We start from the raw sequence: 225,078 nt of genomic DNA, 5'->3' as shown, positions 1-225,078 counted from the left end.
CCAGGCCGTCGCCACGCTGCTGCGTGACTGAAGGATCCCGATGATGCGCAAGTTTACCCTGACCTTGACGATGCTCGCGGCCTTAAGCCCCGGCATGGCAGCTGCTCAGCAAACACCGCCCTGCCTCACTGCGCAGGAATTCACGGCCGTATCGACCTTTGCTCTGCCCGGCCTGATCCGGGGCGTGGCGCAGCGCTGCCAGCCGGTCTTGCCGCAGGATGCCTTTCTGCGGAGCCAGTCCGAAAACCTGGCCCAGCGCTATACCGCCGGTCGCGATCGCGCCTGGCCCGAGGCCAAGGCGGCCTTCCTGAAAGTAGGCGGCGGGCTTGATCCCCAGGCAGCGAGCCTGTTCAAGGCCATGCCGGATGAAAGCCTGAAGCCCTTCGTCGAAAGCGCGGTCAGCACCATGGTAGCCCAGCAGATGCCGACCGACCGGTGCAGCGCGGTTGACCGCCTGGTCATGCTGCTGTCCCCCCTGCCCCCGTCGAGCACCGCCGAAGTGATCGGCCTTGCCGCCGGACTTGGTGCCCGCAGCGGCCAGGCGCGCGTGGGCAAGCTGGCACTCTGCAAGGCCTGAGGAGCAAGATTCGTGGATAGCCTGTTGCCCGATGACATCGTCGCCCTCGCCGCCCGGGTCGTGGCGGAAAACATGGCGGCCGGGCGCACGGTAGCGCTTGCTGAAAGCTGCACGGGCGGGCTCGTCGCTGCCGCGATCACCGAGATTCCGGGTTCATCCGCTGTCCTCGACCGGGGTTTCGTGACCTACTCGAACGAGGCCAAGCAGGAAATGCTGGGCGTCAATCCCGACATCATCGATACCTTCGGTGCGGTCTCCATCGCCTGTGCCTGGGCCATGGCCCAGGGTGCGCTCAAGCGCAGCGGCACGGACGTGGCCGTGGCAATCAGCGGCATCGCCGGGCCTGGCGGTGGATCGCCGCAGAAGCCGGTGGGCACGGTGGTCTTTGCCCGCGCCATCCGTGGTCAAGGGGAGGAAGAGGCCCTAGCCGAGGAGCGTCTGCTGGACGGCTCAAGCCGCGCCACGGTGCGCCATCAGGCGACGCTGGTCGCGCTGGAACTGCTGCTGCCGTAAAGCACTTCGGCGCGGGCCTCGAAGGCGCCGACCATCTTGCGGAACGCCCGGTCGAAGTATTGCCCGGCCAGCTTTTCGAACATGGCGTTGCGGAACGTGAAGCTGACCGCGAAGTCGATCTCGCAACCGCCTTCGGCGATGCTGCGGAACTCCCACACATTGTCGAGATCGCGCATCGGCCCGTCGAGGTAGACCACCTCAATCCGGCCCGGACGCTGCTTGAGCACGCGCGAAGTGAACTTTTCGCGCAGCGCATTGAAGCCGACCAGCATGTCGACCACCATCTCGTCCTCGCTGTCGGAACGGACGCGGGTGGCCACCACCCAGGGCAGGAATTCTCCATAGCGGCCGACATCGGCCACCAGGTCGTACATCTGCTCGGCGCTCCAGGGCAGCCGGCGGATTTCGCGGATGCCCGGCATCAGCCGCGTGCAGCCGCCTTGGCCAGTTGAGCTTCGCGGGCCGCTCGCATGGCCTTGAAATCGTCACCCGCATGATAGCTGGACCGGGTCAGCGGGCTGGAGGCCACCTGCAGGAAGCCCTTGGCCCGGGCGATCGCGCCATAGGCATCGAAGGCCTGCGGGGTCACGAAATCGATTACCTTGGCGTGCTTGGGCGTCGGTTGCAGATACTGGCCCATGGTCAGGAAATCGATCCCTGCCGTGCGCATGTCGTCCATCACCTGGTGGACTTCCAGCCGTTCCTCGCCCAGCCCCAGCATGATACCGGACTTGGTGAAGATCATGGGATTGTGGCGCTTCACTTCTTCCAGCAGCCGCAACGAAGCGTAATAGCGCGCGCCGGGGCGGATGGTCGGATAGAGACGGGGAACCGTTTCCAGGTTGTGATTGTAGACATCGGGCCCGGCAGCCACGATGACTTCCACCGCCTGGTGCATCTTGCCACGGAAATCGGGGGTCAAAATCTCGATTGTGGTCTGCGGAGTGGTCCGGCGCAGCGCCTCGATCACCTTGACGAACTGCCCCGCTCCGCCATCGGGCAGATCGTCGCGATCAACCGAGGTGATCACGATATGCTCCAGCCCCATCTTGGCCGCGGCCGTCGCAACGTGCTCCGGCTCGAGCGGATCGACCGCGCGCGGCATGCCGGTCTTGACGTTGCAGAACGCGCAGGCCCGGGTGCAGACATCGCCCAGGATCATCACCGTGGCGTGCTTCTTGGTCCAGCATTCGCCGATGTTCGGGCAGGCCGCTTCCTCGCACACAGTGTTGAGGTTCAGGTCGCGCATCAGCTTGCGCGTTTCGCCATAGCCCTTGCTGGTGGGGGCCTTGACGCGGATCCAGTCCGGCTTGCGTTGCCGTTCCGGCTTGGCGTGATCGGGGTGCGGAGCGCTGGCGAGGTCGTTCATGGCCGCCCATCTAGTGCGCTTGTCACCGCTTGCCAATGGCGCTAGCGCCATGGCTATGGACGCAAGCCTGTTTGCCCCCTTCGCCTCGCCGGTGATCCTCTTCTTCCTGCTGGGGCTGCTGGCTTCCGCGCTGAGGTCAGATCTGGCGATCCCGGAAGCCATGGCCAAGGGCATGTCGCTTTACCTGATGGCCGCGATTGGCCTGAAGGGCGGCGTCGCCGTGGCGAAGTCCGGGGTAAATGCGGAAGTCGCGGCTGCATTGGCGGCTGGCGTGGCGCTCAGCTTTGCCATTCCTCTCGTGGCCTATGCCCTGTTGCGCAGCTTTGGTCGGCTCGATCAGACCAATGCCGGGGCTGTCGCCGCGCATTACGGCTCGGTCAGTGTGGTCACCTATGTCACCGCCAACGAGATTCTCGGCGCGGGCGGGCTGGTGGTGGCCGGCTTCATGGTGGCGGTGCTGGCGGTGATGGAAACCCCGGCGATCCTCTCTGGCCTGATGCTTGCGCGGCGCGGCCAGGGCGGCGATGGCCATTCACGGGGCGAATTGCTTCGCGAGGTGTTCCTCAACGCCTCTGTCGTGCTGCTGCTGGGCAGCTTCGCGATCGGTCTGGTTGCGGGGCCCAAAGGCTATGCCGAAGTGCAACCCTTGTTTGAGAGCGGGTTCAAGGGCGTGCTCTGCCTGTTCCTGCTCGACATGGGCCTGATCGCGGCGCGGCGCCTGATCGACGCTCGCGCCCTCAACCTGCGTCTGGTGGTGCTGGCCATCGCTTTCCCGCTGTTCAACGGCACGCTCGGTGTGCTGGTAGGCCATGCGATCGGACTGGACGTCGCGACGGCCGCCGCGCTGGGCGTACTCTGCGCCAGCGCCAGCTACATCGCCGTTCCGGCCGCGATGCGGCTGGCCATGCCCCAGGCCGATCCGGGTATCTACCTGACGATGTCGCTGTCAATCACCTTCCCTTTCAACATCCTGGTCGGGATCAGCCTGTTTGCCGCGCTGTCCCGCCTGCTAGCCGGTTGACCCTGCCATGATCGAAACCGTGATCCGCAAGCGCATCGAAATCCTGGTCGATAGCGCCCTTGTGCGCCGCGTGACCGACGCGATCGACAAGGCCCAGATCACCGGCTGGACCGTCCTGCCGGTCACTTCGGGCAGTGGCCGTGACGGGCGCTGGCGCGAAGAGCGGGTGATGGGCACCGACAAGTCGCTCGTCCTGACGATTTCCTCGATCGAGAAGGCGGAAGTGCTGGTCGAAGTCCTGGCCCCGATGCTCAACAGCCATGGCCTGCTGCTGACGATGTGGGACGTGGAGGTGATCCGTGGCGAGCGCTTCTGATGCCTGAATTTGCGCAACTGCTCGAGGGCTATCGTCGCTTCCGCACCGGAGTCTACCCGAGCCGAAAAGAGCGCTATGATCTGCTGGCGCATGAAGGACAGTCACCCAAGCTGATGGTGATTGCCTGTTCTGACAGCCGGGTTGATCCATCGCTGGTCTTCGATGTCGATCCGGGCGAGATCTTCGTGGTGCGCAATGTTGCAGCACTGGTCCCGCCGTTCGAGATTACCCCCGGCCTGCATGGCGTTTCGGCGGCCGTCGAGTTCGCCGTCCAGAAACTGGAAGTGCGGCAGATCGTGGTGATGGGTCACGGGATGTGCGGCGGGTGCAAGGCGGCACTGACGCGTGAACTGCAGGGAAAGCCGCCCGGCGAAGGCGGTTTCGTGGCCGACTGGATCGGCTTGCTCGATGGCGCGCGCCACACCGTTGCACTGCGCCATGGCACCGAAGGGCCAGCAGCTGAGCGGGCGATGGAAATGGCCGGCGTAAAGGTCAGCCTCGCCAACCTGCGGACCTTTCCGCATGTGCTGGAAAAGGAACGGGAGGGCAGCCTGAAGCTACGCGGTGCCTTTTTCGCAATCAGTGATGGCTTGCTGCACGTCCTGGATGAACACACCGGCGAGTTTGCCGTCGTCGATTGAGCAGAGCTGAAAAAAAAGGGCGACAGTTGCCCGCCGCCCTTTCGAACATGACTAAGCCATTGCTGCCTTAGCTGGTCGGGACGACCTTGCCCTTGGCAACCAGCGTCCAGAGCTGGGCAATTGGCTTGCGCGGGCCTTCTACCTTGGCCAGAGCAGCTTCGGCTTCCGGCATCTTGCCTTGCTTCACCAGAGCAATGCCAAGCCGCAGATGGATCGCCGCAGCGTCAGCGCCGGGCTTGGCCAAAGCGATATTGTAGAGTTCGGCAGCCTTGTCCGCCTGGTCATAGCTAAGGAAGGTATCGGCAGCGATCAGAACGGTCCGCAAGGCAGCCGTGGGGGCCTTGGCATCCCGTTCAAGCCCCGGCAGCGAAGCGCGGTCGGCTGCAACGCGACGGCTGGCTTCAGCCAGGGCATCGCGGACGAAGGGATCGGAGGCCTGCAACGCGGTGACCTTGACGCCCTGGTTGGCGATCTTGACCACTTCACCCGGATAAAGCACGCCGACCTTGCCTACGGCCGACTGCAGATACTCGATGTATTCACGCTGCACCGAAGGGGTGCTGATGGTTAGGGCACCGGCCCGGTCAAGCGCGCGGGAGATGTCGAGCGAGTCCATCGCGCCGTAATCGCCCTTTTCACGCATGATCTGGCCCGCTGCGACCCATCCGGCCTGAGACGGGTGATGTTCGATCCGGCGCAGGCCCCATTCGACCGATTCCGGCCCCATCTTGTTGTTGTAGGAGATGACGACACCGCGCTCGAGCCAGTCGGCATCGGGCACCTTGCCGGCGGCCACGGCACCTTCCACCATCTGGCGGAACGTCGCCAGGCCTTCAGCCGGGCGACCAGCCGAATTCTGGGCCTCGGCCAGCAGGCCCTTCACATCGTCACCACTGTTGCCCGCCGCAATGGCTGACTTCAGCGAGGCTTCAGCGGCGGCATAGTCCTTCATGTCGAAGGCAAAGCCGGCGGCATAGTAGTGGTACTTGCCCACTTCGGCGGGCGGCACATTGCCGCTCTCGATCATGGCCATCAGGCCACGGCGCTGGGTTGCCTTGTCAACCGCAAGGCCGCCATAGGTGAAGGCGAGCTGGCCAGCATAGAACTTGTCGGCATCGTTCCCGACCTTGGCAAAGGCGTTTTCGACCTTGCCCTTTTCCGGGGTCAGCAGGGTACCAAGAGCAGCCACAGAGGCGTCATACTGACCGCGCGCCGCATCTTGGGCGGCACGACCGCGGGCCGAGCGATAGGCTTTCTCGGTTTCGGCGATCTTGGCCTTGGCTGCAATCACGTCCTCGCGCTTGGCAGCGGCATCCAGCGCGGCCTTGAGATCGGTGTAGGCCGGAATGAAGGCCTTGGTCGGCTGCGGCGGCTTGGCTACGGCAGCGCCCTTCTTGTCATCCTTCTTCCTGTCTTCGCGCTGGGCCTGCGCCGGGGTGGCCAGCAGGCCAGCAGCGGCAAGCGAAGCCAGCGAAATGGCAACCGCATAGAGCGGACGGGCCAGAATGGGTGTGCGACGCATGGTTTCCTTCACTCCTCGATCGCCCGGCCATTGGGCTGGACGGAACTTCCTTCGCGCTTGCTACTGGCCCTAAATCGCCAGTTTGGCAACACTGGCTGCGCAATGGACCCGTACCACTGAACCTGCGTTGAATGCGTTTCGTCCTGTTCGTTCAGAGAGGGCCGATTGGGTGTGGAAAAGCGGCTCCAGGCGGGATGCCGAGGTGGCCTTTCGCGCCATCATGGCCTAGTCGTGACTGACCGACTTTCCTGCCAACAACCGGCTGATAATCCGCGTGAGCGATAACCAAGACATTCCCGATTCCGAAGGTCCAGAACCGACTGGCGGCCCCACCGGGCCGCAGGGCGGTTTCCAGCGCGTCGACATCGTCGACGAGATGAAGACCAGCTACCTCGATTACGCGATGAGCGTGATCGTCAGCCGCGCGCTGCCCGATGTGCGCGATGGCCTGAAGCCGGTCCACCGCCGTATCCTGTTCGCCAGCCAGGAAGGCGGGTTTGTTGCCGGTCGTCCCTATCGCAAGAGCGCCAAGATCGTTGGTGACGTGATGGGTAACTATCACCCGCACGGTGACAGTGCGATCTATGATGCCCTCGCGCGCATGACCCAGGACTGGTCGATGCGGCTGCCGCTGATCGATGGCCAGGGCAATTTCGGCTCGATGGACCCCGATCCGCCGGCCTCGATGCGCTATACCGAGGCGCGGCTGGCCAAGGTGGCCCATTCGCTGCTCGACGATCTCGACAAGGACACGGTCGACTTTACCGAGAACTACGATGGTTCGCGGCAGGAGCCGACCGTGCTTCCAGCCCGCTTCCCCAACCTGCTGGTCAATGGCGCGGGTGGGATCGCGGTGGGCATGGCCACCAACATTCCGCCGCACAACCTGGGGGAAGTGATCGACGGTTGCCTGGCCTACATGGACAATCCGGCGATCACCTCGGAAGAACTGTTCGAGATCATTCCGGGGCCCGATTTCCCCACGGCGCCGCTGATCCTGGGCCAGTCCGGCGCGCGCAAGGCCTATACCGAAGGTCGCGGCTCGATCATCATGCGTTGTCGTCACGAGATCGAGGAAGGCCGAGGGGACCGGCGCTCGATCGTGCTGACCAGCATTCCCTATCAGGTCGGCAAGTCGGGCTTGGTGGAAAAGATTGCCGAAGCGGCCAAGGACAAGCGGATCGAGGGCATTTCCGACATTCGCGACGAATCGAGCCGCCTCGGTGTGCGCGTGGTGATTGACCTGAAGCGCGATGCCACGCCCGAAGTGGTGCTCAACCAGTTGTGGCGTAACACTCCGGCGCAAAGCTCGTTCCCGGCCAACATGCTGGCAATCCGAGGTGGCCGTCCGGAAGTGCTGATGCTGCGCGACATCATCAGCAGCTTCATCACTTTCCGCGAGGAAGTGATCACGCGCCGCACCAAGTTCGAATTGAACAAGGCGCGCGACCGGGCCCATATCCTGCTTGGGCTGGTAGTGGCGGTGACCAACCTCGACGAAGTGGTGCGGATCATTCGTGGTTCGCCCAACCCGGCCGCCGCGCGCGAAACGCTGGTGACCCGTGAGTGGCCGATTGGCGAGATCGCGCCCTATATCAAGCTGGTCGAGGCGATCGAGCCCAGCGCCGAGGAAACCGGCGGAACCTATCGCCTGTCCGAAGTCCAGGTGAAGGCAATCCTCGATCTGCGCCTGCATCGCCTGACCGCGCTGGGCCGCGACGAAATTGGCGACGAGCTCAAGGAACTGGCGCTCGCCATCGCGGAATACCTCTCGATCCTGGCTGACCGGGCGAAGCTCTATGGCGTGATGCGCGATGAACTGGTTCAGATTCGCGAAGCCTATGCCACGCCGCGCGTTTCCGAAATCACCGCCGCCGCGGACGGGATCGAGGACGAGGACCTGATCGAGCGCGATGACATGGTCGTGACCGTGACCATGGACGGCTACATCAAGCGCACCCCACTCTCGACCTTCCGTGCCCAGAACCGCGGCGGCAAGGGCCGCGCCGGCATGGCGACCAAGGACGAGGACGTGGTGACGAGCATGTTCGTTACCAGCACCCACAATCCGGTGCTGTTCTTCTCGACCGCGGGCAAGGTCTATCGCCTCAAGGTCTGGAAGCTGCCCGAAGGCGGCCCGGCCACGCGTGGTCGCCCGATCGTCAACCTGCTGCCCGCGCTGGACAAGGACGAGACCATCCAGACCGTGCTGCCCCTGCCCGAGAACGAGGAAGAATGGGGCAAGCTCTCGGTGGTCTTCGCTACGGCCAAGGGTAATGTCCGCCGCAACAGCATGGATGCCTTCGCCAATATCCCCAGCAACGGCAAGTTCGCCATGCGGTTCGAGGATGACAGCAATGATCGCCTGATCGGCGTCGCCCTGCTTGAAGCGAGCGATGACGTGCTGCTGGCCACGCGCCAGGGCAAGGCAATCCGCTTTGCCGGCGATGAAGTCCGCGAGTTCCAGAGCCGCACTTCCACCGGCGTGCGCGGCATGACGCTCAAGGGCGATGACGAGGTGATCAGCCTTTCGATCCTGCACCGCGTCGGCACGACTAGCGAAGAGCGCGAGGAATATGTCCGCTTCGCCCCGTGGAAGGGCGAGAAGGAAGGGACGCCGGCGATTCCGGAAGCCCGCATGGCCGAAATGGCCGAGCGCGAGCAGTTCATTCTGACTGTCTGCGCCAATGGTTATGGCAAGCTCAGTTCGGCCTACGAATATCGCCGGACCGGGCGCGGTGGCCAGGGCATCACCAACATCGACAACATTGCCCGCAATGGCCCGGTGGTGGCCAGCTTCCCGGCGGCCCAGGCCGACCAGCTGATGCTGGTGACCGACCAGGCCAAGCTGATCCGCCTGCCGCTGGAAAGCCTGCGCGTGATCGGGCGCGGCAGCGCTGGGGTACGCTTGTTCAACGTGGCTGACGAAGAACACGTCGTCAGCGCGGTGCGTCTGGCCGATGAGGGTGAGGACGGCGGCGATGAGGCGCCGGTCAACGGGGATACGGTGCACTGATGGCGCTGCGGGTCGAACCTTCCGGACAAGCGTGCGGCGCACGCGTTACCGGGGTTGACCTGAAGGCACCGCTCGACAGCCAAACGGTCGCGGCAATTCGCGCCGCCTGGCTGGAGCATCACGTGCTGGCCTTTCCAGACCAGCATCTCAATGATGACGAGCTTGAGCGGTTCACGCTCTGCTTTGGCGAATTTGGCGATGATCCCTTCTTCGCGCCGATTGCCGGACGCCAGCACATCGCTGCCATCCGGCGCGAGGCGGACGAGCAGACCCCGCTGTTTGCAGAGAACTGGCACGCTGACTGGTCGTTCCAGGCTCGTCCGCCCTCAGGCACCTGCCTCAATGCGGTAGAGATTCCGCCCGTCGGAGGCGATACCCTGTTCGCCAACCAGCACGCCGCCTGGGAGGCACTTTCGCCGGATCAGCAGGCGCGATATGCCGATCTGATCGCGATCCATTCGGCCCGGATGCCCTATGCGCCCGATGGCACCTATGGGGCCAGGGACAAGGGCCGCAGCATGGATATCCGGCCCAGCGAGGCGGCCCTCGCGACCCAGACCCATCCGCTAGTCCCGGCCCATCCCGAAACCGGGCGGCGCGGGTTCTATTCGACGCTCGGGTATATCATCGGCATTGAGGACATGGCTCAGGACGAGGCCATTGCGATGCTGATGGAGCTCCAGATCTGGCAGGGCGACGACCGGTTCGTCTATCGCCACCGCTGGGAACCGGGCATGCTGGTAATGTGGGACAACCGCTCAGTCCTGCACAAGGCGACGGGCGGATACGAAGGCTATCGCCGCGAATTGCATCGCACCACGATTGCCGCCTGGAACGGTTAGCCTCCGGCCACTGGACGAAGCCAAACAGATCGTGCCAAAGGGCTTCACTGACCTGGGGAGTGAGCCATTATGAAGACCCGTGCCGCCGTTGCCTTTGCACCGAAACAGCCGCTTGAGATCGTCGAGGTTGACCTTGAGGGCCCCAAGGCTGGCGAAGTGCTGGTCGAGATCATGGCGACGGGTATCTGCCACACCGATTCCTATACGCTGGATGGGTTTGACAGCGAGGGCATCTTCCCCTCGATCCTGGGCCATGAAGGGGCCGGGATCGTGCGCGAGGTTGGCCCCGGCGTAATCAGCGTAAAGCCTGGCGATCACGTGATCCCGCTCTACACGCCGGAGTGCCGCCAGTGTAAGTCGTGCCTCTCGGGCAAGACCAACCTGTGCACCGCGATCCGCGCGACCCAGGGCCAGGGGCTGATGCCCGATGGCACCAGCCGGTTCTCTTACAAGGGCCAGACCATCTTCCACTACATGGGCTGCAGCACCTTTTCGAACTTCACCGTCTTGCCCGAAATCGCCGTCGCCAAGATCCGCGAGGACGCCCCCTTCCAAACCTCGTGCTACATCGGCTGCGGGGTGACAACCGGGGTCGGCGCGGTAATCAACACGGCCAAGGTCCAGGTGGGTGACAATGTCGTGGTCTTTGGCCTCGGCGGCATTGGCCTCAACGTGATCCAGGGCGCGCGGCTGGCCGGAGCGAACAAGATCATCGGTGTTGATATCAACCCAGACCGCGAGGAATGGGGCCGCAAGTTCGGGATGACCGACTTCCTCAATTCCAAGGGCATGAGCCGCGAGGACGTGGTCGCCAAGATCGTGCTGATGACCGATGGCGGCGCGGACTATACCTTCGATGCCACCGGCAATACCGAAGTGATGCGTACCGCGCTGGAGGCCTGCCATCGTGGCTGGGGTACCTCAATCATCATCGGCGTGGCCGAAGCCGGCAAGGAAATCGCCACCCGGCCGTTCCAACTCGTGACCGGACGAAACTGGCGCGGCACGGCCTTTGGTGGGGCCAAGGGCCGCACCGATGTGCCCAAGATCGTCGATATGTACATGGCGGGCAAGATCCAGATCGATCCGATGATCACCCACGTAATGGGGCTGGAAGAGATCAACACCGCCTTCGACCTGATGCACGCGGGCAAGTCGATCCGCTCGGTCGTGGTGTTCTGATGGAACAGGTCTCGGCCTGGCGGAGCCATGGCGGCACGCAGGGCGTCTATACCCACCAGTCGGCCGAGACCGGCACGCCGATGACCTTCTCGGTCTTCGTGCCGGATCACGTGCCGGGGCAGAAGCTGCCGGTGCTGTGGTATCTGTCGGGCCTGACCTGCACCCATGCCAATGTGACCGAAAAGGGCGAGTTCCGCGCCGCCTGCGCGGAGCATGGGGTTATCTTCGTGGCCCCGGATACCAGCCCGCGCGGCGATCTGGTGCCGGATGATGAAGGCTATGACTTCGGCAAGGGCGCTGGGTTCTACGTCGATGCAGCACAAACGCCGTGGTCGGCCAATTACCGGATGCGCAGTTACATCGAGCAGGAATTGCCAGCATTGATCGCCGGGCATTTCCCGGTCGATATGGCGCGTCAGGGGATTACCGGCCATTCGATGGGTGGCCACGGCGCGCTGACCATCGGCTTGCGCAATTCCGATCGCTTTCGCTCGGTCAGCGCCTTTTCCCCGATCGTCAGCCCGCTGAACTGTCCTTGGGGCGAGAAAGCGCTGGGGGGCTACCTCGGCCCGGACAAGGCCGCTTGGCGCGAGTACGATGCCTGTGCCTTGATCGAGGGTGGCGGCCGCCTGCCCGATCTTCTGGTCGACCAGGGTGATGCCGACAATTTCCTGCACGAGCAGCTCAAGACCGGGCTACTGGTCATGGCCTGCCGCAAGGCCGGTATTCCGGCGACGATCCGGATGCAGCCGGGTTACGATCATTCGTACTACTTCATCTCCACCTTCATGGCCGATCACATCGGCTGGCATGCGGCGCGATTGAAGGCGTGACGCGGGCCGAGCGCATCGCCGAAATCTGCGCCAGCCACCGGGGCCGCGAAGGCCCGCTCCTGCCGATCCTGCACGATATCCAGCGCGAATTCGGCTGCGTCGATGCCGAGGCGGAACGGGTCATCGCCCACGAACTTAATCTCAGCCGGGCCGAAGTGCACGGCGTGGTCAGTTTCTATCACGACTTTTCGGCCGAACCCGATCCAAGGCCTTGCATCGAATTGTGCCGCGCCGAAGCCTGCCAGGCGCGCGGGGTGGAGGAACTGGTTGCTTCGGCAGAGGCTGCCGCTGGCGAGCGGGTGCGGCTGAAACCCGTCTATTGCCTGGGCCTGTGCAGCGTTGGTCCGGCGGCCCGGATCGGCGATCGTCTGCATGCGCGGCTCAATGCGGCGGCGCTCGTCAAACTGGTGCAATCGGCATGACGCTGGTGCGGATCAGCGACGACGCCCTGGCCTTGGCCTGCGGGGCGGATGCCGTGGCGGCAGCCTTCGTCGCAGCGGGCTGCACGGTTGAGCGGGTTTCGAGCTGGGGCATGCACTGGCTGGAGCCGCTGGCGGAGATCGACGGGATTGGCTTTGGACCGCTGTTTCCCGAGGATGTTGCAGCAGTGCTCGCCGGAACCTCCGACAAGTGGATTGGCGCGATTGCGGACCATCCCTTTATCAAGCGGCAGCAGCGGCTGACCTTTGCCCGCGCCGGGAAGACGCGGCCGTTGAGCCTGGCCGACTATGCCGCAACCGATGGTTGGTCGGCATTGAACCGCGTAAAATCATTGACTTCGCCAGAGATTGTCGCGGAGGTTACCCACTCGGGTCTGCGCGGTCGTGGCGGTGCCGGGTTCCCGGCGGGGATCAAGTGGCGGACCGTGCTGGAAGCTCCGGGGCCTCGGAAATACGTGGTTTGCAACGCCGACGAGGGCGATAGCGGCACCTTTGCCGACCGGATGCTGATGGAAGGCGATCCGTTCCAGTTGCTGGAAGGCATGGCGATTGCCGCCCAGGCCATAGGGGCGCAACAGGGCTACATCTATGTCCGCAGCGAATATCCGCATGCAATCAACAAGTTGAACGCAGCAATTGAACTGGCCAGTGAACACATTGCCCCCTTCCGGGTCGAGGTGCGGGTCGGTGCCGGGGCCTATGTCTGCGGCGAGGAAACCGCCCTGCTCAACTCGATCGAAGGCAAGCGCGGCGAGGTGCGGGCCAAGCCCCCGCTACCGGCACACGAAGGGCTGTTCGGATGCCCTACAGTGGTACACAACGTGCTCACGCTGGCCGCCATACCGCACATCATGGTGCCCGGCGGCGCGGGCCTGTATGACAGCCTTGGCATTGACCGTTCCAAAGGCACCATGCCGATCCAGCTGGCCGGGAATATCCGGCACGGAGGACTGTTCGAGACGGCCTTTGGCATCACCCTCAACGAACTGATCCATGACATCGGTGGCGGCACCGCTTCGGGTCGACCGGTCAAGGCAGTTCAGGTCGGCGGGCCGCTGGGCGCCTATATCCACCCCAGCCAGTTCGACCTGCCCTTCGATTACGAAGCCTATGCCGGGGCCGACGCGCTGATCGGCCATGGCGGCGTGGTAGTGTTCGACGATACGGCCGACATGGGCGCCCTCGCCCGCTTCGCCTTCCAGTTCTGCGCGGCCGAAAGCTGCGGCAAGTGCACTCCCTGCCGGATCGGTTCGACCCGCGGCGTCGAACTGATCGACCGGATCAGGACGGGCGGTCGCGATGCCGATGCGGTCGAGGCGCTGGCCCAGATGCACAATGCCCGCAAGGACCGCCGCAGCCGCGCCGAAGACCTGCAACTGCTGGAAGACCTGTGCGAGACGATGCAATTCGGCTCGCTCTGCGCGCTGGGCGGTTTCACGCCCTACCCTGTCCGCTCGGCATTGAAGCACTGGCCGGAGGATTTCGCGTGATCCTGGGCTGTGTCCTGGCGGGCGGAACGGCCAGCCGGTTCGGCAGCGACAAGGCGCTGGCGCAGCTCAAGGGACAGAGCCTGCTGGCCCGCGCGGTCGACACCCTTTCGGGCTGGTGCGACGCCGTGGTGGTTGTCGGGCGGGACCAGGCCCCTGCCCCCACCCTGCCCGACTGGCCGAGACCCGGCATGGGGCCGCTGGGCGGGATCGCGGCGGCGCTGCGCCATGGCCAGGATGCCGGTTATGAAACGGTGCTGACCTGCGGGGTCGACGCCCCCTTTCTGCCCGAAAACCTCCCCGAACTGCTCAACCCGGCCCCCGCCTATCTCACCGATCAGCCGATTATCGGCCTGTGGCCCGCCAATGCCGCCAGCGCGGTCGAGGCGATCCTGACGAGCCCCGGCAAGCATTCGATGCGCGCGCTGGCCGAAGCGATCAATGCGCGGCCCGTGCATCTTCCCGCCGCGCCTGCTAATATCAACACGCCCGCCGATCTGCGGGCGGCGGAGACACAGCATGGGCTATGAACCGCAAGCTGATTTCGGCACCCCTGCGGTCCAGTCGGATCAGGCGGTAACGCTGGCGATTGATGGCCGTTCGGTAACCGTGCCCGCCGGCACCAGCGTGATGCGCGCGGCGGCGGAATGCGGCGGTTCGATCCCCAGCCTTTGCGCGACCGACAGCGTCAAGGCCTTTGGCTCGTGCCGGATGTGCCTGGTCGAGATCGACGGGCGCAAGGGCACCCCGGCGAGCTGCACCACCCCGGTCGAACCCGGCATGGTGGTCCACACCCAGACCGCGCGGCTCCAGCGGCTGCGGCGCGGGGTGATGGAGCTCTATATCTCCGATCACCCGCTCGATTGCCTGACCTGCAGCGCCAACAACGATTGCGAATTGCAGGATACCGCTGCCGAAGTGGGCCTGCGCGATGTGCGCTATGGCTATGCCGGGGCAAACCACCTCGGCCTGCCGACCGACGATTCCAACCCCTATTTCGATTTCGATCCCAGCAAATGCATCGCCTGTTCGCGCTGCGTGCGCGCCTGTGACGAGGTGCAGGGAACCTTTGCCCTGACCATCGCCGGGCGCGGTTTCGCATCGAAGGTCAGCGCGGGCCAGGCGAGCGACGATTTCCTGTCGAGCGAATGCGTCTCCTGCGGGGCCTGCGTCCAGGCCTGCCCTACCGCTACGCTGCAGGAAAAGGCGGTGAAGGAAATCGGCAAGCCCGAACGCGCCGTGGTGACGACCTGCGCCTATTGCGGGGTTGGCTGCACTTTCCGCGCGGAAATGCGCGGCGAGCAGCTAGTGCGGATGGTGCCGTGGAAGGATGGCAAGGCCAACCGCGGCCATTCCTGCGTCAAGGGCCGCTTCGCCTGGGGCTATGCCAATCACCGCGACCGCGTGCTGGAGCCGATGATCCGCGAGAGCATCGAGGATCCCTGGCGCGTGGTCAGCTGGGACGAGGCCTTTGCCTATACCGCCCAGCGGCTCAACGCGATCAAGGCGCAGCATGGCGCACGGGCGCTGGGCGGGATCACCTCCAGCCGCTGCACCAACGAGGAAACCTTCCTGGTCCAGAAGCTGGTCCGCGCCGGGTTCGGATCGAACAACGTCGATACCTGCGCACGGGTCTGTCATTCGCCGACCGGTTATGGCCTGAAGACCACCTTCGGCACTTCGGCAGGCACGCAGGATTTCGACAGCGTGATGCAGGCCGACGTGATCCTGGTGATCGGGGCCAATCCCACCGACGCCCACCCGGTCTTTGCCAGCCGGATGAAGCGGCGGCTGCGGCAAGGTGCCAAGCTGATCGTGATCGACCCGCGCCGGATCGACCTGGTGCGGATGCCCCATGTCGAGGCCGCGCATCACTTGCCCCTGCAACCCGGCACCAATGTCGCGGTGCTGACCGCCATGGCTCACGTGATCGTGACCGAGGAGCTGGCCGACGAGGCGTTCATCCGCGAACGCTGCGACTGGGACGAATATCAGGACTGGGCGCGCTTCGTCGCGGACGAAAGGCACAGTCCGGAAGTTCTGGAAGCCGTCACCCGCGTCCCCGCCGCTGACTTGCGCGCCGCCGCCCGGCTCTATGCCACGGGCGGCAACGGGGCGATCTATTACGGCCTCGGCGTGACCGAGCACAGCCAGGGCTCCTCGACCGTCATGGCGATTGCCAACCTCGCCATGGCGACGGGCAATATCGGCCGCCCCGGCGTGGGCGTGAACCCGCTGCGCGGCCAGAACAATGTCCAGGGTTCCTGTGACATGGGCTCCTTCCCGCACGAGCTGGCCGGTTATCGCCATATCTCGGACTCGGCGACGCGCGGGCTGTTCGAGCAGGACTGGGGCGTCGCGCTCGATCCCGAACCGGGCCTGCGCATTCCCAACATGCTCGATGCCGCGCTCGATGGCTCGTTCCGCGCGCTTTACATCCAGGGCGAGGATATCCTGCAGTCCGATCCCAATACCCACCACGTGGCCGCCGGGCTGAAGGCGATGGAGCTGGTCATCGTCCATGACCTGTTCCTCAACGAGACCGCCGGTTACGCGCATGTGTTCCTGCCGGGCAGCACCTTCCTGGAGAAGGACGGCACCTTCACCAATGCCGAGCGCCGCATCCAGCGGGTGCGCAAGGTGATGGAACCTGCCAATGGCCTGGCTGACTGGGAAGTGACCCAGCGCTTGGCTCAAGCCATGGGGCAGGACTGGGATTACCGGCATCCGGCCGAAATCATGGCCGAGATCGCGCGGCTGACCCCCAGCTTTGCTGAGGTATCCTATGACCATCTCGAAGAAGCCGGATCGCTGCAATGGCCGGTCAATGCGGCGGCCCCCGAGGGCTCACCGGTGATGCACATCGATGGCTTCGTGCGCGGCAACGGGCGGTTCGTGGTGACCGACTATGTGCCCACCGACGAGAAAACCGGGCCGCGCTATCCGCTGTTGCTGACGACCGGGCGGATCCTGTCGCAATACAATGTTGGCGCGCAGACCCGGCGCACAGCCAATACTGTCTGGCATGAGGAAGACCTGCTGGAAATCCATCCGGCCGATGCCGAGAACCGCGGGATCAAGACCGGCGACTGGGTACGCCTCGCCAGTCGCACCGGCGAGACGACCCTGCGCGCCGATGTGACCGACCGGGTGGCGCCGGGCGTGGTCTATACCACCTTCCACCACCCGGCGACCCAGGCCAACGTCGTTACTACCGACTATTCCGACTGGGCCACCAATTGCCCGGAATACAAGGTGACCGCCGTCCAGGTAATGCCCAGCAACGGGCCAACCGACTGGCAGGAAAGCTATGCCAGCTGGGCCGAGCGCAGCCGCCGCGTGGCCCGCGAACCGGCGGAGTAGCGGGGTGGACCTCGCCCGGCTGCACCATATGGCCAACCAGATCGCCCGCAATCTGGCCGCGCAGGGCGAGGATGCGGCGATTGCCGCCACGGCCCAACACATCCGCGATTTCTGGGACCCGCGCATGAAGGCAGCGATCCTGGGTGGCGATCGTTCGCCGCTCGATCCGATTGCCCGCGCCGCGCTGGATCGGCTTGATCCGGCCTGAGCAATAGCCGCAGCCGTTTCCGGCGACGATCGGGCGTGCTCTTCTGCTTGGGGACCGGTTACGACGAAGAGCATGCCTTTGCCTTGTCGAGCCGAGGCCAAGCTGGCCCGAGTCGAGTTGCTCTTCAGATCGCAGATGGACAGCCTGCCAAGTCACAGCAAGGCACCCTCAACCGGAATTTCCAAGGCTGAGGATGGTAGCGGAGGAGGGACTCGAACCCCCGACACGCGGATTATGATTCCGCTGCTCTAACCGACTGAGCTACTCCGCCCCGAACAGGCTTTGGCGCCTAAGCGCCCTCGGCAGGCGGCGCACATAGGGTGCGGCGCGCTTGCGGTCAACCACTCACTTGCCGCGAAATGGCCAGACCCTGACCGCCTCCCAATGCGGGTTGCAATAGCGGTGCAGGCCCAGCCCGGTGAACCGGAACTCGCGCGGCTGGATGACCGGTTCAAGCTGGGCCTGGAGCGCGCGGGCGGCCTCCGGCGCGACCTTGTTCTGGATCGTGATGTGCAGGCGCGGTTTCGCCTGGTCCTGGGCGGTCAGCATGCCGTGAAAGTGTTCGGCAATCTCGGCCCTGATCGCCAGCATGGCCGGACTGGAAAGCGCCAGGGCAGTCCCCCGCCCCAGGTTCATCAATCCGGTCAGCGCCACTTCGGGTGGCGGCGTTTGCGCGGTAATGCGGCCAAGGACCGCCGGCAATTCTTCGCGCAGTGAAGGCGCCAGTGCGTGGAACAGGGTGACGTGCGCGGCCAGGTTATTGCGTTCCGGAGGGAAATGCGTGCGGCGCAGGCCATCTGCCCAATTCAGCACGTCTGGCGGCAACTCGGCGGTCACGATGAAGGGTTCAAATGCCATGAGGCCTTATACCCTTGGGGGCGGCGGACCGGGAGGGGTGTGGATGATCCGCCGCCCCTTACCGGATCGCGCCTGGCGAAGCCCGGTTTGGGAGGGATGGGCACCGGATACCGGCAGACTCCGCACGGCACCAATGCACAGATTCGTTTTTGGTGATCGACCCCGCCGATGAAGCGAACGCGCTTGCTCGAATCGGCTTTGCCCAGCACCGTGGCCCAAGGGAGGATTCAAACCATGACCGCACTGCGCCATCGCCGCCTGGCCAGCACTGCTCTGCTTGCCTTTGCTCCGTTGCTGCTGGCCCAGGCGCCCGCACCAGATGCACCGAAGCCGGCCACGGCCGCGACACTCGCCGCCCAGCGCGCCGCTGCGGCGGCGCTGCCACGGGACGATGGCCGCGATGCGGATTTCGCGGCGCGGGGGTTTGTCGGGACGCGGGCCGATCCGTTGATCAAGGCTGCCGATGGCCGGACGGTCTGGAACCTGGCCGCCTATGACTTTGTTGCCGGAGCCGCGCCTGATACGGTGCACCCTTCGCTCTGGCGGCATATCGGCATCTTGCGGCGGCACGGCCTGTTCCAGGTGGCCGATGGCGTCTGGCAGGTGCGCGGGTTCGACATTTCGAACATGACCGTGGTGAGCGGAGCGACCGGCTGGATCCTGATCGATCCCCTCACCACCCGCGAAACCGCCAAGGCGGCGCTGGCACTGGTCAACGAGAAGCTGGGACCACGCCCGGTCACGGCGGTGATCTATAGCCACAGCCATGGCGATCACTTTGGCGGGGTGCGCGGGGTGATCGACGAGGCCGATGTGAAGGCTGGCAAGGTGGACGTGATTGCCCCGGCGCACTTCATGGAAGAAACCGTGTCGGAAAACGTCATGGCCGGGGCTGCGATGGGTCGACGCGCCAACTACCAGTTCGGTGCCGGTCTGGTACCGGGGCCCGCCGGGCAGATCGGCAGCGGCATCGGGACTGCCGTGGCCGCTGGCGAGATCACGCTGATCGCGCCTAGCGACACCATCTACAAGACCGGCGAGACCCGGACGGTCGATGGGGTAGAACTCGAATTCCAGATCGTTTCGGGCAGCGAGGCACCATCGGAACTGAACGTCTATCTCAAGCCGACAAGGACCTTCCTCTCATCGGAAATGACCACCTGTTCGCTGCACAACATCCTGACGCCGCGCGGAGCCAAGGTGCGCGACGCGCGGATCTGGGCCGGTTTCATCGACGAGGCGCTGCAAACCTGGGGGCCGCGCAGCGATGCGCTGATCTCGAGCCATTGCTGGCCGCGCTTCGGCCAGGGCGAGGTGCAATCGGCGCTGGCCGCCAATCGCGACAATTACCGCTACCTGCATGACCAGACAGTGCGCCTGATGAACCGGGGCGAAACCATGCACGAGATTGCCGAGGCGTTGAAGCATCCGCCGGAACTGGCCAAGGACTGGTTCAACCACGGCTACTACGGCACCTACAGCCATAACTCGAAGGCGGTCTACCAGTTCTACCTGGGCTGGTACGATGCCAATCCGGCCAATCTCAACGCCCACCCGCCGGTCGAGCGGGCCAAGCGCATGATGGCGGCGATGGGCGGATCGGCCAAGGCCCTGGCGGCGGCGCGCAAGGCCTTTGCGGCAGGCGATTATCGCTGGTCTTCGGACCTGCTCAGCCAGATCGTCTTCGCCGAGCCGACCAACCGCCCCGCCCGGCTACTGCTGGCCGACAGTTTCGAGCAACAGGGCTATCAGGCCGAAAGCGGCATCTGGCGCAACCAGTTCCTGATGGCGGCCAAGGAGCTGCGCGAAGGGGTCAAGACCCGCGCCACGTCATCGCAGAGCAACGACATGATCGCCGCCGTTCCCACCCAGGAACTGCTCGATTCGGCCGCCACGCGGTTTGATCCGGGCAAGCTGGGCGGGCGCACCCTGGCGATCAACCTGGTGATGCCGGACCGGCAGGAGGCCGCCGGGATCGAGGTGAGCCGCACTACGATGATTGGCCGGTTGAGGCCGGTGGCCAAGCCCGCCGCCACCATCACCGGCCCCCGCCGGATGATGCTGGGCCTGCTGTTCATGAAACTGCCGCTGGCCCAGCTCGAAATGGCCGGGCTCAAAGTCGAGGGTGATCGGGCGGCGGTCGAAGCCTGGCTGGCCGCGATCGATCCGCTGCCGGGCGCCTTCAATATCGTCGAGCCCTAGCGCCCGGTCAGAAGTCGCCCCGGGCCCGCCGGATCGCATACCAGCGCTCAACGTTGGCATTGTGCTCCGGCAGGGTCCGGGCGAACATGTGCCCACCGGTGCCATCGGCCACCATGTAGAGCACGTCGGTCTGCCGCGGGTTGAGCACTGCCGCGATCGATTCGCGACCCGGATTGGTGATCGGCCCCTTGGGCAGCCCGGTCATGGTATAGGTGTTGTAATCGTTGACCGCCTGGATCTCGCTCTGGCGGATGCGGCGCCCGAGCGGCTTGCCCTTGGTGATCGGGTAGATGATCGTGGGATCGGCCTGGAGCATGATGCCCTGGCGGATGCGGTTCGAATAGAGGCCGGCGACCAGACGGCGTTCGCTGGGCTTGCCAGTTTCCTTCTCGACGATCCCAGCGAGGATGATCGCCTCCTGCGGGGTCTTCACCACCGTAGTGGGGCTGCGCTGGGCCCACAGTTCGGCCAGGGTGCGCTGCATCGCGGCCTGCATCCGCAGCACCACGGCCTGGCGGCTTTCGCCGCTCTGGATCTCATAGGTATCGGGCAGGATCGACCCTTCGACCGGAACCTCGATCGTGCCGGTCAACTGCGGATTGGCCATGAGCCGTTCGTAGACCATGATCGAGGGCATGCCCTCGGGCACGGTGAGGAAGCGCCGGAGTACCTCGTCGCCCTGGATGATCGAAAGGATGCGCGAGGGGCTGGCGCCCTTGGGCAGCATGAATTCACCGGCCTTGATCGACGAACCCGCGCCAAAGATCCGCGCCCGCAAGCGGAAGGCCTCGGCGCTTTCGATCGCGCCCTCACGCTCGAGCTTGGTAGCGACGCTGCCCAGGCTGGCCCCGTCGGGCACCACAAAGGCCGTATCCTGCTTGAGCGGGCCACCGGAAAACCAACCGCCGACGAACCAGCCCAGCGCGGCGAGCGCGAGCAGTCCCGCCGCGACAAGCGGCCAGCACCCGCGCCGGAGCAGCATCAGTCTACCAGCGCCTTGACGATCAGCGAGGCATTGGTGCCGCCAAAGCCGAAACTGTTGTTCAGCGCGGCCCGGACGGTGCGCTTGCGGGCCACCTTGGGCACCAGGTCAACACCTTCGGTGCCTTCATCCGGATTGTCGAGGTTCAGCGTCGGCGGCACGATCTGGTCGCGGATCGCCAGGATGCAGAAGATCGTCTCGACCGCGCCGGCCCCGCCCAGCAGGTGGCCGATGGCCGACTTGGTGCTGCTCATCGAAGCGCCCGTCAGGTCATCGCCCAGCACGCGCTTGACCGCGGCCAGTTCGATCGTGTCGGCCATGGTCGAGGTGCCGTGGGCGTTGACATAGTCGATGTCGCCCGGGCCCATTCCGGCCTTACGCAGCGCCATCCGCATGGCCAGCTCGGCGCCCTTGCCTTCCGGGTGCGGCGCGGTGACGTGATAGGCATCGCCCGACAGGCCATAGCCGACCACCTCGGCATAGATCTTCGCGCCGCGCGCCTTGGCGTGCTCGTACTCTTCCAGCACGACCACCCCGGCGCCCTCGCCCATCACGAAGCCATCGCGGTCCTTGTCATAAGGACGGCTGGCCTGTTCGGGGCGGTCGTTGAAGGTGCAGTTGAGCGCGCGGGCCTGGGCAAAACCGGCAATCCCTAGCGGATTGACGGTCCCTTCGGCCCCGCCCGCCAGCATCACGTCGGCATCGCCATCCTTGATCATCCGGGCGGCATCGCCAATCGAGTGCGCGCCGGTCGAGCAGGCAGTTACGACCGCGTGATTCGGCCCCATCAGGCCATACTTGATCGAGACCTGGCCCGAGATCAGGTTGATGATCCGGCCATGGACGAAGTGCGGGCTGACCCGCGAGGGACCCTTTTCATGCAGGACGATCGATTCTTCCTCGATCCCCGGCAGGCCGCCAATCCCGGCGCCGATCGAGCAGCCGGTGCGCAGCTTCAGGTCCTCGTCCATATCGACCAGACCGGCATCTTCCAGCGCCTGCCCGGCAGCATCGAGGCCATAGATGATGAACGGATCGACCTGGCGCTGGATCTTGTGATCGACGCGCAGGCCGGGATCGAATCCCCAAGAGTGATCGGCCGGCTTCACCTCGCACGCGATGGTGCACTTCTGGTTGCTGGCATCGAAGCGAGTAATCGGGCCCGCGCCGGACTTGCTGGCGATCAGGTTGGCCCAGGTCGTTTCCACGTCCCCGCCCAGCGGGGTCACGAGGCCCAGTCCGGTAACCACAACACGGCGCATGCACTTCTCCGGATATGCGACAGGCCCAGTCCCTTGCCGGGGCTGAGCCTGTCAGATTTCGTAGCTCGATTTCCGCCTTTCAACCCCCAGACAGGCTTGGGGCCGGAGCGGATAAGGGCTTGTCAGCCCTTGTTCTCGTCGATGTACTTGATCGCGTCCGAAACGGTGCTGATCTTCTCAGCCGCATCGTCAGGGATCTCGACGCCGAATTCTTCTTCGAACGCCATGACCAGCTCGACAATGTCGAGGCTGTCAGCGCCCAGGTCATCGATGAAGCTCGCGTCTTCAGTAACCTTTTCGGCTTCGACGCCGAGGTGCTCGACGACAATCTTCTTAACCCGGTCGGCGGTGTCGCTCATGGATTTACCCCTTCGTGAACGGCAGATGAAATAGCGTTGGACCCCGCCCTAGAGAACGGCGCGGCGGCTGGCAAGGGGGTGCAAGGAAAGCACACAAGCTCATACATATTCAGACATGGCTGCCGCGACTGGCGCTCAGCTCGCATCGCGCATTTCCAGCTGCTTCAACGCCAGTTCGCGGCGGTTGAGCCGGCCGATTCCGGTCGAAGCGGCGGAATGGGCCGGATTGAGCTTCAGAACCTCTAGGTAGCGGGCACGGGCGTCGGCCGTCTTGCCAATGAATTCGGCGCAGAGACCCAGGTTGAAGCGGGTCGGCTGATGTGCCGGATAACGCTCGCCCAGCTGGGTCCACAAGGCGCAGGCCTCGTTCGGTTGGCCATCGCGGACATGGCGAACCGCGCGCTTGAACTGCTCCGCATCGTCCTTGGCGAGCGCACGCCGATTCTCGTCCACGCGAACGTCCGTGACAGCCCGGCGCGGCACCATGTCGGCCTCGATCCGCGCTACCACTCGCCCAATCAGCAGCCGTTCGACGTCGCGCGGGCCGCGCGAATAGCCCGACTGGTCGCTGCACCGATTCTCCGTATGGGGCTCGCTGCTGTCATCCGACCACAGCAGTTCGCCATTATGACCGATCAGGCGCAGGCGGGTCTCCAGCGAAAACTCGCGCCGGATGCAGCTGGCCTGGTACTTTTCCTTCTGGTCGGTGCACTTGTTCTGCGCGTCCTTGATGCAGCGCTCACGCGTTTCGGAACTCTCGAACCGCTGCATGTCGATGTCGGCAGTACCACGGAACACTGCATCGCCGCCCCTGGCCAGCGAAGCCGGAATCACGCGGAACCAGGGCCCCTGCCCGTAATCGATCGTCCGCAGCTTGTCCTCGATCTGCAGGGCCATGGCCTGACCGACATTGCCGCCCAGCGTATCGACCTGGATGTCCCGCAGCACGACCAGCGCGTCTGACCGGACCGGGGTATAATTGTCCACCCGCAGCGTTTCAGCCTGCACGGCTGATCCGCAGGCCAGCAGCGCCAGCCCCAAGCCCTTGATTCGCATCGGCTCCACCCTTCTCGTTGCGACAGTGATTGCCGCAACGGGGGTAGCCGACGCAAGCTGAATGCGGCGTTTATGCCTTGGGCTGCTCGACGATCCGCAGGCCCAGTTCGCGCAGCTGCTTCGGTTCGGCCAGCGAAGGCGCCCCCATCAGCAGGTCTTCCGCGCGCTGGTTCATCGGGAACAGCGTGATCTCGCGCAGGTTCTGCACGCCGCAGAGCAGCATGACCATGCGATCGACCCCGGCCGCCATCCCGCCATGCGGCGGTGCGCCATACTGGAACGCGCGGTACATGCCGCCGAACCGCGCCTCGACATTGGCCTGGGTCAGGCCGGTCAATTCGAAGGCCTTGACCATCAGGTCCGGGTGCTGGTTGCGGATCGAGCCCGACGCCAGTTCATAGCCGTTGCAGACCATGTCGTACTGGTACGCTTTAATTGTGAGCGGATCCTGCGTCTGCAGCGCTTCCAGCCCACCCTGCGGCATCGAGAACGGGTTGTGCGCGAAGTCGAGCTTCTTCTCGTCCTCGTCCCATTCGTAGAACGGGAAGTCGATGATCCAGCAAAAGCGGAAGGCGTCCTTCTCGACCAGGTCAAGCTGCTCGCCCACGCGGTTGCGCGCGGCACCGGCCAGCTTGGCAGCCTGGTCTTCCTTGCCGGCGGCGAAGAACGCGCCGTCGTTGGGGCCAAGGCCGAGCGAATCCCACAGCGCGGCCATCTTGTCCTCGCCGTGGTTCTTGGCGATCGGACCGCCGAACACGCCATCCTTGCGGGTGGCATAGCCAAGCCCGGCATAGCCCTCGCCGCGCGCCCACTCGTTCATGTCGTCAAAGAACTTGCGGCTGAGCCCGGCGGTGTCAGGGGCCGGGATCAGGCGGACCACGCCGCCGGTGCCGACGATCTTCTCGAACAGGCCAAAGCCCGAAGCGGTGAACTCGCTGGTCACGTCGCGGATAATCAGCGGGTTGCGCAGATCCGGCTTGTCCGTGCCATAGTCGAGCATCGCTTTGGCATAGGGGATGCGCGGGAACTGGCCGGCCGGGGTCACCGCCTTGCCGTTCGCGAACTTCTCGAAGATCCCGGCGATGACCGGTTCCATCGTTTCCCAGACTTCTTCCTGGGTGACGAAGCTCATTTCCAGGTCGAGCTGGTAGAACTCGCCCGGCAGGCGATCGGCGCGCGGGTCCTCGTCACGGAAGCAGGGGGCGATCTGGAAATAGCGATCGAACCCGGCAACCATCAGCAGCTGCTTGTATTGCTGCGGCGCCTGCGGCAGCGCGAAGAACTTGCCGGTGTGGATACGGCTCGGCACCAGAAAATCGCGCGCGCCTTCGGGGCTGGAGGCGGTCAGGATCGGGGTGGAAAACTCGGTAAAGCCGATGTCTTCCATCCGGCGGCGCGTTTCGCGGATGATCGCGGTGCGCGTCATGATATTGGCGTGCAGCGTCTCGCGCCGCAGGTCGAGGAAGCGGTAGCGCAGGCGGATATCCTCGGGGTATTCCTGTTCGCCCGCCACCGGCAGCGGCAGTTCCTCGGCGCGGCTCAGCACCGTGGCACCGCGGGCAAAGACCTCGATCTCGCCGGTCGGCAGATTGGGGTTCACCGTTCCGGCGCTGCGGGCCTTGACCTCGCCATCGATGGTCACGACCGATTCCACCCGCAGGCCTTCCAGGATCGGCAGTGCCGGACTGTCGGCATCGGCCACGATCTGGGTCATCCCGTAATGATCGCGCAGATCGACGAACAGCACGCCGCCATGGTCGCGCTTGCGGTGGACCCAACCCGACAAGCGGATGGTCTGGCCTACATCGCTGGCGCGCAGCGCGCCGCAGGTGTGCGAACGATAAAGATGCATCGAAACTCTTTCCAATCGGCCTGCAATGATGCAGGGGCGAAAGCGCGGGCTAACAGGCGAAGCCCGTGCATTTGTCAAGCCGCGGGCTCGCACGGGTCCAACTATAGAAAAGCGCGATGAAGATACACCCCCTGATCACCGATAGTGCCACGCTGGCCGCACTCTGTGCCCGACTCGCCAAGGCGGATTTCATTTGCGTGGACACCGAGTTCATGCGCGAGAACACCTATTGGCCGGAATTGTGCCTGATCCAGATCGCCGACACGACCGAGGCCGCGGCGATCGATCCGCTGGCCAAGGACCTCGATCTGGCCCCGCTGCTCGACTTGCTGGTGGACAACGAGGACGTGCTGAAGGTGTTCCACGCCGGCGGGCAGGACGTGGAAATCATCTACAACCTGACCGGCAAGACCCCGCATCCGATCTTCGATACCCAGATCGCGATGATGGCAATCAGCCAGTCGGAACAGATCGGCTATTCCAACCTGGTTGAAAGCTGGCTCGGCCTGCAGATCGACAAGGGCGCCCGCTTTACCGACTGGTCGCGGCGGCCGCTGACCGAGCGCCAGATCGAATATGCCATCGGTGACGTGACCCACCTGGCCGAAATCTTCCCGAAGATGCTCAAGCGCCTGATCAAGACCGGGCGCGGGGCCTGGCTCGATATCGAGATGGAAAAGCTGGCCGACCCGGCCAATTACCGCAACGACCCCTCGGTTGCCTGGCAGCGGATCAAGGCGTCCGGCCGCAATCCGGCGATGCTGGGGCGGCTCAAGGCCCTGGCCGCCTGGCGCGAGTATGAGGCGCAGGACAAGAACATTCCGCGCGGCCGGATCGCCCGGGACGAAACGCTGGCCGACATCGCCAGCCATCCTCCGAAAACCCAGGCGGACCTGGCCAAGGTGCGCGGACTTTCGGCCGGCTGGAAGGACAACGAAATCGGCAAGCGGATGATGGCAACGCTGGAAGCGGCCAAGCCACTGAACGAGGATGAACTTCCCCCGCGCACGCCGCGTGGCGCCCCGCTGGGCAAGGAAGGCGCGCTGGTGGCCGATCTGCTGAAACTGCTGCTCAAGATCCGCAGCCGCGAGATCGACGTTGCGGCCCGCCTGCTGGCGCGGAGCGAAGACCTTGAACTGCTGGCCGCCGGAGTGCGCGAGCTGCCCTTGCTCGAAGGCTGGCGCTATGACCAATTCGGCCGCGACGCCCTTGAACTGGTCGAAGGCAAGCTGGCCTTCGCGGTCGTGAAGGGCCGGCTCAAGATGGCCCACATCGACGAGATCGGAAACGCACCGCCCAAGTGCCAGGCGGCCGAATGACCACATACCTGCCCACTCTCAAGCAGTTGCAATACCTGGTTGCCCTGCATGAACATGGGCATTTCGGTCGGGCTGCGGATGCCTGTTTCGTCTCCCAATCGACGCTTTCAGCGGGCTTGCGCGATCTCGAAACGCTGCTTGGTGTTGTGCTGGTCGAACGGACCAAGCGCGCGGTTCGCTTCACCCCGCTGGGCAATGCCGTGGTCGCCAAGGCGCACCGGTTGTTGCGCGAGGCGGAAGAGCTGTCCGAAATGGTCCAAAGCGCCGGACTGCCGCTGTCGGGCGAAGTGCGGATGAGCGTGATCCCCACGATCGCGCCATTCCTGCTGCCCCGCATGCTGCCCCGGCTGCGCCGCGAGCGGCCCCAGCTCAAGCTCTACCTGCGCGAGGAAACAAGCCAGGCGGCCATGGAAAGCCTGCATCACGGCCGCTGCGACTGCGTGCTGCTGGCCCTGCCCTATCCTACTGGCGAAGTGGAAAAGGAAATCATCGAGCTGGATGCGCTCTATGTTGCCTTTCCCAAGAACGACCCGCGCGATCCGCCAGCGGAGATTACCGCCGACCTGATCGACGAGCACCGGCTGCTGCTGCTCGAAGACGGGCATTGCCTCAAGGAGCACGCGCTCGCCGCCTGCAACCGGCCGGAACTGCGCGCCTCGGCTACGATGATCGGCACCTCGCTGCATACCCTGGTGCAGATGGTCGACAATGGCCTGGGGCTGACCATGCTGCCGGAAATGGCGCTCGATGCCGGGATCCTGAACGGCACCGATGTGATCGCCCGCCCGTTGCGCAGCGATTCCGCCAACCGCGAGATCGCCCTGGTCTGGCGCAAGAACAGCCCGCGCGGGGATGAGTTCCGCCTGCTGGCCGAGGAACTGCGCGCCGGCTAGCTCAATCCATGTGCTTGAGGCCGACCCGCAGGTAATCCCACCCGGTAATCACCGTCAGAACCGCTGCGGCCCACAGCGTGGTCAGGCCAACCGTGTGCGGCACGTTCACCGTCTGCCCCAGCACGTTCATCGTCCACTCCGGCAAGGCCACGCCCAGGATCAGGGCGCCCAGGCACACCAGCTGGAAGGTAGTCTTCCATTTGGCCAGGCGGCTGACGGGCACCGAGACCTGCAGCCCGCCCAGGAATTCGCGCAGGCCTGAAACGGCAATTTCGCGGATCAGGATCACCAGCCCGGCGATCACGTGCATGTCCCCCACATAGGGGCCACGCAGGATGCCCTGGGCGGTCAGGGTCAGGATCACGGTGGCGACCATGATCTTGTCGGCGATCGGATCGAGGAATTGCCCAAGCCTGGACGCCGCCCCCGTGGTGCGGGCCAGATAACCATCAAAGTAATCGGTAAAGCCCATCAGGCAGTAAAGCGCGAAGGCCAGGCCATAGCCATACTGCCAGTTCGGCCACCACATCAGGAACGCCAGCAGCGGCAGCGCCACGATCCGCGACAGCGTCAGGATGTTCGGCAAGGTCCACATGGCCACGGGGCATAGCCCCAAGCACGCTCGTGCAAAAGGCCATGATTGGGCTTGTCCGCAGCCCAACTGACGATAAAGCGGAGCCCCGGGGGCAATCTGCAAGGGCCGCATGACCACTTCGACCCATCTGATTCGCAGCCGCCGGTTTCTGCCGCTGTTCGTCACCCAGCTGCTCAACGCGTTCAATGACAACCTCTATCGCAATGCGATGGTGTTTTTCGTGGTCTACAGCGTCTACAGCTCGGAAGCGGCCGAGGGGCTGTTCAGCGCCGTGGCCTCGGCTCTGTTCATCCTGCCGTTCTTCCTGCTCTCAGCGCTTGCCGGCCAACTTGCGGACATGCGCGACAAGGCTCGGATCATCCGCATCGTCAAGGCATCGGAAATCGGCATCATGCTGGTTGGCGGAGCCGGATTGCTGCTCGCCTGGCAGGGGGTGATCGGCCAGGAATTCACCGTTCCACTGATGCTGCTCGCCCTGCTTGCGATGGGGGTCCATTCCACTTTCTTCGGCCCGATCAAGTACGCGATCCTGCCGCAGCACCTGCGTGAGGACGAAGTGCTGGCCGGTACCGGGCTGGTCGAGGCGGGCACCTATATCGCGATCCTGTCCGGCACGATCCTGGCCGGCTGGATCCCGGTCGAATGGGCAGCGGTCGGCGTCGTGATCACGGCGCTGATTGGCTATGTGACCTCGCGCTATGTCCCTGACGCCCCGCCCCAGGGCGAGCCGCAACCGCTGGACCTGCATGTCTGGCGCTCGTCAATCAACCTGATCCGCCACACCATGCGCGATCGGCGCGTGTTCCTCGCGATCATGGCGATCAGCTTCTTCTGGACGATCGGCGCGGTGCTGTTCATCCAGTTCCCGCCGCTGGCGAAAAACGTCCTGTCCGCCTCTAAGGAGGTCGCTAGCCTGTTCCTTGTGATCTTCTCGATCGGGGTGGCGATCGGTTCGGTCTCGGTCAACAAGCTGCTGCGCGGAACGGTTTCGGCCCGCTATTCGCCCGCCTCGGTGCTGATCATGGGGCTGTTCGTGATCGGTTTCTGGTGGGTCTGCAGTTCCTGGTACTCGCATCCCGAGGACGGCCTGCTCGATGTGCCGACCTTCCTGGCCGAACCGCTCGCCATACCCCTGCTGCTCAGCCTGCTGGGAATTTCCGTGGCCGGCGGGATGTTCGTGGTGCCGCTCTATGCTTTCCTCACCACCTTTGTGGACCGGACCGAGACTGCGCGGACCATCGCGGCGAACAACATTGTCAATTCCGGGGCGATGGTGCTGGGCTCGGTCATGGCGCTGGGAATGAGCGCGGTCGGCTTACCGATGAATGACCAGTTGCTGCTGGGTGCGGCGATGTGCCTGGTTTCGGCCTGGCTTGGGCGACTGCTGGTCGCGGCCGAGGAAGCCGCGCGGATCAGGTAGGTCTTTGCGTCACCCGGTCAGAGCAGAAACGTGCTGACCGCCAGAAAGCAGGCGCAGTAAGCCAGCAGGAAATCCCGCAGATCCTGCATCGTGAACAGCGAACGGACCCGAGCCGGCCTCGGCTCGATCCCCTTGCGGACATGGGGCGGCAGCGAGGCCCGGAACGGATGCCGGGCGGTTTCGTCAGTCAGGACCAGGGCTCTTCTCATGGCGATCGGGTTAAGACTTCCTTCACCATCGAACCAGCCGGAAAATTGCGGTTAACGGCCAGTTTCCCAAAGCGGGACAGTAACCAAACCGGGCATGAACGGGCGCCCGCGCGTTGCCGCCGTAGCGGCTTGGCGCTAAAGCCCCGATATGAGCGATAATTCCACGATCACTGGCGGGCGGCTGCTCGTCGATTGCCTGATCGCACAGGGCTGCGATCGAATCTTCACCGTGCCGGGCGAGAGCTTTCTGGCCGTGCTGGACGCCCTCCACGACTCGCCTGAGATCGAAACCGTCATCTGCCGCCAGGAAGGCGGGGCGGCATTCATGGCCTGCGCGGACGGCACGCTTACCGGTCGGCCCGGAGTATGCTTCGTCACCCGCGGACCGGGCGCGGCCAATGCCAGCATCGGCGCACACGTGGCCTTCCAGGACTCGCAGCCGATGCTTCTGTTCATCGGCGATGTCGACCGCGGGATGCGCGACCGCGAGGGATTCCAGGAGGTGGACTTCGCGACCATGTTCGCGCCGCTCGCCAAGCTGGTGCTGCGGATCGACGATCCGCGCCGGATTCCCGAATACATCGCCCGCGCCTGGGCCACGGCCATGGCCGGGCGCCCCGGCCCGGTTGTGATCGCCCTGCCCGAAGACATGCTGCTGGAGCAGGTGGCTGACCGGGCGCCCCGCCCGGCAGTGGCCCGGCCGGCCCAGGCCGTCTGTCCGGATGCGATGGGTACACTGATGCGCATGATCGAGGATGCCTGCGCCCCCGTCGCCATCGTCGGCGGGGCCGGCTGGCACGCCAAGGCACGCGAGCACTTCACCGGGTTTGCCGAGCGGATCGGCCTGCCGGTTGCGGGTGCCTTCCGGCGGCAGGATGCCGTGCCGAATTCAAGCCCCGCCTGGGCCGGGAACCTGGGCTATGGCCCCAATCCCAAGCTGGTCGAGCGGATCAGGAACGCCGACCTCGTGCTGGTGGTTGGTGCCCGGCTGGGTGAGGCGACTACGGACAGCTATACCCTGATCACCCCTGACCATCCCGGCCAGACGCTGGTCCATGTCCACCCCGATCCGGAGGAGCTTGGCCGGGTCTATCGTCCGGATATGGCGATCTGCGCTGACATGACCGAATTCGCCGAGGCCGCCGACCTGTGGGACGACGATATCGTGCCCTTCGATGCCGGGGCCGAAGCCCATGCCGAATGGCTCGACTGGTCGAACCCCAAAACCAATGGCCATGCCCTCGATATGGGGCAAGTGGTTGCCGCGATGCGCGCGGCGCTGCCGGACGATGCCATCATCTGCAACGGTGCGGGGAACTTTTCGGGCTGGTGGCACCGTTACTGGCACTACAACGGTTTTCCGACCCAGCTGGCGCCGACCGCCGGGGCAATGGGCTTTGGCGTGCCGGCCGCAGTCGCCGCCGCGCGGCGCTATCCCGATCGCACGGTGATCGCGCTGGCCGGTGATGGCGATTTCCTGATGAACGGCCAGGAACTGGCCACCGCTGTCCAATATGGCTGCGACATGCTGGTCGTGCTGGTGGATAACGGTGCCTATGGCACCATCCGGATGCACCAGGAGCGCGAATTTCCAGCCCGGGTTTCGGGCACGACGCTCCACAATCCCGACTTTGCCGCCCTCGCCCGCGCCTTTGGTGGCTGGGCCGAGCGGGTCGAGACGACCGAGCAGTTCACCGCCGCCCTGGCCGAAGCCAAGGCGCGCAAGGGCGTGCGGCTGCTGCACCTTGTGATCGACGTTGAGCAGCTCAGCGCAGGCGGTGCTTCGGTCTCGGGACTGCGGGCCCGCGCGGGGAAGTGATCAGCCCTCGGCCAGCCCGAGGATATGATCCCATTCGGACGGCTTCACTGCCGAGACCGAAAGGCGGAACTTGGTCAGCAGGTCCATGTCGGCCAGGGCCGGATCGGCCTTGATCTCTTTCAGGGTGACCGACCTGGCCAGCTTGCGCACCGGCTTCAGTCTGACGGCGGACCAGCGTCCGGTTTCGTCCGTGGGATCGGGGATATTGGATTCGGTTATCTCTGCTATTCCAACGATTTCAACCCCGATATTCGAGTGATATAAGAATACCTGGTCGCCCGGCTGCATCGCCCGCATGTTGTTGCGGGCGGTGTAATTGCGGACCCCATCCCAGGTGCCCACACCTTCGGCCACCAGATCGTCCCAGCTGTACACATTGGGCTCCGATTTCATCAACCAGTAGGATTTGATTTTGGTCATGCGAGCTCCGCAAAAAGCGTCTATGGCCGCGCCCATAACCACATCATTGCAGGATCGTCTACCGATGGAACTCACCTCGCTGCCCGTGCTCTCGCTTGCTGATGAGCCTGCAGCCTTCTCGCAGGTAATCGGCGAGAGCTTTCGCACCTTCGGATTTGCCCTGGTCAAGGATTTCGACATCGATCGCGGCCTGATCGACCGGGCCTGGAAGCTCTCCGAAGCGTTCTTCGCCCTGCCCGAGGCGGAAAAGCGGGCCTATCACGATCCGGTGATCGGCGGCGCGCGCGGTTATACCCCGTTCGGGGTCGAAATCGCCAAGGACGCCAAGCACCACGATCTCAAGGAATTCTGGCACATTGGTCGCGACCTGCCCGAAGGCAGCCCGCTCGCCGATGCCTCGATGCCGCCCAATGTCTGGCCCACCCGGCCCGAGGGTTTCCAGGAGACCTTTAGCGATCTTTACCGCCAGTTCGACAAGACCGGCGCGACCATCCTGTCGCGCATTGCGGTCTATCTCGGGCTGGACGAGCACTGGTTCGATCCGGCGATTGAGGATGGCAATTCGGTGATGCGGCTGCTGCATTACCCGCCGATCGAAAACCTTGAGGGCGAGGCGATCCGCGCCGGCGCTCATGGCGATATCAACCTGATCACCCTGCTGCTGGGGGCCGAAGAAGCGGGCCTTGAATTGCTGTTCCAGGGCAAGGAATGGATCCCCGCCAATCCGCCCGAAGGCGCGATGGTGATCAACGTGGGCGACATGCTCGAACGGCTGACCAACCACTTCCTGCCCTCGACAATCCACCGGGTCCGCAACCCGGATCCGCGCCGGGCCGCCTTCAGCCGCTATTCGATGCCGTTCTTCCTGCACTTGCGCAGCGACTGGCCGATCAAGACGCTGCCGCAATGCATCACTGCCGAAAATCCTGATCGTTATCCGGTCCCGATCACGGCTGACGAGTTCCTGCAGCAGCGCCTGCGCGAGATCGGCCTGAAGAAGTAACAACCGGAAATTAACAGCTTGTTCAGTCCCTTGTGCGATCCAGAAGCCCGCTGGATTGCGACAGGGGACAGCATGGCTGACCGTAAGGGCGAATTGCAACAAGCCCGGCGTGACGTGGTCGCGCTCGGCATTGCTGCAGCCGCGATCCTGATGTTCGTGGGCACTGGCGGAACGGTATTCCCGCAAGTGCTGGCTGCCCTGAGCGGGCAAGGGGCCGGACCGGACCGCACGCTGACCAGCGCACTTTTGCTGAACGTCGCGCTCGTGATCTTCGGCTGGCGCCGCTATCGCGAATTGACCCGCGAGGTCGAGGAACGCCGCCGCGCGGAAGAACAATCGCGCCTGCTGGCGGCAACCGACCCGCTCACAGGCTGCCTGAACCGCCGCAGCATCGCCGATGCCATGGCTGACCTGCTCGCGCTGGTCGGCCCGCGCGGCAAGGCAATCGTCGTCGCCATGCTCGATCTCGACAACTTCAAGCGGATCAATGACGTCCACAGCCATCTCGGCGGGGACACGTTGCTGCGGACAACGGCCGAACGGTTGCGGGCAAGCCTTCCTGCGGACGCATTGTTTGCCCGCATGGGCGGCGATGAGTTCGCCTGCGTCATTCCCTTCGATCCGGCCCATGTCGACGAGCTGGAACAGCTGGTCCACCAGACCGTGGCCGCTCTGCGCGAGCCGGTCGAGTTTCAGGGCAGTGAGTTCGAAACCACGGTCTCGACCGGCCTCGCCCGCAGCGACAACGACGGTGTGGACACCACGAAGCTGCTGCACATGGCCGATATCGCGATGTTCTCGGCCAAACGTGCGGGCCGAAACGCCGTGGCCTGGTTCGAACCGGCCATGGAGAACGAACTGCGGTTCCGCAGCGAACTGGAATCGGGCATTCGCCGCGGGATCGCCGCAGGCGAATTCGTGCCGTTCTACGAAAAGCAGGTCGACCTGGAGACTGGTGAACTGGTCGGCTTCGAAATGCTGGCCCGCTGGAACTCGCCGAAGCTGGGCATGGTCGGTCCGGATCTGTTCATTCCCGTGGCCGAGGAAATCGGCGCAATCGTCGATCTGTCTGAATGCGTGATCCGCCAGGCCTTGCGCGATGCCAAGGCCTGGGCTCCGCACCTGACGCTCGCAATCAATATCTCGCCCTACCAGTTGCGCGACCCGTGGTTCGCCCAGCGACTGTTGAAGCTGCTGGTCGAAGCAAACTTCCCGCCCTCGCGGCTCGAGGTCGAGATTACGGAAAGCAGCCTGCACGAGAACATCGGCCTGGTTCGCTCGATGATCACCAGCCTGAAAAACCAGGGCGTGCGGATCAGCCTCGACGATTTCGGCACGGGTTACAGCTCGCTGTCGCAGCTGCGCAGCCTGCCGTTCGACCGGATCAAGATCGACCGCAGCTTCGTGACCTCGCTCCCCGAAAACGAGGAAAGCGCCACAATCGTTCAGTCGATCGTCTCGCTGGGCCAGGGCCTCGGCCTGCCGGTTACCGCCGAAGGGGTGGAGAACGAGGAAGTGCTGCAGGCCTTGCAACGCTTCAATGGCCTGAAGGCCCAGGGCTATCACTATGGTCGTCCGGCCGATGCCGCTGCCGTCACGGCCGAACTCGGACAGCTGCACCTGCTGCTCGAGACACCGCCCCGGGCAGAGCGGCTCGAGGTTACGGAATCGCACGGTCTGCGTGCCAGTAACGGCTGAAGGCTGGACGGGCCGCGCCGCAACGCATAGACGCGCGGGTAATGCGCGTTCCGTTCATCAAGATGCATGGCCTGGGCAACGATTTCGTGGTGCTGGATGGCCGCGAAGGCGCTCTGCCTGAAATGACCGCGCGTCTTGCCGCTGCCATCGCCGATCGCAAGACCGGCATCGGGTGCGATCAGTTGATCGTGCTTGAGCCCTCCCCTCGCGCAACGGTGCGGATGCGCATCTTCAATGCCGACGGGAGCGAGGTGGAGGCTTGCGGGAATGCCTCTCGCGCGGTCGGCCTGCTGCTTGGCGCGCCCGCCACCATCGACACCCTGGGCGGCCTGATCGCCACCGATCCACAGTCCGATGGCGTTGCAGTCGACATGGGCGAACCGCGGTTTGACTGGGATTCCATCCCCCTCGCCTATCCGCTCGACACGCTGGCCATGCCGGTCGGGTGGAACGAGCTGGAAAATCCGGCTGCGGTGAATGTCGGCAACCCCCACGCGGTGTTCTTCGTGCCCGATACCAACGCAATCGCGCTGGATCAGCTGGGGCCGCTGATCGAGCATGATCCGCTGTTCCCGCAGCGGGTCAATGTCAATGTCGCCACCATCGTCTCGCCGGATGAAATCCGTCTGCGGGTCTGGGAACGCGGCGTGGGAGAAACCCGCGCCTGCGGCACTGGCGCCTGTGCCACCGCCGTGGCGGCCATGCGGCGCGGCCTGGTCACGCGCGGCACGGTTCGGGTCAACCTGCCCGGCGGCGCCTTGCTGATCGGCTGGGGCGCGGACAACCGCATCACCATGACCGGCCCCGCAACCGAGAGTTTCCGGGGCAGTTTCGATCCGGCCGATTTCGGGGCCTGACATGGCGGCCGAAGTGATATCCCTGGGATGCCGGCTCAACCTGTCGGAAAGCGAGGACCTGCGCGCCTTGCTCGCCAGTGCCGACGATCTGGTGGTGATCAACAGCTGCGCGGTTACGGCCGAGGCGGTCAGGCAGACCCGCCAGGCAATCCGGCGCGCCCGCCGCACTCGGCCAACGGCGCGGCTGCTGGTGACAGGCTGCGCGGCCGAAGTGGAGCGCGCGGCGCTGGGCGCCATGCCCGAGGTGGACGGCCTGGTCGCCAATGCCGCCAAGCTTGATCCGCGCGCATGGAACGTTGCTCCGGCACCGCGCGCGCCGCACGCGGCCCACACCCGAGCCTTCATCGCCGTGCAGAACGGTTGCGATCATGCCTGCACCTTTTGCGTGATCCCCCAGGGGCGCGGGCCGAGCCGCTCCCTGCCGGTGGCGGAGGTGCTGGGCCTGGTTGCCCACCATCTGGATCATGGCGCGCGCGAAGTGGTTCTGACCGGGGTCGACCTGACCTCGTGGGGGCATGACCTGCCCGGTAAACCGTCGCTGGGCAGCCTGGTCGAGGCGATCCTCAGCGCCTTTCCAGAGCTGCGCCGTTTGCGGTTGTCTTCACTCGACGGGGTAGAGATCGATCCCTTTTTGCGCGAACTGCTGGGGGGCGAGGCACGGGTCATGCCGCACCTCCACCTCTCGCTTCAGCACGGCAACGACCTGATCCTCAAGCGGATGAAGCGGCGGCACCTGCGCCGCGATGCGATCGAACTGGTCGGTTGGCTGAAGGCCCGGCGGCCCGAGCTTGCTATCGGCGCTGACCTGATCGCCGGCTTTCCGACCGAGGATGCCGCCGCGCACGGCGACAACCTGTCGATCATTGCCGAACTTGGCATCGTCCACGGCCATGTCTTTCCCTATTCCCCCCGCCCCGGCACCCCGGCTGCGCGGATGCCGCAGATTACTGCGCAGGATATCCGCCTCCGGGCGGCGGAGCTGCGCGCGGCAGTGGCCGCAGTCCGGCAGGACTGGCTGGCGGGACAGATCGGCCAACCGATCGAGGTACTTGCCGAACGCGACGGGACAGGCCATGCGCCCAACTTCGCCCGGGTGCAGCTGCCCCCCGGCAACCAGGCAGGAACAATCGTGACCGTAACCCCCACGCGCATCATCGAAGGCATGCTGGCATGAGCGAAGGAACGAGCTGGACCGACCGGGTCTTTGGCGGCCTGCGCAAGACCTCCGAGCGGCTGGGCGAAAACCTGGCCGGGATCGTCAGCAAGACCCGGCTTGATGATGACCAGCTGGATGAGATCGAGGATGCGCTGATCCTCTCCGATCTTGGGCCGCGCGTCGCCGCGAAAATCCGCGCGCGTCTGGCCGAGGAACGCTTCGAGCGCGGTGCCGACGAGGCCGCGATCAAGGCCGCCGTGGCCGAGGAAATCGCGAAGATTCTCCGTCCAGTCGCCAAGCCGATCGATATCGTCGCCTTCCCGCGCCCGCAGGTGATCCTGGTGATCGGCGTGAACGGATCGGGCAAGACGACGACCATCGCCAAGCTGGCGCACTATTTCCAGGAACTGGACTATGGCGTGATGCTGGCCGCAGGCGACACGTTCCGGGCGGCGGCGATTGGCCAGCTGAAGGTCTGGGCCGACCGGGTTGGCGTGCCGATCATCACCGGTCCGGAAGGCGGCGATCCTGCCAGCATCGTGTTCGACGCGGTCAAGGCCGCTACCGACCAGGGCATCGACGCGCTGATCGTCGACACTGCGGGGCGCCTGCAGAACAAGCGCGAACTGATGGACGAGCTGGCCAAGATCCGCCGCGTGCTCGGCCGCCTCAACCCCGAGGCGCCGCACGATGTGGTGCTGGTGCTTGACGCCACTAATGGCCAGAACGCCCTGCAGCAGATCGAGATCTTCAAGGAAGTGGCCGGCGTGACCGGCCTGATCATGACCAAGCTGGACGGCACAGCGCGCGGTGGCGTTCTGGTTGCCGCGGCCGAACAGTATGGCCTGCCGATCCACGCCATCGGCGTAGGTGAACGGCTGGATGACCTGCGACCGTTCGATCCAGACCTTGTTGCGCGCGTGATTGCAGGAGTTGCCTGATGACCGAAGCACCCAAGACCCAGAAGCCCAAGTCGGGCTGGCTCAACATCCTGGTCGATTACGGGCCGATCATCGTCTTCTTTGCGGTCTACAAGTATTATTCCCCGGCCGATCGCGAGAACAGCGTGGCCGAAGTGCTTGCCGTGATTACCGGCACGGTCAGCTTCATGGTCGCGGCGGTCATCGCGCTGGCCGTGTCGAAGTGTAAGCTGGGCCACGTTTCCCCGATGCTCTGGCTTTCGACGCTGCTGATCGTCGGGTTTGGAGGGCTGACGGTCTTGCTGCGAGATCCGATCTGGATTCAGGTCAAGCCCACCGCGATCTACCTGATGTTCGGCGTGGTCCTGCTGGTCGGGGTGTGGCGCGGCAAGGCGCTGCTAAAGGTCCTGCTAGAGGCCGCCTTCGAAGGGTTGAGCGACGAGGGCTGGATGAAGCTGTCGCGCAACTGGGGCGTGTTCTTCCTGGTCCTCGCCGCGGTGAACGAGGGGCTGCGCTACTGGCTCTCGTTCGGGGACTGGATCGCGGCCAAGCTATGGGTGTTCCTGCCGGCCACCTTCCTGTTCACCTTCTCGCAGATCCCGATGCTGATGCGCCACGGCATGGCGCTGGACGAGAAGAAGGACGTGCTGGAGCATACTCCGCACGAATGAGCCGGCACAGCCGGGGATGACAGCGCATCTGGTGGCAAAAAGGGTGTGACTTTGCCATCATGACGGGCGATAAAGCGCGCCTGCTCGCCATTCGCGGGCCCAAGCAAAATCAACGAGAATAGGGGACGAAAATGGCCAAGTTCTTCGGAAACCTGCACCTGGTGCTGGCGGTCGGCCTGGTTGCGGCGATCGCCGTGATCATGGCTTTCACTGGCTGGACGGGTGAAGGCGGCAAGGCAATCAGCGATGACGTGTTCCGCTGGCTCCACACCTTCTTCGGCATCCTGTGGATCGGGCTGCTCTATTACCTGAACTTCGTCCAGGTGCCGACCATGCCCGCCATCCCGGCTGAGCAGAAGGGCGCGATCACCGGGCACATCGCCCCCAAGGTGTTCTTCTTCTTCCGTTACGCCGCACTGTTGACCGTGCTGACCGGCCTGACCATCGCCTTCCACAACGGCTATGGCGCCCAGGCGCTGACCTTTGGCGGAACCGGCGCCGATGGCATCAACATGATCGGCCTGGGCATGTGGCTGGCCATTATCATGGCCTTCAACGTGTGGTTCATCATCTGGCCCGCCCAGAAGAAGATCCTCAACCTTGGCGCGACAGAGGCTTCGGCCGAGGAAAAGGCCGCTGCCGCACCGCGCGCCCTGGCTGCCAGCCGCACCAACCTGCTGCTGTCGCTGCCGATGCTCTACTGCATGGTGGGCGCCAACCTCGGCTGATCCATCAGCCTGATGGAGCGCAATTGAAGGGGCGCGGTTCCGCTGGGAGCCGCGCCCTTTTCAGTACTTCTGTTCCAGCACCGGGGCGTTATCGATGGCGCGGGTCAGGTCCAGTTGCTGCGGGCCGATCCAGCCATTGACGTAATTGGCATAGTAGAGCCCGAACAGCACCGCCGCGAGGATGGTGGCCCGCCAGGCCACCTTGCGGGGCTGGAAGTTGATCGGTGCGCTTTCCGCCTGTCCCTTTACCGCTATTTCGCCGGTATCGTGATGGGTGCGGATGCCGAAGGGCATCACCAGGAAGGCGCTCAGCACCCAGAACATGGCGTAGATGGCGATTATCGAGGTCAGTTGCATGGTCTCAGGGCTCCGGTAGAATTACGCGCACCTGGGGCTTCTTGCCCGACCAGCGGCTAGCCGCTCGCCGCGCAGCCAGGCGCGCTGCTTCCGATATCGCTTCGCGGTCATGCCGCGCCCCACCCTTTAACTTGGCCAGGGCGGCGGCGACATCCTCGCGCGCCTCGGCCGTGAAATCATCGTAATCCTCTTCCAGCGGCAGGCCGACGCCTTCGACATGAACCCGGCCCTTGCCATCCAGCACCACGATCAGCAGGCCATTGGCCGCGAGGCGGCGGCGCATGACGATCGCCTCGCCATCGGCTGGGATCAGGATATCGCCATCCAGCACCAGTCGGCCCGCGCGCACCTCGCCGACCTTGCCGGGCTTGCCTGGCGCCAGCCGGACAAGATCGCCATTCTGCTGAACCACGGCCTGGGCGATCCCGCAGCTGCGGCCAAGCCGCGCCTGCTCGCGCATGTGGCGCAGTTCGCCATGCACAGGCACAAGGATTTCGGGCCGCAACCAGCCATAGAGCGCTTCCAGCTCAGGCCGGCCCGGATGCCCGGAAACGTGAATGTCAGCCTGGCGGTCCGTGACGATTGTGATGTCCCGGGCGGCAAGACGGTTCTGGATCCGCCCGATAGCGATCTCGTTGCCCGGGATCTGCCGGCTGGAGAACAGCACGACATCGCCAGCCTCCAGCGCGATCGGATGGCTATCCTCGGCAATGCGCGACAGCGCCGCGCGCGGCTCGCCCTGCCCGCCGGTGGCAAGGATCAGCACCTCACCGCGCGGCAGGTTCATCGCCGTGTCGAAATCGACCAGATCGGGTAGCTGCTTGAGATAGCCGCTGGCCTGGGCGGTGCGGATGATGCGTTCCAGTGAGCGCCCGGCCACACACAGCCGCCGGTTGGTGGCCTGCGCTACTTCGCCCAGCGTCTGCAAGCGGGCCACGTTCGAGGCAAAGGTGGTGACGAGCACGCGCTTGCCGTGGTGCCGTGCCACTTCATCGAGCAGCGCTCGGCGCACGGCCCCTTCCGAGCCGGATGGGTTGGGATTGAACACATTGGTGGAATCGCAGACCAGAGCCAGCACGCCGGTATCGCCCAGTGCGGTCAGTTCTTCCGCCGTGGCAGGGGTCCCGACCAGCGGCTCATCATCCAGCTTCCAGTCACCGGTGTGGAAGATCCGCCCGTGCCCCGTTTCGATCACCAGCGCATTGCCTTCGGCGATCGAGTGGGCCAGCGGCACGTAACGGATCCCGAACGGTCCCAGCTGGAAGGGTTCGAGATGGTCGATGACCTTCAGTTCGACCGAACTGGTCAGCCCCGCCTCGGCCAGCTTTTCCGCCACCAGGCGCGCGGTAAACGGCGTGGCATAGAGCGGCACGCCGAGGTCTTCGGCGAAGTAGGGGACCGCGCCGATATGGTCCTCATGGGCGTGGGTCAGCACCACCCCGACCAGATCCTTGCGGCGCTCCTCGATGAATTCGAGATCGGCAAAGACCAGCTCGGTGCCGGGATACTCATTGGCGCCGAAGGTCATCCCCAGATCGACCATCAGCCACTTGCCGCCATACCCATAGAGGTTGACGTTCATGCCGATCTCGCCGGACCCACCGAGCGCGCAGAACAGCAGTTCGTCTGCAGACTTGCCTGATGCGGCGGTCATCCTGCCTTCTCGGCCAGGATCGCCATGCCCTCAAGCGTGAGGTCAGGATCGACTGCGTCGAAGATCTCGGTGTGCTGGTCAAACAGGATGGCAAGCCCCCCGGTGGCAATCACCTTGGCCGGGCGGCCGATCTGGGCGCGCATCCGGGCGATCAGTCCTTCCATCATCGCGACATACCCCCAGAACACGCCGATCAGCATCTGGTCCTCGGTATTGCGGCCGATCACGCTGGTGCTGTCCGGGCTGCGGATCGCGATGCGCGGCAGCTTGGCCGTGTTGCCGACCAGGGCATCCAGCGAAAGGTTGATCCCGGGCGCAATGATCCCGCCCTTGTAGGCCCCGTTGAAATCGATCGCATCGAAAGTGGTGGCCGTGCCGAAATCGACGACGATCAGGTCGCCAGGGTACTTGGCGTGGGCGCCGATTGCGTTGACCGCGCGATCTGCGCCAAGCGAGCGCGGCTCGTCGACATCGATTTCCATGCCATAATCGACCGGCGCGATGCCGGCGACCAGCGCCTTCACCCCGAAATACTTGTCGGCCAGCACTTCCAGGTTGTGGAGCGCGCGCGGGACAACGGTGGAGATGATGATCCGCTTGATCGCGGTGCGCTCAATCCCCTCGATGTGCAGCAGCTGCATCAGCCAGACGGCATATTCGTCGCCGGTGCGGCGCGGATCGGTGGCGATGCGCCAGCGGTGCCGGATCGCCCGACCTTCGAACAGGGCAAAGACCACGTTGGTGTTACCGACATCGATCGCGAGTAGCATTGCCCTAGTTCCTCTCAACGAGATTGACCTCGCCCGCGTGGATGGCACGCAAAGCACCATCCGCCAAGCGCAGTTGCAACGACCCATCCGGGTTCAGACCGGCAAAGGTGCCTTCCAGCTGCGCCTCACCCGGCTCACCCACCAGCAACGGCGTGCCGACCGGATGGGCGGCGGCCTGCCAGCGGCCCAGGATCGGTTCAAGACCATAGGTCCGCCAGCGCTCGACCTCGCGGTCAAAGGTATCGGCCAGCAGCTGGGCGAAGCGGTTGCGGCTGATCGTGCTGCCCAGCTTGCGGAGCGCGGTGGTCGCCCGGCCGAGCACCTTGGGCGCCACTTCCAGGTTCACGCCGATGCCCACGACCACGCCGCCCGGCGCACCTTCAAGCAGGATTCCCGCAATCTTGGCGCCATCCACCAGCACGTCGTTCGGCCACTTCAACAGGGCGTGCCGACCAACACCGAGCTGCTCGTCAATCGTCGACTGCACGGCCAGCCCGGCGACCAGAGCCAGCGTGCTGAGCGGCGGATCGCCGGCGCGCTGGCCAACAAAGGTCGAACCCATGAAGTTGCCGGCGCCATCGAACCACGAACGGCCGTGGCGACCGCGCCCCGCAGTCTGGCGGTCGGCAACGATCCAGTATCCCTCCTGCACTGCCTCACCCCTGGCAAGGCGACGCAACAGCTTGGTGCTCGTCGAAGCGAGTTCCTCGAAAACGTCGATCTGGGGCATTTCAGGGGATGAACAGCACGCCCGCCGCCGTTGCCGCCATTTCGCCAAGGGGCTTGGTCAGCAAGTAGCCAAGCGGCGAGATCGCCACTGCGCACAGCCCGAGCAGGGCCTGGTGCATCCAGTCGCTCTGCCCCACCGCCTTCATCGCCGGTTCGTCGAAGTACATCACCTTGACGACCTTGAGGTAATAGAAGGCCCCGATCACGCTGGCGGCGATCCCGATGGCGGCCAGCCAGATATTCCCGGCTTCCACCGCAGCCTGGAACACCACGAACTTGCCCCAGAACCCGAACAGCGGCGGGATGCCGGCCAGGCTGAACATGATCATGGCGAGGCATGCGGCCAGCACCTTGCGGTGGCGCGAGAGGCCGGCGATGTCGGCCAGGCTCTCAACCGGATTGCCATCGGCATCCTTGAGCATGAGCACGGCCACAAAGCCGCCAATGGTCATCGCGGTATAGATCGCGAGGTATACCAGCATCCCGGCAACGCCCTGGGGCGTGGCGGCGGCCAGACCGATCAGCAGGAAGCCGACGTTGTTGATCGACGAATAGGCCAGCAGGCGCTTGAGATTGGTCTGCCCGATGGCACCCAGGGCACCGATCACGATCGACGCGAGCGCGGCGAAGATCACGATCGGCTGCCAGGCGGCAATCTGGTTGCCGAAGGCCTCGATCGCGACGATCACCGTCAGCGCGAGGGCCGCCACCTTTGGTGCCGAGGCAAAGAAGGTGGTGACCGGCGTGGGCGAACCTTCGTAAACGTCGGGCGTCCACATGTGGAACGGCACGGCGCTGATCTTAAAGGCCAGACCGGCAAAGACGAAGACCAGCCCGAACACCGCCCCGGTCGAGATCTTGCCAGTGAGCGCAGCAGCGATCCCGTCGTAACCGATCGTTCCGGCGAAGCCGTAAGTCAGGCTGATCCCGAACAGCAGGATGCCCGAGGCCAGCGAGCCCAGCACGAAGTACTTGAGCCCGGCTTCCGCCGAACGGTCATCATTGCGCAGGAACGCGGCGAGCACATAGGCTGCGAGCGAATTGAGTTCGAGCCCGATGTAGAGCGTCAGTAGGTTGGTCGACGAGACCATCAGGCACATGCCCAGCACCGCGAACAACACCAGCACGGCATACTCGTTGCGATAGGCCCCAAGCCGCTGGAAGTATGCGGGCGCGACCACCAGCGAAGCCGCTGCCGCAGCGATGATCAGCAGTTTGGCAAAGGCCGCGAAGGCCGAGGCGGTGAACAGCGCCGAAAAGGCCAGCGTATCGGGGCCCGAAGCGCCGTTGGCCAGAGCGGGTGCGATCATTGCGCCGCCGATGACCAGCACGACAACGGTCAGCCAGGTGATGACACGAGCCCCACGATCGGAGCGGGTCCAGGCCGAAGCCAGGAGCAGGATCAGCCCGGAAAGGCTGAACAGGATCTCGGGAGCGGCGAGGCGGAAAGACTGGACGAAATCCATCAGTGCGCCTCCCCGTGCGCGGTATGTTCGGTGGCGTTGGCGGGCTTGGGCTTGCCGGCAGTCAGCTGGGCATCGCTTTCGGGCTTGGCCCGCGCGATCCGGGCATCGAGTACCGCGATATCGGCGCGCATCGGCGCCAGGAAGCTTTCCGGATAGACCCCCATCCACAGCACGACCGCGGCGATTGGCGCCATCAGCCACCACTCACGGCGGTTGAGATCGGGCATGGCGGCGGCATCGGCATTCTTCTGCTCGCCGAAGCAGACGCGGCGATAGAGATAGAGCATGTAGGCTGCACCCAGGATGATACCGGTCGTGCAGACCAGCGCCACCCAGCTCGATACCTGATAGATACCGGCAAGGCTCAGGAATTCACCCACGAAGCCGCTGGTCCCCGGCAGGCCAATGGAGGCCATGGTGAAGAGCATGAAGAACAGCGCATAATAAGGCATGTTGATCGACAGGCCGCCGTACCGGTCGATCTCACGGGTGTGGAGCCGGTCGTAAATCACACCCACGCACAGGAACAGCGCGCCCGAAACCAGGCCGTGGCTGAGCATCACTACCATCGCGCCTTCGAGACCCTGCGGGTTGAAGGCGAACAGGCCGATCGTGACGATCGCCATGTGCGCGACCGAGGAATAGGCGATCAGCTTCTTCATGTCGTTCTGCACCAGCGCGACCAGCGAGGTGTAGATCACCGCGACCATCGACAGGGCAAAGACCAGCCAGGCGAACTGGGCCGAAGCTTCCGGGAACATCGGCAGCGAGAAGCGGATGAAGCCATAGCCGCCCATCTTCAGCAGGACGCCCGCCAGGATCACCGACCCGGCGGTGGGCGCCTGCACGTGGGCATCTGGCAGCCAGGTGTGAACCGGCCACATCGGCATCTTCACGGCAAAGCTCGCGAAGAAGGCCAGCCACAGCCAGGTCTGCACTTCCGGCGCGAAGTTGTACTCCATCAGCGTCGGGATGTCGGTCGTCCCGGCCTCGTTCACCATCCAAAGCATGGCGATCAGCATCAGCACCGAGCCGATCAGCGTGTAGAGGAAGAACTTGTAGCTGGCGTAGATCCGGTCAGCCCCGCCCCAGATCCCGATGATCAGGTACATCGGGATCAGGCCGGCCTCGAACATGATGTAGAACAGGAAGATGTCCTGCGCCGCAAACACGCCGATCATCAGCGTTTCCATCAACAGGAAGGCCGCCATGTACTCGCCCACGCGCTTTTCGATCGACGCGCTGGCTAGGATGCAGATCGGCATCAGGAACACCGACAGCATGATCAGCATCAGGGCGATGCCATCGATGCCCAGCGCCCACGAGAACCCGGCGAACAGCGGCACGTTCTCATGGAACTGCCACTGCGCCCCGCCGATGTCGTAGTTCACCCAGAGCAGCACGCCCAGCGCGAGATCGATCAGCGTTGCCACCAAGGCGATCTGCCGCGCGGCCTTGGCCTCGACCAGCAGACAGGCCACCGCTGCCAGCAGCGGCACCAGCATCATGACCGAGAGAATGGGGAAATCGGCCATCTTAGCGCACCATCATCCAGGTGATCGCCGCGGTCAGGCCCAGCAGCATCACGAGAGCATAGGAATAGAGGTAACCCGACTGCACCTTCTGCGCGAGGCGGGTGCCCTGAAGCACGGTCCAGGCGGCACCGTTCGGGCCGAAGCGGTCGATGATCCCGATATCGCCGAGCTTCCAGAACTTGTCGCCGATCCAGAAGGCCGGGCGGACGAACAGGAAGTTGTAGAGCTCGTCGAAGTACCACTTGTTGTAGACGAAGCGGTAGAGGACATCGATCTGCGCGACGACCTTGGCCGGGAAGCCTGGGTTGCGAATGTATGCATACCAGGCACCAAACAGGCCGACCAGCATCACTGCAGTGGCACTCAGCTTCACCCACAGCGGCACTTCGTGCATCGCATGCATCAGGTGCTCGTTGTAGAAGATCGAGCCGCCCCAGAAATCGGCGCTGGACAGGAACGAGCCGGTGAAGACCCATCCGGCGAAGACCGCCCCAAGGGTCAGCACGCCAAGCGGCACCAGCATCGCCAGCGGACTTTCGTGCGGATGGTAGCCGGCGGTGCCATCATCGCCATGCGCATGGCCGTGACCATGGTCGTCATGCCCGTGATGGTCATCGTGCACGGCGTGCTGGATGTGCTCGGACCCGGCCCAGCGGGCCTTGCCGAAGAAGGTCAGGAAGATCAGGCGCCACGAATAGAAGCTGGTCATCAGCGCGGCGGTCACGCCCACCCAGAAGGCGAACATGCCGGATTCCTTGCCGCTGGCGAAGGCCACTTCGAGGATTGCGTCCTTCGAATGGAAGCCCGCGAACCCGGCGTGGAGCCAGTAGAACCCCACCCCGGTGATCGCCAGGGTTCCGGCCATCATCGCCCAGAAGGTCAGCGGGATGTGCTTACGCAGGCCGCCGTAATAGCGCATGTCCTGCTCGTGGTGCATCGCGTGGATCACCGAGCCCGCGCCCAGGAACAGCAGGGCCTTGAAGAAGGCGTGAGTGAACAGGTGGAACATCGCCGCGCCATAGGCCCCGACGCCGGCGGCGAAGAACATGTAGCCCAGCTGCGAGCAGGTCGAATAGGCGATCACCCGCTTGATGTCCCACTGCGTCAGGCCGACCGTGGCGGCGAAGAAGCAGGTGGCGGCACCGACATAGGTGACGATGTCGAGCGCGATCGGGCTGGCTTCGAACATCGGCGAAAGGCGGCAGACCATGAAGACGCCGGCGGTGACCATGGTCGCCGCGTGGATCAGCGCCGAAACCGGGGTCGGGCCTTCCATCGCGTCAGGCAGCCAGGTGTGCAGGCCCAGCTGGGCCGACTTGCCCATCGCGCCGATGAACAGCAGGATGCACAGGATCGTCATCGTATCCCAGCGATAGCCGAGGAAGCCGATGGTCGAACCTTCCATGCCGGGTGCGGCGGCGAGGATTTCGGGGATAGAGACCGTGTTGAACACCAGGAAGGTGCCGAAGATCCCCAGCATGAAACCAAGGTCGCCCACGCGGTTGACCACGAAGGCCTTGATCGCGGCGGCGCTGGCCGAGGGCTTCTTGAACCAGAAGCCGATCAGCAGGTACGAGGCGAGACCCACCCCTTCCCAACCAAAGAACATCTGGACCAGGTTATCGGCCGTCACCAGCATCAGCATGGCGAAGGTGAAGAGGCTGAGATAGGCGAAGAACCGCGGCTGATCCGGGTCCTCGTCCATATAGCCCCAGGAATAGAGGTGCACGAGCGCCGAGACGGTGGTGATCACCACCAGCATGACCGCGGTCAGGGTATCGACCCGCAGCGCCCAGTCGAAGGTCAGCGAGCCCGACTGGACCCACTGCAGCACCGGCACGACATGCGCTTCGGCCGTGCCGTCCATGAAGGCCAGGAAGATCGGCCAGGACAGCAGGCACGAGGCGAACAGCGCGCCCGTCGTCACCAGCTTGGCGGCGAAATTGCCCAGCATCCGGTTGCCGAGGCCCGCGACGATCGCGGCCAGCAAGGGCAGGAAGACGATGAAGAGGATCGGATCCACGGACGCTTACCCCTTCATCCGGTTGACATCGTCGACGGCAATGGTGCCGCGACGGCGGAAGTAGATCACCAGGATCGCGAGGCCGATCGCCGCTTCACCGGCGGCCACAGTCAGGACGAACATGGCAAAGACCTGGCCGGTCAGATCGCCAAGAAAGCTGCTGAAGGCCACCAGGTTGAGGTTCACCGACAGCAGGATCAGTTCGATCGCCATCAGGATCACGATCACGTTCTTGCGGTTGAGGAAGATCCCCAGCACGCCCAGCACGAACAGGATCGAGCTGACGACTACATAGTGTTCAACGCCGATCACAGCGAAACCCCCTTGCCCACTTCCGGCTGCGCATTGACCACGGCCTCTTCAGGGCGGCGGGCAATCTGCTGTGCGATGTTCTGGCCGCGCACGCCGCCGCGCTGGCGGTGAGTCAGGACGATCGCGCCGACCATGGCGACCAGCAGGATGATCCCGGCCGCTTCGAACAGGAACAGGTACTTGCTGTAGAGCAGGGCGCCGATCGCCTCGATGTTCGATGCGCCAGCCGGTGTCGCGCCCGAACCATCGGGTGTACCGAGTTGCAGCGCGCCGGCCTGGTAGGCCCCCATGCCGAGAACGATCTCGGCCAGCAGGACGATGGCAACCGCCAGGCCCAGCGGGAAGTTCTTGATGAAACCGGCGCGCAGTTCGGCAAAATCGATGTCGAGCATCATCACGACGAACAGGAACAGCACCGCGACTGCGCCGACGTAAACGATCACCAGCAACATGGCGATGAATTCGGCCCCGGCGAGGACCATCAGGCCCGCCGCGTTGAAGAAGGCGACGATCAGCCACAGCACCGAATGCACGGGGTTGCGGGCGAGGATCGTGAAGGCCCCCGCCGCGATCATGATACCTGCGAACAGGTAGAAGGTTAGCACCTGGATCATTGCGGCGGGCCCCTACCGATACGGCGCATCGGCTTCAAGGTTCGCGGCAATCGCCCGCTCCCACTTGTCCCCGTTGGCCAGCAGCTTTGCCTTGTCGTAAAGCAGTTCCTCGCGCGTTTCGGTCGCGTATTCGAAGTTCGGCCCTTCGACGATCGCATCGACCGGGCAGGCTTCCTGACAGAAGCCGCAGTAGATGCACTTGGTCATGTCGATGTCGTAGCGCGTGGTGCGGCGGCTCCCATCGTCACGCGGCTCGGCCTCGATCGTGATCGCCTGCGCCGGGCAGACCGCTTCGCACAGCTTGCAGGCGATGCAGCGTTCTTCCCCGTTGGGATAGCGGCGCAGCGCATGTTCGCCGCGGAACCGCGGGCTCAGCGGGTTCTTCTCGAAGGGATAGTTGATGGTCGCCTTGGGCCTGAAGAAGTACTTCAGGGTAAGCCAGTGCGCCTTCACGAATTCCCAGAGGGTGAAGCTCTTGATAAGCTGAGCGACACTCATTTACAAAGTCCCTTGCCTAGCCCCTTGGCACTTCCAGTAAGTGGAAGTGTCTTTGAGAGGCCATCAAAATTCACAGTGACCTGACGACCGCTGCGGAGCTCTTCGAAAAGAAAGTAGAGATTGTTCATCGAAACTCTGCTTTGCATCTCAATGTCGCCATCGGACTTTACGAAAAAGACAATACTTTGACCGTTTACTTCGAAAATGACCTGAGACTTCGGCTTTGGATCGACACCCCGGATTGAAACCCGAAGCCCCAGTTCATCATCACCTTCGCAAGTCATATAGATCGTAGTTCGATCCGATCCGGACCAACCATACTCGCTCACGCCCATACCGCCGCCCGACCACCAACGATTAGTTGGCTCGGCAGCAACGGCTGTTGATGTGGCGAGGAATGCAGCAAGGGTAAGTAAACGTATCATACCCCGTACCTCGTCAGCATCAGATAGCCGCTCACCAGGACCACGAAGCCCAGCGAAACCGGCAGGAACACCTTCCATCCCAGACGCATCAGCTGGTCATAGCGATAGCGCGGGACCGTGGCCTTGACCCACGAGAAGATGAAGAAGAAGAAGAAGATTTTGGCGAAGAGCCAGATCCAGCCCGGCACCAGGTAGAGCACCGGAATGTCGAGCGGCGGCAGGTAACCGCCGAAGAACAGCACGGCATTGAGCGCGCACATCAAGAGGACGTTGGCGTACTCACCCAGCCAGTAGAGCGCGAAGCTCATCGACGAATATTCGGTCTGATAACCGGCGACCAGCTCGCTTTCGGCCTCGGTGAGGTCGAACGGCGCGCGGGCGGTTTCGGCCATGCCGGAGATCAGGAACATCACCCACATCGGGAATAGCAGCGGGTTGGCGACGAAGCCGTTGATGATGCCGACGTGCGACTTCTGCGCCTCGACAATCTCGCCAAGGTTGAAGCTGCCCGCCCACAGCACCACGCAGATCAGGATGAAGCCGATCGAGACTTCATAGGAAATCATCTGCGCCGAGGCGCGCATGGCCGAGAAGAACGGGTACTTCGAGTTCGAGGCCCAGCCCGCGATGACCACGCCGTAGACCCCCAGCGAGGAGATCGCGAGGACATAGAGCAGACCAACGTTGAGATCGGCCAGCACTGCGCCCGAATTGAACGGGATCACCGCCCAGGCCAGCAGCGCGACGGTGAAGGTGATGATCGGCGCGATCAGGAACAGGCCCTTGTTGGCCGCCGAAGGCACGATGGTTTCCTGCAAGAAGACCTTGAGGCCGTCCGCAAAGGACTGGAGCAGGCCCCAGGGGCCGACCACGTTCGGGCCGCGGCGCAGCGCCATGGCCGCCCAGACCTTGCGATCGACATAGATGATCATCGCCACGGCCAGCATCAGCGGCAGGGCAATCAGCAGGATCCCGGCAATGGTCGCGGTGAACCACGCCCATTCGTAGGTCATGCCGAGCGATTGGAAGAAAGCGGTCATTCCGCGGCCTCCGCGAAGCTCTCACCGTGGAGTAGTTCGGCCGAGCAGCGCTGCATGGTCTCGCTGGCGCGGGCGATCGCGTTGGTGAGGTAGAAGTCCTTGATCGGGTAAGCCTCGATCGTGCCGCTGGCCTTGGCCTTCTCGGCCTTGGGCAGCGCACCGTAATCGGCCAGTCCCTCGCTGCCGAGCGCCGGAGCGGCCTTGATCATCGCGGCGCGCAGCTCGTCGAAGCTGTCGAAGCCGACAGTGACGCTCAGGGCATCGGCCAGCGCGCGCAGGATCGTCCAGTCCTCGCGCGCGTCACCCGGCGCGAAGACAGCCTTTTCGGCAAACTGCACCCGGCCTTCGGTGTTGACGTAAGTGCCCGGCTTTTCGCTGAAGGCAGCGGCCGGCAGGATGATGTCGGCCGCGTGAGCGCCCTTGTCGCCATGGTGGCCAATGTAAACGACGATGCTGTCAGCAAACTTGGTGTAGTCCACTTCGTCCGCGCCGAGCGAAAGCAGCAGCTTGGGCTTGGCCTTGACCAGGTCGGCAATGCCGCCCTTCTGGGCATAGCCCAGCATCAAGCCGCCCATCCGCGCCGCCGCCATGTGCAGCACGTTGAAGCCGTTCCAGCCATCACGGACCAGCTTGTACTTATCGGCTAGCGCCAGGCAGGCACCCAGCGCGCCCTTGCCCAGGCCTGCGCCGCCCAGGATCAGCGCCGGACGCGCCGCCTTCTTGAGCACGTCGGCAACGTCCTTGGGCAGCTTGTCCAGCACGGCCAGGTCAGTGCCGAGGTTGGTGACCGGATAGGTCGCATCCCATTCCGCCCCGACCACAAAGACCTTGGCACCGCGCTTCACCGCCTTGCGGATGCGGGTGTTCACCAGCGGCGCTTCCCAGCGGACATGGCTGCCCACGATCAGCACGGCATCGGCCTCTTCGATCCCGGCGATGGTCGAATTGAAGTTCACCGCCGCGAGGTTCGAGCAGTCATAGTCGAGGCCGGTCTGGCGGCCTTCAAGCAGCTTGCTGCCCAGCGCGCCTGCGAGCGCCTTGGCCGCGAACATGGTTTCGCAATCGACCATGTCACCGGCAACCACGGCCACCGACTTGCCCGGGTTGACCTTGGCCACGGCGGCGAAGGCTTCTTCCCAGGTGGCGGCGGCAAGCTTGCCATCCGCCCCACGGATCCACGGCCGGTCGAGGCGGCGGCGGGTCAGGCCATCGACCTGATAGCGCGCCTTGTCGGACAGCCATTCCTCGTTCACGTCATCGTTGATGCGCGGCAGGATGCGCAGCACTTCGCGGCCACGGCTGTCGAGCCGGATGTTCGAGCCGACCGCGTCCGACACGTCGATCGACAGGGTCTTCTTCAGTTCCCACGGCCGCGCCTCGAAGGCATAGGGCCGCGAGGTGAGCGCGCCGACCGGGCAAAGGTCGATCACATTGGCCGAAAGCTCGTGCTTGGCGGCCTGTTCCAGATAGGTCGTGATCTGCATCTGCTCGCCGCGATAAAGCGCGCCGATTTCGTCCACCCCGGCGATCTCTTCCGAGAAGCGCACGCAGCGGGTGCAGTGGATGCAGCGGGTCATCACCGTCTTGATCAGCGGACCCATGTACTTTTCGGTGACGGCGCGCTTGTTCTCGTCATAGCGCGAGGCGCCGCGGCCATAGGCAACCGACTGGTCCTGGAGGTCGCATTCCCCGCCCTGGTCGCAGATCGGGCAATCGAGCGGGTGGTTGATCAGGAGGAACTCCATCACCCCTTCGCGCGCCTTCTTGACCATCGGGCTGTCAGTGCGGATTTCCTGGCCCTCGGCGGCAGGCAGCGCGCACGAAGCCTGCGGCTTGGGCGGCCCGGGCTTCACCTCGACCAGGCACATCCGGCAATTGCCGGCGATGGACAGGCGCTCATGATAGCAGAAACGCGGGATTTCCTTGCCGGCCATTTCGCAGGCCTGCAGGACCGTGGCCCCTGCCGGGACCTCAAGTTCCACGCCGTCGACGGTTACCTTGGGCATTACTGGATCGCTCCGGAAGGCTTGGCCTGGGAAAGGCGGTAATAGGCGGTGGCCAGCGCGCCGCGCACGCTGATCCGGTCAAGCGAGACGGTCTCGCCCGCCTTGATGCACTGGCCGAGGGTCTGACCAAGCGCATTCAAGGCTTGAAGTTCGGCCGGGGTGTCGATCTGTGTAGCCAGGACGGTGCGGGCCGGGACCGGGGCCGTGCGCACCGTGCATTCACCCAGACGGCCGAGCGCAATCGCCTCGGTCCGGCGGGCGATGGCAGCACGCTGCCGCTCAAGCCGGTCTTCCGGAATGGGCTTGCCGTCCCGGTCGGTGGTGCGCAGCGGGCGCGGTTCATTGTAATCGAGAGCCGCAATCGCGGGCAGCCTGGCCGGATCGAGGGCAACGCCGCCCTTGGCGATCAACGCCTCGGCGATCACCCCGCGATAGGTATCGTCGTCAAGCCGCATCCGCAGGCGGCCGGTAAAGCCATCGCTCGAATTGCGCAGCAGCGCCGCGTCCATGCATTCGCGCTGGCGCAGGCGCTTGCCCTCGGGGCTGTCGTAATGGAAGCTCGCCTCGCCCAGCACCGCGCGATGGGCCAGTTCCGGCTCGCGCTTGGCGATGCAGGTGCCATATTCGGCCAGGAACGTGCGGATCTGCTGTGGACTGGGCGCCTCGGCCACAGCCGGAGCAGCCACCAGCACCGCCAGCGGAGCCAGGCGGGTCAGGGCTTTCACTCGGCCGCCTCCCGCACGTTTTCGGCGATGCGGCGCTCCAGTTCGGGGCGGAAGTGGCGGATCAGGCCCTGGATCGGCCAGGCGGCGGCGTCACCCAGTGCGCAGATGGTGTGGCCTTCGACCTGCTTGGTCACGTCCCACAGCATGTCGATTTCGCCCACGTCGGCATCGCCGGTGCGCAGGCGTTCCATGACGCGCCACATCCAGCCCGTGCCTTCGCGGCAAGGGGTGCACTGGCCGCAGGACTCGTGCTTGTAGAAGTAGGACAGGCGGCTGATCGCGCGGACTATGTCGGTCGACTTGTCCATGACGATGACGGCGGCGGTGCCAAGGCCCGAACCGACTTCGCGCAGACCGTCGAAGTCCATAGGCGCGTCCCAGATCTGTTCGGCTGGAACCAGCGGCACCGAGGAGCCGCCCGGGATCACCGCCAGCAGGTTGTCCTTGCCCCCGGTGATGCCGCCGCAATGCTTCTCGATCAGCTCGCTGAACGGGATGCTCATCGCTTCCTCGACCACGCAGGGCTTGTTCACGTGCCCGCTGATCTGGAACAGCTTGGTGCCCTTGTTGTTGTCCCGCCCGAACGAGCTGAACCAGCCCGCCCCGCGCCGCAGGATCGTGGGGGCAACCGCGATTGATTCGACATTGTTGACCGTGGTCGGGCAGCCATAAAGGCCCGCGCCGGCCGGGAACGGCGGCTTCAGGCGCGGCTGGCCCTTCTTGCCTTCCAGGCTTTCGATCATCGCGGTTTCTTCACCGCAGATATAGGCGCCGGCGCCGCGATGGACGTAGACGTCGAAATCGTAGCCGCTCTTGCAGGCGTTCTTGCCGATCAGCCCGGCGTCATAGGCTTCCTTGACCGCCGCCTCGAGCACCTGGGCCTCGCGGATATATTCGCCGCGGATGTAGATATAGGCCGCCCGCGCGCGCATCGCGAAGCCGGCCACCAGCGCGCCCTCGATCAGCTTGTGCGGATCGTGACGGATGATCTCGCGGTCCTTGCACGAACCGGGTTCGGATTCGTCGGCGTTGATCACCAGGAAGCTGGGACGGCCGTCCTTCGATTCCTTGGGCATGAACGACCACTTGAGGCCGGTCGGGAAGCCCGCTCCCCCGCGCCCGCGCAGGCCTGAAGCCTTGATTTCCTCGATGATCTTGTCGGGGCCAAGCTCAAGCAGCTTCCTGGTCTTGTCCCAGTCACCGCGCTTCTTGGCGGCATCGAGGTTCCACGGCTGATAGCCGTAGAGATTGGTGAAGATGCGGTCCTTGTCCTGCAAAGACATGGCTTACCACTCCTTCCGGTAATCGTGGTTGGCCTCGACCATCTCTTTCAGAGTGGTCGGCCCGCCAACGGGCTCAACGGTGTGGCGGCCCGGTTCCTGCGTCCCGGTCTTGGGCGCCTTGCCCGCGGCGAGCGCATCAAGCACCGCGTCGAGCCGTTCGGGCGTCAGGTCTTCGTAATTGTCGTCGTTGATCTGGACCATCGGGGCAGAGGCGCAGTTGCCCATGCATTCGACCTCGGTCAGGGTCCACAGACCGTCCTCGGTGGTGTGGCCCTTCGCCATGCCGCGCTTCTTGCAGGCAGCCATGATCGCGTCCGAGCCGCGCAGCATGCACGGCGTGGTGCCGCAGACCTGGACGTGGAACTTGCCCACCGGCACCAGGTTATACATGAAGTAGAAGGTCGCCACCTCGACCACGCGGATCACCGGCATATCGAGGTATTTGGCGACATATTCCATCACCGGCAGCGGCAGCCAGCCTTGCGTGCTGGTTTCGGCGCCAACCTGGCGCTGGGCCAGGTCGAGCAGCGGCATCACCGCCGAGCGCTGGCGCCCTTCAGGGTAACGCGCGACATACTCCGCAGCCTTGGCCGCGTTTTCCTTGGTCCAGGCAAAGCCCGACCAGCGCGCGCGCAGTTCGGGGGTATCGGGTTCAAGATGCCGGTCGGCCATTAGCGGACAAACTCCATGCGAGAGCACTTGTCGCCCTCGAACGAGTAAATGGACATGACTTCAAAGGGTTCGGCCGCAGCCGAACGCCAGACCTTTTCATAGAGCACAGCGGTATCGCCCAGCTGCCAGCCCTGGATGATTTCGGCGCGGTTCTCGGGGAATTCGGCGAACATCGCCTTCAGCCCGGCGCGCACGCCTTCCTTGCCTTCGCGCAGGACCGCCCCGCGATAGCCCGCTTCGCAGGCATCGTCGGTCATCAGCGCGACATAGGCATCGGCATCCTGCGCGTTGTAATGCGCGATCATCTGCTGAGCGATGGTCAGGCGATCAGCCACGGGCCATCCTCCGTTCCAGCCAGCGCCCGACAAAGACACCGACCATGCCGGTAAAGGCCGTGCTCAGCACTTCCTTCAGCGTGGCGGTAGCCGGGTGGAACACGAACAGATAGGCCGCCACCGCCGAAGCGAAGGCGGAGAACGCCAGGACCGCGATGAACAGCTCGCGAAGGATCAACGGTCACACTCCCCGAACACCACGTCGATCGCGCCGATGATGGCGGTGACGTCCGGCAGCATGTGGCCCTTGCACATGAAGTCCATCGCCTGGAGGTGCGAGAAGGCGGTCGGGCGGATCTTGCAGCGGTAGGGCTTGTTGCTGCCATCGCTGACCAGATAGACACCGAATTCACCCTTGGGGCTTTCGGTGGCGACATAGACCTCACCGGCCGGCACGTGGAAGCCTTCGGTGTAAAGCTTGAAGTGATGGATCAGCGCTTCCATCGACTGCTTCATCTCGGCGCGCTTGGGCGGCGAAACCTTGCGGTCATCCGAGGCGATTGGGCCGGAAGGCATATCGCGCAGGCACTGCTTCATGATCCGGGCCGACTGGCGCACTTCCTCGACGCGAACCATGAACCGGTCATAGCAATCGCCGCGCGTGCCAACCGGCACGTCGAATTCCATCCGGTCGTAGACGTCGTAAGGCTGGGCCTTGCGGATGTCCCATGGAATGCCGGAACCGCGGATCATCGGGCCGGAGAAGCCCCACTTGATCGCATCATCCTTGCTGACCGTGGCAATATCGACATTGCGCTGCTTGAAGATGCGGTTGTCGACCACCAGGCTCATCGCATCTTCGAACAGTTCGGGCAGGCGCGTGTCGAGCCAGGTGCCGATATCGACCAGCAGCTTTTCCGGCACGTCCTGGTGGACACCGCCGGGACGGAACCAGGCCGAGTGCATCCGCGCACCCGAAGCGCGCTCGAAGAAGTTGAGGCAGTCCTCGCGCACTTCGAACATCCACAGGTTCGGCGTCATCGCGCCCACGTCCATCACGTGCGAACCGAGGTTCAGCATGTGGTTGCAGATGCGGGTCAGTTCGGCGAACAGCACGCGCAGATACTTCGCGCGCTCCGGCACCTCGACGTTCAGCAGCTTCTCGACCGCCAGCACATAGGAATGCTCCATGCCCAGCGGCGAGCAATAGTCGAGCCGGTCAAAGTAAGGCAGCGCCTGGAGATAGGTCTTGTGCTCGATCAGCTTTTCGGTGCCGCGATGCAGCAGGCCGACGTGCGGATCGACACGTTCGATCACTTCGCCGTCCAGTTCCAGCACCATGCGCAGCACGCCGTGCGCGGCCGGGTGCTGGGGGCCGAAGTTGATCGTGTAATTGGTGATGACATCGTCGCCGGTGGTCGGCGAGTGTTCAAGTTGCAGGCTCACTGGGCTGCTCCTGCCTTTTCATCGCCGGGCAGCGCATAGTCAGCGCCTTCCCACGGGCTCTGGAAATCGAACTGGCGCAGGTCCTGGGCCAGCTTGACCGGTTCATAGACCACGCGCTTGTCCTCTTCGGAATAGCGCAGCTCGACATAGCCGGTCAGCGGGAAGTCCTTGCGGAACGGATGGCCTTCAAAGCCATAGTCCGTCAGGATCCGGCGCAGGTCGGCATTGCCTTCGAAGATCACGCCATACAGGTCGAAGACTTCGCGCTCGAGCCAGCCAGCCACCGGCCAGAGGTGCGTGACGGTCGGCACCGGGGTGTTCTCGGCAGCATTGACCTTCACCAGCACGCGGTGATTGCGGGTCAGCGAGAGCAGCATGTAGACCACTTCGAACCGTTCGGTCCGGTTGGGGTAATCGACCCCGGCGATCTCCATCAGCTGCTGGTATTCGTGCTCGTCACGCAGCAGTTGCAGCGCATCGGCAATGGCATCGCGCCGAACGGTCAGCACCACTTCGCCATGAGCTTCGTGCGCGGCGGCCAGGCGATCGCCCAGCGTGGCCGAAACGGCTTCGATCACGCCATCGTTGCTGGCGAAGCGGGGGGCGGAATGGACCACGCTCATCGCTCGATCGTCCCGACGCGGCGGATCTTCCGCTGCAGCTGCATCACGCCGTAGAGCAGGGCTTCGGCAGTCGGCGGGCAGCCGGGGATATAGATATCCACCGGCACGATCCGGTCACAGCCGCGCACGACGCTGTAGCTGTAGTGATAGTAGCCGCCGCCATTGGCGCAGGAGCCCATCGAGATGACGTACTTGGGGTCCGACATCTGGTCATAGACCTTGCGCAGCGCCGGGGCCATCTTGTTGCACAGGGTGCCGGCCACGATCATCACGTCCGACTGGCGCGGCGAGGCACGCGGGGCGACGCCGAACCGCTCCATGTCATAGCGCGGCATGTTGACGTGGATCATCTCGACCGCGCAGCAGGCCAGGCCGAAGGTCATCCACCACAGCGAGCCGGTGCGGGCCCACTGGAACAGGTCCTCGGTGCTGGTGACGAGGAAGCCCTTGTCATTCACCTCGGCGTTGAGGTCATTGAAGAAAGCCTGGTCGGGCGGCGTGATCGCGCCCGCACCGGCTGATTGGGCCGTGCCGAGCGGCAGGCCCTGGGCGTTCACCAGAGTGCTCATTCCCAATCCAAAGCCCCCATTTTCCAGGCATAGGCGAGGCCCACCGCCAGTTCACCCAGGAACACCATCATCGTGATCCAGCCCGGCCAACCGGTCAGATCGAGGCTGACCGCCCAGGGGAACAGGAACGCGGCTTCCAGGTCGAAGATGATGAACAGGATCGCCACGAGATAGAAGCGCACGTCAAACTGGCTGCGCGGGTCCTCGAACGCGGGGAAGCCGCATTCGTACTCGCTCAGCTTTTCCGCGTTGGGGTTATGCGCGCCGGTCAGGCGGGCCACCCCCATCGGCAGGAACACAAACAGGCTGGACAAGGCCAGCGCTATCCCGAGGAAAATCAGGATCGGCAGATATTGCGACAGGTCGACCAAGGCTCTGACTCGGCATTGCGGACGAATGCCCGCGCCCTAGTCCCCCCCGCCGCCCCGCGCAAGTGGGCGCTGGGCTGTAATTGGCGGAAAAAGCCCCTCCCGCTGCCGGGAGGGGCCAAAGCCCTATTTCTTCAGTTCGCGGGCCAGGGTGGCGTGCGCCGCCTTGCCATAGGGCGGCTTGAAGCCCGACAGGCTGGCCACGTCCATCCCGCTCTGGCGATAGACTGCGCGCGGGTGGCTGAAGGTCTTGAATCCGTCCAGCCCATGGTAATTGCCCATGCCGGACGGGCCGACGCCGCCGAACGGCAGGTCTTCCATGGCATTGTGGAACAATACGTCGTTGACCGTGACCCCGCCGGAAATGGTACGGGTCAGCACCTTTTCCTCCTCGGCCTTGTCCTCGCCGAAGTAATAGAGGCCCAGCGGGCGATCGTGGGCGTTCACATAGTCGATCGCCTCGTCGATGGTGGAATAGGTCATCACCGGCAGGATCGGCCCGAAGATCTCGTCCTGCATGACCTTCATGTCATCGGTGACATTGCGCAGGATGGTGAGCGGCATCTTGTTGCCGTTGGAAGCGCTGAAATCCTCGTTGCCGGGGTTCACCTCGATCAGTTCCGCCCCCTTCTCGCGCGCATCGGCCAGGTAGCCTTCCAGTCGCTCGCGGTTGCGGTCGTTGACGACCGAAGTGTAATCGTCGTTGGCCAGCAGGGTCGGGTACATAGCGCTGACCGAACTGACGACGCTGCCGATCACTTCCTCTTCCTGCTCCTTGGCGACCAGCAGGTAATCCGGGGCGAGGCAGATTTGCCCGGCGTTCATCATCTTGCCCATGGCAATGCGCTGGCCGGCCTTGCCCTTGTTGGCGCTGCGCCCGATGAAGGTGGGGCTCTTGCCGCCCAGTTCCAGCGTTACCGGTACCAGGTTCTCCGCCGCCGCGCGCATGATGTGCTTGCCCACGCTGGTCGCCCCGGTGAAGATCAGGTGATCGAAGGGCTGCTTGGAAAAGGCGCTGCCAACCTCGACCGCGCCGGTGAACACGGCCATTTCCTCTTCGGCGAAATACTGCGGGACCAGTTCGGCGAACAGTTCGGACACGCGCTCGGTAAACTCGCTGGGCTTGATCATCGCCCGGTTCCCGGCGGCCAGGATCCCGGCCATCGGCACCATCACCATTCCGACCGGGAAGTTCCACGGCGCGATCACGCCAACCACGCCCTTCGGCTGCCAGCGCACTTCGGCCTTGGCCCCCAGCAGGCCGAGCGGGAACATCGCCTTGCGCTTTTCATTGCGCGACCAGGCTTCGAAATGCTTGCGGGCATGCTTCAACGCACCGACCGAAGGCATGATGTCGGTCATCAGCGTCTGTTCGATGCTGCGGTGGCCGAAATCGGCCGAGACGGCCTTGGCGAAGGCATCCTTGTGATCGATCAGCAGGGCAATCGCCCGGTCGATCCGGTCGCGCCGGACCGAAAGCGGTTCGGGCTGGGCGGCGGTGAAGGCCGCCCTCTGCCTGGCGAGGACACCATCCATCCGGGCAATTTCGCTTGCGCTCATGATCGCTCTCCAATTTGGCGCCGCTGGCGTCCAGTTGCTGTTTGCCACGCTTTTCAGGCAAGAATCGGCTGCTGGCAAGCCCCGTGGTTTGCCGCCAATTGCCGCGCGATTGCTATTGCCGCAGTGCAACATTAGAAAGACCGCTTTCCCAGTTCAGCGAAAGGCCAGATCATGCCGCAGCTCTCTCCCGCCGATCCGATCGTCATCCTGTCCTATGCCCGCACCCCGATGGGCGGGATGCAGGGTGCGCTGGCCGATGTTTCGGCCACCGACCTTGGCGCCACGGCGATCAAGGCCGCGGTCGAGCGCGCCGGGGTGAAGGGCGAGGAGATCGAGCGAGTCTACATGGGTTGCGTCCTGCCCGCTGGCCTGGGCCAGGCCCCGGCTCGTCAAGCCACGATCAAGGCCGGCCTGCCCAAGTCGGTCCAGGCCACCACGGTCAACAAGGTCTGCGGCTCGGGCATGCAGACCCTGATCATGGGCGCCGAAGCCCTCGCCGCCGGAACCATCGACCTGGTCGTCGCGGGCGGGATGGAGTCGATGACCAACGCGCCCTACATCCTCAAGAAGCACCGCTCGGGCGCGCGGATCGGCCATGACACGGCCTATGACCACATGTTCCTCGATGGCCTCGAAGATGCCTATGAACCGGGCCGAGCGATGGGCACCTTCGCGCAAGACACTGCCAATGCCTATCAACTGACGCGCGAGGCGCAGGATGCCTATTCGATCGAATCACTGCGCCGCGCGCAGGCCGCGATTGCCGATGGGGCCTTTGCCGATGAAGTGGTGCCGGTCACTGTGGTCAGCCGCTCGGGCGAAACCGTGGTCGATACCGACGAGCAGCCCGGCAAGGGCCGCCCGGACAAGATCCCCAACCTGAAACCCGCCTTTGCCAAGGACGGCACGATCACCGCCGCAACCTCAAGCTCGATCTCGGACGGTGCCGCCGCGCTGGTGCTGACCCGCGCCAGCGTTGCCGCGGCCAAGGGCGCGACGCCGGTGGCCAAGGTGGTGGCCGTGGCTGCCCACGCGCAGGAGCCGAAGGATTTCACCACCGCGCCAGTCGGTGCAATCAACAAGGTGCTGGAATGCGCTGGCTGGAAGCTCGACGATGTCGACCTGTTCGAAGTGAACGAGGCCTTCGCCTGCGTTGCCATGTTCGCCATGCATGACCTCGGCATCCCGCACGAGAAGATCAACGTTCACGGCGGGGCTACCGCACTGGGTCACCCGATTGGCGCCTCGGGCGCGCGGATCATCACCACGCTGATCGCCGCACTGAAGCGCCACGGCAAGACCAAGGGCGTCGCCAGCCTGTGCATCGGCGGCGGCGAGGCCACCGCCGTCGCTATCGAACTCGCCTGATCGAACTGCGGGGGAGCCTCAGGGCTCCCCTGCCCCCCACAGCCTGTCCTGCCGGACAAAACCCTTGCGCTGGCCCAGCGTGAATTCGCACCAGCCTTCCTCGCAATCGCCCAGCAGGCCGACGATACCTGGCGAAAGCCGCCAGTTGACCTTGGCCCCGCTATCGGCGGCGGCGCGCATTTCGGCGGGTTCCTTGCCGATCACATAGGCGGTGCGCTCGCGCGTCAGAAAGCGCGACAGGATCCAGCCCTTGGCCCCGTCGGGATCCTGCACCAGGCGCCACCCATCCTTCACCCGCAGCACCTTGAGCGGCAGTTGCTGGCGGCGATAGACCCAGGCAATCCGGTAATCCTCCGCCGGGCCCACCCGCATGTTGACTTCGCTCGCCCGGATCGAGGCCCAGTAGGGCACTTCGATTTCCTGCGCGCTGGCCGGCGCGGTCCAGGCCAGCACGGCAAGCGACAGGGCGAGGATTCGGTTACGCGGCATGATTCGCTGATAGCGGCGGCGCGGCAGCAGGTTCAAGCGGCTTGACCGCCTGCCCCACCCGGGCCTAGCGGATAACCATGCCGATCGTATCCGACACGCCCCTGGCCCGCCGTGTTTCCGGCAAGCCGCGCGTCCACATCACTCGCCGCCTGCTCCCCTCGGTCGAGGCGCGCATGGCCGAACTGTTCGACGTGGTGACGAACACCGCCGACGCCCCGCTTGGCCGCGACGGACTGATCGCGGCGATGCGCGATGCCGATGTGCTGGTTCCGACCGTAACCGACCGGATCGACGCGGCTATGATCGAGGAAGCGGGTGATCGGCTGGGCCTGATCGCGAACTTCGGCGCCGGGATCGAGCACATCGACCTGGCCGCTGCGCGGGCGAAGAAGATCATCGTCACCAATACCCCGGGCGTCTTCACCGACGATACCGCCGACCTGACGATGATGCTGATCCTCTCGGTGCCGCGCCGCCTTGGCGAAGGCAGCCGACTGGTGCGCGACGGGGCCTGGACCGGCTGGGCCCCTACCGCCATGCTTGGCCGCTCGATCGGCGGCAAGCGCCTAGCGATCGTCGGCATGGGCCGGATCGGACAGGCGGTGGCGCACCGCGCGCGGGCCTTCGGGATGGAGGTGGTCTATCACAACCGCCGCCCCCTGCCCGGATCGATCGAGACCATGCTGGGCCTGCGCTATGAGGCCGATCTCGACCGGCTGCTGGCCGATGCCGACATCATCTCGCTGCACTGCCCGTCCAGCGCGGAAACGCACCACCTGCTCGACGCAAGGCGCCTGGCCCTGCTCAAGCCCGAAGCCTTCGTGATCAACACCGCGCGCGGGGACCTGATCGACGAGGAAGCGCTGATCGCCGCGCTGCAAAGCGGACACCTGGGTGGTGCAGGTCTTGATGTCTATGCCCGTGAACCGGCGGTCGATCCGCGGCTGATCGCGCTGCCCAACGTGATTACCCTGCCGCATCTTGGCAGCGCGACCATCGAGGGCCGCGCCCATGCCGGGGAAAAGGTGATCGCCAATATCCGCTTCTGGGTCGATGGCCACCGCCCGCCCGACCAGGTGCTGCAAGGCTGGGCCTGATCCCAGTCCCCAAGCAGGCTCGCTTGCCCCGGCCCCGAAACTTGCTCTAAGCCCGTGATGGCACGGAGTCGCACAGCGCCAGCAAGGCGCGCGCCGTAACAGGGGGAGAAGCGGAAATGGGCACTGTTACTCGGATGGCCGTCACGGCAACCGCCTTGCTGGCCGCCAGCCCCGCGCTGGCCCAGGAACTGGTGCCCGGCACCCTCGACACCGGCGATACGGCCTGGATCCTGACCTCCGCCGCACTGGTGCTGTTCATGACCATGCCGGGCCTGGCGCTATTCTATGGCGGGCTGGTCCGCGCCAGGAACTTCCTCTCGGTTCTGGTTCAGGTCGGCGCGATCGCGGCGATGGCGTCTGTCCTCTGGATCGTGGCCGGGTACACCCTGGCCTTTGGCGATGTGACCAGTGGCTGGCTTGGCGCCGGCAATGCCTGGATGCTGATCGGCACAGAGGGCCTGCTGCGCGGCGAACTGGCGATTTCGGAGCGCACTTTCGCGCTGTTCCAGCTGACTTTCGCGGCGATCACGCCCGCGCTGATGGCCGGGGCCTGGGTCGATCGCGCCCGGTTCGGCTGGGTCGTGGGGTTCTGCGCGCTGTGGGGCCTGATCGTCTATGCCCCGGTGGCGCACTGGGTTTGGGGCAACGGCTGGCTGGCGACGACCATCGGCACGCTCGATTTCGCGGGCGGGATCGTGGTTCACACCACGGCCGGCATTTCGGCGCTGGTGGTCGCGCTGCTGCTCGGCAAGCGCCAGGGTTTTCCCAGAACGCTGATGCTGCCGCACAGCCCGGCGCTGACCATGGCCGGGGCCGCCATGCTGTGGGTCGGCTGGTTCGGGTTCAACGGTGGCTCCGCCCTCGCCGCCAGCGATGACGCGGCCAGCGCGATCATCAACACCCACCTGGCCGCCAGCGTGGCCGCACTGGTCTGGCTGCTGATCGAGCGGATCTCGGTGGGCAAGCCCACCTCGGTCGGCTTCGCAACCGGCGCGATCGCGGGGCTGGCCACCGTTACTCCGGCTGCCGGGCTGATCTCGCCCGGCGCGGCGATCATCTTCGGCACGCTCGCGGCGCTGGTCTGCTACCCTATGATCCAGTTGGTGAAACAGAAGTTGCAGATCGACGATTCGCTCGATGTCTTCGCCGTTCACGGGGTTGGCGGGATCACCGGATCCTTGCTGCTCGGGGTGTTCCTTTCGGCGGACCTTGGCGGATCAGGTTATGCCGAGGGCATCGGCATGATCAACCAGGTCGCCGCCCAGGCCGTTGGCGTCGGGGTGGTGGCTCTATGGTCGGCGATTGCCAGCGCGGTCATCGCGGTGCTGGTCAGCCTCGCCTTCCCGATGCGCATCAGCGAGGATGACGAGCGCGAAGGGCTGGACATCACCAGCCATGGCGAGCGCGCCTGGGAACTGGACTGAGAGACTCCGCTTTGCTCGCTGGCGAGGCTCCGCAACCTGTCCCGGTAAGGCGCACCGTCGCGCTGGCTTTCACTGCGGCTGGCCGGGCGACCCGTTCGGAACTGGTCAGTTACGCTCTCGCCGCTGCCTTCGTGATGTTGGCGGTATCTTTTGTGACTGCGCTGGTGGCCGACTATCCGGTTCGCGCGCTGGTCAGCAATGGACTGACCGTGATCCTCGCAATCCCGGTCCCGGCGCTGCTGGTGCGGCGCCTGCACGATCAGGGCCGCAATGGCTGGGCGGTCTGGCTGGGCTTGCCCGGTTTCATTGTCTGGCTGGTGCGGACCGGCATCGCGCTGTCACAGGGCATGCAGGCCAAGATCGAGCTCGACCGGATGACGTGGATCCTCGATTGGGTGGTGATCCTCGCCAACCTGGCGCTGGTCCTGCTGCTCGCGCTGCCGGGCACGGCTGGGCCAAACCGGTTCGGCCCCGATCCGCGCCGCAGCGCCGCCTGATTCTTCAGCTCAGTCCCCGGTCAGGATGCGATCGACCAGTTCCTTCACCGAGGGGGTGAAGTTGTTCGAATAGAACGGGTCCTGCTTGAAGCGATAGGCCGCATGACCCGCGAACATCAGGTTCTGGTCCACGTCCCCGCCATGAGCGATATCCTGCAGGGTCTTCTGGATGCAGAAGCTGCGGGGATCGGCCAGGCGCCCGGTGGTGTAATCGTCATGATCCTTCCATGACGAGAACCCGCAGTGGCTTAGGCAGCCCATGCAGTCCTTCTGGTCCTGCTGGATCGTCCCGCGCTCCTCGGGCGATACGAACACGATCGTATCGTCCGGCGTGCGCAGCCCTTCGGTGAAGCCCTGGGCCGCCCAATTGCGGGCGCGTTCCAGATCACGGGGCGCAACCCAGAAGTTCTTGCCGCGCACCCCGACATCGAGCTGCACGGTGTGTTCCCCGGCCTGGACCTTGGAATAGGGCACCTGGCGTTCGCTGCGCGCCTCAAGCATGCGCAGGAAGGGATTGCGGACGGCCGAGGAATAGAAACCGGTCGGCGAGAAGCGGTGGAGCAACACGTCGCCCGGCTCCAGCGTGCGCAGGTGGTCCTTCCAGGTCTGCGGGATCGGGCTTTCCTGGGTCAGCAGCGGACGGGTGCCATACTGGAAGGCAATCTTGCCGAGTTCGGGATTGTCGATCCAGTTTTCCCATTCGCGCAGGAACCAGACGCCCCCGGCCATGACGATCGGCACCTCTTCCGAAACACCCTCGGCCCGCATGGTTTCGCGCAGGGCCTTGACGCGGGGATAGGGATCTTCCGGCTTGAGAGGGTCTTCCGCGTTCGACAGGCCGTTATGCCCGCCCGCCAGCCAGGGGTCCTCGTAAACCACCGCGCCCAGCCATTCGGGCACCTTCGAATAGGCGCGCTTCCAGAGCGCGCGGAAGGCACGGGCCGAACTGACGATCGGCAGGTAGTAGACGCCAAAACGGGCGGCGATTTCGGACAGCTTGTACGGCATGCCCGCGCCGCAGGTTACGCCAGCCACCAGGCCCCTGGTCTTTTCCAGGACGCCTTCGAGGATCTGCTGCGCGCCGCCCATTTCCCACAGGACGTTGATATTGATTGCACCCTTGCCGCTGGCGATATCGTAGGCACGCTTCACCTGCTCCACGGCACCGTCGATGCCATAGCGGATCAGTTCCTCGTGCCGTTCGCGGCGGGTCATCGCATTATAGACTTGGGGAATGATCTTGCCTTCGGCGTCATAGCTGTCGGCATTGACTGCGCTGACCGTGCCGATCCCGCCCGCCGCCGCCCAGGCGCCCGAGCTGGCGTGGTTCGTGGCCGAGACACCCTTGCCGCCTTCCACCAGCGGCCAAACCTCGCAGCCACCATAAACAATCGGCGTCAACCCCTTGAACGTCATTATGTTTCTGTCTTTCCCTTGGCCGTATTACATGGCTTTATCGCGGCTGGCTCAGGCCGGGGCCCAACCGCCTCGAACTGCGCATAATAACCGTTGAGTTCCGGTCTACGCACAAATTCCACGAGGCGGAAGCCCACCGCCTGAAATTCGCAGAACAGCAATTGCGGCGGGATGCCGTGCTGGTCGGTCGGCCGATCGACGTCGACCACGATCACCTGCCCACCTGCCCGCAGCGCCGGGCGCATCCGCCACAGGAAGGCATAAGGTTCGGTCACTTCGTGGTACATGTGCACCAGGAAGATCCGGTCAAAGCTGTTGGCCGGAAGGCGCGGGTCGTCGGGCGCGCCGGTCTTGATCGAGACATTGTCGAGCCGCTCGCGCTCGACCCGCTGGCCAAGCCGCTGGATCGCGCCGGGGTCGATATCCTGCGCCAGCACGCGACCCTTGGCCCCGACCCGCTCGGCCAGGCGCACGGTGTAATAGCCCTCGCCCGCCCCGATATCGGCCACGGTGGTTCCGGCGCCAATGGCGGCCAGATCCATCACCACCTCGGCCTCGCCCAGGTTGTCGCGCTGATCCTCGTTGCGGAACTCGTTACCCGATAGCGTGGAAACCGGTCGCCACGCCTGCGGGAAGGCGCGCGAGCTATCAGGCCGACCGGGATCCCCGGCCTCGCCACAGGCCGAAAGCAGGACTAACGACGCCAGGAGCGCAAAAGCTCTCAATCATCATCCTCCACGTCGACCTTCTCGCCGGTCACGCGCTGGGCCAGCGCAGCGGCCATGAACGGGTCGAGCGCACCATCGAGCACGTCCGACGGGGTCGGGCTGGTCACGCCGGTGCGCAGGTCCTTTACCATCTGGTACGGCTGGAGGACATAGGAACGGATCTGGTGGCCCCAGCCGATATCGGTCTTGGCGGCGTGTTCGGCGCTGGCGGCTTCCTCGCGCTTGCGCATTTCCTCTTCGTAAAGCCGCGACTTGAGCATGCCCATCGCGATTTCGCGGTTCTTGTGCTGGCTGCGGTCCTGCTGGCTGGCCACCACGATGCCGCTGGGCACGTGAGTGATGCGAACCGCGGAATCGGTGGTGTTGACGTGCTGCCCGCCAGCGCCGCTGGCGCGATAGGTGTCGATCCTGAGGTCGGCCGGATTGATGTCGATCGAGAAGCTGTCATCGATCACCGGATAGACCCAGACCGAGCTGAAGCTGGTGTGGCGCCGGGCCGAACTGTCATAGGGGCTGATCCGGACGAGCCGGTGCACGCCGCTTTCGGTCTTGGCATAGCCATAGGCATTCTCGCCCTTGACCAGGATCGTGGCTGACTTGATCCCCGCCTGTTCGCCCGCCTGGTACTCGATGGTATCGACCTTGAAACCGCGCTTTTCGGCCCAGCGGGTATACATGCGGAACAGCATTTCCGCCCAGTCCTGGCTTTCGGTGCCGCCCGCCCCGGCGTGGATTTCGATATAGGTATCGTTGCCATCGGCCTCACCGGCCAGCAGGGCCTGGACCTTGTCGGCATCGGCGCGGACAGCCAGGCGGGCCAGGGCATCGAGCCCTTCCTCGATCGTGGCCTCGTCGCCTTCCATTTCGCCCAGTTCGACGAACTCGATCGCATCGGCCATCTGGGTCGAGATGTCATTGACCGTGCCAACGGCCGCCTCGAGCCGGCGGCGTTCCTTCATGACCGCTTCGGCTTCCTTGGGATTATCCCAAAGCTTGGGATCCTCGACCCGGGCATTCAGCTCGTCGAGCCGCCGCAGCGCGCGGTCCCAGTCGAGGAACTTGCGCACCAGCGCGAGCGCTGCTTCGATCCGGTCGATATGGGCCTGCCCTTCGGCACGCATGATTCTGAAACTCCATCAATCCGGGCCAATGGCCCGCGCGGCGCCCGCTTAGCGCAAGGACGGCGATTGTAAAGGCGGCGGCGCGGATCAGCGCTTCTTGCGCAGCCCTTGAACCGCGGCGAGGGTCAACCGCACGTGATCGCGATAATCCATGTTCGAATGGACGAACCGGACCCGACCATCCTGGCCGATAACGTAGCTGGTGCGAGTGGTAAGCCCGGTCGAGACACCTTCGCGCTTCAGGTCGACATCATAGGCCTTAATGATCGCGGGGGTGGCCATGGCAACGGCAAACTTGTCGCGGCAGGCTTCGGTGGAGAATTTCTGCAGCGTTAGCAGGTCATCGGCCGACATCCCGATCACGGTCGCACCGGCAGCGGCAAATTGCGGCGTCGCCTCGGCAAAGGCATTGGCTTCCAGCGTGCAGCCCTGGGTAAAGGCCTTGGGATAGAAGTAGAGCACGACCGGCCCCTTGCGCAGCGCAGTCGCCAGGTTGAAGCCAAACGGCTTGCCGGCCTTGGCACCCTTGGTGGCAAAGGTCGGAGCCTTGGCTCCTTCCGGCAGGTTGGCCAATGCGGGCTGGCCGAGCGGCAGCAGCAAGGCAAGGGCGGCGAGACGGCGGATGATCGGGCGCATGGGACTATCCTTGGCTGGAACCTACTGCATGATGACGCTGCTGTCCGCCGCGATCGAAGGCACGGCCTCGGCCCCTTCACCGGCTTCGCTGGCCTTGGCACCGCGCTTGATCGCGGCGATCAGGGCGTCGCGCTGCTTGGCCAGTTCATCCCGCCGGGTGGTGCGCTGGGCCTCGCTATCCGCCTTGAAAGCCTCCCAGATGATGCCGGACTTGGGATCATCGGTCGGATCGCCAGCGAAGACGCGCTTGCCGGTTACCCGGTCGATCTTGACCCAGTGGATGTTGGCGGGGGCCACGAAGGGCCGGTCGCTCCAGCGATTGCGGCTTTCCTGGACGAACTGCCGGAACATCGGCGCCGCGATCGAGCCACCCTGGGCATAGCCGCCCAGCGAGCGGGGCTGATCGAACCCAAGATAGACGGCCCCGACGATATCCTGCGAACCACCGGCGAACCACACGTTGGTCGGTCCGGTCGTCGTCCCGGTCTTGCCGAACAGCGGCAGGTTGAGATCGCGCAGCACCGTTGCCGTGCCACGGGTGACCACGCCCTGCAGCATGTGGACCACCTGGAAGGCCGTGCGCGGGTCCATGACCTGCTTGCCGCGGGAAGCCAGGCGCGGCATCGGCTTGCCATCCCAGCGCGCCATGTTGCACTGCTCGCAGCGGCGACTGTCGGCGCGCCAGATCACCTTGCCGTTGCGATCCTGGATGAAGTCGATCAGCGTTGGCGGGAACTGCACCCCGTTGTTGGCAAGGGCGGCATAGGCGTTGGCCATCTTGAGCACGGTGGTTTCCCCCGCCCCCAGCGCGAACGACAGGTAAGGCGCGTAGCGGCCGATACCGACCCGGTCGATCTCGCGCACCACGTTGTCCATCCCGGCGTCGTTGGCGATCCGGACGGTCATCAGGTTGCGCGACTGTTCAAGGCCCCAGCGCATCGTATGCGTGCCCCCGGCCCCGCGCATGTCGAAGTTACGGAAGCACTTCTGGCCCAGTTGCGCGCCCTGATAGACGCAGAAGGTGCCGTCCAGCACTTCGGAAGCCGGCGTAATGCCCTGATCAAGCCCGGCGGCATAGACGAACGGCTTGATCGTCGAGCCCGGCTGGCGCTGGGCCTGGGTGGCACGGTTGAAGCTGCCAAGGCCGCTGTCGAAGCCGCCCTGGATTGCCAGGGCCCGGCCCGAATTGGGATCGACCACCGCCATCCCGCCCGAAACCTCGGGCACGGTCTTGACGGTCCAGGTCGAACCGCTGATCGGCGCGGCGGCAATCACGTGGCCAGCGCGCAGTCCATCGGGCAGGCCCGTCAGCGCGGCCGTGCTGCCATCGCCAAAGCCGATCCGCGCCTGGTTGCCCTGCCGCGAGATCACGATGCCGACACGCCAGTTCTGGTAGGATATCGACAGGCCCTGGACGATCAGCTGGCTCTGCCAGTTGTCCGGATCGAGATCGACCTTGGCCAGCGGTCCATACCAGGCTCGCCCGCCATGATAGCGGACCAATCCAGTGCGCAGTGCGTTCTGCGATGCCTTCTGCAATTGCGGATCGAGTGAAGTACGCACCCACAGACCGCCCGCATAGACGCTGTTCGGCCCGGCTTCGGCGGTTTCGCCATACTTCTCGATCAACTGGCGGCGCACTTCCTCGACGAAGTAGCCAACCGAGGAATCCCAGGATTCGGCCTGGCGCGGGATCAGGCCCAGCGGTTGTGCCTTGGCTTCCGCCGCCTGCGCTGGCGTGGCCCAACCATTGTCGAGCATCTGATCCAGCACGTAGTTGCGCCGTTCGATGGCCTGCTGCTGGTACTTTTCGCGACCATAGCGCTCCGGAGCCTTCGGCAGGATCGCGAGGAAGGCCGCTTCGTGCAGCTTGAGATCACCCACATCCTTGCCAAAATAGGCACGCGCGGCAGCCTGGACGCCGAAGCTCTGCCGACCGAGCGGAATCTCGTTAAGGTAGAGCTCGAGAATCTGCTGCTTGTTGAGCACACCCTCGATCCGGCGGGCCAGGATCATTTCCTTGAACTTGCGGGTGATCGAATACTCGTCGCCGATCAGGATGTTCTTGGCGACCTGCTGGGTGATGGTCGAACCGCCAACCGCCCGTTCACCGGAACCGAGCTTGGAGACATAGTCGATCACCGCTCCGGCGAACCCGGTGAAGTCGATCCCGCCGTGTGACCAGAAGGTCTTGTCCTCAGCCGAGAGATAGGCGTCGATCAGCGGCTTGGGGAAATCGACAAAGCGCAACTGCACGCGCCTTTCGCGGGCATAGCTGTAGACGATCTCGCCATTCACCCCGCGCACCATGGTCGGCAGCGGCGGCTGATAGCTCAGCAGGCGGTCGGCCGAAGGCAGGTTGCGCAGCACCGAGGCCCAGACCACGAAGTACAGCAGCAGCATGCCGCCAATGGCATAGCCGGCCATGCGAAACGGCTTGCTGGTCTGCCAGTTGCGTCGGAACCATTCCCCCACAGGATGTTCGCGCAGCCGCGTCAGCAGCCCACCGGCTTCGCGGCGGATGCGCAGGCGGATGGATTCGGCACCTTCGGTCATCGTGCGGCGGGCTCTAGCATAGCGGCAAAGGGCATTGCTAGGGCAAGGCGGGCGCCGGAGCGCTCTGCCGCGCGAAATGAACCCGGATTGCGCTGGCCAGCACCGTGGCAAAGGCGCGCTGCCCCTCGCTGGAGGCCAGTCGCGAACGGTCGGCGGCATTGTTGATATAGCCGCTTTCGACCAGCACCGAAGGAATGTCGGGCGCCTTCAGCACCGCGAAGGCAGCCGACTGGACCGAGGTCTCGCGAAACGGCAGCTGCCCCTGCCCCTCGCGCACGACCAGACCGCCGAAGGCTTCGGACAAGGCGCGCATCTCGCGCTGCGACAGGTCGACGAGGATCGCCCCGACCCCGTCGCTCTGTTCGGCAATGCGGATCCCGTTGACCTCGTCGGCCGCGTTCTCGCGTTTCGCGATCCGCTCGGCGGCCTCGTTGCTGCCCTTGTCGGACAGGACATAGACCGTCGCCCCGCTGGCGCCGTTGCCAACTTCGGTGCTGTCGGCATGGATCGAGATGAACAGGTCGGCCTTGAGCCGCCGGGCAATGTCGGGCCGAACCGGCAGTGGCAGATAGCGATCGTCCTCGCGGGTCATGGCAACCCGAACCCCGCCCTGACGGAGCAATTCGTCACGCAGCGCCGTAGCGAGGCGAAGCACCAGATCCTTTTCCCTGAGATTGTCGGCCCCGGCCCCGGGATCCTTGCCGCCGTGGCCAGGATCGATCACCACCAGGGGGCGACTGGCATCCATCGGCCCGCGCACCACCGGCAAACCGGCCAGATCGTCATCGCCGGGCAGATCGACCCGCACGACATAGCCATAGCCCCGGCCCGGCCCGCCAAAGGTGCGGTCGACCGCCACCATCGCGGCAAAAACCGCCACTGGCGCAAGGAACAGCAACAGGATCCGCAAGGTGCGTAGCATTACCACCCGTGCTAACGCGCGGAATCGAAGGCGGCAATTGTTCGCCCGCTGCTTTCCCCTTTTGTCCCCGCACCCTTGCCGCCTGCCCCGGCCAGTGCTAGTCATGCCGCTGCGGGGTGACCGATCGTGGTCTGTTGCGGTGTTGTCCGTTCAAGTTGAACGTGGTGGCCGGGCGATGGATCGGACCGATCTTCAAGGTTGCCTGAGCCAAGGAATTCCGGGCCGTTCGCCCGGTGACACAGGTTGATGCCGGAATGAGAATTGGTTCGTTGCCTGCCAAGTCCTTGCCCATCGGGGCAATGGCTGCGTGGGCATATGGACCGGCGCGTCAGATGATGCAGCGCCATATCGTTCCCGCAGATGCAAACAACGCCGCCGGCGCGCTTTTCGGCGCTGGCACTTCCCACACTGCCGCCTGGCACAGCGGGGCCTTTGCCCTGGCCGGCGGTCGTTCCGCACAGAATCGCGTCACTTGCACAGGTCAGGCCCGTTTGCGGCCAGGCTTGCCGTGGCGCGCACGGAGATTTGTAAATGACCATGCGCATGCTGATCGATGCGCGCCACCAGGAAGAAACCCGGGTGGCGGTGCTCAAGGGCAACCGGATTGAGGAATTCGACTTTGAATCTGCCGAACACAAGCAGATCAAGGGCAACATCTATCTAGCCAAGGTTACACGGGTCGAACCGTCGCTGCAGGCGGCTTTCGTCGACTTCGGCGGCAATCGCCACGGCTTCCTGGCCTTCAGTGAAATCCATCCGGATTACTACCAGATCCCGAAGGAAGATCGCGAGGCGCTGCTGGCCGAAGAGGCCGCCCACGCCGAGGAAGAGGCCGCGCTGCGCGCCATTGCCGAGGGTGAGGAAGACTTCGTTGGCGATGACGAGCTGGGCGAAAGCCTGGCTGACGATCTCGCCGGGACCACGCACGAGGCCTATCACGACGACGAGATGGGCGGCGTGACCGAGGTCGACACCGCCGAAAAGGACGAGGTTGCCACCATCGAGGATGGCGCCATCGAAAACGCCTTCGACCACGAGGGCGAGGAAGCCGCCGAGGCTTCGGGCGAGGAACGCCCGCGTCGCGGCAAGCGTCGCCAAGGTCGCGGCAAGGCCAAGGAAGCCGACGAGGTGCGCGCCAAGCGCATGGCGCTGCGCCGCCGCTACAAGATCCAGGACGTGATCCAGCGCCGCCAGGTGCTGCTGGTCCAGGTCGTCAAGGAAGAGCGCGGCAACAAGGGCGCCGCCCTGACCACCTATCTCAGCCTCGCTGGCCGCTATTGCGTGCTGATGCCCAATTCCAGCCACGGCGGCGGGATCAGCCGCAAGATCAGCTCGGCCGCCGACCGCAAGCGCCTGAAGTCGATCATTGCCGAGATGGACCTACCCAAGTCGATGGGCTGCATCGTCCGCACTGCCGGGCTCCAGCGCACCAAGACCGAGATCAAGCGTGACTTCGACTATCTCGCGCGGCTGTGGGACGATATTCGCGAAACCACGCTGAAGAGCACCGCGCCGGCGCTGATCCATTCGGACAGCGACCTGATCAAGCGCGCAATCCGCGACATCTACAACCGCGAGATCGAAGAAGTGGTGGTCGAGGGCGACGATGGTTATCGCCTCGCCCGCGATTTCATGAAGATGCTGATGCCCAGCCACGCCAAGCGGGTGAAGCACTATGCCGATCCGGTACCGCTGTTCCAGCGCTATGGCGCCGAAGACCAGCTCACCGCGATGTACGATCCGGTCGTCCAGCTGAAGAGCGGCGGCTATATCGTCATCAACCCGACCGAAGCGCTGGTTTCGATCGACATCAACTCGGGCCGTTCCACCAAGGAACACGGGATTGAGGCGACGGCGCTCAACACCAACCTTGAAGCCGCGCGCGAGATTGCCCGCCAGCTGCGTCTGCGCGACATGGCCGGGCTGGTCGTGATCGACTTTATCGACATGGAATATGGCTCGAACGTCCGCAAGGTCGAGAAGGCCATGAAGGACGCGCTCAAGAACGACCGCGCCCGCATCCAGGTTGGCCGGATTTCGAGCTTCGGCCTGATGGAAATGAGCCGCCAGCGCCTGCGCACCGGCGTGCTTGAAGCGACCACTCGCCAGTGCCCGCACTGCGATGGCACCGGCCTTGTTCGCACTGCTTCGAGCGCGGGCCTTTCCGCCCTGCGCCTGATCGAGGACGAAGCTGCCAAGGGCAAGGGTTCGATCATTTCGCTGTTCGCCAGCACCGAAGCGGCGGTCTACCTGCTCAACGCCAAACGCGCCGATCTTGCCGAGATCGAGGCCCGTTACGGCGTGCGGGTTGAGGTCCTGCCCGAGGGTGAGAACGAAGGCGCGAAGATGCGCGTCGGTTCGTCCGGCCCGCGCCCGGAATTCGTGCCGAAGTTCGAAACGATCACCTTCGAAGACGAAGACGATATCGTCGACATCGAGGACGATGAGGACGAAACCGAGGAAGAGCGCGAGGAACGCCGCGAATCCCGTGGCGAAGACGGCGAAGGACGCGGCAAGCGCCGCCGTCGCCGTCGCCGCCGTGGCGGTCGCGATCGTGACCGCGAGGAAGGCGATCCCGAAGGCGAAGCCGGTGAGGCGGCTGATGGCGAAGCTGCCGGTGAAGAAGGCGACGAACGCGAAGAAGGTGAGCGCGGCGGTCGTGACGAGGAAGGCCCGCGCAAGCGCCGCCGTCGCCGTCGCGGCGGGCGCGGTCGCAACGGCAATCGCGATGACCAGGGCGAAGCCGAGGGCAGCGATGAGCAGTCGTCCGGCGACGAGGCAGCGGGTGAAACCACTGCCGAGGCCGAACTGGTTGCCGAAGAGGCACCAGCCAAGCCGAAGCGCACCCGCAAGACGAAGGCGGATGTCGAAGCCGAAGCCGTCGCTGAGGCTCCGGTAGAGGCACCTGCCGAACCCGAAACCACTGCCGAGGAAGCTCCGGCCAAGCCGAAGCGCACCCGCAAGAAGAAGGCAGAGGTCGAGGCTGAAGTCATTGCGGAGGCTCCGGCCGAACCGGTTGTCGAAGCACCGGCGGAAGAAGCCCCTGCCAAGCCCAAGCGGAGCCGCAAGAAGGCCGTCGAGCCTGTTGCCGAAGCTGAAGCTGAAACGCCTGCTGCGGAAGCTACTGAAGCTGATGATGCTGATGCCACGCCCCGCCGCGGCTGGTGGCAGCGGACCTTCGGCGACTAAGCCCTGTCGCCTAGCTTTCTGGCAGTCTGACGAAGGCCGGGTAGTACTGCTACCCGGCCTTTGTTGCTTCGCCCCACTCCATCCAGCCAGCAAAACGCGGAGTCTTGGGCGCATAACGTGCGCCCAAGGGTTCGACCGCGAAGCCGCCCTGCTTGATCGAGCCTGATACCGGGCGCGTCAGGTGGCAGCCCCCGGCCAGGCGTTTCCAAACCGGCTCGATCCGTTCCTGCCAGCGCCGCACACCCGGATCGGGCGCAGCGCCATGCTCGGCAAACAACAGCCGACCACCGGGCTTCAACACCCGCCGCATCTCGTGCAGCGTCTGCGCCGGATCGTGGACCGAACAGAGCGTGAAGGTGCAGACCACCGAATCGAAACTGTTGTCCGCAAAGGGAATCGCCTCACCCACCCCCTCGCGGATGTCGTGCGCCCAGCCCTTGCGTTCTGCCTCGGAGCGGGCGAATTCAAGCCCCTTGCCCGAAGGGTCGACCCCGGCATAGCTGGTGATCCGCGAGGCATCATAGAAGCGCTGGTTCAACCCCCCGCCGCAGCCAAGCTCGAACACAGCCCCGCTGGCCAGTGGCACCACCTTTTCACGCAATGCCATGATCGCCGGGCCGGAACAGGCGCAGCGGATCAGCCGCGGCACTACGTGATCGTCATACCATTGCGCAAAGCCCATCGCCGCCCCTTCCCTTTGTCCCTGGCCCGTTACATGATGCCACAAACTACACGGGGAGAAAGCGTCAATGCAGGTCTATCGGACGCCCAACGATCGATTTGCCGATTTGCCGGGCTTCGGCTTCACGCCGCACTATCTTGAACTGCACAGCGGCTTGCGCGTCCATTACCTAGACGAAGGTCCGCGCGATGGCCCGGCGGTACTGCTGCTGCATGGCGAGCCGACCTGGAGCTATCTCTGGCGGCACATGATCCCGCTGCTGACCGAACAGGGCTTTCGCGTCCTGGTGCCGGACCTGATCGGGTTCGGTCGCTCGGACAAGCTGCTGGGTCAGGCCAGCTATTCCTATGCCGGGCAGGTCGCGTGGATCCGCGAATGGGTCGAGGCGCTGGACCTCAAGGGCGTGACGCTGGGTTGCCAGGACTGGGGCTCGCTGATCGGGCTGCGCGTCGTGGCCGAGGTGCCTGATCGGTTCGCGGCCGTGGCCCTTTCGAATGGCGGCCTCCCCGATGGTCAGGATGCTCCCCGCGCGTTCGCGATCTGGCGGGCCTTTGCCAAGTACAGCCCGCTGTTCCCGATCGGCGGGATCGTCAAGCGGGGTACCAAGCGCGCCCTGACGACCGAAGAAGTCGCCGCCTATGACGCGCCCTTCCCCACCCGTGCCAGCAAGGCGGCGGCGCGGGCCTATCCGCCGCTGGTGCCGTTCAAAGGCAATCCCGCGGTGCCCGATCAATTGCGCGCCTGGGAAGTGTTCAAGCGCTGGGAAAAGCCGTTCGTCTGCTGCTTCTCGGATGGTGATCCGATCACGCGCGGCGGGGATGCCGTGTGGCTGGAACGGGTGCCGGGAACGCGCGGCATGCCGCATCGCACCTTGCACGGCGGACATTTCATCCAGGAAGATGATCCAGCCGGCTTTACCGCAGCCATTGCCGATGCCGCACGGCTTGGAGGCTGACAGCCTTTCGTACCGCTTGCCCCGCGCGCCTGAATCGCTAGAGGGAATGGCGGAATCGGGTTGAACCCGCATAGTGACAGGGACAGACATGGCGACTTTCACGCTTCCTGCGAACAGCAAGATCAAGGGCCAGGGCCGGCATCACAGGGCCGAGGGCGCGGCCCGCGCGAAGAAGTTCACCGTCTATCGCTACGATCCCGACAGCGGGGAAAACCCGCGTTACGACACCTTCGAAATCGATCTCGACCAGTGCGGCCCGATGGTGCTCGACGCGCTGATCAAGGTGAAGTCGGAAATGGACCCGACGCTGACTTTCCGCCGCTCATGCCGCGAAGGGATTTGCGGTTCCTGCGCGATGAATATAAATGGCCGCAACGGCCTTGCCTGCACCACGGCGATCGAGGACCTGTCGGGCGAAATCCGCATCACCCCGCTGCCGCACATGGAAGTGATCAAGGACCTGGTGCCCGATTTCACTCACTTCTATGCCCAGTACGCCTCGATCCGTCCCTGGCTGCAGACCGTCAGCACCACGCCGTCGGGCAAGGAACGGCTGCAGAGCCCCGAACAGCGCGAAAAGCTGGATGGCCTGTACGAGTGCATCCTGTGCGCCTGCTGCTCCACCTCGTGCCCCAGCTACTGGTGGAACAGCGACAAGTTCCTGGGCCCGGCGATCCTGCTCCAGGCCTATCGCTGGCTGGCCGACAGCCGCGACGAGATGACCGGTGAGCGACTGGACGAGCTGGAAGATCCGTTCCGCCTCTATCGCTGCCACACGATCATGAACTGCGCCAACGTCTGCCCCAAGGGGCTTTCGCCGGCCCGCGCGATCGCCGAAATCAAGAAGATGCGGGCTGAACGGCACATCTAAGTGAACGACCAGCGCGGTTTCATTTACGAGCCCGATCCGGACAACCCCGGCTGGCATCGGTGGGAGCTGGCCGACGACACCCGGTTCAACGCCCAGACCATGGGGCGGATGCTGGTTCGGCCAGAGGGTCACCGCGCCTGCCGGGTTCGAATGTTCCCGGAACGGAAGCATTCGAACCTGCTCGACATGGTCCATGGCGCGGTGACGCTGGCCCTGATCGACATCTCGCTGTTCGCGGCGATGCGCACCCTGCTCAATGGCAATGCTGGGGGATCGGTCACGCTGGAGTTGTCCAGCCAGTTCATCGGTGCCGGATCGCTCGACCGGCCGCTGGATGCCGTGATCGAGGTGATGCGTGAAACCAAGCGACTGGTATTCATGCGCGGCACCGTGGTCCAGGGAGAGGATGACAGCCACCTAGTCGCAACCTTCTCGGGCATCGTCCGCAAGCCGACGCGCTGATGACCAGGGTTCTGGCGCGCTATGAGGAGCTGGTCGCGGCAGGCGAACTGCGCCCGGATCCAGAACAGCGGGCTGCGGCCGAACGGCTCGACCACCTCCAAGCCGAACTGGAAAACCTTGGCCAGCCAGGTCTGATCGGCCGCTTGCTGGGGCGCAAGCCCGTTGCCCCACGCGGCCTTTATCTCTGGGGCGGCGTGGGTCGCGGCAAGTCCATGCTGATGGACCTGTTCCACGAATGCCTGGCGATCCCCGCCAAACGGCGCGCCCATTTCCACGCCTTCATGCTCGAGGTTCATGCCCGCCTGCGCGAGGCGCGCAAAAGCGAAACCGGCGATCCGATCCCGCCGGTCGCGGCCGCTCTGGCGAGCGAGCTCAAGGTACTCGCCTTCGACGAGATGGTGGTGAACAATTCCGCCGACGCCATGATCATGAGCCGGCTGTTCACCGCACTGATCCGCGATCACGGCCTTGTCATCGTCACCACCAGCAACCGCGCTCCGTCAGAGCTTTACAAGGACGGTCTCAACCGTGAGCACTTCCTGCCCTTCATCGCCCTGATCGAGCGCGAGCTTGACGTCATGGCGCTGAACGGCCCGGTCGATTACCGGCTTGAGCGACTGGGCGGCATGGCCACCTGGCACACGCCGCTAGGCGATGCGGCGACAGCCCAGGTGCGCGAGGCCTTCTTTCGGCTGACCGACTATCCGCCCGAAGACGCCGCCCATGTCCCGGCGGCCGAGCTGGATCTGGGTGGCGGGCGCAAGCTGCACGTACCGAAGAGCCTGAAGGGCGTCGCAGTGTTCAGCTTCAAGCGGCTCTGCGCCGAAGCGCGCGGCGCGGCGGACTATCTGGCGATCGCCCAGACCTATCACACGGTGATCCTGGTCGGCATTCCGCGGATGGGGCCGGAAAACCGCAACGAGGCGGCCCGGTTCGTCACTCTGATCGACGCCCTCTACGAGCACAAGGTCAAGCTGCTGGCCACCGCTGACGCCGAACCCGACGAGCTTTACGCCAAGGGTGACGGGCGGTTCGAATTCGAACGCACCGTCAGCCGGCTACAGGAAATGCAGAGCGCCGATTACCTGGCGCTGGGTCACGGCGAGGAAGGCTGATCAGGCGGCGCTGCGCACCAGGCGCGACTGCGCCCCGGCCAGCCGCTGCATCAGCTTGAGGTCGCTGTCGCGCAGCTGCAGGGCCGCATCGGCCCAGTCATCAACGATGTCGCGCAATTCCGCGAGGGTCACCTCATTGGCCCGACGGCTGGCACAGCGCGCGCCGACCAGACCGGCATGTCGCCGGGCGGACTTGGCCATGAACTCCCGCACTGCAGCCTCGCCTTCACCCAGTTCGGCCAGCTGATGGACAATCCCCAGCTCGTACATGGCCTCGGCCGAATAGGTCTCGTTCCCCATGATGATCCGGTCAGCCATGGCCTGTCCCAGCTTGCGTGACAGGATTGCGTGCGCACCCATGCCGGGGAACAGGCCGAACATCACTTCGGGCAGACCGAAGGACGAGCCGCGCTCGGCAATTATGTAGTCGAACGACAGCAGGGCTTCGAAACCACCGCCCAGCGCCTGACCCTGAACCATCCCGATGGTCAGGATCGGCAGGTCCAGCGCATTGATGTTGCGGTGCAGGATTTCGACGCAGCGATAGCCATAGGCGGCGAGCGCATCACGGTTGCCCTGGCGAATGAAGCTGGCGAACAGTTCCAGATCGCCGCCGAAGCAGAATACGCCCGGCGCGCGGCTGCCCAGCACCAGATAGCGCAGCGGCACCCGCTCCGGTCCGAAATGGGCCGCGATCAGGCGCTGCCAGTTGACGAAATCGCCCAGCATGGTCGGCGTGAAGCTGGGGCGCGCGGCGGGGCTCATATATGTCCACAGCGCCTGCTCACCCTCGCTGTAGAACACGTCGAGCTCGTTCAGGGTGAAGAGTTCATCGGGGATTGAGAGGCGCAGGCGCGCCTGGGCCAGCAAGGCGGCCGCATCGGGCTCACCGCCGAAATCAACCATCTCGTTATCGCCACGCGACGAGTCGCCACCTGGAAGATCGCTGGAAATTCGATCCATGATTCCCTCGTGTGCAGCCATTCCCGGCGGGTGCCGGAAAACGCGATAGCGTCCCTTTGAAAGAATCTAACTCAAGGCGGAGTCCCTTGGCAAAGAAAATTTTCAAGGTGCAGCAAGGACATCGGTCTCGTTCCTGATCAGTCCGTACGTCTGCGCAAGGAAACGGTGCCCAGAATGAAGGCCGTCGCAGCCACTGCCAGCATCGGCCAGATCTCGCTCATGACGGCAGAAATCGGCAGTTCCTTGAGGAACAGACCGTGGCAGATGACCAGCATGTGACTGAGCGGATCGACCGCCGCAATCGGCTTCAACCAGTCAGGCATCCCATCGATCGGACTGGCATATCCGGACAGCAACATCATCGGCACGATCACCAGGAAACCGCCGAGAAAAGCCTGCTGCTGGTTTTGCGCGAGGGTGGAAATCGCCAGCCCGATCCCGGTCACGGCAAGACTGAAGCAGGCGATCGAGAGGATCATCAGCGGGTATGAGCCAAGGAATGGCACGCTGGAGACCAGCGGTATGACCACGATGTAGAGCGTGCCGTTCACCACGCCCACCATGAAAGCCGGCACGCATTTGCCTGCCAGGATCTCCCACGGACGATAGGGCAGCGCCCGCACCTCGTCCCAGGTGCCGAATTCGCGCTCGCGGGCAATGGCCTGCACCGAAACCGACAGGACGATCACCGTGGTTATCAGCGTGATCATGCCCGGCAGGGTGAACCAGCTGTAATCGAGGTTGGCGTTGAACCAGTGCCGCTCGCTGACCCCGGGGGCGGCCCGGACGCTCGCGGGCTGTAGGGTCGCCCCGGTCAGGATCGCAATCTCGTTGAGGTACCCGGCGACGATCTGGGCCGCATTGATCCGCCGCCCATCGAGCAGCAGGCCGATCTCCGCCGTCTCGCCGCGCTGGTGCCGCGCGGAGAGGTCGGCGGGCAGGATCAACCCGCCCAGCACCTCGCGCCGCTCGATCGCCTCGGCCAGGGCAGCCTCGCTGGGATAGTAGACCAGCTCGCGGACATTCCGGGTTGCGGCGGCGCCTGCAAGGAACTGTTCGGATACGACGCCCTGATCGCGATTGACGATCCCGAGGTCGAAGTTGCGCACTTCAAGCGTTGTCGCAAACCCGAACAGGATCAGCTGCACGATCGGGCTGATCACCAGCGTGGTCAGCACCCGGCGATCGAGCAGCACGACCTTGAGTTCCTTCAGCGCCATGGCGACGACCCGGGCCAGCGCGCCGCTCATGCAATCCGCCGGGTAATAGCGCGGGTTACGCGCAGGAAGAAGAACCCGCCGATCGCCAGAAGCGCCAGGATGTTAGGCAAAAACATCGACCAGACGTCGCCGACCAGGAACACGCTCTGCAGCGGCGGGATCAGGTACCGGGCCGGGACGATATAGGTCAGCCACTGGATCGCGGTGGGCATCGAATCTATTTCGAACAGGAACCCCGACAGCAGCAGCGACGGCAGAAAGCCCGAGAGCAGCGCAAACTGGGTGGAGACGAACTGGTTCTTGGTCGCAGCTGAGATCAGCAGTCCCTGCCCCAGCACGGCGGCCAGGAAGGCCGAGGCGATCACGAACAGCGCCAGCAGCGAACCGCGGAAGGGCAGGCCATACCCGAAGACCGCCACGGCCACGCAGATCGCGGTCGAAGCCAGTCCCAGCACGTAATAGGGCAACAGCTTGCTGAGCACGAGCGCCGGGATCGGGATCGGGGTGGAGAGCAGCCCTTCCATCGTACCGCGCTCATACTCGCGGGCCATGATCAGCGCGGTCAGCAGGCTGCCGATCATCGCCATGACGATACCGATCGCGCCGGGCACCAGCATATAGCGGCTCTCCAGCTCGGGATTGTAGGTATAGCGCGGCAGGAGGCGTGCGACCGGCTGGACATCGACGCCCTGCTCGCGGGCGCGGGCCTGGGTCCAGTCGCGCATCGCCCCGCGCAGGTGGGCGGTAAGGAAGGTCGCGATGTTGACCTGGGTACCGTCGGTCAGCAGTTGCACGTCAAGCGGTTGCCCGGACACCAGGCCGCGCTCGAACCCGTCGGGGATCACCACGATCCCGCGCAGCTGCCCGGCCCGCAATGCCGGTTCGAGCGCGGCGACCGAGGGGCCGCTCTCGATCGCGAAATAGGCGTTTGACGCCAGCGAAGCGGCCAGGTCCACGCTGGCCTCGGAATGGTCGAGGTCGACCAGCCCGGTCCTGGTCTCGCGCACGTCCAGCGTCACCGCGCTACCGAACAGGAACATCAGGATCAGGGGCATCAGCACGACCAGCCCGAAGGTCGACGGGTCGAGCCAGACCTGGGCCCATTCCTTCGCCCGGATCGCGGCCGCGCGCCGCCAGACCAGCGGATCACGGCCGCTCATGCCGCCACCTCGGCCGGAGCCTGGCGCTGGGCCTCGATCAGCGCGAAGAAGGCTTGCTCAAGCGTCTCCGCTGCCAGCCCCGGCAGGGCGTTGCGGCGCAGGTCCTGCGGGGTGCCGGTGGCGATCGCCTCGGACTGGTTGATCAGCAGCAACCGGTCACAATTCTCGGCTTCGTCCATGAAATGGGTTGTCACCAGGACGGCGGTACCGCGCGCGGCAATCGCATTGATGTGGTGCCAGAACTCGCGCCGGACCAGCGGATCGACCCCCGAGGTCGGCTCATCGAGGAACAGCACCGGCGGGGTGTGCATCACGGCCGCACCCAAAGCGAGGCGCTGCTTGACGCCCAGCGGCAGGAGCCCGGACATCGCCTGCCAGTGCGGCTCAAGGTCAAGCGCGGCTACCACCCGTTCGATCGCCGCCTGCGCGGCCGGCCCTTTCAAGCCATAGCTGCCCGCCACGAACCGCAGGTTGGCCGCCACCGACAGGTCGCCATAGAGCGAGAAACGCTGCGGCATGTAGCCCATCGCCTCGCGCGCGGCGGCGCGGCCGCCGGACAGGTCGCGCCCGGCCACGGTACCGCGCCCGGCGCTGGGCCTGGCGAGGCCGCACAGCATCCGGAATGTCGTGGACTTGCCCGCGCCATTCGGGCCGAGCAGACCGAATATCTCGCCCGGATGCGCGGTAAAGGAAATGTCCTGCGCCGCCGTGAAATCGCCATAGCGCTTGGTCAGGCCAATAGCCGCGATGGCTGGCTGGTCCGCCTGGTCGAGCCGCAGCGGGAAGGCCTCAGCCAACTGGCTGGGCTGAAGGTCTTGACCGCGGTCGAGCATGACCGAAAAGCCATCGTCGGCCGACGGGGCGACCGGCTGCCAGCCAGCACCGGCTGGTGGTGAGCTTGTCCGTGTCAGGGCATGCAGCCGTGGACCGGCAATCCGCCCGCCGATGACCCCGGACTGGAGCTGCAGGGCCTGCAAGGCCTGGCGGGGGCCTTCTTCGGCCAGGGGCCGGCTGAAGCATTGCCCCGCGGCGTGGCCGGCCAACCCATCCGGTGGTCCGGCATACAGCACAACGCCTTCGTGAAGCAGCAGCAACTCATCGCACCGGGCCGCATCCTCGATGATGTTGGTGGTCCAGACGATGCTGCTGGTTTCGCCCGCCAGGTCCAGCGCGAGTTGCCAGATCTCGCGCCGCGAGACCGGATCGACCCCGACCGAGGGCTCGTCCAGCAGCATCAGCCGGGGGGCGGCCACCACGGCACAGGCCATGGCCAGTTTCTGCCGCATCCCGCCTGACAGCTTCCCGGCCGGTCGCTCGGTAAAGGCGGCAAGGCCGGTCAGCCGGTAAAGCTGCTCCATCCGATCCGGCTGCTCCTGGGGTTCCACTCCCCGCAGCCGGGCATAGAGTTCCAGATTCTGCCGCACGGTCAGTTCCGCATAAAGCGCCCCGCTTTGCGGCATGTATCCGACGAGATTGCGGTCCAGTTCGCTGACCGGCTGGCCGAACAGTTCAACCGCGCCGTCATCGGCCTCCACCAGCCCCGCCATGATCCGCATCAGCGTGGTCTTCCCGCCCGCATCCGGGCCGACCAGCCCCAGCTTGCGACCGGGGGCCAGCGACAGCGACACACCGCGGAGCGCATCGACCGGCGGAGCCCCGCGCCGCGCACCCTTGAAGCGTTTGCTGACGCCTTCGAGCCGGAGGAGCGGTGCCTCCGCCATGCCCGGCCTTCAGCGCTTTCCGCTGGCGGGAACGTGCACGGTGACCGGCTGGCCCTGGCGCAACGCGCCGGTGGGGTCCTCGACCGTCAGTCGCACCCGATAGACCAGATCGGTCCGCAGCTGCTCGGTCTGTACGGTCTTCGGCGTGAACTCGGCCACGCCCGAAATGAAGCCGATCTTTGCGGGCCAGGTCTGGGTCGTGCCATCGGTCGAAACGGTCACACTCATGCCCGGGCGAATCTTCGGCAGGTCCGCGCCCGAGACGTAGGCCCGCACCCGCACGGGCTGGGTCAACGCCAGGGTCAGCACTGTCTGCCCAGGCTGGACAATCGCCCCGGCCTCCCGCGCGCGGGTCAGGACCTGACCGCCTTCGACGGCGATGAGATAGGCATCGGAGAGGTCGGTCTGGACCGCGCGGCGCTCGGCCTCGGCGACATTACGCGTGGCGGCGCTGGCAGCTCGATCCTCGGCGCGGACGCCTTCCTCGGCCAGCGAGAGCTGGTTGCGCGCGGTGGCCAGCGCCGCAGTCGCGGCCTGAACTTCAGCCTCGGCGGTCTGGACATCGGCGCGGCTGATGAACCCTTTGTCGACCAGGGCCCGGCGTCGATCAAACTGTCGCCGCGCTTCGGCAAGGCGGGCCTCGGCCGCCGTCACCGCGGCCCGGGCGCTACCGATCTCCTGCGGTCGCAGGCCGTTCACATCGCGGCTCGCGGAGGCGCTGGCCGCTTCGTAGCGAGCGTCAGCTCCGGCCAGGCGATCGTCGATCGGGCGGGTATCGAGCCGGGCCAGAACCTCGCCCGGCTTCACCATATCGCCCTCGTCAACCAGGATCCGGTCGATCCGGCCGCCGACGCGAAAGCCCAGCTGGACTTCGCGGATCTCGACATTGCCATAGAGCTTGAGGCGGCCATCGTCCGCGCCCCACAGACCCAGCGCCCGCCCGCCGAAATAGGCCGCAACAGCCACCACCGCGACAATAATCACCGTCCGCAAACGGCGTTTCCCTGCGACCCCTGCGGGCTGTTCGCCCATCCCTGCTCTCCCGTTTGAATCCAATGGATTCAGGGGGAAGCTAGCCTAAGCGCGCAGGCGGTCAAGGCATGGTCAGGAAATGATCCCCAGCCGGGCCAGCGAACGGTCCAGCATCAGGAGCTGCCACAGCAGGCGGCCATGATCAGTACTGCCACTTATGTGCTCTTCGGCAATGCGCGCGAGGGACGGAGCATCGAACCAGCCGGTCCGGGCCAGGGCCGCGCTGCTGCCAATGGCCCGTGCCGATCCGGCCAGCGGACCACGCAGCCACTGGCTGATCGGGGTGACAAAGCCCTGCTTGGGCCGGAACAGCACCTCGTCGGGCAAATAGCGCCGCATCGCCTGCTTCATCAGCCACTTGCCCTGCCCGCCGCGCAGCCGCAGCCGCTCTGGCAGGGCTGCGGCGAATTCGATCAGGCGGTGATCGAGCAGCGGCTCGCGCGCTTCGAGGCTGACCGCCATCGAGGTACGATCGACCTTGGTCAGGATATCGCCCGGCAGCCAGAACTTGAGATCGGCATATTGCGCCCGGTCCAGACCCGACCGCGCGGGTGCGCTGCGCATCAGCTCGGTAAAGGGCTGCTCAGCCCGGTAATCACCGCGCAGCCGCAGGAATTCCGGCGAGTAGAGCCGGTCGCGCAGTTCCGGCGGGGTAAAGCCGACGGCGCGGGCATAACCATCGGCCCCGTCAAGCGCGAGCGCCTGGAACGTGGCCTTGGCCCGCATTGGTCGCGGCGCCCAGTCGGCCTTGGGATAGATCGCGCCCAGCCCCCCGAATACCGGCCCGCGCAGCGCCGCCGGAACAAGCGCGCGCACCTGCTCCTCGGCATGATGGAAGCGGTGGCGGCGATAGCCGACCAGGGCCTCGTCAGCGCCATCGCCCGACAACGCGACGGTGACGGTTTCACGCGCCAGTTGGCTGACCCGCCAGGTCGGCAAGGCCGAGGCATCGGCAAAGGGCTCGTCAAACATGCCGACAAGGTTGTCGACCTGCTCGAAATCGTCGCTGCCAACGAGGCGAACATGGTGATCGGTACCGAACCGTTCGGCCACGAGTTTTGCATAGGCGGTTTCGTCCAGCGCCGCCTCGTCGAACCCGATCGAACAGGTCTTGACGGGTACCTGGCTGGCTTCCGCCATCAGCGCGACCACGCTCGAACTGTCGACGCCGCCAGACAGGAAGGCCCCCAGCGGCACATCGGCCACCATCCGCGAAGTGACGGCCTGACGCAGCAGATGCAGCAGTTCCGCTTCCAGATCGGCGGCGCGGCCCTGGCGGCGGTGGGCGAAGCTGACATCCCACCACTGGGCTGGCTTGGGCAACGGGGCGCCATGGCGCAGCAGCAGGCTGTGCCCGGCCGGCAGCTTGTGGACCCCGGCCAGGATCGAGCGGTGATCGGGGACATAGCCCCATGCGAGGTAATCCTCCACCGCCAGCGGATCGACCTCGCGCCGCAGTAGCGGGTGGGCCAGCAGGCCCTTGAGTTCGGAAGCAAAAGCCAGGCTGCCATCGCTCAATGGGGCATAGAACAGCGGCTTCACGCCCAGGCGGTCACGCGCCAGGAACAGCGTGCGGGCCGTCAGGTCATAAATCGCGAAGGCGAACATCCCATGCAGGCGCGGCAGGCAATCCGGGCCCCAGCGCTGCCAGGCGGCCAGGATCACCTCGCTATCGCCGTCGGTCCGGAACTCGGCCCCGGCAGCGCGCAGTTCCTCGCGCAGTTCGCGGAAATTGTAGATCTCGCCATTGAAGACCAGCATCGCCCGGCCATCGCTGGCCGCCATTGGCTGGGGCGATCCGGCCAGATCGATGATCGACAGGCGGACGTGGCCCAGCCCAACGCCGGGTGCGGTCCACACCCCCTGCCCATCCGGCCCGCGATGGGCCATGGCCCCGCACATCCGCTCGATCCGCGCCGGGTCGACCGGCTTGGGCGTGGCCAGGTGAAAGATGCCCGCGATTCCGCACATGGGATGAAGCGCTTAACGAAGCGCGACGATGCGGTCTATCCACGGGCCAACCGGGCCGGTGGACTGACGGAAGCGATCGAGCGTGGCACCGCCATCCTCGCCCGAACCCTGCTCGGTCGAGAGGATCAGCATGACCGTCGGCTGGCGTTGCAGCAGCAGGCGATCCTGCATCGTCGCAAGCTTGAGCCGCAGCGCGCTCCCGCTCAGCAAGTCGGCGTGGCGGAAATAGGTCTGGGTCAGCCGTTCGGTCCTGCCATTGGCCATCAGGCGGTCGCTCCTCGCTCCGGCACTGGCAGGACCAGCCCCGATCCAGGCCCAGGGGCTGTCCGGCATCAGCGCCCCTTCGCCAAAGCCGCTGGCTTCGCGCCCCTCGCCCTGGCGGTCGTAAAGCGCCAGGAACACGTCGACCTGCCGCCCGTCACGATCGGCATAGCGGCCCAGCAGGCGATGCTGCGCCCCGCTGGCGCGCGGTTCCCACCAGGTAGCGGGCGCATAGTCCACCCGCTGCCAGCCCGGCACTTCCGGCAGGAAGATCTGCCCCGGCAGCGGCGCAGCAAGGCGTTCGGCCGCCCGCGCCCACCCTTGCGCACCCAGGACCAGCGCTCCGCACAGCAGCACAGCCAGCCAATCGGCCAGCGGACGGCGCGAGATGCGGTCCAGCCAGTCAAGCTGGTTGATCTGCGCCGCGTCGATCATCGGTTCGTCCACTCCGCGATCGAAGTAGCGCCACGACAGGCCAAGGATCGCGCCGATCACCACGGCAAAGAAGACCCAGCCATAGATGATGTGGTCATAGCCCCCGGCAACTTCGGCGCCGACATACTGGGCGATGTAGATCGTGCCCCAGGCGCGCACCCCGTTGGCGAGGATCGGCACGACCACGCAGAGCAGCATGAACAGGATCCGGCGGCGCCAGGACCGGAAGCAGACATTCGCCACCAGCGCGCCCAGCGCCACCATGGCGATCAGGAACTTCACCCCCGAACAGGCTTCGGCCACTTCGAACAGGCCGGCCGGCGTATCGATCAGCACGCCGTTGACCACGGCCGGAATCCCGCTGAGGTGAACCAGCGCAATAGTCAGCACGGCGGTCAGCGTTTGCAGCGCCGGAACCAGTTCGTCACCGAACGGGACGAGAAAGGCCATGTAGCACAGCGGAAACAGCAGCCCGACCGCCACGCGCGGCCCCAGCAGCAGGATCACGCTGGCGGGCAAGAGCGCCACGGCCCCGGCGTGACGGAACAGGTTGAAGCCGGAGAACGCGCCCAGCACCCACAGCGCCAGGGCAACCGCGACAAAGGCCGCGCCGGGACCCCAGGCCTGCGGGACAAGCTGGCGCAACTGGTCAAACCGTAGCCAGACCAGCCAGCCCAGGATCGCCGGGACCAGCAGGATATGGTTGTAGGTGGAGCTGTCCCACCACTGCACCGCCATGTCCCGCCAATCCGGCAGGAAGGCCAGGATCAGGGCCAGCCAGACGCCGCCAAGCCGCACCAGCGCCTGGCGCCAGCGCAGATCATCCGCCGTGGCGGAGAGGCTCAGGGTGGCTTCAGGCGGCATTGCGCCGCTGCGTGCCGGCTGCCCCGATCATTTCCGCGAGGGGCGCCAGGCTGGCTTGCCAGCTGAGGTGGTCAACCACGAAGCGGCGGGCTTCCAACCCCATGCTCCAGCCCTGGCGGGGGTGGGAGAGCAGCGCGGTCACCCGGTCGATCAATTCGGCATCGCTATCAGCCACCACGAAATGCTGTCCATCGACCGCCCCGATCCCGGTAGCGGCCGAAGGGGTCAGCACGACCGGCAGGTTCATTGCCATGGCTTCCAGCACCTTGTTCTGGATGCCGCGCGCGATTTCGAGCGGTACCAGCGCGAGCTCGGCCGCCGCCAGCCAGGTCCGCATGTCATCCACCCCGCCCCAGACATGAACACCGGCCCGTTCGTGATGCCGGGTCAGCTCATCGGGGGGATTGCGCCCGACCACGTGGAAGGTGGCATTGGGCAGCAGTTCGCGGATACCGGGCAGCAACCGTTCGATCACGCGCAGTGCGGCCTCGATGTTCGGGGCATAGTCCATCTGCCCGGTGAAGATGATGCGCGGGCCGGAGCAATCGAGCAGGCGCGGTTCGGGCCGTACGGCCGCAGGATCGAAGTAACGGCTTTCGATCCCGTTGCGCATCGATCGCACATCGGTGACCGCCGCCTGTTCCGGGGCCAGGCGCGCGCGGAAAAGGGCGGCCTCCTCGGGCGAGATCAGCAGGCTGAGATCGGCGCGCGCGGCCTGGCGGGCTTCCTCGGCCTGAAGCAGCCGGGCCTCGCGCGCGTGGATCCAACGCCGCAACCCGGTATCGCGCTCGGCATAGGCTTCGAACTTGGCCGAATCGACATCGACGAAATCGAACACGACCCGCCCCTTGAACCAGTCCGGGATGTACTGGCCCATCTGCCCGGAAAAGACATAGATGGTCGAGATCGGCCGTTCCCGCAGGACCGTTTCGATGTAACCGGCCAGCTCGCTGTTCGAAAAGGCAGTCAGGCTGACCGGCTTGTTCTGGACGATGGCCTGAACGCCCGACAGGACCAGCGGCTTGACCCGTCGGACCAGGCGATAGGACCGGGCAATGGCGGCCAGCTCCACTTCCTCGGCAATATCGCGTTCGTCATCGGCGAAGGTCGCGACATGGACCGGCGCCAGCGCCGCCAGTCGTTTCAGCACATGGTGCGAGCGGATCTTGTCGCCCCGATCGGGCGGGAACGGCATCCGGTGCGAAATGAACAGGATTTCGTTGGTCATGCCAGCCCCCGGGAAATAAACGGCCCGAACAGGTTGGCGAATGGCAGCGGCAGGCGCTTCCACAGCGCGATCCGCCGGGCATGGCGCGCGCTGGTCGGATCGGCATCGCGGGGCTCGGCACCCGGCGCAGTCCAGGTGGCATAGCTAAGCGGGCTGGCCGCAAAGCCCCAGTTCTTCTTGAAGTCCCCGGCCCCGGAATTGACCTTGGAGCGGCCAAAGTCGAACGAGCCGCAACCGCGCCGGCAGGCGTGCAGCATCAGTTCGAAATACATCCGGTCGTTGGCGCGCAGGGCCCGCGCGGCGCGGGTACCCCCGCCCCAATAGGGCATGACCGCGCCGCCATGATACAGCGAGAGGACGCTCGCCACCGGCGCGCCCCGGTGGAACACGGTCAGGATATCGGCATCGGGGCCAAAGGTATCGAGCACCTGCGCAAACAACCGCTTCGGGAAGACCGGCGTGCCGAGGTTGCGGACGCTTTCGGCATAGACCGCGTAATGCGCGGCCCGGTCATCTGGGCCAGTGCCGATCCGGACCGCCAGGTCCGCAGCCAGCCCCTTGCGAACCTCGGCGCGCTGCTTTCGGGGGATCGCGGCCAGCTGCGCTTCGTCATCGGGGGCGAGCTCGGCGACATAGCCGCAGTGGCTATCGCTGCGCACCCGCCAGCCATCGCGTCCCACAGGCAGAGGCCCGCCGCGCAATTCGATGGTCGGACAGCCGCGCTCCAGCGCCGCGCGCTCGGCCGCTTCGAGCAAAAGGTCGGCATCGCCCGCGCGCTCGGCAAGGATCCCGCCACCGACGCCAAAGCCGCTGGAGACTAGCACCTTGCCGAACAGCGGCGAACGCACGTCGAGCAGCGGCAAGATCGCCGCGATCATGCCGCCGCGCTCGATCGCCAGCAGCAGCGGGCGATTGTCGCTGCCTGCCGCAACCGCCGTCAGCCAGGCCGGGCGGTGAAACGGGGTCGCCGCAGGCTGCGCAGCGACAAAGGCCTCGACCCGCGCGGCCTCGCCCGGATCGGCCAGGTTGATTTCGACCACCCGGTCATCAAGGCGGAACGGTGCGTTCACGCGGCCAGGTCCAGGGCCTGCCGGGCCTCGCGCCGGGCCAGCTCGTCCATCCGGCCCCACGAGAAGTCGCGGATCAGCTGCTCCAGCTTGCCGGCCATCGCCGAGAGATTGGTGTAATGCCGCAGCCGCGAGCGCAGCGGCGCGCCGGGAACGCGCGGCTGGGCCGGGTCGATCTCCCACGGGTGGAAATAGAACACGGCCGGGCGCCGGTCGGTCCCGTTGACCTGGCGGATCGCCCAACGCGAAAAGGCATAGGGCAGGACCCGGAAGAACCCGCCCCCGCCCGCCGCCAGCCGCCGCCCGGCGAACTCGGCCGTGGTGACCGGGATCTCGACCAGATCGCTCCCATCAAGCGGGCGAAAGGCAAAGCGCGGTGCCTCGCGCCAGCCATAGTGATCGTGGACGATCGGCGCGACGCTGGAGCTGTAGGCATAGCCTTGCTCTGCCAGCACGTCATAGGCCCAGGGCGTGCGCTGGTCGATCGAGAAGCTAGGCGCGCGATAGCCGGTGATCGCTACCCCCGAAGCATCCTCCAGCACCTTGCGGGCGCGCTCGACATCGGCCGCGAAGGCCTCCCTGCCCAGCGTGAAGACCCGCGCATGGTCCCAACCATGGCTGGCAAGTTCATGTCCGGCCTCGACGATCCGGCGCATCAGCGGGCCATGCCGCTGTGCCACCCAGCCGAGGGTGAAGAAAGTCGCCTTCACCTCGCAGGCCGCGAACAGCGCGAGGATCTCGTCGACATTGCGCACAACCCGGTCGGGCAACGCATCCCAGGCAGCCCGGTCGATCACGCCCTCGAAGGCACCGACCTGGAACCAGTCCTCGACATCGACGGACAGGCCGTTGACGATCCGGTCGGGAATGGCTGCCACCGTCCGTTTCCTTCGTTCAGGCCGCGGCGCGATCGGCGTCTTCGGCCTCGATCCACTCGATCAGCATGGTCAGGGTGTGGCGGATGGTCCGCTCCTGCTCGATCATCTTGGCTTCGAGCGCCTCGAAACGGTTCTCCAGCGCGGCAACGACATCGGCCGAAACACCCTGCTGGGGAGCGGCCGCTTCCTGCTCGTTAGCCAGTTCGATGACGGCCTGCTGCAGTTCGGCAATCTGGGCATCGCGCTCGGCCAGCATGGCCTGCAAATGCGCCAGCGCCACTCCCGCCACTTCGGTTGGCGCGACGGGGGCTGCAAACGGCGCGGCGTTTGCAGCAACCCGGGCGGCAGACGGCGCCTCGACCGCAGCCGGCTGCGGTGCAACCTGCGGGGCCGGACGCTTCAACTGCAGCGTGCCGTCGATTTCCAGTTCGTCCAGCACCTGGCTCAGCATGGCCCCGTCGATCCGGGTGCGCTGTTCCACCGCACCCAGCATCATCAGGCGGTTGCAGATCTGGTTGATCCGGCGCGGCACCCCGCCCGAAGCCTCGTAAAGTTCGGTGAAGACGCGCTGGTCAAACTGCGGATTGCCGGTCCAGCCCACGCATTTCAGGCGATGCTCGATATAGGGCTGCACCTCGCCCAGCTCCATCGCCTCAAGGTGATGGGCGGCGATCACGCGCTGGCGCAGTTGCTCCAGCTGGGGATGGCCCTGGATCGTGTCGCGGAATTCCGGCTGGCCGAGCAGCAGGGTCTGCAGCAGGGGATGCGCGCCCAGCTGGAAGTTGGACAGCATCCGCAGTTCCTCCAGCGCCTCGAACTGAAGGTTCTGGCTTTCATCGACCACCAGCAGGCAGCGCCGCCCGGCGCGGGCCTCGTCATGCAGGAAGGCCTCGATCGCGCCCAGCGCCGATGCCTTGTCATGCCCGTCGACAATCAGGCCAAAGGCCTGGGCCACGACATGGACCAGTTCCTCGCCATCAAGCTTGCTGGTCACGATCTGAGCAGCCGTCAGCCGGGCCGGGTCGATCGTGGCCATCAGATGCGCGACCAGGGTGGACTTGCCTGCCCCAACCTCGCCCGTGATCACCACGAAGCCTTCGCCCTGAGCCAGGCCATAGGACAGGTAGGACAGCGCCTTACGGTGCGTCAGGCTCTCGAAATAGAACGCCGGATCAGGCGTCAGCTGGAATGGCCGTCCGGTCAGCCCGTAGAAATCGTTGAACATCCTCAAATCCTCCGTCGGGCTCAGAACGAATAGCGCAGGCCGACCATGGCCTGGGCCGACCAGATGTCTTCCAGTGCCTCGCGCTTGACCCCGTCGACACCGACTGCCGCCGTGGCGGTCAATTTGCTGGTCAGGTTGCGATAATAGGCCGCGGATGCGCCGATCCCGCTGACATCGCCAGCCAAGGCTTCTCCGCTTTGGTACCAATTGGCGTAGATGTTGGTCGAGAAACCGGAATTGCGGTCGATCCGGCCGCTCAGATAGGCCGCGACCCAGACGTTTTCGTCGATCACGCCATTCGCCGCCGCCAGCACCGTGCCGGGCGCGGCAATGAACTTGCGCCGGTCATAGCCGCCGCCAAAGCCATATTGCAGCCGGGTGCCCGAAACGCTGTAGCTGGCCATCACCCCGCGCGAGCGGAAGACCGAACTGCGGACCGAGGCCAGCGCGCTCGACAGGCAGGGGCTCTGCCCCGAAGCCACCGTGCCGCCGGCCTGGACGCAGCCATTCAGGCTGCCGGTCAGCGGGTTACGCACGGCTTCGAATTCGGTCGGCAAGGCCGCCAGCGCATTGTTCAGCTGGCCGCCGATGCCGTTGATCGAGTCATAGACCGAAACGTTGATGCTGCTGCGCGCATCGGGGGCATAGGCAAAGCTGCCGTAATAGCTGGTCGAGCCATAACGCCGCCCGACATGGGCCTCGAGCGCGGTCCGGCGGCTGGGCCGCCAGATTACCCCGGCGTCCCAGATCAGCCCATCGGCGTCATAGGCAATGGTGCGCGGTGCGGTCTTGTCAGTGACATAGCGTCCGTCGCTGCCGATTACCGGGTTGCCCGTGACCGGATCGCGCACCGCATCGCGGCTGGACACGCGGACCTTTTCATAACCGACCCCGCCAACCACGTGCAGCTGGTCGGTTACAGGCACGGTCACATCACCCCGCACCCAGCGATCCTCGACCCGTTGATCGAGATTGGAGATGTCTTCGCGGTTATAGCCCGCGCCCACCCCCAGCCCGACCGGCAGGATGTCGCCCGGCTTCACCCCGGCGCGAACGGCGGCATTGTGCGTGACCGAATCGTCGAACACGTCAATCGCTGGCTGACCCGGCGCAACCGGCACTGCATTGGGCGATTCGACCCGGGTGTAGCCCAGGCGATAGGATCCGGTGATCGCGACCGGCCCGGCATTGGTGGCCAGGCTCGGCCCGGCATAGACCGAGTAGATCTGGGTGACCGAATCCCCGAACTCCAGCCCGCTGGTCATCGCCGCGCCGTTGTTTTCGACACTGGTCCGCGCCGCGAGGGCACCGGCCTCGATCGTCAGCGTGCGCGGCACCACCGCCATCGAGGCGCGGGCCAGGCCACTGATCGCATCGCTGTCCGTAGCGTTGTTGCCCCAGCCAAAGCGCCGCTCATACCGCAGCGAGACCGAGGCCGAATTGTTCCGCCCGGCAATCGCCGCATCGACCCCGGCCGACAGCACCGAATAGGTCAGCACCTCGTTGCCAGGGCTGATCTCGGCAAAGGCGACCTGCTGGGCCTCGATATAGGGCGTGACCTTGACGCGCTTTTCCCGGCGCGGGCGGCTGGCAACGGTATCGCCGCCATTGTCCTCGCTGGCTTCGTCGCTGTCCCCGGCGGAAGCGCTGCTGCGCGATCCGCCACCCGAGACATCGCCATAGGCCAGGGTCTGGGCTTGGGCCGCCAGCGGCAGGGCCAGGGCAGCCCCGCTACCCAGCAGCGCGATCAGCAATTTGTGGTGTGAGGCCATGATTACCCCCCGTAACCATAGTAGGAGCCAAAGCGACGACCGCTGGGGCTGAAGTGAACTGCATTGAGCAGCAACTGGATGTTCGGGCAGCCTGAAAGGAGCCCGATGGCATCTTCCAGCGAACCCTGCCCGGTCCGGTCGGCGCGGGCGACAACCACGGCCTGACCAACGTACTTGGCCAGTTCGGCGGCCGGCGAGGCAGCGAGGGCCGGCGGCGAATCGAAGATCACGAAGCGGTTGGGCGCACCCTCGGTCAGCCGGTCGAGCACATCGCGGGTGCGCGAGCTGGACAGGTACTCGCTGTCCGAAGTCGTCGCGTTGCCGGCGGGCAGCACCCACAGACCAGCGATATCGGTGCCGATCACGCAATCGGCCACGTCAAGCGTCGGATCGGCCAGGGCGTCCATCAGCCCCTTGCCGCCAGGCAGGCCCAAGGCGGACAGCACCGACGGCTTGGCGAAGTCGGCGTCGACCAGCAGCACTTCGGTTTCCTTTTCCGCCGCGATCGACAGCGCCAGGTTGACCGCGGTGAAAGTCTTGCCCTCGCCGGGATGGGGCGAGCAGATCAGCACACGCTGGGCGGCCATGCCCATGCCCTGCTGTTGCAGCTGCGAGGCATTGAGCAGCAGCTGGCGCTTGATGATGCGGAATTCTTCCAGCAGCGCGGTGACCGAACCTTCGGGCACGATCAGCCCCTGATCGCGCAGGTGCTCGCGCTTGACCGGATGGGCCGGGCCGGTGAAGCGCACCGGCGCGACGGGTGCGGCGGGAGCCGGTACGGCGAATGTTGCCGTGGCTGCCTCGATCACTTCCGGCACGACCACTTCCGGCCGCGCGGTGCTGGTCGCCGGTTCGGGCGCAGCGGTTGCCTCCGCCGGTTCGTCGGCACGGCGATAGCGGCGGCGCTGCGACGGGGGCGGAACCAGGTGATCGGGGATCGGCGCCGGGGCCAGTCGCACCAGATCGTAGTTGCGGACCACGCGCTCGATCAGGCTGGGCTTGGCGCCTTCCGGTTCGTCCTGCGGCGGCACGGGGATCTTGGTCTGTTCAGTCATTGCCTGTCCCCTCAGCCCACCGTCCGGACCTGGATGATTTCAGCCACCTGCAGCAGCATGAAGATCCCGCCCAAGGCGGCGCTCGCCATGTAGAACTGCTTCATCCGCCGCTTGCGCAGCAGTCGGGCCTGGTCATTCAGGGTATGGGTGATCGCGCCCAGCACCGGCAGGCCAAGGGCCCGCTCGAGCCGGGCAGTGGTCGCGAAAGTGGAGCGCAACTGGCCGATGGCAAAAGCCGCGCCGATCCCAGCACCCAGCCCGACCACCAGCACGGCCAGCAACAACAACGGCCGGTTGGGCGCAACCGGCGCGCGCGGCGTGGTCGGCGGATCGATCACCTCGAACTTCACCGCATTGTGTTCGGTTTCCACCTGGCCGCGCAGGCGCAGTTCCTCGCGGTCCTGCAGCAGCTTGTCATATTGCTGCTTGAGCACGTCGTAATCGCGGTTGATCCGCTGGTGTTCGGCGGCCAGTTCCGGATTGGAAATCTGGGCCGTGGTGATCCGGCTGATATCCGATTGCAGCGCCGCGCGGCGCGCCATGAGCGCCTGGACGCTGGCCTGCCGCTCGGCGCGGATCGACTGGAGCGAGGAATAGGCCGGGTTGGGAATGCCCGTGGGGCCGGTTTCGCTGGCGGCCGCGCCGCGCAGCAGGTTGATCTGGTTCTTGGCGGCGATCACGTCAGGGTGGTTCTCAGTCAGCCCCCGTGCGCGCAGACCGGCAAGCATGGCCTGAGCCTCGGCCAGGGCGCCGCGCGCCCCGCCTTGCGGCCCCATCCCCGGCAAGGTCTGCGGCGTGCCCGCGAGTTGGCCGTTGATCGCAGCGAGGGCCGACTGGGCCGCCGCCAGATCGGCATCGATCCCGCGCATTTCCGAGCGCGCCGCTTCAAGCCGCTGCAGCGCCCCGGCCCCGCCCTGGATCAGGTCGGGATTGGCAGCCTCGAAAGCCAGCCGCTTCTGTTCGGCCGCTTCCAGTTCCTTCTGCCGCTGGCCCAACTGCTGGTCCATGAAGGCCAACGACTGGGTCATCTCGCCGCGATTGCCGGCCAGGTTCTCCTCGCGGAAGATGTCGATCATCTTCTGGACGATGTCCTGCGCGATCTTGGCGTTCTCGGCATCGGAGCGCGCGCCATCGCCGAATTCGGCGGTGATCGCGAACAGGTTGTCCTTCTCGCTCTCGACCTTCACGTTCTTGGCCAGGCCCAGGACGGCAGCTTCCATCTGCTTGGGCGAGGTGATCTCGTCGCCGATCGCGGTGGAGCGGATGACCTTTTCCAGGTTGATCGCGCTGGTCAGCGTCTGCTGCACCCGGTCGATGTCGCGCTTGCGGTTGCCGACGCCGACGCCGGTCACTTCCGACAGGGCATCGTCCAGCTGGACGAAGATCCGCGCCTTCGATTCGTAGGTATTGGGAACCAGCGCCACGACCAGCCAGCCCAGCAGGCAGACCGACCAGGCCACGCCCAGCGCCAGCCAGCGCCGGTGCCAGACCGAGAAGATCGCGGATCGCAGTTCGTCGTAGATGTTGTTCATGCCAGCCCCGCGCGCCCCTGCTCAGAACGTGCTTTCGGGGATGATGATCACATCGCCCGGCATCAGCATCACATTGGCCTTGCTGTCGCCCTTGCGCAGCAGATCCGCCAAGCGGATCGCGTATTCCGTCTGCCCGCCGGTCTGCTTGTCGAAGCGGATCAGGCGCGCGCGGTTGCCAGCGGCAAACTCGCTGAGCCCGCCCACCGCGATCATTGCGTCGAGCAGCGTCATGTTGGCGCGATAGGGGATCGAGGCCGGCTTGGTCGTCGCCCCCACGATCCGCACCTGCTGGCTGAAGGTGCCGGCAAACTTGTTGACGATCACCGAGACCAGCGGTTCCTGGATGTACTGCGACAGTTGCAGGGTGATGTCGTCAGCCAGCATCTTGGGGGTCTTGCCCACGGCCGGCATGTCGGTGATCAGCGGCGTGGTGATGCGCCCGTCGGGCCGCACCTGGACCTGCGCGCCCAGCTCGGGATTGCGCCAGACGAAGATGGTCAGCTCGTCCAGCGGGCCGATCACGTATTCCTCGCCCGGGCCTTCCTGCATCGCCACGAAGGCGGCCGGCGGCAGCTGCGGCCCACCCCCGCCCCCGGCACAGCCGGCCAGCGCGAGGCAGGCCACGGCGCTACTGGCCAGCAGGCGGGATGAACGAATGGACGGCATCGGGCATATCCTTCACGTGATCGCCGCGCCGCCGCTTGGGCATGCCCTTCCCGCACGAAGGCCCGGCTATTCAGCCTCGGCTATCGGCAAAAAGGGTGAATATTACGTTAGCTAAACCGGGAATTTCCCGATTTCAGCGGGTTTTCCGCTGGCCGGTTTCCGCTCCGGAACTTGCCTCGGTGGAGCGGTCAGACTAGCAGTTCGGCCGCCGGTCCCTGACCCAGGAACATCGCCGGGCTGGCGCTGGCGCCATAGGCTCCGGCACAGAACACGGCGACCAGATCGCCCACCTCGGCGCGGGGGAACCCGGCCTTGTCGGCGAGCCGGTCAAGCGGGGTGCACAGGCACCCGACCACGCTGGCCTCCTCCTCCACCGGCGCATCGAACCGGCTGGCGATCGCGACCGGATAGTTGCGCCGCACCACCGTGCCGAAATTGCCCGAAGCGGCCAGCTGGTGATGTAGGCCGCCATCGGTGACGAGATAGGTCTCACCGTGGCTGACCTTCCGGTCTACGATCCGGGTCAGGTAAACCCCAGCCTCGCCAACGAGATAGCGGCCCAGCTCGATGCAGAACCGGGTTTCGGCCAGTTCGGCGGGCAGCTGCGCCAGCCGTTCGCCCAGTGCCGCGCCAACCGAGGCCAGATCGAGCGGAATGTCGCCCGGAAAATAGGGAATCCCGAAGCCGCCGCCCAGGTTGCACTTGGGCAAGGGCTGGCCCACTTCGCGGCTGAGGCGCGCGGCCAGCGCGATCGTCTGGGCCTGGGTATCGGCAATAGCGGCGGCATCGAGCGCCTGGCTTCCGGCAAAAATGTGGAAACCCTGCCAGTCTGCCCCGGCAGCCAGGATCGTGCCGACCAGGGCCGGAACCCGCTCGGCATCGACGCCGAACGGCTTGGCCCCGCCGCCCATCTTCATGCCCGAACCCTTGAGGTCGAAATCGGGATTGACCCGTACCGCCAGCTTCGGAACCACGCCAAGCCGGTCTGCAATCGCCAGCGCCCGCGCGGCTTCACCTTCGGATTCGAGGTTCAGCGTAACCCCGGCGGCAATCGCTGCTTCCAGTTCCGCATCGCGCTTGCCCGGCCCGGCAAAGCTGATCCGCGCCGGATTGATCCCGGCCGCGCGGATCATCTCAAGCTCTCCGCCCGAAGCGATGTCGAACCCGTCGACCAGGCCGGTCATCGCCGCCAGCAGCGGAGCATGGGGATTGGCCTTGACTGCATAGTGCAGCGCCACCCGCGCCGGCAGGGCTGCGCGCAGCTCAGCCACCCGCTGTTCGACCAGCTCGCGCGAATAGACGAACAGCGGCGTCCGCCCGGCCAGTTCGACCAGTTCGCTCGCCTTGCGCCCGGCAATCGCCAGTTCGCCATCGATAGCGCCATAGCCAGCGGGGATCGGGCCCAACGGCTTCACGACGTCAGCTCCCGGGTCAGCTCCTGATAGAGCCCGGTGCGATCCAGCTTGCCATTGGGGGAAATCGGCATGACGTCACGCCAGTGAATGACCTTCGGCTGCATAAAATTTGGCAAATCCTGCATAAGTTTACGCGGCAATTCTTCCATCGTGCCCGAACTTTCCGGCGCGGCCCGCACGACAAGGTGAACCGCCTGCCCAAGCCGCTCGTCCGGGATGCCCAGCGCCACGGCCTCGGCCACCAGCCCGGTCGCCAGCGCAGCCTCCTCGATCTCCTGCGGGCTGATCCGGTTGCCCGCGCTCTTGATCATGGCGTCACGGCGTCCGACGAAATAGAGCAGGCCGTCGCCATCGCGCCGCACCCGGTCACCCGACCAGACCGCCATCCCGCCATAGCGCGAGGCTGCCGGGGCCGGTTTGAACCGTTCGGCGGTGCGTTCCGGGTCCTGCCAATAGCCCTGCGCAACCAGCGGCCCGCAGTGGACCAGTTCCCCCTCCTCGCCATCCGCCGTCACGGCCCCATCGTCGCCGATCACCAGGATTTCGGCATGGGGGATCGCCTGGCCCATCGAGGTCGGATGCGTGTCTACCAACGCCGGATCGAGATAGGTCGAGCGGAACGCCTCGGTCAGGCCATACATCGGGAACAGCCGCGCGGCGGGGAACAGCGCCCGCAGCCGCGCCACCAGATCGACCGTCAGCGCCCCGCCCGAATTGGTCAGCCGCCGCAGCTTTCCGGCGGTTTCGACCGGCCAGTCCAGCTCGGTCAATTGCACCCACAGCGGCGGTACGGCCGCCAGCGTGGTGACGCCGTGGCGTTCCACCGCCTTCACGACGTCACGCGGGGTCAGGTAATCGAGCGGGGCAACGCTACCCCCGGCATACCAGGTGCTGAGCAGCTGGTTCTGGCCATAGTCGAACGACAGCGGCAGCACTGCCAGCGTGACGTCATCCGCCGCAAGACCGAGATAGGAGGCAACGCTTTCCGCGCCGAGCCACAGGTTGGCATGGCTCAGCATCACCCCCTTGGGGCGTCCGGTGGAGCCGCTGGTGTAAAGAATCGCCACCAGATCGTCCGGGGTGGCCGTCGATGGGGCCAGCTGCGCCGCCACATGATATTCGGCCAGCACGGCCTTTTCTCCCAGCGCCGCGCAGTTCGCCGGGGCATCGCCTGGCTCCAGCGTCGCCAGCCGCGCTTCGGTGCCGATCAGCAGCCGCGCACCGCTATCGGCCAGGATATGCGCCACCTGCGCGCGCTTCAGCAAAGGGTTGACCGGCACATGGACCAGCCCGGCCCGCGCCGCCGCCAGCGGCAACAGGCAGGTCATTTCGCCTTTTGCGGCCCATGATGCCACCCGCGCGCCCGGCTCTGCCACCTGGCCCTGCAGCCAGCCCGCTAGTCGGGCGACACTTTCCCTTAAGTCCTTGTAGCTAAGGATGCGCTCGCGCAGCACCAGCGCAGGCGCATTGTCTTCACCGCGCAGGGCGAGATGGTCCAGCGGACTGATCGCGACGGGATCGGAAAGAGACAAGGCCTGGCGGTGCTCCGCTGATGGGGGTTCGGCAAACTTGGTTCGCGTTGTCTATCACGATGATCTTAAGGAAGTGCAAGCCGATGCGCAGCTGGCCGCGCTGCTGGCCGCGCCGCAGGCTCGCGCGCCCTTTGACCGGATCGAGTGGTGGCAAGGACTTGTCGAGATCGGTGGCCTGTTCCCGCTGATCGCAGTGGCCAAGGCGGGCCGGGAGCGTGCCGTCATACCGCTGCTGCGCCGTGGCCGCCAGGTCCATTGCCTGACCAACTGGTATTCGTTCCGGGTTGCGCCGCTATTCACGCCGGATGCCGATCGCGCTGGGCTGCTCGATGCCCTCGCTGCCGATCTCGCTGGTCAGACCCCACACCTGGTCCTGTCACCCTTGCCTGACGAGGATGGCACAACCACAGCCCTGGCCGAGGCACTGCGCCGGGCGGGCTGGGCCACCTTCGTCGACCAATGCGACGTCAATCACGTGCTGCCGGTGAACGGGCGCAGCTATGCCGAATACCTGGCCACCCGGCCCGGGCCGGTTCGCACCACGCTGAAGCGCAAGGCGGCCAAGGTCGCGGTCACGATCGAAACCGCGTTCAACCCCGAAAGCTGGGCCGCCTACGAGGCGATCTATGCCCAGAGCTGGAAGGGCGAGGAAGGATCGCCCACCTTCCTGCGCCATTTCGCCGAAGCCGAAGGCCGTGCCGGACGCTTGCGGCTCGGCATTGCCCGCACCAATGGCGAAGCGGTGGCCGCCCAGTTCTGGACCGTCGAAGGCGGGACCGCCTTCATTCACAAGCTGGCCCATGTCGAGGCCGCCAAGCCGCTTTCACCCGGCACCACGCTGACCGCCGCCCTGCTGGCGCGAGTGATCGACGCGGACAAGGTAGACCTGGTCGATTTCGGCACGGGTGACGATCCCTACAAGCGCGACTGGATGGAGCAAGTTCGTCCGCGCTATCGGATCGAGGCCTTCCGCCCGAAATGGCCGGGAACCTGGCCGGCAATTGCCCGCAAGGCACTGCGCCGCCTTGTGCCGGACCGCAGGGCTGGCTAGAGGCCGCGCGACAGGGGGGCCTGCGGGCCGCGATGCAGGAATAGACGATGCCTTCGACCACCGATCAGCAACTCCGCAAGATCCTGACCGACGTGCTCGGCCTCAAGCCCGGCCAGGCCGATGGCTTTGCCGCCGATACCGGCCTGTTCGGCCACCTGCCCGAACTGGATTCAATGGCCGTCGCCGGCCTGCTGACCGAAATGGAAGATCGCCTGGACATCGTGATCGAGGATGACGAGGTCGATGGCGAGCTGCTCGAAACCTATGGCGCGCTGCTCGCCTTTGCCGAGGCCAAGCGCGAGGCGGCGTGACCCCAGCCAGCTACCCCTGCCCCCGGCCAACCGATCCCGGCGCGTCTGAATATGCGCTGGCGTTCGACCGGGGCCAGGCGGTGCGGCTGCTGGTTATCCCGGCACTGTTCGATGAAGGGCACAAGCTGCGGCACCTCTGCGTCGAGGTGATGCGGCGGCTGGATGGCAGCGGGATCGACAGCTTTCTGCCCGATCTGCCTGGCACCAACGAAAGCACGGCCGACCTCAACCACCTGACCCTGGCCGATTGGGCCGCGGCCACAATCGCTGCCGCTCATCATTTCCGCCCCAGCCACGTGCTGGCCGTGCGCGGCGGCGGATTGATCGTGCCACCGGGGCTGCCGGGCTGGTGCTATGGCCCGGTCAAGGGTTCCAGCCTGCTGCGCACCATGCTGCGCGCACGGGTGCTGTCGGCCCGTGAGGCCGGGCGCGAGGAAAGCGGCGAAGGCCTGCTGGTCGAAGCTCAGGAGCACGGGATCGAACTGGCCGGCTATCGGCTGGGCGCGGGCATGGTCCAGCAGATGCAGGCGGCTTCGCCCGCCGCTCTCGCAGAGATCGAGCAGGATGTGGTTGGCGGCAGTCCGCTGTGGCTGCGGGCGGAACCTGACTATGCCCCGGCCCAGGCCGATGCCCTGGCCGCTTATCTGACCATGGCGGTACGAGCATGAGCCGCCGTCATGTGACCTTCAACTGCGAAGGGGCCATGCTGGTCGGTACGCTCGATCCGGCGCCGGGGCGCACCGGGTTGCTGATCGTGTCGGGCGGCAACGAGTTGCGCTCCGGTCCGTGGGGCAGCCAGGCGCAGATCGCGGAGAAGGTGGCGCTGGCGGGCTTTCCCGCCTTCAGGTTCGACCGACGCGGAGTGGGTGACAGCGCGGGCGAGAATGCGGGTTTTGCCGCTTCCGGTCCCGACATTGCTGCCGCGATTGCCGCCTTTCGCGCCCACGTGCCGACGCTGAAGCGGATCGTCGCCTTCGGTAATTGTGATGCCGCCAGCGCACTTATGCTGGCGGGCGGTGCGGGGCTGGACGGGCTGGTCCTGGCCAATCCCTGGACCTTCGAACCTGCCGCCGCCGTAGCCGAGGTTGCCGAGGAAACTCCCGCCCCCACGCCGATGCCGCCATCGGTCCTGCGCCGCCATTACCTAAGGCGGCTGACCGATCCGCGCGCGCTCTGGCGCCTGCTGACCGGCAAGGTGAAGGTGGGGCAGATGGCCGCCTCGCTGGCCGAAGCCACCAAGACCGATGCACCGCCCTCGTCCCTCGCCCGGCAGATGGCCGCAGGGCTCGGCGATTTCGGCGGGCCGGTAACGATCCTGCTGGCGCAGAATGACCGCACCGCCCAGGCGTTCCTCGCCAACTGGGACAAGGGTGACGCGCGCCTGCGCCAGTGCCCTGACGCCAGCCACAGCTTTGTCGAGCCGCAGGCGCGGATCTGGCTCCAGGGCCAGATCCTCGCGGCGCTGCGCAGCCTCGCTTAACCGCGCGCGGCGAATTCCCGTTCGGCCAGGAACCGCTCGGCATCGAGCGCGGCCATGCAGCCGGTACCCGCCGCAGTCACGGCCTGGCGATAGGTGTGATCCATCACGTCACCGCAGGCAAAGACACCGGGGATCGCGGTCTTGGGCGTGCCGGCCTCGACCACGATGTAGCCGCCGCCATCCAGTTCCAGCTTGCCCTTGAACAGTTCGGTCGCCGGGGCATGGCCGATCGCCACAAAGGCCCCGTCGGCCGGTTCGACCGTGGTTTCACCGGTCACCGTGTCCTTCAGTTTGACGCCGGTTAGGCCGCCATCTCCCACGAACCGCTCGACCCCCTTGTTCCACAGCACCTTGATGTTGGGGTGGGCGAACAGGCGATCCTGCAGGATCTTTTCCGCGCGCAGCGAATCGCGGCGGTGGATCAGCGTCACGTCCTGCGAATGGTTGGTGAGGTAGAGCGCCTCTTCGACCGCGGTATTGCCGCCGCCGATCACCACCACCTTCTTGCCGCGATAGAAGAACCCGTCGCAGGTGGCGCAGGCCGAAACGCCCTTGCCGGAAAATTCCTGTTCGCCGGGCGCGCCCAGCCACTTGGCCTGGGCCCCGGTGGCGATCACCAGCGTTTCGCCTTCATAGATATCGCCGCTGTCCCCGACCGCGCGGAACGGCGGGCCTGACAGGTCAACCTCGGTGATCGTGTCCCACAGCATCCGGGTGCCGACATGTTCGGCCTGGGCCTGCATTTCCTGCATCAGCCAGGGGCCCTGGATCACGTCGCGGAAGCCGGGGTAATTCTCGACATCGGTGGTGATGGTCAGCTGACCGCCCGGCTGGAGGCCCTGCACCACGATTGGCTGCATCCCGGCGCGCGCGCCATAGATCGCGGCGGAAAGCCCGGCCGGGCCGGAGCCGATAATCAGCATCTTGGTGGTATGGGTCGCCATCGTCATGTCCTGAATTGGGTTTGGTCCCATCTAGGGAGCGCCCCGCCCCCATGCAAACCCGCCCGCGGCCCTTTCCCCACAGATTGACGCCCCGTTCGGTTCGGAGCAAAGGCATGGGCCATGACGATCCACGGCCCGACCTCCAACAGCTTCATCTCGCAGCGCCTGCGGCTTCACTATGTTGACTGGGGCAACCCCGGCGCCCCGCCGCTGATCCTCCAGCATGGCGGGCGCGATCACTGCCGCTCGTGGGACTGGGTGGCCGAAGAGCTGGCCAAGGACTGGCATGTCATCGCGCCCGACCTGCGCGGCCATGGCGACAGCGCCTGGGCGCCTGACGGCAATTACGAGATGAACGCCTTTGTGTACGACTTTGCGCAGCTGGTACACACGCTTGGGTACGATGAAGTGACCATCGTGGCACACTCGTTGGGCGGCAATGTCGCCTCGCGGTACACCGGGCTTTACCCCGAAAAGGTTCGCCGCTTCGTCAACATCGAAGGCCTTGGTCCCTCGCCCAAGACCCGCGCCGAGCGCGAGGCGGCGGGCTATGCCAACCGCTTCCGCGAATGGATCGACAAGCGCCGCGCCGCCGCCGGCCGCATCCCCCGCCGCTATCCCAGCATCGAGGCGGCCTATGCCCGGATGAAGGAGGAAAACTCGTTCCTCACCGACGAGCAGGCCCGCCACCTGACCATCCACGGCGCCAGCCGCAACGAAGACGGCACCTGGAGCTGGAAGTTCGATCCCTACCTCAATGTCTGGCCGTTCGAGGACGTGCCGGAATCGCGCACCGAGGAGCTTTGGGCGGCGATCACCTGTCCGATGCTGCTGCTCTACGGCGCCAATTCCTGGGCCTCGAACCCGGAAAAGGACGGCCGGCTCGAGGTGTTCAACAACGATCCCAAGGTAATCGAGTTCGAGAACGCCGGCCACTGGCTGCACCATGACCAGTTCGACCGGTTCATGGCGGAAATCCGGGCCTTCCTCTAATCGACGAGGTAGTGCGACCGCAGCTGTTCGCGGGCTGCCGCATCCACGCCCAGCACAGTTTCGAGGTAGGCATCGAGCGAATCGTGCGCCGCCTCGGCCCGGTCGAGCGCGGTGACGATATAGTCTTCCTCAACGCCCATCAGGGTGCGGATCGTGGCTTCGTCGATCTGGCCATACTTGGCCCGGATCGTTTCCGCTCCCTGCTCGATCCGCCGCTCAATGTTCCCGGCCACATTGGTAAGCAGGTAATCAGCCACAATTGCATCGCGCGCCACGCCCAACACATGCTGGGCCAGCGCCACGGCAAAGCCGGTCCGATCCTTGCCTGCGACGCAATGGACGAGGCTGGGCTGCGGTCCGCGCTGCAGGGCTGAAAAGTAGGTCCGCAACATCGGTACCAGGTTCTCGCGGTGAGCAATCCCCTCATAAAGCCGCATCATGGCCGCACGGGCCTGCTCCCGCGTCAGCGCCCCCTCGGCGGCCTCGACATGGAGTGCGAGGCCCGCAGTCTCACCTGGGCTGTGCAAGACTTCGGCGGCAAAGCCAGGCGACCGACGGCAGGGATTGGCCGCGCGCTCGCTGGTCCCGCGCAGGTCGATCACTGTGGCAAGGCCCAGGCGCTGGACTTCCGCCAGATCGGCATCGGTCGCTTCGCCGTGCTGGGCCGACCGCCAGAGCAGGCCGGTGCGAACCTTGCGGCCATCCAGCCCTTCATAACCGCCATAATCGCGGAAGTTGTGAATGCCTTCGAGTGGGAGAATGCGGGCTTCGGTCATGCCCGATCGCTTGGCACCCCACGGCGCCCCATGCAAGCCGCTTGCGCAAAGGACGCTCCTGCCGCAAGCTGCGAAAAAACCACTATGAGAGGGGCTGCGTGGGGAAGAAAGGTCTGACGCGCGAGTTGAAAGTTGGCCTGCTGGGCGGCGGTTCCTGGGGAACGACCGTGGCTTCGCTGGTGGCGCGCAATGCGCCGACTACCCTGTGGGCCCGCAGCGCCGATACGGTTGCGGAGATAAACCAGCACTCCACCAACCGCCGCTACCTGCCCGACGCCCGCCTGACCCCAAGCCTGCGCGCCACGACCGAACTGGCCGAAGCGGTCAGCGGTGCCGACGTGATCGTGTTCGGCGTGCCATCGCAGGTAACCCGCGAAACCGCCGCCGCAATCCGCCCCTTCATCCGCCCCTGGGTGCCGATCATCAGCCTCGCCAAAGGTTTCGAACTCTCCAGTGGCAAGCGGATGACCGAGGTGATTGGCGAGGAACTGCCCGGCCATCCGCTGGGCGTGCTGACCGGGCCTAACCTCGCCAAGGAAATCATGTCGGGCCTTGCCGCTGCCGCCGTCATCGCGATGGATGACGATGTGATCGTGCGAGAATTGCAGGGGCTGTTCCGCACCGGGCTGTTCCGGGTCTACACCAATGATGATGTGGTTGGCGCCGAACTGGGCGGCGCGCTGAAGAACATTTTCGCAATCGCCACTGGCATGGGCGATGCGCTGGGTGCCGGGGTCAATACCCGCTCGGCCCTGCTCACGCGCAGCCAGGCCGAGATGATGCGACTGGGCGTTGCCTTGGGCGGTCGTGCGGAAACGCTGATGGGCCTAGCGGGGATGGGCGATCTGCTGGCCACCTGCACCAGCCCGCAAAGCCGCAACCGCACGGTCGGGCTTGAGCTTGGCTCGGGCAAGACGATCGAACAGGTATTGGCCGGGATGAGCCAGGTTGCCGAAGGGGTGAAAAGCGTCGGCCCGGTCTGGCAGATGGCCTGCGAACGCGGGATCGAACTGCCAATCGTGCGCGAAGTCTATTCGGTCGTGCACGAAGGAGCACCTGCCACCAGCGCGTTCCGCGGCCTGCTGAGCACGGCAGCGGGATCCGAAGCGGAGCCGGGCTGACCATGGCGACCGCAGCTTCCGTCCCCGACAAGGAACCCAAGGTCCAGCGGATCTTCCTTGCGCTCTTTCGCGGCCAGACCGAGCGCGAACTGCTGGAACGGCACACTGCAGGGCTGGCTGGCCGACTGGTAGCGATCGAGCGCAGCGACGCACCCTTTTCGATCGAGGTTGCGCGCCTCGTCGCGTCGCTAGATGACGATGCGGTTGAACTGGCACCGCTGCGGATCGCCTGGCTGCCACGCAAGGGCGAACTGCCAAGTGGCTGGCGCGCCCTGCTCGGTCTGGGTGATCCACGCGAACCGGCGGAGAGCATCAAGCGGCGCGAGCGAGACGCGGCCGATCCGCGCTGGCGCGTGGTGGTGGCCCAGCCCGCCGCGCTGGGTCTGCTGCGGGCAAGGTGGAAGCAGCGCACCGGCGGGCGTGGGACCGACTTTGCCGACTTCGTCGCCCGTCAGGCCGAACTCTCCCTCGAGCGGGCCGAATATCCGCTATACGGCAAGCGCTTCAAGATGCCGCGGGTCGAACCGGCCGACGTGATCGCCGCGCCCGGCTTTGCCGCCGGTCTGGCGCGACTGGTCGAGGAAACCGGGCGTGGCGAAGCAGAGCTGCTGGCCGAGGCACGTGGCTATCTGGAAGAACTGCGCACCGGTCATAATCCCTTTGCAATCGAAGGGATGCTCCGATTCTTTCGTGCGGCTTATGAAAAAGCCTATGGCAATGTTGATGTCGAGCCGGATCAGCTTGAGCGCCTACACCATGTCTTCGCCCGCTTTCCGGCGCTGATCCTGCCGGCGCACAAGGCCAATGTCGATGCACCGATCGTCAACACCGTACTCGCCGATCACGGCCTGCCGCTGCCCAGCCTGTTCGCGGGCATCAACATGTCGTTCTGGCCGATGGGCCCGATCATGCGCCGCGCTGGCTATATCTTCCTGCGCCGCGACATTCGCGAGAACGCGACCTATCGCTTCGTGCTGCGCGAATACCTCGCCTATCTGATCGAGCGGCGCTTCAACCTCTCGTGGTTCCCGGAAGGCACCCGTTCGCGCACTGGCAAGCTGTTGCCGCCCAAGCTGGGCCTGCTGACCTATGTCGTCGATGCCTATCGCCAGGGCCGGATCGACGACATCATGCTGGTGCCGGTCGCCCTGGTCTATGACCAGGTCTACGAGACCAAGGACTTTGCCAACGAGGCCAAGGGCGGCAAGAAGAAGCCGGAGAACCTGGGCTGGATGCTGCGCTATCTGCGCAGCCTGCGCACCTCCTATGGCAAGGCCTATCTGCGGGTGGCGGAGCCGCTGTCGATGCGTGAGGCGCTTGGCCCGCCCGATCCGCATTCGGATGGCAAGACGCCCGAGGCGCAGCTGGCGCTAAACAAGCTGTCGCTCGCCGTGTCATGGCGGATCAACCAGGCCACTCCGATTACCGGGATCGCCCTGGTTACCTTTGCCCTGCTCGCCACGGGCGGCCGCTCGATCCCCCGCGAACGGCTCGCGCGCTTTGCCGCCATGCTGGTCAGCCATGCCCAGCTGCGGGGACAGCCGCTGGCTGACAGTGCTGCCCTGGAGGATCCCGCCGCGCTGGACGCCGTGCTGGATACGCTGATGGAATCCGGCGTAATCACCCGCTTCGATGGCGGCCCGGTGCCGGTCTATGGCATTGCCGAAGGCCAGCACATCGGCGCGGCCTTCTATCGCAATTCGATGCTCCATTTCGTGCTGGAACGGGCGATTGCCGAGGTCTCGGCGATGAGCGCAGTCTCCGCCCCACCCGCCAAGCGCGAAGCGCAGTTTTTTGAAACCGCCCTCGCCCTGCGCGAATCGCTGAAGTTCGAATTCTTCTTCCGCGAACGCCCGGCCTTCGAGGATGGGCTGGCAGCAGAGATGGACCTGATCGACCAGGACTGGCGGCGCAAGCTGACCGAAGCCGGATCGGGGCGCGAGGTGCTCGACAGCCTGTTCGGCGTGGGGCTGGCCCATGCCGCGCTGCGCCCGTTCCTTGAGGCCTATCGCATCGTGCTGGACGTGTTGCTGACCCTGCCAGTCGATGTTGCCGCCCAGGAAAAAGACGTGCTCACTGCCGCCGATGGCCTGGGGCGGCAGTACCTGCTGGAAAAGACCATCCGCAATCCCGAGGCGGTTTCGCGCCAGCTGTTCGCCACCGCCTGGCAGCTGGCAAGCAACGTCAAGCTGGTAGAACCCGGCCCAGACCTCGCCGCACGGCGCGAGGGACGGTCGAAGGTCCTGCGGGCGACCCTTGCCGCGCTAGACCAGATCGAGGTGCAGTGCCGCGAGGCGCTAGGGGGCTAAAGGGGGGCGGTTAGGCGGGCGGATGGGCATCCAGCCAGTCGCGCACGATCTTCAGCACTTCCATCCGTTCAGGCTCGTTGAAGATCTCATGGTATAACCCGTCGAAGATCCGCACGGTCTTGTCCGGACTGCCGATCGCATCGAACACCGGCTGGGCATCGGCTGCGCGCACCAGCGTATCGGCGCTGCCATGCATCAGCAGGCATGGCACCTGCATCGCGCCGACGCGGGGTGGATAGGTGGTGACCGCATGCATCATCTCGCGCGCGGTGCGGGCCGGAACCTTGCCATGGAACACCAGCGGATCGGCCTTGTATGCCGCCACCACTTGCGGTTCGCGGCTGACCGCATCGGCATCGAGCCTGATCATGCCAAGGCGCGGTGCGATCCGCGAGATAATGGCGAGGAGCCTGGTCTGGAACGGTGGCAACCCACCCCCGATGGCAGGCCCTGAGAGGATCAGGCCCGACAGCTTCTCCGGATGGTTCAGCGCGTAATTGAGCGCCAGCGAGCCGCCCATCGAATGGCCGATCAGCTTGACCCGTGACAGTCCGCCTTCGCTGCACACGCGGTCGACCAATTGGTCCAGGTCGGCATCGGCATTGGCGAAACTGTCAATCACGGCGCGAGGGCCACCGGACTTGCCGTGCCCGCGATGATCCAGTGCATGGACCGCATAGCCTGCGGCATTCAGCACATCGGCCACAGCCTGATAGCGGCCGAGATGTTCGCCATAACCATGAGCCAGAACGATGTGATCGACTGGCACGCCACCAGGCATCCAGCTCGCTGCAAAGATCGGAATCCCTTTCGCGCCCGTAAAAGTGAATTCAATCATCGACATCAGGCCAGTCCTTCAGCCTATCTACAAACATCTGCCGCACTTCCTCGACCTTTGCCGAGACTGACTTCTCGGTCCAGTCCGCAGTTGGCACTGGCGGCAGCACGGCGATATCGACCGTGCCCGATCGCAGCATCACCGCATCGCGTCCGGCCACGTCCAGTGCGTTACGGATCACGATCGGCACCAGCGGGATACCGAGACTCCGCGCCATGTGGAACGCGCCCTTCTTGAAGGGGCCGACATCGACCGTCATGTCCCGCACCCGCGTGCCTTCGGGCGCGATCATGATCGAACAGCCTTCGCGCACCATCTTGGCGACCGGCTCCAGCGCCTTGGCGGCCTCCTCAGGCGAACCGCCGCTCCGCTCGACGAACGCAACCGGCACCAGTCGGCTCAGCATGGCGCTGATCGGGTTCTTCTTCAGTTCGGCCTTGCCCACCCAGGCGAGGTCCGTGCGGACCAAAGCGCCGACGAAGAAGGCATCGAAATTGTTGCGGTGGTTGAACAGGAACACGGCCGGTCGGTGCGAGGTGAGATTCTCGCGCCCCGAAACCCGCAGTTTCACGCCCGAGGCCAGCATCACGCTGTCCGCCCACATCGGCAGGGTCAGGTTGGCGGCATTGCGCTTGTTGCGGGTCAGCAGCCCTACTCCGATCCCGGTGTAAAGCAGCGGGAACAGGCTCATCAGGCCCGTAGCGGTGCGGGTGAGCAGTTCGGGCGTGGTCGAACCCCGGCTCGAATGGCGCAGGATATCCCAGCCTTCCTCGCGCGCGGTGGCGGCCAGTTCCTTGCCCGGATTGGTCGGCACCGGATGACCGACCGCCCGCATCAGGCCGATTTCCTCGTCCCCATCGGCATAGAACCAGGTGTCGGCCAGCTTGGCCTTGCGCGCGCGAACGAAAGCCTTGACCGCATCGGCCTTGCCCTTGCCCCACATTTGGGGCTCCAGCATTCGCCCCGTCAGCACGCCGCGCTTGTTGACCTCCACGGTCGAGGTCATCACGTGCTCGATCCCCAAAAAGCGGGCAGTTGGTTCAACCTGGAAGCGGGTGGCGGAACTGGCAATGGCAATGGTGTGCCCGGCCTTGCGGTGGGCCATCAGCAGGGTGACCATCTCGGGATAGACCTTGTCCGACAACTTCTTGTCGAAGATCTTCTCGCCCAGTTCGAGCAGTTCGGACTCTTTCTTGCCCTTCCACTTGCCGACCGCCTTGTTGAGCAGGTCCTGCATCTCGATCGCCTTGGCCACCGATTGCCAGATCGCCACCCCGGCCTCGGCCAGATCGAAGGCGTTGTAATCGCCCTTGCGCAGGTGTGCCTGGAAGAAGGCGCTGGCGGAATAGCCCGCGATCAGCGTGCCATCGAAGTCGAAGACGACAACGGTCTTCGGTCCTTGCGACCCGGCTTCGATCCTGCTGACCAGGTCGGCGACCGAGACGGTCCCACCCCTGCCGCCATTCGCCCCGCTGCGCGCCATGCACTCTCCCCATGCCGGCACGTCTGGCGACCGGCTCGGAATGCAGTAAATCCGAGCCGGGCCAACAATTCAAGCCGTTAGGGGGATCAGATCTTTTGCGTGGACCCGCGATAGATCTGGTCGATCGCCTCGCCCAGCGCCGCATCGAACTCAGCCTGGGTCATCTGGTGCCGCAGGTCTTCCAGCAGCGCGCGGCTGAAGCTGGCAATAATGCCGCGGTTCTTCGACAGTTCAACGCAGGCTTCCGGCCGCTTGTAACCGCCGGAAAGGGCCACGACGCGCAGCACCTTGGGATGATCGACTAGGGCATCGAACTTGCCCGGCTCAACCGGCAGCGAAAGCTTCAACATGACCTGCTGGCCTTCGGGCAGCTCAGCCAGATTCTTCAGGATTTCATCGAGCAGGATCGCGTCGCACTCGGCGCGGGTCTCGCTCTTGATGTTCACTTCGGGTTCGATGATCGGCATCATCCCGTGGGCCAGCACCTGCTGGCCGACCTCGAACTGCTGCTTGACCACGGCGGCAATGCCTTCGCGGTTAGCCGAATTGATCACCGAGCGTTCCTTGGTGCCGAACACGCCCAGCGCCTTGGAACGGGCCAGCAGGGCATCGAGCTCCGGCATCGGCTTCATCAGCTGGACGCCGTTTTCCTCGGCCTCAAGCCCCTTGTCGATCTTGATGAAGGGCACCACGCCCTTGTCGATCAGCGCCTGCGGCACCGGCTTGCCACCAGCGGTGCCGTCCATGGTCCGCTCGAACAGGATCGCGCCAATCACCTTGCTGCCATCGAAAGCGGGCGAGGTGATGATCCGTTCACGCATGGAGTGGATCAGGTCGAACATCTCGGCTTCGGTGGTCCAGGCATCTTCGCCGATCCCGTAACCGGCCAGCGCCTTGGGGGTGGAGCCACCCGACTGGTCAAGCGCGGCGATAAAACCGTTACCGGCGGCCATCTTGGCGGTCATTTCGGCGAAGTTCATGCTGTCCGTCCCTGTCCTTTGCATACGTATGCTGTCGCGGGCCATAGCGGGCCTGCGGCAGGGCCGCAAGCGCGCGAGCGGTCAAAATGTCAGGCTGTTTCCAGCGCCTTCACGCCGGGCAGTTCCTTGCCCTCCATCCATTCGAGGAAGGCCCCACCGGCGGTCGAGATGTAGGTGAAATCGGCCGCCACCCCGGCATGGTTGAGCGCGGCGACGGTATCGCCGCCACCGGCGACCGAGGTCAGTACGCCTTCCTTGCTGAGTGCGGCCGCGCTGCGCGCCAGCGCAACGGTCGCGGCATCGAACGGCTCGATCTCGAACGCGCCGAGCGGCCCATTCCACACCAAGGTGCGGCAGGTCTTAAGCACATCCGCCAGGGCCTCGACCGCCTGCGGGCCGATATCGAGGATCATCTCGTCCGCCGCGACTTCGTGGACATTGCAGGTCCGCAAGCTGGCCGGATTGGCCGCGAATTCCTTTGCCACCACCACGTCGTAAGGCAGGTGAACCGTGCAACCCGCCTTGTCTGCCGCTTCAAGGATGGCCTCCGCCGTCGCCGCCAGGTCATGTTCGCACAGCGACTTGCCGACATTGACCCCACGCGCCGCGAGGAAAGTATTGGCCATGCCGCCGCCAATGATCAGGTGATCGACCTGGGTTACAAGGTGGGTCAGCACATCAAGCTTTGACGAAACCTTGGCGCCGCCAACCACTGCAGCAACCGGGCGCACCGGGGTTCCCAGTGCGGCGTCCAGCGCCTTGAGTTCGGCTTCCATCGAGCGACCGGCATAGGCTGGCAGGATGTGGGCCAGCCCTTCGGTGCTGGCATGAGCGCGGTGCGCGGCCGAAAAGGCATCGTTGACGTAGATGTCGCCATTGGCCGCGATGGCCTTGGCGAGGTCCGGATCGTTCTTTTCCTCGCCCTTCCAGAACCGGGTGTTCTCCAGCATGGCGATATCGCCCGGACGCAGGATGCTGACGGCCTGCTTGACCACGTCACCCGCCACTTCCGGCACGAACATCACTTCCTTGCCTAGGACGGCCTGGACGGCATCGAGGGTCATCGACACCGACATGGTCGAGACCTTTTCACCCTTCGGCCGCCCGAAGTGGGCGAGCAGCAGCACCTTGGCGCCCTTGCTGGCCAGTTCCAGGATCGTCGGAGCCGCAGCCCGCACGCGCGTATCGTCGGTGACGGACCCTTCCTGCATCGGCAGGTTCAGGTCGACGCGCACGAGCGCGACCTTTCCGGTCAGGTCACCCAGATCGTCGAGCGTGCGGAACTTGGCCATTTCGGGCAATCCTTACAGCAGCTTGCCCATCGCGCCGGCCGTATCGACCATGCGGTTGGAGAAGCCCCATTCGTTGTCGTACCAGCTCAGCACGCGCACCAGCCTGCCGTCGATCACGGCCGTTTCCAGGCTGTCGATGGTCGAGCTGTTCGGGCAGTGGTTGTAATCGATCGAGACCAGAGGCTCGTCCGAATAGCCCAGCACGCCCTTCAGCGAGCCTTCGGCTGCCGCCTTGAGCAGGGCGTTGACCTCTTCCTTGGTGGTGTCGCGCTTGGGCTGGAAGGTCAGGTCGACCACCGAGACGTTCGGGGTCGGCACGCGGATCGCTGAACCGTCGAGCTTGCCCTTCAGCTCGGGCAGAACTTCACCCACGGCGCGGGCGGCGCCGGTGGTGGTCGGGATCATCGACATCGCAGCAGCGCGGGCGCGGCGCGGATCCTCATGGATCTGGTCGAGGATCTTCTGGTCGTTGGTATAGGCGTGGACCGTGGTCATCAGCCCGCGTTCGATCCCGATCGCGTCGTTCAGTACCTTGGCGAAGGGGGCCAGGCAGTTGGTGGTGCACGAAGCGTTGGAAACGATGGTGTGGGCAGCTTCCAGCTTGTCGTGGTTGACGCCGTAAACGACGGTCAGGTCGACATTCTTGCCAGGGGCCGAGATCAGCACCTTCTTGGCACCTGCGGCGAGGTGCTTTTCGCACGAGGCGCGGTCGGTGAAGAAGCCGGTGCATTCCAGCACGATGTCGATCCCCTGCGCGCCATGCGGCAGATTGGCGGGATCGCGCTCGGCGGTCACATGGATGCGCTTGCCGTTGATCACCAGGTCATTGCCATCCACCTCGACCGTGCCGGGGAAGGCGCCATGCACGCTGTCCCGCTGGAACAGCATGGCATTGGCCTTGGGCGAGGCGAGATCGTTGATCGAGACCAATTCCAGATCGTGATCGGCCCGCTCGATGATCGCGCGCGCCACATTGCGCCCGATGCGCCCAAAACCGTTGATCGCAACCTTGATTGCCATGTGAAGAACTCCTTCTAACCCGCCAGTCTGGCTTCGATTTTCGGAACAATGGCTTCAACCGAGAAGCCGAAATGCGGAAACAGGATTTCGGCCGGAGCCGAGGCGCCGAAGCTGTCGATGCCGATGGTCAGGCCATCGCCGACATACTTCTGCCAGCCCCAGGTGACCCCCGCCTCGATCGAGACCAGCAGGGCATCGGCAGGGAGCAGATCGGCCTTGTAGGCAGCGTCCTGTGCGTCGAACAGTTCCATGCAGGGCATCGAGACGACATCGGCGCCAATGCCCTTGGCTTCCAGCGCATCGCGCACATCACAGGCCAATGCCACTTCCGAACCAGTGGCGACCAGCACGACCTTGCGGGCGGCAGTCGCGCCGCGCAGGCGATAGCCGCCCTTCGCGCTCAGCATTTCACCAGTGCTGCGCAGCTGCGGCAGGTTCTGGCGGGTCAGCGCGAGAACCGAGGGCGTCTCGCTGCTCTGCAGCGCGATATTCCAGCACTCCGCCGTTTCGATCACATCGGCAGGACGGAAGACATAGAGGTTGGGGATCAGCCGCAGGCTCATCACGTGCTCGACCGGCTGGTGGGTCGGGCCATCCTCACCCAGGCCAATGCTGTCATGCGTCAGCACATAGACCACGCGCTGATGCTGAAGCGCGGAGAGGCGGATCGCGTTGCGGCAATAGTCCGAGAAGACCAGGAAGGTGCCGCCATAGGGGATCACCCCGCCATGCAGCGCCATGCCGTTCATCGCCGCAGCCATGCCGAATTCGCGAATCCCGTAATAGAGGTAGCGCCCTGCATAATCGCTGGCCGAAAACGGGCCGGTTGCCTTGGTCTTGGTATTGTTCGATCCGGTCAGGTCCGCCGATCCGCCAACCATTTCCGGCACAGCGGCGGTCAGCACTTCGAGCGCCAGTTCCGAGGCCTTGCGCGTGGCGACCTTCTGCGACTGGCCCAGCCAGGCGGCGAAGGCGGCATTGGCTTCGTCCATTTCGGGCAGCTTGCCAGCCATCCGGCGCGCGAATTCCTTGCCCTGCGGGTCGGCGGCAATCCGCTTTTCCCATTCGCCGCGCGCAGCCGCACCCTTGGCACCCAGCGCACGCCAATCAGCCAGGATTTCCGTCGGGACTTCGAACGGGGCGGCTGCCCAGCCCAGGTGGGCACGGGCGGCGGCGACTTCGTCAGCGCCCAGCGGGCTGCCATGGACGTTGTGCGTGCCCTGCTTGTTCGGCGCGCCATTGCCGATCACGGTGCGGCAAGCGACGAGCGAGGGGCGCGGATCGGCCTCTGCCTCGGCCAGGGCGCGGGCGATGTCGGCAAAGTCATGGCCATCGCACAAGGTAACGTGCCACCCGGTGGCGGCATAGCGCGCGGCGATGTCCTCGCTGGTCGAGAGGTCGGTATCGCCGTCGATGGTGATCCGGTTATCGTCCCACAGCACGTTGAGGCGACCAAGCTTGAGGTGCCCGGCCAGACCGATCGCCTCGTGGTTGACGCCTTCCATCAGGCAGCCATCGCCGGCAATCACCCAGGTCTTGTGATCGACCAGACCATCGCCAAAAGTCGCGTTGAGGTGCCGCTCGGCAATCGCCATGCCGACCGCCATGGCCAGCCCCTGGCCGAGCGGGCCGGTGGTGCATTCCACCCCGTCCAGCTCGACGCTTTCCGGGTGACCGGCGCAGGGGCTGTGCAACTGGCGGAAATTGCGGATGTCATCCATCGTCGGCGCGGCGTAGCCGGTGAGTTGGAGCAGCGAGTAGATCAGCATCGAGCCATGCCCGGCCGAGAGCACGAACCGGTCACGATCCGGCCATTTCGGCGCGGCGGGATCGAACTTCAGGAACTGGCTGTAAAGCACCGTCGCGACATCGGCCATGCCCATCGGCATGCCGGGATGGCCGGAATTGGCTGCCTGGACCGCGTCCATGGAAAGAGCGCGGATGGCATTGGCCATGGGCGCAAGGCGGGACGCGTCGAGGGTCATGCTAGGGCTCTCCCGAAAAGGGCAGGAATGGGCCACCGATTCGATGTCCGGCTTCCTTTGCGGAGGCACCCCGCCCCGTCAAGCGCAGGGGCACCGGGATACTCTCAAATGGTGGGAAAGCTGGTGGCCAAGGCTTTGCGTGAGGGCATGAATGCGCTAGCCGATGCGCATGGACGCAGATCGCATCAGCCGCGCGCTGGCGCGGATCGAGGCCGCCCTCGCGCGGATCGAGGCGGCTGCGCGTCGCCAACCTCCCGCTGAAACAACTGGTGAGCTTGCCGACCTTCAGGTCAGGCATGACCGGTTGCGCGCGGCGGTAACCGATTCGCTGGCGCAGATCGACCAGCTGATCGAAAGCGCGCAGGGGTGATCCGGCGATGAGCAACGTGACCCTGCAGATTGGTGGCCGCAGCTATACCGTGGCCTGCGCCGCGGGCGAGGAGGCCCATGTCGCCAGCCTTGGCCGCCTGATCGACGAGAAGGTAGCACAGCTTGGCGGGGCGTCGCTCGGCGAAGTGCGCCAATTGCTGTTCGCCGCCTTGCTGCTGGCCGACGAGCTGCATGAGACGAAGGGCAAGGCGGCTCCGTCCAGTGCGCAGCCAGATAATGCCGATCAACTCGAAGCCCTGGCGGCGCGGCTGGAAGCGGCCGCCCAGGCTCTTGAGGCTTAGGCAGTTCATCCCTATCTATAGCCACGACGGGTACTGCCCGGTGCGAACCGACAGAATATCCCTGAGGCTATAAGCAATCCAATGGGGGCTGTCCCTGGTCGGACCCTGGTCCGGCACACATGGTTCCCACCTGACGTTAAGGCGTCAGAGGATTTCCCGGCAACGGCCCATGGTGGTCCCGTCACCCTTTCCGCAGGAGCGTGCGTGCGAGCAAAGAAAGACCTGCGGCGCGAAATGCGGGCCAGGCGCAGGGAATTTGTGGCGACACTGCCCGCCAGCGTCCGCGCCCTGATCCTCAATCGTCCCCCGGCCGCAGTGGCCGAACGGCTTGCCGGACTTGGCACGATCGGGCTCTATTACCCCGTTGGCGATGAGGCTCCATCGCTCGGCTGGGCGCGCTGGCTTCATGAAAACGGCTGGCAAGTCGCCCTGCCCCGCCTTGCCGCACGGGATGCGCCAATGCAGTTCCATCTCTGGACCAATCCCTGGGACGAGGACTTGCTCGAGCCGGGCCTGGCCGAAATTCCCCAACCTCGCGCCGATTCCCCAGCAATCGTGCCTGACGCGTTGGTGGTTCCGCTGGTGGCATTCACCGCCGATGGCCATCGCTTGGGCCAGGGCGCCGGGCATTACGATCGCTGGCTCGCCAGCCATGACCCGATCGCCACAATCGGCCTCGCCTGGGACGCGCAACTGGTCGACGATCTTCCGGTGGAACCGCACGACCAGCGACTAACAGCCGTAGTGACACCGACCCGGCTCTTTTGGAGTGAAAGCTGATGCGTAGCGAACCGACCTGGCGGATCCCCTTTGGCGTGCTCAGCCTGCTGATCGCGCTGCTGATCTATGGCCTGCTGGTCGCCCGCTATATCGCCCCGCTGATCACCGACTGGCACGCGCTGATCCAGACGCCGGTCTATATCCTGCTGGGCGTCGTCTGGCTGCTGCCACTGCGGCGCTTCCTCATCTGGATGGAAACGGGCCGCTGGGGCTGAGCAGTTTGGCCCTGGCCAGATCCTTTGACCGCCCGAACCGGCGTAGCAAGGTGGCCAGTTCCCGCCGTTCCGGTACGGGCAGTTCAACACCTGCAAAACTGCGCCATTCGCGAGTCTGAAGCCGCACCTCGCTCCATTGCCCCGCTTCGCACAGCTCAAACCCGGCGAAGAATTCGACGGTCAGCGGCGCCGCATCCCAGCTGACGAAACAGCGCGAGCGGAACAGCCCGTCGCTGGTTCCGGGCGCAGGACTGAGGCCGAGTGGCACCAGAACTGCCCCAAGATCGCGCTCATCTAGCAAGACATCGACATCGCGCACCGGGCCAGGATCGATCCCATGCAGGCGGCAGGCGGCGCTCGCCACGATCCACCAGTCATGCCGCGCCGGGGACATTGCCCTGACAACGAGCCGCAGTGTTTCGCGCAAGGCATCATCCGGGTTCATGCCTTACTCCTTGCCGCAAGCCGCCAACCTCGGCAATCTGCCTCCCGACAACATGGGGAGAGCGGGCGATGAGCATGAAGCGCAAGCTGGGACTTGGGATTGCCGTAGTGGTTCTGGCAGTCGGCCTTGCCCTGTTCCTGGGCCGCGACCGGCTCGCGCAACGCGCCTTCGACACCGCGATCGATCAGAACGTCGGCATCGATCGTTCTGCCGCCCTGCCCGATGGCGTCCATGTCTATGTCTGCGGTTCCGGTTCGCCCATGCCCGACGCTGACCGCGCCGGGCCATGCCTGGCCGTGCTGGCCGGTCAGCAGGGTTTCGTCTTCGATGCCGGGGCCGGTTCGATCCGCAAGCTGGGCCGGATGGGTTTTCCGATGGACAAGCTGCAGGGTGCCTATCTGACCCACCTCCATTCCGATCACATCGATGGCCTGGGCGAACTATTACTCCAGGCCTGGATCGCCGGTTCGCGCGGCACGCCGCTGCCCGTCAGCGGGCCGGAAGGCACCGACCAGGTCATCGCCGGGCTGATGCAGGTCTATGAACGCGACAAAGGCTATCGCATCGCCCACCACGGCCCGGCGGTGGCCCGGCCCGGCGGGTTCGGCGGTGCGGCCAGCATCATCACCTTGGCCGAAGGTCAGGCCAGCCAGGTGGTCTACGATCAGGGCGGCGTGAAGATCACCGCGATCCGGGTGATTCACGATCCGGTGAAGCCCGCATTCGGCTTCCGACTGGACTACAAGGGCCGCTCGGTGGCGATCAGCGGCGACACCATCTACGCCCCCGATTTCGTCGCAGCCTCCAAGGGCGCGGACGTGATGTTCCACGAGGCGCTGAACCCGAAGATGATCGGCGCGATGGGCGCGAAGCTGGCCGAGCGCGGCCGGGGCGATCAGGCGAAGATCATGGCCGACATCCCCGGCTATCACGCGAGCCCGGAAGACGCTGCGCGCGCGGCTAAGGAAGCCGGGGTCAAATCCCTGGTTCTCTATCACGTGGTCCCCGCCCCGCCGGTCAAGCTGATCGAGCGGCTGTTCCTGGGCGATGCGGGCAAGATCTGGACCGGCGATCTGCGCGTGGCGCACGACGGCATGATCGTCAGCCTGCCGAGCGGCAGCCAGGCCGTGGATTATTCCGACGCTTTTTGAGGAAACTTCCCAAGTGGCGCGAGTGACGGGGCTCGAACCCGCGACCTTCGGCGTGACAGGCCGACACTCTAACCAACTGAGCTACACCCGCGCAGCCACTTGGGAGCCGCGCCACTAGGCCAGCACGGCGGGGCTGTCAACGGGGTTTCGCGGCATATTTCGCGACCCCGTTTTCGCAACATGGCTAAGGCCGCATTAACCATTCCTTTGCCCCTTGCTGCGACAAGCAGTGTCGCAACTTCAAGGGGCTAACGGGGATGAATCGCACTGCATTTGCCGCACTGATCGGCCTGTGCCTGACCGCCACCGCAACTGCTGCAGAGGCCAGCCCGGCGGTCGCGCTGGACAGCGCAGTCTTTGTCGAACGGATCACGCCGGATGCCGGGCGCCTGCTCGAACCTGCTAGCGACCTCAGCCGCGGCGACCGGGTGGTCTATGTCGTGCGCTGGTACCGGATGGGCGGCGATGGTGGCTTTACCGTGACCAATCCCCTGCCCCGATCGGTCCAGTTCCAGGGCAGCGCCAATGGCGACGAGGAAGTCTCGATCGACGGCGGCAAGACCTGGGGCAAGCTGGCCACGATGCGGGTCGGCAACCGGATCGCCACGCCGGAAGACGTGACCCACGTGCGCTGGCGCGTCGACCCGCGCACAGCCGCGCGCGGACAAGGCCGGATCGCCTACAGCGCCATCGTGCGATAGACGCGCTGGCCTAGTCGGCCAGCAGCAATACCGGTGTTTCGATCAGGCGCTTGACCGCCTGGACAAAGCTTGCCGCATCCCAGCCATCAACGACGCGGTGGTCGCAGCTGATCGACAGGTTCATCAACTTGCGCTTTTCGATGCGTTCACCGCCGAGGCCATCGGGCACGAACATCGGCCGTTCGACGATCCGGTTGGGGCCGATGATCGCCACTTCGGGGCGGTTGATCACCGGGGTATGGGCCACACCGCCCAGCGGCCCGAGCGAGGTCAGCGTGATCGTAGAGCCGGACAGTTCCTCGCTCTTGGCCGTGCCGTTGCGGGCCGCTTCGGCCAGGCGAGTGATTTCCGCTGCCAGCTGCCACAGGTTCTTGTCCTGCGCATCGCGGATCACCGGCACCATCAGCCCGGCATCGGTCTGGGTCGCCATGCCCAGGTGGACCGAACCGAACCGCGTCACCACCCCGGCCTCGTCATCGAAGCGGGCGTTGATCATCGGGAAATCGGGCAGCGCCCGGCAAAGCGCGGTGATCAACAGCGGCAGCATGGTCAGCTTGGGCCGGTTCCCACGGGCGGCGTTCAACTGCGCGCGCATTTCCTCCAGCGCGGTCACGTCACTTTCCTCGACGTAGGAGAAATGCGGGATGTTGCGCTTGGACGCGGCCATGTTTTCCGAGATGCGGCGGCGCAGGCCGATCACGCGCACCTGCTGATCGGCGCGCTTGCCACCCGGCGCGCGGAACCCGCCGCCGGCATTGTAAGCCAGGAAAGCATCAAGATCGGCGTGACGAATGCGGCCATCCTCGGCCGGCTTCACCTGGGCCAGATCGATGCCCAGATCAGCCGCGCGGGCACGCACGGCGGGGCTGGCGAGGATCCTTGCTCCATGATCCGTTCGCCCTGAGCTTGTCGAAGGGCTGGCTTCCGATTTCGGCGCATCCGGCAAAGTGGCGGACGGGGCTTCGACAGGCTCAGCCCGAACGGGATCTGGGGCGGATTCGGGCGCAGGCGCCGCTTCCGCCTTGGGCGCGGGCGCGGCCTCCTCAGCCTCCCCTTCTCCATCGGTTTCGATCACCACCAGCGGCGAGCCAATCGCGATCATGTCGCCTTCGGCCCCGGCCACCTGAACCACGACGCCTGAAACCGGGCTTTCCATCTCGACGGTGGCCTTGTCGGTCATGACATCGGCCAGCTTGCCGTCTTCCTCGACCCGGTCGCCCACCTTGACGTGCCAGGTGACGATCTCGGCCTCGGCGATGCCTTCGCCAATGTCGGGGAGTCTGAAGGTAAAGGTACCCATGGTCGTTACGCTTTCATCAACCGGTCAACGGCCTCGCCAATGCGGACCGGTCCGGGGAAATAGGCCCATTCCAGGCTGTGCGGATAGGGAGTGTCAAAACCGGTCACGCGTTCGATCGGGGCTTCGAGGTGGTAGAAGCAGCGCTCCTGCACCAGCGCCGAAAGCTCTCCCCCGAAGCCACCCGTGCGGGTCGCTTCGTGGATGATCAGGCATTTGCCGGTTTTCTTCACAGACTTTTCCACAGTCTCGATGTCGAGCGGGACCAGCGTGCGCAGGTCGATGATTTCGGCGTCGATGCCCTTTTCGCGGCAGACGGCCTGGGCCACGTGGATCATAGTGCCATAGGCGATCACAGACATCGCCTCGCCTTCCTGCACGATCCGCGCCTTGCCCAGCGGGACGGTGTAATAGCCTTCGGGCACCTCGCTGCCCTCGTGCCGCGCCCAGGGCTCGACCGGCTTGTCGTAATAGCCAGAGAACGGCCCGTTATAGATCCGCTTCGGCTCGAAGAAGATCACCGGATCATCATCCTCGATCGCGCTGATCAGGAGCCCCTTGGCGTCATAGGGCGTGCAGGGGATCACGGTCTTGAGGCCCGCCACATGGGTGAACAGCGCCTCGGGCGACTGGCTGTGGGTCTGCCCACCGAAAATCCCGCCACCGAAGGGCGAACGCACCGTGATCGGGGCGATGAATTCCCCGGCCGAACGATAACGCAGCCGCGCGGCTTCGGAAATCAGCTGGTCCAGACCCGGATAGATGTAATCGGCGAACTGGATTTCCGGCACCGGGCGCAGGCCATAGGCCCCCATCCCCACTGCCGCACCGATGATCCCGCATTCGTTGATCGGGGTATCGAACACCCGGTGCTTGCCGAAGGCCTTCTGGAGGCCCGCCGTGGCGCGGAACACCCCGCCGAAATAGCCGACGTCCTCCCCGAAGACGACGACATCGGGATCGCGCTCCATCATCACGTGGAGCGCCTCGTTGATCGCCTCGATCATGTTGAGGCGGCGGCCAGTAGCCTCGGTCATTCCGGCTTCCATTCGGGCCACTTGATCTGTCGTTCTCGGATCGCCTGTTCAGCCTGTTCCTCGAGGTGCCAGGGCAGCTCCTTGTAAACGTCCTCGAACATGGTGTGGAACGGGTGGTGCAAGCCGTGGCCCAGGATGCCGTTCTTCTCAGCCTCCTTGGTCGCCGCCTTGACCAGGTCGACCAGTTCGGCGTCCATCGCCTGGTGCTGTTCGACCGACCATTCGCCCAGGGCGATCAGGTGCCGCTTCAGCCGCATGATCGGATCGCCGAGCGGCCATTCCTCGCGCTCGTGAGCAGAGCGATAGGCGCCCGGATCGTCGGAAGTCGAATGCCCCTCGGCGCGATAGGTGAAGTGCTCGATCAGCGTCGGCCCGCCATTGGCGCGGGCGCGGTTGGCGGCCCAGCGGGTCGCGGCATAGACCGCCAGGGCATCATTGCCGTCCACCCGGATGCCGGCAATGCCATAGCCCACCGCGCGGTTGGCAAAGGTGCTGCGCTCCGCCCCGGCAAAGCCCGAAAAGCTGGAAATCGCCCACTGGTTGTTGACGACATTGAGCACGCAAGGCGCGTTGTAGACCGCGGCAAAGGTCATCGCGGCGTGGAAATCGCCCTCGGCGCTCGACCCTTCGCCCACCCAAGCCGTGGCGATCCGGCTGTCGCCCTTGATCGCCGAGGCCATGGCCCAGCCGACCGCCTGGGGATACTGCGTCGCCAGGTTGCCGCTGATCGTGAAGAAGTTGTAATCGCGGCAGGAATACATGATCGGCAGCTGGCGGCCCTTCAGCTTGTCCGCCTTGTTCGAATAGATCTGGTTGATCATCTCGACCAGCGGATAGCCGCGCGCGATCAACACGCCCTGCTGGCGATAGCTGGGGAACACCATGTCATCGGCGGCGATGGCAAAGGTCGAGGCGATCGAGGTGGCCTCTTCCCCTGTGCACTTCATGTAGAAGCTGGTCTTGCCCTGGCGCTGGCCGCGATACATCCGGTCATCGAAGGCGCGGGTCAGCGCCATCGCGCGCAGCATCCGGCGCAGCGTTTCGGGATCGAGCTTGGGGTCCCATGGCCCGGTCGCCAGGTGATCGTCACCCAGCACCCGCACCATGCCCGAGCAGAGCGGAGCGGTCTCAACCGCCGGGCAGGTTTCGTCCGGTCGCGGCAGCGCGCCAGCGGGCGGAATGTCCAGAAACGAATAGTCGACCGGATCGCCCGGCCGGAAATTCGGCTCGGGCACGTGGAGCGACAGCGGCGGCAGGTTGCCGCGTGCGCCACTTGCCGGATCGGGTCCCTGGGCCATCCTTCGCGCTCTCCCGCCTCCGATTCAGCCGGAAGCAATATTCCATGTGAGCGATATTTTATTTCAAAGTGGTTACAAGGTCAACTATCGCCTCACACCGCGACCGGCGCGGAAATCGGGGCCTGCGGGGCGTAATCGGCGACCGCGAAATCCTCGATCGCGTAGGCGAAGATCGATTCGGGGCGACGCAGGATCGCCATGGTCGGATTACCGGACGGCACACGCGCCAGCTGGGCTTCGACCAGTTCGGCGTGGTTGAGGTAAAGATGGGTATCCCCGCCCATCCAGACCAGCTCGCCCGGTTCCAGATCGCATTGCTGGGCCAGCAACCGCGTGAACAGTGCCGCGCCGAACAGGTTGAACGGCAGGCCCAGCGCCACATCGCAGCTACGCTGGTAGAGGAGACAGTTGAGCCGCCCGCTGCCAATATGGAACTGATAGGTCTTGTGGCACGGGGGCAAAGCCATCCGGTCCAGCTCGGCGACGTTCCAGCCCTCGACGATATGGCGGCGGCTGCCGGGATTGCTGCGCAGGCTGTCGACCACCTGCGCCACCTGGTTGATCCCCGGCCCGGCGCGGAACAAGCCATCCCCCGCCGGTTCATAAGTCGGCCAATCGACCCATTGCTTGCCATAGACCGGGCCAAGATCGCCCCATTGCGCGGCAAAGGCCTTGTCCGCCGCAATCCGCTCGGCAAAGGCCTCGACCGAAATCGCCTCACCAGTGGCCTTCACGTAATTGGCGTGGGGCCACTCGTTCCAGATCTTCACCCCCTGCTGCACGAGCGGACGGATGTTGGTCTCGCCGGTCAGGAACCACAGGAATTCCCGCGCCGCGGTCTTCCAGTAGACCCGCTTGGTGGTGACCAGCGGCATGGCCCCCCCGCCCAGGTCGAAGCGAATCTGCGCGCCAAAGACCGAGCGGGTGCCCACGCCGGTGCGGTCCACCCGCTCATCCCCCTGCTCCCAGATCTGGCGCATCAGGTCGAGATACTGCCATTCCCAGTGCGGCTGGCGGGGCGTTGCGGAGGGAATCGGGGCGGTGGCCATGGGGCAGACGATAAACAGGCAATTGCCCGCTTGCCACCCCGCACTTGCCTGACTATAGGCCCGCTCCTGCCTTGCCCTCCCTGGAGGGCGATGATCGGTCGGGGAATAGCTCAGCCTGGTAGAGCACTGTCTTCGGGAGGCAGGGGCCGGAGGTTCGAATCCTCTTTCCCCGACCATTTCATCCTTGCATGGCCTCAACCCTGCACGGCCACCACGCCAATCAGCAGCGTCAGCACCCCCAGGCCCACTGACAGGCGCAGTCGCAGCGCCAGCCAGTCGCGCTCCATCCCGCCAATTGCGCGATCGACCAGCGGCGATCCCAGCAGCAGCAACCCGATCATCAGCAGCGACGGCCCCGGCCATTCCCAGCCGATGATCCACGGCGCATAGGCCGCCAGCGCCAGCAGGCTGGGCAGCACCGCCACGCCAAAGATCCAGCGCGGCGCATCCGGCCGGGCAATGCCGATCCCCCACCACACCCCGCCCAGGAAGCTGAAGATCAGCGCGGCATAGCCAAAGGCGATCGCCTGGGCGGTCCATTGCCAGATGCCGCCATCAAACACGTAAAGCGCGCAAAGCAGCTGGGGCAGCAGGCCGGCATGGCCAAGCTGGCGGGCGGCGCGGGGCAGGTTGGTCATGGGCCAGGCTCCGGTCAAATTGCGATTGTTTCAGCCATGCCCGCAGCAAGGCGGGCGTTGAAGCTGGACCATGGGCCGCCCCACCCCAATTCCGCAGGATCGGCGCAAGCAGGGAACGGTTCATCGGCATTGGCGGCCGGTCGGCTTGCGAACCAGAGCGTTGCTCCCCAGTTCGCGATCAAACGAACTTCGGGATCGCAGACCCATGAAACTCAACCGGCGCCACTTCCTCGGCGCCATGGCTATCGGCAGCGCGGGGCTGGTTCCCGCGCGCAGCTTCGCCGCCACGCTGTGCGGCGATAGCCCTGCCCTGCTGCCGCAGGCCCTGGCCGCCCTTGACCAGCATTCCGACCGCATCCTGCATCGTGACCGGATCGGGATCGTCAACTTCGCCGCCCATTCGCGCCTGCCGCGCTTCCAGCTGGTCGACCTCACCGGCGGCAAGGTGCTGCGGACCATGCTCGTCGCCCACGGCAGCGGCTCCGATCCGGCGGCCACCGGCTGGACTGAGCGGTTCTCCAACCGGATCGGCTCCAACGCCTCGTCAAAGGGGGCCTTCGTCACCGGCCAGGCCTATGTCGGCAAGCACGGCCGCTCGCGCAGGCTGATCGGGCTGGAACCGCAGAACGAGGCCGCCGAACGCCGCGCCATCGTGATCCACGGCGCCGATTACGTCGACCAGGGCATCGCGCTCAGCCAGGGCCGGATCGGCCGCAGCCAGGGCTGCTTCGCCGTCTCGCGCGGCGAGATCGGCGATCTGCTGGCCATGCTGGGCGAAGGCCGCCTGCTCTATGCCTGGAAGGAAGAGGCTTAGGTTGGTTGGTCAAGTGCCCGGCTGATTGCTGCCGAGGTTCAGATTGCTGGGCTTTGCACCGCAATGGCGGGAGGGCTTAGTGACGATCCACGATGGCCCAGCAACCCCTCATTTCGAGACAGCATTCAAGCAACATCACGACTCTGGCAGATTAAGAGAGAACTCCGATCGCCACCATTCTCGGTTTTCGGCAGTGTTTGTCGCCCTGCTTCCAGGTTGCTCCAAGGACAGGGTCGAAATTATCGAAACGGCTCTTGGAAGCTTGGATAGCCAAGCCAACTGCCGCTGCAATTCGTCCCAACAGATCCAATACTCTTCGTTGTTAATTTCCCAATGCAACGCGGCAGGCATTTGTTCTGTCGCAACCGAAATGCCGACCAGTCCGTGGCATAGGCCGTTGCGAATATCGAGTGGCCCTTGCACTTGGCCTCGGAGGGTGGTGGCGAGCACGGGGCCCAGCGAGTTAACCGGACTAGACTCGATTACCAGGCATTCCCAAGTTCGCAGTACAGCCGCAATGCCATGCGCTCTCGCTGGAAGGCTGCCATGAGCGCGAATGACTTCGACGCGCACAGATTTCTCGACCGAAGCCCAAACGAGCAACAACGACCCCAAGGACCCTTTGAGCCTTTCATAGGTGATTTCCAATATCGTTTGCCCCCGCGTTTCACCTCGTTGAAGCGCAATATCTCCAATAATTTAAGGGAATTATAGTTTTCCCCGCACCTACCCCCCACGCAGCAATTGCACGCCCCAATCGCGGTCCATCAGCAGGCGGGCGTCATCATGGGCGTGCTTCCGCTTCTGACAGTGCCGACTCATTCACAATGCGTCCGTCCTCTCGTATTGAGAAGCGACCGGAGCCATACCCCGTCGCACCGGTAGTTGTCGAAACTTCGTATGTGACACCTCGCTGCAACGCAGTTGCCTGTATTGCCGGCCAATCCGGCTGATTGCGACCTTTGAAGCCAAATCCGTAAACGATGGGAAACCTGTTGGTGCAGGCGTCATCATAGTCCACGCTTTCACGCCATGTACGTTCGCCCGAACCTGCGACAGACACCTCGACGCGACGCACACATGATGGCGCATTTGATGATGCCGGATCGACTATGAAAACGACCCGCCCGTCGCGCAAGACGGCGAGGATGTTATAGACGTATGAACAGCCACTCAGTGCCGTAGAGAGAATAGCAACGGCTATGGCTTGGACCCGCATGACGCTCAATCTATCAGTTAATCGAGTGACCGCAAGGTTGCCGTAGGATAAAAGTCGTTTTCTAACAAAGAATTGCTGAAGATACGACGCTCTCACCGCCCAGCGACTGTTCCACCCTACCCCCCGCGCAGCAACTGCACGCCCCAGTCTCGCTCAAACAGGTAGAGCAGCAGCCGTGCCGCCGCGCCGCGTTCGCCGGTGAGGCCGCCGTCGCGGTCCATCAGCAGGCGGGCGTCGTCGTGGGCCAGCGGCAGAAGCTTCTGGATCTGTTCAAGGCTGGCGACGCGGAACGGGGTGTCGCCCGATTGGCGGGTGCCCAGCAGTTCGCCGCCGCCGCGCAAGGCCAGATCTTCCTCGGCCAGGCGGAAGCCGTCCTGCGTCTCGCGCATCAGGGCCAGCCGTTGCCGAGCGGTTTCGGACAGCATGGGCCCGCGCAGCAGGAGGCAGGTGCTCTTCCCACTGCCCCGCCCCACCCGGCCGCGCAGCTGGTGCAATTGGGCCAGGCCAAAACGCTCGGCCTGTTCGATCACCATCAGCGTGGCATTGGGCACGTCCACGCCCACCTCGATCACGGTGGTCGCCACCAACAACTTGGCCTCCCCCCGGGCGAAGCGCTCCATCGCCGCGTCCTTCAGCTCTGGCCGCAGCTGGCCGTGAACCAGCACCACGGCATCGCCAAAGCGGGCCTGCAATTCGGCATGGCGGGCCTCGGCGGCGGCCAGGTCCTCGTTCTCCTGCTCGCGCACCATCGGGCAGACCCAATAGGCCTGTTGCCCGCTTTCCAGGTGCCGGCCGATGGCGGCGATCACATCGGCCTGCCGCTCCACCGCGACCACGCGGGTATCGATCGGCTGGCGGCCCGGCGGCATCTCGTCCAGCTTGCTGACGTCCATCTCGCCATATTGGGCCAGGGTCAGCGTGCGCGGGATCGGGGTGGCGGTCATCGCCAGGCAATGCGGCGCGCGGCGGCCCTTTTGCGCCAGCATCAGCCGCTGGCCCACGCCAAAACGGTGCTGCTCGTCAATCACCACCATGGCAAGGTTGCGGTAGGTCACCGTGTCCTGGAAAATCGCGTGAGTGCCCACCACCATGTCGATGCTGCCATCGAGCAGCCCCATCAGGATCGCCTCGCGCGCGCGGCCCTTGTCGCGGCCCGTCAGCAGCGCAATTTCCACGCCCGTCCCTGCCGCCAACCGGGTCAGCGTTTCGTGGTGCTGGCGGGCGAGGATTTCGGTCGGGGCGAGCAGCGCGGCCTGCGCGCCCGCCTCCACCGCGATCAGCATGGCGGAAAGCGCCACCACCGTCTTGCCCGAACCGACATCGCCCTGCAGCAGGCGCAGCATCGGCGCGGATTGCGCCAGGTCGCCCTCGATCTCGGCAATTGCGCGTTGCTGCGCGCCGGTCAGCGGGAACGGCAGGTTGAGCCGCGCCCGGCGCGAACCGTCGCCTTGCAGCGGCGTGCCGCTCTGCTTGCGGTTCGATTGCCGCACCAGCATGAGGGCAAGGCTGTTCGCCAGCAGCTCGTCATAGGCCAGCCGATCGCGCGCGGCGCCGTGCGGCCCCTTGTGCGCCAGGGCCAGGGCATCGCGCCAGGCGGGCCATTGCAGCTTGTCGAGCAGGCCCGGCTCGATCCATTCGGGCAAAGCGGGAATGCCGGCCAGCGCCTGCTCGACCAATGCTGCGAGCCGCCCCTGGGTCAACCCTTCGGACAGGGGATAGACCGGCTCCACCAGTTGCCCCAGCGCCGCCGCGCCAGCTTCGGCCACGTGATCGGGGTGCACGATCTGCAGCATCTGGCCATATTGGTCGAGCCGCCCGGCGATCCAGCGCGGCTCGCCCAGCGGCAACTGCTTCTTCGCCCAGGCGGTGTTGCGCCCAAAATAGGTGATCGAGCAGACATTGCCGATGCTATCCGTGGCCAGCACGCGGAACGGCCCGCGCCCGGCCGAGCTGCGATATTCCGCCGGGGTCAGCGCCACGACGATATTCTCGCCCACGCTGGCCTCGTCGAGGTTGGCCACGGCGCGGCGCTCAACAAAGCGGTCCGGCAGGTGATAGGCAAAGTCCTTCACCCGGGTCAGCCCCAGCTTCTCCAGCGGACGCGCCAGCCCCGGGCCGACACCCTTCAGGCTGTCAGCCGCGACGAACAGGGGATTGAGCCGCTCGGGACGCATGACACCCTATTGCCTGATCCGTCATGCCGGCGAAAGTCGGGATCGCGGTGGTGCGACGGCAGCGATCCCGGCTTTCGCCGGGATGACGTTAGTGATAACCGCCGCGCATGGACAATGCCGACCGTCTCCGCCGCCTGAAGTTCCGCGCCTGGCATCGCGGCACGCGCGAAGCCGATTACATGATCGGCGGCTTCTTCGATCGTTATCACGCCGAATGGGGCGAAGCGGAAATCGCCTGGTTCGAGGCCCTGCTGGAAGAAGAAGACGTGGACATCATGGGCTGGGCGCTCGGCACGCTGGATGTACCGACCGAATATCGCGGCGCGCTGATGGATGCTTTCCGCAAGCTGGACTACGTCGAAATCCCGCGCTGACAGGCTGGTAAACCCGCGCTAAGGCGCAGGCCCGATTCCCACCCCGCTGGCCGCAAAAATGGCCCGCGGGGCAATTGCTGTTGTGCGAACCATGCCTGACCTGAACAAGATCCTTGGCGCCAAGGCGCCGCTGACCCTCTCCGGCCTGGCGCGCGGCGCACAGCCGCTGGTGCTGGCGGACCTGGCGCGGGCGGCGAACGGCCGGGCCGTGTTCATCGCGGCGGACGAGGCGGCGATGCAGGCCGTGGCCGATACCGCCGCCTACTTTGCGCCCGAGCTGGAAGTTCTGACCTTCCCGGCCTGGGATTGCCTGCCCTATGACCGCGCCAGCCCCGCCCTGTCGGTCAGCGCGCGGCGGCTGGCGGCGCTGCACCGCTTGCAGGGCAAGGCTGGCCAGAAGCAGGATGGGGGGCCGCAGCTGCTCGTCACCACGATCAACGCCGTGCTGCAACGCGTGCTCACCCCGTTCCGCATCCGCGAATCGGTGCGGCTGCTGAAACCGGGCATGGAGATCGGGCGGGAGAGCCTGATCGCGCTCCTCCAGCGCCAGGGCTATTCGCGCACCGATACCGTGGTCGACGCCGGCGAATATGCCGTGCGCGGTTCGATCTTCGATATCTACCCTTCGGGCCTCGATGCCGGGCTGCGGCTCGACTTCTTCGGGGACGAGCTGGAAACGCTGCGGCTGTTCGATCCCAATACCCAGCGCTCGACCGGGGTGGTCGAACAGCACCTGCTGCTGCCCGCCAGCGAGGCCCTGCTCGACGAGGACAGCGTCAAGCGCTTCCGCACCCGCTACCGCGAACTGTTCGGCGCCAATGCGACCGGCGATCCGCTCTACCATGCGATCAGCGATGGGCGTCGCCTGGCCGGGATGGAGCATTGGCTGCCGCTGTTCGAGGACCGGGTCGTCACCCTGTTCGATCATCTGGCGCCGGGTGACCTGGTGGTAGTCGACAGTGCCGCCTTGGGCGCATCCGAGGAACGTTTGAGTGACATTGCAGACTACTTTGCCACCCGCTCTGATACCTTCGGAAAGGCCGCCGGTTCCTATCGCCCGCTGACGCCCGATGCGCTCTATCTTGGCCGGGCGGAACTGGCGGAAAAGCAGGCAAACTGGCCGATCCACAAGGCCGATATCTTCGCCCAGCCCGAAAGCGGCACGGTGGTCGACTTCGGCTTCGCCTCGGCCCGCGATTTCGCCCCGGAACGCGCCCGCGGCGACAATGTCTACGAAGCCGCCGCGCGCTATCTCACCGGCCAGGCCGTCCAGGGCCGCAAGGCGCTGATCGCCTGCTATTCCGCCGGCAGCCGGGCGCGGATTGCCTCGATCCTGGGCGAAGCGGTCAAGCCCGCCCCGGTCGAGGCGGACAGCTGGCAGGAGGCGCTGGGCCTCGCCGCCAAGGGCGTGCCGGTGGCCCTCATCCTGCCGCTCGACAGCGGGTTTTCGAACGCCGGACTGGAACTTGTCACCGAGCAGGACCTGCTGGGTGACCGGCTGGTGCGCCGCAAGAAGCGCAAGAAATCGGCCGATGCCTTCCTCGCCGAACTGGCCGCGCTGACCCCCGGTGACCTGGTGGTGCACATGGACCACGGGATCGGCCGCTACGAAGGGCTCCAGTCGATCCCGGTCGGCAAATCGCCGCACGACTGCGTGATGCTGACCTATGCCGGGGGGGACAAGCTCTACATCCCGGTCGAGAATATCGACGTCCTCAGCCGCTATGGCAGCGACAGCGAGCTGGTCGCGCTGGACCGGCTGGGCGGCGAAGGCTGGCAGCGGCGCAAGGCCCGCCTGAAGGAGCGCATCCGCGAGATCGCGCACGAACTGCTTAGGACCGCGGCCCAGCGTGCCCTGCGCACCGCCCCGGCGCTGGTGCCGGAACAGGCCAGCTATGACCAGTTCGCCGACCGCTTCTCCTGGGCCGAAACCGAGGACCAGGAACGCGCGATCGAGGATGTGCTGGAGGACTTGTCCGCCGGCCGCCCGATGGACCGACTGGTCTGCGGCGATGTCGGCTTCGGCAAGACCGAGGTGGCCCTGCGCGCGGCCTTTGTTGCGGCGATGGGCGGTCAGCAGGTCGCGGTCGTGGCCCCCACGACCCTGCTCGCCCGTCAGCATTACAGCAATTTCGTCGAACGCTTTGCCGGCTTCCCGCTCAACATCGGCCGCCTTTCGCGCCTGGTCCCGGCCAAGGAAGCCACCGCCACCCGCGATGGGCTGACCGATGGCACGGTGGATATCGTGGTCGGAACCCACGCGATCCTGTCCAAGTCGGTCAAGTTCAAGCGGCTCGGGCTGGTTATCGTCGACGAGGAGCAGCGGTTCGGCGTCAACCACAAGGAAGCGCTGAAGCAGTTGCGCAGCAATGTGCACGTCCTCACCCTCACCGCCACGCCGATCCCGCGCACGCTGCAGATGGCGATGAGCGGCCTGCGCGAACTGTCGACCATCCAGACCCCGCCGGTCGATCGCCTCGCCGTCCGCACCTATGTGATGGAATGGGACAGCATGGTGATGCGCGAAGCGCTGCTGCGCGAACATCATCGCGGCGGGCAGAGCTTCATCATCGTGCCGCGCATTGCCGACATGGAAGAAGTGGAGAAGTGGCTGCGCGACACCGTGCCCGAGGTCCGCTTCGTCACCGCCCAAGGCCAGATGGGCGCGACCGAAGTGGAAGAGCGGATGAGCGCCTTCTACGAGAAGAAGTACGAAGTGCTGCTTTCCACCACCATCGTCGAAAGCGGGCTCGATATCCCGAGCGCCAACACGATCATCATCCACCGCGCGGACCGGTTTGGCCTCGCCCAGCTTTACCAGCTGCGCGGGCGCGTGGGGCGCGCCAAGCTGCGGGCCTATGCCTATCTGACCACGCCGGCCGACATGGTCCTCTCGGAAGTGGCGGAAAAGCGGCTGAAAGTGCTGGGCGATCTCGATTCGCTCGGCGCGGGTTTCCAGCTGGCCAGCCATGATCTCGACATCCGCGGCGCCGGCAACCTGCTGGGTGACGAGCAATCGGGCCACATCCGCGAAGTCGGCTTCGAACTCTACCAGTCGATGCTGGAGGATGCGATCCTGGCCGCCAAGGCCGGTGACATGGGCATTGCAAAGGAACGCCACGCGCTCTCGCCGCAGATCACCGTCGATGCCCCGATCATGATCCCGGAAGACTATGTGCCGGACCTCGCCGTGCGCATGGCGCTCTATCGCCGTCTAAACGATGCGGAGGATCATGGCGAACTGGAGGCGATCTCGGCCGAGATGATCGACCGCTTCGGCCCCCTGCCCGCGCCCACAGCCAACCTGGTCAAGCTCATCCAGATCAAGCAGCAGGCCATCATTGCCAATATCGCCAAGATCGATGTCGGCGCGAAGGGAACGCTGGTCGCCTTCCACGAGGACCGCTTCCCCGATCCGCAGGGCCTGATCGCCTATGCCGAGCGGCTGGCTGGCGCAATCAAGCTGCGGCCTGACAGCAAGATCGTGGTCCAGCGCGCCTGGGGCGATCCACAGGCGCGGCTGAACGGTCTGTTCCAGCTCACCAAGGGGCTCAGCAGCATTGCGCGCAAGGCGAAAGGCTAACCCAGCGCTTCGGTCAGGAATGATTCCGCGAAAAGCGGCGCGGAGCGCAGGAAGCCCTGGTAGACGGAGCAGCCTTCGGCGCGTGCCAGCAGGCGCTGCGTGTCGTTCTCGACGCCTTCGGCAATGACCTGCAGGTCAAGCGCCCGGGCCATGGCAATGATTGCGCGCAGCACAGCAAGATCGCGGGGATCGGCGGCCACGCCCTCGATCATCGACCGATCCAGCTTGAGGTAATGCAGCGGCAAGAGCTTAAGATAGCGGAAGTTGCAGAAGCCGGCTCCAAAATCATCGAGCGCAAAGCGCACCCCTCGCGCCGACAGGGCGGTGAAGGCCTGGGCCGCTCCGCTGACATCGCTCAGCAGGACCTGCTCGGTCACTTCAAGGGTGAGCCGCCAGCCCGGGAAGCGGCTTTCCTTCAGCAAGGCTTCGAAACTGGCCGTAAAATCGCCGGCCGCCAGATCGTTGGGCGTCACGTTCAACGAAAGGCGCAGGTCCCCCGGCCAGCGCGCCGCCGCGCGGAGAGCCAAACGGGCGATATGCCGGGACAATTGCGGCACATGATCGGTCCGTTCGGCAATGGCGAACAGGCCGCCCGCGCCGATCCGGCCCAGTTCAGGATGATTCCAGCGCGCCAGCGCCTCAGCCCCGATCAGGCGATCGTCGGCGCAGGCGTACTGGGGCTGGAACAAGACCTCGATCTGATCGGCATCGATCGCCCGCAGCAGATCGGCTTCCAGCTGGGCCGCGCTGCGCCCCACCCGCGTTGCCTCGCCATCGGCCCAGGCCAACCGCCGACCGGGCTGGCTGACCAGACTTTCCAGGGCCTGGCCCAGCCGGTCGAGCATCGAATCGGCATCCTCGCCCTGCAGGCCTCGCAACAGGGCGGCCCGGGGGCTGATGCGCACGGTGCCGCCCGGCGTGCCGATCGGCCGGGCCAGCCGTTCCAGCAACTGGGCCACGGTCAGCTGCCAGCTTTCGCGACTGCACGGATCGCGGCTGATCAGCAGGAACTGGCCGCCGCCGCTGCGCGAAAGCAACCAGCCACCGGGCAGCTCATCCGCAGCGAAATGCTTCAACCGATTGGCGATTTCCGCCAGCGCGGCATCGCCCGTCTGGGCGCCATAGGCCAGATTGACGGCATCGAACCGCCGCAGACCGATCAATACCGCCTGAACCTGGGCGCCCTCGTCCAGCCATGCCGCCAGCCGCGCCCGCGCGCCATCGCGCCCGACCAGTCCGGTCAGTCCATCGCGAACAGGTTCGGTCGGCAGACTTTGCCTCATTCCCGGCTGTCTATCATGATGGCCCTACCAAACCCTTGCCCGCCTTCCGGATTCCCGCGCTTGGCGTTGCCAAAGCAGCCCGCGCGCCATATGCACCCCCTCATCATGGCTGCTGCACCCCGTCTTGCCCTGTTTGTCTCCGACAGCGAGCGCGCTCAGGAAGCCGCCGTCGCACTTCGCGGGCGCGAAGAGTTCGTGCCCGAGGATCAGGCCGATGCCGCTGTCGTGCTGGGTGGTGACGGTTTCATGCTGCAGACCCTGCACCACATGCTCGACGGCGGGCGGGTCCTCCCCGCATACGGCGTCAATCAGGGCACTGTCGGCTTTCTGATGAACAATCCTTCGGGCAAGCGCACCCTGGCTGAGCGCGTCGCGAAGGCCCGCCGCATTGCGGTTGCGCCGCTCGAAATGACCGCCACCACCGGCAAGGGGACGGAAGAGAGCTTTTACGCGATCAACGAGGTCTCGCTGCTGCGCGAAACGCGGCAGACCGCGCGGCTCGAAGTTTCGGTGAACGGCAAGGTCCGGGTGCCGGATCTGGCCTGCGACGGCATCCTGGTGGCCACACCGGCCGGATCGACCGCCTACAACCTTTCTGCCAATGGCCCGATCTTGCCGCTGGGTTCGGCCATGCTGGCCCTGACCCCGATCAGCCCGTTCCGCCCCCGCCGTTGGCGCGGTGCGATCCTGCCCGATCATTACGTGATCGATTTTCGCGTACTCGACCCGCTAAAGCGGCCCGTGGCGGCCGTGGCCGACCAGAAGGAACTGCGCGATATCCTGGCGGTAAAGGTGCGTGCTGCACCGGACCAGGCGCTGACCCTGCTGTTCGATCCGGGCAAGACGCTTGAGGAACGGATTTTTTCCGAGCAGTTCCAGTTCTAGGCTTTCACCCGCTTGCCAAACCGAAAAGCGCTGTTATAGGCGCGCTCCTGTCCCGGAAACGGGACTGCTCCCTGATAGCTCAGCGGTAGAGCTCTCGACTGTTAATCGAGCGGCCGTAGGTTCGAATCCTACTCAGGGAGCCACTTTTCCTGCACATTGTTAGGCTAAGCCGCATCGATCGCATGTCCCTCGGTGCGACGACTTTTAGCTAAGTGACTTTACCAGCTTTACTCTCTGTTGCGTGACGCTACATTCTGCGACAAATGGTTACAATTAGCCATGCCCAGCAAGCAGGGTGGGATAAACGTTGGCGTTATCGGCTTTCATCGCAGCTTTGCTCCTTCAGATTTCCGCACAGTTGCTGCTGTTGTTTCTGCTTGAACCCGGTTTCGACCTGACAATGTCAGGTTATCGCGCGGTCAAGATCGTATCGGCCGGTTACGCGTCCCTTTCGTTGATCGGAGGGTTGACCTGCGGGATCACGATCCCCTTGGCAATGGCGCTGTTCGCTGTCGGACTAACGGCAGTGCTGGCGATTGCTTTGTGGCATTCTCCCGCACCGGTCCGCAGCTTGATCGAGCGGCTGCGCTAGGGAATCAGACCAGCAGGCGCCCGCCCACCCAGATCGTCAGGCCTGCGGTCAGCCAGCGGATCAGCCAGTCCGGCAACAGCCGTTGGGCCGCGAGGCTGCCCAGTTGCCCGCCGATCACAACCGCAACCAGCAGTGGCAAGGCTCCTCCCAGCGCCTCCCCGAACCGCTCGGGACCATTCTTGGCAAGCTGCCCCGCCAGCCCGGCAATCGAATTGATCAGGATGAACAGGCTCGCGGTGGCCGCGATTTCCCTTGCACGGGCCCAGCGGGTGAGGTGCAGCAAGGGGGCCAGGAAGATGCCTCCGCCAATTCCCACCAGGCCGGCCAGATATCCCAACGGCCCCGCGGCCAGGCCCATCCAGCGCGCCGCAACGGCCGGCTCGCTTTCACGTTCTGGCGCCCGCGGCAGAAACAGCGCCAGTCCGGCCAGGACCAGGCAAAGCCCCAGAATGAACAGAAACGTTTCTTCCCTGATCGGGGTCAGCCCACCGAGGAAGGCCAGCGGCGCTGCAATCAACGACAAGGTCAGCGCCCGCCGCCACGGCACCAGCCCGGCCCGCCCAAAGCGGATCGTGCTGCCGGTCACGACCAGGATATTGCAGGCCAGGCTGACAATCGGCAGCAGGCGATAATCGAATTCCGCCAGCGCCAGCAGGGCGCTGTAAGTCGATCCACCCCCGAACCCGACCGAGGCGTAAAGCAGCGCGGTTGCGAAGAAGCCGAGCGTGAGCAGGCCCATCGCTCAGCCCTCCACCATCAGCGCCGCGCCCGTCGGCGGTCCTAGTTCGCTGCGCCGTGGCAGTGTTTGTACTTCTGGCCCGAACCACAGGGGCACTGCGCATTGCGCGACAGGCCCATCGAGGCATAGGGATCCTCTGCCGCCGCTGCACCGGTGCCCAGCGCACCCATCATTGCCATGGCCCCGGGCGTCGAGACAGAATCGTTCTCGCCGCTGAACGGATCGATGTGGCTGGTCAGGAAGTCCGGCAGTTCCGGCAGGTCGATCGGATCGGGCATCCGCAGTTCGCTGTTCATCAGGATGCGGGTCACGTCCTCGCGGATCCTCTCCAGCATCTTCTCGAACAGGCCAAAGGCTTCCTGCTTGTATTCGTTGATCGGCTGCTTCTGGGCATAGGCGCGCAGGAACACCACCTGACGCAGGGCATCCAGCGTCGCCAGGTGCTCCTTCCAGTAATGGTCGAGACGTTCCAGCAGCACCTGCTTTTCAACCTGGCGCCAGATCGCAGCATCTTCGCCAATCTTGGCCGCAGCCTTTTCATCGGCCAGCGCGACGAGGCGCTCCTCGATGGTTTCAGGCTCGAGCCCGTCTTCCTGCAGCCATTCACTGATCGGCGCGTCGAGCCCCAGTACCTCGCCCACCCGCAGCTGCAGGCCCTCGATGTCCCACTGCTCCGGATAGGAATTGGGCGGACAGGCCAGTCCGACCAGCGCGTTGACGGTATCGTGGCGCATGTCGATCACCACGTCGTCGATCGCTTCGGCATCCATGATGTCGGCGCGCTGCTCGTAGATCACCTTGCGCTGGTCGTTCATGACGTTGTCGTATTCGACGACCTGCTTGCGGATGTCGTAGTTGCGCGCCTCGACCTTCTTCTGCGCGGTCTCAATCGCCTTCGAGAGCCACCGCGACCCGATCGCCTCGCCATCGGCAAGGTTCGAATTCATCATCTTGGAGAACAGCGTGTCGGGTCCGAAGATCCGCAGCAGGTCATCCTCGAGGCAGAGATAGAACTTGCTCAGCCCCGGGTCACCCTGGCGACCCGAACGGCCCCGCAGCTGGTTGTCGATGCGGCGGCTTTCGTGCCGTTCGGTCCCGATCACGCACAGGCCGCCGGCGGCCAGCACCTGCTGCTTTTCGGCTTCGACCTCAGCTTCGATCTTCGCCACGGCGGCATCGCGCTCAGCCCCTTCGGGCATGTCCCTGAGTTCGTCATCGATCCGGAACTCGGCGTTGCCGCCCAGTTTGATGTCGGTCCCGCGCCCGGCCATGTTAGTGGCAATGGTTACCGCACCAAGCCGGCCTGCCTGGGCCACGATGTGGGCTTCCATTTCGTGGAAGCGGGCATTGAGCACGTTGTGCTTCACCCCTTCCTTGTTGAGATAGTCGGAAAGCAGCTCCGACTTCTCGATCGACACGGTGCCGACCAGCACCGGCTGGCCGATCTCGTTCTTTTCGCGGATCAGGCGGGCAATCGCCTGGAACTTGTCGGCGGTGTTCTTGTAGAATTCGTCTTCCTCGTCGATCCGCTGCACCGGCACGTTGGTGGGAATGGTCACCACGTTCATCCGGTAGATGTCGAAGAATTCGGCCGCCTCGGTCGCAGCGGTCCCGGTCATACCCGCCAGCTTGGGGTACATGCGGAAATAGTTCTGGAAGGTGATCGAGGCCATGGTCTGGTTCTCGGGCTCGATCCGCACCCCTTCCTTGGCTTCCACCGCCTGGTGCAGGCCATTGGACCAGCGGCGGCCATCCATCATGCGCCCGGTGAACTCGTCGATGATGACGACCTTCCCGTCCTTCACGATATAGTCGATGTCCCGCTTGAACATCACGTTGGCCTTGAGGCTCTGGTCAAGGTGGTGGACGACCTGGGTATTCTCGACATCGTAGAGGTTCGAGCCGACCAGCAGGCCAGCCGCCTCAAGCTGGCGCTCGGCCCATTCGACCCCGTCTTCGGTCAGGGTGATGCTCTTGGTCTTCTCGTCCTTGTCGTAATGCTCTTCGCTGATCTGCTTCACGATCGCGTCGACCGCTACGTACATCTCGCTCTTGTCATCGGTCGGACCGGAGATGATCAGCGGCGTACGGGCTTCGTCGATCAGGATCGAGTCCACCTCGTCGACGATCGCGAAGTTGAACGGGCGGTGCACCATCTGGCCCCGCTCCTGCTTCATGTTGTCGCGCAGGTAATCGAAGCCCAGCTCGTTGTTGGTCGCGTAGGTGATGTCGCAGTTATAGGCGGCTCGCCGCTCATCCTCGCTGAGGTTGGGGACAATCACCCCCACCGTCAGGCCGAGGAAACGATAGATCTGCCCCATCCACTCCGCGTCGCGCTTGGCCAGGTAGTCGTTGACGGTGACGACATGAACCCCCTTGCCCTCCAGCGCATTGAGATAGACCGCGACCGTCGCAACCAGGGTCTTGCCCTCGCCGGTGCGCATTTCCGCGATCTCGCCCCGGTGCAGCACGATCCCGCCGATCATCTGCACATCGAAGTGGCGCATCCCCATGCGGCGCTTGCCGGCCTCGCGCACGGTGGCAAAGGCTTCGGGCAGGATATCCTCGAGAGTCTTGCCCTCGTCCAGCTGGCGGCGGAACTTGTCGGTCTGGGCCGCCAGTTCTTCATCGGTCAGCGCCGCGATGGTTGGTTCGAAAGCGTTGATCTGGCGAACGATCTTGTCGAGCGACTTGACGTAACGATCGTTGGACGAGCCGAAAATGGCCTTGGCAATGGCGCCGAGCATAGGATGATTCCACTGATTGGATGAACAGGCATTGGCGCACGACCGCAATCAGGCCGCAGCGCGATCTTGGGGCAATTCAGCCGACGCTATTCCAGCGCGCGATCGACACCCAGCAATACGGACGGAATGAAGACGCGGCCCCGTGCCGGACGCACGCGCTGCGCGTCGCGCTCGCGCCGTTCCTTTTGCGCGACCGGCGCGTCGATTGGCTGGCCCTGGGTCGCGGAAGTACGGGCTGCACTGCGCGAGTTGTCAGACGCGCCGATCTCTGTCTCCGCGGCGCCATTCATCCGCGCCTGGGCCGGACCGGCCTGCGCGACAAGCCCCGTCATCAGGGCCAAAATGGCAAGGAGAATGCGTGTCATCTCCGAGCGATATAGGGCCGCCAGCACCAATCGTCCACCCTGCCCGCTTCGCCGTGCCCGAAAAGCCTAACGCCGCGCCTGCCAATGGCAAGCGCGGCGTCCTTGGCTGGGCCGACCGCGAGGCGTTGCGGTCGCCGGAAGCGCTGCTTAGTTCACAGCGTCCTTGAGACCCTTGCCCGCCTTGAACTTCGGCTGGGCCGAAGCCTTGATCTTCATCGGCTCGCCAGTGCGCGGGTTGCGGCCGGTCGAAGCCTTGCGCTTGGCGACCGAGAAGGTGCCGAAGCCAACGAGGCGCACTTCATCACCCTTCTTCAGGGCGCCGGTGATCGCGTCGAAAACGCCTTCGACGGCCTTGGTGGCATCGCTCTTGGTGAGGCCGCTGGCGTCGGCGACGGCGCTGATCAGGTCGTTCTTGTTCATGGGAAACCCCCTACGTTTCAGGAATTGGTGTTTGGTTTGATTCGCCTCGAAAAGCTGGCGGAATTGAGCCGCTTTTCCGGGGACTGTCAAAGCGAAAGCTGTGAAATCGGGCGCGATTATCCACCGTTTCCCGCCATTTTCGACCAACTGACCGCTGCAATGCGACCAACCGGGCGATGCTGCAATGCAGCGACTCGATCCCGGCTGGTTGCAGCGAATCAATGCGCGGTCGGGACCTCGCCCGTGCTGGCACCCGGAACCATGCCTGGCGGGGTCGCCAGATCGTCGGCTTCGGTCCACTCGATCGGCTCCGGCATGGTCACCAGGGCCCGTTCCAGCACCGCGTCGACATGGGCCACCGGAACGATTTCCAGACTGCTGGTGATGTTCGCCGGCAGCTCCACCAGGTCCTTCACGTTGTCCTCGGGGATCAGCACGGTCTTGATCCCGCCGCGCAGGGCCGCGAGCAGCTTTTCCTTCAGCCCACCGATCGCGAGGACCCGGCCACGCAGGGTGACTTCACCGGTCATCGCCACGTCCTTGCGCACCGGGATGCCGGTCAGGGTCGAGACGATCGAGGTCACCATGCCGATCCCGGCGCTGGGGCCGTCCTTGGGCACCGCCCCTTCGGGCAAGTGGATATGGATGTCCTTGCGCGCGATCAGGCTGGGCTTGATGCCATAGGCGGGCGAGCGGGACTTGACGAAGCTGAAGGCCGCCTGGACGCTTTCGTTCATCACCTCACCCAGCTTGCCGGTGGTCTTGATCCCACCCTTGCCCGGCACGGTGACGCTTTCGATGGTCAGCAATTCGCCGCCCACCTCGGTCCAGGCCAGGCCCGTGATGGCACCAACCTGGTGCTCTTCCTCGGCCTCGCCGAAGCGGTACTTGCGGACCCCGGCGTATTCGCCAAGGTTCTGCGGCGTGATGACGACCGAAGTCGCCTTGCCTTCAAGGATCTGCCGCAGGCTCTTGCGGGCCAGCCGGGCGATCTCGCGCTCCAGCGTACGCACCCCGGCTTCGCGGGTGTAGTAGCGGATCAGGTCACGCAGCCCTTCGGTGGTCAGGGTGAACTCACCCTGCTTGAGGCCGTGGGCCTCGACCTGCTTGGCCACCAGGTGCCGTTCGGCAATCTCGACCTTCTCGTCCTCGGTATAGCCTTCCAGCCGGATGATCTCCATCCGATCAAGCAGCGGCTGCGGCAGGTTGAGGCTGTTGGCCGTGCAGACGAACATCACGTCCGACAGGTCGATATCCAGTTCCAGATAGTGATCCTGGAACTTGGCGTTCTGTTCGGGATCGAGCACTTCCAGCAGGGCCGAAGCCGGATCGCCCCGGAAGTCCTGGCCCAGCTTGTCGATCTCGTCGAGCAGGAACAGCGGATTGCTGGTCCCGGCCTTGCGCAGGTTGGTGACGATCTTGCCCGGCAGCGAACCGATATAGGTCCGGCGGTGGCCGCGAATCTCGGCCTCGTCGCGCACGCCGCCCAGCGACTGGCGGATGAACTGGCGGCCGGTCGCCTTGGCGATCGACTTGCCCAGCGAGGTCTTGCCCACGCCCGGCGGGCCGACGAGGCACAGGATCGGCCCCTTCAGCTTGTTGGTGCGCGCCTGGACCGCGAGGTACTCGATGATCCGGTCCTTGACCTTGTCGAGGGCATAGTGGTCATCGTCCAGCACCGCCTGGGCAGCCGGAATGTCGCGCTTCAGCTTGCTCTTCTTGCCCCAGGGCAGGCCCAGCAGCACGTCGAGGTAATTGCGGATCACAGTCGCTTCCGCGCTCATCGGCTGCATGGTCTTCAGCTTCTTGAGCTCGGCATTGGCCTTGGCCCGGGCTTCCTTCGACAGCTTCAGCTTGTCGATCTTGTCCTGCAGTTCCTGGATCTCGTTGGCTTCGCCATCGTCGCCGCCGCCCAGTTCCTGCTGGATCGCCTTGAGCTGTTCGTTGAGGTAATATTCGCGCTGGGTCTTCTCCATCTGCCGCTTCACGCGGCCGCGGATACGCCGCTCAACCTGCAGCACGCCCAGTTCGCCTTCCAAGAAGGAAAAGGCCATTTCGAGCCGCTTGAGCGGATCTTCCTCGGTCAGCATGGCCTGCTTGTCGGCCACTTTGGCTTGGATATGCGCGGCGACCGCATCGGCCAGCGCCGAAGCATCGGCGATATCGCCAAGGTTCTCGCCGGCGTCCTGGGGCAGCTTCTTGTTGAGCTTGGCATATTCGCCGAAGGCCTCGACAACGCTGCGCATCATCCCTTCGACTTCGCTGCCGCTGGCCGCGACCGGTTCGATCGGCTCCACCCCGGCAACCATCAGTTCGCCGTTCGCACCGCTTTCCTGCCGCAGGTCGACCAGCCGGGCGCGCTGCCGCGCCTCGACCAGAACCCGCACGGTGCCGTCGGGCAGCTTAAGCAGTTGCAGGACCGTCGCGATCACGCCGACTTCGTAAAGGTCATCGCCATCGGGATCGTCGCAGCCCGGATCGAGCTGGGCGAGCAGGAAGATGTCCTTGTCACCAGCCATGGCCGATTCCAGCGCCGCGACCGACTTCTCGCGGCCAACAAACAGCGGAACGACCATGCCGGGAAACACGACGATGTCGCGCAGGGGAAGCAAGGGCAGCAGGTGCATTTCGAATTCCATCTTCATCCGGCGCCAGCTGGCGCCATCCGGGTGAATCCCGGTCTTGCTGCAGGATATGGGCATGCCCTTGGGCTGGCGCAATGCCTGCCGGTTTCCTGCCTGTGGAAGGCCCGCCATTGCCAAGTCGGGTTGAAGCCCGCATCAAAGGCTGACTGTGATGGGGAGTAATGATCGATGAAGCGCCTAGTCCTTGCCCTTTCGGTTGCCGCATGTTCGCTTTCGGCCCCGGCCCTTGCCAAGGACCGCGTGATCCTCGCCGATCGCTATCTCGATGTGGCGACCGGCCGATATGTCGAGCATCCCGCGATCTTCGTGGATGACAGCGGCCGGATTACCCAGATTGCCGATGCCCGCACGATCCGCCTGTCGAGCGAGGTCGAAACCGTCGACCTCAAGGGCAAGACCGTGCTGCCCGGGTTCATCGACATGCACGTTCACCTTGATAGCCCCGCCGATATAGGCGGCTATCGCGGGCTGGAATTCACCGACAGCTTCTTTGGCATGACCGCCGTGGGCAATGCCCGGGCAATGCTCGACGCCGGGTTCACCACCGTCCGCAATGTCGGTTCGGGCAATCGCAACGACGTGGGCCTTAAGCAGGCGATTGCGGCAGGCTATGTGATCGGGCCACGGATCGTGCCGGCGGGCTATGCCCTGGGCGCAACCGGCGGGCACTGCGATTCGACTTTCCTGCCGCCATCCCTGGAAAAGCCGGAAAAGGAAGAAGGGATCGGGGACAGCGTTGAAGAGCTGCGTCACCAGGTGCGGCGCCAGCGCAAGTATGGCTCCGAAGTGATCAAGGTCTGCGCTACCGGCGGGGTATTCAGCCGCAATACCGAACCCGGCCAGCAGCAACTGACCGAAGCCGAACTGAAGGCGATTGTCGACGAAGCCCAGATGTGGGGCCTGCGCGTGGCCGCCCACGCCCACGGCGCGGCCGGGATTAAGGCGGCAATCAAGGCCGGGATCGACACCATCGAACACGTCAGCCTGGTCGATGATGAGGGGATCAAGCTGGCGGCCGCCCGCGCCAAGCCGGTCTGGTTCAGCATGGATATCTACAATACCGAATACACCCAGGCCGAAGGCAAGAAGAACGGGGTGCTGGAAGACAACCTGCGCAAGGACCGCGAGGTTGCCCAGCTGCAGCGCGACAACTTCCGCAAGGCCCACAAGGCCGGGGTCCGGATGGTATTCGGTTCCGATGCCGGGGTGATGCCGCACGGCGATGCCGGCAAGCAGTTCGCCACCATGGTCCAGTTCGGCATGACCCCGCTGGATACGATCCGCGCCGCCACCATCAACGGGGCCCAGGCGCTGGGCCAGGAAGGTGACGTGGGCCAGATCGCAGCCGGTCGCTTTGCCGACCTCGTGGCCGTTGACGGCGATCCGCTGGCCAACATCCGCCTGCTCGAGCGGCCCGCTGCGGTCATCAAGGGGGGCCGCAAGATCGAGCCGACGCGGTGATGCGGCGGCTTCTGCCATCGCTGCTGGCCCTGTTTTCGGCCACGTTGTCGGCCACGACAGCGCAGGCTGAAACGCTTTACGTCCGCGCCGGGCAGATGATCGACAGCGAGGCCGGAACGGTCTTGCGGGATCGGCTGATCCGGATCGAGGATGGCCGGATCGTCGCGGTGACTGCCTGGTCGCCGCCCCCGCAAGGGGCAAAGGTGATCGACTGGTCAGCCCATTGGGTCTTGCCCGGCCTGATCGACACCCACGTCCACCTTGCCGATATCGAACAGAGCGCCAACGTGGCCGAACCGCTGCTCCATTCCGAAGCCGCGATCGCGCTGCGTGGTGCGGGGCATGCCCGCAAGACGCTGATGGCGGGGTTCACCACGGTCCATGACGTCGGTTCCTATCGCGCCTTTGCCAATGTGGCGCTGCGCGACGCGATCGAGCGGGGCGATGTGATCGGCCCACGGATCTCTGCGGTGGGCGCCTATGTGACCGTGCCGGGCGGCGGCGGCGAAGTGACTGGGCTGGCGCCCGATGTCGCCGTGCCGGCCAGCTTCCGCGCCGGGGTTGCCAGCGGCCCGGCCGAGGTCCGCACCAAGGTCAACTACCTGCTCCAGAACGGCGCGGATTCGATCAAGTTGATCGCTACCGGAGCCGTCCTGACCCAGGGCACCGAGCCGGGCGCGCTGGAAATGAGCGAGGCCGAGATCCGTGCGGCGGTGGAAGCCGCTGCGGCGCGTGGATCGTGGGTTACGGCCCATGCCCACGGCGCTGAGGGGATCAAGGTGGCATTGCGCGCCGGGGTTCGCGGGATCGAGCATGCCAGCCTGATCGACGATGAAGGTATTGCCCTAGCGAAGGCAAAGGGCGCCTTCCTGTCGATGGACATCTACAACGGCGATTTCATTGCCGAAGTCGGCAAGCGCGATGGCTGGTCCGCCGACATCCTGCGCAAGAACGACGAAACGACCGAGGCCCAGCGGATCGGCTTCCGCAAGGCGGTTAAGGCCGGCGTCCAGATTTCCTTCGGCACCGATGCCGGGGTCTATCCCCACGGGCAGAACGCCCGCCAGTTCGCCTATATGGTGCGCTGGGGCATGACCCCGATGCAGGCGATCCAGTCGGCCACGATCGTCGGCGCGCGAATGCTGGGCTGGAGCGAGCGCGTCGGCGCGATTGCGCCCGGCCGCTTTGCCGACCTCGTCGCCCTCGATGAAAACCCGCTGACCGACATCACCGCGCTCGAACGGATCGATCACGTGATGAGGGGTGGCGAGCTGGTCCGCTGACCGGTCGGGATTACATCCCCGGCAGCTTGAACCCCGGCGGCAGGGCCATGCCTTGCTGCATCTTGGCCATTTCCTGGCCGGCAACCTCGTCCGCCTTGGTCCGCGCATCGTTGAAGGCGGCGGCGATCAGGTCTTCGAGGATGCCCTTTTCCTCGGGCTTGAGCAGGCTGTCGTCGATGTTGACGCCGATGATCCGCCCCTTGGCCGAAGCGCGCACGGTTACCAGCCCGCCCCCTGCACGACCTTCCACTTCGATCGCGTCGAGCTTGCTCTGGCTCTCGGTCATCTGCTTCTGGATCGTCTCGGCGGCCTGCTGGGCGGCCTTGAGCAGCTCTTCCATCGACTTCACGCGGTCTTGCTCCATTGCTTGCCGCCGCTCAGCGCAGCGGGCTTGTCATCGATAATCTCGGCTTGCGGGAAGGCCGCAAAGGCAGCCTGGACCAGCGGATGCTGGCGCAGGGCTGCGTCTTCGGCGGCCTTGATCGCCTCGGCCGCTTCGCGCAGGCTGGGCCGACCCTCCCCTTCGCCGCGCTGGACGGTCCAGCGTTCGCCGGTCGCCCGCAGCAGGGCGTCACGCAGGTCAGCACCAAGCTCACCGGAGAAACCCGGAACCAGCGAATAGGTCAGCTCGCCAGGGCGCAGATCGATCACCCGCACCCAGTCGCGCATGGTCTGTGCGACCCGTAGCTGACCAGACTGGTCTACCCGGTCGATCAGGGCTTCCCAGTCCAGCGCCGGGGGCGGTGCCGAAGCAGCCGGTCCGCCGGATGGAGCCGTGCCACCCGCGCTTGCCACGGCGGCCGCCGGCGCCTGGGCCAGCAGATCGCGCAGGGTATCGGCCAGCTTGCCCGGATCGGGCAGGTCGCTGGCGTGCAGCACCCGCAGCAAGGCCATGCGCGCTGCCACCAGCGGATCGGGCGCGGTCCTGACCTCGTCATGTCCCTTGAGGAGGAGCTGCCAGAGCCGGTGCAGCTGCCCGGCCGACAGGCGCTGCGCCCAGTCCTCAATCGCGGCGCGTTCCTCGTTGGAGAACGAGGTTTCGTCACGCCCCAGCTGGGCCAGCGTTACCCGGTGAGTCAGTTCAAGCGCGCCGCGCAGCAGGGCGTGCGGTTCCACGCCCAAGGCGAACTGCTGGTCCACCAGGTCCAGCAGGCCGGCTGCATCGCCGCTGACAATCGCGCCAAACAGGCGGCGCTGCGCGGTCTTGTCAGCAAGGCCGAGCATGTCCTGCACCTGCGCGGCGGTCACCCGGCCATCGCCTCCCAGGTCGGCATGGGCGATTGCCTGGTCGAGGATCGACAGTCCATCGCGCACCGAGCCATCGGCAGCGGCGGCAATCATCGCCAGGGCCTCGGCCTCGGCCTCGACCCCCTCCTTGCCGCAGATCATCGCGAAATGTTCCGCGAGCAGCTCGGCCGGGATGCGCTTCAGGTCGAACCGCTGGCACCGCGACAGGACAGTCACCGGCAGCTTGTCCACCTCGGTCGTCGCGAACAGGAACTTCACATGCGGCGGCGGTTCCTCCAGCGTCTTGAGCAGCGCGTTGAACGCGTTGCGCGACAACATGTGGACTTCGTCGATGATGTAGATCTTGTAGCGCGCCGAAACGGCGGCATAGCGCACCGCCTCGATGATCTCGCGCACGTCGTCGACGCCGGTATGGCTGGCGGCGTCCATTTCGATCACGTCGATATGGCGGCCCTCGGCAATGGCCACGCAGGGCTCGCATTGCCCGCAAGGGTCAATCGTCGGCCCGCCCTGCCCATCCGGCCCGACGCAGTTCAGCGCCTTGGCGATAAGCCGCGCGGTCGAGGTTTTCCCCACCCCGCGGATCCCGGTCATCAGGAAGGCATGGGCCAGCCGGTCGCGCTTGATCGCATTGGCCAGGGTCTGGACCATGGCGTCCTGCCCGATCAGCTCGGCAAAGGTCTGCGAACGGTACTTGCGCGCGAGGACGCGATAGGGCTGCGCAGCGGCGACTGGCGCGGGCGCGGCTAGAGGCGCAGGCGCCTGCGCCGGCGCACCGAACATCGATTCCTGCCCGGCCGCCTCAAGCTCGGCGGCGCTGGGGCCATCGTCCTGCGGTTCATCGCCAAAGATGTCTGGTGAATCGTCCATTGCGCCCGACAATAGGGGGAGCACCGTCGATTGTCGAAGGGCGAAAAGGACGATACCCTCAGTTGCGGAAAGGATCGCCGATGACCATGCCCGCGCCGCTTGCCTTGAGACTGCTTCCGATGTTGCTCGGCGGCATCCTGATCGCGACCCAACCCGCGCGCGGCAGCGAAGCCGCAGTCGATCCGCTGATCGCGAAGTATCGTCTGGCCGTGCCCGATCTGGCCCTGTGCAACGATGCCGGGCAGCGCGACGCCTTCATGCGCGAAGCCGAACAGAACCCACCTGACCAGTCGCTGGCCGCCAATTACAATGCCCGGCGCGAGGAGCAGCTCAAGTCACGCATGACCGCCGTCGGCCTGAACCAGCGCGAACGCGGCCAGATCGCCATGAACGCGCTCAACCATCCCGAATTCAAGGCGGCGCTGGCCAGCAACCTCGATGCGGTCAAGGCAATGATTACGGCGGCCCAAGCCGCTGCCGAGGCGAAGGATCCAGCCGATCAGTGCCGGGCCGTGATCGAAATGCGCAGCCACCTTGCCTCGACCATCGACGGGGCCAACCGGCAGTGGGATCTGATGGACCGGATGGTGGCCGAAGAGGCCACCCGGCGCGGCAAGGCGCTGCCCTGAACCGCAAGCGCAACCCGAAAAAGGGGAAAAGGAGCCGGCCGACCCGCCGCAACCCGTTGTGGCTGCTTCCTTCCGGACCTGACCAGGTTGGCGGACGCAAGCGTCCGACCGACTCCCGGCGCGGCATATGGCCAGCTTGTCGCGTTTACGCAAGTCTGGCGATGCGAATCGTTCTATCATGCGCTTCGACTCGCTCCGGAGGGGTGTGGTTGGCCGGTTCGCCCTCCCCTGGGTTGGCCGGTACGGAAGCTGCCGACTGCCTTACAGCGCGACCCGGGCAGTCGGCAGCTCCGATCACTAATCCAGCCCAATCCCCAGACGCTTGGCCTCCGCTTCGAACGCGGCGTTGATCCTGGCCAGTCGCGCAGCCTCGCCCCCGGACTTGCCCGTCTCGGCCGCGGCCAAGGAAGCCATTGCCCGACATTCCGCCGCCGCATCGCCCTGCTTGCGCGCCTTGTCCATCGCCACGACGCTCCCGGCAAAGGCGATGAAGTCCTTTTCCATTTGCACAGCCTCGCGCGGGGCGACCTTTTCCTCGATGTCCCACAGCGCCTGGTGGTTGATCTTGCCTGATCCGGCCATTTTCCAGCGCAGCCAGATCCGCAGCCGCGATTGATAGCGCTCCTGATCGGAGGCCTCATCCATCGAATCCGTTACGCCGGTGCGATCCCCTGCGGTCAACCGCGCCATCATCTTCTCGCGGAAGGCCGGATCGTCACAGTCCTGCGCACGCAGGTTGGCTAGCGGCTGGTCATGGCCTTGCGGCGGAACGGGGCGCGGCGATCCCGGCGCCAGCACTTCCTGGCTTTCCGCTTCACTCAGTTTCAGCAGGTCCAGCCCGCCACAATTCAGCAGCACCGCACCGGGCGCATCGAACTGCAACAGGAACCGCCGCAGACCATCGGCGGTTGGCAGATCCTTGGTATAGACCATCGGGCTCATCATGTAGGTCGCAAAGACTTTTGGCCCGTCGGAGCGGACCCAGCCATTGGCTTCCAGCTGTCCGACCATCTTTTCAACGAAGTTGCGGTTGTCATCGCCATCCGGGCTGGCCCCGTTGAACTCGATGGCGCTGAGCTGCTCCGACCAGGGCGTGTAGACTGCGCGGGCTTCTTCGAATGGTGCGATCGGCGTCCCACCAATCGAGAAGGCCTTGCGCAGCTCCGGGTCCTGCTTCGCCTCGCCATACCCCAAACGCAAGGAGGTGGCGCCACCGACTGGACAAAGCTGGGTCTCAATCGTCTGGATCGAAGGAATGGTAACTGCCGCATGCGCGGTCGGCGCAAATGCCCCACCCAGCGCCGGCAAAACCGCCAACGCGATCAATCTCGATTTCATGAAGACTCCCGGATGTGACACCACCCCGGGTTGAGGTGATAGCGCACTAACCGGAGCTGAACAGCCTATTTGAAATTGTCGGCGTAAGCTTGCAACTTCAGCCGCCGCGGCGGGGTGGCGTGGATTGTGGCGCTGATGCCGTGCTTTTCGGCATAGGCCTTCGCCTTGGCGGCGCTGTCGAACTTCAGCTGCACCTGGGCCTGGGTGTCGCCCGAACCAGACCAGCCCATCAGCGGATCGGGCTTGCGGGCTTCCGCAGGCGCGAATTCCAGGATCCACTGGCCCAGCAGGGCCTGACCCGATTGCATGGCGTTCTTGGGGCGCTGAAAGATGCGTACTGGCATGGCCGCTGCCCTGCTGCGAATCGCGCCGCAAATCAAGCCCTGTTCACTTCCGGCCGGTCGAAGCGTTGAAGGCGTTCTTGGTCTTGAGGCTGGGCGCTTCGGTCCAGGGCGCATCCGGCCAACGGTGCTTGGGATAGCGCCCCTTCATGTCGCGCTGCACGTCCTTCCACGATCCGCGCCAGAAGCCGGGCAGATCGCGGGTGGTCTGCAATGGCTTGCCGCCCGGATCGGTCAGCTTGAGCAAGAGCGGCTGCGGCGGCTGACCGAACATGGGGTGGCGGTCCAGCCCGAACAGCGCCTGGACCCTGAGTTCGACCGACGGCCCGCCGGGATCGTCGTAATCGATCGCATGGCTGGTTCCCACCGGGGACGTGAACTGCGCCGGGGCCAGCCGCTCAAGGCTCTGCTGGTCGGCATAGTCCAGCCAGGCCCGCAGCGCCTCGTGCAGCCGCGCTGGGTCGAGAGCGTCCAGCCGTCGCTCCAGCAAGGGCCCCAGCCAGACATCGAGATCGGCCAGCAAGGCTTCATCGGAAAGCGCGGCAATCCCGGCAAAGCGCGCCCGGCGACGCAAACCAAGGCTGGCCTTGCTGAGGGGGATCAATCCCAGGCCGTCACTCCGGATCCGTTCGATCAGGAATGCGCGGATGGCGGATGGATCGGGCGCGGGGTCGGAACCGCGAGCCAGGGCGATTGCACCAAGCCGAGATTCAACCAGCGCCTCGACCCGCCGTTCATCGGCCACCCAGCGCAGCACCGAACGCCGCTCGATCCGGTGGGCCAGCCAGCGCAGCACCTCGGCCTCGGTCAAGGCAATCGCGCCGGTGATCCGGGCGCCCTTGGCCTCGCCCTGGGCATCGCCAACGGCGAGCCATTCAGCCCGCGCGAGCGTTGAGGCGGGATCAAGCCGCAGCCCGCAACCACCGGCGGTCAGCCAATGCTCGCCGCTTGCATCCCGGCGCTTTGCGAGGTTGTCTGGAAAGGCTTCGGCCAACATCACGGCCAGGGGTGGCGCCTCACCAGCAGGCTTGCCGACCAGCCGCCGCGCCTGATCGGCCCAGCGCCGCGCGAGCTGGCGCGAGGCTTCGGCCCGTGGGGAGCGATCCCCTGTCCAGCGGTCCAGCCGCATGGCCAGGTCTTCCCCCCGCCCGCCCAGCCCCCGTTCCTGGAGCAGCAGGGCAAGTTGAGCCGCTTCATCCGCCGCGTCATGCTGCGCAGCATAAAGCAACATATGCGCCTCGCCCGGGGCCATCGGCAGGGCGGCCATGCTGCGCCCGTGCGCGGTGATCAAGCCAGCCAGATCAAGCGCACCAAGTGATTGTAAACTGGCTTTTGCTGCAGCCAATGCTGCAGCCGGCGGCGGATCGAGCCAGGCCATTTGCTGCACCTCTGTTGCACCCCATTGGGCCAGGGTCAGCAACAGCGGCGCGAGATCGGAGGTGAGGATCTCCGGCGGCTCGAAAGCGGGCCGTCCGGCATGGGCAGCCTCTTCCCACAGGCGATAGGCCACGCCCGCTCCCTGCCGCGCCGCGCGCCCAGCCCGCTGCGCGGCGGCGGCCTGCGATGCGCGATGCGTCACCAGCCGGGTAACGCCGGCGGCCTTGTCAAATTCCGCCCGGCGCGACAGGCCGGCATCGACCACTACCGCCACGCCATCGAGCGTCAGCGACGTTTCGGCAATCGCCGTGGCCAGCACGATCCGCCGCCTGCCCTGCGGATCGCGGCGGATCGCGGCGCGCTGGGCAGCGGGTTCGCATTGTCCGTGCAGCGGCAGGATCGGCACATCGGGCAGCTTTTGCACCAGGCGTTCGCGGGTCCGCTCGATTTCCCCGACGCCCGGCAGGAAGGCCAGCACATCGCCGCGTTCCTCACGCCAGGCGGTCAGGACGGCCTGGGTCATCGCCTCGTCCAGCCGCAGTTCCGGCCGGGCGCCCAGCCAGCGGATGGTCAGCGGATGGGCCTTGCCCTCGCTTTCAATCACTGGCGCATCGCCGAGCAGCCAGGCGAAGCGCGCACCATCGAGCGTAGCCGACATCACCACCAGCCGCAGGTCCTCGCGCAGCACCGACTGGCTCTCGATCGCCAGGGCAAGGCCCAGATCGCTGTCGAGGTGCCGCTCGTGCGCCTCGTCGAACAGGACAGCCGAAACGCCCGCCAGTTCCGGATCGCCCAGCAGAGTGGAAACGAAGATGGCCTCGGTCATCACGAGGACGCGGGTCTTGCCCGATCGCTTGCTGTCGAGCCGGGTGAGATAGCCGATGGTCTGACCAACCGGCTCCCCCAGCAGTTCGGCCATCCGCTCGGCTGCGGCGCGCGCCGCCACTCGCCGGGGGGACAGCACGATCACGCTGCCGGTGCACCAGGGCTCGGCCAGCAGCGCGGGCGCCACCGCCGTGGTCTTGCCCGCACCGGGCGGGGCAATCAGTACGGCGCCTGCCCGCGCGCGGAGCGCGGCCAGCAGGTCCGGCAATATGGCATGAATGGGAAGCTGGTCGGCCAATCCCGGCTTAGAACCGCCGGGCAACGGCGAATTCGGCCGCTTCCACCATCGCCGCATGGGCCGCCCCGGCCGGGAAGCCGGCGATGGCATCAATCGCGCGCTGGGCAAAATGGCGGGCCCGCTCACGCGTGGCGCTGACCGTATCGTGTCGCCCGATCAGTTCGACGGCATAGGCCAGGTCTGCATCGGAGGTGCGGTGGCCCTGGATCGCGTCCTGCCAGAACCGGCGCTCCTCGCCGGAGCCACGAGCATAGGCCAGGATCACCGGCAGGGTCATCTTGCCCTCGCGGAAGTCATCGCCCTTGCCCTTGCCCATTTCGCCAGCGTCGGAATCATAGTCCATCGCGTCATCGACCAGCTGGAAGGCAATGCCCAGGTTGCGGCCATAGTCTTCCAGCGCGCGCTCGTCTGCTTCGCTGCGTTCAGCCACGACGGCGGCAATCCGGGTGGCGGCGGCAAACAGCGCGGCGGTCTTCGAACCGATGATCGACAGGTAGCGTTCCTCGCTCGTCTCGATCTGGCGCTGGGCAGTCAGCTGGTCGACTTCCCCTTCCGAGATCACCGAGCTTGCGTTGGAGAGGATCTTCAACACCTTGAGGCTGCCGTCTTCCACCATCAGTTCGAAAGAGCGGGTAAACAGGAAGTCACCGACCAGCACGGTCGCGGGATTGCCGAACACGATATTGGCGGTGGACTTGCCGCGGCGCAGTTCGCTGCCGTCAACAACATCGTCATGCAGCAGGGTGGCGGTGTGGATGAACTCCACTGCTGCGGCCAGCTTGTGATGGCGCGTGCCGTGGTAATCGCACAGCGCGGCACCCGCCAAGGTCAGCATCGGCCGCATCCGCTTGCCACCGCCCGCGATCAGGTGTCCGGCCAAGGTCGGGATCAGCGGGATGCGGCTTTGCATCTTTTCGAGGATGACGGCGTTGACCGCATTCATCCCTTCGGCAGTGAGCGCAAGCATGGGCGCCAGCGAGGGGGCGGACGCGCGGGGGCGCAGCGGTACGATATCAGCGCTCATCGGCCCTGCCCCTAGCCAGCATTGGCCCGGCTCCGCAAGTGCAATCGCAGCAATGGCCTTTCGCAAAACTGCATGCTAGCGACAGGCCATGACCGAGCCCGTTCGCACTCCCGACCCCGTCCTCGCCGGCTATCGCGCCTCGATCGACAATATCGATGCGGCGCTGATCCACATCCTGGCCGAGCGGTTTCGCATCACCAAGGCGGTTGGCGCCTACAAGGCCGAGCACAACCTGCCCGCCTCCGACCCGGGCCGCGAGGAACGCCAGATCGCCCGGCTGCGGCAGCTGGCGAGCGAGGCCAATCTCGATCCCGAATTCTCCGAAAAGTTCCTGCGCTTCATCATCCAGGAAGTGATCCGCCATCACGAACAGGCGGCGGGCAAGTAGCGCTTCCGGGTCAGGGCGCGTCGCGTAGCCAGCGGCTTTCGATAATCAGGAAGCCCGCTCCGGGAGCGCTGCTCTCGCTAATGGCAGCGGCTTCCCGCAGCGCGGCAACGTCGCGGGCATTGCAGGCCATATCGTGTACCAAGCGCATGCCGGCATAAGGCCGGGCGGTCACGAAGCGAGGTCCCCCCGAGGCATCCTTTTCCCCGCGGGCGAGAGGGCCACACATCACCGGCCAGCGCCGGGCCGAGATGATCCGCCCTTCGGCATCGAACCCGGTCGGCTTCACCGCGAGGTACAGGTAGGTGACCTTACCCCTGAATGCCGGTGGAGGTGCGCCTGGGTTCGGTTTGGTGGCATCGAAGCGCAACTGGTCTACCATCGGAGTGCCATCGGTGAGCACGTGGTCGATCCGATCCCACTTGGCTGGGTCGTAGCGCACCGCATCGGGCAATGACCGATCGTTTGGCGGACCGGAATAGGCTCCATCGATGATCAGGATCGGGCTGGCACAGTCGGGCATGGCAGCCAGGCTGGTCGTGGCAGAGACCGGGCAATCGGCCTTTTCGAGCATGACCCACAGGCCGGTCTTCTGCTGCACCGGCCCCGGCTCTGTGAACCAGGGCTCGTCGGAAATGACCATGTTGCAACCGCTCAGCACCAGACCAAGCGCGACAGTCAGCAAGCGGTTCCTTATGGTCATCCGTCCTTTCGCGCAATCGCCCGCGGCAACCGCAGTTTCACCAACAGGCCGCCCAGATCCTCGCTTTCATCTAGCAAGACCGACCCGCCATAAATCTCAGCCACATCGCGGACGATCGCCAGCCCCAGTCCCGTCCCGGGCTTGCCGGTATCGAGCCGCGCGCCGCGATCGAAGATCCGGGTGCGCTCGGCCTCGGGAATACCCCGGCCATCGTCCTCCACCCAGATCTCGCACCAGCCAGGTTCGCCGGTCGGATCAATCGTGACGAATACGGAACCGCCGCCATATTTTGCGGCATTTTCGATCAGGTTGCCCAGGATTTCATCCAGGTCCTGTCGTTCAATGGCCACGGCGGCATCGCGGTTGCCGTCAAGGTCGAAGCGGGTCCGCTCGTAAAGCCGGGTGACCGCGCGCAGCACGGCCTCCACGCTCTCGGCCACGCCCGACCGGCTCAAACCGACCGCCCGGCGGCCCACGGCACGGGCGCGGGCAAGGTGGTGATCGACCTGGCGCCGCATGACCGCCGCCTCACGGATCACCGTGTCGGCCAGATCCGGCGCCTTCGCTGTGGCCGCGTTCATAACCACGGTCAGCGGCGTCTTGAGCGCATGGGCCAGGTTTCCGGCATGGGTCCGCGCTTCCTCAGCCTGCTTTTCCGAGTGGGCCAGCAAGGCGTTGAGTTCCTGAACCAGCGGCTGCACTTCTAATGGCAGGGGCTCGGTCAGGCGGTTCTGGCCGGTTTCGCGGAGGTGCTGAATCGCCAGCCGCACCCGCCGCAGCGGCCCCAGGCCATACCACGTCTGCAGCATGGCCATGCCGAACAGGCCAAGGCCAAGAACCAGGAAGCTCCAGACCAGGATCGAGCGGATGCGATTGATCTGCTCATCCAGGTCCTGGCGCGATGCCGCCACGGCGAATTGCCAGCGCGTCTCGCTGTCTGGCAGGATCACCGACCGCTCGATCACTCGCAGCGGTTCATCGGCGAACTGGAAGTTGTCATAGAGGTGCGGGGCCTTGTCGAAATGGTCGCCCTTCAGCTCCAGGCCCTTGTCCCACAAGGATCGCGATGGAAAGTTCTCGTGCCCTTTGCCGGTGACCAGCCAGTATCGACCGCTGTTCGGCTCAAGAAACCGCTGGTCGCCCAGCGGGCGGTTGAAGAACACCTCGCCATCCGGACCAATCTCGGCCGAGGCGATCATCGCGTTCATGACGTTGACCAGCTGCTCGTCGAAATTGCGGCTGACCAGCCCGGTCAGTGTACGATCAAGCGCGAAACCACCCAGCGACAGCAGGATGACAATCCACCCCGCGGCGATGATCAGCATCCGGCGCGAAAGCGAGCCGGTGTGCGAAGTCACCCGGCCGGTCGGCTCGCCCTCGTCCATCCCGGATCAGCCGCGGCCACCCTCGGCCGGATCGTCGAGGCTGTAGCCAAGGCCGCGGATCGTGGTGATCACATCGGCACCCAGCTTCTTGCGGATACGGGTGACAAAGACTTCGATCGTGTTCGAATCGCGGTCGAAATCCTGGTCATAGATGTGTTCGATCAGCTCGGTCCGGCTGACCACCTTGCCCTTGTGGTGAAGCAGGTAAGACAGCAGCTTGTATTCCTGCGCGGTCAGCTTCACCGGCTCGCCATTCAGCGTCACGCGGCCCGAACGGGTATCGAGCCGCACTTCGCCGGCGGTCAGCTCGCTGGAAGTATTGCCCGAAGCGCGGCGGATCAGCGCGCGCAGGCGGGCGATCAGCTCTTCTGTCTGGAACGGCTTGGCCAGGTAATCGTCAGCCCCGGCATCGAGCCCGGCGACCTTGTCGGACCAGCTGTCGCGCGCGGTCAGCACCAGCACCGGGAACTTGCGGCCTTCCTTGCGCCACATGCCCAGCACGGTCAGCCCGTCAATCTCCGGCAGGCCCAGGTCGAGGATTACAGCGTCGTATTCCTCGGTCGAGCCCATGAAGTGCCCGTCTTCGCCATCGGTCGACAGGTCGACGGCATAGCCCGTGGCCTCGAGCGTTGATTTGAGCTGCTTGCCGAGGGTCGGTTCGTCCTCGACGATCAGGATACGCATTTCACAATTCCCCGTTTCAGGCCGATGTTTTGCGGCGGGCCGTCATGGCCGTCAAGCTATCCCGCCAAGCTTCAGCGCGACTGCCGGATAACCTCGCCGGTGCGGGCGTCGACATCGACGAACAGCACCCGGCCATCGCGAATGAACTTCAGCCGATAGGTCAGCGAGGCCGGATCGTATTCCGGGCCAAGATACTGCGCCCCCGGCATCATCGGCAGCACCCGGCGTTCAATCTCGCGCAGCGGGCGGACGTTACCGGCGCGCAAGTCCTTGCGGGCCATGCCAGCTTCATCCCCCTGGCTGGCCAGCGCAGGTGCAGTGGGGGCCGAGGCGAGTACCGAGGCGACAAGAGCAAAGGCAATCAGACTGCGGATCATGTCGGGCGACCTAGACTGGCGGGATTGAACGGTCCGTGAATGGATCAGGCGGTGCGCAGGCGCTCGACATAGCGGCGGCGCAGTTCGCTGGTGAGCGTGCCGGGGCCACCATTGCCGATCGGCTTGCCGTCGACCTCGACCACCGGCAGCACCAGCGCGCTGGCGCTGGACACAAAGGCCTCGCGGGCGGCGAACAGTTCCTCAACCGAAAACGCCCGTTCCTCGACCATCAGGCCCATCTCGCGGGCGATCGGCAGGACGGACAGCCTCGTCACCCCCGGCAACACGCCATGATCGACCGGATGCGAAACCAGCACGCCACGCGCATCGATGATATGGGCATTGGCGCTGGTCGCCTCGGTGATGAAGCCGTCATCGACCAGCCAGGCATCGTCCACCCCGGCCTCACGCGCCGCTTCCTTGGCCAACACGGCATAAAGCAACTGCGTGGTCTTGGCCTGGCGCAGCGCCCAGCGGCCTTCGGGATGCAGGATCACCTTCAAACCTTCGCGCGCCTTGGGCTGGTCCACGACCGGCGCGGCCTGGGAGAAGGCGAAGCGGGTGGGTGCAACGGGATCGAGCGGCGAGAGAAAGTCGCGATCGGCCGGCGCGCCGCCCGTGACCTGCAGGTAGATCCGCCCCTCGGTCAGCTGGTTGCGTTCGATCAGGCCGTTCAACACGACAGGCCAGTCGGTCTCGTCGGCGATCCGGGCCAGCGCCATCGAGCGGGTCAGCCGGGCCGAATGGTGCGCCCAGTTGCAAAACCGCCCGTCGATCACCGGGGTAACCTCATAGACCCCCTGGGCGAAGAGCAGGCCGCGATCGAAGATCGGCACGCGTGCTTCGGTTTCAGGGAGAAATTCGCCGTTGAGCCAGACTGTCCGCATGGATTGTTCCTGTGGCCCCGCGCGGCAACGCTTGTCAACGCGGTTGGGCTTGTCAACGCGGTTGGGCCTGCCTAGGGCCCGCGGACCATGGCACAGGCACCGATCCTCAGCTGGGAAGAACTCAGCCTTCAGCAAGGCTCCGGCTGGCTGTTCCGCGACCTCGATCTCCACATCGGCCCGCGCGACCGGCTGGCACTGATCGGCCGCAACGGCGCGGGCAAGACCACCTTGCTGCGCCTGATCTCGGGCGAGATCGAGGCGGACAAGGGCAAGCGCTCGATCCAGCCCGGCACGAAGATCGTAACCCTGGAGCAGGACCCTTTCTTCACCGGCTATGACACGCTGATGGACTTTGCCCTCCACGGCAAGGACGCCCCGCCCCGGCACGAAGTGGAAGCCATCGCCGGGCAGCTGGGCATCGACATGAGCCGCAAGGCCGACAGCGCCAGCGGTGGGGAGCGCCGCCGCGCCGCCCTCGCCCGCGCGCTCGCCTCTGATCCCGACCTGCTGCTGCTGGACGAGCCGACGAACCATCTCGACCTCGCCGCGATCGACTGGCTGGAAGACTGGCTGGGTCGTTACAAGGGCGCCTTCGTGGTGATCAGCCACGACCGCACCTTCCTCGAACGACTGACCAAGGCGACGATCTGGCTCGATCGCGGCTCGCTGCGCCGCAAGGAGATCGGCTTTGGCGGTTACGAGGCTTGGATGGAACAGGTCTATGCCGAGGAAGCCCGCGCCGCCGAGAAGCTCGACGCCAAGCTGAAGATCGAGGCGCACTGGCTGGAGCGCGGGGTCACTGCGCGGCGCAAGCGCAATCAGGGCCGGCTTGAGAAGCTGTGGGAAATGCGCGCCCAGCGCGCCGCCATGCTCAATCCCCAGGGCGCGGCCAAAATGAAGCTGGTGGCCGATGACGTGAAGACCAAGTCGGTCATCGTCGCCGACAAGGTGACCAAGCGGTTCGGGGAACGGACCATCATCAAGGACTTCTCGCTGCGCATCCAGCGGGGTGACCGGATCGGCCTGGTCGGCGCCAATGGTTCGGGCAAGACCACCCTGCTCAAGCTGCTGACCGGCGAACTGGCGCCCGACGATGGCACCGTCACCCTCGCCAAGACGCTGCACGGGGTGATGATCGACCAGCAGCGTAGCCTGCTCGCCCCTGAAAAGCGCGTGCGCGACGTGCTGGCCGAAGGGGGCGACTGGATCGACGTGCGCGGGGTGCGAAAGCATATCCAGGGTTACCTCAAGGACTTCCTGTTCGATCCGGGACTGGTAGACGCCAGGGTCGGCACCCTTTCGGGCGGAGAGCGCAGCCGCCTCTTGCTGGCCCGCGAGTTCGCCCGGATGTCGAACCTCTTGGTGCTGGACGAGCCGACTAATGACCTCGATCTCGAAACGCTCGATCTCCTGCAGGAGGTCATTGCGGACTATGACGGCACGGTCCTGATCGTCAGCCACGACCGCGATTTCCTTGACCGGACCGTAACCATCACGCTTGGCCTCGACGGCAGCGGCAAGGTCGATGTAGTGGCCGGCGGCTATGCCGACTGGCAAAAACAGCGGACCCAGCGGGTCGCAGCGACCAGGTCGGCCAAGCCCGCCGCGACAGTTGCACCGCCCGCCCCGCCGCCACCGCCGAAGAAGGCCAAGCTCTCCTACAAGGACCAGCGCGATTACGACCTGCTGCCCGGCCGGATCGAGGAACTGCTGGCCCAGATCGCCCGCGACGAGGCGGCACTGGCCGATCCCGCGCTCTACACCCGCGATCCGGCGAAGTTCGCCGCCCTGACCAAGGCCATCGACGACGCCCGCGCCGAAAAGGATGCCGCCGAGGAGCGCTGGCTGGAACTGGCCGAACTGGTGGAGGGCTAGTCACCTGATCCGGTAGTATCCCGCCACCCGATCGAGCGCGATGCGCAGCACCAGCTTGCCGCTGCGCGCCGGCCAGGCCAGCGCCCGCTCGGCGCTTGCGAGGCTTTCCCCGGCGCAGACCACCCGCCACAGGATATCGCTGAGGTCCCGGCCCGCCATGGCCAGCGCGCCATCGAAGCGCTCCCGCGCGGCCAGTTGCCGCTCGGTCAGATTGAGGCCGCGTTCACCCCCGCGGTGGACAACATGGACAACGTCCCAGCGCATAGTTACCCCGGCCCCCAGCTGGGCCCGCTCATAGTCGCGGCGCAGGCATTCTCCGGCAGCCAACTGCGCATCGCTCAGGTGCCCGCGCGCGTGGAGCCAGGTCAGCGGGCTTTCGGCAAGATTGACCGTCACCCGCCGCCGTCCGGCCCGCGGACTGTTGGTCATGGGCCCATCGCTACCCAGTTCGCGTTCGACAAGCTGCCGCTTCATGTCTGCTCCCATCATCAGGTCGGAAACGCGCCTTGCCAAATGGGTTGATCTGTAGGAAAGCTGAAAAACCAATATGGTTAGAAAGGACTGCCGGTGATCAACCGCATCCGCGATATCCGCAAGGAAAAGGGCCTGACCCTGGCCGATGTGGCCGAACGCTGCTCACCGCCCACCACTGCCCAGACCATTGGTCGGCTCGAAACGGGGATGCGCCAGCTGTCGCTCACCTGGATGAACCGGATCGCCGCCGCGCTGGAGGTGGAGCCTGAGCTGCTGGTACGTGGTGCCGAGGCCGAACAGCCGCGCTATGTCGCCCGTTTTACCGAGCAGGGCGCCGAGGCCCTGCCCGCGCCGCGCGATGCCATCCTGCCATCGGCGTTGGGTGGGGATGCTCCGTTGATCGCCCTGGCCATCGATGCCAGTGCGGGCGACTATCGGGCTGGTGACCAGGTGTGGCTGCGCCAGCACGGGCCGGACCAGGCCGCACGCCTGCTCAATCGCGATGTTCTGGCCCCCCGATCCGGTGGGCGTTTTGCCTTTGGCCGCCTGATCGACCGCGACGAGCACCGCATTGCCATCCTGCCGCCCGGTCCCGGCGGCCGTCAGGTGGTGATCGAAAACCCGGCCTGGATCGCCGTGACCGAGATGCTGGTCCGCAGACTGTGAGCAAGTCGGCGGATCGCCCCTTGCGCGTGCTATCGCTCAGCACGCTTTACCCACACGACCTCGCCCCGGGGTTCGGTGTTTTCGTGGATCGGCAGATGCAGGCCGTCGCGGCGCGCGGCGATGTCGATCTGACTCTCGTCAGCCCGCTGGGCTTGCCGCCCTTCCCGCTCTCGCTCCATCCGCGTTACCGCGCGCTGCGGGCGCTGCCGGAACAGGAGCAGTGCGGCAAGGTACGGGTGATGCGCCCGCGTTTCACCCTGCTGCCGGCAATCGGCGCGCGGTTCAATGCCGGGGCGATTACCCGCGCGGTCCTGCCGCTGGCGCGCGAACTGCACGCCCGGCAGCCGTTCGATCTGATCGACGCGCAGTTCTTCCATCCGGACGGTCTGGCGGCGGTCCGGATCGCGGAGGCGCTGAACCTGCCGGTGTCGATCAAGGCACGCGGCGCCGATATTCATCATTGGGGCCGCCACAAGGGGACAGCGGCTCAGGTGCTGGCAGCCGGGCAGCGCGCCACAGGCCTGCTTGCCGTGGCAGAGGGTCTTGCCAACGACATGGTTGCGCTGGGCCTCCCGCACGAGAAGATCGGCATTCACCGCACCGGCCTCGATGCCGACCTGTTTCGACGCTACAATCGGCGAATGTGCCGCAACCAGCTCGGCTTGCCCTGCAATGCAAGGGTGCTGGCCACGGTTGGCGCGCTGATCCCGCGCAAGGGGCAGCGCTTTGCAATCGAAGCCCTGGCCGAATTGCCCGACGCGATCTTGCTGCTGGCGGGCCGGGGTGAAGACGAGGCGATGCTGCGCAGCCTGGCCGAGCGGCTGGGCGTGGCCGATCGCGTGCGGTTCCTTGGGGCCGTGCCGCACGGCGAACTGCCGATCGTGCTCAATGCAGCCGATATCTTCGTGCTGCCGTCCGCCAGCGAAGGACTGGCCAATGCCTGGGTCGAGGCGCTGGCCTGCGGCACACCGGTCATAACGACGCCGATCCCGGGCGCGCAGGAACTGCTGACCAACCCGGCCTGGGGGCGGATGGTACCCCGCGAGGGCCCGGCAATCGCCGCCGCCGTGCGCGATATCCTGTCAGCCCCGCCCGCGCCCGAAACGGTCCAGGCCGCCGTTGCGGGGATGAGCTGGCAGGCCAACGCCGCCGCGCTGGTGGCGCATTGGCGGCGTCTGGTCGCCGCTTAGGACTTCTCGCGCGCCAGCCGTTCCTGCCGCTCGATCTCGCTCTCGACCTGCACGAAGCTGCTGGAGCTGACCTTCAGCCAGATCAGGATCGGCGCGGCCATGTAGACCGAGCTGTAAGTGCCGACAAAGATCCCCAGCGTGATCGCGGCGGTAAAGCCGAAGATGACATTCGGCCCCAACAGCAGCAGCGCCAGCAGGGTGATGAGGACCGACAGCGAAGTCACGATCGTCCGGCTGAGCGTTTCATTGACCGACAGGTCGAGCAGCTCGGGCATCGGCATCCGGCGATACTTCTTCAGGTTCTCACGGATGCGGTCATAGACCACGATGGTGTCGTTGAGTGAGTAGCCGATCAGTGTCAGGATCGCGGCGACGATATTGAGATCGAACTCCATCTGCGTCACCGCAAACAGGCCGAGCGTCAGCGACACGTCATGAACCAGCGCGTAAAGCGCGCCCACCCCGAACTGCCATTCGAACCGCACCCAGATATAGATCGAAATCGCGATAACCGCAGCGATCAGTGCCTGCATGCCGGTCTTGAACAATTCGCCCGAGACCTTGCCGGATACCGAATCCACCCCATCGATCCGGGCATCGGGATGGCCCTCCTTGATCGAAGCGGTGATCTTGCGGGCCATCTGGTCGGCCAGATCAGTGTTCCGCTCCGATCCCTCGGGCAGTTTCATCCGGATCGAGACCTCATTCGGCTTGCCGAACTGCTGGATGATCGGCTCGCCATAGCCCAATTGGCCAACCGTCTGCCGCAGCTCGGCGACAGGGGCCTCGGCAGTGCGTTCGAAGGTGACGCGGATCATCTGGCCGCCGACGAAGTCGACCCCCAGGTTCAGCCCCTTGGTCAGGATCAGGCCCCACGAGGCCAGGATCAAGAGAGTGCTGATCACGTAGAACGGCACCCGCCAGCGCAGGAAGCGGATGTTGGTGTTGTCGGGAACAAGCTTGAGCAGTTTCATCGGTTTCGTTCCTTACAGCACCAGTTCGCTCGGCCGCGCGCGGCGCAGCCAGCCGACCACCCACATGCGGGTCAGGGTCACCGCGGTGAACACCGAGGTCGCGATCCCGATCATCAGCACGATCGCGAAGCCGCGGACCGGGCCAGAGCCGAACAGGAACATCAGGGTGGCCGCGATCACGTTGGTGATATTGGCATCGAAAATCGCGCGGCTGGCTTCGGTGTAGCCCATTTCCACCGCCTGGATCACCTTGCGACCACGCGCGCGCTCCTCACGGATGCGCTCGTTGATCAGCACGTTGGCGTCAACCGCCGCACCGATTGTCAGCACGAAGCCGGCAATCCCGGGCAGGGTCAGCGTGGTGTTCATGATCGCCATGATTCCCAGGATCATCAGCGTGTTGATGATGAGCGCGAGGTTCGTATAGACCCCGAAGCGGCCGTAGGTCGCCAGCATGAACAGCATCAGCGCAATGGTGCCGACACCAAAGGCGATCATGCCCTTCTCGATCGAATCCGCCCCAAGGTCAGGCCCGACCGAGCGTTCCTCCACCACCTTCAGGTCGACCGGCAGTGCGCCGGAACGCAGGGCAATCGCCAGCTGGTTGGCACTTTCGACCGTGAAGCTGCCCGAAATACGGGCCGTGCCGCCGATGATCGGTTCATTGATTACGGGCGATGACAGCACCTTGCCATCAAGGATGATCGCAAAGGGCTTGCCCACGTTTTCGGTAGTCAGCTTGGCGAACTTGGCTCCGCCCTGCTGATCGAAAGTGATGTTGACGATGGCCTCGTTGGTCTGCTGGTCAAAGGCCTGCTGGGCATTGGTCAGCCGATCACCCTTGATCCCGCCCAGCCGCTTGACGGCAATGGCGCCGCCAGTCTGGCCCGTGCGTGGATCGGCCACCAGCGGCACGATTTCCGAACCCGGCGGAGCAATGCCCTGAGCCACGTCGCTGGGCAGCGCCAGGCTGTCGACCAGCTTGAACTCCAGCTTGGCCGTTTGCCCCAGCAGGTTCTTCAGCGCCTGCGGATCCTTCAGCCCCGGCACCTGCACCACGATGCGGTTGGCGCCCTGGCGGATGATCGTCGGTTCGCGCGTGCCGAGCGCGTCGATACGCTTGCGCACCACTTCGGTGGCGGTGTCCATCGCCTGGCTGATTGCCAGGTCGATCCCAGCCTGGGTCGGCCTCAGGACGATGCGGTTGCCATCCAGCACCTGCAGGTCCCAGTCGCGCTGACCGGTCAGCTGCGCGCCGCTGGTCAGCGTCTGCAGTTCCTCGCGCGCGGCATCGACCTGCCCCGGATCGGCCACCATGAAGCTGACAGTGCCATCCTTGGTCGAGATTTCGCCGATGCGGATCGGCTTTTCGGCGTTGCGCATCCGGGCGCGAACGTCCTCTTCCATCGTCTCGAGCCGCTGGCGCTTGACCTGCTCGGGGTTGGCCTCAAGCAGGATGTGGCTGCCCCCGGCCAGGTCGAGGCCGAGGTTGATCATCGGGCTGGGCAAGGCTTGCGGCAGAGATACACCACCTACCGCGAGCAGCGAAGGCAGGGCTGCAAAACAGGCCAGCAATGTGATGGACCACAGCCAGAGCTGCTTCCAACGAGGAAAATCGAGCATGGGTACCTGCCTTGCGCGGGATCGGGAAAATGGCGTTCAGTCGGTCATTGGCAATCAGTCGTTGGCTGCAGTGCCGCCCGGCGGAATGACATCGGCGATCGTCGACTTGAGCGCCTTGACCTTGACGTTCTGACCCAGCTCAAGCTCGGCATAATGTTCATCGACCTTCAGCACCTTGCCGACCAGGCCACCACCGGTCAGCACCTGATCGCCCTTCTTGATCCCGGCCACCTTGGCCTGGTGCTCCTTCTGGCGGCGCATCTGCGGGCGCAGGATCAGGAACCAGAAGATCACGATCATCGCCACCAGCGGCAGGAACTGCAGCCAAACGGGCGGTTCGCCACCGGCCGAAGCCGCGGCAAGAAGGGGAAGAAGCGAAGTGTCCATGGCGAAAAGTGCTTTCGTGCCTGAAATGTAACCCCTGCCGACAATGCGTGGCAAACTGCTAGGACTGCAGTCCGGCACGCCCGACGGCGCATTTGCGCGCGACTAGCAGCAAGCCACCCTTAAGGCAACGCGGCCCACCCCCTCGCACCCGGCAGGACATGGCGCTTGTCGCAAAGGGTTCAACCCCCGGCGCCAAGTTTGCTTGTGGATGCTTGCCATGATGCCACACCCTGCCTATAGGCGCGCTTCCCAAGCCCGCCATGCGCGGGTCGGAACCGGTCGGGACGTAGCGCAGCCTGGTAGCGCATCACACTGGGGGTGTGGGGGTCGGAGGTTCGAATCCTCTCGTCCCGACCAATTTTCCAAACTTTTGAGGGGTTCGGAACGGCGCACAGCCGTCAGGCGCGCAGTCGTTCGTAGAGGATGCGCGTTTCCAGCAGGTTCGAGATGCGCAGTGCCACTTCGATCACGTCGAAGGGCTTGACCACGAAGTCCTTGGCACCAACGGCCAGCGCGCGGCGACGGGCCTGGAGCGTGGCGTCCGCGGTCAGGACCAGCACGGGCCGGAACTCGTCCGGGCGGTCATGCCGCTTGAAGGCTTCGAGCAGCTGGAACCCGTCCACTTCGGGCATCATCAGGTCGAGCAGGACGATGTCCGGGGCGAGCGAAACATAGGCATCGAGCGCCTTCTTCGGGTCGGTCACGCAGTGAATGTCGCGATAGCCCTCGCGCTCCAGCACCGAAGCGAGGAGGAGCACGTTGGGTTCCTCATCGTCGATCACCAGGATTCGGCGGGCGAGGATTTCGGCGGCACTGACAAGGCTGGTCATGCGGGATCCATGATCGAAGGCGGCCCAGTTTCGGCGGGAATTTCGGCGGGACTTTCGGCGGCAGGGCGCGGCCTGGCGAGAGCAGGAATGGTGAACCAGAACCGCGCGCCCCTGGCCGGAGCGGCATATCCGATCGCGCCGCCCATCGATTCGACCAGCTTCTGCGACAGGGCGAGGCCCAGTCCGGTTCCTTCCAATCGGGTGCGGTTCTGCTGGCCAAGCCGGTCGAACGGGGTGAACAGGCGCGAGACGGCGGCCGGTTCGACCCCGTCACCATCGTCTTCCACCTCGATCCGGATTGCAGCGCCATCAGACCGGCACTTGAGGCGCACACAAGTGCCACTTCCGTGGTACTTGGCGGCATTGGCGATGAGGTTCAGCATCACCTGGATCACCCGGCGGCGGTCGGCATGCGCGACCAGCTTCTTCACCGGTGCATCCAGCTCGAATTTCAGCCCGGCGCTGGCCACGATCGGCGCGGCCAGACCATGGACCTCACCCAGCACCTCGCCCATGTCGAGCGGCTCGATCGACAGCTGGGTACCGCCCGCCTCGATACTGGAGATGTCGAGCAGGTCGTTGATCAGCGACAGGAGGTGCCGCCCGGCCTTCATGATCTGGGTGATCGCGGCGCGATGCTGCTCGCCGAACTGCTCCTCGTCCAGTTCGAGCAGTTGCCCGAAGCCGAGGATCGCGCTCATCGGCGTGCGCAGTTCATGGCTGGTGCGCGAGAGGAACTCGCTCTTGGCCAGGCTCGCCGCGATCGCCTCCTCGCGCGCCACCCGCAGCGCCTCTTCGCTGCGGCGGCGTTCGGTCATGTCGCGGGTGATCTTGGCAAAGCCGCGCAGCGCCCCGTTTTCATCGCGCAGCGCGGTGATGACGACGTTGGCCCAGAACAGGCTGCCATCCTTGCGGACCCGCCAGCCCTCGTCCTCGGCCGTGCCGTTCTGGCGCGCGCGGTCAAGCATGGCCGCGGGCAGGAAGCCGCGTGTCTCGTCGGGATAGAACTTGCTGAAATGGTCACCCAGGATTTCCTGGGCCTGCCAGCCCTTGATCCGCTCCGCGCCAGGGTTCCAGCTGGTCACCACGCCATCGCTGTCGAGCGTGAAGATGCCGTAATCGCGCACCCCATCGATCACGAGGCGAAAGCGCTCCTCGCTCTCCCGCAAAGCCTGTTCGCGGCCGCGCAACAGGGCGCTGGCCCGGGCAAGCCGATGCGCCAGCCGGCCGATCTCGTCGGCATCGTCGGAATGCGGCAGTAGCGCCTCACCCTCGGCCAGGCGCTCGGCATTGTCTTCCAGCGTGCGGACCCGGCGGACGATCCCGGTCGAGAACAGATAGACCGCCGCGAGGCTTCCCAGCAGGCCGACCACGGCGCTGATCGCGGTCAGCATCAGGAAGCGGTCGCGGACCTGCTCCACCCGCTCGCGGCGCTGGTTGAGCAGCACGTTCTCGCGCTGCTGGATCGCGTCGATCTCGGCCCGCATGGCATCGAGCACGACCTTGTTGGCAGACAGGGCCTCGCCAATCAGCGCCGAATTGCCAGACCCGCCCTGCGACAGCTCGACGATCCGGGCCAGGCCTTCGCGTTTGCGGGTCGTCAGCCCGCGGATCCGCTCGAACCGCTGGCGCACCTCGGGATCGCGGATTTCCCCGTCGAGCCGCACCATGGTCTGCGGCAGGCTCGCCTCGGCCTTGCGATAGGGTTCCAGGAACCGCTCCTGTCCGGTCAGGGCATAGCCACGTGCGCCGGCCGCCGCCTCAGCCAGCAGGGCGTGAACCTGATAGGTATCGCGCTGGATCGCAAAGGCCCGGCGCACATCGTCTTCCGCGCGGGATTCGGCCACACTGGCGAAATAGAGCAGCACCAGCGCGCCAAACAGGATGGCAAGCGGCAGGGCGACCACCACCAGGCCCTTAAGCGCCAGCGGCCGGTCCGCCCAGAAGCGGTTAAGCGGATTGGCACGGCCGCGCGCCATCAGCCCGCCTCGCCCGACAGTTCGCGCGCCGCCAGCACCGCCGCCTGAGTCCGGTCAGCCACGCCCAGCTTGCCGATGATCCGTTCGACATGGGCCTTGACCGTGGCGGGGCTGATTTCGAGCGTCCGGGCAATCTGCTTGTTGGTCATGCCCTGAACGATGCAATCCAGCACGCCGCGCTCGCGCGCGGTCAGGGCGACGATCATCTGGGGATCGCCAGCGCTCTGGCGCGGCTCGCGCAAGGCAGCGCTGACCAGTTCCAGCGGGAAAGCCGGCTGCCCGGCCATGACCTGGGCAATTGCCGTGCGCAGATCGTCGATCGCGGTATCCTTCAGGACATAGCCCGCCGCCCCGGCGGCCAGCGCCTCGCGCACATAGCCACTCATGTCATGCAGGGTGAGCATCAGGATCCGGGTCGGCTGGCCCAGGGCGACGATCCGCCGGGTCGCTTCGAGGCCATCGATACCCGGGCCAAGGCGCACGTCCATCAGCACCACATCGGGCACCAGTTCGCGGGCAAGTTCGACCGCGCTCTCGCCGTCGACCGCCGCGCCGACCACGTCGAGCCCGCCCGCCACCAGCACCGCGCGCAGCCCTTCGCGGGCCAGCGCATGATCATCGACGATCAAGATGCGGGGTGCAGGCAATTCGGCAGTGGTCATGGTCAGGCCTCGACCGCCAGCGTGGCGATCACGGTCACACCATCGGTGCCACCCTGCCAGTCGAGCTGCCCGCCAATCGCGGCCATGCGCTCGCGCATCACATCGATGCCGACATGATTGCCCTCAGCCTCACTACCCTCGCTAGCGGCGGCATCGTTTGGCCCGCGCCCGAAATCGCGCACGGTCAGTTGCCGGGTCACGCCATCACCCGCCGCTAGCGCCACTTCCACCCCGCAGGGGCCGCCGGCATGCTTGCGGATATTGGCCACGGCTTCCTGCGCCACCCGGAACAGCGCGCTTTCGACATGGGCGGGCCAGTCCAGCGCCGTGTCCGGCAGGGTAACGGTCACGGCAAAGCCATCCTGCTCCAGCGTTTCACCCAGCGCGCGCAGCGCCGCCTCCAGCCCCAGGTCATCGAGCAGCGTGGGCCGCAGCCCGCCAATGATTGCGCGCAGCTCGCGCACCAGGTCGCGGGCAATCCCGGCCAGTCGCGCCCGCTCCGCGCCGGGCAGATCGGCAAGTCCGGCCGCGCTGCTGCCTTCGAGCAGCCGCAACAGGGCGGTGGCCGTCTGCGCCACGCCATCGTGCAATTCCTGCGACACCCGGCGGCGCTCGTCTTCCTGGGCCGAGAAGATCGTTCCGACCAGCCATTCAAGCCGCTGTTCGCGCTCGCGCAGGGCAGCCAGGATCCGGGTGCGCTCGTCCTCGCGGTTCACCCGGTCGAGCGCGATCCCGATCAGCTCGACCAGCAGCCGCGCGGCCTCGCGGTCTTCGGAATCGGCGATGTCTTCCAGCCCGGCCAGCGATCCGATCGCGATGCGGCCCAGCACGACGCCATCCTGGCCCGGCCGGGGGATCGGCAGGCCCTTGCCATCGAGGCTCACTTCGGCCCGGGCATGACCAAGAAAATAGGCCAGCCGCTCCGCACAGTCCTGCACCACGGCCCAGATCGTGGCCGGTTCGGCCAGAGCCAGGGCATGCCCACCCGCTGAAAGGAGCCGCAAGCGCGCCGCGCGCGATTCCGCCGCGCGATAAAGCTCGCGCAGTTCGGCCACCGTTTCGATCTCGGCCGGCAGCAGGGATGAGGCGGAAATCATCGCCCGCCCATGTAGCTGGCCCGGCGATTGCTGCATAGGCCAGGTGGCCTAGGCCGATCAGCCAGCCAGTTGGCCGATTCCGGGCAAGTGGCCAGCCGCCTATCTCGCTCCCTGACGATCGGGGCAGGGCAGCATGCTCCCCCTGGTTCGCCGGAACAGACACACGTAACCAATTACGGAGCGCACCCGATGAAGACCTTCAAGCTCAAGCATGTCGCGCTGGCCGCGGCGGTGATCGCCACCCCGGCGCTGGCCCACGACCACGGCGGCGCCAAGGCCGCTTATGCCCCGATCACCCAGGCCGAAGTCGATGCCGCGCAGAAGGCCTGGTGCGGTGCGCTGGTCGCCATTTCGACCGAGTACGACACCAAGGGTCATGCCGCTGCGAAGAAGCTGGCCGAAACCGTGCTCGACACCGCCTATGCCTATAATATGGGTCCGGTCCTATTCAAGCCGACCCTGACTGTCGCCCCGCAGACCTTCCGCACCACCCGTGACGGTGCGCTGGCCTACTTCGTGGGCGGCGACAAGACCTATGCCAAGGACACCGGCTTTGCCCTCAAGAGCTGGCGCAAGTGCGAATCGCAGAACGCCGGCGTGGTGATCACCGGCAACACCGCGATCTCGATGGGCAACGTCACCATGTGGGATGCCAAGGGCGCCATGACCCGCGTCGACAAGACCTGGGGCTATGTCCGCGGTACCGATGGCAACCTGCGCATCGTCCTGCATCACTCCTCGCTGCCCTATACGGCTTCGTAACAGGGCCGCAGCAGGCGGCCGCCTCATCCCCCTCCCCCCTTCCCCGGGGCGGCCGCCTGCCCTTTTTCCCTGATGCCGGTGCCACGGTGCCGGCTCCCCCACACGAAAGATCCCTCCCATGATCAAGCGTTCCGCGGCTTCGGCTGCCGCCATGATGGCGCTCGCCTTCTCGGCCCCGGCCTATGCCGGCAACAACGAAGGCAGCATCCAGATCAAGGCCTTCGCCACCGGCGTTCTGCCAAACGGCGAAATCACCCAGGTGCAGACCAACCTGGTTGGCGCTCCGGCCGGCAGCGACAGCCGCGCCAGCGATTCCGTCGTACCGACCATCGCCATCGAGTATTTCCTGTCGGACAACATCTCGATCGAGACGATCTGCTGCGTCACCCCGCATGACGTGACCGGCAGCGGCCCGCTGGCCGGGGCCCAACTGGTCAACGATGCGATCATCCTGCCCGCCACCGTCACGCTGAAGTATCACTTCGACCTGGGCGGCGTGAAGCCGTACATCGGTGCCGGTCCGGCCCACTTCTTCATCTTCAGCGAAGGCCTCGGCGCCAGTGCCCGCACCCTTGGTGCAACCAGCGTCGATCTGTCGAACGAGTTCGGCCTGGCCCTGCAGGCCGGGATGGACATCCCGCTGAATGACAAGGGCCTGGGCTTCAGCCTCGATGCCAAGCGCTATTTCGTGGGCACCACGGCGCGCTTCTTTGCCGGGAACACCGTGGCCTTGCAGACCAAGCACAAGCTTGATCCGTGGGTGATCAGCGGCGGCGTCAGCTACCGTTTCTAAGCCTCTCCTGAACAGTCGAACAGCGGCTGTCCCTCCTCCGCCGACACCGCAGGGTGTCGGCGGGCTTTTTCATGTCACCTGCGCGCACGGCAACCGTTGGCCCGGACGGGCATTTTCCTACACCGCCGGAATAGGTTACCTGGCTTGGCTTCTTTCACCCGCAAAGGAGCCACGCCATGCCCCTGCTCGAAACCCTGATCGGCCCAATCACCAGCCTGATCGACAAGGTCATCCCCGACAAGACCGCCCGCGACAAGGCCAAGCTGGAACTGCTGCAATTGCAGGGTTCGCAGGCCCTCGCCGAGATCGAGGCGCGCCTTGCCGCCATCGTCGCCGAAGCCAATTCGCGCGATCCCTGGACCAGCCGGGCCCGGCCCAGCTTCCTTTATGTGATGTATGTCCTGCTGCTGTGGTCACTGCCGATGGGGCTGGTCGCAGCCTTCCGCCCCGACACCGCCCAGGCGATTGCCGCCGGGATGACCGCCTATCTCTCTGCCCTGCCCGAGGCGCTCTATGCCCTCTTCGGCACGGGCTATCTGGGCTACACGGCCGCGCGCCAGTGGGGCAAGATCGCCGGAGCGGACCGATAATGCCGATCAACACGGTTATTTTCGGGTAATCTTTGGTCGCTATGAGGAATGGCCCGCCTGCCGGATTCGGTTGGGTCGGCGGGCCAGGAGGTTGATGCACGTGCAGTCCGGATTTTTCGCCAAACCCCTGCTGCTGGTCGGCGTGCTGCTGGTTGGCACCCTGGCGGGCTGCAGCAATCCCGAAGGCGAGGTGACGGACAAGCTGGCCCAGGCCGAAGCCGCCGCCGCGCGAGCCGAAGCTGCCGCCCAGCGGGCCGAGGCAATCGCCAAGGGCACCAGTGCGCCGGCCGCCGCGCCCGAGGAACCCGAAGAGCCGGAACCGATGGTGCTCGAGGACGATCCCCTGCCCCCGCCGGCCGAGGATAACGGCGACGTGGCCCCGGCCCCGGCACCCTGACAGCCGTTCAAAAACGCATCTCGGCTCTTGCCTAGGCTTGTCGCCCCGCGCATAGGCGGGGGCCAAAGCAACGAGCCGAGGATCGCATGGCCGAAAGCAAGGCAACCACCCGCAGCAGCGGAATGAACGTCGATACCGCGCTGGTGCGCGAACTGGCGGAACTGCTCGTCGATACGGGCCTGACCGAGATCGAGGTCGAGGACGGCGAGCGCAAGATCAAGGTTTCGCGTGGCGGCGGCGTGGCCCCCGTCTTTCACCAGGCCCCCGCGCCTGTTGCCGCTCCTGCCCCGGCCGCCGCGGCTGCCGCACCCGCAGTGGCACCGGCTCCGGCGAGTGATCCCAACGCGGTCAAGTCGCCGATGGTCGGCACCTGCTATCTCGCGGCCGAACCTGGCGCTGCCAATTTCGTCAGCGTCGGCCAGACCGTGAAGGAAGGCGACACCCTGCTGATCATCGAGGCGATGAAGGTGATGAACCCGATCCACGCGCCGCGCGGCGGCACGGTATCGGCGGTGCTGGTCGAGAATGCCCAGCCGGTCGAATTCGACCAGCCGCTGGTGGTCATCGCCTGAGGCGCCGCATCCCATGGCAATCAAACGCATCCTGATCGCCAATCGCGGCGAGATCGCCCTGCGCATCCATCGCGCCGCGCATGAAATGGGGATCGAGACGGTGGCGGTGCATTCCACCACCGATGCCGATGCCATGCACGTGCGGCTGGCCGACCATGCGGTCTGCATCGGCCCGCCGGCTGCGAAGGACAGCTATCTCAACATCGCGGCGATCATCTCGGCGGCGGAAATCACTCATGCCGATGCGATCCACCCGGGCTATGGCTTCCTCTCGGAAAACGCCAAGTTCGCCGAGATCGTCGAAGCCCACGACATCACCTGGATCGGGCCCAAGCCCGAGCACATCCGCACCATGGGTGACAAGATCGAGGCCAAGCGCACCGCCGGCGCGCTCGGCCTGCCGCTCGTGCCTGGTTCGGACGGCGCGGTCTCGGATATCGAGGAAGCAAAGCAGATCGCCGAAGCCGCCGGCTATCCGGTGATCATCAAGGCCGCTTCGGGCGGCGGCGGGCGCGGGATGAAGGTCTGCAACGGGCCCGAAGAGCTGGAAACGCTGATCCAGCAAGCCGGCAGCGAGGCCAAGGCCGCGTTCGGCGATGCCACGGTCTATATCGAGAAGTACCTCGGCAATCCGCGTCACATCGAATTCCAGGTGTTCGGCGATGGCAACGGCAATGCCATCCACCTGGGTGAGCGCGACTGCTCATTGCAGCGCCGCCACCAGAAGGTGCTTGAAGAGGCCCCCTCACCCGTGATCAGCCCGGAAGAGCGCGAGCGGATGGGCGGCATTGTCGCCAAGGCCATGGCCGACATGGGCTATCGCGGCGCTGGCACGATCGAGTTCCTGTGGGAAAACGGCGAGTTCTATTTCATCGAAATGAACACCCGCCTGCAGGTGGAGCATCCCGTTACCGAGGCGATCACCGGGGTTGACCTGGTGCGTGAACAGATCCGCGTGGCCGATGGCAAGCCGCTGTCGGTCGCCCAGGAAGACATCGAGTTCAACGGCCATGCGATCGAATGCCGGATCAACGCCGAAGATCCCTGGACCTTCGCGCCCTCGCCCGGCCTGGTCAGCAGCTATCACGCCGCCGGCGGCATGAATGTCCGTGTCGATTCAGGGCTTTACGCCGGTTACAAGATCCCGCCCTACTATGACTCGATGATCGCCAAGCTGATCGTCAAGGGCCGCACCCGCGAAGGCTGCATCATGCGCCTGAAGCGCGCGCTGGAAGAAATGGTGATCGGCGGCGTCAAGACCTCCATCCCGCTCCACCAGGCGCTGATGAGCGAGCCGGATTTCATCCACGGCGATTACACGATCAAGTGGCTGGAGGAATGGCTGGCAAAGCGGGTGGGGTAAATTCTGGGACTCTCGGTTTAGTAGTGGTAGGCATGGCTTACCTTCGCTTCTTTAGTCGAAGGTATCGCTTTATCTCGAGCAACTCCCGTTTTGTTTTCTTTAGCTTGGCTCGCGGTCTTGAAGGGTCGTCGGGCGATATGATTCGATCGACCGGCTTCGCTCGCAACGCTAGGATTTCAGGAGAGGCTGGTTGATTTTCGAGTTCAGAATCGATCCTTCGCTCGAAGATCTTTTCTGGCAATTTGGCGCTGCCCACGGCAATCCACCATCCTACTCCAGCGGCACCCCAGGCATCTGCTTCGCCGTCCGGATTGTCAGCGAGGTCTTCACACTCGCCACGTTAGGCGCCGGGGTCAGCTTGCTGGTCAGGAATTCCTGGAAGCTCTGCAGGTCCTTGCTGACGATCTTCAGGATGAAGTCGATCTCGCCATTCAGCATGTGGCATTCGCGCACTTCGGGCAGATCCTTCATCGCCGCCTCGAACTGGCGCAGCGAATCCTCGGCCTGGCTCTTGAGGCTGACCATGGCGAAGACAGTTATGGCAAAGCCCAGTTTCGAAGCATCGAGATCGGCGTGATAGCCGCGAATGACGCCTGATTCCTCCAGCGCGCGAACTCGGCGCAGGCACGGCGGCGCGGTGAGGCCGACGCGCTGGGCCAGTTCCACGTTGGTAACCCGGCCCTCAGCCTGCAATTCGGCCAGCAGGCGGCGGTCGATATTGTCGAGATTGGCCATGGCATCCACCCTTCAGCGCTCATCTACGCAGTACAATGCCCGAACAGGGCAATATTCACAGTCCTGTCTGCGTGATCGCGATAATTTTATTGTTTCATATCGCAATTGTCCCGCTTTGCAACGCATCAATCGGATCGCTTTTGCAGTTCCTTCGCTCTGCTAAGGCAGCTTCGCCAACTTTTGCCCAGAGCAACGCCCCATACGATGCTGTTCGACGATCGCCTTGCCACTGTTTTGCGCCTCCGGGCGCAGGGGCCGGCGCTCGCCCGCATCCAGTACCGGCAATTGCTCGACCTGCTTGGCACCCTGCCAGTTGAAGCGCGCAGCCCGGCCATCGACGATGCCTATGACCGCCTTGGTGAACTGGCCGATGAATTGCCATTGGACGAGCGTATCGCCGCGCTGCGCGATGGCTCCATGCGCCTGCGCTCACCGCGGCTGGTGGCCGAACTGGCGAGCGGCGATCCGGCCCTGGCCGAAGCGGTGATCGATCGGGCGCGGCTCGATCCGGCCGAATGGGCCGACCTGCTGCCCGCCCTGCCCCCAGCGGCGCGCGCACGCCTCGGCACTCGCGCGGACCTGGCTCCGGACCTGGTCGATCGACTGGCGCGGCTCGGCGTCGGCCGTCTCGGCCTGCCGGCCGCAACCCCGCTGGAACTGACCGCCGACGATGAATTGCCCGAAGCGCCAATGGCCAGCGGGCCAGACAGCATCGGCGCGCTGGTCAAGCGGATCGAAGCCTATCGCAAGGCGCGCGTCACGCCCGAACCCGGCGCCGGTGGCGAAGCGCCACGACTGCCGCTGGGCGAGGACCATTTTCTGGCCGTACCCAGCGAGGCGCAGACCTTCGACTTTTCGACCGATGCCGTGGGTACGATCGCCTGGGCCGATCCCGGTGTCGCGCCGATGGTGGTTGGCCAGGCGCTTTCGGCGGTTCATGGCGGCAAGGCACTGCGCGGTCGGCTGCGGGCGTACCAGCCAATCGAGGCGCTGCGGCTGAAGCTGCGCGGCAGCGAAGCCATCGCTGGTGATTGGCGGGTCGATGCCAGTCCGCGCTTCAACCCCCTGACCGGACGGTTCCTGGGTTACCACGGCCGGATGCGCCGCTGGCCGGGCGGCAAGGCCGCCGATGGCCCGCACCCAGGCGGAGAGGCTGATCGGATTCGCCAGCTGCTCCATGAACTGCGCACCCCGGTGAATGCGATCCAGGGTTTTGCCGAACTCATCCAGCAGCAGCTTTTCGGTCCGGTACCGCACGAGTACCGCGCCCAGGCGGCCGGCATTGCCGCCGATGCCGCCCGGATGCTGGCTGCTTTCGAGGAACTGGAACGGCTCGCCAAGCTCGACAGCGGGGCCATGCAACTCGAAACCGGGGGCTGCGATCTTGCCGCGGTAGTGGGCAGCACTGCCGCCCAGCTCGAAGCCCATACCGGTCCGCGCGGCAGCGGCTTCATTTCATCGGGCCTCGGCGAGGCCCGCATGGTCGGACTGGCCCGCTCCGAGGCCGAGCGGATCGCCTGGCGGCTCCTCGCAACGCTGGCCGGGGTGGCGGCACCGGGCGAGCGGCTGACGCTGGATCTGACTGAAGACCAGGCTGATGCGGTCCTGGCCATCCAGCTGCCCAAGGCGCTCGCCGGACGCAGCGACAAGGAGCTTTATGCCACGGCTCCGGGCGCTGTGCCGCAAGTCCTTGCAGCCGGCGTCTTCGGGATCGGCTTTGCCCTGCGGCTGGTTCGCGCCGAGGCCAGGGGCGCGGGCGGGCGACTTGACCGCGAGGATGACCGGCTGGTGCTGCACCTGCCGGGGTTGACCGGGGCGAGCGAGGGGCATAGCCAAGCAGGGTGACGGGACTGGCGCGAAGTTGCCGGACGGGGGTTAAGATAGGCGTGGCCGAACCAAGGATTACAGACCTGCCGACGGCAGCCAGCGCGGTCCGTTTCCGGTCAGATTTCGGCCAGCGCTTCATCATTACCGTCGATACCGAGGAAGAATTCGACTGGTCGCAGCCGATCCGGCGCGAAGGGCACACGCTCCATTCGGTCACTCGTCTGATCCGTTTCCAGGAATTCTGTGAAGGCCAGGGCGTGGTGCCGATCTATCTGGTTGACTATCCCATCGCCACCTCGCCCGCCGCTTGTGAAGCCTTGCGTCCGGCGGTCATGGCTGGGCGCGCCGAGGTAGGCGTGCAACTGCATCCGTGGGTCAGTCCGCCGCATAACGAACAAATCAATGAATTCAACAGCTTTGCAGGCAACCTTCCGCCAGCCCTTGAGGCTGACAAGTTCCGCCGCCTGCGCGATGCAATCGAGGCCGGGTTCGGCACGCCGCCGCTGATCTATCGCGCCGGCCGCTATGGCGTTGGCCCCGCTACTGCCAATATCCTGCGCGCCAATGGTATTGCCATCGACAGCTCGGTGCGCGCCCGGTTCGATTACAGCAGCAGCGGTGGGCCGAATTTCCGCGATCATCCCGTGACGCCCTGGTGGATCAATCGCGGCGCAGGGCTGATGGAACTGCCGCTGACCACGGTTTACTGGGGCCTGCTGCGCCAACTGGGCCCCTGGCTTTATCCGAGGATGTGGCGTGTTCCGGAACTGCGCGGAGTGCTCGCCAAGATGGGCCTGCTTGAGCGCATCCCGCTGACCCCGGAAGGCGTCACCCTCGAGGAAGCGATCCGCGGAATCGATATTGCCCTCGACGAAGGCCTGCCGGTGCTGGTCTTCTCGTTCCACAGCCCATCCCTCGCCCCCGGCTTTACCCCCTATGTCCGCACCGAGGACGAGCTCGACGCGCTTTATGACTGGTGGCGGGGGGTCTTTGCCTATCTGCGCCAGCGGTCGATCGCCCCGACTTCGGTCAAGGGGATCATGGACGCGGTCGAGCTTGCCTAAGCGGCAGGCGCGCGGTAACCGGCAGGAACCATCATCGAGATGGGCCTGTAGCTCAGTTGGTTAGAGCTGGCCGCTCATAACGGCTAGGTCGCGGGTTCGAGTCCTGCCGGGCCCACCATCCCCGCCAACCTGACTGGCAGACAGGCATGGGAGGGGATTCGCAATGCGCAAGAAGATCGGGCTGGCCCTTGTCGGGGCCCTGGCAGTCACCGGGGCTGTAATTGCCTATAACACCGCCACTTTCGAGCCCGCTGGCCTTGCCGATGCCAGCGACGTCCGGCTGGCCGGGCCGATCGAGCCGGATGCCAATGCCGCAGCCCAACGGCTGGGTGCCGCGATCCGGTTCCAGACGATTTCCAACCAGGATCCTGCCCGCAACCGAATGGAAGAGTGGAGCGGCTTCCAGGCCTGGCTGCAAACGACCTATCCGGCCGCGCACAAGGCCATGCAGCGCGAGATCGTGGGCCAGGCCAGCCTGCTCTATCGCTGGCAGGGCAGCGATCCCTCGCTCCAGCCCATTATCCTCATGGGGCACCAGGACGTGGTTCCGGTTACGCCGGGGACCGAGAAGGACTGGCGCCACCCGCCCTTCGCCGGGGTCGTGGCCGATGGCGCAGTTTGGGGACGCGGCGCGATTGACGACAAGGGCTCGCTGATCGCCCTGTTCGAAGGGCTGGAACTGCTCGCCGCCAGCGGCTTCAAACCGAAGCGCACGATCATCGTGGTTTCCGGCCATGACGAGGAAGTGGGCGGCACCGGCGCCCAGGCCGCCGCCGCCAGGCTCAAGGCCGAGGGTGTGAAGGCGCTGTTCACCCTCGACGAGGGCAGCGCGATCATCACCGATGCGCCGATCGTCAACGGCCCGGCGATCATGATTGCCGTGGCGGAAAAGGGCTATGCCACGCTGCGCGTCACGGCGCGGGCGCCCGGCGGCCATTCATCGATGCCGCCGGCCGAGATCGGCACGGTTACACTGGCCAAGGCCATCACCGCGATTCACGCCGATCAGTTCCCGACCCGGCTTGACCAGCCCGCCTTCGGCACGGTCCAGGCGCTGGCGGCGGAGAAAGGTGGCTTCATGAAGGTCGTGGCAGCCAATCCCTGGCTGTTCGGCGGGCTGATCAAGTCGCAGATGGCCGGTACCCCGGCCGGCGCGGCCCAGCTGCACACCACGATTGCGCCGACCATGCTGCAAGGCAGCCCCAAGGAGAACGTCCTGCCACAGGACGCCTTTGGCCTGGTCAACTATCGCCTCGCGCCGTGGGACCGCTCAGCCGATATCATGGCCCGCGCCAAGGCCGCGGTCGGCGATCTGCCGGTCGAATTCAGCTGGGAGCGGGAACCGCGCGAAGCCTCGCCGGTATCCTCCACCACCTCGCAAGGCTGGAAACTGGTGCGCGCCGCCGCCGAGGCTGAAGCACCCGGAGCGCCGGTTGCCCCGTTCATGGTGGTGGGCGGAACCGACAGCCGCTATCTCAAGGAAGTCAGCCAGGACACCTACCGGTTCCAGGCTATGCGCCTCTCCACCAAGGAGACGGCCATGATCCATGGCACCAACGAGCATATCTCGGTCGATAACCTGGCCCGGATGATCCGGTTCTTCACGCGGCTGGTTGCCACTGCCGCCGGCTGAGCGAAACGTAGGCACCCCGGCAGGACAAAAGAAAAGCGGCGGGCGCAAAGGCGCCCGCCGCTTTCTTTTCAGCCGTGGGAACGCCCGCGAGGGGCATTCCCGAAACTGCCGCCAATCTTACTTGGCGGCTTCGCTGGCAGCAGCAGTCGCCGCATCGGCGGCCGGAGCGGCGGCATCCGTCGCGGCCGGAGCGGCGGCGTCGGTGGCAGCAGCGGTTTCAGCAGCAGCAGCCTCGGTGGTGGCGGCTTCGGTCGGCGCGGCTTCTTCAGCCGGCTTGCTGCAAGCGCCCAGACCAAGAGCGGCGACACCCGTCAGAACCAGTGCAAGCTTCTTCATCACTTCCCCCTATGGAGTTTGCAGCTCCGCACCACTGCGGCGCCGAGCGGCGGTAGGATTGCCGCAAATCGATCGACTTGTCGAATCCGAACATGCAACCGGTGCACTCGGAACGATTCCGCACGACAAAACCGCAGGATGGATTGCCAGCGCCGCCCGGTCGGACTAAGGCCCGCGCACGGTCGGGGAGTAGCGCAGCCCGGTAGCGCGCCTGCTTTGGGAGCAGGATGTCGCAGGTTCGAATCCTGTCTCCCCGACCAAATCCCCTCGTAACCGGCCCGGCACGACCGGCGACAGCCAAATACAATTTGCGGCGTGACAGCGCCGCTGGCTGCGGCACAATGGCGGCATGTCCGGTTGGGAAGGATGTGCCGATGCGTGAAAGCTCTGTCGCCCTGAACCGCTTTGGCCTGGGCGGCCGCAAGGGTGAAGCGGTGCCGCAAGAGCCGCGCCGCTGGCTGCTCGATCAGTTCGGCAAGTTCGACCCTCGCCCTGCGGCGATCACCAGCCTGCCCGCCTCGCCCGCCCTGATCGTCCAGTTCCGCGAGGCCCGCGCCGCCCAGCGCGAGATGCGGGATGAAAACCCGGCAGCGGATGCGGCGAAGCCCGGAACCGAAGCACGGCCCGACATTGCCCCCGAACTGCGCCCCTATCGCGGCTTGCGCGATGTCTACGCCCAGGCGGCAGCCGCGCGCACCAACCTGGCGCTGACCACGCCCACCCCCTTTGTCGAGCGACTGGTCCATTTCTGGGCCAACCACTTCGCCGTCTCGATCGACAAGATCGTGACGCTGGGCATTGCCGGAGCCTTTGAGTTCGAAGCGATCCGGCCCAACGTGCTGGGCAAGTTCACCGATCTGCTGCTGGCGGTGGAACGGCACCCGGCCATGCTGCTTTACCTTGATCAGGCACAGTCGGTCGGCCCGGATTCGGTGCTGGGCAAGATCGCCGCACGGCGCGGCAACCAGCGCGGGTTGAACGAGAACCTGGCGCGCGAGATTCTGGAGCTGCACACGCTGGGGGTCCGTTCCGGCTATGACCAGGGCGACGTGACCGAGCTGGCCCGCGCCCTGACCGGCTGGACCGTGGGTGGCTTGGCCGACCAGCCGATGCTGCGCGGCCCGGGACCGGGCTACTGGTTTGCCGGGATCATCCACCAGCCCGGCGACCGCAAGGTGCTGGGCAAGCGCTATGACCAGGACGGCGAGCGGCAGGGCGAGGCGATCCTGCGCGACCTGGCGGTCCATCCTGCCACCGCGCGCCACATCGCCACCAAGCTGGCTCGCCATTTCGCCGCCGACGATCCGCCGCCCAGTCTGGTCGCGCGCCTTGAGGCGGCTTTCCTCAAATCCGGCGGTGATCTGCCCACGGTCTATCGCGCCCTGATAGAAGCGCCCGAACCCTGGGCGGCCAGCCCGGCCAAGTTCCGCACGCCATGGGACTGGACCCTGGCCAGCCTGCGCGCCGTGGGCACCCAGACCCTGCCGGTGCTGGCCAATGCCAATACATTCAACCAGCTGGGCCAACCGATCTGGCGACCCGGTTCGCCCGCGGGATGGGACGACATGGCCCCCAGCTGGGCCGGGCCGGATGCGCTCTATCGCCGGGTTGAAGTGGCCGAGCGGATCGCCAGCCGCACCGCTGCCATCGATGCCCGCAAGCTGGCGGAAGACCTGTTTCCCGGCGCCCTGTCGGAACCGACCCGCAAGGCGCTGGCCGGTGCGGAAAGCCCCACCCAGGCGCTGGCCCTGCTGCTGGCCTCGCCCGAAATGATGCGGAGGTAAGGATGATCGACCGTCGCTCGCTGCTTGCCCGGGGTGCCCTGCTGACCGGCGCACTGTTCGCCCCGCGGCTGGCCTACGCCGCCGCGCCGACCCAAAAACGGCTGGTCTTCCTGATCCAGCGTGGCGCCGCCGATGGCCTCGCCACCCTGGCCCCGACCGGTGATCCGGCTTACGAGCGGCTGCGCGGTGAGCTGGCCGATATCGGTGCAGGCACGAAACTGGACGGGCTGTTCACGCTGCATGGATCGCTGGGGCAGCTCGCCGGACGGTATCAGGCTGGCGAAGCACTGTTCGTCCATGCCACAGCCTCGCCCTATCGCGATCGGTCGCATTTCGATGGGCAGAACGTGCTCGAGACTGGCGGACGCTTGCCCTATGATCGCGACGATGGCTGGATGAACCGGTTGATCGGCCTGCTGCCCAGCGGCGATGCCAAGGCCCTCGCCCTGTCACCCGCGATTCCGACGGCGCTGCGTGGTGCCGCGACGGCTTCCAGTTATGCCCCCACCAACCTGCCCGATGCCTCGCCCGAGTTCCTGCAGCGGGTGGCGCGGCTCTATGCCGACGATGCCCAGCTCCACGACTTGTGGAGTGAGGCCGTCCAGACCCGCGCCATGGCCGGGGAACTCGCCTCCGATGGCGGGCGCGGCGCGGCAGCGGCCGGCAAGCTGGCCGCTTCGCTGATGACCGGGCCGGAAGGGGCGCGGCTGGTGATGATGGAATCGGGCGGCTGGGATACCCATGCCGGTCAGCGCGGGCGGCTGGCCAACCAGCTGACCGGGCTCGACGCCATGCTGGCCGCCCTGCGCGATGGACTGGGCAGCGCCTGGGCCGATACGCTTGTGATTGTCGCCACCGAATTCGGCCGCACCGCCGCGGTCAACGGCACCGGCGGCACCGATCACGGCACCGGCGGCATGGCCATGCTGCTGGGTGGGCGGGTCAAGGGCGGGCGAATCCTGACCGACTGGCCGGGCCTTAGCCAGTCCGCGCTTTACGAAGGGCGCGATCTGCGGCCCACAACTTCGCTCGATACGGTGCTGGCCGGGGCAATTGCCGGGCATTTCGGGCTGGATCCAGTGCTGACCGCGCGCAGGCTGTTCCCCGGCGGCGCGGGCAAGGCACTGGAAGGTCTGATCCGGGCCTAGTTTCCGGCCAGCGGCCCGGCCTCGTTCGCCACGATCGCCAGCACCCGCCGCCAGGCCTCGACCGTTTGCGCCAGCTGCGCCGGGTCGATCTTGTCGAGCGTGTCGTCCGGCGTGTGGTGCAGGTCGAAATAGCGGGTACCATCCTGATCGAGATCGACCACCGCCAGCTTCTGCGCGGCGATGATGGCGCCGACATCGGCCCCGCCACTCGCCTTGTCGGCACCGCGCACAATCCCCAACGGGGCCAGCGCGGCAGTGATGCGGCTGGCCAGGTCAGCATAGCCGGGGGCAAAGCTGTACTGGACCCGCCAAACCTTGTCGGCCCCGAAATCGGCTTCCATCGCCAGGGCATGGGACGTGTCCTTGTGGGCTACGGCATAGGCCGCGCCGCCAAACACGCCCACTTCCTCGGCCCCGGCCCACAGCACGCGGATCGTGCGAAGCGGCTTGGTGCCTTGCTGCGCGGCCAGTGCGGCCTCGGTCACGATCCCGCAACCGGCGGCATCGTCAAAGGCCCCGGTGCCCAGGTCCCAGCTGTCGAGATGGCAGGCGACCAGGATCGGCGGCAGCGAAGGATCGCGACCCGGCAGTTCGGCCACGACATTGCCCGATGGCATCTGCGGCACTGGCTTGCCTTCCAGCTGCAGCATCAGGGTCATGGGCTTGCCGCGCTTGGCGATCCGCACGATCAGGTCGGCATCGGGGTTGGAGACAGCCCCGGCCGGGATCGGGGTGACGGCCTTGTCCCAGCCGGTTGCGCCGGTGTGAGGGTTGCGCTGCCAGTCGGTGCCGATCGAGCGGATCACGACACCGAGCGCACCCTTGGCCGCCGCGATTGTCGGCCCCTGGCGCCGCGCCGCGCCGAACGGACCATAGCCAGAGCCATCCTGGGCCGCGCGGAAGGCGTGATCGATAAAGACGATCTTGCCCTTCAGCGAACCTGCCGGGGCGGCCTTCAGGGCATCGAGCGTGGGGAAATAGACCAGCGGCGCGGTGATCCCGCCCGCCGGGGTTGGCGCGGAATAGCCCAGCGCAGCCACCGCCAGCTTGTGCGGATAGGGCGCGGTCAACGTTGCGCTTTCGGGCCCGCGCACCCAGCCATCGAAAGTGAACGGTTCGATCCGGATATTCTGAAAGCCAAGCGCCTTGAGCCGGGCGACCGCCCAGTCGCGCGCCGCCGCCTCGCGCTCGGTTCCGGCCAGACGCTGGCCGATTTCGGTGGTCAGCCCCTCGGTGATGTCCCAGGCCACGCCGGACCCTTCGGCCGGCGGGCCGGCGTGAGCGGCAGTGGCAAGGCAGAGCGAGAGCGCCAGCGCGGCGCGGGTCATGGTCCGTTTCATGCCCGTCTGCTTAGCCGCCCTTCGGCCAAAGGCAATCCGCTTGCCCCGTGCCCCGGCCCCTTGTAGAGGCGCGGCCAACTCCACTTTAGCGATTTTTCCAGAGGACCTCTTCGATGGCCGCCCAATACGCCTTCGTGATGAAGGACATGACCAAGACCTTCCCCGGCGCGCAAAAGCCGGTGCTGAGCAATATCAACCTGCAGTTCTACCAGGGTGCCAAGATCGGCATCGTTGGCCCGAACGGCGCGGGCAAATCGACCCTGATCAAGATCATGGCCGGGATCGACAAGGATTTCACGGGCGAGGCCTGGCCGGGCGAGAACATCACCGTCGGCTACCTTGAGCAGGAGCCGCAGCTCGACAACACGAAGACCGTGCTGGAAAACGTCAAGGATGGCGCACGGCCGATCGCCGACATGGTCGAACGGTTCAACCAGATCGGCATGGAAATGGCCGAGGAAGATGCCGATTTCGACGCGCTCGGCGCCGAAATGGCCGAACTGCAGGACAAGATTGACGCGGTCGATGGCTGGACGCTCGACAACCAGCTCGAAGTGGCGATGGAAGCCCTGCGCTGCCCGCCGGGTGACTGGTCGGTCGAAAACCTGTCAGGCGGTGAAAAGCGCCGCATCGCGCTGACCCGCCTGCTGATCCAGAAGCCGGACATCCTGCTGCTGGACGAACCGACCAACCACCTCGATGCCGAAAGCGTCGAATGGCTGGAAAACCACCTCAAGGAATTTGCCGGCGCGGTGCTGATGATCACCCACGACCGCTACTTCCTGGATAACGTGGTCGGCTGGATCCTCGAGCTCGACCGGGGCAAGTACTTCCCTTACGAGGGCAATTACTCGACCTACCTGGAAAAGAAGGCCAAGCGGCTTGAACAGGAAGAGCGCGAGGAAAGCGGCAAGCAGAAGGCGCTGGCCCGCGAGCTGGAGTGGATCCGGCAGACCCCGGCCGCCCGCCAGACCAAGTCCAAGGCGCGTATCCGCAAGTTCGAGGAACTGCAGAACGCGCAGGACAGCCGCACCGTTGGCAAGGCCCAGATCATCATCCAGGTGCCCGAGCGCCTGGGCGGCAAGGTGATCGAGGCCAAGAACATCTCCAAGGCCTATGGCGACAAGCTGTTGTTCGAAAACCTCAGCTTCATGCTGCCGCCGGGCGGCATCGTTGGCGTGATCGGGCCGAACGGCGCGGGCAAGTCCACGCTGTTCAAGCTGATCACCGGCCAGGAAAAGCCCGACAGCGGGACGATCGAAATCGGTTCGACCGTGCACCTGGGCTATGTCGACCAGAGCCGCGACGACCTGAACCCCGCCAACAACGTGTGGCAGGAAATCTCGGGCGGGCATGACTACATGACGGTCAACAAGCAGGAGATGAGCACGCGGGCCTATGTCGGCGCGTTCAACTTCAAGGGCCAGGACCAGCAGAAGAACGTCGGCAAGCTCTCGGGCGGTGAACGCAACCGCGTCCACATGGCCAAGATGCTGAAGCAGGGCGGCAACGTTCTGCTGCTCGACGAACCGACCAACGACCTTGACGTCGAAACCCTAGCCGCGCTGGAAGACGCGATCGAGAACTTCGCCGGCTGCGCCGTGGTCATCTCGCACGACCGCTTCTTCCTTGACCGTCTCGCCACGCACATCCTCGCCTTCGAAGGCAACAGCCACGTCGAATGGTTCGAAGGCAACTTCGCGATGTACGAGGAAGACAAGCGCCGCCGCCTGGGCGACGCGGCCGATCGTCCGACGCGCCTGGCTTATAAGAAACTGACGCGCTGACGCGCTAAGGTAAGAAACTGACGCGCTGACCGGTCAGGGGACCACCCAGGTCCCCTGCCACGCGTCATCCCCGCCGCGTGTGAACTGCGCGCGGCGGTGGCCATTGTGGGCCAGGTGCAGCCAGTCGAGCGAATGCGGCTCGATCAGCAGGACCGCGAAGTTGTCGCGCGCCGGAAGCAGTTGCGGCTCGGTCGGGCGGATCCCCTCCACTTCCGGCGGCAGGCCCGAGGTTGCCACATCGCTAGCCGTGCCGGGCGCCGCTTCGGCCAGGTAGCAGCGCCGGGCAAATTCCGAGGCGGCCGTCCAGGCAGCATCGGCGCTGGGGCCATGGACTTCAATCCGCCCGGTTCCGCGCAGCCGCAGCTGCACCTTGTCGCCCGGATCGAAAGCCAGCACGCTGACCGGGCCGCCTGCCCCGATCAGTTGCGCCTTGGGGCTGCGGGCATCGGTGTGAAAGCGCAGGGGGGCAATCCCTTCACCGCATTCGCGCAGCACCATCATCCTGAGGTCGCCATCGCCGGTGCCGACCACCGGCACGTGCATCGGCGAGGTGCGATCGCGCGCGGCACGGGTCAGCCGGTCGGTCGCATCCACAAGAACCTGGGCGAGCGTTTCAACCATTCAAGGCAACTCCTTCGGGGCGAATCCTGAACGATTACCCCTAACGCCCATTCACCGTGGGGACAGCGCGAATCGCATATTCCGCCCTCATGGTCGCCGTCGATGGTACGGCGCGGGAAATGGAGAACGGCCATGGCCGTGAAGTTCAAGCAGATTGCCGGCCGCGTCAGCGGATTGGCTCTGGTCCTGGCGGCGCTCTCGCTGCCGGCAGTGGCCAGCGCGCAGGACATGTCGGGCGAGGACGGCCCTCGGCCGGAACGCGAAGGCCGCATTCATGGCGGTTCGGACGATCGCCCCGCTGCGCGCTCGCTGCCCGCCGAAGCCGACTTCTCGCGCGGTGCACGGCGTGAAGCCCGCCAGTGGTCGCCGCCTGCAAGCGTCGAAGCACCCCGCCAAGCCCCGGAAGCACGGCCCGTGCCCGACAGCCCGCGCACCCAGGGTGAAGCCGCCCGGCAGAACTGGAATCGCGCTGACGGCGCGCGCCAGGACTCGAACCGGGGCGCCTGGAACCGAAGTGAATGGAACCGGGGTGAATGGAACCGGAGCCGCGACGACGGTCAGCGCAATGATGCGCCCCGCACAGATGGTGCGCGCCCAGACGGCCCGCGCCGTGGCGGCTGGAATGGCAGCCCGCCGCAATCCGTACCGGTCGCCGTGCCGCAACCTGCGCCGCCCCCTCCGGCTGCCGCTCCGGCTCCGCCGGCGCGCAGCTGGGAAGACAACCGCGGCACCTGGTCCGGAAATCGTGACCGGCGCGGCACCGACGAACGCTGGCGTTCGGATCGGTCGGGCTCGGGCTGGAACCGCGATGGCGATCGCCGCGCGGACCGTGACGGCAACCGCCAGTGGGACCGCGACAACGACCGCCGGTGGGACCGCGACAACGACAATCGCTGGAACCGCAACGACAACCGTTGGGACCGGAACGATGGCCGCTATCGCTCAGGCGAGCGCCACGACTATCGGCGCTGGGACAACCGCTGGCGCGACAACAAGCGCTACAACTGGTCGACTTATCGCCGGTCTTACCCGCACGTCTACCGGCTGCCGTCGTACTATGCGCCGTACCGGAACTATCACTACCGGCGGCTGAGCATCGGGTTCTACCTGGACTCGCTGTTCTTCTCGAACCGCTACTGGATCAGCAACCCCTGGCAGTATCGCCTGCCCGAGGTTTACGGCCCCTATCGCTGGGTGCGCTATTACGATGACGCGCTGCTGGTGAACATCTACTCTGGCGAAGTGGTCGATGTGATCTACAGCTTCTTCTGGTAACGCCCGGGAGTGGACCGCCGCAACGGAGCCCCTGCCCTGCCGGGCGGGGGCTCTTCGCTTGTCAGCCCCAGGGAACGATCCGCCGCATCGTGCCATCGCGATCGGCGAACTGGTGCTTCAGGGCGGCGGCAACATGCAGGACGAACAGCGCCAGCATGGCCGTGGCGGTCACTTCGTGAAGGTCGTGGAACAGGCCGATGGTCGCCTTGTCCGAGCCGACCGGCAGGGCGGGAAAATCGAACAGGCCGAACATGCTGACCGGCTTGCCCTTGCCGAAAGCGGAATGGAGGCCCCAGCCCGCCAGCGGCACGGCCAGCATCAGCAGATAGAACAGCGTGTGCGTGACCTTGGCGAGCGCAGCTTCCCAGGCCTTGAGCGATTCCAGCAAGGGCGGCGGACGATGGGTAAAGCGCCAGCCGATCCGCACCAGGGTCAGCAGCAGGATCAGGATCCCGTTGGCCTTGTGATAGCCCATCATCACGAACTTCTGATCGCGCGGGAGATCCTCGGACATCCAGGCCCCCACGAAATTGCCGATGATCAATAGGGCGATCAGCCAGTGCAGGATGCTGGCCCCGCGCGAATAGCGTGCTGCGCTGTCGGTGTTGCTCATGGAGCGGGAGACTGACTCATCCCCGCCCGCCCCGCAAGCCGGTTTTGACTTGCCCTGTCGCGACGAGGTTATAGGCATGGGAATCATGGAATATCCCGATTGCCCAAATCCGGACAAGGCCGCGCTGATCCGGGTCGGCGCGCAGGTCCGGCGCCGACTGGCGTCCGATCCCGCCGTACACAAGGTGCCGGTCGACAAGGCGGAAATCTGGGCCATGGGCGGATTTGTCTCGCCCGATGAATGCGATCAGCTAATCGAGATGGTCGATCGCACCGCGCGCCCGTCCAGCGTCCTCGATCACGGCTATGGGTCCGATACCTGGCGCACCTCCTTTTCCGGCGATGTCGAACACGACGATCCCTTTGTCAGGATGATCGAGCGGCGGATCGACGACCTGTTGGGCCTACCCCACGAATATGGCGAGACGATGCAGGGCCAGCGCTATGCCCCGGGCCAGGAATTCAAAGCTCACATGGACTGGTTCTGGACCAAGGCACCCTATTGGAAAGGCGAGGCCAAGCGGGGCGGACAGCGCTCGATTACGGCGATGATCTATCTCAACGACGTTGAAGAAGGCGGTACGACCGATTTTCCCAAGATCGGCGTCTCGATCCCGCCCCAGCGCGGGGCCCTGATCGTGTGGAACAACGCCTGCCCCGATGGCTCGCTCAACCAGGACACGCTCCACGCCGGCACCCCGGTGATCAAGGGCACCAAGTACATCATCACCAAGTGGTACCGCACCCGCCGATGGGGCTGACCCGCGCGCTGACAACGGCGGCTGCGCTGGGCGCAGTATGGCTGGGCAGCGCCTGCCCGGCAGTGGCGCAATCCGCCCCGCTGATCGAAGCATCAGGCGCCGTTGCCGCCAGCGAGGATGGCCGGCTGCTCGCCTTGCTCAACGCGGCCGCGCGAGCCGAAGCCGCGCTCGATCCGCTGGGGGCCCTGACGCGCGGGCCGGAAGGCAACCCGGCCCAGCTTGCTCGCCTGTTCAGCGACGATCTGGTGGCCGAGCGCCGCGCCAGCCTGCGCCGCGATCTGGCTGCCCTCGGTCGGATCGACCGGACCAGGCTGAGTGCCGAACGGCAGCTATCCCACGATGCCTTCAAGCTGCACCTGCGCCACGAACTGGGCTGGCTGGCACCCGACATGCTGGCGCTGACCCAGGTGCGGCCGATCACGCATTTCGGCGGACTCCACCAGGATTTCCCGGCGCTGGTCGGCCCCGGCGGGGCGCTGCCCTATGCCAGCGAAGCCGATTATCGTCGCAACCTTGCGCTGGTGCGGGCCTTTCCCGGCGTGCTCGATCGGGCAACGGGGCGATTTCGCCAGGGCATGGCGAGCGGTGTGCTGGAAACCCGGCTGACCGTGTTCAACATGATCGTCCAGCTGGATGCGATCCTGGCCCAGGGAGTGGCCGGTTCGCCTTTTGCCGCCCCGCTCGATCACCTGCCCGACACGATCCCGCCCGCCCGGCAGGCGCTGATCCGCGCTTCCTGGGAAGCCGCGATCCGCGACGAGGTGAACCCGACCTATCGGCGGTTGCGAACCTTCCTGGCTGAGGAATACCTGCCGGCCGCGCGCACCTCGATCGGCCTCGGCGAGATGAAGGGCGGCCCGGCGCTTTATCGGCGGCTGATCGCCAGCCACACCACCTTGCCGCTCGAACCTGAAGCGGTCCATGCGCTGGGATTGGCCGAAGTGATGCGGATCCGGCAGGAAATGGAGGCGGTCAAGGACCGGCTGGGGTTCAAGGGCAGCCTGCCCGCCTTTTTCAATCACATCCGCAGCGACCCGCGCTTTCACCCCCGCACGGCCGCGGAACTGGCCGAAGGCTATGCGCGGGTCGCCGCACAGGTCGAAGCGCAACTGCCCCGGTTCTTTGCGCGCCAGCCGCGCGCCCGGCTGACCATCGCGCCATATCCCGAATATCGCGCACGGTTCGAGGCGGGCGGTTCCTATGTCCAGGGCTCGGTCGACGGCACGCGGCCGGGGGTGTTCTATTTCAACACTTTCGATCTGCCCAACCGTTTCACCTCGGGTGTGACCACGCTTTATCTGCACGAAGGGGTGCCGGGGCATCACTTCCAGACCAGCCTCGCCCAGGAGGACGAAAGCCTGCCCGATTTCCAGCGGTTCGGCACCAATGCCGCCTTTGTCGAAGGCTGGGCGCTCTATGCAGAGACGCTGGGTTTCGAGATGGGACTCTACGACGATCCGCTCCAGCATTGGGGCACGCTGGATGACGAGATGCTGCGGGCCATGCGGCTGGTGGTCGATACCGGGATCCATGCGCAAGGCTGGAGCCGCGATCAGGCGATTGGCTACATGCTGGCCAATTCCGGAATGGGCCGCAGCGATGTCGAAGCGGAAGTCGATCGCTACATCGCCAACCCGGCCCAGGCGCTCAGCTACAAGATCGGCGCACTGACGATCCAGCGCCTGCGCCGCGAGGGCGAGGCAACGCTGGGGGCACGGTTCGACCTCAGGGCATTCCACGAACAGGTCCTGGGCAGCGGGGTGCTGCCCCTGCCGGTTCTGGAGGACAAGGTGCGGCGCTGGATTGCCAGCAGCCGCGAAGCCTGCTGTAACACCACAATAAATTGAGGGGAGTCCGCTTCGATGTTCAGCTATTTCCTCGCCGCCCTGCCGCACTTCCTGGCCTATTTCGGTTCGGCCGTTGCGCTCGCGGTGGTGTTCCTGTTCGTCTATTCGCTCTGCACCCCGCACCGCGAATTTGCCCTGATCCGTGAAGGCAACGCCGCTGCAGCCACCCAGCTGACCGGCACCTTCATCGGCTTTGCCATCCCGATGGCAGTGGTGATCGGCAATTCGGTGAGCATCCCGGACATGCTGCTGTGGGGTGCCGTCGCCGCGCTGGTGCAGCTGACCGTCTTCGTGGTGATCGCCCGCTTCCTGTTCAAGGCGGTGTCGGACAAGATCACCGAAGGCTGCGTGGCATCGGGCCAGTTCGTTGGCGGCATGGGCATCGGCATCGGTGTGCTCCAGGCCGCCTGCATGGTTCCCTGAGCGGGCGCGAAGGGAGCTGATGCGATGAAGAAGCAGCTATTCCTGACCACGGCCATGGCCGCCACGCTGACCGGCCTGTCGGGTTGCGCCAGCGGCGATGACTGGGGCGATGACGTTGTGGCCGATCGCGATACGCGGGTCTGCGTCGATCAGAACGGCTACCGGGTCGACGATGACCGCTGTGAGCGCGACACGCGCATCCACACCGACGGCAGCGGTCTGTTCTGGTACTACGTTGGCCGCGGCAGTCGGATACCCTACTACGGCGATCCGGTGCGCGATCCGCGCTATGGCTTCAAGGGTTCATACTTCCCGACCAAGGGCGTGAACTATGCCAAGGCACCGGCTGCAACCGCCATGACCCGTTCTTCCGCGGTTTCGCGCGGCGGTTGGGGATCGAGCGGGCGCTCGTTCGGCGGCGGCCGGTCCTAGGCAGTGCAGCGCAGCACGCTGACGCCGCGCGCCAACTGGCAGGCGGCGGTCGAGGAATACGGCCTGATCTGGCACAGCGATGCCGATGGTCCCTATTGGGACGAAAGCGGCTGCTACGTCTTCTCGATGGCCGAGATCGAAATGATCGAGGAAGCCACCGAAGAGGTGCACCGGCTATACCGCGCCGCAGGTGCGCGGATCGTCGGCGATGAACGGCTGCTCTCGCTTTGCGGCATTCCAACCAGCTATCACGAAGCGGTGCGAAGCGCCTGGCAGCGCCAGGTGCCCGCGCTCGACTATGGCCGGTTCGATTTCGCCTGGGATGGCACTGGCGCGCCCAAGCTGCTCGAATTCAACTGCGATACGCCCACCTCGATGCTCGAGACGGCGATTGTCCAGTGGTACTGGAAGGAAGAGGTCTTCCCCCAGGCCGACCAGCTCAACAGTCTGCACGAACAGCTGATTGCCCGCTGGCAAGCCATCGCCCCCGCCCTTCCCGGCGGGCGGGTGTGGTTCACCCATTTCGGTGACGCCGCGCACGAAGACACCATCACCACCACCTACATGCGCGACCTCGCCGGCCAGGCCGGGCTAGAAACCCGCGCCATGCTGATCGACCAGATCGGGATCGATGCCCAGGGCCGGATCGTCGACCAGGACGATTACCTGATCTCCGCCCTGTTCAAGCTCTACCCCTGGGAATGGCTGGCGGTGGAGGATTTCGGCGAGAAGATCCTGCCGCGATTGGCCGAGACGATTTGGCTGGAGCCGGTCTGGAAGATGCTTTGGAGCAACAAGGCCGTGCTGACCGTCCTGTGGGACCTGTTCCCCGGCCACCCCAACCTGCTGCCCGCCAGCTTCGACCCGGGCAAGATGGCGGGCGACTATGTCACCAAGCCGGTCCTCGCCCGCGAAGGCGCGAACATTGAGGTCGTTTCCGGCGGCAAGGTGATCGTCCGCAGCGAAGGTGGCTACAGCCGCAATCGGCTGGTCTATCAGCAACGCTATCCGCTGCGCGATTTCGGGCGCGGCTATCCGGTGCTGGGCAGCTGGACCGTGGCCGGGAGCGCTGCGGGCCTGGGCATCCGCGAAGATGGCCTGATCACCGGCAACCGCGCCCGCTTCATCCCCCATATCATCGAGGACTGACCACCATGACCCGTCTTCAGGCCGCCACCGATACCTTCCGCGAACTGGCGCTGATCTACGCCGCGCTGCTGCTCGTCAGTTCCGGGCTGCTGATGCAGTTCGAGGACATCGACTTTGGCACCGCCCTGTACTGGGCAGCAACCACCGCCACCTCCACCGGCTATGGCGATATTAGCCCCAAATCGCCCGAAGGCCGGCTGGTCGCGGTTGCGCTGATGCACCTGTCGATCTTCGTGGTTGCCCCGCTGATCGTGGTCCGGCTGGTCGACCGCCTCAACATGGACCGCGACGCCTTCACGCACGAGGAACAGGTCCACATCCTCGAAGGCATCGCCCGGATCGAGGCGCGACTCGACGCGATCGAAGGCAAGAACCGCTAGGGTTTTTGCTCAGTCGTCCAGCGACTGACCGCACAATTCCGCGCAATCCGGGCAGTGAATTCTGCCGGGAACGTCGCTGGGCGGCATTCAAGTAAGTAATAACAACTATTTTCCTGACCTAAAGTCTATATGGAAGCCGTAGGTCCATGAGCGCATCGTCCAAGCGTTGATTAAGCAATATTGGGGGCTCGTTTAGTTCGACCGGGGTCGATGATTCTCCATGCTTAAATCAGCTGATTAAAATAATGGAGGATGTCATGGAAACGGTCTCCCTTTTCCAATACTCTTTGGTATATAACGCTTTCTCATTCACATTTGCGACTATGGCTGCCGCCACGCTGTTTTTATGGCTCGGTAGGTCGCAGGTTTCGCCAAACTACAAGACTGCCGTCACCATTTCGGGGCTGGTCTGCGCAATCGCAGCCTATCACTATTGGCGCATCTTCGAGAGCTGGGAAGCAGCCTACATCGTGAAGGACGGGGCCATCGCGGTTAGCGGGTATGCGTTCAACGATGCCTATCGCTATGTCGACTGGCTGCTGACGGTGCCACTGCTGCTGATCGAACTGGTTCTGGTCATGCGCCTGAGCCGCGAAGAGACGGTCAGCAAGTCGGTCAAGCTCGGCTCGGCCGCGGCGCTGATGATCGTGCTCGGTTACCCCGGCGAAATCGCCACCGACATTCCGACCCGCGCCCTCTGGGGCACGCTGTCGGCGATCCCGTTCCTTTACATCGTCTGGGAACTGTTCAGCGGTCTTGGCGCTTCGATCGAGCGGCAGCCTGAAAGCGTCCGCGAGCTGGTCAAGAAGGCCCGCCTGCTGACCTTTGCGTCATGGGGCTTCTACCCGATCGTATACATGGCTCCCTATGCCAACATTTCGGGCGCGAGCGCGGAAACCGCGATCCAGATCGGCTACACGATTGCCGACCTGGTGGCGAAGGCCGTGGTCGGCGTGCTGATCTGGCTGATCGCAGTTCGCAAGAGCGAAGCGGAAGCCGAAAAGGCCTGAAGGGTCATTCGTGGCAATGGCGGCCAGCGCCAGCATTGCTGACGAAACGGTGCGTGGCACCGGCGCGCTCGGATCGAGTGCGTCGGTGCCGCGGCTGTTTTGGCCAGCCGCGCTGATCTGGGCCTGGGTCGGGTTAACCGGGCCACAACTGGATCCCGATCTCGTCACCATTGGTGCGCTCTTCGTGATGCTGCTGGGCGGCTTGCCACACGGCGCTTATGACCTCGCAATCGGCAACCGGATGCTGGATCTTGATCCGCACAGAGCGACGATCCTCCTGCTGGCCTATATCGGCGTGGCACTGGCAATGGCGGGACTTTGGGCGATCGTGCCGGTTGTTGCCCTTGTGGTCTTCCTGCTCAGCGCCGCGCTGCATTTCGGCGAAGACTGGTCAATGCTGGATACGGGTCTGCTGCGGGCGACCGGCGGAGCCTCGGTGATTGCCATACCGGCGATCTTTCATCGCGACGAAGTCAGCCAACTGTTTGTATTGATGTGCGGCCCGGAGGGTGAACAGGTTGCCCGCCTTGCAGTTGCCAGCGGGCCAGTAGCAATACTGGTCATGCTCACCGGTCTCGCCCGGGCCTATGTGGAGGGCAATCGCCAGTGGGCATTGGCACAGGCAACTGCCTTCGCCGGCTTGGCAATATTGCCGCCGCAACTGGGATTCACCCTGTTTTTCGTATTTCTGCACTCCCCTCTGCATATGCGGGAAGTTCGGCGCACCCTGCCCGACTGGTCAACAACCAGGCTGGCCAGTTACGGCGCAGCGATCTGCGCTGCCGCCCTGCTCGGAGGGGCCATGCTGGTCGACAATCTTCTTTCGGAACGGCCGGACTGGGCATTGGCAAGCGGCTTCCAGGTTCTCTCGATCCTGGCTGCCCCGCACCTCGTGCTTCACTGGTTCATCGACAGGACTAGGGCAGCGCCTCGGCAATGAGCTTGCGGGTGTTCGCAATCCCATAAAGCGCGATGAAGCTTCCCATGCGCGGCCCCTGCGAGGAACCCAGCAGGGTCTCGTAAAGGCACTTGAACCAGTCACGCAGCTGCTCGAACCCGTAGTGCGGGTCCTTGCCAATCTCGTAGACCAGGTTCTGCAGTTCCTCGGCCGTGGCATCGTCGCTGGTCGCGGCCAGTTCCTCGTCGAGAGCGGCCAGGGCCGCCGCCTCGCCGCCTTCGGGCTTGCGCCGCTGCAGCGTGGGAGCGATGAAATCACGGTTGTAGGCCAGCGCATTGGTAACCAGCTTGTCCAGCTCCGGATGAGCGGCCGGATCGGCATTCTCGACATAGTTGCCAAGGTACGACCAGACCTGCTCGCGCGTGGCGCCAGCGCCCAGCACGCCGACCAGGTTCAGCAGCAAGCCATAGGTTACCGGCAGCTTGTCACCATCGCCGCCGTGATAGCCATTGGCCCGCAGCAGGTGCCAGACCGGGTTGCCCAGCTGCTGCTCGACCGGCTGGTCAGCCAGCTTTTCGCGGAACTGCCAGTATTCGTCCACCGCGCGCGGGATGATCCCCACGTGCAGGCTCTTGGCGCTCTTGGGATCGCGGAACAGGTAGAAACCCAGCGATTCCTCGCTGCCATAGGTCAGCCATTGCTCGATGGTCAGGCCGTTGCCCTTGGACTTGGAGATCTTCTCGCCATTCTCGTCGAGGAACAGCTCATAGATCATGCCTTCGGGCGCGCGGCCGCCGAGTGCGCGGGCGATCTTGCCGCTTTCGCGCACGGAATCGGTCAGGTCCTTGCCGCACATCTCGTAATCGACGCCGAGCGCGACCCAGCGCATTGCCCAGTCGACCTTCCACTGCAGCTTGGAATTGCCGCCCAGGATGCAGCTTTCGACCATGTCGCCATGATCCTCGAACCGCACGATCCCGGCTTCGGCATCGACGACCTGAACCGGCACTTGCAACACCTGCCCGGTCTTGGGGCTGACCGGCAGGACCGGGGAATAGGTCTGGCGCCGTTCCTCTCGCAAGGTCGGCAGCATGATGTCCATGATCGCCTGCCAATTGCGCAGCACCCCGCGCAGGGCATCGTCGAACGCACCGGCGTTGTAGCGATCGCTGGCCGAGACGAATTCGTAATCGAAGCCGAAGCGATCGAGGAAATCGCGCAGCATCGCGTTGTTGTGGTGCGCGAAGCTCTCGAACTTGTTGAACGGATCGGGGATGCGGGTCAGCGGGTGACCGAGATAGGCCGTGAGCAGCCCCTGGTTGGGCACGTTGTCCGGCACCTTGCGCAGGCCGTCCATGTCATCGCTGAAGGCCACGAGCCGCGTCGGCGCGCCGCCGGTCAGCACTTCATAGGCGCGGCGGACCAGCGTGGTGCGCAGCACTTCCTGAAAGGTGCCGATATGCGGCAGGCCCGAGGGACCATAGCCCGTCTCGAACAGCACCGGTGAACCATCCGGTTTCCCGTCCGGATACCGCTTCAGCAGCTTGCGCGCCTCTTCAAAGGGCCAAGCCTTGGAAACCTGTGCGGCGGAAAGGAGTGCTTCGTCGGTCATGATGCGGCCCTTTCGCGCCAAAGCGGCCGGAGCGCAAGGCAGGAATGCCCTTGCGCAGCCCCGCCCTTCCCCGCCAAGGTGGCGCCAAAGAAGATAAGCAGGAGGGGTTGGGATGCGGCTGCATGGCAAGCTGGCGATAGCGCTGGCAGCGGGATGGCTGGCCAGTGCCGCAATGGCTCAGGACAGCGCGGCCACGCTGTGGCGCGGCGGCACGATCATCACAATGGATGGCGAAACCCCACAGACCGTCCAGGCCGTGGTCGAGCGGGACGGCAAGATCGTCTTTGCCGGAGCTGAGGCTTCCGCCCGGCGCGCAGCCGGCAAGGCGGCGAAAACCCGCGACCTGAAAGGCGCGACGATTTTGCCGGGCTTTGTCGATGCCCATTCGCACTTCTCGATGCTGATGCAGGTCGAAACGGGCATCGACCTGGACGCCGGAGACCAGCCACCAGCAACCATCCCCGCGCTGCTGGGCCTGATCCGCCAGGGCATCAAGGCCAAGGGGCTGGAAGGTCAGGACTGGATTGTCGCCTGGAATTACAAGGACGCCCCGCTAGCCGAAAAGCGGCACGTGACGCGCGACGATCTCGACGCCGCCTTTCCGGGCCGCAAGGTCGTGCTAATCCATTTCACCGGCCATGGTCTTGTCGCCAGCAGCGCCGCGCTGGCCGCTGCCGGGGTGGCCGATGATGCGCCCAACCCGCCCGGCGGCCTACTGATGCGCGATGCGAAGGGTCGCGTGAACGGGGTAGCCTTCGAAGCGGCTCTCTTTCCCTTCTACAAGGCGCTGCCCCGCCATACCCCGGCGCAAATGCTGGCCGCGCTCGAAGGCACCCAGCGGACCTATGCCAGCAAGGGTTTCACCCATGCCCAGGACGGCGCGACCCAGATTCCGGAGCTCACCTTTCTGCTGAGCCAACCGGCGCGTGAACGGATGAAACTGGACCTTGCCCTCCTGCCCAGCTTCGGCGGGCTCGACAGCCTGCTGACCATGCCCAACCTCGCCATGGGGCAATACCAGGGGCACACCAAGGTCCAAGGGATCAAGTTCGTGCTCGATGGCTCGCCCCAGGCACGCACCGCCTATTTCACCCGCGACTATGCCAATGGCTCGCCCGAGGGGCATCATCCCTGGCACGGTGAACCGATCATCAAGCAGGAGGAGTTCGACCGGCTGGCCCGGCTTGTGCATGATCGCGGCTGGCAGCTGTTCGTCCATGCCAATGGCGATGCGGCGATCGACATGGCGATCGAGGGCTTCGACCGCCTGAGGGTCAAGGCCGCCGACAATCGCCGACCGGTGGTGATCCATTCCCAGTTCCAGCGGCGCGATCATTTGCCAGCCTATGCCCGGATCGGGGTCGGGCCGGCCTATTTCTCCAACCACACGCTCTATTTCGCGGACATCCACCGCACCAATTTCCCGGCCGAGGTGGTGGACTTCATCAGCCCGTTCCGAGCGGCGATGAATTCGGGCCTCTATGCCTCCAACCATTCCGATGCGCCGGTTACGCGGCTCGATCCCCTCGTCCAGCTGTGGTCCAGCATGGCGCGCACCTCGGTGACCGGCACGGTCAGCGGCGCGGACCAGCGCCTTACGGCTTACGAAGGGCTGCAGATGCTGACCACGGGGCCGGCCTGGCAAGTGTTCGAGGAGAACCGCAAGGGTCGAATCAAGCCGGGAATGCTGGCCGATTTCGTGGTGCTCGACCGCAATCCGCTGACCACGCCGCTCACCGCGATCCGCCAGATCCGCGTGCTGGAGACGGTCAAGGAGGGCCGGACAATCTGGTCGCGCTAATACCGGTCACAAGGCTTTTCCGCAGGTCCGACCTGAAAATGTTTACCCGCTGGAAACCGAACTGGACCTAAACCCTCTGCAGGGGTAAGGCACAGTTCCCGAGGGAGCGCATGGACACCAAGAACGATACCACGGCTGATGCGGACGAGGCTGCGCGGAATCGCGCACGCCGGACAAGTACGCTGATGGTCGCGCAGTGCCAGCGCGAGGACGGTACGCAGACCGCACTGAAGGTCCGCAATCTGTCCGCAACCGGCTTCAAGGCCGATTGCCGGGATATCGCCGATTTCGCCGTCGACGAACAGGTTCGCATCGCTTTCAAGAACTTGTCACCGGTCTGGGCCAGCGTGGTCTGGTACGATAGCAGCGAAGTGGCGTTCAAATTCCGCAACCCGGTCGATCTTGATCGCATCAACCGGGCGCGGGCGATGGGCCAGAATCCCGCGCTCAGCCCGCGTTCGGACGCGGTTAGCAACTGGATCGATCGCAACAACCAGCGTCAGGAGTGGGAACGTCTGGCCAAGGGGATTCGCGGCGCCCGTCCGCTCTGAGCCGAATCGCCCTCCGAATCAGCTTCGCGCAGGATGATCGCCGCGCCGGGCTTGTGCGCGCGGATTTCCGCCTCGCTCAGCCCGCAGATCTCGTGCGGGAAGACCAGCCATTCCTCGGTCTCGTGCACGAAGTAATCGGGCTTCAGCTGGGTCTGGTTGCGGCTGGGCTTGTAATAGGCCGTGGCGATCCGCACCGTCTCGGGCATATTGTGGCGGCAGCGAGCCTTGAGCTCGCGCAGGAAGGCCTCGATCGAACGCCCGGTGTCGAACACGTCGTCCACCACCAGCAGCCGGTCATCGGGGTTCAGCACGTCGATCAAATAACCAAGCGCATAGACCCGCACTTCCTTGTCCTGCCGGTCGATGCCCGAATAGCTAGCGGTGCGGATCGCGATGTGGTCGGTTTCGACCCCGCGATAGGCCAGCAGTTCCTGCACCGCGATCCCCACCGGCGCACCGCCGCGCCAGATGCCGACGATATGCGTTGGCACGAAACCGGAATCGAGCACCTGGTTGGCCAGGGCAAAGCTGTCTTCCAGCAGCCGGTCGGCAGTGAGGTAAACCTTATCGACCATCGAGCGCCTCCGAAATGGCTGCCAGGTGCCGCGCCTGGTCCGCCGCGGGCAGGAGCGAGCCGGTAAAGCTGTTGCGCGCCAGCGTCGCCAGTTCCGCCCCGCTCAGGTCAAGTGCCGTCGCAATAGCGCGGTAGTTGTCATTGATATAGCCGCCAAAATAGGCCGGATCATCTGAATTGATCGTGGCCTTCAGGCCAAGCTCCAACATCCGCCGCACCGGGCTCTGGTCAATCTCGTGAATTACGCAGAGCCGCAGGTTCGAGAGCGGACAGACCGTCAGCGTCATCCCTTCCGAGGCCAGCCGCGCGACCAGCGCCGGGTCTTCCAGCGCCCGGTTGCCGTGGTCGATCCGGCCGACCTTGAGCAGGTCGAGCGCCTCATGGACATATTCGGGCGGGCCTTCCTCGCCCGCATGCGCGGTCACGAACAGGCCAAGGTCCCGCGCCCGGGCAAAGACCCGCGCGAACTTGGCCGGGGGATGGCCCAGTTCCGAGGAATCGAGGCCCACCCCATGGATCCGGTCCAGATGCGGCATGGCCTGGTCAAGCGTGGCGAATGCCTCATCTTCGCTCAGGTGGCGCAGGAAGCACATGATCAGGCGATAGCTGATGCCCAGTTGCGCTTGCCCGGCCTTGAGCGCGCGTTCGATCCCGTCCAGCACGGTTTCGAAGGCCACCCCGCGCTCGATATGGCCCTGCGGATCGAAGAAGATTTCGACATGCCGCACATTGTCCGCCGCCGCGCGCTGCAGATAGGCCCAGGTCAGGTCGAAAAAGTCCTGCTCGGTCTGCAGCACCGACATGCCCTGGTAATAGATGTCGAGGAAATCCTGCAGGTTGGAGAAGGAATAGGCCGCCCGCACCTCTTCCACCGAGGCAAAGGGGATGGCCACGCCGTTGCGCTCCGCCAAGGCAAACAGCAGCTCCGGCTCCAGCGAACCTTCGATGTGGAGGTGGAGTTCGGCCTTGGGCAGGCGGTCGATCAGCGCGTCACGGTCAGGATTCGTCATGCTTGCAGGCTGGACTGCCGGGTCGGCACGGTCAACCGCTCCGGGCACGAGCCACCTTGCCCTGCGTTCCAGTTCCGTTCTATCGCTTGAGCGGTGAGCGACGCCCCCGCCCTGCCTGCGATTCCCCTGCCCGCGATCCACGCCAGCCACGCCGGCTGCTGGTTGCGCAGCGGGGCCGGGATAACCCGCCCGGCGGGCAAGGGCGAGGCGGTGATGGCCGCCGCCGATACCCCGCTGTTGCTGCTCAATGCCCCGCTGGTGGCGACGCGGCTGGGCTATCCCGATCTGTCCGGGCTCGATCTGCTCGAACTGTTCGCCTTCATCCACCCGGCCCGCTTCGTGGTGCCGACGCCCAAGGGGCTGGCTCATGTGCTGGACCTGCCCGAACCGGCGGGGGACGAGGACGTGCCCGAACTGCTCCAGCAAGCGGCCGAAGCCTTGCTGGCCATTTGCGGCGACCCCGCCTGGCCCGAGCGTGAGGGAGCGTGGAGCGCCTTGCAGAACCTCACGCGGCTGCGCTGGCCCTGGGCTCCGCTGGTAACTGCGCGGCTAGCCGCCCCGGCCCGGGCCGAACGCTGGCTCTTCGCCCGCCTGCCCGAATGGCAGGAAGCGCCTGAGCGGCCTCAACCGGCGCAGGTCGCGCTTGATCCGGCGGCCGTTTCCGCGCGGCTGGCGCAACTGACCGGCGAGGGGGCGGAACCGCGCCCGGCCCAGGTCGCCTATGCCGGGGAGGCTGCCCAGGCCTTTGCCCCGCGCGCACGCGAAGGCATGCCCCAGCTGCTGCTCGCCCAGGCCGGGACGGGGATCGGCAAGACGCTGGGCTATCTCGCCCCGGCCTCGCTCTGGGCAGAGCAATCGGGCGGCACGGTCTGGGTTTCGACCTATACCAAGGCGCTGCAACGCCAGCTGCGCCGCGAGAGCCGTCGGGCCTGGGCCAGCACCCGCGCCGATGGCAGCCAGCCGGTGGTGGTGCGCAAGGGCCGCGAAAATTACCTGTGCTTGCTGAACCTTGAAGATGCCTTGCAAGGTGGTTTCGCAGGTCGTGCGGCGGTGCTGGCACAGCTGGTGGCGCGCTGGGCAGCCTATAGCCAGGATGGCGACATGATCGGGGGCGATCTGCCCGGCTGGCTGGGCACCCTGTTCCGCCAGCGCGGGATCAAGGCGCTGACCGATCAGCGCGGCGAATGCGTCTATGCCGGTTGCCCGCATTACCGGAAGTGCTTCATCGAACGCGCCAGCCGCGCCAGCGCCCAGGCCGACCTGGTGATCGCCAATCACGCGCTGGTGATGGTCAACGCCGCACGCGGCCGCGATGCTGCCCAGCGCCCCACCCGGATCGTCTTCGACGAAGGCCACCACGTGTTCGAAGCGGCGGATTCGACCTTCGCCGCCGCCCTCACCGGGGCCGAGGCGATCGAGCTGCGGCGCTGGGTGATCGGCCCGGAACGCGGCTCGAAGGGGCGGCGGCGCGGGCTGTCAGCGCGGCTGGCCGATGTCGCCAGCTATGACGAAGCCGGGAGCAAGGCAATTGCCGCCGCGCGCTATGCCGCCGAGGCCCTGCCCGGCGACGGCTGGCTGCAGCGCCTGGCCGAGAACGCTCCATCGGGCCCGCTGGAGGAACTGCTCGGCGCGGTGCGCGCCACGGTCTATGCCCGCGATGAAAGCGGCGGGCAGGATGCAGGCTATGGGCTGGAGACCGAGGCGGCGCAGCTTGACGGGGCCTTTGTCGAACGCGCCGGGGCGGCCCAGGCAGCCCTGGCCGAACTGCGCGTACCGCTGATCCGGCTGGGCGTGCGGCTGGAAGCGATCCTGGCCGATCCGCCGGACTGGCTGGACGGCGCCGGCCGCGCCCGGATCGAGGGCGCGCGCCATTCGCTGGCCTGGCGGATCGACTTGCTCGCCGCCTGGGAAGCCCTGCTGGAACGGCTTGGCGGCCCGGCCGATCCCGAGTTTGTCGACTGGCTGGCGGTGGAACGCAGCGAGGCGCGCGAATTCGACGTGGGCCTGCACCGGCGCTGGCTCGATCCGATGAAGCCGTTCGCGCGCACCGTGCTGGAACCGGCGCACGGGGTGATGATCACTTCGGCCACGCTGACCAATGGCGGGGACTGGGACACGGCAGTGGACCGCAGCGGCGCCCGTGCCCTTGGCCTCGCCCCGCGCCAGTCGAGCTTCGACAGCCCGTTCGACTATGCCCAGCAAGCCGAAGTGCTGATCGTGACCGACGTGGCCAAGGGCGACATTTCCGCCCTCGCTGGGGCCTATGGCCGCCTGATCGAGGCGTCGGGCGGCGGCGTGCTGGGGCTGTTCACCGCGATCCGCCGCCTGCGCGCAGTTCATGGCCGGATCGCCGACCGGCTCGCCCGCAGCGGCCTGCCGCTCTATGCCCAGCATGTCGATCCGATCGATACCGGCACCCTGGTCGATATCTTCCGCGACGATCCGCGCGCCAGCCTGCTCGGCACCGATGCCCTGCGCGACGGGGTGGACGTGCCCGGCCATTCGTTGCGGCTGGTGGTGATGGAGCAGGTGCCCTGGCCCAAGCCATCGATCCTGCACCGCGCGCGGCGGCTGGCCCATGGTGGCAGCGACTATGACGATCAGATCATCCGCGCGCGGCTGGCCCAGGCCTTTGGCCGCCTGATCCGCAGCCGCGACGATCACGGCCATTTCGTGGTGCTTTCCGCCGCTTTCCCCAGCCGGCTCCTCTCGGCCTTCCCGGCGGGAACGCCAATCCGCCGGGTCACGCTGGACGAGGCTTTACAAAGGGTCGCGGGCGGTGTTTCTGGCGCTCCCGTCCAGTCTGAAAGCCCCGCGTAAGATTCCGATGAAAATCCTCGGCCTGTTCCGCCACGCCAAGTCCGATTGGGGCGATCCGCGCGCCCGCGATTTCGATCGCCCGCTCAACGCGCGTGGCCGTGCCGGGGCAGAGATCATGGGGCGGCATATCCGCGATCATGGGGTGCGCTGGGAACGGGTGATCTCATCCCCCGCACTGCGCTGCGCCGATACGATCGAACTGGGCTGCGCGGCCACCGGCCAGCCAGTCAAGGTCAACTGGGACCGGCGGATCTACCTCGCCAGCGGGGTGACCCTGGCCGACGTGCTGCGCGACCAGGAAGGCGATCCCGCCTCGATCCTGATGGTCGGCCATAACCCGGGGCTGGAGGACCTGATCTTCGACCTGGTGCCCGACGATGGCACCAGCCTCTTGCGCGATGTGGTGGAGGAAAAGTTCCCGACCGCCGCCTTCGCCGTGCTGGAACTGAACATCGATAAGTGGACGGACCTCAAGGACCGCTGTGGCAAGCTGGTCCACCTCGCCCGCCCGCGCGACCTCGACCCGGCGCTGGGGCCAGAGCGCTAGGTTCAAGCGCTAGGTTCAGACGACCTGCAGCGGCAGGTGAGGTTCGGGCGCATGCTCGATCGTGATCGTCGCGCCAACCGCCACCTCACCCCCGGTCAGCACGACGGCCATGACGCCGCTCTTGCGGATCAGGCTGCCGTCGGCGGCGCGATCGAGCATCGCCTCCATCAGCCCGGGTGCGATCCCGTTGATCTGGTTACAGGGATTGCGCAGGCCCGTAATCTCGATCAGCGCCGCATCGCCCAGCCGCAGCCGGGTGCCCGCCGACAGGCCCAGCAGATCGATCCCTGCGGTCGTGACATTCTCACCCAGCTGGCCGGGGCTGACGACAAAGCCCTTGCCCGCCAGCTCATCGAACAGTTCGGCATGGATCAGGTGGACCTGGCGCAGGTTCGGCTGGGTGGGATCCTTCGCCACGCGCGAGCGATGACGCACCGTCTCCCCGGCATGGGCATCGCCCTCCACCCCCAGCCCGGCCAGCAGGCTGATCTGCTGGACGCCCAGCTTGGAAAAGTTGTGCGCACCATCACGGGCTAGCGAGACGACAAGACCGGCCATGCGCCTGTCCTAGGTCGCAACCGGAATAGCGGCAAGCAGACCGGCAAACCGGTACAAAATGCCAGGCCCCACCCACTCGACAGCGTCCCCGTGCCTGCCTATGGGGTGCTTTAACCGCCTGATTAAGTAACCGGAGAAGCCTGCCCATGTCGCTGCCCGCCCCGTTTGACCGCCTGCGCCTGCCCGTGATCGGATCGCCGCTGTTCATCGTTTCCGGCCCGGAACTGGTGATCGCGCAGTGCAAGGCCGGGATCATCGGCAGCTTCCCGGCGCTCAACGCCCGCCCCTCGGGCGTGCTCGACGAATGGCTGCACCAGATCACCGAAGAACTGGCTGCGCATAACCGCGACAATCCGGATCGCCCGGCCGCGCCCTATGCCGTCAACCAGATCGTCCACAAGTCTAACAACCGGCTTGAGGAAGACATGGAGGTCTGCGCCAAGTGGCAGGTGCCGCTGACGATCACCTCGCTGGGCGCGCGCGAGGACATCAACAATGCCGTTCACGCCTGGGGCGGGATCGTGCTGCACGACGTGATCACCGATCGCTTTGCCCGCAAGGCAATCGAAAAGGGCGCCGATGGCCTGATCCCGGTGGCAGCCGGGGCCGGTGGCCATGCCGGCACGCTTTCGCCCTTCGCGCTGATGCAGGAAATCCGCGAATGGTTCGATGGCCTGATTGCGCTGTCGGGTTCGATCGCCTGCGGCCGCTCGATCCTGGCCGCACAGGCCATGGGCGCGGACTTCGCCTATATCGGCACCCCCTGGATCGCCACCAAGGAAGCCCGCGCCGTCGATGGCTACAAGAACGCGATCGTCGAAGGGCGCGCGGACGACATCGTCTATTCGAACCTCTTCACCGGGGTGCACGGCAATTACCTGCGCCCCTCGATCGTTGCTGCGGGGCTTGACCCCGATAACCTGCCGGAAAGCGATCCGAGCGCGATGAACTTCGGTTCGGGTGGCAATACCGAGGCCAAGGCCTGGAAGGACATCTGGGGTTCGGGCCAGGGGATCGGCGCGGTCAAGGCGGTGGAAAGCGTGGCCGACCGGGTCGACCGGCTGGAAGTCGAATACAACCAGGCCCGCACCGAGCTGGCCGCCAAGGCCCGGATGACACTGGCCTAGGCCTGGTCCCCTCCGGCCCGCACCGCATCGGCGGTCGCGGGCCACAGGTCTGCTGCCAGGGCATCGAGTTCGGCAAAGTCGGCACCGCTGCCCAGCGGATCGCGCAAATTGAGCAACAACCGCCGCCGCTGATCGAGCAGGCGGCGGCGCAGCGCCCGTTGCAAGAGGTGTAGCCGGGCCAGCGCATCGTCCAGCGCCCGGTCCGGATCGCGCGGGCGCTGGGCCGCCCAGCCCGCCTCGATCTGGCCGACCCGTTCATAGACCAGCGCGGAATAGCCCCGGTGCGGCCCGCGGTGCAGCGGCAAGCCGCTGCGCAGCACGGCCTGGTCATTGGCTGGCAGCAACAGGCCGTTGCAGCGAAAGTCGTCAAACCGCAGCCGCTCTGACCCCAGCGCCGCGAACAGCCGCGCCGCGCCGTTCCGGCCCAGCAATTGCCGGGGCAGCAGGTGATGCCGCTGCAACCCCGGATCGTGGCCGGGCAGATCAGCGCGATTGACCGCGCGAAACGGCAGGAAGCTGCGTCTTCGTGCGCCCGGCTCCACGTTTAGCCGCCCGAACCAGTGGTGCGGACCAGCACCCTCACCTCGCTCCCCTTGCGGACCGGCACAGCCAGCAAGGCTTCTCCCGCCGGGCCGACGAGGTCCATCTCGATCTCGATCGGTCCTGCCAGCACGACCTGATGCACCAGCCGCACCGCGATCCGGGCCATGGCGGCGGGTGACAACCGCCGGTCCGGCTCGAACCGCAATTCCTGCCCGGCCAGCAAATCAAGCCCGCGCGTGACCATCGCCCCATTCGCTTGCCGCTCCAGCCCGGTCAGCACGAGGGCGGGAAAGACCCCGCCGCCAAGCCAGGCTCGGATAGTGCGCACGAAGGTGGCAGGTTCCACCCACGAGCCGGCCGGCGACCAGACCACGGCCAGCACGCCCGGCAGCTCGGCCAGCTGCGCCCCCAGCCCGACCAGCACCCGCAGGATCGGCAGCAAGCCGGCAGAATGCCGCAAGTGGGGACCGGGCGTCAGCACCAGCGTTTCCCCACCCGGATTTGCCGTCATTCCGATCGGGGTGCCTGCCGCGGGTAACGGTTCGGGCGGCGCGGGCGCGATCCCCCGGCAATCGAAGGTCAGCCCATTGGTGAGCAGTTCCAGCCAGCCCTCATCCGCCGCGTCATGAGAGATCGAGAAGGCCACATCGCCAATCGCCAGATTTCCGGCCGCGACCTGTGCCCCCGCCAGCGCGACGATGGCCGCACGGTCCGGGCGCTGGCCTGGCGCAAAGACCAGGCTCAGGCACGGGTTCGCATCCCGCTCAGTCATGGCCAGCCCGGTGATGATCGAAAAAACTCCGTAATTGCAGATACCTGCTTGGCATCAGGCACGGTTGATCGTCGAGTCCCCGCGCCGTAATTGCATCCGGATTGGAGCTTGTTTGACCGGAGCCGGTCAACCCGCAGGGGTCAGAACACGCCAAGCGCCAGCCCCTCCGCCAGCGCCGCCCCCAGCGCGCCAGCCTCGTCCAGCAGGCCTTGCGGCACGACCTTGGGCGCCATGATCGCTTCCGGGCTTTGCGCCCCCAGGTTGGCGATCAGCGGCGGGGCCACCCGGCGCAGCCGCCAGCCGGTAACGATCCGGTCAAGCTGGGCCTGGGCCCCGTGGCCATCGCTGCCGGCGGCAATGATCGTGGCAAAGGGCCGCCCCTCGATCCGGCCGAGCAGCGGGTAATAGCAGCGGTCGAAGCATTCCTTCATCGCCCCGCTCATCGTGCCGAGGTTTTCCGGGCAGACGAACAGGTAGCCCGCCATGCCCAGCAGGTCGGCCGGGCTGGCCTGTTCTGCGGGGAGCAGGATCGAACGGCCGCCGGTGGCCCCATGCGCGGCCTCGGCCAAGGCGCAGGCGGCGCCGGTGCGACTATGCCAGACGATCCCCAACATGGCGGCGATCATGGCGCAGCGGCGGCCGCGTGGAAAGGCGGCAAAAGCCTGCCTGCCCCCTTTTCCGCAGCGGCCCGGCGGGCTAATCGGCCAGCATGGCTTCCGCCCCTCCCTCCATTCTTGGCATTGACCGCTCGATCTCCGGCCGGGCCTGGCGCTGGCGCGGCGGCAACATGGACCTGTCGGGCAACGCGGCCTCGCTCGATCACGATCTGGTGACCCAACTGCTGCTGGCCCGCGGCGTGCCGCATGACGATGTAGAACGGCACCGCAATCCGTCGCTGCGCGCCTTCCTGCCCGACCCTTCCGCCTTTCGCGACATGGACCAGGCCGCCGAACGGCTGGCCCAGGCCGTGCTGACGGGTGAGAGGCTGACCGTCTATGGCGACTATGACGTCGATGGCGCGACCAGCGCGGCCCTGCTGATCCGCCTGTTGCGGATGCTGGGGCACGAGGCGCGCTATTACATCCCGGACCGCCTGCTCGAAGGTTATGGCCCATCGGGCGAGGCGCTGGTGCGGCTAGGGGCGGAAGGCTCCAGCCTGATCGTGACGGTCGATTGTGGGGCCATGGCCTTCGATGCCCTGGCCCAGGCCCATGCCGCCGGGATCGACGTGATCGTGGTCGATCACCACAAGTGCGCGGCCGAGCTGCCGCTGGCGACCGCGCTGGTCAATCCCAACCGGCTCGACGAGGATGACCTGGCCGCTGCGCACGGCCACCTCGCCGCTGTCGGCGTGGCCTTCCTGCTGGCCATTGCCACGGTGCGCGTGCTGCGCCAGCGCGGCTTTTTTGCATCGCAGCCCGAACCGGACCTGTTCTCGCTGCTCGATCTGGTCGCGCTGGGGACGGTGGCCGATGTCGCGGCGCTGCATGGGCTCAATCGGGCGCTGGTAGCCCAGGGACTGAAGGTCATGGCCCGGCGCGAGAACATCGGCATGGCTGCCTTGATCGACGCCAGCCGCCTGACCCGTGCGCCAACCTGCAGCGACCTTGGCTTTGCCCTCGGCCCGCGCATCAACGCCGGTGGCCGGGTGGGTGAGGCAACACTTGGCGTGCGCCTGCTGACCACCGAAGACCCGGACGAGGCCCGCGCGATTGCCGCCCAGCTTTCCGCCCTCAACGAGGAACGCCGCGCAATCGAGGCGGCGGTGCAGGAGGCGGCCGAGGCGCAGCTTGATGCCCAGCACAACCGCGCCGTGGTGGTGCTGGCCGGGGCTGGCTGGCACCCCGGCGTGATCGGGATCGTCGCCGGCCGGATCAAGGAAAAGGCCGGTCGCCCCGCGCTGGTGATCGCGCTCGATGCCGACGAGGCGGGCCATGGCAAGGGCTCGGGGCGCTCGATCGCGGGCGTGGACCTGGGCGCGGCGATCATTGCCGCGCGCGAGGCGGGTCTGCTGGTGGCCGGGGGCGGCCATGCCATGGCCTGCGGCCTGACCATTGCTCCCGATCGCCTCTCGGCCCTCGCCGAATTTCTTGATGAGCGGCTGGGTTCGGCCGTTACCGCCGCCCAGTCCGGGCAGTCGCTGGCGCTCGACCTCGCGGTTGCGCCCGGCGGGCTGGTGCCGCCGCTGGTCGACACGCTGGAAAGTGCCGGCCCCTATGGCATGGGCTGGCCCGGTCCGCGCATTGCCGTGGGCCCAGTCCGGCTCGTCAAGGCTGACCTTGTGGGCCGCGATCACGTGCGGCTGATCGTGCGCGGGGACGATGGCGCCAGCTTCAAGGCGGTGGCCTTTCGCGCCGCCGAAACCGACCTTGGCCAGGCCTTGCTGCACCGGGCGCAGGGCCGCAAGCTGTGGCTGGCCGGTCGGGCGAAGATCGATGACTGGGGCAGCCGCCCGGCGGCCGAGCTGCACATCGAGGACGCCGCCTGGGTCGATTGAAACTTTCTTGCTGAATCGGGCTTGACCCCCTTGGCGCGCTTGCCTAAAGGCCCGCCTGCCCAACGGTGCAATGCCCGGATGGCCCCTTCGTCTAGCGGTCTAGGACGCGGCCCTTTCACGGCTGAAACACGGGTTCGAGTCCCGTAGGGGTCACCAACACTTCCGGCGCATTTGCCCACTGGCACGCCTTGCCCAGAGAGACTAACCACCTCCCCTGAAATGATCGGCAAGCGCACCTTCCCCATCGCTGGTTTCGTACTGGCCGCGCTTACCGCGATCGGCTTGCTCGTGGCCGGCATGAACCTGTGGCTGGTGGGCGCCGTGCTGCTGCTGTGGGTTGGCTCGCTGTGGCTGACCCTGCCCGAGCCCGAAGTGACCGAGGCCCGCGTCGACCGCGCCGAAGTGACCCGCGACGCCGTGCGCGAGGCAATCGAATCGCTCGGCCAGCCGCTGCTGGTGCTCGAAGGCAACCGGATCGTCATGGCCAATGCCGCCGCGCGCCAATCGCTGGGCGCGCACGTCCAGGGCCAGGACGCGCGGATCGGCCTGCGCCATCCCGATGCGATGCGGCTGCTGGAAATGGCCGATGGCGAAAGCGTCACCATCAGCGGCTTCACCGGCCCGCGCAGCCTGTGGCAGTTGACCCGTCGCCGGATCGATCGGCAGCGCTGGATCATCGAACTGGCTGACCGCACGATCGAGGCCGATGTCAGCCGCGCCCACACCGATTTCGTCGCCAATGCCAGCCATGAACTGCGCACGCCGCTGGCGGCGATCATCGGCTATGTCGAAACGCTCGAAGATGGCGGTCCGGCGGTCGACGCCGAGGCCAGCAAGCGCTTCCTGGGGATCGTGCTGCGCGAAGCGCGGCGGATGCTTTCGCTGGTCGAGGACCTGATGTCGCTCAGCCATGCCGAAGCGGAAAAGCACGACCGGCCGACCGAACCCCTGGACCTCGGCAAGCTCGCCGCGCGCGTGGTCGGCGAAGTGGCCACCCTGCGCGGCAAGGAGCGGGTCCAGCTGACTGCGGCGGCAGAAGGTGCCGTGGTCGCGGGCGATTCGACCCAGCTGGAGCAATTGCTGCGCAACCTGATCGACAATGCCCTGAAATATGGCGGCGACGAATCGCCGGTCGATGTTTCGGTGGCCCTGACCGATGCCGGCCGGGCGGAGCTGCGCGTAGCCGACAAGGGGCCAGGCATCGCGCCCGAGCACCTGCCGCACCTGACCCGGCGGTTCTATCGCACCGATCCCGGCCGCAGCCGCGCCTCGGGTGGAACGGGCCTGGGCCTTGCGATTGTGAAGCATATTGTCGAGCGCCATCGCGGCCAGCTGGACATTGCCAGCACCCTGGGTGAAGGAACCTGTGTATCGGTGTCCTTCCCACCTCGCGCAGCCACGCCGACTTTGTCATAAACCTGTCATGAAACTGGGCCAGAGCGCTTTCGATCCCCCCATTTGGAGGCCGATTGCATGACCAAGACCAAACTTCTCATCGCCGTTGCCGCGACCACTCTCATTGCGGCCTGCGGCGGCCAGTCGAATTCGCGCGACCAGATCCGCGCCGTCGGCTCGTCCACCGTCTATCCGTTCGCCAAGGCGGTGTCGGATTCGCTCGCCAAGTCGAACACCGAGTTCAAGTCGCCGATCATCGAATCGACCGGAACCGGCGCCGGCATGAAGCTGTTCTGCGCCGGCGTCGGCGTGCAGCACCCGGACATCGTCAATGCTTCGCGCCGCATCAAGAAGTCGGAGTTCGAGGATTGCCAGAAGAACGGCGTGAAGGACATCATCGAGATCCAGGTCGGGCTTGACGGCATTGCCTTTGGCGAAGCCAAGAACGGCCCCTCGATCCCGCTGACCCAGGCCGATGTCTACAAGGCGCTGGCCGCCAATCCCTTTGGCAAGCCGCAGACCGCCAAGACCTGGGCCGACGTGAACCCCGCCCTGCCGGCGATTCCGATCCTGGTCTATGGCCCGCCGTCGACCTCGGGCACGCGTGACGCGCTCAAGGAACTGGTCCTGATGAAGGGTTGCGATACCGACCCGGCGATGAAGGCGCTGAAGGACAGCAACAAGGAAGAGCACGAGAAGGTCTGCACCGAAGTGCGCAACGATGGCGCCTATGTCGATGCGGGTGAGAACGACAACCTGATCGTGCAGAAGCTGGAAGCCAATCCCAAGGCTCTGGGCGTGTTCGGGTTCTCCTATCTGGAAGAGAACATGGACAAGCTGAAGGGCTCACCGATGAACGGCGTCGACCCGACCTATGCCACGATCTCGGACTTCAGCTACCCAGGTGCGCGCCCGCTTTACATCTACGTCAAGGCGGCCCACGTCAGCGCGATCAAGGGGCTCAAGGAATATCTCGCGGAATGGGCCAAGAACTGGAGCAAGGGCGGTCTGCTCGCGCGCCAGGGCATGGTCGTCTCGCCGGATGACGTCCAGGCCAAGAACGCCAAGATCGTCAGCGACCTCACCGTCATGACCGCTGATGGCCTGAAGTAAGCCTGACAAAAACAGCCAAGGAACCGCACGAACGATGTCGCCAGCCATACCTCTGCTGCTTGCCCTTGGGCTTGGGCTGATTGCATGGCTGGCGGCGCGTTCGCGCGCCTGGGCGTTCAAGCGCGCGGCCCCGGCGGGGACCCGCGCGCCACTGCATTCGCTACCCAATTACCATGGCTGGTACGTGGCGCTGTGGACCGTGATCCCGGCGATCCTGTTTGCCGTGGTCTGGAACGCGGTCAGCCCCGGCCTGATCTTGACCCAGGTCACCGGCCACCCGGCTGCAGCCAGCCTGCCGGCCTTCGGGATCGAGCGTGAAACCATCCTGTCCGAGGCCTTTGCCGTGGCCCGCGGCAGTGCGGCGGGCGCGTTCAATCCCGCCGCCAATGCCCTGGTCGAGCCGGTCCGCGACGCGATCGGGCTCTATGGCACCATCGGCATTGTCGTGACCGTGCTGCTCGGCTTTGCCGGCGGAGCCTATTCCTTCCTGAAGCTGCGCCCCGATTTTACCGCCCGCACCCGGGTGGAACGCGCGGTAATGATCGGCCTGCTGGTCGCCTCGCTGGTCGCGATCCTGACCACCTTCGGCATCGTTGCCTCGCTGCTGTTCGAAACGATCCGCTTCTTCGGTTTCGTCACCCCGGCCGAATTCCTGTTCGGCACCCATTGGGGACCGGATCCGATGGCCGCGCCGGGTGCCAACCTGGGCGAGGATTATGGCGCGATCCCGCTATTCTGGGGCACGATCTTCATCGGCGCGATCATCGCCATGATCGTGGCCATCCCGCTCGGGCTGATGAGCGCGATCTACCTGACGCAATATGCCTCGGCCAATGTCCGCAAGTGGATGAAGCCCCTGCTCGAGATTCTCGCCGGGGTGCCCACTGTGGTCTATGGCTATTTCGCGGCGCTCACCGTTGCGCCGCTGGTCCGCGATGCCGCGCAGGCCGCCGGGATTGCCAGCGCCTCGAGCGAAAGCGCGATGGCGGCCGGCCTTGTCATGGGCATCATGATCATCCCCTTCGTCTCCTCGATGGCGGATGACAGCATTGCCGCCGTGCCGCAGGCCATGCGCGACGGCAGCCTGGCGCTGGGCGCAACCACTTCGGAAACGATCAAGCGGGTGCTGATCCCGGCCGCCCTGCCCGGCATCGTCGCCGGCGTGATGCTGGCCGTCAGCCGCGCGATCGGGGAAACCATGATCGTGGTGATGGCCGCCGGGGCCACCGCCCGATTGACCGCCAATCCGTTCGAATCGATGACCACGGTCACCTTCCAGATCGTCGCCATGCTGACCGGCGAAGGCAGCTTCGACCATCCCGCCACGCTGTCGGCCTTTGCCCTGGGCTTCGTGCTGTTCTGCGTGACCCTAGCCCTCAATTTCATCGCCTTGCGCGTCGTCAAGCGGTTCCGGGAAGCTTATGAGTAACGTCTCGTCCGAACGCCTGAAGGCCCGTTATGCCGCCGAGCGCCGGTTCCGCGCGCTGGGCCTCATCGCCGTGGTCTTTTCCGCGCTGGTGCTGGCTTTCCTGCTGTTCACCATGACCGCGAACGCGGTCGGCGGGTTCAAGCGCGCCGAACTGCGCTTCACGGTCGATCTGGCCGCGAGCGGGATCACGGCCGATCCGGCCAGTCTGGCCGATAACGATGCCCTGAACAGGCTCGAAACGGCGGGCCTGCCCGAGGTGGTCACCATGGCCGCCACCAAGGCGCTGGGCGCCGAAGCCGCGGCCGAACTCGATCCGCAGGCCTGGCGCGAACTGGGCCGTGCGATCGCCGCCGATCCCGTGCTGCTGCAGGGCACGGTCGAGGCCGCGCTGCCGGCCAGCGATGATCTGGCTGCCGCGCTGCGCGGCGATGGCGCCAACGAAGGGCTCAAGACCCTGGCCGAAAAACTTGCCGCCGATGGCAAGCTGGAACGCGCCTGGGATCCCGGTTTCCTCAGTCGCGCCGATGCCACCGGCCCGCAGGCCGTGGGAATCTGGGGGGCGCTCAAGGGCTCCATGCTGACCATGCTGGTCACGCTGCTGCTGGCTTTCCCGGTCGGCGTGCTGGCGGCGGTCTATCTTGAGGAATATGCCCCCAAGAACCGCTGGACCGATGTGATCGAGGTGTCGATCAACAATCTGGCTGCGGTTCCCTCGATCATCTTCGGCCTGCTGGGTCTGGCGGTGTTCCTCTGGATCTTCCCCAATTACCGCTCGGCCCCGCTGATCGGGGGCATGACCCTGGCGCTGATGACCATGCCGGTGATCGTCATTTCCGGGCGCAACGCGATCAAGTCGGTCCCGCCCTCGATCCGCGACGCGGCGCTGGCCGTGGGTGCCAGCCGGGTGCAGACCGTGTTCCATCACGTCCTGCCGCTGGCCCTCCCCGGCATCCTTACCGGCACCATAATCGGCATGGCCCGCGCGCTGGGTGAAACCGCGCCGTTGCTGATGATCGGGATGCGCGCCTTCGTCGCCAGCCCGCCGGAAGGCTTCACTTCGCCCGCCTCGGTCCTGCCGGTGCAGATCTTCCTGTGGTCCGATGAAATCGACCGTGGCTTTGTCGAGCGCACCTCGGCCGCGATCATCATCCTGCTGCTGTTCCTTCTGGTGATGAATGGCCTGGCCATCTATCTCCGCAACCGTTTCGAGAAACGTTGGTAACCCCATCCCCATGACCACCCAGCACAACCTTGATCCCGTCGACGCGAAGATCAGCGCGCGCAACGTTTCCATCTATTATGGGGAAAAGCGCGCGATCGACGACGTTTCGATCGACATCCCGACCCAGTACGTCACGGCCTTCATCGGCCCGTCGGGCTGCGGCAAGTCCACCTTTCTGCGCGCGCTCAACCGGATGAACGACACCATCGTCGGCGCCCGGGTAGAAGGTGACATCACGCTGGATGGCGAGGATATCTACAAGTCCGGGATGGACGTGGTGCAGCTGCGCGCCCGGGTGGGGATGGTGTTCCAGAAGCCCAACCCCTTCCCCAAGTCGATCTATGAAAACATCGCCTATGGCCCGCGCATTCACGGCCTGGCGGGCAGCAAGGCGGATCTCGACACCATCGTCGAAAAGTCGCTGAAGCGCGCCGGTCTGTGGGAAGAGGTCAAGGACCGGCTGGCCGATAGCGGCACCGCCCTGTCGGGTGGTCAGCAGCAGCGCCTGTGCATTGCCCGCGCCATCGCCGTCGATCCCGAGGTTATCCTGATGGACGAGCCGTGCTCCGCGCTCGACCCGATCGCCACCGCGCGGATCGAGGAACTGATCGACGAGCTCAAGGGCCGCTATGCCATCGTCATCGTCACGCACTCGATGCAGCAGGCGGCCCGCGTTTCGCAGCGCACCGCCTTCTTCCACCTCGGCAAGATGGTGGAATACGGCAAGACCAGCGACATCTTCACCAATCCCCGCGAAGAGCGGACCAAGGATTACATCACGGGACGTTACGGCTGATGGCAAGCGAACATACAGTCAAAGCCTTTGACGAGGACATCACCCGCCTGCGCGGTCTGATCGCCGAAATGGGCGGCCTGGCCGAAGTTTCGCTGGCCGAAGCGATGGAAGCCCTGGTCAAGGGCAACAGCGAACTCGCCAACGGCGTGATCGCCCGCGACAAGCGGATCGATTCGCTTGAGGCCGAGGTCGACAAGCTGGCAATCCGCGTGATCGCCCTGCGCGCGCCGATGGCCGATGACCTGCGCGAAGTGATCGCCGCCCTGAAGATCGCCGGGGTGGTCGAGCGGATCGGCGACTATGCCAAGAACATCGCCAAGAGCGTCGACAAGATCGATGGCCGCAAGAAGTTCGAGCCGCTGACCCTGATTCCGGCCATGGCCGAAGTGGCCGGCGGCATGGTCCACGATGTGATGACCGCCTTTGCCGCCCGCGATTCCGCCCTCGCGGCCGAGATCGTGGCCCGCGACGACAAGGTCGATGCCTTCTACAACAGCATCTTCCGCAACCTCGTTTCGCACATGATCGAGAACCCCTCGTCGATCAGCAGCGCGGCCGAACTGTTGTTCGTCGCCCGCAATATCGAGCGGATCGGCGATCACGCCACCAACGTCGCGGAAATGGTCCACTATGCCGCAACCGGGTCCTACCTGACCGACCGGGAAGACACGGCGGGAGCCTGAGCCATGGCCAAACCACGCCTGCTGCTGGTGGAAGACGATCCGGCGCTGGCGGAACTGCTGGAATTCCGCTTCACCGCGGAAGGCTATGCCGTGACCGCTACCCCCGATGGCGACGAGGCCCTGCTGCTCGCCCAGGAAGAAGCGCCGGACCTCGTCGTGCTCGACTGGATGGTCGAAGGCACTTCGGGAATCGAGGTCTGCCGCCGCCTGCGCCGCGACAAGGCCACCGCCCACGTCCCCATCATCATGCTGACCGCGCGCGGGGCCGAGGATGACAAGATCCGCGGCCTCGAAACCGGGGCCGATGATTACCTGACCAAGCCCTTCTCCCCGCGCGAGCTGCTGGCGCGTGTCAACGCGATCATGCGCCGGATCCGCCCGGCGCTGGCAGGGGAAACGCTGACCGTCGGCGACCTGTCGCTCGATGCCACGGCGCACAAGGTGCTGCGGCGCGGCCAGGTGATCCAGCTTGGCCCCACCGAATTCCGCCTGCTCAAGTTCTTCATGGAACACCCGGGCCGCGTGTTCAGCCGCGGCCAGCTGCTCGACGCCGTCTGGGGCACCGAAAGCGAGATCGAGCTGCGCACGGTCGATGTCCATATCCGCCGCCTGCGCAAGGGGATCGAGATCGACGGCGCGCCCGATCCGGTGCGGACCGTGCGTTCGGCGGGGTACGCGCTGGAGGCGGTTTGAGGTCTACGGCAGTTAAGCAGTGCGCGGTTATTTTGCGTGACTGGCTCGGGGCATCAGAGCAGCTAATCCGGCTTTGCTTGTAGAGGCCTCATAGACTGGCTCCTCTTCGATATTTCTCGGCCGCCAGTTCTCGATTTGCCCTAAGGCCTTCTCCGCTTCCTGACAACTTAACGCGCGATGCTCTTCGCGGTGATGACCGTAGAATATCTCCAGCAGGCCCTGCCTGACGAGCTGCGAAACAAACTCTACTCGACGATTGAATGACCAATCTGGAAAGGCAGAGTTAAGCCACCAATCAACTTCCCAAAGGCCGTACCAGTCGTCAGACGTATAATCTATTATTGCCCTCTGCTCTTCGGTCAAGAGTGGGTCCTCTATACCGCTCACATTTTCCCGCTCAGCTCTCATGGCCGGTACACTACCGGTTCTCAGAAATACCCGCAATGTTGTCGTGTTCGGATACGGCCTCAGGTCCTTTCAGTCCCCTGCCTTCCCGGTTAGCACCTCTTTGTCTTGCTAATGAAAATCCCGCGATTTCGGGATGACCCGGGCATCGCGGGGATGGCCGGCGCGGTGGTAGGGGGCCATGCGGCCCTGGACCGGGCGGCGGACTTCGTCGGCGCGGTCGAGCGTCTGGGGCAGCAGGTCGTCCGATAGCGCGTGGAGCGCCGCCGTGGCGTCGGTCAGGTGGGTGGCGATGACGTGGATCACCTCGTCGTCATACTCCACCCGCCCCTTCACCTCGATCAGCCGCGCGCCCATGATCACCTTGCGCTGGCGCTCCATCACATCGGGCCAGATCACCAGGTTCACCACCCCGGTCTCGTCCTCCAGCGTGATGAAGCAGACGCCCTTGGCGCTGCCGGGGCGCTGGCGGATCAGCACCACCCCCGCCACCTGCACGGCAGAGCGGAACTTGCGGGTCCGCAGCTCGCTCGCCCGGATAAAGCCGCGTTCGGCCAACGAAGCGCGCAGGAAGGCCAGCGGGTGGGCCTTCAGCGAAAGCCGCTGGGTCTGGTAATCGGCCACCACTTCCTCTGACAGCGGCATGGCGGGCAGGCGGGTGGCGATCCGCTCCGCCCCCTCATCGCGCGCCGCCATAGCGGCGAACAGCGGCAGATCGGGCGCGGGGATCAGGCTGCGCGCATCCCACAGCGCCTGCCGCCGGGTGAGGCCGAGGGAATTAAAACAATCGGCCGAAGCCAGCCGCTCGACCAGCGCGGGCGACAGCCCGGCCCGCTCCTTCAACTCGCGCACATCGCGAAACGGCCCACCCGCCTCGCGCGCCGCCACGATCCGCGCGGCGGCAGCTTCGGGGAAGCCATCGACCTGGCGCAGACCGAGGCGGAGAGCCCCGTCTTCCAGCCCATTGTCCCACCCGCTGGCATTCACATCGACCGGCAGGACAATCACCCCATGCTCGCGCGCGTCGCGCACGATCTGCGTAGGGGCATAGAAGCCCATCGGCTGCGAATTGAGCAGCGCGCAGGCGAAGGCTGCCGGGTAATGGCACTTCAGCCAGGACGAGACATAGACCAGCAGGGCAAAGCTGGCGGCGTGGCTTTCGGGAAAGCCATATTCGCCAAAGCCCTTGATCTGGCTGAAGCAGCGGGTGGCGAAATCGGGATCATAGCCGCGCGCCACCATCCGGCCGACCATCAGGTCTTCCAGTTCATGCACCATGCCCCGGCTGCGGAAAGTAGCCATCGCCTTGCGCAGCCGGTTGGCCTCCAACGACGAGAACTTGGCCGCATCGAGCGCGATCTTCATCGCCTGTTCCTGGAAGATCGGCACGCCAAGGGTGCGGCCGAGGATCGAGGTTAGCTCGTCCGGCGGGCCATGCGCCGGGCCGGGCGCGGGAATTTCCACCGCCTCGGCCCCGCGCCGCCGCTTGAGATAGGGGTGGACCATGTCGCCCTGGATCGGCCCGGGGCGGACGATCGCCACCTCGATCACCAGGTCATAGAAACAGCGGGGGCGCAGGCGTGGCAGCATGTTCATCTGCGCCCGGCTTTCCACCTGGAACACGCCCAGCGAATCCCCCTGGCAGAGCATGTCGTAAACCGCCGGATCCTCGCGCGGGACCGTAGCGAGCGTCAGCGCCTTGCCGTGGTGCGCTTCCAGCAGGTCCAGACACTTCCTGATGCAGGTGAGCATGCCCAGCGCCAGCACATCGACCTTGAGGATGCCCAACGCGTCGATATCGTCCTTGTCCCATTCGATGAAGCTGCGATCGGCCATGGCACCGTTGCCGATCGGTACGGTCTCGGTCAGCAAACCTTCGGTGAGGATGAAACCGCCGACATGCTGCGACAGGTGGCGCGGCATGCCGATCATCTGCTGGGTCAGCGCCAGCACCCGCTTCAGGTGCGGATCGGCCAGGTCCATGCCGGTTTCCGCCATGTGCTTTTCCTCGATCGAGCGGCCGTAGCTGCCCCAGACCGTGCGGGCGAGCGCGCCGGTCACGCCCTCGGACAGGCCCATCGCCTTGCCCACCTCGCGTATCGCCATGCGCGGGCGATAGTGAATCACCGTGGCGCAGAGCCCCGCGCGATGGCGGCCGTACTTCTCGTAGATGTGCTGGATCACCTCCTCGCGCCGCTCGTGCTCGAAATCGACGTCGATGTCGGGCGGCTCGTCGCGGTCCTCGGAAATGAACCGCTCGAACAGCAGCGCATGCTCGACCGGGTTGACCGAGGTGATGCCGAGGCAAAAGCACACCGCCGAATTGGCCGCCGAACCGCGCCCCTGGCACAGGATCGGCGGCGTGCGGCTGCGCGCGAAATCGACGATCTCCTTGATGGTCAGAAAGTACTGGGCCAGCGCCTTCTTGCCGATCAGCGCCAGTTCCTTGTGCAGCGTTTCCGCCACGCTCTCGGGCACGCCATCGGGATAATGGCGATCTGCCCCCTCCCAGGTCAGCCGCTCCAGATAGCCCTGCGCGTCGAGCCCGTCGGGATAGGTCTGGCGGGGGTATTCATAGCGCAGCTCGTCTAGGTTGAAGGCACAGGCATCGGCCAGCTCGCGCGCGACGCTGATCGCATGGGGCCAGCGCGCGAACAGGCGCTGCATCTCCTCCGGCGATTTCAGGTGCCGTTCGGCATTGGCCTCCAGCAGGTGGCCCGCCACCGCGACCGTGGTCTTGTGACGGATCGCCGTCATCACGTCATGCAGCGGGCGGCGCTGCGGCGCGTGATAGAGCGCCTGGTTGGTGGCAAGAATGGCCAAGCCATGTTCGCGCGCCAGACCATCGAGCCGCTCGATCCGGGCAATGTCATCGCCGGTATAAAGATAGCTGGCGGCGATATGGCGCAGGCTGGGTAGTTGGCGGACCAGGTGGGGGAGCAGGTCGGGCAAGGCTCCGGTGATCGAACCGTTTTGGCGACCGCCGTTGAGCGACACGACATTGCTTTCCGCCGCGATGGTGAGTGGGGCATCGAGATCGCCCGGCGGCACCAGCACCAGGTGCACGCCCTCTGCATGCTCCGCGAGCATCCCCAGGTCGATCTCACAGGCCCCCTTTTCCTGCCATTCACCGTCGAGCTTCGCCATCCGGCCCGCCGAGATCAGGCGGCAGAGCCGGCCATAAGCGGCGCGATCCTGCGGATAGGCGAGGAAGGCCAGCCCCTCCACCGTCTCGATCCGGCAGCCGATCACGGGCTTGAGGCCCAGCGTCTTGGCCTCGGCATGGAGCCGCACCACCCCGGCCATGGTGTTAGCGTCGGCGATCCCGATCGCATCATAGCCCAGCGCGCGGGCCGTGGTGACAAGGTCGACCGCATCCGAAGCACCGCGCAGGAACGAAAAGCAGCTGAACAGGCCAAGCTCGACAAAGGGCGCGCGCTCCGGCGGCGGCAGGCTGGCAGGTTCGGCGCGGCGGCGTTCGGGGGTGAGCGGGGCGTCAGGCATAGAGCCCCTGCAGGAACCATTCGGGCGCCCCGCCCCGGCCATCATCGACCAGCCCAGAGCGGTAGATCCAGTACCGCCGCCCCGCCCCATCCTCGATCCGGTAATAGTCGCGCAGCCGCACGGTGGAGCGTTCACGCCACCATTCGGGGGCAATCCGCTCCGGCCCCTCGGCCCGGGCAATCTCGTGCACCGCGCCGCGCCAGCGGAACCGGCGGGGCAGGCCATCGGGGCTGGCATAAAGCACGGCGATCGGTTCGGGGCGGTCGAGCAGCTTCAGGGGGCGGGTGTGAAACGGCAGGTCGGACTGGCTGACCCTTTCCGGCTCCAGCGGACCAATCCATTGCTGCGCCCGCTCGGGTACGTGACTGGCGCGCGGCACCGGGCGGCGCACCGCTTCCGGGCCCAGCCGGATCGCCAGCCGGTCGATACAGGCGGCGAGCGAAGTACCATGCACTTCGGCCGCCGCTTCCAGATCGCGCTGGGCCAGCGCCAGCGGCTCAGTCCAGGGTGCGCGCAGGCGCGCGAGTTCGATCCCGAATCCGGCGTCGAGATCGTCCAGCTTGCGGCCGAACAGCGCGGCGATATGGGCCGGATCGCGGCTGGCAGCGGCCAGTTCCAGCCGCCGCTGCAGCACTTCGCCATCGACCTTCCACAGCGCCAGTTCCAGCCGCCGCGCGCCCAGCGCACGCGCTTCCAGCACCCGTGTCAGATCGGCGCAGAGATCGGCCAGCACCCGGTCGAGCAGGCTGCGGTGGCGGATCGGTTCCATCAGCCGCCGCTGGACCAGCGGCACGTCGACCGGGAGCACCGGCAGCAGCGGTTCCGGCACCCGGCCCAGCAACTGGTCCAGCCGGATCAGCGGATTGGCGGCGGGCGCCTTGTGATTGCGGAACCGCCGCGCCAGCGCCTCGCGCGCCACGCCGGACAGGTCGCCGATCCGCTTGAGGCCCAGGCGGCGCAGCACCAGCACCGTGCCAGGATCGAGCCGCAGCGCGGCAACGGGCAGGACATCGAGGCTCTCACCGGGATGCAGGATCGCCCGCTCCGGCCCATGATGCGCAAGCGCCCAGGCCGCCCCGGCAGTGGGCGCCAAGGCCGGCCGCGCGGCATATCCGCGCGCGGCGAAACACCGGGCGGCATCGGCCAGCATGGTTGCTTCCCCGCCGAACAGGTGCGCCACTCCGGTCACATCGACCACCAGCCCATCGGGCTGATCGAGCGCCGAC

General features: G+C 65.5%; 209 protein-coding genes, 8 tRNA genes, 1 other RNA gene and 1 pseudogene (2 of these 219 only partly in view). 101 read left to right on the top strand and 118 right to left on the bottom strand.

Annotation, left to right across the window (positions count from 1 at the left end; translation table 11 throughout):
• The 3 genes in view from O9281_RS06055 to O9281_RS06045 are tightly spaced (at most 12 nt apart) and all read left to right on the top strand, a layout consistent with a single transcriptional unit that may run on beyond the window.
• A protein-coding gene (locus O9281_RS06055; RefSeq protein ID WP_298183746.1) for a bifunctional 2-C-methyl-D-erythritol 4-phosphate cytidylyltransferase/2-C-methyl-D-erythritol 2,4-cyclodiphosphate synthase crosses the window boundary here: on the top strand, positions 1-31 show its 3' end. Its footprint begins 1,121 nt before the window's first position; the window shows 31 of its 1,152 coding nt (coding positions 1,122-1,152); its start codon lies off the left edge, out of view; the stop codon is at positions 29-31.
• A 12-nt stretch (positions 32-43) separates the two neighbouring features.
• The gene (locus tag O9281_RS06050) at positions 44-577 is read left to right on the top strand and encodes a hypothetical protein (protein ID WP_298183745.1); all 534 of its coding nucleotides are present in this window, start codon (positions 44-46) and stop codon (positions 575-577) included.
• A 12-nt stretch (positions 578-589) separates the two neighbouring features.
• Positions 590-1,090, top strand: a complete 501-nt coding sequence (locus tag O9281_RS06045) for a CinA family protein (RefSeq protein WP_298183744.1) — start codon at positions 590-592, stop codon at positions 1,088-1,090.
• On the opposite strand, the gene O9281_RS06040 is transcribed toward O9281_RS06045, so the two are convergent.
• Positions 1,051-1,512 (bottom strand): type II toxin-antitoxin system RatA family toxin, encoded by a 462-nt coding sequence (locus tag O9281_RS06040; RefSeq protein ID WP_298183743.1) that lies wholly within the window; start codon positions 1,510-1,512, stop codon positions 1,051-1,053. The two genes, O9281_RS06045 and O9281_RS06040, sit on opposite strands and share 40 nt — an antisense overlap.
• Positions 1,512-2,459: a lipoyl synthase gene (gene lipA, locus O9281_RS06035; protein WP_363321453.1), complete on the bottom strand. Its 948-nt coding sequence runs from the start codon at positions 2,457-2,459 to the stop codon at positions 1,512-1,514. Before lipA ends, O9281_RS06040 begins: the two co-directional genes overlap by 1 nt.
• Positions 2,460-2,514: 55 nt before the next feature.
• Between lipA and O9281_RS06030 the strand changes: the two genes are divergently transcribed.
• The 3 genes from O9281_RS06030 to O9281_RS06020 are packed head-to-tail and all read left to right on the top strand — an operon-like array spanning position 2,515 to position 4,437.
• On the top strand, positions 2,515-3,480 hold the full coding sequence (locus tag O9281_RS06030) for a sodium-dependent bicarbonate transport family permease (RefSeq protein WP_298183741.1): 966 nt from the start codon (positions 2,515-2,517) through the stop codon (positions 3,478-3,480).
• Between the two features lie 7 nt (positions 3,481-3,487).
• On the top strand, positions 3,488-3,796 hold the full coding sequence (locus tag O9281_RS06025; protein ID WP_298183740.1) for a DUF190 domain-containing protein: 309 nt from the start codon (positions 3,488-3,490) through the stop codon (positions 3,794-3,796).
• On the top strand, positions 3,796-4,437 hold the full coding sequence (locus tag O9281_RS06020; RefSeq protein WP_298183738.1) for a carbonic anhydrase: 642 nt from the start codon (positions 3,796-3,798) through the stop codon (positions 4,435-4,437). The genes O9281_RS06025 and O9281_RS06020 overlap by 1 nt, the downstream gene beginning before the upstream one ends.
• Positions 4,438-4,504: 67 nt before the next feature.
• On the opposite strand, the gene O9281_RS06015 is transcribed toward O9281_RS06020, so the two are convergent.
• The gene (locus tag O9281_RS06015; protein ID WP_298183736.1) at positions 4,505-5,959 is read right to left on the bottom strand and encodes a hypothetical protein; all 1,455 of its coding nucleotides are present in this window, start codon (positions 5,957-5,959) and stop codon (positions 4,505-4,507) included.
• Positions 5,960-6,233: 274 nt separating this feature from the next.
• Between O9281_RS06015 and gyrA the strand changes: the two genes are divergently transcribed.
• From gyrA to O9281_RS05970, 9 genes are all read left to right on the top strand, one after another.
• On the top strand, positions 6,234-8,975 hold the full coding sequence (gyrA, locus tag O9281_RS06010; protein WP_298183734.1) for a DNA gyrase subunit A: 2,742 nt from the start codon (positions 6,234-6,236) through the stop codon (positions 8,973-8,975).
• Entirely contained in the window at positions 8,975-9,817 is an 843-nt protein-coding gene (locus tag O9281_RS06005; protein ID WP_298183733.1) for a TauD/TfdA family dioxygenase, read from the top strand. Before gyrA ends, O9281_RS06005 begins: the two co-directional genes overlap by 1 nt.
• Positions 9,818-9,886: 69 nt before the next feature.
• Positions 9,887-10,999: an S-(hydroxymethyl)glutathione dehydrogenase/class III alcohol dehydrogenase gene (locus O9281_RS06000; RefSeq protein ID WP_298183732.1), complete on the top strand. Its 1,113-nt coding sequence runs from the start codon at positions 9,887-9,889 to the stop codon at positions 10,997-10,999.
• Positions 10,999-11,832 carry an S-formylglutathione hydrolase gene (fghA, locus tag O9281_RS05995; protein WP_298183731.1) on the top strand — a complete coding sequence of 278 codons (834 nt, stop codon included), beginning with the start codon at positions 10,999-11,001 and terminating at the stop codon, positions 11,830-11,832. Before O9281_RS06000 ends, fghA begins: the two co-directional genes overlap by 1 nt.
• Positions 11,829-12,254 (top strand): NAD(P)H-dependent oxidoreductase subunit E, encoded by a 426-nt coding sequence (locus O9281_RS05990; protein WP_298183730.1) that lies wholly within the window; start codon positions 11,829-11,831, stop codon positions 12,252-12,254. Before fghA ends, O9281_RS05990 begins: the two co-directional genes overlap by 4 nt.
• Complete coding sequence (locus tag O9281_RS05985; RefSeq protein ID WP_298183729.1) at positions 12,251-13,762, top strand: NADH-ubiquinone oxidoreductase-F iron-sulfur binding region domain-containing protein; 1,512 nt, start codon at positions 12,251-12,253, stop codon at positions 13,760-13,762. The genes O9281_RS05990 and O9281_RS05985 overlap by 4 nt, the downstream gene beginning before the upstream one ends.
• Positions 13,759-14,289, top strand: a complete 531-nt coding sequence (locus O9281_RS05980; protein ID WP_298183727.1) for a molybdenum cofactor guanylyltransferase — start codon at positions 13,759-13,761, stop codon at positions 14,287-14,289. Before O9281_RS05985 ends, O9281_RS05980 begins: the two co-directional genes overlap by 4 nt.
• Positions 14,279-17,122 carry a formate dehydrogenase subunit alpha gene (gene fdhF, locus O9281_RS05975; RefSeq protein WP_298183726.1) on the top strand — a complete coding sequence of 948 codons (2,844 nt, stop codon included), beginning with the start codon at positions 14,279-14,281 and terminating at the stop codon, positions 17,120-17,122. Before O9281_RS05980 ends, fdhF begins: the two co-directional genes overlap by 11 nt.
• Positions 17,123-17,150: 28 nt before the next feature.
• Complete coding sequence (locus tag O9281_RS05970; RefSeq protein ID WP_298183935.1) at positions 17,151-17,330, top strand: formate dehydrogenase subunit delta; 180 nt, start codon at positions 17,151-17,153, stop codon at positions 17,328-17,330.
• Positions 17,331-17,524: 194 nt separating this feature from the next.
• Here O9281_RS05970 and O9281_RS05965 read toward each other — a convergent pair.
• Together O9281_RS05965 and O9281_RS05960 are read right to left on the bottom strand one after the other, a co-directional pair.
• A tRNA-Met gene (locus tag O9281_RS05965) sits at positions 17,525-17,601 on the bottom strand.
• A 74-nt stretch (positions 17,602-17,675) separates the two neighbouring features.
• A complete protein-coding gene (locus O9281_RS05960) occupies positions 17,676-18,188 on the bottom strand; it encodes a 2'-5' RNA ligase family protein (RefSeq protein WP_298183725.1) in 513 nt (170 codons plus the stop codon).
• Between the two features lie 234 nt (positions 18,189-18,422).
• Here O9281_RS05960 and O9281_RS05955 point away from each other — a divergent pair, with 234 nt between their 5' ends.
• On the top strand, positions 18,423-20,390 hold the full coding sequence (locus O9281_RS05955) for an alkyl sulfatase dimerization domain-containing protein (RefSeq protein WP_298183724.1): 1,968 nt from the start codon (positions 18,423-18,425) through the stop codon (positions 20,388-20,390).
• Between the two features lie 7 nt (positions 20,391-20,397).
• Here the strand turns inward: O9281_RS05955 and mltG are convergent, their stop codons facing one another.
• The 5 genes from mltG to aspS all read right to left on the bottom strand — a co-directional run bounded on the left by mltG (position 20,398) and on the right by aspS (position 25,901).
• Complete coding sequence (gene mltG, locus O9281_RS05950; protein ID WP_298183722.1) at positions 20,398-21,372, bottom strand: endolytic transglycosylase MltG; 975 nt, start codon at positions 21,370-21,372, stop codon at positions 20,398-20,400.
• Positions 21,372-22,634 (bottom strand): beta-ketoacyl-ACP synthase II, encoded by a 1,263-nt coding sequence (gene fabF, locus O9281_RS05945; protein WP_298183720.1) that lies wholly within the window; start codon positions 22,632-22,634, stop codon positions 21,372-21,374. The genes mltG and fabF overlap by 1 nt, the downstream gene beginning before the upstream one ends.
• A gap of 122 nt (positions 22,635-22,756) precedes the next feature.
• A complete protein-coding gene (locus O9281_RS05940) occupies positions 22,757-22,993 on the bottom strand; it encodes an acyl carrier protein (RefSeq protein ID WP_147091056.1) in 237 nt (78 codons plus the stop codon).
• A 135-nt stretch (positions 22,994-23,128) separates the two neighbouring features.
• Complete coding sequence (locus tag O9281_RS05935; RefSeq protein WP_298183718.1) at positions 23,129-24,049, bottom strand: tetratricopeptide repeat protein; 921 nt, start codon at positions 24,047-24,049, stop codon at positions 23,129-23,131.
• 70 nt (positions 24,050-24,119) lie between these two features.
• The gene (aspS, locus tag O9281_RS05930) at positions 24,120-25,901 is read right to left on the bottom strand and encodes an aspartate--tRNA ligase (RefSeq protein WP_298183717.1); all 1,782 of its coding nucleotides are present in this window, start codon (positions 25,899-25,901) and stop codon (positions 24,120-24,122) included.
• A gap of 116 nt (positions 25,902-26,017) precedes the next feature.
• On the opposite strand from aspS, the gene rnd reads away from it, so the two are divergent.
• Entirely contained in the window at positions 26,018-27,220 is a 1,203-nt protein-coding gene (gene rnd / locus O9281_RS05925; protein ID WP_298183715.1) for a ribonuclease D, read from the top strand.
• On the top strand, positions 27,217-28,113 hold the full coding sequence (locus tag O9281_RS05920) for a hydrogen peroxide-inducible genes activator (protein WP_298183714.1): 897 nt from the start codon (positions 27,217-27,219) through the stop codon (positions 28,111-28,113). The genes rnd and O9281_RS05920 overlap by 4 nt, the downstream gene beginning before the upstream one ends.
• A gap of 1 nt (position 28,114) precedes the next feature.
• Here O9281_RS05920 and pgsA read toward each other — a convergent pair whose 3' ends face one another.
• Positions 28,115-28,708 carry a CDP-diacylglycerol--glycerol-3-phosphate 3-phosphatidyltransferase gene (gene pgsA / locus O9281_RS05915; protein WP_298183933.1) on the bottom strand — a complete coding sequence of 198 codons (594 nt, stop codon included), beginning with the start codon at positions 28,706-28,708 and terminating at the stop codon, positions 28,115-28,117.
• A 109-nt stretch (positions 28,709-28,817) separates the two neighbouring features.
• On the opposite strand from pgsA, the gene O9281_RS05910 reads away from it, so the two are divergent.
• A complete protein-coding gene (locus tag O9281_RS05910) occupies positions 28,818-30,128 on the top strand; it encodes an MFS transporter (RefSeq protein WP_298183713.1) in 1,311 nt (436 codons plus the stop codon).
• Between the two features lie 17 nt (positions 30,129-30,145).
• Here O9281_RS05910 and O9281_RS05905 read toward each other — a convergent pair whose 3' ends face one another.
• Positions 30,146-30,337, bottom strand: a complete 192-nt coding sequence (locus O9281_RS05905) for a hypothetical protein (RefSeq protein ID WP_298183712.1) — start codon at positions 30,335-30,337, stop codon at positions 30,146-30,148.
• Positions 30,338-30,485: 148 nt separating this feature from the next.
• On the opposite strand from O9281_RS05905, the gene O9281_RS05900 reads away from it, so the two are divergent.
• Positions 30,486-32,156, top strand: a complete 1,671-nt coding sequence (locus O9281_RS05900) for a thiamine pyrophosphate-binding protein (protein ID WP_298183711.1) — start codon at positions 30,486-30,488, stop codon at positions 32,154-32,156.
• Here O9281_RS05900 and O9281_RS05895 read toward each other — a convergent pair whose 3' ends face one another.
• Positions 32,157-32,576, bottom strand: coding sequence for an EVE domain-containing protein (locus O9281_RS05895; protein ID WP_298183710.1), 420 nt, complete (start codon positions 32,574-32,576; stop codon positions 32,157-32,159).
• A 64-nt stretch (positions 32,577-32,640) separates the two neighbouring features.
• On the opposite strand from O9281_RS05895, the gene O9281_RS05890 reads away from it, so the two are divergent.
• From O9281_RS05890 to O9281_RS05860, 7 genes are all read left to right on the top strand, one after another.
• Positions 32,641-33,579: a 2-oxoglutarate and iron-dependent oxygenase domain-containing protein gene (locus tag O9281_RS05890; RefSeq protein WP_298183709.1), complete on the top strand. Its 939-nt coding sequence runs from the start codon at positions 32,641-32,643 to the stop codon at positions 33,577-33,579.
• A 72-nt stretch (positions 33,580-33,651) separates the two neighbouring features.
• Complete coding sequence (locus tag O9281_RS05885; protein ID WP_298183707.1) at positions 33,652-35,277, top strand: bifunctional diguanylate cyclase/phosphodiesterase; 1,626 nt, start codon at positions 33,652-33,654, stop codon at positions 35,275-35,277.
• 41 nt (positions 35,278-35,318) lie between these two features.
• Positions 35,319-36,134: a diaminopimelate epimerase gene (dapF, locus tag O9281_RS05880; protein ID WP_298183706.1), complete on the top strand. Its 816-nt coding sequence runs from the start codon at positions 35,319-35,321 to the stop codon at positions 36,132-36,134.
• Position 36,135: 1 nt separating this feature from the next.
• Positions 36,136-37,308, top strand: a complete 1,173-nt coding sequence (locus tag O9281_RS05875; protein WP_298183704.1) for a MiaB/RimO family radical SAM methylthiotransferase — start codon at positions 36,136-36,138, stop codon at positions 37,306-37,308.
• Positions 37,305-38,231 carry a signal recognition particle-docking protein FtsY gene (gene ftsY / locus O9281_RS05870; protein WP_298183702.1) on the top strand — a complete coding sequence of 309 codons (927 nt, stop codon included), beginning with the start codon at positions 37,305-37,307 and terminating at the stop codon, positions 38,229-38,231. Before O9281_RS05875 ends, ftsY begins: the two co-directional genes overlap by 4 nt.
• Positions 38,231-38,881: an inner membrane-spanning protein YciB gene (locus O9281_RS05865; protein ID WP_298183701.1), complete on the top strand. Its 651-nt coding sequence runs from the start codon at positions 38,231-38,233 to the stop codon at positions 38,879-38,881. Before ftsY ends, O9281_RS05865 begins: the two co-directional genes overlap by 1 nt.
• Before the next feature lie 131 nt (positions 38,882-39,012).
• Positions 39,013-39,609 (top strand): urate hydroxylase PuuD, encoded by a 597-nt coding sequence (locus O9281_RS05860; protein ID WP_298183699.1) that lies wholly within the window; start codon positions 39,013-39,015, stop codon positions 39,607-39,609.
• A 60-nt stretch (positions 39,610-39,669) separates the two neighbouring features.
• On the opposite strand, the gene O9281_RS05855 is transcribed toward O9281_RS05860, so the two are convergent.
• The 23 genes and pseudogenes from O9281_RS05855 to O9281_RS05745 all read right to left on the bottom strand — a co-directional run bounded on the left by O9281_RS05855 (position 39,670) and on the right by O9281_RS05745 (position 60,559).
• Positions 39,670-39,966: a DUF1467 family protein gene (locus O9281_RS05855; RefSeq protein WP_298183697.1), complete on the bottom strand. Its 297-nt coding sequence runs from the start codon at positions 39,964-39,966 to the stop codon at positions 39,670-39,672.
• A gap of 4 nt (positions 39,967-39,970) precedes the next feature.
• Positions 39,971-41,620 carry an MBL fold metallo-hydrolase gene (locus O9281_RS05850; RefSeq protein ID WP_298183696.1) on the bottom strand — a complete coding sequence of 550 codons (1,650 nt, stop codon included), beginning with the start codon at positions 41,618-41,620 and terminating at the stop codon, positions 39,971-39,973.
• Entirely contained in the window at positions 41,617-42,390 is a 774-nt protein-coding gene (locus O9281_RS05845; RefSeq protein WP_298183694.1) for a type III pantothenate kinase, read from the bottom strand. The genes O9281_RS05850 and O9281_RS05845 overlap by 4 nt, the downstream gene beginning before the upstream one ends.
• 4 nt (positions 42,391-42,394) lie before the next feature.
• A complete protein-coding gene (locus O9281_RS05840; protein ID WP_298183692.1) occupies positions 42,395-43,120 on the bottom strand; it encodes a biotin--[acetyl-CoA-carboxylase] ligase in 726 nt (241 codons plus the stop codon).
• A 1-nt stretch (position 43,121) separates the two neighbouring features.
• Positions 43,122-44,585, bottom strand: a complete 1,464-nt coding sequence (gene nuoN / locus O9281_RS05835; RefSeq protein WP_298183691.1) for an NADH-quinone oxidoreductase subunit NuoN — start codon at positions 44,583-44,585, stop codon at positions 43,122-43,124.
• Positions 44,585-46,120 carry an NADH-quinone oxidoreductase subunit M gene (locus O9281_RS05830; RefSeq protein WP_298183690.1) on the bottom strand — a complete coding sequence of 512 codons (1,536 nt, stop codon included), beginning with the start codon at positions 46,118-46,120 and terminating at the stop codon, positions 44,585-44,587. The genes nuoN and O9281_RS05830 overlap by 1 nt, the downstream gene beginning before the upstream one ends.
• A 1-nt stretch (position 46,121) precedes the next feature.
• Positions 46,122-48,143: an NADH-quinone oxidoreductase subunit L gene (gene nuoL, locus O9281_RS05825; RefSeq protein WP_298183688.1), complete on the bottom strand. Its 2,022-nt coding sequence runs from the start codon at positions 48,141-48,143 to the stop codon at positions 46,122-46,124.
• 6 nt (positions 48,144-48,149) lie between these two features.
• Positions 48,150-48,455, bottom strand: a complete 306-nt coding sequence (gene nuoK / locus O9281_RS05820) for an NADH-quinone oxidoreductase subunit NuoK (RefSeq protein WP_298183687.1) — start codon at positions 48,453-48,455, stop codon at positions 48,150-48,152.
• Positions 48,452-49,069, bottom strand: coding sequence for an NADH-quinone oxidoreductase subunit J (locus tag O9281_RS05815; RefSeq protein WP_298183686.1), 618 nt, complete (start codon positions 49,067-49,069; stop codon positions 48,452-48,454). Before O9281_RS05815 ends, nuoK begins: the two co-directional genes overlap by 4 nt.
• A gap of 12 nt (positions 49,070-49,081) precedes the next feature.
• Positions 49,082-49,567, bottom strand: a complete 486-nt coding sequence (gene nuoI, locus O9281_RS05810; protein ID WP_298183685.1) for an NADH-quinone oxidoreductase subunit NuoI — start codon at positions 49,565-49,567, stop codon at positions 49,082-49,084.
• The gene (locus tag O9281_RS05805; RefSeq protein WP_298183684.1) at positions 49,564-49,992 is read right to left on the bottom strand and encodes a hypothetical protein; all 429 of its coding nucleotides are present in this window, start codon (positions 49,990-49,992) and stop codon (positions 49,564-49,566) included. The genes nuoI and O9281_RS05805 overlap by 4 nt, the downstream gene beginning before the upstream one ends.
• Entirely contained in the window at positions 49,989-51,032 is a 1,044-nt protein-coding gene (gene nuoH, locus O9281_RS05800; protein ID WP_298183683.1) for an NADH-quinone oxidoreductase subunit NuoH, read from the bottom strand. Before nuoH ends, O9281_RS05805 begins: the two co-directional genes overlap by 4 nt.
• On the bottom strand, positions 51,029-53,038 hold the full coding sequence (gene nuoG, locus O9281_RS05795; protein WP_298183681.1) for an NADH-quinone oxidoreductase subunit NuoG: 2,010 nt from the start codon (positions 53,036-53,038) through the stop codon (positions 51,029-51,031). Before nuoG ends, nuoH begins: the two co-directional genes overlap by 4 nt.
• Entirely contained in the window at positions 53,038-53,763 is a 726-nt protein-coding gene (locus O9281_RS05790; protein WP_298183680.1) for a hypothetical protein, read from the bottom strand. The genes nuoG and O9281_RS05790 overlap by 1 nt, the downstream gene beginning before the upstream one ends.
• Positions 53,760-55,046, bottom strand: coding sequence for an NADH-quinone oxidoreductase subunit NuoF (gene nuoF, locus O9281_RS05785; RefSeq protein ID WP_298183678.1), 1,287 nt, complete (start codon positions 55,044-55,046; stop codon positions 53,760-53,762). Before nuoF ends, O9281_RS05790 begins: the two co-directional genes overlap by 4 nt.
• A 3-nt stretch (positions 55,047-55,049) precedes the next feature.
• Positions 55,050-55,718 carry an NADH-quinone oxidoreductase subunit NuoE gene (gene nuoE, locus O9281_RS05780; RefSeq protein WP_298183676.1) on the bottom strand — a complete coding sequence of 223 codons (669 nt, stop codon included), beginning with the start codon at positions 55,716-55,718 and terminating at the stop codon, positions 55,050-55,052.
• Positions 55,718-56,023 (bottom strand): nuclear transport factor 2 family protein, encoded by a 306-nt coding sequence (locus tag O9281_RS05775; RefSeq protein WP_298183931.1) that lies wholly within the window; start codon positions 56,021-56,023, stop codon positions 55,718-55,720. Before O9281_RS05775 ends, nuoE begins: the two co-directional genes overlap by 1 nt.
• Positions 56,024-56,045: 22 nt before the next feature.
• Positions 56,046-56,231: a hypothetical protein gene (locus O9281_RS05770; RefSeq protein WP_298183674.1), complete on the bottom strand. Its 186-nt coding sequence runs from the start codon at positions 56,229-56,231 to the stop codon at positions 56,046-56,048.
• A complete protein-coding gene (locus O9281_RS05765) occupies positions 56,228-57,439 on the bottom strand; it encodes an NADH-quinone oxidoreductase subunit D (RefSeq protein WP_298183672.1) in 1,212 nt (403 codons plus the stop codon). Before O9281_RS05765 ends, O9281_RS05770 begins: the two co-directional genes overlap by 4 nt.
• 11 nt (positions 57,440-57,450) lie before the next feature.
• Positions 57,451-58,062: pseudogene (locus O9281_RS05760) on the bottom strand (NADH-quinone oxidoreductase subunit C); the annotation flags it as partial.
• Positions 58,059-58,631 (bottom strand): NADH-quinone oxidoreductase subunit B family protein, encoded by a 573-nt coding sequence (locus tag O9281_RS05755; RefSeq protein ID WP_298183671.1) that lies wholly within the window; start codon positions 58,629-58,631, stop codon positions 58,059-58,061. The gene O9281_RS05755 and the pseudogene O9281_RS05760, both read right to left, overlap by 4 nt.
• Positions 58,628-59,002, bottom strand: coding sequence for an NADH-quinone oxidoreductase subunit A (ndhC, locus tag O9281_RS05750; RefSeq protein ID WP_298183669.1), 375 nt, complete (start codon positions 59,000-59,002; stop codon positions 58,628-58,630). The genes O9281_RS05755 and ndhC overlap by 4 nt, the downstream gene beginning before the upstream one ends.
• A gap of 123 nt (positions 59,003-59,125) precedes the next feature.
• Positions 59,126-60,559: a coniferyl aldehyde dehydrogenase gene (locus O9281_RS05745; protein ID WP_298183668.1), complete on the bottom strand. Its 1,434-nt coding sequence runs from the start codon at positions 60,557-60,559 to the stop codon at positions 59,126-59,128.
• A gap of 171 nt (positions 60,560-60,730) precedes the next feature.
• On the opposite strand from O9281_RS05745, the gene O9281_RS05740 reads away from it, so the two are divergent.
• Positions 60,731-61,927, top strand: coding sequence for an acetyl-CoA C-acyltransferase (locus tag O9281_RS05740; protein WP_298183667.1), 1,197 nt, complete (start codon positions 60,731-60,733; stop codon positions 61,925-61,927).
• Positions 61,928-61,945: 18 nt separating this feature from the next.
• On the opposite strand, the gene O9281_RS05735 is transcribed toward O9281_RS05740, so the two are convergent.
• Positions 61,946-62,416: an SH3 domain-containing protein gene (locus O9281_RS05735; protein ID WP_298183666.1), complete on the bottom strand. Its 471-nt coding sequence runs from the start codon at positions 62,414-62,416 to the stop codon at positions 61,946-61,948.
• A gap of 77 nt (positions 62,417-62,493) precedes the next feature.
• On the opposite strand from O9281_RS05735, the gene O9281_RS05730 reads away from it, so the two are divergent.
• The 3 genes from O9281_RS05730 (at position 62,494) to O9281_RS05720 (ending at position 65,434) form a co-directional block, all read left to right on the top strand.
• Entirely contained in the window at positions 62,494-63,513 is a 1,020-nt protein-coding gene (locus tag O9281_RS05730) for a D-glycerate dehydrogenase (RefSeq protein WP_298183665.1), read from the top strand.
• Positions 63,514-63,629: 116 nt separating this feature from the next.
• Positions 63,630-64,937, top strand: a complete 1,308-nt coding sequence (locus tag O9281_RS05725; protein WP_298183664.1) for an ammonium transporter — start codon at positions 63,630-63,632, stop codon at positions 64,935-64,937.
• Positions 64,938-64,948: 11 nt separating this feature from the next.
• Positions 64,949-65,434, top strand: a complete 486-nt coding sequence (locus O9281_RS05720) for a DUF805 domain-containing protein (RefSeq protein WP_298183663.1) — start codon at positions 64,949-64,951, stop codon at positions 65,432-65,434.
• 9 nt (positions 65,435-65,443) lie between these two features.
• Here O9281_RS05720 and O9281_RS05715 read toward each other — a convergent pair whose 3' ends face one another.
• The 6 genes from O9281_RS05715 to O9281_RS05690 form a co-directional block, all read right to left on the bottom strand.
• Positions 65,444-66,850 (bottom strand): nitronate monooxygenase, encoded by a 1,407-nt coding sequence (locus O9281_RS05715; RefSeq protein WP_298183661.1) that lies wholly within the window; start codon positions 66,848-66,850, stop codon positions 65,444-65,446.
• Complete coding sequence (locus tag O9281_RS05710; RefSeq protein WP_298183660.1) at positions 66,850-67,575, bottom strand: class I SAM-dependent methyltransferase; 726 nt, start codon at positions 67,573-67,575, stop codon at positions 66,850-66,852. The genes O9281_RS05715 and O9281_RS05710 overlap by 1 nt, the downstream gene beginning before the upstream one ends.
• Positions 67,572-68,699, bottom strand: a complete 1,128-nt coding sequence (prfB, locus tag O9281_RS05705; protein WP_298183659.1) for a peptide chain release factor 2 — start codon at positions 68,697-68,699, stop codon at positions 67,572-67,574. The genes O9281_RS05710 and prfB overlap by 4 nt, the downstream gene beginning before the upstream one ends.
• Positions 68,700-68,786: 87 nt before the next feature.
• Positions 68,787-69,335, bottom strand: a complete 549-nt coding sequence (locus O9281_RS05700) for a peroxiredoxin (protein ID WP_298183658.1) — start codon at positions 69,333-69,335, stop codon at positions 68,787-68,789.
• A 21-nt stretch (positions 69,336-69,356) separates the two neighbouring features.
• The gene (locus O9281_RS05695; RefSeq protein ID WP_298183657.1) at positions 69,357-71,891 is read right to left on the bottom strand and encodes a transglycosylase domain-containing protein; all 2,535 of its coding nucleotides are present in this window, start codon (positions 71,889-71,891) and stop codon (positions 69,357-69,359) included.
• A 37-nt stretch (positions 71,892-71,928) separates the two neighbouring features.
• Positions 71,929-72,813 carry an N-acetylmuramoyl-L-alanine amidase gene (locus tag O9281_RS05690; protein ID WP_298183655.1) on the bottom strand — a complete coding sequence of 295 codons (885 nt, stop codon included), beginning with the start codon at positions 72,811-72,813 and terminating at the stop codon, positions 71,929-71,931.
• Between the two features lie 531 nt (positions 72,814-73,344).
• On the opposite strand from O9281_RS05690, the gene O9281_RS05685 reads away from it, so the two are divergent.
• On the top strand, positions 73,345-76,002 hold the full coding sequence (locus O9281_RS05685) for a ribonuclease E/G (protein WP_298183653.1): 2,658 nt from the start codon (positions 73,345-73,347) through the stop codon (positions 76,000-76,002).
• 49 nt (positions 76,003-76,051) lie between these two features.
• Here the strand turns inward: O9281_RS05685 and O9281_RS05680 are convergent, their stop codons facing one another.
• The gene (locus O9281_RS05680; RefSeq protein ID WP_298183651.1) at positions 76,052-76,684 is read right to left on the bottom strand and encodes a class I SAM-dependent methyltransferase; all 633 of its coding nucleotides are present in this window, start codon (positions 76,682-76,684) and stop codon (positions 76,052-76,054) included.
• Between the two features lie 67 nt (positions 76,685-76,751).
• Between O9281_RS05680 and O9281_RS05675 the strand changes: the two genes are divergently transcribed.
• From O9281_RS05675 to zapE, 4 genes are all read left to right on the top strand, one after another.
• Entirely contained in the window at positions 76,752-77,639 is an 888-nt protein-coding gene (locus O9281_RS05675) for a haloalkane dehalogenase (RefSeq protein ID WP_298183649.1), read from the top strand.
• A gap of 88 nt (positions 77,640-77,727) precedes the next feature.
• A complete protein-coding gene (locus O9281_RS05670) occupies positions 77,728-78,510 on the top strand; it encodes a succinate dehydrogenase iron-sulfur subunit (protein WP_298183647.1) in 783 nt (260 codons plus the stop codon).
• On the top strand, positions 78,511-78,972 hold the full coding sequence (locus O9281_RS05665) for a PaaI family thioesterase (protein WP_298183645.1): 462 nt from the start codon (positions 78,511-78,513) through the stop codon (positions 78,970-78,972). It begins immediately after the preceding gene.
• Positions 78,972-80,087 (top strand): cell division protein ZapE, encoded by a 1,116-nt coding sequence (gene zapE, locus O9281_RS05660; protein WP_298183644.1) that lies wholly within the window; start codon positions 78,972-78,974, stop codon positions 80,085-80,087. Before O9281_RS05665 ends, zapE begins: the two co-directional genes overlap by 1 nt.
• Here zapE and O9281_RS05655 read toward each other — a convergent pair whose 3' ends face one another.
• The 17 genes from O9281_RS05655 to O9281_RS05575 form a co-directional block, all read right to left on the bottom strand.
• Positions 80,088-81,050 (bottom strand): crotonase/enoyl-CoA hydratase family protein, encoded by a 963-nt coding sequence (locus tag O9281_RS05655; RefSeq protein WP_298183643.1) that lies wholly within the window; start codon positions 81,048-81,050, stop codon positions 80,088-80,090. It lies immediately after the preceding gene.
• Positions 81,051-81,187: 137 nt separating this feature from the next.
• A complete protein-coding gene (locus tag O9281_RS05650; RefSeq protein ID WP_298183642.1) occupies positions 81,188-82,300 on the bottom strand; it encodes an ABC transporter permease in 1,113 nt (370 codons plus the stop codon).
• Positions 82,297-83,430: an ABC transporter permease gene (locus tag O9281_RS05645; protein ID WP_298183641.1), complete on the bottom strand. Its 1,134-nt coding sequence runs from the start codon at positions 83,428-83,430 to the stop codon at positions 82,297-82,299. Before O9281_RS05645 ends, O9281_RS05650 begins: the two co-directional genes overlap by 4 nt.
• Positions 83,427-85,151 carry an ATP-binding cassette domain-containing protein gene (locus tag O9281_RS05640; RefSeq protein ID WP_298183640.1) on the bottom strand — a complete coding sequence of 575 codons (1,725 nt, stop codon included), beginning with the start codon at positions 85,149-85,151 and terminating at the stop codon, positions 83,427-83,429. Before O9281_RS05640 ends, O9281_RS05645 begins: the two co-directional genes overlap by 4 nt.
• Positions 85,152-85,160: 9 nt before the next feature.
• The gene (locus O9281_RS05635; protein WP_298183929.1) at positions 85,161-86,135 is read right to left on the bottom strand and encodes an HlyD family efflux transporter periplasmic adaptor subunit; all 975 of its coding nucleotides are present in this window, start codon (positions 86,133-86,135) and stop codon (positions 85,161-85,163) included.
• 120 nt (positions 86,136-86,255) lie between these two features.
• On the bottom strand, positions 86,256-88,154 hold the full coding sequence (locus O9281_RS05630; protein ID WP_298183638.1) for an XrtA/PEP-CTERM system amidotransferase: 1,899 nt from the start codon (positions 88,152-88,154) through the stop codon (positions 86,256-86,258).
• 12 nt (positions 88,155-88,166) lie between these two features.
• Positions 88,167-89,714 (bottom strand): exosortase A, encoded by a 1,548-nt coding sequence (gene xrtA, locus O9281_RS05625; RefSeq protein WP_298183636.1) that lies wholly within the window; start codon positions 89,712-89,714, stop codon positions 88,167-88,169.
• Entirely contained in the window at positions 89,704-90,942 is a 1,239-nt protein-coding gene (locus tag O9281_RS05620; protein ID WP_298183634.1) for a TIGR03087 family PEP-CTERM/XrtA system glycosyltransferase, read from the bottom strand. The genes xrtA and O9281_RS05620 overlap by 11 nt, the downstream gene beginning before the upstream one ends.
• Positions 90,939-92,012, bottom strand: coding sequence for a FemAB family XrtA/PEP-CTERM system-associated protein (locus O9281_RS05615; protein WP_298183632.1), 1,074 nt, complete (start codon positions 92,010-92,012; stop codon positions 90,939-90,941). The genes O9281_RS05620 and O9281_RS05615 overlap by 4 nt, the downstream gene beginning before the upstream one ends.
• On the bottom strand, positions 92,009-92,866 hold the full coding sequence (locus O9281_RS05610) for an XrtA system polysaccharide deacetylase (protein WP_298183927.1): 858 nt from the start codon (positions 92,864-92,866) through the stop codon (positions 92,009-92,011). The genes O9281_RS05615 and O9281_RS05610 overlap by 4 nt, the downstream gene beginning before the upstream one ends.
• A gap of 37 nt (positions 92,867-92,903) precedes the next feature.
• Complete coding sequence (locus O9281_RS05605) at positions 92,904-94,112, bottom strand: XrtA/PEP-CTERM system-associated ATPase (RefSeq protein WP_298183629.1); 1,209 nt, start codon at positions 94,110-94,112, stop codon at positions 92,904-92,906.
• A 20-nt stretch (positions 94,113-94,132) separates the two neighbouring features.
• Positions 94,133-95,884: a preprotein translocase subunit YajC gene (locus O9281_RS05600; RefSeq protein ID WP_298183627.1), complete on the bottom strand. Its 1,752-nt coding sequence runs from the start codon at positions 95,882-95,884 to the stop codon at positions 94,133-94,135.
• A 2-nt stretch (positions 95,885-95,886) separates the two neighbouring features.
• Positions 95,887-96,939 carry an AAA family ATPase gene (locus O9281_RS05595; RefSeq protein ID WP_298183625.1) on the bottom strand — a complete coding sequence of 351 codons (1,053 nt, stop codon included), beginning with the start codon at positions 96,937-96,939 and terminating at the stop codon, positions 95,887-95,889.
• An 11-nt stretch (positions 96,940-96,950) separates the two neighbouring features.
• The gene (locus O9281_RS05590) at positions 96,951-98,471 is read right to left on the bottom strand and encodes an XrtA system polysaccharide chain length determinant (protein ID WP_298183623.1); all 1,521 of its coding nucleotides are present in this window, start codon (positions 98,469-98,471) and stop codon (positions 96,951-96,953) included.
• Positions 98,472-98,492: 21 nt separating this feature from the next.
• The gene (locus O9281_RS05585; protein WP_298183621.1) at positions 98,493-99,137 is read right to left on the bottom strand and encodes an XrtA/PEP-CTERM system exopolysaccharide export protein; all 645 of its coding nucleotides are present in this window, start codon (positions 99,135-99,137) and stop codon (positions 98,493-98,495) included.
• A gap of 188 nt (positions 99,138-99,325) precedes the next feature.
• Positions 99,326-100,552, bottom strand: coding sequence for a pyridoxal-dependent decarboxylase, exosortase A system-associated (locus O9281_RS05580; protein ID WP_298183619.1), 1,227 nt, complete (start codon positions 100,550-100,552; stop codon positions 99,326-99,328).
• Positions 100,549-102,084 (bottom strand): acyl-CoA ligase (AMP-forming), exosortase A system-associated, encoded by a 1,536-nt coding sequence (locus tag O9281_RS05575; RefSeq protein WP_298183617.1) that lies wholly within the window; start codon positions 102,082-102,084, stop codon positions 100,549-100,551. The genes O9281_RS05580 and O9281_RS05575 overlap by 4 nt, the downstream gene beginning before the upstream one ends.
• Positions 102,085-102,121: 37 nt before the next feature.
• Here O9281_RS05575 and O9281_RS05570 point away from each other — a divergent pair, with 37 nt between their 5' ends.
• Genes O9281_RS05570 through O9281_RS05555 form a run of 4 tightly spaced genes read left to right on the top strand, consistent with a single transcriptional unit; the run spans position 102,122 to position 104,926 of the window.
• Positions 102,122-103,135 carry a GNAT family N-acetyltransferase gene (locus O9281_RS05570; RefSeq protein ID WP_298183615.1) on the top strand — a complete coding sequence of 338 codons (1,014 nt, stop codon included), beginning with the start codon at positions 102,122-102,124 and terminating at the stop codon, positions 103,133-103,135.
• A 47-nt stretch (positions 103,136-103,182) separates the two neighbouring features.
• Complete coding sequence (locus O9281_RS05565; protein ID WP_298183613.1) at positions 103,183-103,446, top strand: acyl carrier protein; 264 nt, start codon at positions 103,183-103,185, stop codon at positions 103,444-103,446.
• Complete coding sequence (locus tag O9281_RS05560) at positions 103,443-104,114, top strand: hypothetical protein (protein ID WP_298183611.1); 672 nt, start codon at positions 103,443-103,445, stop codon at positions 104,112-104,114. Before O9281_RS05565 ends, O9281_RS05560 begins: the two co-directional genes overlap by 4 nt.
• Entirely contained in the window at positions 104,111-104,926 is an 816-nt protein-coding gene (locus tag O9281_RS05555; protein ID WP_298183609.1) for a hydrolase 1, exosortase A system-associated, read from the top strand. Before O9281_RS05560 ends, O9281_RS05555 begins: the two co-directional genes overlap by 4 nt.
• Here the strand turns inward: O9281_RS05555 and trxB are convergent.
• On the bottom strand, positions 104,923-105,870 hold the full coding sequence (gene trxB / locus O9281_RS05550; protein WP_298183607.1) for a thioredoxin-disulfide reductase: 948 nt from the start codon (positions 105,868-105,870) through the stop codon (positions 104,923-104,925). The two genes, O9281_RS05555 and trxB, sit on opposite strands and share 4 nt — an antisense overlap.
• A gap of 120 nt (positions 105,871-105,990) precedes the next feature.
• On the opposite strand from trxB, the gene O9281_RS05545 reads away from it, so the two are divergent.
• Entirely contained in the window at positions 105,991-106,863 is an 873-nt protein-coding gene (locus tag O9281_RS05545) for an alpha/beta hydrolase (protein WP_298183605.1), read from the top strand.
• Here O9281_RS05545 and O9281_RS05540 read toward each other — a convergent pair.
• Positions 106,860-107,639: a tyrosine-protein phosphatase gene (locus O9281_RS05540; RefSeq protein ID WP_298183604.1), complete on the bottom strand. Its 780-nt coding sequence runs from the start codon at positions 107,637-107,639 to the stop codon at positions 106,860-106,862. The genes O9281_RS05545 and O9281_RS05540 overlap by 4 nt on opposite strands.
• Positions 107,640-107,737: 98 nt before the next feature.
• Here O9281_RS05540 and O9281_RS05535 point away from each other — a divergent pair, with 98 nt between their 5' ends.
• Both O9281_RS05535 and O9281_RS05530 read left to right on the top strand, forming a co-directional pair.
• A complete protein-coding gene (locus O9281_RS05535; protein WP_298183603.1) occupies positions 107,738-108,760 on the top strand; it encodes an NAD(P)H-dependent glycerol-3-phosphate dehydrogenase in 1,023 nt (340 codons plus the stop codon).
• Positions 108,761-108,762: 2 nt separating this feature from the next.
• Complete coding sequence (locus tag O9281_RS05530) at positions 108,763-111,069, top strand: 1-acyl-sn-glycerol-3-phosphate acyltransferase (protein ID WP_298183602.1); 2,307 nt, start codon at positions 108,763-108,765, stop codon at positions 111,067-111,069.
• 10 nt (positions 111,070-111,079) lie between these two features.
• Here O9281_RS05530 and O9281_RS05525 read toward each other — a convergent pair whose 3' ends face one another.
• The 6 genes from O9281_RS05525 to tkt all read right to left on the bottom strand — a co-directional run bounded on the left by O9281_RS05525 (position 111,080) and on the right by tkt (position 118,667).
• Complete coding sequence (locus O9281_RS05525) at positions 111,080-111,913, bottom strand: alpha/beta hydrolase (protein WP_298183600.1); 834 nt, start codon at positions 111,911-111,913, stop codon at positions 111,080-111,082.
• The gene (locus tag O9281_RS05520; protein WP_298183599.1) at positions 111,900-113,390 is read right to left on the bottom strand and encodes an HAD-IB family hydrolase; all 1,491 of its coding nucleotides are present in this window, start codon (positions 113,388-113,390) and stop codon (positions 111,900-111,902) included. The genes O9281_RS05525 and O9281_RS05520 overlap by 14 nt, the downstream gene beginning before the upstream one ends.
• 86 nt (positions 113,391-113,476) lie before the next feature.
• Positions 113,477-114,370 (bottom strand): fructose bisphosphate aldolase, encoded by an 894-nt coding sequence (locus O9281_RS05515; protein WP_298183598.1) that lies wholly within the window; start codon positions 114,368-114,370, stop codon positions 113,477-113,479.
• An 89-nt stretch (positions 114,371-114,459) separates the two neighbouring features.
• On the bottom strand, positions 114,460-115,662 hold the full coding sequence (gene pgk / locus O9281_RS05510; protein WP_298183597.1) for a phosphoglycerate kinase: 1,203 nt from the start codon (positions 115,660-115,662) through the stop codon (positions 114,460-114,462).
• A 12-nt stretch (positions 115,663-115,674) separates the two neighbouring features.
• Positions 115,675-116,682: a type I glyceraldehyde-3-phosphate dehydrogenase gene (gap, locus tag O9281_RS05505; protein WP_298183596.1), complete on the bottom strand. Its 1,008-nt coding sequence runs from the start codon at positions 116,680-116,682 to the stop codon at positions 115,675-115,677.
• A gap of 14 nt (positions 116,683-116,696) precedes the next feature.
• Positions 116,697-118,667, bottom strand: a complete 1,971-nt coding sequence (gene tkt / locus O9281_RS05500) for a transketolase (RefSeq protein ID WP_298183594.1) — start codon at positions 118,665-118,667, stop codon at positions 116,697-116,699.
• A 169-nt stretch (positions 118,668-118,836) separates the two neighbouring features.
• Here tkt and O9281_RS05495 point away from each other — a divergent pair, with 169 nt between their 5' ends.
• The 4 genes from O9281_RS05495 (at position 118,837) to O9281_RS05480 (ending at position 120,333) form a co-directional block, all read left to right on the top strand.
• Complete coding sequence (locus O9281_RS05495; protein ID WP_298183592.1) at positions 118,837-119,037, top strand: hypothetical protein; 201 nt, start codon at positions 118,837-118,839, stop codon at positions 119,035-119,037.
• Between the two features lie 7 nt (positions 119,038-119,044).
• Complete coding sequence (locus tag O9281_RS05490; RefSeq protein WP_298183590.1) at positions 119,045-119,338, top strand: cell division protein ZapA; 294 nt, start codon at positions 119,045-119,047, stop codon at positions 119,336-119,338.
• A gap of 204 nt (positions 119,339-119,542) precedes the next feature.
• On the top strand, positions 119,543-120,118 hold the full coding sequence (locus O9281_RS05485; RefSeq protein ID WP_298280097.1) for a 5-formyltetrahydrofolate cyclo-ligase: 576 nt from the start codon (positions 119,543-119,545) through the stop codon (positions 120,116-120,118).
• Positions 120,118-120,333: a DUF2842 domain-containing protein gene (locus O9281_RS05480; protein WP_298183588.1), complete on the top strand. Its 216-nt coding sequence runs from the start codon at positions 120,118-120,120 to the stop codon at positions 120,331-120,333. Before O9281_RS05485 ends, O9281_RS05480 begins: the two co-directional genes overlap by 1 nt.
• Here the strand turns inward: O9281_RS05480 and O9281_RS05475 are convergent.
• Entirely contained in the window at positions 120,302-120,778 is a 477-nt protein-coding gene (locus O9281_RS05475; protein WP_298183587.1) for a hypothetical protein, read from the bottom strand. The two genes, O9281_RS05480 and O9281_RS05475, sit on opposite strands and share 32 nt — an antisense overlap.
• A 68-nt stretch (positions 120,779-120,846) precedes the next feature.
• Here O9281_RS05475 and O9281_RS05470 point away from each other — a divergent pair, with 68 nt between their 5' ends.
• Positions 120,847-121,929, top strand: coding sequence for an MBL fold metallo-hydrolase (locus O9281_RS05470; RefSeq protein WP_298183586.1), 1,083 nt, complete (start codon positions 120,847-120,849; stop codon positions 121,927-121,929).
• 14 nt (positions 121,930-121,943) lie between these two features.
• Here the strand turns inward: O9281_RS05470 and O9281_RS05465 are convergent.
• A tRNA-Asp gene (locus tag O9281_RS05465) sits at positions 121,944-122,020 on the bottom strand.
• Positions 122,021-122,186: 166 nt separating this feature from the next.
• Here O9281_RS05465 and O9281_RS05460 point away from each other — a divergent pair.
• Positions 122,187-122,630 (top strand): hypothetical protein, encoded by a 444-nt coding sequence (locus O9281_RS05460; RefSeq protein ID WP_298183585.1) that lies wholly within the window; start codon positions 122,187-122,189, stop codon positions 122,628-122,630.
• Between the two features lie 10 nt (positions 122,631-122,640).
• Here O9281_RS05460 and O9281_RS05455 read toward each other — a convergent pair whose 3' ends face one another.
• From O9281_RS05455 to thyA, 4 genes are all read right to left on the bottom strand, one after another.
• Positions 122,641-123,930: a dihydrolipoamide acetyltransferase family protein gene (locus O9281_RS05455; protein ID WP_298183584.1), complete on the bottom strand. Its 1,290-nt coding sequence runs from the start codon at positions 123,928-123,930 to the stop codon at positions 122,641-122,643.
• A 5-nt stretch (positions 123,931-123,935) separates the two neighbouring features.
• Positions 123,936-124,964: an alpha-ketoacid dehydrogenase subunit beta gene (locus O9281_RS05450; protein ID WP_298183583.1), complete on the bottom strand. Its 1,029-nt coding sequence runs from the start codon at positions 124,962-124,964 to the stop codon at positions 123,936-123,938.
• Positions 124,961-126,262: a 3-methyl-2-oxobutanoate dehydrogenase (2-methylpropanoyl-transferring) subunit alpha gene (locus O9281_RS05445; RefSeq protein WP_298183581.1), complete on the bottom strand. Its 1,302-nt coding sequence runs from the start codon at positions 126,260-126,262 to the stop codon at positions 124,961-124,963. Before O9281_RS05445 ends, O9281_RS05450 begins: the two co-directional genes overlap by 4 nt.
• A gap of 92 nt (positions 126,263-126,354) precedes the next feature.
• The gene (gene thyA, locus O9281_RS05440) at positions 126,355-127,311 is read right to left on the bottom strand and encodes a thymidylate synthase (RefSeq protein ID WP_298183579.1); all 957 of its coding nucleotides are present in this window, start codon (positions 127,309-127,311) and stop codon (positions 126,355-126,357) included.
• A 99-nt stretch (positions 127,312-127,410) separates the two neighbouring features.
• On the opposite strand from thyA, the gene O9281_RS05435 reads away from it, so the two are divergent.
• A tRNA-Pro gene (locus O9281_RS05435) sits at positions 127,411-127,487 on the top strand.
• Between the two features lie 18 nt (positions 127,488-127,505).
• Here the strand turns inward: O9281_RS05435 and O9281_RS05430 are convergent.
• On the bottom strand, positions 127,506-127,949 hold the full coding sequence (locus tag O9281_RS05430) for a DUF3429 domain-containing protein (protein ID WP_298183577.1): 444 nt from the start codon (positions 127,947-127,949) through the stop codon (positions 127,506-127,508).
• Between the two features lie 205 nt (positions 127,950-128,154).
• Between O9281_RS05430 and O9281_RS05425 the strand changes: the two genes are divergently transcribed.
• Positions 128,155-128,763, top strand: a complete 609-nt coding sequence (locus tag O9281_RS05425; protein ID WP_298183575.1) for a murein L,D-transpeptidase catalytic domain family protein — start codon at positions 128,155-128,157, stop codon at positions 128,761-128,763.
• A gap of 1,335 nt (positions 128,764-130,098) precedes the next feature.
• Here O9281_RS05425 and recG read toward each other — a convergent pair.
• Positions 130,099-132,156, bottom strand: a complete 2,058-nt coding sequence (recG, locus tag O9281_RS05420) for an ATP-dependent DNA helicase RecG (protein WP_298183573.1) — start codon at positions 132,154-132,156, stop codon at positions 130,099-130,101.
• Between the two features lie 107 nt (positions 132,157-132,263).
• Here recG and O9281_RS05415 point away from each other — a divergent pair, with 107 nt between their 5' ends.
• Positions 132,264-132,530 (top strand): succinate dehydrogenase assembly factor 2, encoded by a 267-nt coding sequence (locus O9281_RS05415; protein WP_298183571.1) that lies wholly within the window; start codon positions 132,264-132,266, stop codon positions 132,528-132,530.
• A gap of 91 nt (positions 132,531-132,621) precedes the next feature.
• A complete protein-coding gene (gene mfd, locus O9281_RS05410) occupies positions 132,622-136,113 on the top strand; it encodes a transcription-repair coupling factor (RefSeq protein WP_298183569.1) in 3,492 nt (1,163 codons plus the stop codon).
• On the opposite strand, the gene O9281_RS05405 is transcribed toward mfd, so the two are convergent.
• Positions 136,110-137,396: a GGDEF domain-containing phosphodiesterase gene (locus O9281_RS05405; protein ID WP_298183567.1), complete on the bottom strand. Its 1,287-nt coding sequence runs from the start codon at positions 137,394-137,396 to the stop codon at positions 136,110-136,112. The two genes, mfd and O9281_RS05405, sit on opposite strands and share 4 nt — an antisense overlap.
• Before the next feature lie 105 nt (positions 137,397-137,501).
• On the opposite strand from O9281_RS05405, the gene O9281_RS05400 reads away from it, so the two are divergent.
• From O9281_RS05400 to O9281_RS05390, 3 genes are all read left to right on the top strand, one after another.
• On the top strand, positions 137,502-138,281 hold the full coding sequence (locus O9281_RS05400) for an NAD kinase (protein ID WP_298183566.1): 780 nt from the start codon (positions 137,502-137,504) through the stop codon (positions 138,279-138,281).
• Positions 138,282-138,349: 68 nt separating this feature from the next.
• Positions 138,350-138,424 (top strand) — tRNA-Asn (locus O9281_RS05395).
• A gap of 215 nt (positions 138,425-138,639) precedes the next feature.
• The gene (locus O9281_RS05390) at positions 138,640-138,873 is read left to right on the top strand and encodes a hypothetical protein (protein WP_298183564.1); all 234 of its coding nucleotides are present in this window, start codon (positions 138,640-138,642) and stop codon (positions 138,871-138,873) included.
• 4 nt (positions 138,874-138,877) lie between these two features.
• Here O9281_RS05390 and O9281_RS05385 read toward each other — a convergent pair whose 3' ends face one another.
• From O9281_RS05385 to lon, 5 genes are all read right to left on the bottom strand, one after another.
• Positions 138,878-139,612: a sulfite exporter TauE/SafE family protein gene (locus O9281_RS05385; RefSeq protein ID WP_298183562.1), complete on the bottom strand. Its 735-nt coding sequence runs from the start codon at positions 139,610-139,612 to the stop codon at positions 138,878-138,880.
• 41 nt (positions 139,613-139,653) lie between these two features.
• A complete protein-coding gene (secA, locus tag O9281_RS05380) occupies positions 139,654-142,359 on the bottom strand; it encodes a preprotein translocase subunit SecA (RefSeq protein WP_298183560.1) in 2,706 nt (901 codons plus the stop codon).
• An 86-nt stretch (positions 142,360-142,445) separates the two neighbouring features.
• Positions 142,446-142,724, bottom strand: coding sequence for a hypothetical protein (locus O9281_RS05375; protein WP_298183559.1), 279 nt, complete (start codon positions 142,722-142,724; stop codon positions 142,446-142,448).
• Between the two features lie 147 nt (positions 142,725-142,871).
• Positions 142,872-143,144, bottom strand: coding sequence for an HU family DNA-binding protein (locus O9281_RS05370; RefSeq protein WP_298183558.1), 273 nt, complete (start codon positions 143,142-143,144; stop codon positions 142,872-142,874).
• Positions 143,145-143,362: 218 nt separating this feature from the next.
• Positions 143,363-145,783, bottom strand: a complete 2,421-nt coding sequence (gene lon / locus O9281_RS05365; protein ID WP_298183925.1) for an endopeptidase La — start codon at positions 145,781-145,783, stop codon at positions 143,363-143,365.
• A gap of 174 nt (positions 145,784-145,957) precedes the next feature.
• Between lon and O9281_RS05360 the strand changes: the two genes are divergently transcribed.
• Both O9281_RS05360 and O9281_RS05355 read left to right on the top strand, forming a co-directional pair.
• Positions 145,958-147,250, top strand: a complete 1,293-nt coding sequence (locus O9281_RS05360; protein ID WP_298183557.1) for an amidohydrolase family protein — start codon at positions 145,958-145,960, stop codon at positions 147,248-147,250.
• The gene (locus O9281_RS05355; RefSeq protein WP_298183556.1) at positions 147,250-148,533 is read left to right on the top strand and encodes an amidohydrolase family protein; all 1,284 of its coding nucleotides are present in this window, start codon (positions 147,250-147,252) and stop codon (positions 148,531-148,533) included. Before O9281_RS05360 ends, O9281_RS05355 begins: the two co-directional genes overlap by 1 nt.
• Positions 148,534-148,543: 10 nt before the next feature.
• Here O9281_RS05355 and O9281_RS05350 read toward each other — a convergent pair whose 3' ends face one another.
• Both O9281_RS05350 and O9281_RS05345 read right to left on the bottom strand, forming a co-directional pair.
• Positions 148,544-148,882 (bottom strand): YbaB/EbfC family nucleoid-associated protein, encoded by a 339-nt coding sequence (locus tag O9281_RS05350; protein ID WP_298183924.1) that lies wholly within the window; start codon positions 148,880-148,882, stop codon positions 148,544-148,546.
• Positions 148,879-150,651: a DNA polymerase III subunit gamma/tau gene (locus tag O9281_RS05345; protein ID WP_298183555.1), complete on the bottom strand. Its 1,773-nt coding sequence runs from the start codon at positions 150,649-150,651 to the stop codon at positions 148,879-148,881. Before O9281_RS05345 ends, O9281_RS05350 begins: the two co-directional genes overlap by 4 nt.
• Before the next feature lie 80 nt (positions 150,652-150,731).
• Here O9281_RS05345 and O9281_RS05340 point away from each other — a divergent pair, with 80 nt between their 5' ends.
• Positions 150,732-151,280 (top strand): hypothetical protein, encoded by a 549-nt coding sequence (locus O9281_RS05340; RefSeq protein ID WP_298183553.1) that lies wholly within the window; start codon positions 150,732-150,734, stop codon positions 151,278-151,280.
• A gap of 24 nt (positions 151,281-151,304) precedes the next feature.
• Here the strand turns inward: O9281_RS05340 and ffs are convergent.
• The 5 genes from ffs to O9281_RS05315 all read right to left on the bottom strand — a co-directional run bounded on the left by ffs (position 151,305) and on the right by O9281_RS05315 (position 156,483).
• An RNA gene (ffs, locus tag O9281_RS05335) (signal recognition particle sRNA small type) lies at positions 151,305-151,399 on the bottom strand.
• A gap of 178 nt (positions 151,400-151,577) precedes the next feature.
• The gene (locus tag O9281_RS05330) at positions 151,578-152,480 is read right to left on the bottom strand and encodes a hypothetical protein (protein WP_298183552.1); all 903 of its coding nucleotides are present in this window, start codon (positions 152,478-152,480) and stop codon (positions 151,578-151,580) included.
• 203 nt (positions 152,481-152,683) lie between these two features.
• Positions 152,684-152,962, bottom strand: coding sequence for an NADH dehydrogenase ubiquinone Fe-S protein 4 (locus O9281_RS05325; RefSeq protein ID WP_298183551.1), 279 nt, complete (start codon positions 152,960-152,962; stop codon positions 152,684-152,686).
• A gap of 43 nt (positions 152,963-153,005) precedes the next feature.
• The gene (gene hrpB, locus O9281_RS05320) at positions 153,006-155,459 is read right to left on the bottom strand and encodes an ATP-dependent helicase HrpB (protein ID WP_298183550.1); all 2,454 of its coding nucleotides are present in this window, start codon (positions 155,457-155,459) and stop codon (positions 153,006-153,008) included.
• A 7-nt stretch (positions 155,460-155,466) separates the two neighbouring features.
• Positions 155,467-156,483: a polyprenyl synthetase family protein gene (locus tag O9281_RS05315; protein ID WP_298183549.1), complete on the bottom strand. Its 1,017-nt coding sequence runs from the start codon at positions 156,481-156,483 to the stop codon at positions 155,467-155,469.
• Between the two features lie 88 nt (positions 156,484-156,571).
• Between O9281_RS05315 and O9281_RS05310 the strand changes: the two genes are divergently transcribed.
• On the top strand, positions 156,572-156,871 hold the full coding sequence (locus tag O9281_RS05310; protein WP_298183548.1) for a chorismate mutase: 300 nt from the start codon (positions 156,572-156,574) through the stop codon (positions 156,869-156,871).
• A 10-nt stretch (positions 156,872-156,881) separates the two neighbouring features.
• On the opposite strand, the gene O9281_RS05305 is transcribed toward O9281_RS05310, so the two are convergent.
• From O9281_RS05305 to O9281_RS05285, 5 genes are all read right to left on the bottom strand, one after another.
• Entirely contained in the window at positions 156,882-157,571 is a 690-nt protein-coding gene (locus O9281_RS05305; RefSeq protein ID WP_298183547.1) for a hypothetical protein, read from the bottom strand.
• Positions 157,568-158,956, bottom strand: a complete 1,389-nt coding sequence (locus O9281_RS05300) for a HAMP domain-containing sensor histidine kinase (protein ID WP_298183546.1) — start codon at positions 158,954-158,956, stop codon at positions 157,568-157,570. The genes O9281_RS05305 and O9281_RS05300 overlap by 4 nt, the downstream gene beginning before the upstream one ends.
• 6 nt (positions 158,957-158,962) lie before the next feature.
• Entirely contained in the window at positions 158,963-159,640 is a 678-nt protein-coding gene (locus O9281_RS05295; RefSeq protein ID WP_298183545.1) for a response regulator transcription factor, read from the bottom strand.
• 71 nt (positions 159,641-159,711) lie between these two features.
• Positions 159,712-160,017, bottom strand: a complete 306-nt coding sequence (locus tag O9281_RS05290; RefSeq protein ID WP_298183544.1) for a PepSY domain-containing protein — start codon at positions 160,015-160,017, stop codon at positions 159,712-159,714.
• Between the two features lie 44 nt (positions 160,018-160,061).
• Positions 160,062-160,904, bottom strand: a complete 843-nt coding sequence (locus O9281_RS05285) for an aminotransferase class IV (protein WP_298183543.1) — start codon at positions 160,902-160,904, stop codon at positions 160,062-160,064.
• An 87-nt stretch (positions 160,905-160,991) separates the two neighbouring features.
• Between O9281_RS05285 and O9281_RS05280 the strand changes: the two genes are divergently transcribed.
• Complete coding sequence (locus O9281_RS05280; protein WP_298183542.1) at positions 160,992-162,779, top strand: ABC-F family ATP-binding cassette domain-containing protein; 1,788 nt, start codon at positions 160,992-160,994, stop codon at positions 162,777-162,779.
• On the opposite strand, the gene O9281_RS05275 is transcribed toward O9281_RS05280, so the two are convergent.
• Positions 162,780-163,253 carry a DUF6456 domain-containing protein gene (locus O9281_RS05275; RefSeq protein WP_298183541.1) on the bottom strand — a complete coding sequence of 158 codons (474 nt, stop codon included), beginning with the start codon at positions 163,251-163,253 and terminating at the stop codon, positions 162,780-162,782.
• A 93-nt stretch (positions 163,254-163,346) separates the two neighbouring features.
• Here O9281_RS05275 and O9281_RS05270 point away from each other — a divergent pair, with 93 nt between their 5' ends.
• Both O9281_RS05270 and O9281_RS05265 read left to right on the top strand, forming a co-directional pair.
• Positions 163,347-163,919 (top strand): helix-turn-helix transcriptional regulator, encoded by a 573-nt coding sequence (locus tag O9281_RS05270; protein ID WP_298183540.1) that lies wholly within the window; start codon positions 163,347-163,349, stop codon positions 163,917-163,919.
• The gene (locus O9281_RS05265; protein ID WP_298183538.1) at positions 163,916-165,109 is read left to right on the top strand and encodes a glycosyltransferase; all 1,194 of its coding nucleotides are present in this window, start codon (positions 163,916-163,918) and stop codon (positions 165,107-165,109) included. Before O9281_RS05270 ends, O9281_RS05265 begins: the two co-directional genes overlap by 4 nt.
• Here the strand turns inward: O9281_RS05265 and secF are convergent.
• Genes secF through yajC form a run of 3 tightly spaced genes read right to left on the bottom strand, consistent with a single transcriptional unit; the run spans position 165,106 to position 168,093 of the window.
• Entirely contained in the window at positions 165,106-166,083 is a 978-nt protein-coding gene (secF, locus tag O9281_RS05260) for a protein translocase subunit SecF (protein WP_298183536.1), read from the bottom strand. The genes O9281_RS05265 and secF overlap by 4 nt on opposite strands.
• A gap of 12 nt (positions 166,084-166,095) precedes the next feature.
• Positions 166,096-167,706 carry a protein translocase subunit SecD gene (secD, locus tag O9281_RS05255; RefSeq protein ID WP_298183534.1) on the bottom strand — a complete coding sequence of 537 codons (1,611 nt, stop codon included), beginning with the start codon at positions 167,704-167,706 and terminating at the stop codon, positions 166,096-166,098.
• A 54-nt stretch (positions 167,707-167,760) separates the two neighbouring features.
• Positions 167,761-168,093: a preprotein translocase subunit YajC gene (yajC, locus tag O9281_RS05250; protein WP_298183532.1), complete on the bottom strand. Its 333-nt coding sequence runs from the start codon at positions 168,091-168,093 to the stop codon at positions 167,761-167,763.
• Between the two features lie 280 nt (positions 168,094-168,373).
• Here yajC and O9281_RS05245 point away from each other — a divergent pair.
• A tRNA-Pro gene (locus tag O9281_RS05245) sits at positions 168,374-168,450 on the top strand.
• A gap of 41 nt (positions 168,451-168,491) precedes the next feature.
• Here O9281_RS05245 and O9281_RS05240 read toward each other — a convergent pair.
• The 4 genes from O9281_RS05240 to O9281_RS05225 are packed head-to-tail and all read right to left on the bottom strand — an operon-like array spanning position 168,492 to position 172,661.
• Positions 168,492-168,923, bottom strand: a complete 432-nt coding sequence (locus tag O9281_RS05240; RefSeq protein ID WP_298183531.1) for a response regulator — start codon at positions 168,921-168,923, stop codon at positions 168,492-168,494.
• A complete protein-coding gene (locus tag O9281_RS05235) occupies positions 168,920-170,902 on the bottom strand; it encodes an ATP-binding protein (protein ID WP_298183529.1) in 1,983 nt (660 codons plus the stop codon). Before O9281_RS05235 ends, O9281_RS05240 begins: the two co-directional genes overlap by 4 nt.
• On the bottom strand, positions 170,902-171,564 hold the full coding sequence (locus tag O9281_RS05230; protein WP_298183526.1) for a response regulator transcription factor: 663 nt from the start codon (positions 171,562-171,564) through the stop codon (positions 170,902-170,904). The genes O9281_RS05235 and O9281_RS05230 overlap by 1 nt, the downstream gene beginning before the upstream one ends.
• Positions 171,565-171,566: 2 nt before the next feature.
• Positions 171,567-172,661: a histidine kinase gene (locus O9281_RS05225; protein WP_298183525.1), complete on the bottom strand. Its 1,095-nt coding sequence runs from the start codon at positions 172,659-172,661 to the stop codon at positions 171,567-171,569.
• 189 nt (positions 172,662-172,850) lie between these two features.
• On the opposite strand from O9281_RS05225, the gene O9281_RS05220 reads away from it, so the two are divergent.
• From O9281_RS05220 to accC, 6 genes are all read left to right on the top strand, one after another.
• The gene (locus O9281_RS05220; protein ID WP_298183523.1) at positions 172,851-173,423 is read left to right on the top strand and encodes a hypothetical protein; all 573 of its coding nucleotides are present in this window, start codon (positions 172,851-172,853) and stop codon (positions 173,421-173,423) included.
• Positions 173,424-173,541: 118 nt separating this feature from the next.
• The gene (locus O9281_RS05215; RefSeq protein ID WP_298183522.1) at positions 173,542-174,216 is read left to right on the top strand and encodes an OmpW family outer membrane protein; all 675 of its coding nucleotides are present in this window, start codon (positions 173,542-173,544) and stop codon (positions 174,214-174,216) included.
• Positions 174,217-174,392: 176 nt separating this feature from the next.
• Positions 174,393-174,806, top strand: coding sequence for a holin family protein (locus tag O9281_RS05210; RefSeq protein ID WP_298183521.1), 414 nt, complete (start codon positions 174,393-174,395; stop codon positions 174,804-174,806).
• A 94-nt stretch (positions 174,807-174,900) separates the two neighbouring features.
• The gene (locus O9281_RS05205; RefSeq protein WP_298183520.1) at positions 174,901-175,203 is read left to right on the top strand and encodes a hypothetical protein; all 303 of its coding nucleotides are present in this window, start codon (positions 174,901-174,903) and stop codon (positions 175,201-175,203) included.
• A 122-nt stretch (positions 175,204-175,325) separates the two neighbouring features.
• Positions 175,326-175,775 carry an acetyl-CoA carboxylase biotin carboxyl carrier protein gene (gene accB / locus O9281_RS05200; protein WP_298183519.1) on the top strand — a complete coding sequence of 150 codons (450 nt, stop codon included), beginning with the start codon at positions 175,326-175,328 and terminating at the stop codon, positions 175,773-175,775.
• Positions 175,776-175,788: 13 nt separating this feature from the next.
• Complete coding sequence (accC, locus tag O9281_RS05195; protein WP_298183517.1) at positions 175,789-177,138, top strand: acetyl-CoA carboxylase biotin carboxylase subunit; 1,350 nt, start codon at positions 175,789-175,791, stop codon at positions 177,136-177,138.
• 270 nt (positions 177,139-177,408) lie between these two features.
• Here the strand turns inward: accC and O9281_RS05190 are convergent, their stop codons facing one another.
• Entirely contained in the window at positions 177,409-177,873 is a 465-nt protein-coding gene (locus tag O9281_RS05190) for an Lrp/AsnC family transcriptional regulator (protein ID WP_298183516.1), read from the bottom strand.
• 204 nt (positions 177,874-178,077) lie between these two features.
• Between O9281_RS05190 and O9281_RS05185 the strand changes: the two genes are divergently transcribed.
• From O9281_RS05185 to O9281_RS05170, 4 genes are all read left to right on the top strand, one after another.
• Positions 178,078-179,718, top strand: coding sequence for a histidine kinase dimerization/phospho-acceptor domain-containing protein (locus O9281_RS05185; protein ID WP_298183515.1), 1,641 nt, complete (start codon positions 178,078-178,080; stop codon positions 179,716-179,718).
• Positions 179,719-179,759: 41 nt separating this feature from the next.
• Positions 179,760-180,764 carry a polysaccharide deacetylase family protein gene (locus O9281_RS05180; protein WP_298183514.1) on the top strand — a complete coding sequence of 335 codons (1,005 nt, stop codon included), beginning with the start codon at positions 179,760-179,762 and terminating at the stop codon, positions 180,762-180,764.
• A 41-nt stretch (positions 180,765-180,805) separates the two neighbouring features.
• Positions 180,806-180,882, top strand: a tRNA-Ile gene (locus O9281_RS05175).
• A 45-nt stretch (positions 180,883-180,927) separates the two neighbouring features.
• Positions 180,928-182,397: a M20 family peptidase gene (locus O9281_RS05170; RefSeq protein WP_298183513.1), complete on the top strand. Its 1,470-nt coding sequence runs from the start codon at positions 180,928-180,930 to the stop codon at positions 182,395-182,397.
• Between the two features lie 117 nt (positions 182,398-182,514).
• Here O9281_RS05170 and O9281_RS05165 read toward each other — a convergent pair whose 3' ends face one another.
• On the bottom strand, positions 182,515-182,733 hold the full coding sequence (locus tag O9281_RS05165; RefSeq protein ID WP_298183511.1) for a hypothetical protein: 219 nt from the start codon (positions 182,731-182,733) through the stop codon (positions 182,515-182,517).
• 183 nt (positions 182,734-182,916) lie between these two features.
• Between O9281_RS05165 and O9281_RS05160 the strand changes: the two genes are divergently transcribed.
• The 3 genes from O9281_RS05160 to O9281_RS05150 all read left to right on the top strand — a co-directional run bounded on the left by O9281_RS05160 (position 182,917) and on the right by O9281_RS05150 (position 185,665).
• A tRNA-Pro gene (locus O9281_RS05160) sits at positions 182,917-182,993 on the top strand.
• Between the two features lie 114 nt (positions 182,994-183,107).
• The gene (locus O9281_RS05155; RefSeq protein WP_298183510.1) at positions 183,108-184,517 is read left to right on the top strand and encodes a DUF1800 domain-containing protein; all 1,410 of its coding nucleotides are present in this window, start codon (positions 183,108-183,110) and stop codon (positions 184,515-184,517) included.
• Positions 184,518-184,519: 2 nt separating this feature from the next.
• Positions 184,520-185,665: a DUF1501 domain-containing protein gene (locus tag O9281_RS05150; protein ID WP_298183509.1), complete on the top strand. Its 1,146-nt coding sequence runs from the start codon at positions 184,520-184,522 to the stop codon at positions 185,663-185,665.
• Here the strand turns inward: O9281_RS05150 and O9281_RS05145 are convergent.
• On the bottom strand, positions 185,662-187,005 hold the full coding sequence (locus O9281_RS05145) for a M28 family peptidase (protein WP_298183508.1): 1,344 nt from the start codon (positions 187,003-187,005) through the stop codon (positions 185,662-185,664). The two genes, O9281_RS05150 and O9281_RS05145, sit on opposite strands and share 4 nt — an antisense overlap.
• A gap of 113 nt (positions 187,006-187,118) precedes the next feature.
• On the opposite strand from O9281_RS05145, the gene ettA reads away from it, so the two are divergent.
• Positions 187,119-188,792: an energy-dependent translational throttle protein EttA gene (gene ettA, locus O9281_RS05140; protein WP_298183507.1), complete on the top strand. Its 1,674-nt coding sequence runs from the start codon at positions 187,119-187,121 to the stop codon at positions 188,790-188,792.
• Between the two features lie 33 nt (positions 188,793-188,825).
• On the opposite strand, the gene O9281_RS05135 is transcribed toward ettA, so the two are convergent.
• Positions 188,826-189,413 (bottom strand): flavin-binding protein, encoded by a 588-nt coding sequence (locus O9281_RS05135; protein ID WP_298183506.1) that lies wholly within the window; start codon positions 189,411-189,413, stop codon positions 188,826-188,828.
• A 132-nt stretch (positions 189,414-189,545) separates the two neighbouring features.
• Here O9281_RS05135 and O9281_RS05130 point away from each other — a divergent pair, with 132 nt between their 5' ends.
• Entirely contained in the window at positions 189,546-190,688 is a 1,143-nt protein-coding gene (locus tag O9281_RS05130; RefSeq protein WP_298183505.1) for an RcnB family protein, read from the top strand.
• 61 nt (positions 190,689-190,749) lie between these two features.
• Here O9281_RS05130 and O9281_RS05125 read toward each other — a convergent pair whose 3' ends face one another.
• A complete protein-coding gene (locus tag O9281_RS05125; RefSeq protein ID WP_298183503.1) occupies positions 190,750-191,301 on the bottom strand; it encodes a cytochrome b in 552 nt (183 codons plus the stop codon).
• Positions 191,302-191,386: 85 nt separating this feature from the next.
• Between O9281_RS05125 and O9281_RS05120 the strand changes: the two genes are divergently transcribed.
• From O9281_RS05120 to O9281_RS05085, 8 genes are all read left to right on the top strand, one after another.
• Complete coding sequence (locus tag O9281_RS05120; RefSeq protein WP_298183502.1) at positions 191,387-192,061, top strand: 2OG-Fe(II) oxygenase; 675 nt, start codon at positions 191,387-191,389, stop codon at positions 192,059-192,061.
• Entirely contained in the window at positions 192,034-193,908 is a 1,875-nt protein-coding gene (locus O9281_RS05115) for a DUF885 family protein (RefSeq protein WP_298183501.1), read from the top strand. The genes O9281_RS05120 and O9281_RS05115 overlap by 28 nt, the downstream gene beginning before the upstream one ends.
• A gap of 15 nt (positions 193,909-193,923) precedes the next feature.
• On the top strand, positions 193,924-194,331 hold the full coding sequence (locus O9281_RS05110) for a DUF350 domain-containing protein (RefSeq protein WP_298183500.1): 408 nt from the start codon (positions 193,924-193,926) through the stop codon (positions 194,329-194,331).
• Positions 194,332-194,355: 24 nt separating this feature from the next.
• Entirely contained in the window at positions 194,356-194,763 is a 408-nt protein-coding gene (locus O9281_RS05105; RefSeq protein ID WP_298183499.1) for a hypothetical protein, read from the top strand.
• Between the two features lie 3 nt (positions 194,764-194,766).
• Positions 194,767-195,912 carry a glutathionylspermidine synthase family protein gene (locus O9281_RS05100; RefSeq protein ID WP_298183497.1) on the top strand — a complete coding sequence of 382 codons (1,146 nt, stop codon included), beginning with the start codon at positions 194,767-194,769 and terminating at the stop codon, positions 195,910-195,912.
• 5 nt (positions 195,913-195,917) lie between these two features.
• Positions 195,918-196,292, top strand: coding sequence for a potassium channel family protein (locus tag O9281_RS05095; RefSeq protein ID WP_298183495.1), 375 nt, complete (start codon positions 195,918-195,920; stop codon positions 196,290-196,292).
• Between the two features lie 245 nt (positions 196,293-196,537).
• Positions 196,538-197,302, top strand: coding sequence for a bacteriorhodopsin-like (locus O9281_RS05090; protein WP_363321448.1), 765 nt, complete (start codon positions 196,538-196,540; stop codon positions 197,300-197,302).
• Positions 197,303-197,318: 16 nt separating this feature from the next.
• Positions 197,319-198,242, top strand: coding sequence for a Brp/Blh family beta-carotene 15,15'-dioxygenase (locus O9281_RS05085; RefSeq protein WP_298183491.1), 924 nt, complete (start codon positions 197,319-197,321; stop codon positions 198,240-198,242).
• Here O9281_RS05085 and O9281_RS05080 read toward each other — a convergent pair.
• Positions 198,220-199,812: a lysine--tRNA ligase gene (locus tag O9281_RS05080; RefSeq protein WP_298183489.1), complete on the bottom strand. Its 1,593-nt coding sequence runs from the start codon at positions 199,810-199,812 to the stop codon at positions 198,220-198,222. The genes O9281_RS05085 and O9281_RS05080 overlap by 23 nt on opposite strands.
• Positions 199,813-199,924: 112 nt before the next feature.
• Between O9281_RS05080 and O9281_RS05075 the strand changes: the two genes are divergently transcribed.
• On the top strand, positions 199,925-201,613 hold the full coding sequence (locus O9281_RS05075) for an amidohydrolase (RefSeq protein ID WP_298183487.1): 1,689 nt from the start codon (positions 199,925-199,927) through the stop codon (positions 201,611-201,613).
• 110 nt (positions 201,614-201,723) lie between these two features.
• Positions 201,724-202,164 (top strand): PilZ domain-containing protein, encoded by a 441-nt coding sequence (locus O9281_RS05070; protein ID WP_298183485.1) that lies wholly within the window; start codon positions 201,724-201,726, stop codon positions 202,162-202,164.
• Here the strand turns inward: O9281_RS05070 and O9281_RS05065 are convergent.
• Entirely contained in the window at positions 202,113-202,739 is a 627-nt protein-coding gene (locus tag O9281_RS05065; RefSeq protein WP_298183483.1) for a phosphoribosyltransferase, read from the bottom strand. The genes O9281_RS05070 and O9281_RS05065 overlap by 52 nt on opposite strands.
• Positions 202,729-203,748 carry an adenosine deaminase gene (locus O9281_RS05060; protein ID WP_298183481.1) on the bottom strand — a complete coding sequence of 340 codons (1,020 nt, stop codon included), beginning with the start codon at positions 203,746-203,748 and terminating at the stop codon, positions 202,729-202,731. Before O9281_RS05060 ends, O9281_RS05065 begins: the two co-directional genes overlap by 11 nt.
• Before the next feature lie 111 nt (positions 203,749-203,859).
• On the opposite strand from O9281_RS05060, the gene O9281_RS05055 reads away from it, so the two are divergent.
• Together O9281_RS05055 and O9281_RS05050 are read left to right on the top strand one after the other, a co-directional pair.
• A complete protein-coding gene (locus O9281_RS05055) occupies positions 203,860-206,568 on the top strand; it encodes an ATP-dependent DNA helicase (protein WP_298183923.1) in 2,709 nt (902 codons plus the stop codon).
• Positions 206,569-206,575: 7 nt separating this feature from the next.
• Complete coding sequence (locus O9281_RS05050; RefSeq protein WP_298183479.1) at positions 206,576-207,115, top strand: histidine phosphatase family protein; 540 nt, start codon at positions 206,576-206,578, stop codon at positions 207,113-207,115.
• Positions 207,116-207,130: 15 nt separating this feature from the next.
• On the opposite strand, the gene O9281_RS05045 is transcribed toward O9281_RS05050, so the two are convergent.
• Positions 207,131-207,673, bottom strand: coding sequence for an MOSC domain-containing protein (locus O9281_RS05045; RefSeq protein ID WP_298183478.1), 543 nt, complete (start codon positions 207,671-207,673; stop codon positions 207,131-207,133).
• 146 nt (positions 207,674-207,819) lie between these two features.
• Here O9281_RS05045 and O9281_RS05040 point away from each other — a divergent pair, with 146 nt between their 5' ends.
• On the top strand, positions 207,820-208,800 hold the full coding sequence (locus tag O9281_RS05040; protein WP_298183477.1) for a nitronate monooxygenase family protein: 981 nt from the start codon (positions 207,820-207,822) through the stop codon (positions 208,798-208,800).
• On the opposite strand, the gene O9281_RS05035 is transcribed toward O9281_RS05040, so the two are convergent.
• The 3 genes from O9281_RS05035 to O9281_RS05025 all read right to left on the bottom strand — a co-directional run bounded on the left by O9281_RS05035 (position 208,797) and on the right by O9281_RS05025 (position 210,741).
• Positions 208,797-209,342, bottom strand: coding sequence for an AHH domain-containing protein (locus O9281_RS05035; RefSeq protein WP_298183476.1), 546 nt, complete (start codon positions 209,340-209,342; stop codon positions 208,797-208,799). The genes O9281_RS05040 and O9281_RS05035 overlap by 4 nt on opposite strands.
• Positions 209,343-209,344: 2 nt before the next feature.
• Positions 209,345-210,115 (bottom strand): hypothetical protein, encoded by a 771-nt coding sequence (locus tag O9281_RS05030; protein ID WP_298183475.1) that lies wholly within the window; start codon positions 210,113-210,115, stop codon positions 209,345-209,347.
• A gap of 140 nt (positions 210,116-210,255) precedes the next feature.
• Positions 210,256-210,741 carry an NAD(P)H-dependent oxidoreductase gene (locus tag O9281_RS05025; RefSeq protein ID WP_298183474.1) on the bottom strand — a complete coding sequence of 162 codons (486 nt, stop codon included), beginning with the start codon at positions 210,739-210,741 and terminating at the stop codon, positions 210,256-210,258.
• Positions 210,742-210,824: 83 nt separating this feature from the next.
• Here O9281_RS05025 and recJ point away from each other — a divergent pair, with 83 nt between their 5' ends.
• From recJ to phoB, 9 genes are all read left to right on the top strand, one after another.
• Entirely contained in the window at positions 210,825-212,612 is a 1,788-nt protein-coding gene (gene recJ / locus O9281_RS05020) for a single-stranded-DNA-specific exonuclease RecJ (protein WP_298183473.1), read from the top strand.
• An 80-nt stretch (positions 212,613-212,692) separates the two neighbouring features.
• Positions 212,693-212,768 (top strand) — tRNA-Glu (locus O9281_RS05015).
• A 63-nt stretch (positions 212,769-212,831) separates the two neighbouring features.
• Positions 212,832-214,028, top strand: coding sequence for an ATP-binding protein (locus O9281_RS05010; RefSeq protein WP_298183472.1), 1,197 nt, complete (start codon positions 212,832-212,834; stop codon positions 214,026-214,028).
• A gap of 57 nt (positions 214,029-214,085) precedes the next feature.
• Positions 214,086-215,120 carry a substrate-binding domain-containing protein gene (locus O9281_RS05005; RefSeq protein ID WP_298183470.1) on the top strand — a complete coding sequence of 345 codons (1,035 nt, stop codon included), beginning with the start codon at positions 214,086-214,088 and terminating at the stop codon, positions 215,118-215,120.
• A 34-nt stretch (positions 215,121-215,154) separates the two neighbouring features.
• On the top strand, positions 215,155-216,549 hold the full coding sequence (gene pstC, locus O9281_RS05000) for a phosphate ABC transporter permease subunit PstC (protein WP_298183469.1): 1,395 nt from the start codon (positions 215,155-215,157) through the stop codon (positions 216,547-216,549).
• The gene (pstA, locus tag O9281_RS04995) at positions 216,542-217,771 is read left to right on the top strand and encodes a phosphate ABC transporter permease PstA (RefSeq protein ID WP_298183468.1); all 1,230 of its coding nucleotides are present in this window, start codon (positions 216,542-216,544) and stop codon (positions 217,769-217,771) included. The genes pstC and pstA overlap by 8 nt, the downstream gene beginning before the upstream one ends.
• A gap of 10 nt (positions 217,772-217,781) precedes the next feature.
• Positions 217,782-218,567 (top strand): phosphate ABC transporter ATP-binding protein PstB, encoded by a 786-nt coding sequence (pstB, locus tag O9281_RS04990; protein WP_298183467.1) that lies wholly within the window; start codon positions 217,782-217,784, stop codon positions 218,565-218,567.
• Positions 218,567-219,250 carry a phosphate signaling complex protein PhoU gene (phoU, locus tag O9281_RS04985; protein WP_298183466.1) on the top strand — a complete coding sequence of 228 codons (684 nt, stop codon included), beginning with the start codon at positions 218,567-218,569 and terminating at the stop codon, positions 219,248-219,250. Before pstB ends, phoU begins: the two co-directional genes overlap by 1 nt.
• Positions 219,251-219,253: 3 nt before the next feature.
• Complete coding sequence (phoB, locus tag O9281_RS04980; RefSeq protein WP_298183464.1) at positions 219,254-219,943, top strand: phosphate regulon transcriptional regulator PhoB; 690 nt, start codon at positions 219,254-219,256, stop codon at positions 219,941-219,943.
• Positions 219,944-219,970: 27 nt separating this feature from the next.
• Here phoB and O9281_RS04975 read toward each other — a convergent pair whose 3' ends face one another.
• From O9281_RS04975 to O9281_RS04965, 3 genes are all read right to left on the bottom strand, one after another.
• Positions 219,971-220,306, bottom strand: a complete 336-nt coding sequence (locus tag O9281_RS04975; protein WP_298183463.1) for a hypothetical protein — start codon at positions 220,304-220,306, stop codon at positions 219,971-219,973.
• 153 nt (positions 220,307-220,459) lie between these two features.
• Positions 220,460-223,852, bottom strand: coding sequence for an error-prone DNA polymerase (locus tag O9281_RS04970; RefSeq protein ID WP_298183462.1), 3,393 nt, complete (start codon positions 223,850-223,852; stop codon positions 220,460-220,462).
• Positions 223,845-225,078 carry the 3' portion of a DUF6504 family protein gene (locus O9281_RS04965; protein ID WP_298183461.1) on the bottom strand. 338 nt of this gene lie beyond the right edge of the window, so 1,234 of the gene's 1,572 nt are visible here — the last part of the coding sequence; its start codon lies off the right edge, out of view; its stop codon occupies positions 223,845-223,847. The genes O9281_RS04970 and O9281_RS04965 overlap by 8 nt, the downstream gene beginning before the upstream one ends.

The organism is Novosphingobium sp. (assembly GCF_027531025.1).
In the GTDB taxonomy this organism is placed as follows: Bacteria; Pseudomonadota; Alphaproteobacteria; order Sphingomonadales; family Sphingomonadaceae; genus Novosphingobium.
The sequence above is the reverse complement of the archived record's forward strand: the minus strand, read 5'-3'. Positions and strand labels throughout refer to the sequence as shown.

What these genes read in the sequence shown, in the direction of transcription:
- O9281_RS05165 (WP_298183511.1), bottom strand. Translation starts at nt 182,733, where the DNA reads ATGAAGAAGCTTGCACTGGTTCTGACGGGTGTCGCCGCTCTTGGTCTG.
- O9281_RS05845 (WP_298183694.1), bottom strand. Translation starts at nt 42,390, where the DNA reads ATGCTACTCGCGATCGATGTCGGTAACACCAACGTGGTCTTTGCCCTG.
- gap (WP_298183596.1), bottom strand. Translation starts at nt 116,682, where the DNA reads ATGGCAATCAAGGTTGCGATCAACGGTTTTGGGCGCATCGGGCGCAAT.
- O9281_RS05490 (WP_298183590.1), top strand. Translation starts at nt 119,045, where the DNA reads ATGAGCAACGTGACCCTGCAGATTGGTGGCCGCAGCTATACCGTGGCC.
- accB (WP_298183519.1), top strand. Translation starts at nt 175,326, where the DNA reads ATGAACGTCGATACCGCGCTGGTGCGCGAACTGGCGGAACTGCTCGTC.
- O9281_RS05775 (WP_298183931.1), bottom strand. Translation starts at nt 56,023, where the DNA reads ATGATCGCGCATTACAACGCGCAGGATGCCGATGCCTATGTCGCGCTG.
- O9281_RS05045 (WP_298183478.1), bottom strand. Translation starts at nt 207,673, where the DNA reads ATGGCCGGTCTTGTCGTCTCGCTAGCCCGTGATGGTGCGCACAACTTT.
- O9281_RS05565 (WP_298183613.1), top strand. Translation starts at nt 103,183, where the DNA reads ATGCCTTCGACCACCGATCAGCAACTCCGCAAGATCCTGACCGACGTG.
- O9281_RS06040 (WP_298183743.1), bottom strand. Translation starts at nt 1,512, where the DNA reads ATGCCGGGCATCCGCGAAATCCGCCGGCTGCCCTGGAGCGCCGAGCAG.
- zapE (WP_298183644.1), top strand. Translation starts at nt 78,972, where the DNA reads ATGACCAGGGTTCTGGCGCGCTATGAGGAGCTGGTCGCGGCAGGCGAA.
- O9281_RS05700 (WP_298183658.1), bottom strand. Translation starts at nt 69,335, where the DNA reads ATGCGCCCGATCATCCGCCGTCTCGCCGCCCTTGCCTTGCTGCTGCCG.
- O9281_RS05515 (WP_298183598.1), bottom strand. Translation starts at nt 114,370, where the DNA reads ATGAACTTCGCCGAAATGACCGCCAAGATGGCCGCCGGTAACGGTTTT.
- pstC (WP_298183469.1), top strand. Translation starts at nt 215,155, where the DNA reads ATGTCGCCAGCCATACCTCTGCTGCTTGCCCTTGGGCTTGGGCTGATT.
- pstA (WP_298183468.1), top strand. Translation starts at nt 216,542, where the DNA reads ATGAGTAACGTCTCGTCCGAACGCCTGAAGGCCCGTTATGCCGCCGAG.
- O9281_RS05190 (WP_298183516.1), bottom strand. Translation starts at nt 177,873, where the DNA reads ATGGCCAATCTCGACAATATCGACCGCCGCCTGCTGGCCGAATTGCAG.
- ftsY (WP_298183702.1), top strand. Translation starts at nt 37,305, where the DNA reads ATGAGCGAAGGAACGAGCTGGACCGACCGGGTCTTTGGCGGCCTGCGC.
- O9281_RS05235 (WP_298183529.1), bottom strand. Translation starts at nt 170,902, where the DNA reads ATGGCGCGCGGCCGTGCCAATCCGCTTAACCGCTTCTGGGCGGACCGG.
- O9281_RS05400 (WP_298183566.1), top strand. Translation starts at nt 137,502, where the DNA reads ATGGCTGCTGCACCCCGTCTTGCCCTGTTTGTCTCCGACAGCGAGCGC.
- O9281_RS05430 (WP_298183577.1), bottom strand. Translation starts at nt 127,949, where the DNA reads ATGACCAACCTGCCCCGCGCCGCCCGCCAGCTTGGCCATGCCGGCCTG.
- O9281_RS05600 (WP_298183627.1), bottom strand. Translation starts at nt 95,884, where the DNA reads ATGGCCTCACACCACAAATTGCTGATCGCGCTGCTGGGTAGCGGGGCT.
- O9281_RS05745 (WP_298183668.1), bottom strand. Translation starts at nt 60,559, where the DNA reads ATGAGCGCAAGCGAAATTGCCCGGATGGATGGTGTCCTCGCCAGGCAG.
- O9281_RS05405 (WP_298183567.1), bottom strand. Translation starts at nt 137,396, where the DNA reads ATGAGGCAAAGTCTGCCGACCGAACCTGTTCGCGATGGACTGACCGGA.
- O9281_RS05355 (WP_298183556.1), top strand. Translation starts at nt 147,250, where the DNA reads ATGCGGCGGCTTCTGCCATCGCTGCTGGCCCTGTTTTCGGCCACGTTG.
- O9281_RS06005 (WP_298183733.1), top strand. Translation starts at nt 8,975, where the DNA reads ATGGCGCTGCGGGTCGAACCTTCCGGACAAGCGTGCGGCGCACGCGTT.
- O9281_RS05385 (WP_298183562.1), bottom strand. Translation starts at nt 139,612, where the DNA reads ATGGGCCTGCTCACGCTCGGCTTCTTCGCAACCGCGCTGCTTTACGCC.
- O9281_RS05005 (WP_298183470.1), top strand. Translation starts at nt 214,086, where the DNA reads ATGACCAAGACCAAACTTCTCATCGCCGTTGCCGCGACCACTCTCATT.
- O9281_RS05850 (WP_298183696.1), bottom strand. Translation starts at nt 41,620, where the DNA reads ATGACCGCCGCATCAGGCAAGTCTGCAGACGAACTGCTGTTCTGCGCG.
- O9281_RS05890 (WP_298183709.1), top strand. Translation starts at nt 32,641, where the DNA reads ATGGAACTCACCTCGCTGCCCGTGCTCTCGCTTGCTGATGAGCCTGCA.
- O9281_RS05130 (WP_298183505.1), top strand. Translation starts at nt 189,546, where the DNA reads ATGGCCGTGAAGTTCAAGCAGATTGCCGGCCGCGTCAGCGGATTGGCT.
- secA (WP_298183560.1), bottom strand. Translation starts at nt 142,359, where the DNA reads ATGCTCGGCGCCATTGCCAAGGCCATTTTCGGCTCGTCCAACGATCGT.
- O9281_RS05425 (WP_298183575.1), top strand. Translation starts at nt 128,155, where the DNA reads ATGAAACTCAACCGGCGCCACTTCCTCGGCGCCATGGCTATCGGCAGC.
- O9281_RS05595 (WP_298183625.1), bottom strand. Translation starts at nt 96,939, where the DNA reads ATGACTGAACAGACCAAGATCCCCGTGCCGCCGCAGGACGAACCGGAA.
- O9281_RS05110 (WP_298183500.1), top strand. Translation starts at nt 193,924, where the DNA reads ATGTTCAGCTATTTCCTCGCCGCCCTGCCGCACTTCCTGGCCTATTTC.
- lon (WP_298183925.1), bottom strand. Translation starts at nt 145,783, where the DNA reads ATGGAATTCGAAATGCACCTGCTGCCCTTGCTTCCCCTGCGCGACATC.
- O9281_RS05065 (WP_298183483.1), bottom strand. Translation starts at nt 202,739, where the DNA reads ATGGTCGATAAGGTTTACCTCACTGCCGACCGGCTGCTGGAAGACAGC.
- O9281_RS05360 (WP_298183557.1), top strand. Translation starts at nt 145,958, where the DNA reads ATGAAGCGCCTAGTCCTTGCCCTTTCGGTTGCCGCATGTTCGCTTTCG.
- trxB (WP_298183607.1), bottom strand. Translation starts at nt 105,870, where the DNA reads ATGGCGACCCATACCACCAAGATGCTGATTATCGGCTCCGGCCCGGCC.
- nuoN (WP_298183691.1), bottom strand. Translation starts at nt 44,585, where the DNA reads ATGGATTTCGTCCAGTCTTTCCGCCTCGCCGCTCCCGAGATCCTGTTC.
- O9281_RS05170 (WP_298183513.1), top strand. Translation starts at nt 180,928, where the DNA reads ATGCGCAAGAAGATCGGGCTGGCCCTTGTCGGGGCCCTGGCAGTCACC.
- O9281_RS05650 (WP_298183642.1), bottom strand. Translation starts at nt 82,300, where the DNA reads ATGAGCGGCGCGCTGGCCCGGGTCGTCGCCATGGCGCTGAAGGAACTC.
- O9281_RS05680 (WP_298183651.1), bottom strand. Translation starts at nt 76,684, where the DNA reads ATGGGCTTTGCGCAATGGTATGACGATCACGTAGTGCCGCGGCTGATC.
- O9281_RS05655 (WP_298183643.1), bottom strand. Translation starts at nt 81,050, where the DNA reads ATGGATCGAATTTCCAGCGATCTTCCAGGTGGCGACTCGTCGCGTGGC.
- O9281_RS05675 (WP_298183649.1), top strand. Translation starts at nt 76,752, where the DNA reads ATGCAGGTCTATCGGACGCCCAACGATCGATTTGCCGATTTGCCGGGC.
- O9281_RS05040 (WP_298183477.1), top strand. Translation starts at nt 207,820, where the DNA reads ATGTCGCTGCCCGCCCCGTTTGACCGCCTGCGCCTGCCCGTGATCGGA.
- O9281_RS05540 (WP_298183604.1), bottom strand. Translation starts at nt 107,639, where the DNA reads ATGACCGAAGCCCGCATTCTCCCACTCGAAGGCATTCACAACTTCCGC.
- O9281_RS05060 (WP_298183481.1), bottom strand. Translation starts at nt 203,748, where the DNA reads ATGACGAATCCTGACCGTGACGCGCTGATCGACCGCCTGCCCAAGGCC.
- O9281_RS05640 (WP_298183640.1), bottom strand. Translation starts at nt 85,151, where the DNA reads ATGGCGGAGGCACCGCTCCTCCGGCTCGAAGGCGTCAGCAAACGCTTC.
- O9281_RS06020 (WP_298183738.1), top strand. Translation starts at nt 3,796, where the DNA reads ATGCCTGAATTTGCGCAACTGCTCGAGGGCTATCGTCGCTTCCGCACC.
- secD (WP_298183534.1), bottom strand. Translation starts at nt 167,706, where the DNA reads ATGCTCGATTTTCCTCGTTGGAAGCAGCTCTGGCTGTGGTCCATCACA.
- O9281_RS05955 (WP_298183724.1), top strand. Translation starts at nt 18,423, where the DNA reads ATGACCGCACTGCGCCATCGCCGCCTGGCCAGCACTGCTCTGCTTGCC.
- O9281_RS05470 (WP_298183586.1), top strand. Translation starts at nt 120,847, where the DNA reads ATGAGCATGAAGCGCAAGCTGGGACTTGGGATTGCCGTAGTGGTTCTG.
- O9281_RS05460 (WP_298183585.1), top strand. Translation starts at nt 122,187, where the DNA reads ATGAATCGCACTGCATTTGCCGCACTGATCGGCCTGTGCCTGACCGCC.
- nuoH (WP_298183683.1), bottom strand. Translation starts at nt 51,032, where the DNA reads ATGACCGCTTTCTTCCAATCGCTCGGCATGACCTACGAATGGGCGTGG.
- O9281_RS06025 (WP_298183740.1), top strand. Translation starts at nt 3,488, where the DNA reads ATGATCGAAACCGTGATCCGCAAGCGCATCGAAATCCTGGTCGATAGC.
- nuoG (WP_298183681.1), bottom strand. Translation starts at nt 53,038, where the DNA reads ATGCCCAAGGTAACCGTCGACGGCGTGGAACTTGAGGTCCCGGCAGGG.
- pgk (WP_298183597.1), bottom strand. Translation starts at nt 115,662, where the DNA reads ATGGCCAAGTTCCGCACGCTCGACGATCTGGGTGACCTGACCGGAAAG.
- O9281_RS05730 (WP_298183665.1), top strand. Translation starts at nt 62,494, where the DNA reads ATGCCGATCGTATCCGACACGCCCCTGGCCCGCCGTGTTTCCGGCAAG.
- O9281_RS05080 (WP_298183489.1), bottom strand. Translation starts at nt 199,812, where the DNA reads ATGACCGACGAAGCACTCCTTTCCGCCGCACAGGTTTCCAAGGCTTGG.
- O9281_RS05450 (WP_298183583.1), bottom strand. Translation starts at nt 124,964, where the DNA reads ATGACCGAGGCTACTGGCCGCCGCCTCAACATGATCGAGGCGATCAAC.
- O9281_RS05075 (WP_298183487.1), top strand. Translation starts at nt 199,925, where the DNA reads ATGCGGCTGCATGGCAAGCTGGCGATAGCGCTGGCAGCGGGATGGCTG.
- O9281_RS05310 (WP_298183548.1), top strand. Translation starts at nt 156,572, where the DNA reads ATGACCGAGCCCGTTCGCACTCCCGACCCCGTCCTCGCCGGCTATCGC.
- O9281_RS05275 (WP_298183541.1), bottom strand. Translation starts at nt 163,253, where the DNA reads ATGAAGCGGCAGCTTGTCGAACGCGAACTGGGTAGCGATGGGCCCATG.
- O9281_RS05860 (WP_298183699.1), top strand. Translation starts at nt 39,013, where the DNA reads ATGGCCAAGTTCTTCGGAAACCTGCACCTGGTGCTGGCGGTCGGCCTG.
- fdhF (WP_298183726.1), top strand. Translation starts at nt 14,279, where the DNA reads ATGGGCTATGAACCGCAAGCTGATTTCGGCACCCCTGCGGTCCAGTCG.
- O9281_RS05345 (WP_298183555.1), bottom strand. Translation starts at nt 150,651, where the DNA reads ATGGACGATTCACCAGACATCTTTGGCGATGAACCGCAGGACGATGGC.
- O9281_RS05300 (WP_298183546.1), bottom strand. Translation starts at nt 158,956, where the DNA reads ATGGACGAGGGCGAGCCGACCGGCCGGGTGACTTCGCACACCGGCTCG.
- O9281_RS05205 (WP_298183520.1), top strand. Translation starts at nt 174,901, where the DNA reads ATGCACGTGCAGTCCGGATTTTTCGCCAAACCCCTGCTGCTGGTCGGC.
- O9281_RS05240 (WP_298183531.1), bottom strand. Translation starts at nt 168,923, where the DNA reads ATGACCAGCCTTGTCAGTGCCGCCGAAATCCTCGCCCGCCGAATCCTG.
- thyA (WP_298183579.1), bottom strand. Translation starts at nt 127,311, where the DNA reads ATGGCCACCGCCCCGATTCCCTCCGCAACGCCCCGCCAGCCGCACTGG.
- O9281_RS05855 (WP_298183697.1), bottom strand. Translation starts at nt 39,966, where the DNA reads ATGCAACTGACCTCGATAATCGCCATCTACGCCATGTTCTGGGTGCTG.
- O9281_RS05670 (WP_298183647.1), top strand. Translation starts at nt 77,728, where the DNA reads ATGGCGACTTTCACGCTTCCTGCGAACAGCAAGATCAAGGGCCAGGGC.
- rnd (WP_298183715.1), top strand. Translation starts at nt 26,018, where the DNA reads ATGAAGATACACCCCCTGATCACCGATAGTGCCACGCTGGCCGCACTC.
- O9281_RS05285 (WP_298183543.1), bottom strand. Translation starts at nt 160,904, where the DNA reads ATGCGGACAGTCTGGCTCAACGGCGAATTTCTCCCTGAAACCGAAGCA.
- O9281_RS05985 (WP_298183729.1), top strand. Translation starts at nt 12,251, where the DNA reads ATGACGCTGGTGCGGATCAGCGACGACGCCCTGGCCTTGGCCTGCGGG.
- tkt (WP_298183594.1), bottom strand. Translation starts at nt 118,667, where the DNA reads ATGACCCTCGACGCGTCCCGCCTTGCGCCCATGGCCAATGCCATCCGC.
- O9281_RS05480 (WP_298183588.1), top strand. Translation starts at nt 120,118, where the DNA reads ATGCGTAGCGAACCGACCTGGCGGATCCCCTTTGGCGTGCTCAGCCTG.
- O9281_RS05095 (WP_298183495.1), top strand. Translation starts at nt 195,918, where the DNA reads ATGACCCGTCTTCAGGCCGCCACCGATACCTTCCGCGAACTGGCGCTG.
- O9281_RS05070 (WP_298183485.1), top strand. Translation starts at nt 201,724, where the DNA reads ATGGACACCAAGAACGATACCACGGCTGATGCGGACGAGGCTGCGCGG.
- O9281_RS06015 (WP_298183736.1), bottom strand. Translation starts at nt 5,959, where the DNA reads ATGCGTCGCACACCCATTCTGGCCCGTCCGCTCTATGCGGTTGCCATT.
- O9281_RS05030 (WP_298183475.1), bottom strand. Translation starts at nt 210,115, where the DNA reads ATGACTGAGCGGGATGCGAACCCGTGCCTGAGCCTGGTCTTTGCGCCA.
- O9281_RS05010 (WP_298183472.1), top strand. Translation starts at nt 212,832, where the DNA reads ATGATCGGCAAGCGCACCTTCCCCATCGCTGGTTTCGTACTGGCCGCG.
- yajC (WP_298183532.1), bottom strand. Translation starts at nt 168,093, where the DNA reads ATGGACACTTCGCTTCTTCCCCTTCTTGCCGCGGCTTCGGCCGGTGGC.
- recG (WP_298183573.1), bottom strand. Translation starts at nt 132,156, where the DNA reads ATGCGTCCCGAGCGGCTCAATCCCCTGTTCGTCGCGGCTGACAGCCTG.
- aspS (WP_298183717.1), bottom strand. Translation starts at nt 25,901, where the DNA reads ATGCATCTTTATCGTTCGCACACCTGCGGCGCGCTGCGCGCCAGCGAT.
- O9281_RS05755 (WP_298183671.1), bottom strand. Translation starts at nt 58,631, where the DNA reads ATGAGCACTCTGGTGAACGCCCAGGGCCTGCCGCTCGGCACGGCCCAA.
- O9281_RS05555 (WP_298183609.1), top strand. Translation starts at nt 104,111, where the DNA reads ATGAGCCGCCGTCATGTGACCTTCAACTGCGAAGGGGCCATGCTGGTC.
- O9281_RS05685 (WP_298183653.1), top strand. Translation starts at nt 73,345, where the DNA reads ATGACCATGCGCATGCTGATCGATGCGCGCCACCAGGAAGAAACCCGG.
- secF (WP_298183536.1), bottom strand. Translation starts at nt 166,083, where the DNA reads ATGAAACTGCTCAAGCTTGTTCCCGACAACACCAACATCCGCTTCCTG.
- O9281_RS05725 (WP_298183664.1), top strand. Translation starts at nt 63,630, where the DNA reads ATGGGCACTGTTACTCGGATGGCCGTCACGGCAACCGCCTTGCTGGCC.
- nuoI (WP_298183685.1), bottom strand. Translation starts at nt 49,567, where the DNA reads ATGAGTGTCGCTCAGCTTATCAAGAGCTTCACCCTCTGGGAATTCGTG.
- O9281_RS05340 (WP_298183553.1), top strand. Translation starts at nt 150,732, where the DNA reads ATGACCATGCCCGCGCCGCTTGCCTTGAGACTGCTTCCGATGTTGCTC.
- O9281_RS05290 (WP_298183544.1), bottom strand. Translation starts at nt 160,017, where the DNA reads ATGATCCGCAGTCTGATTGCCTTTGCTCTTGTCGCCTCGGTACTCGCC.
- O9281_RS05690 (WP_298183655.1), bottom strand. Translation starts at nt 72,813, where the DNA reads ATGCTACGCACCTTGCGGATCCTGTTGCTGTTCCTTGCGCCAGTGGCG.
- O9281_RS05525 (WP_298183600.1), bottom strand. Translation starts at nt 111,913, where the DNA reads ATGTCGATGATTGAATTCACTTTTACGGGCGCGAAAGGGATTCCGATC.
- O9281_RS05210 (WP_298183521.1), top strand. Translation starts at nt 174,393, where the DNA reads ATGCCCCTGCTCGAAACCCTGATCGGCCCAATCACCAGCCTGATCGAC.
- O9281_RS05735 (WP_298183666.1), bottom strand. Translation starts at nt 62,416, where the DNA reads ATGCCGCGTAACCGAATCCTCGCCCTGTCGCTTGCCGTGCTGGCCTGG.
- nuoF (WP_298183678.1), bottom strand. Translation starts at nt 55,046, where the DNA reads ATGTCTTTGCAGGACAAGGACCGCATCTTCACCAATCTCTACGGCTAT.
- O9281_RS05085 (WP_298183491.1), top strand. Translation starts at nt 197,319, where the DNA reads ATGGCGGCCAGCGCCAGCATTGCTGACGAAACGGTGCGTGGCACCGGC.
- O9281_RS05105 (WP_298183499.1), top strand. Translation starts at nt 194,356, where the DNA reads ATGAAGAAGCAGCTATTCCTGACCACGGCCATGGCCGCCACGCTGACC.
- O9281_RS05155 (WP_298183510.1), top strand. Translation starts at nt 183,108, where the DNA reads ATGCGTGAAAGCTCTGTCGCCCTGAACCGCTTTGGCCTGGGCGGCCGC.
- O9281_RS05960 (WP_298183725.1), bottom strand. Translation starts at nt 18,188, where the DNA reads ATGGCATTTGAACCCTTCATCGTGACCGCCGAGTTGCCGCCAGACGTG.
- ettA (WP_298183507.1), top strand. Translation starts at nt 187,119, where the DNA reads ATGGCCGCCCAATACGCCTTCGTGATGAAGGACATGACCAAGACCTTC.
- O9281_RS05910 (WP_298183713.1), top strand. Translation starts at nt 28,818, where the DNA reads ATGACCACTTCGACCCATCTGATTCGCAGCCGCCGGTTTCTGCCGCTG.
- dapF (WP_298183706.1), top strand. Translation starts at nt 35,319, where the DNA reads ATGCGCGTTCCGTTCATCAAGATGCATGGCCTGGGCAACGATTTCGTG.
- accC (WP_298183517.1), top strand. Translation starts at nt 175,789, where the DNA reads ATGGCAATCAAACGCATCCTGATCGCCAATCGCGGCGAGATCGCCCTG.
- O9281_RS05225 (WP_298183525.1), bottom strand. Translation starts at nt 172,661, where the DNA reads ATGATTTCCGCCTCATCCCTGCTGCCGGCCGAGATCGAAACGGTGGCC.
- fghA (WP_298183731.1), top strand. Translation starts at nt 10,999, where the DNA reads ATGGAACAGGTCTCGGCCTGGCGGAGCCATGGCGGCACGCAGGGCGTC.
- O9281_RS05805 (WP_298183684.1), bottom strand. Translation starts at nt 49,992, where the DNA reads ATGATACGTTTACTTACCCTTGCTGCATTCCTCGCCACATCAACAGCC.
- O9281_RS04970 (WP_298183462.1), bottom strand. Translation starts at nt 223,852, where the DNA reads ATGCCTGACGCCCCGCTCACCCCCGAACGCCGCCGCGCCGAACCTGCC.
- O9281_RS05280 (WP_298183542.1), top strand. Translation starts at nt 160,992, where the DNA reads ATGGCACAGGCACCGATCCTCAGCTGGGAAGAACTCAGCCTTCAGCAA.
- lipA (WP_363321453.1), bottom strand. Translation starts at nt 2,459, where the DNA reads ATGAACGACCTCGCCAGCGCTCCGCACCCCGATCACGCCAAGCCGGAA.
- O9281_RS05645 (WP_298183641.1), bottom strand. Translation starts at nt 83,430, where the DNA reads ATGAGCGGCCGTGATCCGCTGGTCTGGCGGCGCGCGGCCGCGATCCGG.
- O9281_RS05585 (WP_298183621.1), bottom strand. Translation starts at nt 99,137, where the DNA reads ATGCCGTCCATTCGTTCATCCCGCCTGCTGGCCAGTAGCGCCGTGGCC.
- O9281_RS05145 (WP_298183508.1), bottom strand. Translation starts at nt 187,005, where the DNA reads ATGAAACGGACCATGACCCGCGCCGCGCTGGCGCTCTCGCTCTGCCTT.
- O9281_RS05120 (WP_298183502.1), top strand. Translation starts at nt 191,387, where the DNA reads ATGGAATATCCCGATTGCCCAAATCCGGACAAGGCCGCGCTGATCCGG.
- O9281_RS05695 (WP_298183657.1), bottom strand. Translation starts at nt 71,891, where the DNA reads ATGACCGAAGGTGCCGAATCCATCCGCCTGCGCATCCGCCGCGAAGCC.
- O9281_RS05740 (WP_298183667.1), top strand. Translation starts at nt 60,731, where the DNA reads ATGCCGCAGCTCTCTCCCGCCGATCCGATCGTCATCCTGTCCTATGCC.
- O9281_RS05840 (WP_298183692.1), bottom strand. Translation starts at nt 43,120, where the DNA reads ATGCCCCAGATCGACGTTTTCGAGGAACTCGCTTCGACGAGCACCAAG.
- recJ (WP_298183473.1), top strand. Translation starts at nt 210,825, where the DNA reads ATGGCTTCCGCCCCTCCCTCCATTCTTGGCATTGACCGCTCGATCTCC.
- O9281_RS05220 (WP_298183523.1), top strand. Translation starts at nt 172,851, where the DNA reads ATGAAGACCTTCAAGCTCAAGCATGTCGCGCTGGCCGCGGCGGTGATC.
- O9281_RS05620 (WP_298183634.1), bottom strand. Translation starts at nt 90,942, where the DNA reads ATGACCAACGAAATCCTGTTCATTTCGCACCGGATGCCGTTCCCGCCC.
- O9281_RS05305 (WP_298183547.1), bottom strand. Translation starts at nt 157,571, where the DNA reads ATGACCATAAGGAACCGCTTGCTGACTGTCGCGCTTGGTCTGGTGCTG.
- O9281_RS05090 (WP_363321448.1), top strand. Translation starts at nt 196,538, where the DNA reads ATGGAGGATGTCATGGAAACGGTCTCCCTTTTCCAATACTCTTTGGTA.
- O9281_RS05475 (WP_298183587.1), bottom strand. Translation starts at nt 120,778, where the DNA reads ATGAACCCGGATGATGCCTTGCGCGAAACACTGCGGCTCGTTGTCAGG.
- O9281_RS05905 (WP_298183712.1), bottom strand. Translation starts at nt 30,337, where the DNA reads ATGAGAAGAGCCCTGGTCCTGACTGACGAAACCGCCCGGCATCCGTTC.
- O9281_RS05495 (WP_298183592.1), top strand. Translation starts at nt 118,837, where the DNA reads ATGGACGCAGATCGCATCAGCCGCGCGCTGGCGCGGATCGAGGCCGCC.
- phoU (WP_298183466.1), top strand. Translation starts at nt 218,567, where the DNA reads ATGGCAAGCGAACATACAGTCAAAGCCTTTGACGAGGACATCACCCGC.
- O9281_RS05455 (WP_298183584.1), bottom strand. Translation starts at nt 123,930, where the DNA reads ATGGGTACCTTTACCTTCAGACTCCCCGACATTGGCGAAGGCATCGCC.
- pgsA (WP_298183933.1), bottom strand. Translation starts at nt 28,708, where the DNA reads ATGTGGACCTTGCCGAACATCCTGACGCTGTCGCGGATCGTGGCGCTG.
- O9281_RS05185 (WP_298183515.1), top strand. Translation starts at nt 178,078, where the DNA reads ATGCTGTTCGACGATCGCCTTGCCACTGTTTTGCGCCTCCGGGCGCAG.
- O9281_RS05865 (WP_298183701.1), top strand. Translation starts at nt 38,231, where the DNA reads ATGACCGAAGCACCCAAGACCCAGAAGCCCAAGTCGGGCTGGCTCAAC.
- O9281_RS05135 (WP_298183506.1), bottom strand. Translation starts at nt 189,413, where the DNA reads ATGGTTGAAACGCTCGCCCAGGTTCTTGTGGATGCGACCGACCGGCTG.
- O9281_RS05900 (WP_298183711.1), top strand. Translation starts at nt 30,486, where the DNA reads ATGAGCGATAATTCCACGATCACTGGCGGGCGGCTGCTCGTCGATTGC.
- O9281_RS05050 (WP_298183479.1), top strand. Translation starts at nt 206,576, where the DNA reads ATGAAAATCCTCGGCCTGTTCCGCCACGCCAAGTCCGATTGGGGCGAT.
- prfB (WP_298183659.1), bottom strand. Translation starts at nt 68,699, where the DNA reads ATGCGTGCCGAAGGGCAGGCCCATATCGACCGGATCGAAGCAGCGCTC.
- O9281_RS05295 (WP_298183545.1), bottom strand. Translation starts at nt 159,640, where the DNA reads ATGCGTATCCTGATCGTCGAGGACGAACCGACCCTCGGCAAGCAGCTC.
- O9281_RS05530 (WP_298183602.1), top strand. Translation starts at nt 108,763, where the DNA reads ATGGCGACCGCAGCTTCCGTCCCCGACAAGGAACCCAAGGTCCAGCGG.
- O9281_RS05970 (WP_298183935.1), top strand. Translation starts at nt 17,151, where the DNA reads ATGGCCAACCAGATCGCCCGCAATCTGGCCGCGCAGGGCGAGGATGCG.
- O9281_RS05630 (WP_298183638.1), bottom strand. Translation starts at nt 88,154, where the DNA reads ATGTGCGGAATCGCGGGCATCTTTCACCTGGCCACGCCCAAGCCGGTC.
- O9281_RS05605 (WP_298183629.1), bottom strand. Translation starts at nt 94,112, where the DNA reads ATGTTCAACGATTTCTACGGGCTGACCGGACGGCCATTCCAGCTGACG.
- O9281_RS05445 (WP_298183581.1), bottom strand. Translation starts at nt 126,262, where the DNA reads ATGGCCCAGGGACCCGATCCGGCAAGTGGCGCACGCGGCAACCTGCCG.
- O9281_RS05920 (WP_298183714.1), top strand. Translation starts at nt 27,217, where the DNA reads ATGACCACATACCTGCCCACTCTCAAGCAGTTGCAATACCTGGTTGCC.
- O9281_RS06000 (WP_298183732.1), top strand. Translation starts at nt 9,887, where the DNA reads ATGAAGACCCGTGCCGCCGTTGCCTTTGCACCGAAACAGCCGCTTGAG.
- pstB (WP_298183467.1), top strand. Translation starts at nt 217,782, where the DNA reads ATGACCACCCAGCACAACCTTGATCCCGTCGACGCGAAGATCAGCGCG.
- O9281_RS05940 (WP_147091056.1), bottom strand. Translation starts at nt 22,993, where the DNA reads ATGAGCGACACCGCCGACCGGGTTAAGAAGATTGTCGTCGAGCACCTC.
- O9281_RS05415 (WP_298183571.1), top strand. Translation starts at nt 132,264, where the DNA reads ATGGACAATGCCGACCGTCTCCGCCGCCTGAAGTTCCGCGCCTGGCAT.
- O9281_RS05315 (WP_298183549.1), bottom strand. Translation starts at nt 156,483, where the DNA reads ATGAGCGCTGATATCGTACCGCTGCGCCCCCGCGCGTCCGCCCCCTCG.
- mltG (WP_298183722.1), bottom strand. Translation starts at nt 21,372, where the DNA reads ATGCTGCTCCGGCGCGGGTGCTGGCCGCTTGTCGCGGCGGGACTGCTC.
- O9281_RS05590 (WP_298183623.1), bottom strand. Translation starts at nt 98,471, where the DNA reads ATGAACAACATCTACGACGAACTGCGATCCGCGATCTTCTCGGTCTGG.
- O9281_RS05230 (WP_298183526.1), bottom strand. Translation starts at nt 171,564, where the DNA reads ATGACCACTGCCGAATTGCCTGCACCCCGCATCTTGATCGTCGATGAT.
- O9281_RS05215 (WP_298183522.1), top strand. Translation starts at nt 173,542, where the DNA reads ATGATCAAGCGTTCCGCGGCTTCGGCTGCCGCCATGATGGCGCTCGCC.
- O9281_RS05025 (WP_298183474.1), bottom strand. Translation starts at nt 210,741, where the DNA reads ATGATCGCCGCCATGTTGGGGATCGTCTGGCATAGTCGCACCGGCGCC.
- O9281_RS05885 (WP_298183707.1), top strand. Translation starts at nt 33,652, where the DNA reads ATGGCTGACCGTAAGGGCGAATTGCAACAAGCCCGGCGTGACGTGGTC.
- O9281_RS05545 (WP_298183605.1), top strand. Translation starts at nt 105,991, where the DNA reads ATGACGATCCACGGCCCGACCTCCAACAGCTTCATCTCGCAGCGCCTG.
- O9281_RS05520 (WP_298183599.1), bottom strand. Translation starts at nt 113,390, where the DNA reads ATGGCGCGCAGCGGGGCGAATGGCGGCAGGGGTGGGACCGTCTCGGTC.
- O9281_RS05325 (WP_298183551.1), bottom strand. Translation starts at nt 152,962, where the DNA reads ATGCCAGTACGCATCTTTCAGCGCCCCAAGAACGCCATGCAATCGGGT.
- O9281_RS06030 (WP_298183741.1), top strand. Translation starts at nt 2,515, where the DNA reads ATGGACGCAAGCCTGTTTGCCCCCTTCGCCTCGCCGGTGATCCTCTTC.
- nuoE (WP_298183676.1), bottom strand. Translation starts at nt 55,718, where the DNA reads ATGGCCGACCGGCATCTTGAACCCGATACCCCCGAACTGCGCGCGCGC.
- O9281_RS05715 (WP_298183661.1), bottom strand. Translation starts at nt 66,850, where the DNA reads ATGACGTTCAAGGGGTTGACGCCGATTGTTTATGGTGGCTGCGAGGTT.
- phoB (WP_298183464.1), top strand. Translation starts at nt 219,254, where the DNA reads ATGGCCAAACCACGCCTGCTGCTGGTGGAAGACGATCCGGCGCTGGCG.
- O9281_RS06050 (WP_298183745.1), top strand. Translation starts at nt 44, where the DNA reads ATGCGCAAGTTTACCCTGACCTTGACGATGCTCGCGGCCTTAAGCCCC.
- mfd (WP_298183569.1), top strand. Translation starts at nt 132,622, where the DNA reads ATGCCTGACCTGAACAAGATCCTTGGCGCCAAGGCGCCGCTGACCCTC.
- O9281_RS05125 (WP_298183503.1), bottom strand. Translation starts at nt 191,301, where the DNA reads ATGAGCAACACCGACAGCGCAGCACGCTATTCGCGCGGGGCCAGCATC.
- fabF (WP_298183720.1), bottom strand. Translation starts at nt 22,634, where the DNA reads ATGCGCCGTGTTGTGGTTACCGGACTGGGCCTCGTGACCCCGCTGGGC.
- O9281_RS05935 (WP_298183718.1), bottom strand. Translation starts at nt 24,049, where the DNA reads ATGCGAATCAAGGGCTTGGGGCTGGCGCTGCTGGCCTGCGGATCAGCC.
- O9281_RS05150 (WP_298183509.1), top strand. Translation starts at nt 184,520, where the DNA reads ATGATCGACCGTCGCTCGCTGCTTGCCCGGGGTGCCCTGCTGACCGGC.
- O9281_RS05815 (WP_298183686.1), bottom strand. Translation starts at nt 49,069, where the DNA reads ATGATCCAGGTGCTAACCTTCTACCTGTTCGCAGGTATCATGATCGCG.
- O9281_RS05875 (WP_298183704.1), top strand. Translation starts at nt 36,136, where the DNA reads ATGGCGGCCGAAGTGATATCCCTGGGATGCCGGCTCAACCTGTCGGAA.
- O9281_RS05895 (WP_298183710.1), bottom strand. Translation starts at nt 32,576, where the DNA reads ATGACCAAAATCAAATCCTACTGGTTGATGAAATCGGAGCCCAATGTG.
- O9281_RS05370 (WP_298183558.1), bottom strand. Translation starts at nt 143,144, where the DNA reads ATGAACAAGAACGACCTGATCAGCGCCGTCGCCGACGCCAGCGGCCTC.
- xrtA (WP_298183636.1), bottom strand. Translation starts at nt 89,714, where the DNA reads ATGCCGCCTGAAGCCACCCTGAGCCTCTCCGCCACGGCGGATGATCTG.
- O9281_RS05375 (WP_298183559.1), bottom strand. Translation starts at nt 142,724, where the DNA reads ATGACACGCATTCTCCTTGCCATTTTGGCCCTGATGACGGGGCTTGTC.
- O9281_RS05830 (WP_298183690.1), bottom strand. Translation starts at nt 46,120, where the DNA reads ATGGCCGATTTCCCCATTCTCTCGGTCATGATGCTGGTGCCGCTGCTG.